Genomic DNA, 170,825 nt, shown 5'->3' with positions numbered 1-170,825 from the left:
TGTTAACCGGAAATGACGGTAATAACCTGATCAATGGTGGAGCCGGCAACGACACCTTGATTGGCGGATTGGGCACCGACACACTCACAGGTGGCACAGGTGGCGACGTATTTATGTTCAATGCCTGGAACGAAACCGGGACTGGGAGCTCGCGCGACGTCATCACCGACTTCAACAGTCTGCAAGGTGACAAGATCGACCTGACGAAATTCGACGCCAATCTGCTGCTGGACGGCTTCAACGGCTTCAGCTTTATCGGTGCAAATGACTTCACAGGCGCAGGCCAAGTGCGTTTCGTCGACCACGTGCTCTCGGGCAACGTCAGCGGCAACGCCGGTGCAGACTTCGAGATTCAACTGGTGGGCGTCAACACCTTCAGTGCCAGCGATCTGGTGGCCTGACAGTTTTCATCGCAAACGCAAATTCCGGCCTGTCAGTCAGGCCGGAATGTACAAAAAAAAACGCCTCGACTTGTTCGGGGCGTTTTTGTTTGTACCGTGAAAGGCTCTTGAGCGATTAAACCAACACCCCCAATTCCTTCGCTCGCGCCACCGCCTGGGTCCTGCGCTCTACCCCAAGTTTGCTGTTGATATGGCTGGCATGGGTTTTAACGGTATGCAACGAAATGAATAACTGCTCACTGATTTCCTGATTCGAACACCCTTGGGCGATGAGCCGCAGAACCGCCAGTTCGCGCGTACTGAGTTGTTCCGCAGCAGCAGACGACTCCACCACCGAACGGGAAGCCATGGCCGGAAGTTTTTCCAAGAGGTTCTGCGCAACGGCCGTCGGCGCACAGAGTTGAAGTTGCCCGCGCAGCCAGTCCGGGTGCTCGACCAGCAATCGGTCAAACGGTTGCAGGACGCCTCCGGCGGCTGCTTCCAGAGCCTGGACCAAGGCCTTGCGGGCCTCGGGCTCGCGTCCGCCCGCCAACAACAGTGTGACTTTCTGATTCAGCGCCATCACGCTGAGCATCTGCCGGCCGCTGCGCTGACCGTGTTCATGCAGCGCATCCAGCCGCCCCTCCGCAAGCATGGGCTGGCCCTTCATCCTGTCCAGCACCGCCTGTTGCAGCTCAATGTGCAGCGGCAGTTGCGGATGGAACTCCGGGGGAGCCGCCGGGTGTTCGCCGTTGTAGGTCTGGCCCAAACGAGCGAGCCAGGCTTCAGCCAGATCGGTGCGACCCTGGGCCAGCCAGAGTTCGCATTTGACCTGGGTAATCATCGCCAGATAGTAGATCGGCGGGACATCCCAGATATGCATGAGACGCTCGGCCTCGGCAAGTTCGGCGAAGGCCTTCGCGAACTCGCCGCTGTTGCCCTCCAACCGGGCAATCACACAGTGACCGATCAAGACGCTGATGTCGCGACAGGCCCGTGCTTCGCTCAAACCCGCGAGTAAACGAACCCGCGCGGCCTGGGGCTGCAAGCGCAGCGCCAGCAAAAAACCCTCGTACAAGGTCAGGCGCGCACGCACCGCATAGAGCCGTTGCGGGGATAAACCTTGCAGGCGCTGCAACCCCTGTCGGACTTCGTCCAGCGAACGAAGAATCTCCCCGCGCGCCTGCAACACGCGGGCGCGGTCGTAATGGGCCAGCGCCTCGAACAGCGGATTACCGACCCTTTGTGCCAGCTCAAGGGACTCACGGTTCAACCCTCGCGCACGCCAAAGGTCGCTGTCGGCAATCGCCAGATTGGACAACGTCGAGAGGCACATCAGCCGCTGACCGTAGCGTTTGGCCGGCAGGCTTTCCAGCGCTTCTGTGCAATAGAGCAACGTCAGCTCGCGATCGCCTCGTCCCCGGGCAATGATCCCGCTCAGGGCCAGCCATTGCGCCAGCATGGATTTTTGCGCAGTGGCCGACGGCGCCGGCAGGAAGCGACTCAAGTGGCTGGCCAGCTCCTCGGCTGCATCCAACTGACAGGCCAGTCCCAACGCCCAGCTGTAGAGCACAATCAGCCGAGGCGTGCTGATCAACAGGCTGTCGGGCAAATCCATTTTCCAGCGCAGCAGCATGCCGACGTTCTGCTCGGCCAGCAGCTGTTCTTCAGAGAGGTTTTGCACCAGATTCGCCGCGACATCCAGGTGCCCGGCGCGCAACGCCTGCTCCACCGCCTCATCGAGCAACCCTTGGGCGTTGAACCAGCGGCAGGCGCGCAGGTGCAAACTGGCCGTCGGCACCATCGCCTGAGCGGTGGGCCGGCTGCGCAACAGGTCGGAAAACAGGTGGTGATAGCGGAACCAGTGACCGTGTTCGTCCAGCGGCACCAGAAACACCTGATGCGCCAGCAGGAAACGCAGGATCTCGGCGCTGTCATGGGCCTCGCGCACGGCGTCGCACAGCTCGCTGCAAAAACGCTCCTGAGGCGCGGTGTCGTACAGAAATGACTGTACCTCGGCGGGCAGGCAATCGATGACCTCTTCGAGCAGGTAATCGCGAATCAGCCCTTCTCCACCATACAGCGACTGGGGCAATGCCCCCTCGCTGCCCACCTCGGAGGCCGCCAGCAGCCAAAAGCGCAGCCCGGCCACCCAGCCTTCGCTGCGCTGGATCAAATTCTCCAGTGCCTCGCCACGCAATGAAATGCTGTGTCGTTCAAGCAGGCTCAAGGCTTCGTCGTGGGTCAACCGAAGATCCTGCTCATGCAACTCGAGTAGCTGCCGCGACAGTCGCAGGCGTGCCAGATGCCAGTCCGGACGCTGGCGGCTGGTGACCATGACCAGCAGGCCATCGGGCAAATGATTGAGGAAAAACTGCAAGCAACGATCAAGCACCGGGCCCTGGGCCAGATGATAGTCATCAAGTACCAACAGCAGCGGCGTGCTGGGTGAGAGGTGCACGGCCAGCTCATCGAGCAAACCGTCCAGCCATTCTTCGAAAGCGAATGGCTGGTGACGTTGGCGCATTTTCAGCAGCCCCAGTGCCTGGCTGCCCAGTTGTGGAAAGTAGTCCTGAAGACCTTCGAGCAGGCGCTCAAGAAAACGGCCGGGATCGCTGTCCCGTGGACTCAAGCCCAGCCACAGGCTTTGCCAGTGATCCGGCAGTCCCTGGCAAAACTCCACCGCCAATGAACTCTTGCCGAACCCTGCCGGCGCGCTGATCAGCAACAATCTGCCACCGAGGCCGGCACTCAGGCGCTCGCACAGACGCGGCCGCAGCACATGGCCAGCGGGCAGCGGAGGCCGAAAAAAGCGCCCGTCCAGTGCCGTGACGGCAACGCTTGCAGGGCCCGGAAGTGGGGACAGATCAGTCATGGCCGGCTCTTGTTTGAAATACTGATGGCGGCGTTACAGATGTCCGCAGCCTAGCGGTAAACGAAGAGCTATTGAAGGTTGTTGCTACAAATGGCTACAAAAAGACTACGAGCAAAAATGTCGGTAAACCGGACAGCCACACCGGACAACGATCTTTATGAACTGCAAAAAAAACGCCCCGAACCAGTCGGGGCGTTCTTTTCGAGGATGCGGCCTCGGTTTACAACGTATTAGCGAACGCCTTCCTGACGCAACGCGGCCGGAGTGAAGTCGGCGGTGCTGGCGGTGAAGCCGAAGTTATACGCCGATTTCTCTTCGTTCTTCATGCCCAGCGCCAGGTAGCGGCCCGACTGCAGGTCGTACAGGGTTTCGAGGGCGTACCACGGCACTTGCTTGTCGTAGTAGTTCTCGGCGTGAGCCTCGGCGACGCGCCACAGTTGGCCGCGACCGTCGTAGTGGTCGATCACCGCTGCCTGCCAGGTGTCTTCGTCGATGTAGAAGTCACGCTTGGCGTAGATGTGACGCTGACCTTCCTTCAGGGTCGCGACCACATGCCAGACCCGACGCAGCTCATAGCGAGCCAGATCCTGGTTGATGTGACCGGCCTTGATAACGTCGGTGTACTTCAGTTTCGGATCGTCGAGCTTGTAGCTGTCGGAGGCGATGTACATTTCTTTCTTGCCTTCGAGCTTCCAGTCGTAACGATCCGGTGCACCGTTGTACATGTCCAGGTTGTCGGAAGTACGCAGGCCGTCGGCAGCGGTACCCGGCCCGTCATAGGACACTTGCGGCGCACGACGCACTCGACGCTGACCGGCGTTGTAGACCCACGCCGAACGCGGCTCTTTTACCTGGTCGAGGGTTTCATGCACCAACAGCACACCACCCGCCAGACGTGCCGGGGCGGTCACTTTCTGCTTGAAGTAGAACAGGATGTTGCCCGGGTTTTTCGGGTCGTAATCCTTCATCTTGTCGCGGAACACGAACTGGTCTTCGAAGTACACCATGCTGAACGAGCCGTTCGCCTGCGGCGTGGCCTGGGTCACCAGACGGGTCACGCTGCCGCCACGATAGCGGGTGATGTGGTTCCAGATCACCTCAACGCCGCTTTTCGGAATCGGGAACGGGATCGCGGTTTCGAAGTTCTCCAGACCGTTGCCGCCGGACACCAGATTAGTGTTGGTAGCGTTCTTCTTGATGGCGGCAAACACATCATCCGGCACGGTGGCACCGCGATGGGACGGGTAGACCGGCATCTTGAAGGTATCCGGGTAGCGCTTGAACATCGCGTACTGGCCCGGCGCGAGCTTGTCCTTGTACTGATCGACGTTCTGCGCGGTGATGGTGAACAGCGGTTTTTCACTTGAGTACGGGTCAGACAGGAAACCCTTGCTGTCCACGGAGCCGGCGTTTTTCGGCATGGGTTTCCAGGCCGGGATCGAACCGTTGGCATTACCCGCCATCTCGGCGCCCATCGGGGTCAGGCTCTTGCCCAGCTTGTCCGCTTCGGCCGCCGGGACCGCCGCCATGACACCGGTCGCCAGCAGCGATAGCCCCAGAACACCAACGTGGAACAGACTCTTTGTTATTTTCATAAATGTGTTCGTCCTGAAAATACAGTGCTTAGAAGTTCACGCCGAAGCTGAGCGCAACGAAGTCGCGGTCATCTACAGTGGTGTACTTGCCGTCGAAGAAATTGGTGTACGCCAGGCTCGCGGTGTAGGTGTTCTGGTATTCGGCATCAAGCCCCAGGCTCACCGCTTTACGACCTTCCTCGAAGTTGCCGCCAGGGCCAGGCGAGTAACCGCTCACGTCGTGGGACCAGGCCACGTTCGGCTTGAGGTTCACACCGGCGAATACGTCGGGGTACTCCCAAATGGCCCGGGCGCGATAACCCCACGAAGTGGCCGTAGTGAAGCCGTCGTCGTTGCAATTGCGGCTGCGGTTATTGGTAGCGGCACCTGGGCCGGCACCGTTGATGGTGCTGGTATTAAGGATCGCCGAGCAGGTATCGAGACCACCGGTGGACGGCAATTCGCCAGGCCCGTAGACCGGATCGCGGCCGTAACGAACGTCGGAGCTGCTTTCCAGGCCGCCGACATGGGTCACGCCCACTTCGCCCACCAGGGTCAGACGGCTGGCGCCCATGACCTGATCGAAGAAGTGCGTCAGGGTGGTCTGGAACTGGGTGATTTCCTTGCGGCGGTAGCCGTGCAAGTCCTGACCCGGCACACCATTAAGCAGCGAAGCATTGGTCAGAGCGCCGCCCAATGGACGCACGCCGGCGAACAGAATGTCGGTGGAGTTGAGCTGCACCGGCGCGTTCGGACGGTAGCTGAGCTCACCGCTCCACGCCGTGCCGGTAGGCAAGGTAGTGGAGAAGCTCAAGCCGTAGAGGCGGATGTCTTCCGGGTACTCGACGAAGTAGTTCGAGTTACCCGCGACTACCAATGGCGCCAAAGCCCGAAGCGCCCCCGGCAAGGCCGCTGCCCGTGCATAGGCCGACGCTGGAGCACCCGTGGCGCTGAAGATCGGCGCACGGCTGTGATAGTTCATGAAGTAGGCACCGAACTCGGTATCCAGCGGCTCGAACATGTATTTGAGGGACGCGCCCCACTGTCCACTGTCCCGTGCATCGCGATCCGCGCCACGGCGCACCAGCACACCTTCTTCGTTGACGTCGACGCCCAGCCTGGTCAGTGTCGGCAGAGCGGCGGCCGGAATGGTCGAGCGCTTGTTCAGCACGCGCAGGTTGTTGTCGCAACCGTCGGCAATGATGTCGGGCTGGGAGAAAAAGGTGCCGCAGTTATCGACGACGGTCTGGTCCCATTCCAGTTGATAGAAGGCTTCGGCCGACAGGGTGTCGGTGAGGCTCTGGGACACGTAGAACATGTTGACCGGAATCAGACCTTCCTTGACCTCGGCACCTGGGCGACGGAACGCGGACACGTCGATCGGGTTGATCGAGTTGATGCCACCACCGATGAAAGTACTTTCACCCCAGCTCACAACCTGCTTGCCCAGGCGCACGGACCCCGGCTGATCGGCAATTGAGTAGTTGTGGTAGACGAAGGCGTCGAGGATCTCGCCGCCGGAGGATTTGGCGCCTTCCTTGCGGTTGCTGTCGCTGATGTCCTTGAACTCACGGCTTTCATCCTTGAGTTCGAAGTCGTACCAGTATTTGCCTCGGACGAAGACACCGGTGTCGCCGTATTTCAATTCAAGATCATGAATGCCCTTGAAGATCTTCGAGAAGGTTTCACCACTTTTGAAGTTGGCGTGACCGTCATCGGACGTCTGGGACAGGCCATGGCCCCCGTTATTGACACCGATGAGGTTTTTGTTGGGACTCTGAGTAGACCAACTGGCACCGATCGACAGGGATGAGTCGAATTGACCTTCGATTTCACCAACGTTGAAACTGACGCCGAATGCGGGCCCGGCGAGCGAAGAGGCAAGACTGACCGCCAGGGGCAGTTTCGCCCGGCGCCAGAACTGGTTTACTGATGTCATCGACGCTACTCCATGTGCATTATTGTTATGGCTGAGTACTTTTAAAAACGCTGTGGGTAACCGGAAGCCAGGCGGTCCGAAGTCACTCCAAAGTTGCATTGCCCCGTTATTGCGTGAGCTCCGTTCTTAAAAATCCTTGAGCGGACTATAGCCAGCAGGTAGTAGTGCTTGATCCCTCTAAAGTGTGATTTGCGCTGCCGGCCACTCTGGAACAGTCCTTTCGCCAGTCCGACACATGTCGGCACGGCAAGAATGGCTGAAAATTCGGATTTCACAAGCCAAGCGCTTGCTTGGTGGCTCTGGCGTGCCCTTTCGAGCACGCCAGATGACGCTTAAAGCGTCGAGAGGAAGGTGCTGTTGTTGGCCTGCCATTCGGTGATGTCGACGCGGATACGCTTCTTGTCGAGCTTGCCGACGCTGGTCTTGGGAATTTCAGTAACAATGGCGATCTGACTCGGAATAGCCCACTTGCTCAGGTGCCCCTGTTCAACGTACGGCTTGAGGTGCTCCTTGAGTTCCCTGGCTCCGATCTGCTGCCCCTCACGAACCACCAGTAGCGCGAACGGTCGCTCGCCCCACTGCGGATCGGCGATGCCCACCACTGCTACTTCGCGTACCGCAGGGTGGCGGCTGATCAGGTCTTCCAGGTCCAGGGAAGAAATCCACTCGCCGCCGGTCTTGATCACATCCTTGATCCGGTCGCGAATGTCGATAACGCCCATGCTGTCCAGGGTCGCCACGTCGCCGGTGTGCAGCCAACCCCCGGCCCAGAGCTCAGCGCCCTTCTGCGGCTCGTTGTAATAACCCTCAGTGAGCCAGGGTGCACGCAGCACCAGTTCGCCCTGGGTCTCGCCATCGGCAGGCAGGAAGTTGCCGTCGGTATCGACGATTGCCGCCTCGACCAACGGCCCAGGCACACCGGCCTTGATCCGGTAGGTGGTGCGTTCGTCTTCGGTGCCAGCCATCAGCTCATCGTTGAGGTGGGCGCAGGAGACCAGTGGCCCGGTTTCCGACATGCCGTAAGCGGCGGTCAATTGAATGCCCTTGGCCTTGGCGGCGTCGTACAGTGCATGGTTGAGCGCACTGCCGCCGATGACGATTTTCCAGCCACCGAAATCGACGTTTTGCGCCGCCTTGGCATTGAGGACCATTTGCAGAATGGTCGGCACGCAGTGGGAAAAGCTCACCTTCTCCTTGCGCCACAGCTCCACCAGATACTCGGGGTCGTAACGGCCCGGATAAACCTGCTTGAGCCCGAGCATGGTCGCCACATACGGCAAGCCCCAGGCATGCACATGGAACATCGGGGTGATCGGCATGTACACGTCGTTGGTGCCCAACAGCCGCACGCTGTCGATGGCGCCCATGATGGTCGACACGCCCATGGTATGCAGCACCAGTTGCCGATGGGTGAAATACACGCCTTTGGGGTTACCGGTGGTGCCGGTGGTGTAGAACGTGGTGGCCACCGAGTTTTCGTCGAAGTCCTGGAAGTCGTACTGCGGGCTCGCCGCGGCCAGCAACTGCTCGTACTCACCGACAAGGTTCGGCAACTCGGCAGTCTTTTCCGGCAAGTCGGTCAGCAGCAGGGTTTTCTCCACCGTGGTCAGGTGCCCGGCAATCGCCTTGTACAAACCGACGAACTCGCTGTTGACCAGCACGAAGCGGTCCTCGGCATGGTTCATGGTGTAGAGAATCTGTTCCGGCGAAAGGCGCACGTTGATGGTGTGGATCACCGCGCCGATCATCGGGATGGCAAACATGCACTCCAGGTAGCGATGGCTGTCCCAGTCCATCACCGCCACGGTATCCCCGGCCTTCACGCCGGCTTCTGTCAGCACATTGGCGAGCCGTGCGACCCGCTCGATCAGGGTCGGATAGCTGTAGCGCAACTGATCGCGATAGATGATCTCCCGAGTTTTTTCGTAACGGGCGCCGGATATCAGCAGCCGTTTAATCAACAACGGATACTGGTAAGCGCCCTCGGCTGGAGGAATAACGCGAGTCTGCAACATAAGAGTCCCTTTTTGACTGCACAGTCTTGGCTGCTAAAGCTAAGCACTCTAGAGGCCTTGAACGCCAGCCAAATCAGCCAAAGGTATGATTTGCAGAGCCGTACAAATGCTAGCTTTGCGCCAGCATTTGCGAGAGTTCGTCAGCCGTTACGCCATTTTTCCTACGGCAGCCTCGGCTGGTGTCCGGGGGAAAACCATTGCAGCCACGAAGGTCAACGCCGCAATACTCGCCAATATCAGGTAAAGGCCTACAAAACCTTGGCGCGGTTCGACGAACGAAATCAGCGGAATCGCGGTAGCACTGGCACCGAACGATAAACAGTAACGCAGCGCGAAGACTCGGGATTGCCATTGCGGCGCGACAAAGTTGGCGACCATCGCATCATTCACCGTGACCTGGCCAAACACCACGAACATGAACGCCGCACCCAGCACGATCACGGCCCAGCAGTCGACATAGGCCAACCCGAACAACAGTGGCGCCTGGCACAGCGTCAACACTATGAACGGCCATTTCAGACTGCAACGATGCAAGACCCGGCCGATGCTCAACTGCGCCACGGCGCCGAAGGCATACGCCAGGCTGACTACGACACCAAGGATTTGCGGTGAAGTAAACAAATCGTGCAGGCGTTCCTGAAACAGTTTCGGATAGGTCATGGTCGTGGCGTTGAACACCACACCGCCGGTCGCGGTGGCCAAGGCCAGTACGCCGAACACCATGACCATGGAAATCCGCTGGCCAGCCGCATCTTTGAGCGGTGTGTGCGCACGCTTGGGGATCGGTTCTTCGCGCACCTGAAACGCGAAACCGATGCCCAGCCCAATCGCCACCACGCCAGGCAAAACGAACGCCGAACGCCAGCCGAGTTGCGCCACCAGCAACCCGGTGATCAGCGCCGAAAACGCCACGCCAAGGTTGCCCCACATGCCGTTGATACCGATTTCACGGCCCCGGTTCTGCGCGTAAGCCACCAGCATCGCGGTGCCCACCGGGTGATAGATCGCGGCGAAAATACCGATCAGCGTCAGGCCGAGTACCAGCATCGGTGCGCTGCTGCTCACGCCGGTAAAGATCGCCGAAGCGCCAATGCCGAAAAAAAACACCAGCATCATTTTCCGTCGGCTCCAGCGATCCCCCAGCCAGCCGGCCGGCAGCGAACAGGCGCCAAAGGCAATAAAACCACCGAGAGACAGGCCGATCAGCACGGCGTAGTCCTGCGCGAAGGCCTGGGTCATGCCGAGAACGGCGGCGGGGAAAATCAGCATGAACATGTGATCGATCACATGAGCTGCGTTGATATAGCGGAGGACATTTCTGGACTGGTTCATCGCGGCACGCTTACGTTGTAGTGAGCGGCTTATGCTAAGTTGGCGAAAAAGAGTAATTCTGACAACAAAGTCATTGGATCTGACATGTTAATCAGCCATTTCCTGCACGGGCCGGTCAGCGCCTATCCGCGAGATTACGTGGACGGTGCTCACCAGGAACTGCATCAACACCGCGAAGCACAGTTGCTGTACGCCGTTTGCGGCACCATGCGAGTGGTCACTGCGCAAGGTGCCTGGGTCATTCCACCAACCCGAGCCGTGTGGATTCCACCATTGGTGGCGCATGAAATTTTCATGTCGGGCGAGGTGCGCATGCGTTCGCTGTTCATTGCCCCCGAACTGTCGCCGCCAACGCTGCAACAGTGCTGCGTGCTGGCCGTCACGCCGCTGCTGCGCGAGCTGATCCTGCGCGCGGTGCAAGGTCCGCGACACGCGAAAAACTCATTGATTCAGCGGCTGATGCTGGAAGAAATCGCCAGCCTGGAAAACCTTCCGCTACACATTCCAATGCCCGAAGATCGACGCCTGCTGGGCATCTGCCTGGCGCTGATGCGCGCACCGGAGCACTCCAACACCCTGGAAGACTGGGCACAGCAGGTCGGCGCCAGTTCTCGAACTTTGGCGCGGCTGTTCCAGCAGCAACTGAAGATGAATTTCAATGCCTGGCGCCAGCAACTGCGCCTGATGGAAGCCCTGCCGCGTCTGCTCGCCGGGGAAAGCGTGCAGAGCGTGGCGCGCGATCTGGGCTACGGCAGTGCTCGGGCGTTCAGCGCAATGTTTCGCCGTTTGCTCGGGGAAAACCCTCGGGAATACCTGAACGCGCTGAACAAATTGAGCGAACTCAATCCCCCATAGACGCTCAGCACTGTCAATGCATCTCGGTGAACGCGAGTTTCACGCCGATGGCGATCAGCACCGCGCCCATGGTCCGGTCGAACCAGTGGCCCATGCGGGCGAAACCGGCGCGCACGCGTTGTTGACTGAACAGCATCGCCACCAGGCAAAACCAGAGCGCCGTTGCCGCTGCCAGATAGATCCCGTAACCGGCCTGTACCGCCAGCGGCGTGTGCGGGTTGATCACCACGGTGAACAGCGACAGGAAAAACAGCGTGGCTTTCGGGTTCAGGCCATTGGTCACGAACCCCGCAGTGAAGGCGCCCCGCGCGGTGCGCTCACCCGCTTCCTGGTGCAGATCGTCAGCCGCAGGTTTGGCCGGTTGCGCGCGCAGGGCCTTGTAGCCGATGTACAGCAGGTACGCAGCAGCGGCCCATTTCAAGGCGTTGAACAGCACGATCGACTGAGACACGATCAGCCCGATCCCCAGCAGCGAATAGCCGACGTGCAGGAAAATCGCCGAACCGACGCCCAGCGCCGTCCAGGTCCCGGCACGGCGACCGTGAGTCACGCTCTCTCGCACCACCACGGCGAAATCCGGGCCTGGGCTTGCAACAGCCAGCAGGTGAATCAGCGCAACGGTCAAGAATTCTGTCCAGTACATGGGGGCTCCTTTTGGCCAAGCGTAACTGCTTGTTTCATCTGGTAGGCTCGGCAGATTACGCCTTCAGTTCAACGCACAAAAGGTACAGTTGATGACGAACTCTCGCCGCGCCGTTTTCCTCGACCATCCGTCCCTGGACCTCGGCGATCTCGACCTCAGCCCACTACGCGAGTGCTTCAGCGACTTGCAACTGTTCGCCCAGACCACGCCTGATCAAGTGATCGAACGCCTCCAAGGCGCCACTGTCGCCATCACCAATAAAATCCTGATCGATGCGGCGGCCATGGCGGCCAGTCCCGAGTTGAAGTTGATTCTAATCACTGCCACTGGCACCAACAACGTCGACCTTGCTGCAGCCCGCACCCACGGGATTACCGTTTGCAATTGCCAGGGTTACGGCACGCCGTCGGTGGCTCAGCACACAATCATGTTGTTGCTGAACCTGGCGACGCGCCTGGGCGACTATCAAAAAGCTGTCGCCGAAGGTCGCTGGCAACAGGCGAAACAGTTCTGCCTGCTGGATTACCCGATCGTCGAACTCGAAGGTAAAACCCTCGGTTTGCTCGGCCACGGTGAACTGGGCGGTGCCGTCGCGCGGCTGGCAGAAGCGTTCGGCATGCGCGTCTTGCTGGGGCAGATTCCGGGCCGCCCTGCCCGCCCGGATCGCTTGCCGCTGGACGAACTGCTGCCGCAAATCGACGCCCTGACCCTGCATTGCCCGCTCAACGAACACACCCGACACTTCATCGGTGCCCGTGAACTGGCCTCGATGAAGCCCGGTGCTTTCGTGGTCAACACCGCGCGCGGTGGCTTGATCGACGAACAAGCATTGGCCGACGCCCTGCGCAACGGCCACTTGGGCGGCGCGGCCACCGACGTGTTGAGTGTCGAACCACCGACTGCGGGCAATCCGCTGCTGGCCCAGGACATTCCACGGCTGATCGTCACCCCGCACAACGCCTGGGGTAGCCGCGAGGCGCGGCAGCGAATCGTTGGCCAGTTGACGGAAAACGCTCAGGCTTACTTCAGCGGTAAAGCGCTGCGGGTCGTCAGTTGATAAACTGCGGCACTTTTTTCAAGGAGCAGAGTATGGATCCGCGCAGTGAAGTACTGCTTCGTCAGGCCGAGTTGTTCCAGGGTTCGGTGCTGCTGGCCGGTTTGCCCGCCGACGACTTGCTGGGTCGCCTGCCCGATGCCCACGGCTGGTGCTGGCACGCCGGCGATCAAGCAGCACTGGACGCCCGTTTCGCCGAGCGCAGCCATTTTGGCGTGAATGCGCCCGAGCGCGAATTCGACAGCGCCGTGGTGTTTCTGCCCAAGTCCAAGGACCTGACCGACTATATCCTCAACGCCCTCGCCTCTCGTCTGGCCGGTCGTGAGTTGTATCTGGTCGGCGAAAAACGCAGCGGCATCGAAGGCGCGGCCAAGCAGCTGAACCCCTTCGGCAAACCACGCAAGCTCGACAGTGCGCGGCATTGCCAGCTCTGGCAGGTCACCGTGGCCAATGCGCCAGAAGCCAAATCGCTGGAAAGCCTGGCCCAGACCTATGAACTGCCATTAGCCGAAGGGCCGTTGAAAGTCATCAGCCTGCCGGGCGTGTTCAGCCATGGTCGACTGGATCGCGGCAGTGCCCTGTTGCTGGAGCATCTGGACAAACTGCCTAGCGGCCACTTGCTGGACTTCGGTTGCGGCGCAGGCGTGTTGGGGGCGGCGGTCAAGCGACGTTACCCGCACAACCAGGTCACCCTGCTCGATGTCGACGCGTTTGCCGCCGCCAGCAGTCGCCTGACCCTGGCCGCCAACGGTCTGGAAGCGGAAGTGCTGACCGGTGACGGCATCGACGCAGCGCCCATGGGCTTGAGCGCGATTCTGAGTAATCCACCGTTCCATGTCGGCGTACACACCGACTACTTCGCCACAGAGAACTTGCTGCGAAAAGCCGCTAAACATCTGAAAAATGGCGGCGAATTGCGCTTGGTAGCAAACAGTTTCCTGAAGTATCAGCCGCTGATCGAAGAGCACTTGGGCGCGTGTGCGATCAAGGCTGAAGGACAGGGTTTTAGAATCTACCGGGCCAAGCGCGGCTGAAACGCTTTTGAAAAAGAGGGCTTGCCCAATCGGATTTGCCTAGGCAGAATCCGCTCCGTCCTAGGGGAGTAGTCTCCCACGAGCGCCATGCTCGTCCGGCATACGTCAACATACTTGGTCCTCAGACCATGGCGTATGCGACCCACGCGTCCGCATCAGACGGATCGCAGGGTTTGACAAGACCTATGACACGAACACCTTACCCGGGGCGGGAAGGCTGTACGTGTCATAGCCGTGTCGACCCGCCCCTTAGGAAAACCCTGATGATGCTGGACTCTCTACTCGTTCCCACCGCAATCGTTGCCTTGGCCGAAATCGGCGACAAGACGCAGCTGCTCGCGCTCATTCTCGCCGCTCGCTTTCGCAAACCCTGGCCGATCATTGCCGGCATCGTCGCCGCGACCCTGGCCAACCACGCGGCAGCGGGTGCGGTAGGCGCCTGGTTCGGCAGTTTCTTCTCGAATGCGACGCTGCACTGGATCCTAGCCGCGAGCTTCGCCGCCACCGCGTTATGGACCCTGGTGCCGGATAAAATGGACGAAGACGAAGCCAGCACCGCCCGCAAGTTCGGACCGTTCCTGACCACGCTGATTGCGTTCTTCCTCGCGGAGATGGGCGACAAGACTCAGGTCGCGACCGTGATGCTCGCCGCGCAATACCCGGATCTGTGGCTGGTGATCCTCGGCACCACCGCCGGGATGTTGATTGCCAACGTGCCGGTGGTACTGGCGGGCAACTTTGCGGCGGAAAAACTGCCGCTGACTTTGATCCGTCGCCTGGCGGCGTCGGCATTCTTCATTCTGGCGATTGTCGCGGTGTACAAGGCGATGCAGAGCAGTGGCTGGGTTTAACCCTGGATCTGGTGAGTAACAGATTGTGGCGAGGGGGCGTTCCGAAAAGCCCCCTCGCCACAAGCCTCAGTACATGACGATCAGGATTTCCTGGCTCTCTCGTACAACGGCATGACTTTCGGAATCGCCGCCTGCAACGACGCAATCCGACTGGCCGACGCCGGGTGAGTGCTCAAGAACTCTGGCGGCGCGCCTTCCGAGGCTTTGCTCATTTTGTTCCACAGGGTGATCGCGGAATTCGGGTTGTAACCGGCGCGGGCGGCCAGCTCGAGGCCGATCAAGTCAGCTTCGTTTTCGTTCTCGCGACTGTTGGGCAAGGTCATGCCGTATTTGGCCACGGTGTCCGCCAGGGCCAGGCTGTCCTGCCCCAGACCGAGCAGCGCACCGGCGCCCTGCTTGGCCATTTCGATACCGTAAGCCTTGGACATCGCTTCACGACCGTGCTCGCGCAAGGCGTGAGCGATTTCATGGCCGATGATGGCGGCGATTTCGTCATCGGTGAGTTGCAGAGTGTCGATCAGCCCGCTGTAGAAAATGATTTTACCGCCTGGCCCGCAGGAGGCATTCAGCTCGTCGCTCTTGATCAGGTTCACTTCCCATTGCCACTGGGCCGAATCCGGACGGAACACCGGTGCCTGGGCAATCAGGCGATTGGAGATGGCCTGGACGCGCTTCGCGTCATTACTGGATTTGTCCAGCACGCCTTTGGTGCTCGCCTCCCCGATAGTCTGTTGATAAGACTGGGCGTACATCTGGTTGACCTCGGAGGTCGACAACATACTGAACATGTATTGCGTGCGCTCAACGCCCACGGCGCCACCGCTGGTGGTGTTGACCGACTGACAACCGGCAAGCAGCAGACTTGCACTCAGTGCACACAAAACCAATGTCTTACTCATCAAGAAGCTCCCTGGAAACATGCCGCGTATCCTAGGTGGGGATTTGTATCGGCGCTAGATACAACGGACGTGTAGCACGTACATTTCAGACAAAGCCCCGATCACCGTAGGAAAAAATTCACACAACAGCGTCCGCCGCGGCTGATCACGGCCAGCAATGATTCATTTACGACATCCAGCACTCTAAAACAGCCAATTCGTTACACCTTGCTCATGACCCACCGCCCCAGTGCCGATACAGCTCTGCAGACGTCCTCTTGCGTGCGGAGCACCCATGAAATTCAAGTCGATCCAGTTTTCCGTTGCCGCCCTGGCCGGCGCCATTGTGCTCAGCGTTGTCGCAGCCCTGGTGCTGTACGCGCTGTTTTCCGGCGCCCGGACCCAAGACATGGTCCAGCAACGGACTCAGGCGCAGTTCGAGCAAGTCATCGAACAGCGCCTGACGTCGCTGGCGCAAACCCAGGTCAGCCAGATCCAGCGCGAACTCGAAGCGCCGCTGCTGATTGCCGGCGGTCTGGTGCGGGTCAACGCATTGATCGGCACACCGGGCGCCGACGGCCAGCCGCAACTGAGCCTGAGCCGTGAGCAACTGATCAGCCTGATCAAGGAAAACGTCGCCCGGAACCCGAAAATTCTCGGCACCTACATTGGGTGGGAAAAAAACGCCTTCGACCACAAGGATGCGGCCTACGTCGACACCAAAGTAGTCGGCATCGACGCCAGTAACGGGCGCTTCCTGCCGTGGTGGTTCCGTAACGAAGACGGCAGCCTGGGCCTGGACAAACTGGTGGACGTCGACGACCAGAAAACCTTGTCCACCGGTGTGCGCGCCAGCGAGTACTACCTGTGCTCCAAGGAAACCAAAAAATCCTGCGTGATCGATCCGGCGCCCTACAAGGTCGGCGACAAGATCGTCATGCTCGCGTCCTTCATTGAACCGATCATGCTCAACGGCGCGTTCCAGGGCATTGTCGGCGCCGATCTGTCGGTGAACTTCATCCAGGAAATGCTCCTGGGGGCGAATCAGAAACTGTACAGCGGCGCCGGGGAAATGGCCCTGATCGGCGGTAACGGCCGAATCGTCGCCTACACCAAAGACCCGAGCAAATTCGGCGAAAAAGTCAGCGACATCCTCGACAGCAAGCAGATTGCCAACATGGCCAATCTCAAGCGCGGCGAAGTGACTTACACCGTCGACAAGGCCCAGGGCCGGATCGAGTTGTACCTGCCCTTCGGCATCGGCCAGACCGACGCCCACTGGACCTTGATGCTGCAACTGCCGCTGAACGCGGTGATGGCCGACCTGCAAAAACTTCAAGGTGACCTGGACGCACAGCGCAAGTCCGACACCTTTGGCATGGCCATGGTCGGCTTGCTGATCGCCGGCATTGGTTTGTTGGTGATCTGGCTGGTGGGCCACGGCATTGCCCGGCCGCTGAAGCAGATGGTGACCATGCTCGATGACATCGCCCAGGGCGAAGGCGACCTGACCCGCCGTCTGACCAGCGACCGCAGCGACGAACTGGGCTCGATCGCCAAGGGCTTCAACACGTTCCTGGCCAAGTTGCAGGCGATGATTACTCAAGTGGTGACGTCGGTGCAGAGCGTCAGCGATTCGTCGGAACACACTGCGGACATCGCCATTCGCACCAACATTGGTGTGCACAAACAAATGGCCGAGATCGATCAGGTCGCCACCGCCGTACACGAAATGACCGCCACCGCCCAGGACGTGGCACGCAACGCCACCCAGGCCGCGCAAGCTGCCAGTCATGCAGATCAGGCGGCGGCGCAAGGCATGCAAATCGTCCGGGATACGTCGAATTCGATTGGTGTGTTGGCCATCGAAATCGGCAAAGCCGTCGGCGTGGTGCAGACCCTGGCCAAGGACAGCGAAAACATCAATGCGATCCTGACGGCCATTCGCGGCATCGCCGAGCAGACCAACCTGCTGGCCTTGAATGCGGCCATCGAAGCGGCGCGAGCCGGTGAACAGGGCCGGGGTTTTGCGGTGGTGGCCGATGAAGTGCGCAACCTGGCGCAGAAAACCCAGAAGGCCACGGAAGAAATCCAGACCATGATCCAGCAACTGCAACAAGGCACCCGCGATGTGGTGCGGGTCATGGAAGACAGTCAGAACCGCACCGACGAAAGCGTGCAGCACGCGGCGAAAGCGGCTGAAGCGCTGGAAACCATTACGCAGGCGGTGTCGGTGATCAACGACATGAACACCCAGATCGCCAGCGCGGCCGAGGAACAGAGCGCGGTGGCCGACGACATCAACCGTAACGTGATCAACATCGGGCAAGTGGCCAATGAAGTGGCCGGTGGAGCGGATGAATCGAGCGCGGCCAGTGCGGATCTGACCAAGTTGGCGGAACAGCAGCGGCGGTTGATCAATCAGTTCAAGGTTTGATCCGAAGGCCCCATCGCGGGCAAGCCCGCTCCCACAGGTTTTGTGAACGCCATAAATCCCTGTGGGAGCGGGCTTGCCCGCGATGACGTCAGCCCGGACAACTCATCAACCCGGCGTCAAACACTCCGGTCCATTGAGTTTCGGATCATTCACCATGTTCGCCAGCACCCGCTCGCGCAGCGCCGCGGGTTCGCTGGCCAGCAGAGCCTGCAAGGCATGCAATGGAGTGTCGGGGTTGAGCCAGGCCTCCTGCCCCTCCGCATCGAGAATCAACGGCCGACGCTGACTCGAGGCTGGCTGAGTGATCACCGCCGTACTCAGCCATACCTGCTCCTGTACCGGGTACGCCTCCCAGATCGCCGCGAAGTACAGCGCCGAGCCCTCCCCCGGGGTCAACCAGTACGGACGTTTGCGCGTCGTGCCGCGCCACTCGTAAAAACCATTGGCCGGCAACAGACAGCGGCGCAGGCGCAAGGCTTCGCGAAACATCGGCTGTTCGGCAACGGTTTCGGCGCGGGCATGGGCCGGCGTGCGGGACAGGTCGGTCAGCCACGGCGGCGTCAGACCCCAGCGGGCGCGGGCCAACTCACGCTGCCCGTCTGCACCGGCACGCAGCATCAACACCGAATCGTTGGGAGAAATATTCCACTGGGCCTGCTGATCGGCGGGGAATCCGGGCAGAGCCGCGAAGTCGCGGTTCCAGCGAAACAGGGCATAACGTCCACACATGGGGCAATACGACTCTTGATCAAACGAACGTCAGCCTAACAGACCAGCGTGCCGGGAAAACTGTCCGGTTCATCGCCGGACAACGGCAGCGCGGCATTGTACGCGGCGATCAACTCCCGGGCGTATTGCGCCTGGTCGTTATCGACCGATAACCCCAGCAGGCCGAATATCGGCAATTCCCCGGTGCCGCCAATCAGATCCCGGCCTGCCAGATGCGCCTCGATGCCTTCACTGGCCAGCATGCTTAGCAGCAATTCGCCTTCCATCAGGCTTTCCGGCTCGTAGATACGCTGCATGGGTGAACCCCTTCATTCGTTTTCGCTGTAGACGTCGAGGTACCATTCCTCGCCGTGAACCTGCAAGACAAAGGTAATGGGACGACAACACACCGGACAATCCTCGATATAGGTCTGATCACCGCCGGACAAGTCCAGAACAGCCTCAACCTCTTCACCGCAATACGGACATTCATACTGCGCAGTTTCCAGCATCGCGGTCTCCCAGGTGACTTGTGCGTATAATCGCCGGTCTATTTGCAGGGCTATTTTCGTCTGACTACCTTTCAGACCATGCCCCGTTGGTTTTCGATCAAAACTTTTACTTACCCTAGCCGTTTCTAACAAGAGAGCATGATGGGCGAATTCGATGCCATCCGACCTTACGACGACAGCGAAGTCCCGGCAGTGCTGGCACGGCTGCTCGGCGACAAGGCGTTTCTAGATATCCTCACCCACTTCCGCTTCCCGCGTTTTGCCGGTGCCTTCGGCTGGATGCTCAAACCTCTTATAGCGCATCGGCTACGCCGTGAGTTCGCCGGCGTCACGTCGGTGGCCACGTTGCAGGACAAAGTCGAGTTTTACGTCGACCACACCATCGAGCGCGCCACGGACGGGGTGACCTACACCGGCGTGGAACAATTCAAGTCCGGCAGCGCCTACCTGTTCATCGCCAACCACCGCGACATCGTGATGGACCCGGCCTTCGTCAACTACGCCGTGTACCACGCCGGCCTGCCGACCCCACGCATCGCCATTGGCGACAACCTGCTGCAGAAGCCTTTTGTCAGCGACCTGATGCGCCTGAACAAGAGCTTCATCGTGCACCGTTCGATCACTGGTCGACGCGAGAAAATGGCGGCGTATCAATTGTTGTCGGCCTACATCAATCACTCGATCCGCAACGATTGCGCCTCGATCTGGATTGCTCAGGCTGAAGGCCGGGCCAAGGACGGCGACGACCGCACCGAGTCGGCGATCCTCAAGATGTTCCACATGAGCCGCAAGGACGAGCCGTTCGGCGAAGTCATCCGTTCGCTGAACCTCACCCCGGTGTCGATCAGCTACGAATACGACCCCTGCGACCAGGCCAAGGCCCGCGAGCTGTACATCCGCGCCACTACGGGCACCTACACCAAGGTACCGGGCGAGGATGACGTGAGCATCGCCAAGGGAATCACCGGTTACAAGGGGCGCGTCCACGTGAACTTCGCCGCGCCCATCACCGAACTGTTCGAAGACACCAAACAATTGGCGATCGAAATGGACAAGCAGATTCTGGGCGGTTACCGGTTATTCCCGGTGCATTACCTGGCGTATGCGCAGTGGAAAGACGCCGACCCGCAATTGCAGGTGCCGAAAGCGGCCGAGCTGTTTGCGGCAGATGAACTGGCCAAGGCTCAGGAAGAATGGCAGCGTCGGCTGGAAGCTTGCCCTGAGGAACATCGTCCGTTTCTGGTGCTGCAATATGCGACGCCGGTGCGCAATCAGTATCGGGTCAAGGCCGGGTTGCCTCTTTAGGGTAATGGCTGGATACGACAACGGCGCCTTCGGGCGCCGTTTTTTTTGTCTTGATGCAGCAGGTCAGTCACTGTAACTGTGGCGAGGGAGCTTGCTCCCGCTGGGCTGCGAAGCGGCCCCAAATGCAGCCATCCCCACTGTGTCAGACACACTGCGAGCATTGGCTTTACGACTGCTGCGCAGCCGAGCGGGAGCAGACTCCCTCGCCACAGGGTCTTGTGTCAGGACTTCAGACGCGAGTACTGACCCACGACACCAGCAACGCCATCCCAAGACAGGCGAAACCGAAGCGATAGAAAAACCGGTTCATGCGCAAAGTCGCCCAATCGAGCATTGGCTCTTCGCTGGGCCGACTCTGGCGCTGGGCTTCGATACTGGCCATCGCGCGTTGCTCACGACGACGGGTGGCATGCAGCAACCAGCCGCCCGGGCAGGCGAACAGCAAGGCCAGCAGATTGATCAATTTGGCGGGATGAGCGGTAAAGAGCGAAATCAATTGCAGCGACATCACAAACCTCAGGCAGAACCAGTGTGGCAGGCGCCCAACCGACGACCGCGGCGCGAATTCTACCGAAAGCGCTCCAGTCTGCGCCGGCTTTCCGACAAATAACGAAACCATTTAGCCGATAGCTGTCCTGTGTCACCGTGCCGTCATTTTAATCCGCCAGTCTGTCGCCCCTCGAAACCGACACGGACCGCGTCATGCTCCACGCCGAAAACCAGGACCGCCTCTACCTCATTGCCCAAAGCGACGAACAACAAACCTTAGTCGGCAGCCTCGCCTTCAACGTACAGGACCGGCATTGGCTGGTGTATTGCGCGTTGGGCGGGCATCAACATGCGGACTTGCCGGAGACGGATTTGCTGACGGGGGTAAGTGTTCTGGATTTTTATTCGGAGGCAGCTTGAGCGTCCTACAAACGCAGTGATTGAAAGGGAAGATTCCGACAGGTTTTGAAGGTTGTCGCTCGGAAATGGGGTGGATAGGCTTTAGGGGTCGCTGCACATCAGCGACCGGGCGTCGCAGTCCGTTCAGTTCAGCTCATTTGGTGCATAATCGCCGACCCCAACCGGAGCGCTTCGGTGCTAATCGTTTGGTTTAATGGTGGCTGTGCGCGGGATACCTTCGGGTATGCCGGGTTTCCGAATGGCTCGGTCTGCGACCCCGCGTACAGCTGCCTCCTTCAATCGCGTCGCAGCGATCGTGGCAGCTAAACCTTTCATTCGGAGCGTCACCATGTTCAAAGAAACACCGAATCCGCCCGAAGCGGACAGCACTTCCCCTTACGAATCCCTCGATTCAAAAAAACTCCACGACGCCGCTAACCGCGCGCTCGATCACTACCTCAACCCATCCGCCCTCAAATCCCCCGTGACCCGCAAGCCGAGCACGATGTACATGGTTGCGCCGGATATCAAAGACGAAGACCTGTTGGCCCACACCTGTGAATCATTGGCCCAGGCCAGTGTGATGGCGAGTGATTTTGCGGGGTATCTGGAAGGGCCGCACCGGCACACAGCGATGGCGATTCAACAGATCGTCATGCTGGCGGAACTGGCGGTGAATCGGATGCTGGATAACGTGGGCGTGCCAAAACCTGCGCCACACAGCTGATCCCCCTGTGGGAGCGACCTGTGGCGAGGGGGCTTGCCCCCGTTGGGCTACGAAGTAGCCCCAAAATATCTGATGTACCAAAGATCTTGTGAGTGCTACGCACTCAAACGGGGCGATGCGGCGTTCCGACAAGCCCCCTCGCCACAGTCTCGCCCCTACAGTTGAACCGTGTGCATCTGCGAGGGATTGGTTGGCTGTCAGTCCGCCATCGCGGGCAAGCCCGCTCCCACAGTGGAACGGCGCACACAAAAAACCCGGTGCCATCGCTGACACCGGGTTCTTTATAAAAACCGCAAACCGTTACTCGGCAAGCACCTGACCAATCGTCGGGTCCTTGAACAAGCGGGTCAACGCATCACTCAGCACATCACTGACCAGCTTGGTATTGGTTTCCTGATTCGGCGCCATGCCAAAACGCTGATCCAGCGACGCGCCGTAGCGACCGCTGTAACGACGGTTGGCATTCTGCACATCGGAACGGAACGTCGCGCCAATTGTTGCTTCAGTCACATACAAACCTTCTTTGGGCGACTGATACTTCAGCTCAGCCAGGGTCACCGTCAATTGCGGCGCATTCAGCGCATTGGCCGTCGGCGTGAAGCCCAGCAACCGCACGGCTGCCTCAGCCTGAGCCTGCAGCTTCGGCAGAATCTGCGCGCCCTGCACCGTGATCGCACTGGTCTCCGGGTACAGGCCGCCACGGGTCCCAAGGGTTGGCGATGGACGACCGTCCACCACACGCACCACCACCGGCTGACCATGGCCGACCGGCGCCAGCTGAGCCGTCAGCTTGGGTTCCGGGTTCAGTTGTTGCGGGCTGTGGGCGCAGCCGACGAGGGTCAAACTGGTCACAGTGATCAAACCGAACAACAGGCGTTGCAACATGCTCTTCTCTCCAGAATCAGGCACTAACAGTGCCTGCAGTATAGCGGTGCGCCACTGCGGCGAACTAGCTTCGCGCAATGATTACTGCAATCTCTGACAGACCCGGCGCAACGCGGTTCCTGTCACACATTTGTCACCACCCGCGGGCAACCTTTGTGGCAGTCATCCCACACGGTACGTTGCCATGCGTTTTCTGATTTCGATGTTCGCACCACGCCCGCTGCACCGCAGCTTCGCCCTGCTCGACCGTAATGGTCACTGCCAGGCCTTCAAGCAGTGCAGCCTCCAGCCCATGGGTGATGGCTGGGTCGAAATCGAAGAAATTCGCCTCAATTGGCTGCACCAGCCCCTGCCCGCCAGTGCCCGTATCAGCCAGCACCCGCCACGTGCACGCGCACAGCAACTTCTGACCACCTGACCGGACGCCTAATAAAAGTCATTAAACACGACCATTTCCCTGCGTTTCTTCGTTACAATCTCCCCCCGATTATAAGGACGTCTCCTGATCGGGCCTCGCAGCATCGTTCAATGCCCCGGTATTGACACCCCGAACCGCCCACAGAGAGCCGCCCACACAGATCGAGTGAAGCTGGCGAGCTTGCTGTTTCTCAAGCAAACCCCCCACTTTTCGCGAATCTGCAGAGCTGTCATTACGCTCGGTCACTGAGCTGTTTGCCCGTTTTGCCTGTCATGTATCCCATGGCGGCAATCCCTTCGGGCACGGTGCCAGGCTGGGACAGCCCTTTTTTGAGGTTCACGTCTTCAAAAGAGCGTGAAAAAAACGGGTTTTCACAACTTCACAAGAGTGTGGCGAGCAAATGAATAGTTTTGCGTCTGAACATGCACCATTAGCGTCTACAACAGCCCAACGACACAGGACCGAGTACTCCTCGAACACCGGAGCCTGAAGCCTGTCCGCTACGGATTTGGTTGCACAAACGGATGTCTCGACCATAAGTCGAATTGCCAGCCGCGTGCCGAAATGAGTTCATGTGACTCTTGAAGCCAGGCCGCATGCATCCGTCGAAGTTGCGAAAAATTGCGAAGATTCGGACATGGCGATCCTGGCCATGGGTACCTGGGGCATCACTGACACGCCCCGTCACTCCTGGCAGCTATGCCGACAATTTGGTGCTGCAGATTTTGGAGACGCGTTAAATGGCGCATAACGAAGCAGTCGACGTAGTACTGGTTGGGGCCGGCATCATGAGTGCCACCCTTGCGGTACTGCTCAAAGAGCTCGACCCGGCGATCAAGCTGGAAGTCGTCGAGCTGATGGATTCCGGTGCCGCGGAGAGTTCCAATCCGTGGAACAACGCCGGTACCGGTCACGCCGGGCTGTGTGAGCTGAACTACACGCCGCAGGCCGCTGACGGCACCGTCGACATCAAGAAAGCCGTGCACATCAACACCCAGTTCGAGGTGTCGAAGCAGTTCTGGTCGTACCTGACCAAGAAAGGCACCTTCGGTTCGTGCAAATCATTCATCAGCCCGGTGCCGCACCTGAGCTTCGTGCAGGGTGAGAGCGGCGTGTCCTTCCTCAAGGAACGCTTCAAGACCTTGAGCAAGCACCATGCCTTCTCGGACATGGAATACACCGAAGACAAAGCCAAGATGGCCGAGTGGATGCCGCTGATGATGCCGGGCCGTCCGGCTGACGAAGTCCTCGCCGCCACCCGCGTGATGAACGGCACCGACGTCAACTTCGGCGCCCTGACCAACCAACTGCTCAAGCACCTGACCAGCGCGCCCGATGCCCAGGTCAAGTACTGCAAGCGCGTCACCGGCCTGAAGCGTAACAACGGCGGCTGGACCGTCAGCATCAAGGACGTCAACAGCGGCAATACCCGCGAAGTCGACGCCAAATTCGTCTTCCTCGGCGCTGGCGGCGCAGCACTGCCGTTGCTGCAAGCGTCGGGCATCGAAGAAAGCAAAGGCTTCGGCGGCTTCCCGATCAGCGGCCAGTGGCTGCGTTGCGACAACCCGGAAGTGGTCAAACACCACCAGGCCAAGGTCTACAGCCAGGCCGCGGTCGGTTCGCCACCGATGTCCGTGCCGCACCTGGACACCCGAGTGGTCGATGGCAAGAAGTCCCTGCTGTTTGGACCTTATGCCGGTTTCACCACCAAGTTCCTCAAGCACGGTTCGTTCATGGACCTGCCGATGTCGGTCCGCGCCGGTAACATCGGCCCAATGCTGGCCGTGGCCAAAAACAACATGGACCTGACCAAGTATCTGGTCAGCGAAGTGATGCAGTCGATGGAGCAGCGTCTGGAATCCCTGCGTCGTTTCTATCCTGAAGCGAAAGCCGAAGACTGGCGCCTGGAAGTGGCCGGCCAACGGGTGCAGATCATCAAGAAAGACCCGAAGAAAGGCGGCGTTCTGCAGTTCGGTACCGAACTGGTCGCGGCCAAGGACGGTTCCCTTGCCGCTCTGCTCGGCGCCTCGCCAGGCGCCTCGGTGACCGTGTCGATCATGCTGGAACTGATCGAGAAGTGCTTCTCGAACAAGGCCAAGGGCGAGTGGGCTGCCAAACTGGCGGAAATCTTCCCGGCTCGGGAGAAAGTCCTGGAAACCGACGCTGCGCTGTATCGCAAGATCAATGCGCAGAACAACGTCGCACTGGAACTGGTTGAAGCAAGCAGCGAAACCCAAAGCTACGCTTGATTGAGCCGCATAAAAAACGCCCCGTCCTCATTGAGGGCGGGGCGTTTTTTTATGCCGTTAAAGGATCGCAGCCTCGCTTCGCTCGACAGCTCCTACAAATGGATTGCTACACCTGTAGGAGCTGTCGAGCGAAGCGAGGCTGCGATCTTTTGATCTTAACCGCGAGCCTTGTCGATCAGTTCGATGTACTCGGCCGCGTTGCGCTGATCCTGGATCAGGGCCACGAAGTTGTTGCCGTGCTCATCCTTGCCGTCCAGATCGTAGCCGGCTTCGACAAAGAACGTCAGAAAACGCTCGAAGTCATCGATGCGCAGGCCGCGGTATGCCTTGATCAGTTTGTGCAGCGACGGTGAAGTGGCGTCGACCGGCTCGAAATCGAGGAACAGTTTGATCTGCGCATCGCCGATCTCGTCACCAATCACTTGCTTCTTATCTTTACGCATTGCCGACTCCAGCTCGCAGACATTTCACAGGGCGGGCAGTTTACCCCTGCCTTGATGCCGGGCTCAACGCGGACGAACGCTGCCGGTGTGCAGATCGGCCCAGATATGGCCATTGGCGTAACTCAGGAACTGGCAATACACCGTTTCGTTGCGCAACAAGTCGATCACCACCCGGTACTGGGCCAACGGGTAATAGAGCGTCAATGTTTTACTTTTGTTGTCGTAGATCGGCTTTTTCAGGCTTTTGCTTTCGCCATCGAAGTTGACCAGCACCTGGCTGATGGTCGCGCCCTTGTTCAAGGGTTTGCCCTTGAGGCGGATCAGCAACGGTGAGGTGACCGGAATCGGTTGTTGGTTGGACTGACGCTGGCTACCGAGGACCACCGAATATTCGGTGACCTGCAACAGTTGTTGCTGCTCGGGTTCCGCTTCACGCAGAGTCAAGTCGTCCGGGGGCAGAAACTGCACGTGCATCGGTGCCGGGGCGGCGGCCAGGGGCAGGCTGAAGACCAACAACAGAGCGGCGCAGCTGCGGATCAAAAGACTCATGACAGGCTCCAGGGACGAGGCCGAGCACTCTAGCATGATGATCTATCGAGCGAATAACCGATCCAGATCAATACTCCGGAAGACAAGGCTGGCCATACTGAAAGAGCTTTCAGCCCTGTTTCGGCGGTGCGCCGCCTACTGTGGAGTCCCCATGTCCTTCTCCATTCCCCCATTATTCGCCGCCTGGCGTCAGACCTTGCGTGCAGGTTACAGCCTCAGACGCTTGCGCGGCGACATCAGTGCCGGGGTGACGGTAGGAATAATCGCCATTCCCTTGGCCATGGCCCTGGCGATAGCGGTGGGAGTAGCGCCCCAGCAAGGTTTGTATACGGTGCTGATCGCGGCCCCGCTGATCGCCCTGACGGGAGGCTCGCGCTTCAATGTCAGCGGGCCGACAGCCGCGTTCGTGGTGATACTGCTGCCGATCACCCAACAATATGGCCTGGGTGGCCTGCTGCTTTGCACCATGCTTGCCGGGGCAATCCTGATTGCCTTGGGGCTGATTCGGGCCGGACGGCTGATTCAGTACATTCCTTATCCGGTGACCCTGGGCTTTACCGCCGGGATCGGCATTGTCATCGCCACCCTCCAGCTAAAGGATTTGCTGGGCTTGAGTACCACCGGGCACGCTGAGCATTACATTGAACAATTAGGTGTGCTGCTCCAGGCATTACCCACTGCTCGCCTGGGGGACGGGATTATCGGCGTCATGTGCCTGGTGGTTCTGATCGTCTGGCCGCGCTTTGTGCCACGGATTCCGGGGCATCTGGTGGCACTGGCCGTCGGCGCATTATTGGGGCTGGCGCTGGAAGGCGGCGGGTTGCCGATTGCGACGCTGGGCGAGCGCTTCAGCTATATCGTCGATGGCGTCAGCCACCCCGGCATTCCGCCGTTTCTGCCGAGCTTCGACTGGCCGTGGAATCTGCCGGGGCCCAATGGCCAGCCGCTGCATTTGTCTTACGACCTGATCCGCCAACTAATGGCGCCCGCCTTCGCCATTGCCATGCTCGGCGCCATCGAATCGTTGTTGTGCGCAGTAGTGGCCGATGGCATGACAGGCAGCAAACATGACCCCAACGCCGAACTCCTGGGCCAGGGCATTGGTAACCTGGTCGCGCCGCTGTTCGGCGGCATTACCGCCACCGCGGCGATTGCCCGCAGCGCCACCAACGTGCGCAGCGGAGCATTTTCGCCATTGGCGGCAATTATCCACAGCGCGGTGGTGCTGCTGGCGATACTCGTCCTCGCCCCGCTGTTCAGCTACTTGCCAATGGCCGCACTGGCGGCATTACTCGTGATGGTGGCGTGGAACATGAGCGAGGCCCGGCATGTCGTGCACACCTTGCGCATCGCACCACGCAGCGATGTGCTGGTCTTGCTGACCTGTCTGAGTCTGACAGTGCTGTTCGACATGGTCCTGGCCGTAGCCGTTGGGCTGTTGCTGGCCGCCGGGTTGTTCATCAAGCGCATGAGCGACCTTACGGACACCGCCGAATTGCCTCGAGAGTTCCATCAAGCCTTGCAGGATATGCCGGAGCATGTTCGTTGCTATGCGATTCGCGGGCCGTTGTTTTTCGGCGCGGCGGAAAAAGCCTTGGGTGTGCTGCGCAAATTCAGCCCCGAGGTCAAAGTGGTGATCGTCGAGATGAGTGCCGTGCCCATGCTGGACATGACAGCGCTGGCGGCCTTCGACAATATCCTCAGGGATTACCGCACCGACGGCATCGGTCTGATTCTGGTCGGGACGGCTGCGCGAGTACGTTTGAAACTCAGGCGCGCGGGCATCCATCGGGAACAGCGCCAGTTGGCTTACGTGAACAACCTGGAACAGGCTCGGCGCAAAAGCGAACGCTGGCTCGCCAGACAGGACTGAATGCGCAGTTCAAGTGAACTGCGCACGGCGGGTCTGCTTACAGGCCTTTAACGGCAAAAATCCCGTTGGCGTTACGCCAGTAGCCTTTGTAGTCCATGCCGTAACCGAAGATGTAACGGTCAATGCACGGCAGGCCGACGAAATCGGCTTTGAGGTCCGGGCGAGCCTTGCGGTCGTGGTCCTTGTCGATCAGCACGGCGGTGTGCACTTTGCGGGCGCCGGCGTGTTTGCAGAAGTCGATGATTGCACCCAGGGTGTGACCTTCATCGAGGATGTCGTCGATGATCAGCACGTCGCGGTCGATGAACGACACTTCCGGCTTGGCTTTCCAGAACAGCTCGCCGCCGCTGGTTTCGTTGCGATAGCGGGTGGCGTGCAGGTACGACGCTTCCAGCGGGAATTGCAGATGGGTGAGCAGCTTGCCGGCGAAAATCAGGCCGCCGTTCATCACACAGAACACCACCGGATTGCTTTCAGCCAGTTGTTCGTTGATATGTGCACCGACGCGGGCGATGGCCGCCTCGACTTCAGCTTCGGTGTACAGGCAGTCAGCCTCTCGCATGATTTGACGGATATGCTCGAGATCAGCGGACATGGCGCTCTCCAAGGGGTTTGAGGGGGAGGGACGGATTCGGAAAAGCGGGCAAAGGTACGCATCCCGCACGGCCAGATCAAGCGTTTGTGGACTAACGTACTGTATGTCTATAGGACAACACCCTCGGATAGATTAATCTAGGCCGGTTTTTTTGCCCGCCGCCGGAGCCTTTCCCCATGCCCATCCGTGAGATCCGCCATCCGCTGATCCGTCATAAACTTGGCCTTATGCGCCGCGCCGACATCAGCACGAAGAATTTCCGTGAGCTCGCTCAGGAAGTCGGCGCCCTGCTGACCTATGAAGCCACCAAAGACCTGCCGCTGGAAAGCTACGACATCGAAGGCTGGTGCGGCACGGTGTCGGTGGAGAAAATCGCCGGCAAGAAAATTACCGTGGTGCCAATCCTGCGTGCCGGTATCGGCATGCTCGAAGGCGTGCTGAGCCTGATCCCGGGCGCCAAAGTCAGCGCCGTGGGCGTGGCCCGTAACGAGGAAACCCTCGAAGCCCACACCTACCTGGAAAAACTGGTGCCGGAAATCGACGAGCGCCTGGCGATGATCATCGACCCGATGCTCGCCACCGGCGGCTCGATGGTCGCCACCATCGATTTGCTGAAGAAGGCCGGCTGCAAGGACATTCGCGCGATGGTCCTGGTGGCCGCTCCCGAAGGTATCGCCGCTGTGGAGAAGGCTCACCCGGACGTGACCATCTACACCGCTTCCATTGACCAGAAACTGAACGAACACGGTTACATCATCCCAGGCTTGGGCGATGCCGGTGACAAGATCTTCGGCACCAAGCAGAAGGACGCGTGACCATGCAGCAAGAGTTCAACGATCCGCTCTGGCGCACGGTTCTGTCCGGCGCGCAGATGCTGTTCGTGGCCTTCGGCGCCCTGGTGTTGATGCCGCTGATTACCGGCCTCGACCCTAACGTGGCGCTGTTCACCGCAGGTTTAGGGACGATCCTGTTCCAGATCGTCACCGGGCGTCAGGTGCCGGTATTCCTGGCGTCGAGCTTCGCCTTCATCACCCCGATCATTCTCGCCAAGGGTCAGTTCGGCCTGGCGGCGACCATGGGCGGCGTGATGGCGGCCGGTTTCGTCTACACCTTCCTCGGCCTTGCGGTGAAGATCAAAGGCACCGGGTTTATCGACCGTTTGCTGCCTCCGGTGGTAATTGGCCCGGTGATCATCTCCATCGGCCTGGCCATGGCGCCGATTGCCGCCAACATGGCGATGGGCAAGGCGGGCGACGGCACTGAGCTGATTCATTACCAGACGGCGATGATGATTTCGATGCCGGCGCTGCTGACCACCCTGATCGTCGCGGTGTTCGGCAGAGGTATTTTCCGCCTGGTGCCAATTATCTCCGGTGTGCTGGTGGGTTTTGCCATGGCGTTTTATTTCGGCGTGGTCGATACCGCGAAGATTGCCGTGGCACCGTGGTTCGCGATTCCACATTTCACCGCGCCGGAATTCAACTGGCAGGCGATTCTGTTCATCGTTCCGGTGGCCCTGGCCCCGGCCATCGAGCACATCGGTGGCGTGATTGCCGTGGGTAGCGTGACCGGTCGCGACTACCTGAAAAAACCCGGCCTGCACCGCACCCTGCTCGGCGATGGCATTGCCACCACCGCAGCCGGCCTGTTCGGCGGCCCGCCTAACACCACTTACGCCGAAGTGACTGGCGCGGTGATGCTGACCAAAAACTACAACCCGAAGATCATGACCTGGGCGGCGATCTTCGCGATCAGCCTGGCGTTCATCGGCAAGTTCGGCGCACTACTGCAAAGCATCCCGGTGCCGGTGATGGGCGGAATTCTCTGCCTGTTGTTCGGCTCGATTGCCGCGGTGGGGATGAACACCATGATTCGCCACAAGATCGACCTGGGCGAAGCACGCAACCTGGTGATTGTCTCGGTGACGCTGGTGTTCGGGATTGGCGGCATGCTGGTCGGCACCGGTACCGGCCAGAACGATTTCGGCCTCAAAGGCATCGCGCTGTGCGCGGTGGTGGCGATTGCGCTGAACCTGTTGCTGCCGGGCAATGACAGCTGGAAGCACAAGAAGGCGGATGAGCCGCTGATCTAAGCAGGTCTCAAGAACGCCATCGCGGGCAAGCCCGCTCCCACAAGGTCAGCGCAATACCTGTGGGAGCGGGCTTGCCCGCGATGCTTTTAAAGCGCCAACGGCGCCCTTTCGCACAACGCGTTCAACGCCTTGGCCCATTGCGGCTCATCGTTGAGGCAAGGCACCAGTACCAACTCCTCCCCTCCCGCTTCGCGGAATTGCTCCTTCCCACGATCACCGATTTCTTCCAGTGTCTCGATGCAGTCGGCAACGAAGGCCGGGCACATCACCAGGACTTTCTTCACGCCGCTTTTGGCCAACTCATCGAGGCGCGCTTCGGTGTAGGGTTCGATCCACTTGGCCCGCCCCAGACGCGACTGGAACGACACCGACCACTTGCCGTCCGGAATGCCCATGCGCTTGGCAAACTCTGCGGCCGTGCGCAGGCACTGACCGCGATAACAAGTCGCGACCACTTCTGGCGGCGCACCGGCGCAGCAATCGCCACCACCTTCGAAGCTGTGCCCCGGATTGAGCTTCTTCAGGTGCCGTTCCGGCAAACCATGGAAGCTCAGCAGCAGATGATCGAAATCCTGCTGCAGATAAGGCCTGACACTGGCCACCAACGCATCAAGGTATTCCGGCTGATCGTAGAACGGCTGAAGAACCGAGAACTGCATGTCGAGCTTTTTATCGCGCACCACGCGCTTGGCTTCTTCGATCACGGTGGTCACGGTGCTGTCGGCGAATTGCGGATAGAGCGGCGCCAGGGTCACTTTCTTATGCCCCTGGGCAGCCAGCCGCACCAGTGCGGATTCAATCGATGGCTCGCCGTAACGCATCGCCAGCTCTACAGGCCCGTGGGTCCATTGGGCGGTCATGGCCTGTTGCAAACGACGGCTGAGCACCACCAGCGGCGAACCCTCTTCCCACCAGATCGACGCGTAAGCGTGGGCCGATTGCTCCGGGCGCTTGATCAGAATCAACGACACCAGCAAACGTCGCACCGGCCATGGCAGGTCGATCACGTATGGGTCCATCAGAAATTGATTGAGGTAACTGCGTACATCCGCCACCGAGGTGGAAGCAGGTGAACCCAGGTTGACCAGAAGCAACGCGTGATCGGTCATGCAACGTCCTATTTCAGAGGCGGCCGGACAAATCGTCCAATGCCGCGCGCAAATCAGTGAACCGGAAAGTGAAACCCGCTTCCAGCAAACGAGCTGGCATAGCCTTCTGACCACCCAGCAACAACAATGACAACTCGCCCAGACCGACCTTCAAGACGAGAGTCGGCATTGGCATGAACGCTGGACGATGCAATACGTCACCCAACGTTTTGGCGAATTCGCGATTACGCACCGGACCGGGGGCGCAGGCATTATAGGGACCGCTGGCCTCATTGCGATGCAGAAGAAAATCAATCAGGGCGATTTGATCTTCGATATGAATCCACGACATCCACTGCCGACCGCTGCCGATCGGCCCGCCCAGCCCCAGTTTGAACGGTAACAACAGACGCGACAAAAAGCCGCCCTCGGCGGACAACACCAACCCCGTACGAATGAGCACTACGCGAATGCCCAAGGCTTCGGCGCGTTGCGCGGTTTCTTCCCAGGCGATACACAATTGGCTGGCGAAATCATCGATGACCGGTGGCGATTGCTCGGTCAACTCCCGCTCGCCGCCGTCACCGTACCAACCGATCGCTGAGCCTGAGATCAGCACCTGCGGTTTCTGCGCGCGACTTTCAAGCCACGCCAATAGGGTTTCGGTCAGCGTGATCCGGCTGCTCCACAACAGCGCTTTGCGCTTGTGGGTCCAAAGCCGATCGGCGATCGGCGCACCTGCAAGGTTGATGATTGCATCCACCGGTTCTGGCCCAAAATCCTCAAGCCGTGCGATTCCCCGTACCTGAGTGCCGCAGATTTTGGCGACTTTTTCGGGCTTGCGACTCCAGACGGTGAGGTGATGCCCCTGACCCGACCAGTGTCGGCAGAGCTGACGTCCTATCAAACCAGTACCGCCGGTCAGCAATATTTGCATGACATCTTCCTCGCGTGGCGTTTTACCCGGATCACTAGTCTATTTTTATAAGCAGGGATCTTTGGTATTGGGCAGGCTCTGTGTTTAACAATAGGCCAAGCTCTCAGAACAAGAACGCTAAAAGTTATACCAAAAAACAATATTGTACAGGTTTGAACCACGGCGTAGTCTGTACAGACAGGTAAACGAGGCCCCTATGACTGTACCTATCGCAATCATCGGCACCGGCATCGCCGGACTCTCAGCCGCCCAGGCCCTTACGGAGGCCGGGCATGTCGTTCAACTTTTCGATAAAAGCCGTGGCAGCGGCGGGCGCATGTCGAGCAAGCGCAGCGATGCGGGTGCTCTGGACATGGGCGCGCAATATTTCACTGCCCGCGACCGTCGATTCGTTACCGAAGTCCAGCGCTGGCAAGCCAACGGTTGGGTCGCCGTATGGACGCCGCAGCTCTATACCTTCCACGGTGGCCAGCTCAGACCCTCGCCGGACGAACAGACACGTTGGGTCGGCACGCCGCGCATGAGCGCCATCACCCGTGCGCTGCTCGGTGACCTGCAAGTGCAATTCGGCTGCCGGATCACCGAGGTCTATCGCGGCGAAGAGCACTGGCATCTGCAAGACGCCGAAGGCTTCACCCACGGGCCGTTCAGTCATGTGGTGATTGCCACGCCAGCCCCTCAGGCGACCGCGCTGCTGCCTGCTGCGCCGAAACTCGCCGGGGCCGCCGCCGGGGTAAAAATGGAGCCGACCTGGGCGGTTGCCCTGGCTTTCGACACGCCACTGGAGACGCCGATCGAAGGCTGCTTCGTGCAAGACAGCCCCCTCGACTGGCTGGCGCGCAACCGTAGCAAGCCGGGACGCGACAACACCCTCGATACTTGGGTGCTGCACGCCACCAGTGCCTGGAGCCGACAGCATATCGATCTGTCCAAGGAGGCGGTGATCGAGCAATTGCACGGTGCCTTTGCCGAACTGTTGCACGATGCCATGCCTGCACCGACCTTCAGCCTCGCTCACCGCTGGCTTTACGCCCGGCCGGCCAGCAGCCATGAGTGGGGAGCCCTGGCCGATGCTGATCTGGGTTTATATGTATGTGGCGACTGGTGCCTGTCCGGCCGTGTCGAAGGCGCCTGGCTCAGTGGCCAGGAAGCGGCCCGCCGCCTGCACGAACACCTGCAATGAACCGCCTCGATTAGAGCACATTGCTGCTGTCGACATGGACAGCAGCCCTGCTAAAAACTTATACAGAAAATTTGACTTGTACACCTTTGGATCTATGATGGACAGATGTTGTACAGGTTTAATCATCCGTACAAGTCTGGATTCGAGGTGCTCCGATGCCTGCACAAACAGCAACCCTACCCAAAATCGCCATCAGCGCCTGCCTGATGGGGGCCGAGGTTCGCTACAACGGCGGGCACAAGACGTCACGGCTATGCAGCCACTTCCTTTCCGATTATTTCGATTTCGTCCCGGTGTGCCCGGAAGTTGCCATCGGCCTGGGTATCCCTCGCGAACCGATCCGACTGGTCGGCAACCCCGAACATCCGCAGGCGGTCGGCACCGTCAACCCTGAAAACAACGTCACCCGGCCGCTGGCCGAATATGCTCAGAAAATGGCTCGGGAACTGGGTGACATCTGCGGCTATATCTTCATGCAGAAATCCCCTTCGTGCGGCCTGGAGCGGGTCAAGGTCTACCACGCCAATGGCGCGCCGGTGGACGGCGGCGGCAGTGGCATTTACGCCCGGACCTTCTGCGCGCTGCACCCTGATTTGCCGGTGGAGGAAGAAGGCCGGCTCAACGACCCGGTGCTGCGGGAAAACTTCCTCACCCGCGTGTTCGCCTATAGCGCCTGGCAGCAATTGCTGCGGACCGGCCTGACCCGGCGCCGCCTGACGGATTTTCACTCGCGCTACAAATACCTGTTGATGGCCCACAATCCGGTGCAATACAAAACCTTGGGCAACCTGCTGGGCAGCATGGGCCGCACCGATCCCGACACCATCGGCCCACGCTATTTCAGCGAGCTGATGGCCGCCTTGAAAAAATGCGCCACGCGCCGCACCCACACTAACGTCCTGCAACACCTCAGTGGCTACCTCAAACAGGCCATCAGCACTGAAGACAAGCAGGAAATGCAGCACATCATCGGCCAGTATCGTCACGGCATCGTGCCACTGGTGGTGCCGCTGACGTTGCTCAAACACTACTTCCGCCAACATCCGGATCCGTACATTGCGCAACAGGTCTACCTGCAACCGCACCCGGAAAACCTCAGCCTGCGAAACGCAATCTAATGAAAACCCCACCGGACACCAGCGCCAGCGAAGACCTCGGCACCGATTTCAAAAAGGCTCTGGACGCAGGCTGGCTGCCCATCCGTGAAGTGGCGCGGCAGACCGGGGTCAACGCCGTCACCTTGCGCGCCTGGGAACGGCGCTACGGGTTGATCGTGCCTCAGCGAACCCCCAAGGGTCATCGACTGTTCTGCGCCGAACACGTCCAACGCATCCTGATGATCCTCACCTGGCTCAATCGCGGCGTGGCGGTCGGTCAGGTCAAGCAACTGCTCGACACGCCTCAGGTGCTTGCCGAGCCCGTCGGAAACGATTGGCTGGTGCTGCGCCAGACACTGCTGCAAGCCGTTACCCAACTGGCCGAACGCACCCTTGATGACACTGTGAACCAGGCAATGGCGCTGTATCCGCCACGCACTTTGTGTGAACACCTGTTGATGCCGTTGCTGGCGGAGCTGGAACAACGCTGGCAAGGCCAGTTCGGTGCCCAGATGGAGCGGGTGTTTGTCTATTCCTGGTTGCGCAGTAAATTCGGCGCAAGGGTCTATCACAACAACCGTCAGTTGCGCACCGCGCCGCTGCTGCTGATCAATCACTCGGACCTGCCTCTGGAGCCTCATCTATGGCTCACCGCCTGGCTGATCAGCAGCACCGATTGCCCGGTGGAAGTTTTCGACTGGCCACTCCCGGTCGGCGAACTGACGCTGGCGGTCGATCACCTGCAAGCCCGCGGCGTACTGCTGTATTCCAGCAAAGCCATGAACCTTGCAAAGTTGTCGAAACTTTTGAATGGCGTCAGTTGCCCAAAAATGATCGCCGGTCCAACGGTGTGCATCCACCACGCCGACTTGACCGCAAAAAACACCGCCATTGTTGATTTGATCCTGGCCGATAACCCGTTATCGGCCCATCTGGACCTGATTCAGCGTGGGCTCATTTAATGAATCGTACGGATACGACCATGCAATTGATCTGGCTGCGCAGCGACTTGCGTCTACATGACAACACCGCCCTCTCGGCCGCCGCAGCCCGTGGCCCGAGTGTGGCGGTGTATTTGCTGAGCCCGCAGCAGTGGCTTGCGCATGATGATGCGCCGTGCAAAGTGGATTTCTGGCTGCGCAACCTCGGCGAATTACGCCGCGCGCTGGATGCCCTGAACATCCCGCTGCTGATTCGCCGGGCGCCCCGCTGGGATGAGGCGCCCAAGGTTCTGCTCGAACTGTGCCAGCAGTTGAAGATCGACGCGGTGCACGTCAACGAGGAATACGGCATTCATGAAACCCGCCGTGATGCAGCGGTAGCTCAAGCGCTGAAAGCCCGAGGCATCGACTTTCACAGCTACCTTGATCAACTGCTGTTCAAGCCAGGCACCGTGCTCACCAGAACCGGAACCTACTTCCAGGTCTTCAGCCAGTTTCGCAAGGTCTGCTACGAACGCCTGCACGCATCATTACCCGGACTGGTCGCCGCACCTGCCCTCCAGGCTCCGTTGCCTATCGGCAGCGACGAACCGCCCTGCCGTGTCGAGGGTTTCGATCCCCCCAACGACAGCTTGCGTGCCCTCTGGCCAGCCGGTGAAACCGAATCCCGGCGCCGTCTCGACACCTTTGTCGACGCCCAGATCGAGCACTACCACAGCGAACGCGACTTCCCGGCAAAACCCGGCACCAGCCAGCTCTCGGCCTATCTCGCCGCCGGTGTGATTTCCCCTCGTCAGTGCCTGCACGCTGCGCTGCGAAGCAATCAGGGCGAGTTCGAAAGCGGCAAGGTCGGTGCCATTACCTGGATCAATGAGTTGTTGTGGCGCGAGTTCTACAAACACATTCTGGTGGGCTACCCACGGGTCTCCCGGCACCGCGCCTTCCGCCCGGAAACCGAAGCCCTGGCCTGGCGTGACGCCCCGGAAGAGCTCAAAGCCTGGCAGCAAGGCCGCACCGGCCTGCCGATCATCGACGCCGCCATGCGCCAGCTGCTGGAAACCGGCTGGATGCACAACCGCCTGCGCATGGTGGTCGCAATGTTCCTGACCAAGAACCTGCTGATCGACTGGCGGGAAGGCGAACGCTTCTTCATGCGGCATCTGATTGATGGTGACCTGGCAGCGAACAATGGTGGCTGGCAGTGGAGTTCGTCCACCGGCACCGATTCAGCACCCTACTTCCGGATTTTCAACCCGCTGAGCCAGTCGGAAAAGTTCGACGCCGAAGGGGTGTTCATCAAGCACTGGTTGCCGGAGCTCAGCGGGCGGAACAAAAAAGACCTGCACAACCCGGCAAATCTCGACGGACTGTTCGGCGTGAGGGATTATCCGTTGCCCATCGTCAGCCTGAGCGCTTCCCGGGAGCGGGCCATCGCCGCGTTCAAGAACCTGCCATCACGACAGGGTTTATCGCCACCGTAATTAGATTGATTCCACAGCATTGCGTTATGAACACGGAATCGAGACAGGAAAATATTGGGTTGAAAAGGGAGTTGGTATGAGTCGTACACCCCCAAGGCGATACTGGTTGACCGGCGCCAGCGATGGTATCGGTGCCGCGCTGGCCGAAGAAATACTGAAAACCGGAGCCCATCTGGCGGTCAGCTCGCGCTCGGTGAAGTCATTGATATCCCTGTCCGAGCGCTATCCTGGTCAAGTATTGGTGGTCGAGGGCGATTTGACCAACGGGCAAAGAGTGCGCGAAATCGGTGAGCGGATTGCGCAGGAATGGGGCTCTCTGGACACCATGATCCTTAACGCCGGCACCTGCGAATACGTCGACATCAATCAGTTGGACTCGTCTATCATCGAGCACATCGTGCGTACCAACTTGCTTGCCAGCAGTTATTGCATCGCAGCCGCCCGGCCCCTGCTGCATGCGGGCACTGCGCCGCATCTGGTGGGCATGGCCAGTTCGGTGACCTGGCTCCCCCTGCCACGGGCTGAATCCCATGGCGATTCAAAGGCCGGGTTGCGTCATCTGCTCGAGTCTTTACGCATCGACATGACGCCGGAAAACATCGAAATGACCGTGGTCAGCCCAGGGCTTATCGATACAACCCTGAACGACGGCGTCCCGATACATCTCGACTGGACAGCGGACCAGGCTGCGCGATACCTCCTCGACATGATCAGGAATCGTCCACTGGAACTCTTCTTGCCGGAGCTGCTCATGCCTGTTCTTTGGCCGCTGCCGCAACAACCCGACCGGACGGGACTGGCAGTCGACGGACAAGCGCGAACCAAGCCACCAATCGAGGACATGCCGTGAAGCCCGAGCGTCTGTCAGGCCTTTTACACAGCGTGGGTCCACTGCCTTACACTGCGCGCCATGAAAACCATTCCCCACACGCAAGTCGCCGAGCCTGCGATCACCTGCTCGACCTGCGCAGCCTGCTGCTGCCAGCTTGAAGTGATGCTGATCACTGACACCGGCGTGCCCGAACGCTTTATCGATACCGATGATTGGGGGGGTGAAGTCATGCTGCGACTGGATGATGGCTGGTGCGCCGCGCTGGATCGCAACAGCATGATGTGCACCATCTATGAAAAGCGTCCGCTGATCTGCAGGGAGTTCGAAATGGGCGCACCGGAATGCATCACCGAACGCCAGGGGATTGCGACGGCGTATCGGTGAAGGCGAAGTCCCCCGAATACGAACGTGGGAAGCGAGCAGGCTCGCTTCCCACGTTTAAAACATCGCAGGCTTACAACGGCATCGTGTAATGCAATGCGTAACTTTCTACACCGTCGTTCGGGTTGCTGAGCCCGGCATTGGAATAGTGGGTGGCGCGAATCCCGACTTCATGTCCGCCGGTAAAGCGCAGACCAAAGCCGAAACGGTCTTCGAACTGAAAGGCACTGCCGAGCTTGTTATCTTCAAGTTCGGTGTTGGCAAATACCGCGACGCCGATCCCCGCTTCGACATAGGGTTTGATGGTCTGGCCGGCAAACTCGTACACCAGCACCGGCGAGAACGACAAACTGTGGTTGCTCGCTGTTTTGTCGCCATCCCAGTAGGTGTAAGCGCCGCTCCAGTAGCCGGTCAAGCGACCAACGTCACTCTGGAGCCAGCTCTTGTCCCAATCGAACTGCATGCCCAATCGGTAGGTCATGGTCGAATCGCTGGTCTGGCCGACCCCGAACTCCACCCCTGCCGCCTGTGCGGTAAAACTGTGCCCCATTAATGCGGTCGCAATCGCGGCCAAACAGAATAGTCGCTTCATTAGAAACATCCTTTTCCGAACAATTTGGTATGGTTTTTATGCTGCCCAACAAACAAAGCTATAGAAATCGTCGTTTAATCAGAAGTTCACCCCAATTATTCGCTTGCTACGCGCTTCTACCTATCGAAGCTTCGCACAACCCCAGACATATTCCACAGGACCGGTAAGATATTTCTGAAATGCTCAGGGTCCGAACTCGACCAGAACTGTGCGGGGCGAGCAGGCCCCTCGGCCAGCAATTCACGCTCGACCAACAGACGCTGGAGCTGCCGCGCCACAGCGGCACCGGTATCGATCAGGCTGATGCTTTGCGGGAGCATCTGCTTTAGCAGCGGCTTTAAAAAGGGATAATGCGTGCAGCCGAGAATGATCGTATCTGCACCAGCAGCCAGCAGCGGTTCGACATACCCTTGCAGCAACCGGCGCAATGTCTCGCTGTGCAGGTCGCCATTTTCAATCAGCTCCACCAGACCAGGGCACGGCTGAGTGATGACTCGCACATCAGTGGCGAAACGGTCGAGCAAGGCAGCAAACTTGGCACTCTGCAAAGTACCGGTGGTGGCGAGCACGCCGACCACACCGCTGCGCGTTGCCGCAGCAGCCGGCTTGACCGCGGGCTCCATGCCGACGATGGGCCACTCGGGAAAATCGCGCCGCAAGTCCGCAACGCCAGCCACCGTCGCGGTGTTGCAAGCCAGTACCAGCGCCTTGGCACCCTGCTGCTGAAAGAAATGCGCCATGACGCTGCAACGCTGGCGAATGAATGCCGGGGTTTTCTCGCCGTAGGGAATATTCCCGCAATCACCGAGGTACAACAGAGATTCGTTGGGCAGCAACTGCTGGATCTCGGCCAGCACGGAGAGTCCACCGACGCCGGAATCGAATACAGCAATCGGCGCTTCACGCATGGCTCGCCCCGCAGACGCTGCAGCCTGGATCACGCTTGACCCGCAATTCACGGAAGCGTGAGCCCAAGGCATCGATCAACAACAGGCGCCCCACCAACGGCTCGCCGAACCCCACCAGCAGTTTCAGCGCTTCCAGTGCCTGGAGGCTGCCGACCAACCCGACCAAAGGACCGACGACACCCGCCTCGCTGCAGGTCAACTCGGCTTCGCTGCCGTGACCGTATAAACAGTGGTAGCAAGGGCTCTCTGGACGACGAGGGTCGAATACCGACAATTGCCCTTCCAGACGAATCGCCGCACCGCTGACCAACGGCTTGCGCGCGGCCACACACGCAGCGTTGACCGCCTCGCGGGTGGAAAAATTGTCGGAACAATCCAGCACCAGATCCACCGCAGCAACGGCGGCAGCCAGCGAATCCTCGTCCAGTGCAGTGCGATGAGCGATCAGCTGAATCTCGGGATTGATCGCAGTCAGGCGACGAATCGCCGAATCGACTTTGCTCAGGCCAACGCTGTCAGTGTCGTGAACGATCTGGCGCTGCAGATTGGTCAGGTCCACCGTATCGAAATCCGCCAGATGCAACTCACCGACCCCGGCAGCGGCCAGGTACAGCGCAACCGGTGAGCCAAGACCACCGAGGCCGACAATCAATACGCGGCTTTCCTTGAGTCGTAACTGGCCGTCGATGTCGACGTGTTGCAGCAGAATCTGCCGACTGTAACGCAGCAACTCCTGATCATTCAGCACGGCAAGCGCCCCAGACTAATGCGTTGGTGACCGCCCAGATCGGTGCGGCTGTGGACTTCCTCAAAGCCGCGGGTCAGCAGCAAATCGCGCACCGCGCAGGCTTGATCGTAACCGTGTTCGAGCATCAACCAGCCACCCGCCTCAAGATGCTCCGGTGCCTGGGCGACGATCAGACGCAGATCGTCGAGCCCATCGACGCCGGCCACTAGTGCACTGGCCGGCTCGAAGCGCACATCGCCTTCTGCCAGATGCGGATCGGTCGAAGCGATGTAGGGCGGATTGCTGATGATCAGTTGAAAACGCTGGCCTTCCAGGGCGCTGAACCAATGACTGCTCAGTACGGTAGCGTTGTTCAGGTTCAGGCGCTGACGATTGCGCTCGGCCAGGGCCACGGCTTCCAGCACACGATCCACGGCGGTAACCTTCCAGGCCGGACGCTCGCTAGCCAGCGCCAGGGCGATGGCACCACTGCCGGTGCCCAGATCGAGCACTTTGGCTGGGGTGGCCGGCAACAGCTCCAACGCAGCATCCACCAGCAATTCAGTGTCGGGACGTGGAATCAGCGTGTGGGGCGCGACTTCCAGGTCGAGCTTCCAGAAACCTTGCTGCCCCAGAATATAGGCCACTGGCTCACCGCTACGGCGGCGCTGCAAATACTCGGCAAACTTCAGTGCCGCTTCGCTTGGGACGATGCGTTCAGGCCAGGTGTGCAGAAAACTGCGGGACTTGCCCAAGGCAGCCGCCAGCAGCAATTCGGCATCCAGACGCGCGGTTGGCGAATCAGGCAAATCGGCGGCGCGCAGCAAACTGGCGATGATCGTCATTTACTCACCTATCGCTGCCAATTGGTCAGCCTGGTACTCGGCCAGCAACGGTTCGATCACCGCATCCACGCCGCCCGCAAGAATTTCGTCGAGCGAATACAGCGTCAGGTTGACCCGATGGTCGGTGACCCGGCCCTGGGCGAAGTTATAGGTACGGATCCGCTCGGAGCGATCACCGGAACCGACCAGCAATTTACGCTCGCTGGCGATGGCATTGGCCGCGGCGCTGGTCTGCTGGTCGTTGAGCTTGGCCGACAGCCAGGACATCGCCCGGGCGCGGTTCTTGTGTTGGGAACGCTCTTCCTGACACTCGACGACAATACCGGACGGCAAGTGCGTGATACGAATCGCCGAATCGGTCTTGTTGACGTGCTGACCACCGGCACCGGAGGAACGATAGGTATCGACCCGCAGATCCGCCGGGTTGATTTCGATGGCTTCCTGCTCATCCGGCTCGGGCAATACCGCCACGGTGCAGGCCGAGGTGTGGATGCGACCTTGAGATTCAGTGGCCGGAACCCGCTGCACACGGTGCGCACCGGATTCGAACTTCAGCTTGCCGTAGACATTCTCGCCTTCGACGCGGGCAATGACTTCTTTATAGCCACCGTGTTCGCCTTCGTTCTCCGACAGAATTTCTACGCGCCAGCCACGCCGCTCGGCGTAACGCGAATACATGCGGAACAGGTCACCGGAGAAAATCGCCGCTTCGTCACCGCCAGTGCCTGCGCGGATTTCGAGGAACACGTTACGCCCGTCGTTCGGATCCTTGGGCAGCAACATGCGTTGCAGGCTGGCTTCGAGCTCGATCAATCGCTCCTTGGCTTCGCGGACTTCCTCCACGGCCATTTCACGCATGTCCGGGTCACTGTCCTTGAGCAGAGCCTGTGCGCCTTCGAGGTCGCCCTGCACTTTGAGCAGCTGTTTATAGGTGTCGACGATCGGCTCGACTTCCGCGTATTCCTTGGAATAGGTGCGGAATTTGTTCTGATCGGAAATGACTTCGCCATCGCCAAGCAGGGCGGTCAATTCCTCGAAACGGTCCTGGAGGATGTCCAGCTTATTGAGCAGTGACGCTTTCATTGCGGTTTCTTATCCGAAAAGCTATCCGATGAGCCCTCACCGAGGGCAAAGAGTTCCTGGGCCATGGCCAGCGCATCGAGGCGGCCTTCGGCAGAGAGCTTTTTCAATTGCACGCTCGGGGCGTGCAAGAGTTTGTTGGTCAGGCCACGGGCCAATTGCACCAGCACGTCCTCGGCGCTGCTGCCGTTGGCGAGCATGCGCTGAGCCTTCTGCAATTCTTCGTCGCGCAAGCGCTCGCTTTGCTGACGATAAGCCTTGAGCACATCCACCGCCGCCAGTTCGCGCAGGCGAACCATGAAATCTTCGGCTCCGACCGACACCATTTCCTCGGCAGCCTGGGCAGCGCCCTGACGGCTCTTGAGGTTTTCGGCGACCACTTCGTGGAGGTCGTCGACGCTATACAGGTAAACGTCGTCCAACTCGCCGACTTCCGGCTCGATATCCCGTGGAACGGCGATATCTACCATGAAAATCGGCTTGTGCTTGCGCAATTTCAAGGCACTTTCCACCGCGCCTTTACCGAGAATCGGCAACTGGCTGGCGGTGGAACTGATGACGATGTCGCTGCGCACCAGTTCTGCCGGGATGTCCGAGAGCAACACCGCGTGGGCGCCGAACTGCTCGGCCAGGATGCTTGCGCGCTCCAGGGTGCGGTTGGCGACCACGATTCGCTTCACGCCCAGCTCATGCAGATGGCGGGCGACCAGAGTGATGGTCTCGCCGGCACCGATCAGCAAGGCCTGGCTGCGTTGCAAATCACTGAAGATCTGTTTCGCCAGGCTGACTGCGGCAAACGCCACGGACACCGGGTTCTCGCCAATGGCAGTGTCGGTTCGCACCTGTTTTGCCGCGTTGAACGTAGCCTGGAACAAACGCCCGAGCAGCGGACCGATGGTGCCCGCCTCGCGAGCCACGGCGTAAGCCGATTTCATCTGGCCGAGAATCTGTGGCTCACCCAACACCAGCGAATCGAGCCCGGAGGCGACCCGCATCATGTGACGAACTGCCGCATCATCTTCATGCACATAAGCGCTAGCGCGCAGCTCATCGAGGCTCAAATGATGATAGTCGGCCAGCCAGCGCAACACGATGTCAGCCGAAAGGTGATCCTGTTCTATATACAGTTCACTGCGATTGCAGGTGGAGAGGATCGCAGCTTCGCGGCTGTCGGTGAGTCGGCAGAGCTGCTGCAAGGCCTCAACCAGCTGCTCAGGGGTAAAGGCCACGCGCTCGCGGACGTCTACTGAAGCAGTCTTGTGGTTAATACCGAGTGCAAGGAAGGCCATTCAAGGTCGCTGATGGTGACGTGAAGCCGACAATTGTCCTACTTCGACAGAGCCAGAACAACCACTCGATATCTATCGACCCGGTTGACGCTGGCGAAGCTGCGATTCGTTCTCGTTTATACCGACGCCGGGCCTGCCGGGGTTATGTGCGCGGGTAAATTGGCCGGGCGGTTATGTTTGGCCGAAGGCTTGTGTCATGATGATCTGACCGCAGGTTAGTCGTCCTCTTCCTATATGAATAGATCTTCCGCGTTGCTCCTCGCTTTTGTCTTCCTCAGCGGCTGCCAGGCCTTGGCACCCGTTTCGTCGGACGGTACGCCGCCGGTCGAAGACAGCACTCCGGTGCCTGAAAAGCCCAAGGTTTATAGCTCGTTCAGCGAAGAAACCATCTTCAGTCTGTTGAGTGCCGAACTGGCTGGCCAGCGCAATCGTTACGACATTGCCCTGGACAACTACGTGACCCAGGCCATCAACACGCAGGATCCGGGCATCTCCGAGCGGGCATTTCGCATTGCCGAGTACCTGGGTGCCGATCAAGCGGCCCTCGACACCGCACTGATCTGGGCAAAAAACGCCCCCAGCGATCTCGAAGCGCAACGAGCGGCGGCCGTGCAACTTGCCCGCGCCGGGCGTTATGACGAATCCATGGTCTATATGGAGAAAGTCCTGCAAGGCAAAGGCGACACTCATTTCGACTTCCTCGCCCTGTCTGCGGCCGATACCGACCAGGAAACCCGCAACGGCCTGATGAAAGGCTTTGACCGCTTATTGCAGCGCCATCCGCACAATAATCAGTTGATTTTCGGCAAGGCCTTGCTGCTGCAACAGGACGGCGACGCCAAGGCTGCGCTGACCCTGCTCGAAGACAACCCGCCGGAGGAAGGTGAAATAGCGCCGATCCTGCTGCGCGCGCGTCTGCTGCAAGGGCTCAGCCGTGGCGATGAAGCCTTGCCGTTGCTGAAAAAAAGCATCAAGAAATACCCGGACGACAAACGCCTGCGCCTGACCTACGCACGCATGCTGGTTGAACAGGACCGCATGGACGAGGCCAAGGTCGAATTCTCGAGCCTGGTGCAGCAATACCCGGAAGACGACGAACTGCGCTATTCGTTGGCCCTGGTCTGCCTGGAAGCCAAGGCCTGGAACGAGGCAAAAGGTTATCTGGAAGACTTGATCGCTCGAGAAAGCCACGTCGACTCGGCTCACCTGAACCTGGGCCGTATTGCTGAAGAGCGGAACGACCCCCAAGGCGCGCTGATCGAGTACGCCCAGGTCGGGCCGGGCAACGATTACTTGCCGGCACAATTGCGTCAGGCCGATATTCTGATGAACAACGGCAGGACCGCCGAAGCCCAAAGCCGCCTGGCGGCCCAGCGCGATGAGCAACCCGATTACGCGATCCAGTTGTACCTGATCGAAGTCGAAACCTTGTCCGCCAACAAACAGGGCGACAAGGCCTGGAACGTCTTGCAGCAAGCCTTGCAGAAATACCCGGACGATTTGAATCTGCTGTATACCCGGGCCATGCAGGCGGAAAAACGTAATGACCTGGCGCAGATGGAAAAAGACCTGCGACTGATCATCAAGCGCGACCCGGACAATGCGATGGCGTTGAATGCCCTCGGCTATACCCTGTCCGACCGCACCACACGCTACGCCGAAGCCAAGGCCCTGATCGAACAGGCGCACCAGATCAACCCGGAAGACCCGGCCGTTCTCGACAGCCTCGGCTGGGTGAATTTCCGCCTGGGCAACCTCGATGAGGCCGAGCGGTATCTACGCCAGGCACTGGAACGCTTTCCCGACCAGGAAGTCGCCGCTCACCTAGGCGAAGTCCTGTGGGCCAATGGCAAGCAACGCGAAGCCAAACAAGTCTGGAGCAAGTTCCTCAAGGAACAGCCCGACAGCCCTACCCTGCGCAGCACCATCAAGCGCCTGACCGGATCAGAGACTCTTTAAGATTATGTTTTTGCGCCACATCATCGTTTTCAGCTTCATCGCCCTGCTCGCCGGTTGCGCGGGCTTCAGTGCCCGTGAATCCGTCGGAGGGCACGGTAACCCGGCCCAATGGCGCGAGCACAAACAGCAACTGAGCAGCCTCGACGGCTGGCAGATCAACGGCAAGATCGGCATCCGTGCACCGAAAGATTCGGGTAGCGGCACCCTGTTCTGGCTGCAACGCCAGGATTACTACGACATTCGCCTCTCCGGCCCGCTGGGTCGTGGCGCGGCCCGTTTGACCGGGCGCCCTGGAAAAGTCTCGCTGGAAGTGGCCAATCAGGGCCGTTATGACGCGCCGACTCCGGAAGCCCTGGTCGAAGAACAACTGGGCTGGAAATTGCCGGTATCCCATCTGGCGTGGTGGGTTCGCGGGCTCCCGGCGCCGGACAGCAAAAGTCGCCTGACCCTGGACGTCGACAGCCGCCTGGCCAACCTCGAACAGGATGGCTGGCAGGTCGAATACCTCAGTTATGCCGAGCAAAACGGCTATTGGCTGCCCGAGCGGATCAAACTGCACGGCACCGACCTTGATGTCACGCTGGTGATCAAGGACTGGCAACCACGCAAACTGGGGCAGTGAAAATGACTGCGCCACACCTGACACTGCCCTCACCCGCCAAGCTCAACCTGATGCTGCACATCCTCGGTCGCCGTGAAGACGGCTACCACGAGTTGCAGACGATTTTTCAGTTTCTCGATTACGGCGATGAAATCACCTTCGCCGTTCGCGACGATGGCGTGATTCGGTTGCACACCGAATTCGCCGATGTCCCTCACGACAGCAACCTGATCGTCAAAGCCGCGAAAAAACTTCAGGAGCAATCTGGTTGCTCGCTGGGTATCGACATCTGGATCGAAAAAATCCTGCCCATGGGCGGTGGAATCGGTGGCGGCAGTTCGAATGCGGCGACCACGTTGCTGGGCCTCAATCACCTCTGGCAACTGAACTGGGATGAAGACCGACTGGCCGCGCTGGGTCTGACGCTTGGCGCCGACGTCCCGGTTTTCGTGCGTGGCCACGCGGCTTTCGCCGAGGGCGTGGGAGAGAAACTCACACCTGTAGAACCCGAGGAACCGTGGTATCTGGTGCTGGTGCCGCAAGTATCTGTAAGTACAGCAGAAATTTTTTCAGATCCACTGTTGACACGTAACACTCCTCCCATTAAAGTGCGCCCCGTTCCCAAGGGAAACAGTCGAAATGACTGCTTACCGGTGGTAGCAAGACGTTATCCAGAGGTACGTAACGCCTTGAATTTGTTAGGTAAATTTACCGAAGCAAAACTCACCGGAACTGGAAGTTGTGTGTTTGGGGGCTTCCCAAGCAAAGCTGAAGCTGATAAAGTCTCGGCCCTTCTTACAGAGACCCTTACAGGGTTTGTAGCAAAAGGAAGCAACGTTTCGATGTTGCATCGCAAGCTGCAAAGCCTGCTCTAAAAGGAATCGGGTACTGGGTACTCGTAGCAACAGATACAGGGGCGTCGCCAAGCGGTAAGGCAGCAGGTTTTGATCCTGCCATGCGTTGGTTCGAATCCAGCCGCCCCTGCCATTTTCCTATACTCATCCAGGTTACCCTCAGCCTTCAGGTACTGCGCGTGTCCAAGATGATGGTCTTTACGGGGAACGCTAACCCCGATCTGGCTCGGCGTGTCGTACGTCAGCTGCATATCCCTCTCGGTGACATCTCTGTCGGTAAGTTCTCCGATGGCGAAATTACAGCCGAGATCAATGAAAACGTCCGCGGTAAGGATGTCTTCATTATTCAGCCGACTTGCGCTCCGACCAACGATAACCTGATGGAACTGGTAGTGATGGCTGATGCCTTCCGCCGCTCCTCGGCTACTCGTATCACTGCTGTTATTCCTTACTTTGGTTATGCCCGTCAGGATCGCCGTCCGCGTTCCGCACGTGTGGCTATCAGCGCGAAAGTCGTTGCTGACATGCTTACCGTAGTCGGCATCGACCGTGTTCTCACGGTTGATCTGCATGCTGACCAAATCCAGGGTTTCTTCGATATTCCGGTAGATAACATCTACGGCTCCCCGGTACTGGTGGATGACATTGAAGATCAGCGCTTCGAAAACCTGATGATCGTGTCCCCGGACATTGGCGGCGTCGTGCGTGCACGGGCTGTTGCCAAATCCCTGGGCGTGGATCTCGGGATCATCGACAAACGCCGTGAGAAAGCCAATCACTCTGAAGTGATGCATATCATCGGTGATGTCGAAGGGCGTACCTGTATTCTGGTCGATGACATGGTCGATACCGCCGGCACTCTGTGCCACGCGGCCAAGGCCTTGAAAGAGCATGGCGCTGCCAAGGTTTTCGCCTACTGCACGCACCCTGTGCTGTCGGGTCGGGCGATCGAAAACATTGAAAATTCCGTGCTGGACGAGCTGGTGGTGACGAACACCATCCCGCTGTCCGCTGCAGCACAAGCCTGTGCGCGTATCCGCCAACTGGATATCGCACCGGTAGTTGCCGAGGCGGTCCGCCGCATCAGCAATGAAGAATCGATCAGCGCGATGTTCCGTTAAGGGCCCTGCCCTTTTCATTACATCCTGTTGACGAAAAGCGCCCCGCCCCGGCATTCCTGTCGGGGCGGGGCTTTTTTGCCCATATCGCCTTTAGCGCTGGTCGCAAACGCTGGGGCGAATGTGGTTATTTTGGAGATACAACATGAACGATTTTACTCTGAATGCTGAAGTGCGTTCCGACCTGGGGAAAGGTGCGAGCCGCCGCCTGCGTCGTCTCGCAAGCCTGGTTCCAGCTGTAGTTTACGGTGGCGAAAAAGCCCCTGAATCCATCAGCATGCTGGCTAAAGAAGTTGCCAAACTGCTCGAAAACGAAGCGGCTTACAGCCACATCATCGAGCTGAACGTTGGCGGCACCAAGCAAAACGTAATCATCAAGGCTCTGCAGCGTCACCCGGCTAAAGGCCACGTGATGCACGCTGACTTCGTACGCGTAGTTGCTGGCCAAAAGCTGACCGCTATCGTTCCAGTGCACTTCATCAACGAAGCTGCTCCGGTGAAGAAAGGCGGCGAGATTTCGCACGTTGTTGCTGAAATCGAAGTGTCCTGCCTGCCGAAAGACCTGCCTGAATTCATCGAAGTTGACCTGGCTAACGCCGAAGTCGGCTCGATCATTCACCTGTCGGACATCAGCGCTCCTAAAGGCGTTGAATTTGTTGCTCTGGCTCACGGTAACGACCTGGCTGTTGCCAACGTTCACGCTCCACGTGTTGCTCCAGAAGCTGCAGAAGGCGCTGCAGAGTAAATTCACTCTGTACGCCGGAGTGACCGGAAACATCGCGGACTAGAGCGTAGCGAGAAAGCGGGCGAGAACGCGGAGTTTACATAATGGTAAATGAGCACTTGTCGTCCACTTTCGCCGCACTCCCTGATGGCGGCGATGTTATCCACCACTTCAAGGAAGGGCCCCTATCGTGACTGCCATCAAACTGATCGTTGGCCTGGGTAATCCAGGCGCCGAATACGAACAGACCCGGCATAACGCAGGGGCCCTTTTTGTTGAGCGCATCGCAGCCGCGCAAGGTGTGAACCTTGTGGCCGATCGCAAATATTTCGGCCTGACCGGGCGCTATTCGCATCAGGGTCAGGATGTTCGTCTGCTGATTCCCACCACCTACATGAACCGCAGCGGCCAGGCCGTGGCGGCACTCGCCGGTTTCTTCCGCATCAAGCCTGAAGAAATCCTGGTGGCGCACGACGAACTCGACTTGCCTCCGGGCGTCGCCAAGCTCAAGCAGGGCGGCGGCCATGGCGGTCACAACGGGTTGCGCGACATCATCGCGCAACTGGGCAATCAGAATACGTTCTACCGCCTGCGGCTTGGCATCGGCCACCCGGGCGTCGCCAGTATGGTTTCAAATTTCGTCCTGGGTCGTGCGCCACGCGCCGAACAGGAAAAACTCGATGCCAGCATCGACTTTGCCCTCGGCGTGCTGCCGGATATCCTCGCCGGGGAATGGAACCGCGCGATGAAAAACCTGCACAGCCAGAAGGCCTGACTCTAATCCGAGGGGAAACACCATGGGATTCAATTGCGGCATCGTCGGCCTGCCTAACGTCGGCAAGTCCACCCTGTTCAACGCCCTGACCAAATCCGGTATCGCGGCCGAGAACTTCCCCTTCTGCACCATCGAGCCGAACAGCGGCATCGTGCCGATGCCCGATCCGCGCCTGGAAGCACTGGCTGCTATCGTCAAACCAAAGCGCATCCTGCCGACCACCATGGAATTCGTCGACATCGCAGGCCTGGTTGCCGGCGCCTCGAAAGGTGAAGGCCTGGGCAACAAGTTCCTCGCCAACATCCGCGAGACCGATGCCATCGCCCACGTGGTCCGCTGCTTCGAAGACGAGAACGTGATTCACGTCTCCAATAGCGTCGACCCGAAACGCGACATCGAAATCATCGACCTGGAACTGATCTTCGCCGACCTCGACAGCTGCGAGAAGCAACTGCAGAAAGTCGCTCGTAACGCCAAGGGCGGTGACAAGGACGCAGTGGTCCAGAAAGGCCTGCTTGAGCAGCTGATCGCTCACTTCACCCTGGGCAAGCCTGCGCGCAGCCTGATGAAGAACATGAGCACCGACGAGAAGCAGGTGATTCGCGGTTTCCACCTGCTGACCACCAAGCCGGTCATGTACATCGCCAACGTCGCTGAAGACGGTTTCGAGAACAACCCGCTGCTGGACGTGGTCAAGGCCATCGCCGAAGAAGAAGGCGCCGTGGTAGTTCCGGTCTGCAACAAGATCGAAGCCGAAATCGCCGAACTGGAAGACGGCGAAGAGAAAGACATGTTCCTCGAAGCCCTGGGCCTTGAAGAGCCTGGCCTGAACCGCGTAATCCGCGCTGGCTACGAAATGCTGCACCTGCAGACCTACTTCACCGCCGGTGTCGAAGAAGTCCGCGCCTGGACCGTCCGCGTCGGTGCGACCGCACCGCAAGCCGCCGGCGTGATCCACACCGACTTCGAAAAAGGCTTCATCCGCGCCGAAGTCATCGCCTACGACGACTTCATCCAGTACAAAGGCGAAGCCGGCACCAAAGAAGCCGGTAAATGGCGCCTGGAAGGCAAGGACTACATCGTTAAAGACGGCGACGTGATGCACTTCCGTTTCAACGTGTAGCGTTGTTGGAATCGAAGAAGCCGCGTTGATTCGCGGCTTTTTTTTGGGCGTTATATCGACCTGCTATGCGCGACTAGAACAGATAGCCCAGGCGCGCGCCAAATCCGCCCCCCAACCCGACGCCGCCGTAGCGGTAGCTGACGTTCTCGCCCTGGGGCGAACGCAGGATGATCGAACCGCCGCTGCCCGCCGCCAGGGCTACGGTCAGACCGCCACCACTGGCGGTCTGATACTACCAGCGACTCTCATTGAGCGGGATCGGGATGTTGTAGTTCATCGTTCAAAGTCCTTTATGTGAATGAACTGCGCCGCGACCGCACTGGCGGATAACCCTTAACAGGCCGGCAAGGGTGAACAGCAGACCAATACAACCCAGTACCCCGGGAGTGGTCCACAGTGCGGCAGGGGTATCGACTACGGCGCTACTGGCCGGCTGCTCGGGCAGGTAATACACCCGGACCGGCTGATCCTGCCGATAGCCAAAAATAAAGCCGCCCTGGGGGTATGAAATCTTTTCACCACTGCTGGTGGTGAAGGCGATCTCGGGATGCGAACCACCGGCATTCAGGTGGCTGACGATGCCATCGGCGGTCTGTGCGTGGGCGAGGAATTCGCGTCGTTCAAGCGTGAGATTGACGGCAATGCCCAACAAGCCGATACCAATCAGGGCAAAGAGCAGCCCCTGAAGCATCTTCCCGAGGCGTGACGGGGTGAGGTTAGCCATGGCTTGTCTCGGTATTCGTCCATGAAAGAAGGCGGTCAGGTTAACAAGAAACCACCTATTTGAATGCCTTGGGGAAGCGCGGTTCACCGCTCCTGAAGAACCTCGATTTAGGTTGACTGACTTCCTCAGGGCGTGAAGCTGCCGGTCGCGATGGTTCTGAATCAGGTTCGCAAGTCACCCGCCCTGATGAATTCGATGAACGCTTTCAAGGCGGGTGGCACATAGTGCCGACTGGAGTAATAAAGAAAGAAAATTCGGCCGTTTCTGCCGTCGAGCATGGGAACAAATGTCCCTGGCGCCGCCTGACACCCTGCTGAACTATTACGGAGTCCCGTTTCTTCCATGCAGGAGGTAGCCAGGTCGACGACTCAACCGTTCGTAATAGGCACTTACAGCAGGAAAGTCTGGATGATCGAGCGGTGTTTCAAACCACCGGTTAACCGACAGGCCTATCGGTATGTCTGCGAGAGAAAACCCGTCTTCACTGACGTAGGCTCCTGTTGATTCGAGTTGTCGATTCAGGATCTCCATGTGCCTTGACCACAGACTGCAAGCGGCTGCCAAGGCTCTGCTGTCCTGATGGTCAGGCGAATGCCTGACCAACGACATGAAGGCATACGTCCACGATTTGTTGAGGTCCGACGCTTGCCAGTCTATCCATTGGTCCACCCGCGCTCTTGCTCTCGGTTGGACCGGGTAAAAATGACCTCCGTTATAGCGAGACGCCAAATACCGAATGATCGAGTTTGACTCCCAGAGCACGAAGTCATCGTCCAGGATCACCGGCACCGTTGCGTTGGGGTTCAGCGAAATGAATTTGGGCGTGCGCGTCGACTTGAAACCAGACCCCCAATCCTCTCGCTCAAAGGGGATTTCGATCTCGGCGCATGCCCAAAGTACCTTTCGTACATTGATCGACGATGCCTTACCCAATATGCGCAACATTTCATGTCCTTATCGTTCAGGGTGGTTGGTCAGGGGGCTTTCGATAACCCGCTCGGATCTTTTTCTAGTGCGCTTGGCGCAATGCACAGGGGCCGCTCTCAAATCCGGATGACGCAGGTTTACCGCGCCGCACCAACCGCAAACAGCCCGGTTCAGCGCCGCCCTTCTACGGCCATGCGCACGGCCAACCCGCGAGGACCGTCCCCGTCCCCATCAGCCAGCGTTGCACGATCTGCCACACGAGCCTGCTGGCGAGAAATGTCACGATGGAGCCAGCTGTGACGGCAATCAGCGCGTTGACGCTCACGCTAATGACGATCTGCGTAAAACCAAGCACGGTGGATTGCGCCAGCATGCTGCCGTGGTCGGCGTGTTGGACTTGACCGCTTGCCAGGCAAGGCAGAGCAGATAGCGCGCGCAGCCGAGTCGTAGCGCGTCATACGCATAGGGAACCGCCAAGACCAAGGCTGCGATAGTAGGGTGGTCAAAGGGGGGAACGTTAGATACAGATTGACTGACAAAACGTCATACAGCGGTCGCAGCACTGGGTATCCGCTCCCTGGGAATACGTTCGACTTCAACGTGAGCAATGGCTTGCCCCAATAGCGCATCCAAACACTCTGACGCAGTCAGCCGCGTGCATTATGGATGAGGGCTTTCGGTCAGGAACCGCCTGTTGTGACAGGCCGGAATCGACCGACTCTGTTGAAAACAGTCGGTCATGGTTTGCGCATCAAAAAAGTACGCGTCCGGGATTGAAATCTTTACTTTTGGCAGAGGCTTCCGGAGTCGGACTTTACGTAGCAGCGTGCAAAAAAGGCGTTTTCACCAGTCAATGATCGGGCAGTTTGGGCAGATCGACTTTTTCGACAGAATCGGCCACCCGGGTCAAAATTTAGTCGGCGCCTACAACCACGCCCAACAACACCCTGTCGCGGCAGCGGGGGGCTTTGGCCTTGTCGCGCTACAGTTCTGCTGCGAAGGTCTTGGCTTTCTTCGGCGTGACACCGTACCGTTGCTTGTAGACCTTGATGAAGTGGGAGGTATTTTCATATCCCACCTCCGCAGCCGCGTCGGTGACGGAATAATTTTTAGCCGTCAACAGCTGATGCGCGATGTCGACTTTTTTTTCGATGATCCAGCGGTTCGGGGTGGTGTTGTAGCTGCGCCTGAAGTCGCGGATAAAGGTCGACACGCTGCGTCCCGTCAGCAGGGCATAATCTTCAATCTTCAGCTTGTGCGAATAGTACTGCTCCATGAAGTCGGTGATGAGGCGGCGTTTGCGGCTGCCGCCGCAGGACAGCTCGCGCAGGAAACGGAAGGACTTGTCCTGGATGGCGATCAGGTGCAGTAGTTCGAGCAGTTTCAATTCCAGCAGCGCGTCGGAGCCCTCCGCGCCCTTGTAGACATAATTCAGCGAATCGATATAGCGCTGAATCTGTTCATTGGCGTGCAGGGTATAAGTGCCGTGCACGTTTTTCTGCTGGCCGTCCGTATGCGAATTACCTGTGCCGGCCGCGCGCGACAGGTATTTGGCGATCAGCTTGTCGTCGAAAAACAGCAGCACCGCCTCGAAGATATCGCTGCCAGTGACGTAGTCCGATACCGTGTAAACGCCTTTGGAGAGGAAAATCAAATGATTCTCGTCGACGACATTGGCCATGGCGTCATAGTCGCGAATAATCTGCTTGCCCTGCTTGATGTAGACGATCAACGGCGTGGCGATATAGATCGCCTTGTTTTCCAGGTTCGTTTCAAGCGTTTTATGGAGGATGGCCGAGCTACCGTCAGCGAGGATAGGCTTTACGTTACGCATCGAATAAAGCGCCGCCGGTACTACTTCGAGTGTCATTGCTATGGCTTCTCAACAAATTGGCCGCCCCATTTGGACAGGACGGTATCCGGCAGCGCGACATGCTGCAGCCCAAGCGTGTAGGGCGTTCGGGACGGAAGAGGATATCCAGGAAAATAGCAGAAAATACATAACAGCAAATAGCGCGTGTATGCCCGAGATGGCGCCGGAGGCGCAGCCGGACTCGCCGCACGCACCCTGCTGCTGACGTTACGGCATCAAACTTCGCTGAAGTAGCCGCTGACCGGCGCACTGCTCAAATGCTCGACGATGACGCTCCACTGACCGCTCGAGATCATCTGGTCGACGTGGGTGCCGTGCATTTCACGCGAATCCCAGGCTTCCACTAGCGTGAACGCGAGTGGATCCTCCAAGTGGTTGAGGATCTTGACCGTTTGGCAACCGTCCACCTTCGGCAGATTGATCTTCACGTCGTTCATGATGTCCTTGAACGATTGCAGCTTTTCTTCTTTTACATTAAAGCTGATGACGAGATTGACGGACATATTACTTCTCCAGTTGGATTTGACTACAAAAAACATCGTCGATTGCAGGAACCGTAGATTGGCGAGGCGGCCAAACAAAATGCGCAGAATACGAAAAGAATGTTCAGGCTTTCATTTGCTGTTCCGTTCCCGTACTTAACATGGCCAAACCGACCAGCGAAACCACTAAGTTCTTGATCCATTGCTTGACCTGGACTGCATCAATAAAATTTTTTCCTTTCACATGACGCACAGCGCTAGCCCAAAACCCTCTTTCGTTAGAGATCATTATGTAAATTCATTTTTGGTGTAGATTCGCTATGGCGCAAAGAATTCGCTATGGAAGCAACTACTATATATATAGTTAAAAAATGAAAATGATTAAAAATGATTAAAAATGCACGATTCCAGTCACTCTTGCGTTTTTCTTGCGCGACGGTCGATGGCATGCGCCGCCTGCGGGAACGGGTCCGTGATTCACTCTCTGGATGACTTATCTACAGGAAGCGAGACAAACCGCGCATCAAGATCTGAAAAAAGAGTAGCCAACATTAAAGTGTATACGGGGGTGACTATATTTCTGATTCCAGCGCAAACATCCCTTCAGCCACGGCCCCTGCAGCCTCGACTTCCGGTTTAACGTCTAAAGAGGAACCATGGTTTTCCACGGACCTCGATAGACACAAAATCCCCGTAATCACTCGCTGATACGGGGATTTTGCTTTTTGGGATCCTGGTAGCGCGCAACCCTCTTACATGTGCTCTGCTAGATTGAAAACGGCTCATCCGTGATCTGGAGAACCGTCATGCTGGAGAAACTTGAACGCTATCCACTCATGTTCGGCCCTACGCCGATCGAGAAACTGAATCGCCTATCGGCGTGTCTCGGGGGCAATATCGAGCTCTATGCCAAACGAGAGGATTGCAACTCCGGGCTTGCGTTTGGCGGTAACAAGATCCGAAAGCTGGAATACATCATTCCCGATGCCAGTGCCTCGCAGGCGGATACGCTGGTGTCCATCGGTGGCGTCCAGTCAAACCACACGCGCCAGGTCGCGGCTGTCGCTGCCAAACTCGGCATGAAGTGCAGTCTCGTTCAAGAAAGCTGGGTTCCATTCCCGGATGCGGTCTACGACCGGGTTGGGAATATCCTGATGAGCCGCGTGCTGGGAGCGGAAATTGACGAAACGGCTGAATATTTTGAGGATCCTGAAACAGGTATAAACCTCATTCAGGACGCGACATCTTTTTTCGTGGATAAAACCAGCACAACAAAGGCTACGGCGGCTCCTTTATCAGGAACCGCCACCGCGATGTTCACACTCGGTACTTACTCCGATTGAAGAACATCGAAGACCCCGCCCCCACTACCGCGATTGCAAAGATCCCGACATCAATGCTGCCAATGTAGGGTGGCAGCACAAACATCACGCCAAAGCCCAGACCGACCAGAGCAATACCGAGCCATTTCCTGAGTACGTAGCTCCTTACGCAAGTGTACAACAGCACCATCCCCACACAGGCCAACGCATACTGACTGTAGAGATTCATGGGCCTATGTTCCTTGGGACTTGATGATCATGGAAGACACCGAGCGCTGCGGTCCGATGCCGCCGCTGACTTGAGCGTCCAGACTGACGATGATATCGCCAGCGTGATAGGTCGGTAGCTTGCTCTTCACCAACTCTCGGCCAAAATAGCCGGCCGCTGGCCCGACAGCGATGCCAATAACCGGTACTTTAGAGCCAGCCGCCATAAAGATCCCGGCGGTAACGTTGGCAATACTCATGCGCTGGTCGTTGAGCAGGTCACCCTGCTTGCGGGTCAGCGGGCTGGAGATACCTACCATCATTACGCAGGGCAGGTCCTTGGCGAGCATCTTGTCATACAGCTCGACCAGCAAACTGCTGACCTCAAAATGGGCCGATTTCGCCTCCCCGAAATGGAGCGTCCTGAGGCCACTCCGGTCACTGGGGGTGATGCTGAAACGGGTGACGCTGAAGACAATGCCGTGATTGGCGATAAATTGATTCCTGTCAAACTCCACTGCTCGCGTCCTTATCGAGTCCAGAAAGGCGCAAAGTGTCCACCAGGATAGTGATTTGCGCAAATTGCAATCACGGCTGCAGGTGCCCGCAGGCGCTCCGGGTCAGACTTTTTTGGTCCGTGGCAGAAAGATCGCCAACACCCCAAACAGCGGCAAGAACGAACACAGGAAGTACACATACTCGATGCCGCGAATATCCGCCAAATGCCCAAGCAACGCCGCGCCAATTCCGCCAAAACCGAACATCAGGCCGAAGAACACCCCGGCAATCATCCCGACATTTCCCGGCACCAGTTCTTGCGCATACACCACGATGGCGGAGAACGCCGAGGCCAGAATGAAACCGATCACCACGCTCAACACACTGGTCCAGAACAGGTCCACATGGGGCAGCAGCAGCGTGAACGGCGCCACACCGAGGATCGAGAACCAGATCACCGCCTTGCGCCCGATCCTGTCGCCGATAGGCCCGCCGAAGAAGGTCCCTGCCGCTACCGCGCCGAGAAACAGAAACAGATGCAGCTGCGAGCTGGCCACTGACAGGTCGAACTTCTCGATCAGGTAGAACGTGAAGTAACTGGTGAGACTGGCCATGTAGAAATACTTGGAGAACACCAGCAACCCCAGTACCACCAGCGCACTGATCACCCGGCCCTTTGATAAGCCGTGCGTCGCTGCCTGACCTTGTTTGAGTTTGAACAGGTTCAAGTGATTGGCGTACCAGCGGCTGATCCGGTACAGCACGAACAACGCAAACAGTGCGAACAAGCCGAACCAGGCCACATTGCCCTGACCATAGGGAATGATGATCGCCGCCGCCAACAACGGCCCGAAGGCCGAGCCCGCATTACCGCCGACCTGAAACGTCGATTGCGCCAGGCCGAAGCGCCCGCCCGAGGCCAATCGCGCCACACGAGAAGCTTCCGGGTGAAAGGTCGACGAGCCGATGCCGATCAACCCCGCCGCCAGCAGGATCATCGGGAAGCTGCCGACCACCGACATCATCAGAATACCGATCAATGTGCAGATGGTGCCGGCCGGCAACAGCCAGGGCTTGGGATGGCGATCCGTGTGGTAACCGACCCACGGCTGCAACAGCGAGGCTGTCAGTTGAAAGGTCAGGGTAATCAGGCCGACTTGGGTGAAGGTCAGGCCATAGTTGGCCTTGAGCATCGGATAGATCGACGGCAGCACCGCCTGAATCAGGTCGTTGATCAAATGCGCCAGCGCCACCGCGCCGATGATGCGCATGACCAGCGGACTGCTTTGCGAAGTGGCGGGCGTCGATGTCGCGGCGGACTGAGCGTTGCTGATGGCCATGAGAGTTTCCGTACTGCGGATGGGTGCGCACAGGCAGGTCGGTCAATGTGCCATTTTTCGGTGCAGTCGCGCCATCCCCTTAGCCTGCTAACGACTTCAAAAAAGGTGATAGCGCAAAGCCATGGTCTGAATCTTGCCTTACTTATCTGCTTCAACGCGGCCCCTTACAAAGGGGACCGAGAATGGGAAGTTTCGCTACAGAGTCGGCCTACAGAGCGGACCAAGGTGAACTTTCGAGGCCTTTTAGAAGGACATCAGTCGCGGTCGCCATGGCCTCGACGCACGCCAATGGTGCGTGGTGTCCAGAGGAGTCATGGGGCATGCAGGCTTTTTTATCACCGGGGATCGGGCTGCTGGGGCGTTTCGGCTTCGCGCGCAAATTTCAGCTGCTGTTTCTGCTGTTTATCCTGCCGCTGGCAGGCAGCTTGTGGATGATCGGCCAGGACTATCGGGGCAAGTTGAACCTGATCGCCGGGGAACGTGCCGGGGTCCGGCAATTGATTGCCCTGGATGCGCTCGACAACCTGCTCGCCGCCCAGCGTGACCGCGCCGCTCGCTGGCGCGCCACCGAAACCAATCGCCAGCCGACACCTGCAACTATCGCGGCGATGGCAGCGTTCGACACGGTTCAGCCGGCCGTGGCCCAAGCAATCACAGACTTGGGCAATGCCCTGAAAGCCGAAGGCGCCGAGGGCGAGACCCTCACCCGCTATCAAGCCCTGCAAAGCGCCCTCACCGGCCTGGATTCGAAAAGCCTGAGCAGCGTTGGATGGTGGCCGGACGGCTATGATCGCTTCACCAATGCCTTGAGCGCCCTGCAAGCCTTGCGCGAACAAATCGCCATGGACAATCGCCTGACCCTCGCGCCATGGCTGGAAACGTATCTGTTGACGCAGATCTCCACTCAACACGCACCGGACCTGATCGAGCGGGTCGGGCGCCTCGCCGCGGTTGGTCAGGCGTCGGTGGTATCCGGGCAGTTCACCCTGCAAAGTCGACTGCAATTGCGCGACTTGCGCAGCCGCATCGGCGACGCTCGGGAACAGCTGGTGAAAACTGGCAGCCTGCTGGAAGCGCGTCTGCCCAGCGCCTTGCAAACCTGGGCCGGGCAATACCACGACAGCCTCAAGCAGCTGGATGCCGGTTTGAAAGTGCTGGACGACGGCGTCTTCGGTGGCAGCATCAACCTCAAGCCCGAAGACTTCGAACGCAGTCTCGACGCCCTCCTCGGTAACCTTGCCTCGCTGCGCCAGCAATCGCTGGTTTCTCTGGATCAACGGCTGGATTATTACCACAGTTCGGCCATCCGCCAGTTCATCCTGGTGGCGACGATTTTTGGCTGCCTGCTATTAGCCGCGCTGTACCTGTTCATCTGTTTACAGGCCTCGATCCGTCGCAGCGCCAGCGGCATCACACTGCTGGCCGAAGCTCTGCGCGACGGCAACCTGAGCCTGCAAGTACCGGTTCAGGGGCGCGACGAACTGGCGGCGATCAGCACCTCGCTTAACGTCGCCGTGGTGCAACTGCGCAACAGTTTGCTGGGAGTCGATCACGAAACCCTGCAGTTGAGCAACGCGGTGCGCACGCTCAACGATCACTCCAGCGGTGCTCTTGGCGAGGTCGAAGCCCAGCAGTTGCAGATCAGCCAGATCGCCGCAGCGGCCACGCAACTGGCCGCGACCTCCCAAGGGGTCGCCCAGAGCTGCGAACAGGCTTCCGGCAGCGCTCAGCACACCCAGCGCATCGCCGCCGACAGCAGCCGCGACAGCCAACGCACAACGGCGAGTATTCAGCAGCTCAATCAGCGGTTGAACGACACGGCGGCGGCACTGGGTCGGGTCAGCGAGCAAGGGCAGCAGATTCAATTGGTGGTCGACACCATTCGCGGCGTGGCCGAGCAGACCAACCTGCTGGCCCTCAACGCCGCCATCGAGGCCGCCCGGGCCGGCGAGCAAGGTCGCGGCTTTGCGGTGGTGGCCGACGAAGTGCGCAGTCTGTCGCAACGCACCCAGTCTTCCACCGCGCAGATCGCCGGCACCGTCGACAGCCTGCGCAACACCGTAAACGAAGCGGTAAGCCTGATGGAGGCCGCCTGCGGTCAGGCCCAATCGGATGCGCAAGCCGTCACCGGTCTCGGCGAACGCCTGGGGGAAATCGCCAGCGCGGTGCAAAGCGTCACCGACACCCTGGCGCAAATCGCCACCGCCGTCGAAGAGCAGGCAAGCACCGCCGACGAAGTCAGCGGTAACATCCAGCAAGTCGATCAGGCGGCGGTACGCTTGCTTGAAGGCGCGCGGGCAGTGAACCTCGCAGCGGACACCTTGAGCCAGGGCAGCAAGGCCTTGAGCGCGAACACCGGGAGATTTCAGCTCGGTTGATGCCCTCCGCTGGCCCGATTTTTCGGGTCAGCGGGATAAGCGGTTGAAAGTGTGGAGAAATATTTTAGATTTACGCTTGACGCATCGTCGTTCCAGGTGAATAATGCGCGCCACTTGGCTACATAGCTCAGTTGGTTAGAGCATAGCATTCATAATGCTGGGGTCCGGGGTTCAAGTCCCTGTGTAGCCACCAAGTACTAAAAACGGCTTACCGAAAGGTAGGCCGTTTTTTTATGCCTCGAGAAAAGTGGCGGGCGCCCCCTGATTTGCGTAGCACTCCTTCGACCGATAAAGTCCCTGGACCTTTTATCCCATGGACGGAGTGCCTCGCGTGTTCTCAGCCTTCCACTTGAACCGCTATCGCCTGTCAGCCTTTTCGCTGATCGCCACCGCTTTAACCCTCGCCGCGTGTAACGCCCCGCCCTCTTCGCCTTCGGTCTCGACCTTGCCGGCCGCGCCGGAAATCACCTCCGGTTATCGCACCGACCTGCAGACGCAGCACGCCTCCAGACACATGGCCGCAGCCGCCAACCCGCTAGCGGCCGAAGCCGGGCGGCAGATGCTGCGCGAGGGTGGCTCGGCGATTGATGCAGCCATTGCCATGCAAGCGGTGTTGACGCTGGTCGAGCCGCAATCGTCGGGTATCGGCGGTGGCGCGTTGATTGTGCTGTGGGATGGCAAGGCCGTGCGCACCTACGACGGTCGCGAAACCGCACCGGCTGGCGCCACCGAGAAACTGTTCCTGCAAGCCGACGGCAAACCGATGCCTTTCACTCAGGCGCAGATCGGTGGGCGCTCGGTGGGTACGCCGGGCGTGTTGCGGGCGTTGGAGCTGGCCCACCACAAGCACGGTCGCCTCCCATGGGCGAGGCTGTTCGAGCCCGCGATCAAACTCGCGGAACAAGGCTTCGCGATCTCGCCACGACTGCATCAGTTGATCGCGGCCGACGCGTTTATCCAGCGCTCACCAGATATGGCTGCCTACTTTCTGACTGCCGATGGCCAGCCGAAAGCCATCGGTACGCAGCTGAAAAACCCGGCACTTGCCACAGCGTTCAAGCGCATCGCCAAGGAAGGTCCCGATGCGCTGTACACAGGCACGATCGCAACAGAAATCGTCGCCAAGGTTCAGGGTCATACCAACCCCGGCAGCCTGTCGCTGAACGATCTCCAGAGCTACAAGGCCAAGGAACGCGCGCCGCTGTGCACCGACTACAAACGCTGGCAAGTGTGCGGCATGCCGCCACCGTCGTCGGGCGGGATCGCCGTGGCGCAAATCCTCGGCACCTTGCAGGCCCTGGAAACCCGCGACCCACGCTTTGCCCTGGCACCACTCAAACCGGTCAAGACCAGCAAACCCGCGGGCATCGAGCCAGCCCCTGAAGCCGTGCACCTGATCGCCGAAGCCGAGCGCCTGGCTTATGCCGATCGCGCACAGTACGTCGCTGACACCGACTTCGTCCCCGTACCGCTCAAAGGGTTGGTCGACCCGACTTATCTGGCGACCCGCTCAGCCTTGATTGGCGACCACAGCATGGGCCAGGCCAAACCCGGCACCCCGCCGGGCATTCAGGTCGCCTACGCACCGGACCGCTCGCCGCTGCGCATCTCCACCTCGCAAGTGGTGGCGGTCGATGACGAGGGCGGTGCTGTCTCCATGACCACCACCGTGGAAGCGGCATTCGGCTCGCATTTGATGGTCCAGGGGTTTCTGCTCAACAACCAGATGACCGACTTCTCGTTCATCCCTGAAGAGCACGGGCAAAAAGTCGCCAACCGCGTCGAGCCCGGCAAACGCCCGCGCTCGTCCATGGCGCCAACGCTGATCTTCGACCGTAAGAGCGGCGAGTTCCTGGCCACCGTCGGCTCCCCTGGCGGCTCACAGATCATCGAGTACGTGGCCAAATCCGCCATTGGTCTGCTCGACTGGAACCTCGACCCGCAAGCCGCCATCAACCTGCCCAACTTCGGCAGCCGCAACGGCCCGACCGAACTGGAACAGGGTCAGTTCAGCCCGGCACTGATTCAGGCGCTGAAGGACAAAGGGCACAGCGTGAGCGAGATCGACATGACCAGCGGGACTCAGGCGATTGTTCGGGTCAAGGATGCGCAGGGGAAAGCCGCGTTGGCCGGCGGGGCCGATCCACGGCGTGAGGGGGAAGCGTTGGGGGATTGAGCCGTACGCAGGAATGAGGAAAGGCTTACCGGGCGGGGTAGGCCTTTTTGAGGACTACCCGCGCCGGATAGATAGCATCAAGTCGATAGTTGGTTGGCAAACTGCCCGACTGCGTTCACCACTTTCTGCGCACCGTCCTGGATCTCGACGATCACCGTGCCCGCCTCCGCCGCCAGCGCCAGACCTTGTTCAGCCTGGAGCTTGCCGTCGGTCATCAGCGCCACGGCGTTGCGCGCCATGTCCTGGTTCTGACGCACGACGCCGACAATTTCATCGGTCGCCTGGCTGGTGCGCGAAGCCAATTGCCGAACCTCGTCCGCCACCACGGCAAATCCGCGCCCCTGTTCACCGGCGCGAGCCGCTTCGATGGCCGCGTTGAGCGCCAGCAGGTTGGTCTGCTCGGCGATGCCACTGATGGTTTTGACGATGGTGCCGATCACCAGCGATTGCTCGTTCAGTGCTTCGATGCCTTCCCCTGCGGTTTGCATGTGTTTGGCCAGGTCACGCATCACGTCTACAGCTTGAGTCACCACGGCAGTTCCGCGTTGTGCACTCTGGTCGGTTTGCTGAGAAGTGCTGTAGGCAATGTTGGCCGCCTCGGCGACAGCCTGCTCCTGATTGACCTGATCGGTAATCACCGTGGCGAACTTCACCACTTTGTAGAGCTTGTTATTGGCGTCGACCACTGGGTTGTAGGAAGCCTCCAACCAGACCACGCGACCGTGGCTATCGACACGCTTGAAACGATCAGCGACGAACTCGCCAGCGTTCAGGCGACGCCAGAAGTTCTGATACTCCGCGCTGTTGTATTCTTCGGGCTCACAGAAGATACGGTGATGTTTACCCTGGATCTGCGCCAGGCTGTAACCCATGCCGTTGAGGAAACGCTCGTTGGCCTTCAACACGTTGCCATTGAGGTCGAACTCGATCACTGCCGTCGAGCGCACCAGCGCGCCAATCAGGTTTTCATGCTCACGGGATGCCTCGATGGTACGTGTCAGGTCGCTGGAGTAAATCGAGAAATTCTTGATCCGGCCGTCCGAGGACCGCACCGGCTGCATGATCGAACGCAACCAGGCTTCGGCACCGTTGCCGCGTAGCAAACGGACCGCGCCGGCAAAGTGCTCGCCACGGGTCAGCGCGGCCTTGAAGCGGTGGTGGAATTCATCTGATTTCACGTGGGCTGGGACCAGATCTTCGATATGCCGGCCGATCAGGTCGTTGCTTTTGTAAAGCATCTCGCTCATGAAGTTCTGGTTGATCGATTGAATCCTGCCATCGGTTTCAAGGGTCAGGACCAGCATCTCGCTTTCCAGACTCTCCTTGACTTGCAGAAGGCTGGAGAGTTCTTCGCGAAGAGCCGACAGCTCCTGCTTCAAGCGTTTATTGAACATGGGAAAGCACCGATGGACAGAGATAAAAAGCGGCTTATCTCCTAACCATCGGCTTTGCGGGTACTTTCTGAAGAGGGTTTCAGGGTTGTCCTATAAAAATAGTCGCGACACAAACAGCCTCATGCCGCGCCAGCCACCGCACAGCGTCCGACTCGAGGCATTCTCGCGCCGAAATACACCGCGCTGCTGATGCCCACGGCCCCCATCACCGCGCAGAAGATCACGCAAATCCAAGGACTCCACGGCATCAGACCGATCAACAGCAGCGGTGTCACACTCGCCCAGGCGGCGTAGGCAATGTTGTAAGTGAAGGAAATCCCCGAGACGCGAACCCGCGCCGGAAACAGGCCGACCATCACTGACGGCACCGCGCCGACCACCCCGCAACCGAGCCCGGCCACCGCATAAGCCAGACCGATCCACTGGCCTTCAATAATCAGACAGGTGTAGAGCACGCCAATGCCCAAGGGCAGCAGCAGGCTATACAGCATCACCGTGCGCCAGGCACCGATGCGATCGACGAGCAGCCCGGCGAGCACGCAACCGATATTCAGAAAGACGATGCCCAAGGCACTCAGGGCGAAGGTATGGCTGGCGGTCATGCCGAAGGTTTTCTGCATCATGGTTGGGGTAATGACCACAAACACCACCACGGCCGACGTCAGCACACAGGTGAGGATCATCGCCGGCAGCATCGCCAGGCGGTGCTCACGCAGGACCGTACGCAGCGGAAGTTCGACAGCGGCCTCGCGCTGGGCCTGCATCGCCATGAACACCGGAGTTTCGCTGAGCCAGCGGCGTAGCCAGACACCGATCACGCCAAACACACCGCCCAGCAGAAACGGGTAACGCCAGGCGTAATCGAGGATTTCTGCCGGGGTGAACGCCTGTGCCAGAAAAGTCGCCGTCAAGGCGCCGATCAGGTAACCGAAAGTCAGCCCCGCCTGCAGGAAGCCGAGAGCATAGCCGCGATGCCCGACCGGCGCGTGCTCGGCGACGAACACCCAAGCGCTCGGCACTTCACCGCCCACCGCCGCGCCTTGCAGAACCCTCAGGGCCAACAGCAACAGCGGTGCGAAATAGCCGATCTGGGCGTAGGTCGGCATGATCCCGATCAAAAGGCACGGCAACGCCATCATCAGGATGCTCAAGCTGAACACCTTCTTGCGCCCCAGGCGATCGGCGAAATGCGCCATCAGGATCCCGCCCAACGGGCGTGCCAGGTAGCCGGTGACGAAGATTCCGAAGCTTTGTAGCAGTCGTAGCCACTCGGGCATATCCGGAGGAAAGAACAGTTGGCTGAGGGTCAGCGCGAAAAACACGAAAATGATGAAGTCGTAGATTTCCAGCGCACCGCCCAAGGCTGCAAGCCCCAGGGTCTTGTAGTCCGAGCGAGTGAAGGGCGCCGGGCGTGCATCGATGTTGGCTGTCATGGAAAAGAACTCTGGCAGGCAAAAACCAAGGCGCCCATGGTCTATGCAAATGCGCTTGTGGACAACCCGTTAGACCATAGTCCCAAACGCCCCAAACAGCGTCCCCGCAACGGACCGATTGATTTACTGTTGGCACCGACCGGATGGGCCATTGCGCCCTGAACCCCACAATAAACATAAAAACGGCCATAACACCTGATCTTCAATCCACCACAAACCCAGTGTATGAGCGGGCTGACTCCCACACTGGCAACTCATTGCTTTCAGAGCCGTCACCCCGCTGTCACACCTCGCTGCTAGCGTCCCGCCGAAACATATTGAAACAACTTAGCAAGACGGAACTCGCCATGAACGATGAAGAAAACCGCAACGACGCCTCCTCCTCGCAAACTGATACGCCCACCGACACCAGTCGCCGCCGCTTCCTGGGTGGCGTGGCGGTACTCGGTGTCGGCGCAACCCTCAGCGCTTGTGGCAGTCATGGCGATGAGTCGGGTAAACCGGTCGAACGCCTGCTTTCACCTGTCGAATTGGACAAAGCCCTACGCGACCAGGTGAAAACCGTGGTGGTGATCTACGCCGAGAACCGTAGTTTCAATAACCTTTTCGGCGACTTCCCTGGCGTCGAGAAACCGCTCTCGGGCCTCAAACCTGTCGAATATCAGCAGCGCGATCGCGATGGCAGCCTGTTGCAGACCCTGCCGCCAGTCTGGGGCGGCGTGCTGCAGATCGGCCCGCAAACCCTCGATGGCGTGACTTACCCCAGCGCAACCCAGTTCCAGGAAAACCTGCCTAACGCGCCCTTTGCCCTCAAAGGTCCGAATGCAGAAGACTTGCCGTTCGGCCTGGTGACGCGTGACCTGTGGCATGCGTTCTATCAGAACCAGATGCAGATCAACGGTGGCAAAAATGACGGCTTTGTCGCCTGGGCCGACTCCGGTGGCCTGCCCATGGGGTATTACGCCCAGAGTCGATATTCCCTGCGGTTGTGGGACGTTGCCCAAGAATTTGTGCTCTGCGATAACTTTTTCCAGGGGGCTTTCGGCGGCTCGTTTCTCAACCATCAATACCTGATCAGCGCCACCGCGCCGTTCTATCCGGACGCCGTCAACTCAGTAGCCAAGACACAGATCGCCACGCTGCAAAGCGATGACCCGGCCGACCCACGCCTCAAGCCTCTGGAACAATCCCCGGCCAGTGCCATGACCGGCCCACCCCAATTTGGCCCCAGCGCGCTGACGCCGGATGGCTATGGGGTCAACACGCTCGCTCCGCCGTACTGGCCGACCTGGATTCGCGACCCCGAGCGTCCGGCGTACGCCAAACCAGACCTGCCGAACGTCATGGTCCCCCAGACCCACGAGCACATAGGCGACAAGCTCTCGAAGAAAAACATCGACTGGGCCTGGTATGCCGGAGGTTGGCAGGCGACGCTGGATCAGTACAAGGACTCTGGCGGCATTCCGAAAATCCCGAACTTCCAGTACCACCACCAACCGTTCAACTACTTCAAGCAGCAGGGACCGGAAAACCCGCTGGAGCGCGGTAAACGTCTACGGGATGCGGGGTTGGGCGATGAGTCGCATGCCAACAAGTTCTTTGCCGATGCCGAGGCGGGCAAGCTGCCGGCAGTGAGCTTCTATAAACCCCAGGGCAACCTGAACATGCACGCCGGTTACGCCGATGTAGCGTCCGGTGACCGGCACATCGTCCGCGCCCTGAAAGTACTGCGGGAAAGCCCGCAATGGAAAAACATGGTGGTCGTGGTCACGGTCGATGAGAACGGCGGTTGGTGGGATCATGTCGCACCGCCCAAGGGAGACCGCTGGGGGCCGGGCTCGCGGGTACCGACGCTGGTGGTTTCGCCGTTTGCACGCAAGGGCATGGTGGATCACACGGTCTATGACACTGGCTCGATTCTGCGGTTGATCACCCGGGTGTTTCAGCTTGAAAAGCTCGATGGCCTCAAGCAGCGGGACGATGCAATGATTGCCCGTGGCCAGAAACCCATGGGCGATTTGAGCAATACACTGCACTTTGCCTGATGAAGGAGGGGCTCTGACTGGCGATCTTTTCACTTGTGTACTAGACCGTTCGACACAACTAGTTCCAGTATGTACCCACCCCTCCTCCGAGGGCTCACGCTGAAAAGGATCTGAGCATGTTCAAACTCGCAGGATTCACCCTCGCCGCACTCACCCTGAGTGCTGCCGCTCACGCCGATGTCGATCTGAATCTGGGCAGTACCGAGCGCGTCACCCGGCTGTTCGCCTACCCCAACAACTGCAACGTCATCTGCTTCCGCAACTGGACACTGGAGCAGACCGTCGAGCATTACCTGACCCAAAGCGTACAGCGCGATGGCTACAAAACCGCAAAAGTGCTGGTAAAAACCGAAAACAAGCAGCTCCACGCTCATATCAGCGGTGTGCCCAAAGGCTATGACAAGCCACTGACCGCACTGCTCAATGCTGGGGATTTGGCCTACAACGGTGCCAACAAGCTGAGTGCCGATGGCAAATGGACCTATAACTGGTATCTGTTCCTGCCGCTGGGCATGGCGCTGGAAAACCGCAAAAGCGTCGAACTGCTGCACTTCCCGCCGGATTACTCGCTCACTCAGGCCCAGGATTACCTGGAGTCCAAGACCACCGACCGCTGGGCCGCGCTGCTGACCGCCAACAACATTCCCGCCGACCAGACGCCGGCCTATCAGACCATCATCGACATCGCTCCGATTGCCGCGCCGTCCACCGCAGGCAAGGATCTGGAAGGTGTCTACAACTACTTCACGGACTACCAGACCACCATGGTCAAGGAAGTCAGCCAGAATGCCAGCGGCGCTGCATTACCAATGGTTGCCTTTGGTTCACCGGTGCGTAACTGGATCAAGCAACAATACGGACAGACCGTGGACGTGCTGGGCCTGGCAACCATCATCCCGAGCAAAGGGGTTGCGGTACCCGTATTGGGCTCCAACCACCCGAGCTACATCTGGTACGCCGCCGACCCCGAAGCCTATAGCGGCGACGATGCCCAAGCCAAGGCCGACGCCGCAGGGCTGAAAGTCATGGGGCAGGATTTGAGTGCCGCGTGCTGGCAGGCCGGGATGGGCAGTAAACCGGGAACTGACCCTACCGCTCAGCTGAAAAGCTGCACTCAAACCTGGCAAGTGACCCAGAAAGAAAAAACCTGCGAACTGTTCTACACATCGATCCGCAATCTGACACCTGAGCAGGCGGTAGCCAAGTGCGCGACAGCGCCAGTCAAATCCGAGCTGAAACAGCTGCAGAGCCCGGCGCTTGTGACTTCCGCATCTACCCCGCACTTGTAAAACGATAAAAGTCTTTCCCGCGTGAGCCATGGCTGACGCGGGAGAGAGCTTTTTTCGCCTGTCATATCTGACAGTAGACCCTTGATCCGCTTTGGTAGAGTCTTGAGCCATAAGCCGTGCTGCAGAGCTGACAGGATCGTTAGCCTCCGGTAGTCGCAGCCTGAAGCAGACAAGGATCGTTATGAAAACCAAACTCCGGAACTCGGCCAGTGCACTGCCAACAAGCTGCATTTATCCCGATTTATCGCCCCGCCAAGGGTATCCCGCGAGAACCCAATTCAAAGTCGTAACCGCAAAAGACGGCGGAACGAACATCGTGGCTCTGCGCGATTTCCCGCGTATCACCCGTATTTGCCGGATCTCCGGGCAACTGCTGCATGATCGTGGTCCGCAGACCTTGCAACTGCTGCCGGGTATTCATCTGTACGATCCGTTTTTTTCCGGGCTGCTACCCCACTCTTGTGACCCGAATGTCTTTGTCGACATGAGCGAACTATGGATATGGGCGCTGCAGGACATCGCCCTGGGCGATTATCTGAAGATGGATTACGCCACCACTGAAAACCAGCTGTGGCATCAGTTCGCCTGCCGCTGCGGTGCCGACAACTGCCGCAACTGGATCACCGGTTACGATGAGCAGCTGAACGCCCACGGGCAGCTGTTTTTTCAGCACTGGCATCGACGCGGCCTCTGTTGAACAGAGGCCCGAGCGGTATTACAAGGCCTCGACCGGGCGCAAACGGTACTGCGGCGGCAACTGCTCGAAACCGCTGATGGTGGCGTTCAGGCTCTTCCAGCGACCGTCCTTGATGCCATAGATGCAGCCGTGGATCGACAGGCTCTGCCCGCGGTGCCAGGCATTTTGCACAATGCTGGTGTGACCGACGTTCGCCACCTGCTGGATCACATTGAGCTCACAGAGGCGGTCGACCCGCTCTTCTTCGGTGGGCAACTTGGCCAGTTCGTCGCGTTTTTCATAATAGAGATCGCGAATCGAGCGCAGCCAACCGTCGATCAGGCCCAACTGACGATCCTGCATCGAGGCGCGTACACCGCCGCAGCCATAGTGGCCGGTGACCAGGATGTGTTTGACCTTGAGTACATCCACTGCGTACTGAATTACCGACAGGCAGTTGAGGTCGGTGTGCAGCACCACGTTGGCCACGTTGCGGTGCACGAACAGATCGCCCGGCAGCATGCCGACGATCTCGTTGGCTGGCACGCGGGCATCGGAACAGCCGATCCAGAGGTATTCCGGGGTTTGCTGGCGGGCCAGCTTGGCGAAGAAATCAGGATCTTCGCGGGTGATCGCATCGGCCCAGCGCTCGTTGTTATCAATCAGATCTTGTAAGTCGTTCATGCAATGAAGCCTCGAGAATGATGCGCTGCTTTGACAGACAACCGCCCGTCGGGGTCACGCGCGAGATGCAGATCCCCCTGACGCCCTGAGGTATAAACGATTAGTCGGCGCTCCATGCCCGCGGGAATTCCCGGCAGCCCAGTGGGTCAATTGTAGTAGGGCCTACAGTATGAGGAATAGCCATGACTGATTCACGACGTCCGTTTGATAAGGAGCAACCCGAGCCCATCGACGACGACGAAGACCGCATGGGCTCGGTGCATGAGCTGGATTTCGACGAGGAAGAACCCGGCACCAGAATCGGCGACCTGACACCTGAACACGAGCATGCACAGCAGATGCCCGACGCGCGCGTCCGTAAACCCCACATGACTGGGGGCTCGACCAATGACAATGACGCCACCGACGATGACTTGACCCCGGAAACCCTGATTCGTGAAGACGGCGCACGGGATGCCCACGAAGCGGGTGAAGGTGACCAGGCGGATTGGGAGTTGCGCATTGTCGACGAGGACGACATCGGCGGGGGCGATGGGCTGGATGAAGCCGAACTGGCCCGGCAGGATCCATTGGACGGCAAGCCTTGATCGTTGACGTCCGTGAAGACGCCTTCGCGGGCGAGCCTTGCCCGCAAAGCCTTTAGAAACGATCAATCAACCAAGGTGCAGGCCATCACCACCGCATCTTCTCGCCCGCCAACCGCCGGGTAGTAATCCCGCCGACGCCCGATCTCATTAAACCCATACCGCTCATACAACCGAAACGCCGCCCGGTTGCTATCGCGCACTTCCAGGAAACATTCCCGCGCCTCAGCCTTGTAGGCAATCGACATCAAATGCTCCAGCAGCGTCAAACCCAGGCCGCGGCCCTGATTTTCCGGTTTGACGGTGATGTTCAGCAGATGCGCCTCATCAAGGATGATCTGCACTACGCCATGACCGACCTGCTGCTGCCCTTCGAACATCAGCCAGATCTGGTACTTGCCCAGGCCATCGAGAAAAATCCCGCGGGTCCAGGGATGGCTGTAGGCCGCGTATTCGATTTTCAGTACAGCTTCCAGGTCCGCCTCGGTCATCGGGCGGAACGATACAGCGTCACTCATTCGATTCTTTCCAACGCGCCATCAGCCGACGCATGGCTTGCCAGACATCAGCCTTACGCTGTGGCTCTTCCATTAATAACTCCAGGCCCGGCAAGGCCCAGACCGAACCCAGGCCTTCGACCTGAAGTTCACGATTGAAGGATTCGGCGTTGGCCTCACCGGCAAAACGCACCGCCGGCAGGCCGATCAGCCACAGGCAGACGCACGGTGCGTCTTCCAGGCGGGCCGACAGAAAACCTTGTACGAAATCTCGAGCCGCTTCCGGCCCTTGGTCCATTGTGCCGCGAGCCAACAGCGGCCAGCGCACCGGTTCGCCGACGATCTGCGGGCTGTCCGGCAAGCCGGCGGCGCGCAGCATGTCTTTGAGCAACAGATATGCAGGATCGCGGGTCTGGAAAGTTTCGCCTGTGGGTAACTCCACCAGCAACAGGCAGCGACCGGCCCGCAGCAATTGCAGGGCGAAACGCGGTGGCGGCACGATCGGCGCCTTGATGACGACAGGCGCCACCTCTTCTTCGACCTTGGCGTTCGTGCGCGTGCTGGCCAACGATGGCCGCGGCACCTCGATTTTCACCCGCTCGGCCGGTTTGACCACAGGTTCCATCGGCGCATCAGCCACGGGAGCCAGTGCCACCGGGGCGACGACCAACGGTTCGGGCGCCTCCAGCAGTTCGGGCCGCGACGGCGCAGCAAAGGGCAATTCGGTGCGCGGCAGCCAGTTGACCACCTGCATGGCGGTCAAATAAGCGCGGCGACGGGACTCGATAAGCAAAGGTCGGCCACTTGTGGATAACTAAAGTGCGGTGATTCTACCGCCCTTCGCTCAAGATCGCCCACGCTTGATCGATAGACTTCACCGACAGAAGAAGCGACAGCCCATCCCGAGAGTGAATCGACACGGCTGCGATGAAGTACAATCGCGGCTTTTAATTGCCAACCAGCCGGCCATTCCGATGATCGAACCCAAGCGCGTCTTGCGCGCCCTCGCTGAACACTGGGCACTTCTGGAGCCACTGTGCGAGCACTTCGACCAAGGCACCCTGAGCCTCAACGAACTGCGTTCACAGTTGGCCGCCCAGCAACTGGACAGCACACCGCAGGACATCACCAGCCTGCTGGACGTGTGGATCCGCCTCGACATTCTGGTTCCCGTGGCGAAAAGCCCGAACCGTTTCGAGCTCAACGCGCAGATCCATGACTTCCTCGCTTACCTGCGCCGTGAGCACCGTCTGGGCCTGTGCCTGGAAATCGAAGCCTATCTACGCCACCTCGAGCGCCTGGCCGGTTACATCCAGGATGCCTTCGACATTCGCGACGGCAACGATCTGGCGCGCCAGTTGCGCTTGCTCGACATGCGCGTGCGGGACGTGCTGAAGAAACTCGCCAACGACGAACAGGCCCTGGTGGCCGTCGCCGAACGGGCCAAGACCAGCGACCGGCAGATTCCGCTGCGCCAGCGTTATGCTGAAGTGCTGGCGACCTGGGACGAATACGTCGAACCGATGATTCAGCTGGTGAATGCCGACGGCGCCTTCGAACAAGGCGTGCGCAAGGTTGAGAACGTGTTGTTGCGCATGCTCACCGAACAGCAGCGCCTCGGCCATCTGGTCGACGACGACATGCTGCTGCGCACCCACGCGCGCATCCTCGAAATGCAGACCAGCGCCCAGTTGACCCTGCGTCACGCCCGCGAGCTGCTGCTGCCGCTGCGCGAAGAAGCACGCCGGCATAACGCCGTGACCCGTGGCGCAGCCCTGGCGTTGTCAGCCATTCGTCGTAAAGGCATCGATGCGGTGCCGCAAGCCGCGATGCCGCTGTTCACCCGCCCGCAAAGCACCTTCCTCGGCAGTGCCAGCCAGGTCGAAGCCTACGTCTACGCCCTGGCTCGTTTCGAGCCGAAACCGGCGCGCTTCCCCAAGGCCCACAAGACCCAGAAAGGCGAAGCTCCCCGCGCACCACGCACGGTTCGGGAAATGCTCGAACGTTGCGAAGATGCCCTGCCGATGCCGGACTTGATGAGCTGGCTGCTGGAACAGGAGCCGGACGGCGCCACCGACGAATTGCTCTACTGGTTCTCGCGCCTGTCGCGGGAAAAACGCTTCAAGCGCGAGCGTCTGGAACGCCGCGATTACCACACTCACGAGCACCAGGTCAGCCTGCGCTCCTTCGCCCTGCTCTCGGCCCGCGACACCGCCGCCGAGGATTCTGCGAGCATCCCAAATGCATCTTGATCTTTCCGAACTGTCCCAGCTGGCGCCGATCTTTCGCGAGCTGTTCAAGGGCTACCACGTCAGCCGCCGTGATCCGGAGTTGTACGCGCAACTGTCGAACTTCCAGGACCAGTACCGCACGCTGTTCAAGGCATTGGGCTTTGAACTGGTCTGCGATACCCGTGGTTTCTACTACTTCGTGCCGGACCTCGCCGCCGCTGCAGTGAACAAGACTGCCCAACGACTGGCGCTGTTCACCTTCATCCTCGTCGAGCACCTGGCCGATCAGGGCCGAGACCCGGTCGCCGTACTCGACGGCGGCAGCCTAGGTCGCGATGAATTGCCGTCGTTGCTGGAGAAGTACCGCGACCTGTTCATCCAGGCCGAAGTGCAGACCGTCGAAGAACTCGAAGAAAAGATCATGCGCCGCATGACCCAGCTCGGTTTCGCCGGCGAAGAAAACGGTGTCTACCGTTTCCTGCCGCCGATGCACCGCTTCCTCGATGTCTGCCTGTCGGTCCAGCAAGACCGCGACCTGGCCGCCAGCCTGCACAGCGTGCTGCCGTTGCCGGCACCCGTGCTGATCGACGAAGACAGCGACGAAAAACTGCTGCAGACCGACGACCCGCTGGACTTGAGTGACTTTGCAGAAGAAAGCGAAGAAGACGCCCTGGCCCGCGCCATTGCCGAAGAACAGGAGACCGACGCATGAGCAAGGAACGCTACGGCATTCGCCGCTTTGCCCTTTTGAACACCGCCGGTTACAGCCTCGGCCTGTTCCCGCTGGAAGAGCCGCTGTCGGTCTACGGCGCGAACAACCTTGGTAAGTCCGCCTCGATCAACGCCTTGCAGTTCCCGATCCTGGCGCGCATGTCGGACATGAGTTTCGGCAAGTACAGCCTGGAACAATCGCGGCGTTTCTACTTCGCCTCGGACACCAGTTACATCCTCGTCGAAGTCTCCCTGCCCCACGGCCCGCACGTGATTGGCGTGGTCGGTCGCGGTCCGGGTGGTGGTTTCGGTCACCAGTTCTTTGCCTATGCCGGCAAACTGGATCTGGCGCATTACCAGAAGAACGATACCTGCCTGCGCCAGAAAGAACTGTTCACCAACCTTGAACGCGAAGGCCTGAAAGCCTACGAGTTGAAGCCTGATGAGCTGCGTCGCTTGCTGGTCGGCGGTCACACCTCGATTCCGCTGGACCTGACGCTGATCCCGCTGCGCTCCACCAGCGAGCAGAGCCTGAAGACCTTCCGCGCCCTGTTCATCAACTTGCTGCACATGCGTGAAATCACCGCGGCCAAGCTCAAGCAGCTGTTCCTCGATGCCTTCGAACACAGCCTGCGTTCCGGCAGTGTCGACTACATCGCCGCATGCGAAGAAGCGTTCCGCGATGTCCGCCGCATGGAGCAGGACTACAACTCGCTGGTCGCGGCCGGTCCCTTGGTCGAAGCCTTGGCCAACGGCGTGAAACAGCGGGATATCCTGCGCGGCAAACTGCATCGCCTGTCGCCGCTGCTCGATTCCCTGCTTGGCACCTGGTCGGATTACGCCAGTGCGCGCAAGGAAGAACTGACGATTCAAGCCGAGCACTACCGCAACGAGCAGGACGCCCTGCAAAACGATCAGCGCGGTGGCACTCAAGAGCTGATGCGCCTGGAGCGGGAAATCACCGGCATCCAGCGCTGGCTCGGCGAATTGTCGGTGCTCAAGCATCGCTTCGCCCTGGTCGATGACGTCAAAGTCCTCGAACAGCAATTGCTCGCCGCCAAGGACGCGCACGATGAACTGGCCGGTGCGCTGGCCCAGTCGCGGCAGTTTTCGGCCGAAGACCTGGAAGAGCGTCTGCGGGATCTGGAAAAACGCCTGAAATCGGTCAAGCAACAACTCGATCACGCCGACAACAACAGCTATGCCCGTCTGCGCGAAGAGTTCTCGCAGCAGGACGTCGAGCGCCTGATGCGGCTGTTCAACAGCGCGCTGTTCAGCCTGCCGTTGGGCGAACACGGCATCGCGCTGGATGAAAACGGCGAGTGGGTCAAATCCATGGAGCTGATCCTCGATGGCTTCAAAGGCGAGCGCTTCGAAGTGCCGGGCCTGTCCATCGACCTGTCGCACATCGAGCCACCGGCCCTGCAAGCCTTGGCCGACCGTGCGGCACTGCGCGATCAGAAAGAGCGTCTGGACAAAGAATTCAAGCAACTGAAAACCCAGCAAGCCGTAGCAGCCGACCGTGCGGCCAGCAAGACCCAGACCGAAGCGCTGTACCAGCAAGTGCTGGATGCGCAGAAAGCCCTGGAAGACTTCCGCCGCGCGCAAACCCTGAGCGCCGAAGAAGGCGACAAGCTTGAGCAATTGGCGCAGATGGAAGCCGCCCAGGACGAGTTGAAACGCTCCAGCGATGCCTTCACCGAACGCGTCCAGCAACTGTCGGCCAAGCTGCAACTGGTTGGCCGGCAGATCGGTGACATGGAAGCCAAGCAACGCACCCTCGACGACGCCCTGCGCCGCCGTCAGCTGTTGCCGGCCGACCTGCCGTTCGGCACGCCGTTCATGGACCCGGTCGACGATTCCATGGACAACCTGCTGCCATTGCTCAATGACTATCAGGACAGCTGGCAAGGCCTGCTGCGGGCCGACGGGCAGATCGACGCGCTCTACGCGCAGGTTCGCCTCAAGGGCGTGGCAAAGTTCGACAGCGAAGACGATATGGAACGTCGCCTGCAACTGCTGATCAACGCGTACGCACACCGCACCGATGAAGCCCTGACCCTCGGCAAGGCGCGCCGCGCGGCGGTTACCGACATCGCCCGGACCCTGCGCAACATCCGCAGCGACTACGACAGCCTCGAACATCAACTGGCGCTGTTCAACCGCGAGATCAACAAACGTCAGGTCTCCAACCTGCAGAGCTTCCGTATCGTGCTCGCGCCGAACAAGGAAGCGCTCAAGCACATTGACCAGATCATCCACAGCGCCGGTCAGTACGAAGAAGGCGAAACCCTCTCCGTCTTCGACCTGAGCCAAAGCGCCGAGCAGGACAACAAGAACGAAGAAGCCAAGGAATACCTGGCACGGCTGGTGGCGGCCAACCACAACCAGCTCGGACTCAAGGATCTGTTCGAACTGGCGTTCGAGATCACCAAGGTCAACGGCCAGCCGGTGATCCATACCGACATCGACGGCGCGGCGTCCAACGGCACCACCATGACCATCAAGGCGCTGACCAACATGTACTTGTTGCTGCACTTGATGGACCGCGACCAGGCTGGTCGCGTGCGCCTGCCGTACTACCTCGACGAAGCAGCGGACATCGACGAGAAGAACCAGGCAGCGCTGTTGGAAACCAGCCTGCAACTGGGCTTCGTGCCGATCCTGGCGAGTGTGAAGCCGCAAGTCTGCGCCAGCGTCGCCATCGACCTGGAAGGCGGCAGCGGCCCGAACGGTATCTACATCGACGAGGCGGACTGGAAGTACATCCGTCGCCACGATGAAGTGAAGGCAACCATCAACGTGCAAGCGGACGAGCCGGAGCTGGATGCGGTCTGATTCGCGTTAGTCGATGCCAATAAAAAGGCCGCGATCCAACCTGGATCGCGGCCTTTTTATTTATGGGTACATTCTTGAAACCTTCGGTGAGCTCCATGGCCCCTTCGCGGGCAAGCCCGCTCCCACTGTGATCTTCGGTGTTCACACAATTTGGGTAACAACGAAGATCCCCTGTGGGGCTTGCCGCGATGAACGATAACGCGGCCTTACGTGATCGGTGCCGGGTTGAACAGGGTGATATCGTTATGCAGCTTGTGCTGCTCCGCCCACGTCTGTTTCTTGCCGCTGGCCACGTCCAGGTAGTAGTGGAACAACTCCCAGCCGAGGTCTTCGATCGACGCCCGCCCGGTGGCAATCCGCCCGGCATCGATGTCGATCAGGTCCGGCCAGCGCTGCGCCAGTTCTGTGCGAGTCGACACCTTCACCACTGGCGCCATCGCCAATCCATAAGGCGTACCACGCCCGGTGGTGAACACATGCAGGTTCATCCCCGCCGCCAACTGCAACGTCCCGCAGACAAAATCACTGGCCGGGGTCGCGCAGAAAATCAGCCCTTTGCGCTTGAACCGCTCCCCAGGGCCAAGCACCCCGTTGATCGCGCTGCTGCCGGATTTGACGATGGAGCCCAAGGACTTCTCGACAATGTTCGACAACCCGCCCTTCTTGTTCCCCGGCGTGGTGTTGGCGCTGCGATCCGCTTCGCCCTTGGCCAGGTAACGGTCGTACCAGTCCATTTCCCGCACCAGTTCCTGAGCAACTTCTTCGGTTTCCGCCCGGGACGTCAGCAGGTAAATCGCATCGCGCACTTCGGTGACTTCGGAAAACATCACCGTCGCACCAGCCCGCAGCAACAGGTCCGAGGCATAGCCCAAGGCCGGATTGGCAGTGATCCCGGAGAACGCATCGCTACCGCCGCACTGCATGCCGAGAATCAGCTCGGACGCCGGCACAGTTTCCCGACGGCGTTGATCGAGCTTCTTCAAACGGGTTTCGGCCAGCGCCATGATCTGCTCGATCATCTCGGTGAAACCGTGACTGGAATCCTGCAAGCGATACAGCCACGGCTCGCTGAGATCCACCGAACTGTCGTTCTCATGCATCACCTGCCCGGCCTGCAATTTCTCGCAGCCCAGGCTGATCACCAGTGCCTCGCCCCCCAGGTTCGGGTTGCGCGCTAGGTTGCGCACAGTGCGGATCGGGATGTAGGCGTCAGTGGCGGTGATCGCCACGCCACAGCCGTAACTGTGGGTCAGCGCCACCACGTCATCGACGTTCGGGTACTTGGGCAGCAATTCGTCCTTGATGCGTTTTACCGCGTGATCCAGCACGCCGGTGACGCACTGCACAGTGGTGGTGATGCCGAGAATGTTGCGCGTGCCGACGGTGCCGTCGGCGTTGCGATAGCCCTCAAAGGTGAAGCCTTCCAGCGGTGCCTGCGCGGCCGGCACTTCGGTGGACAGCGGCAAGCTGTCCAACGGTGGCGCGGTGGGCATGCGCAGTTGATCTTCCTTGACCCAACTGCCGCGAGGAATCGGCTGCAACGCGTAGCCAATGGTCTGGCCGTAACGAATCACCTGGCCGCCCACGGGAATGTCCTCAAGGGTGACCTTGTGGCTCTGCGGCACAAAATCCACGGTGACCAGGCCATCGGGGAATTCGGTGCCGGCCGGCACGCCCTGATCGTTGACCACGATCACCACATTGTCCCGCTCGTGCAGGCGGATGTAGCGCGGCGAATCGGAATGTTCAATCAACTGCATGACGCCGCTCCTCAGGAATGCGCTTCAGATAACTTGTTGTTCGTTTCAGGACCGCTGACTGGCGGCTCTTTGAGCACAACGCGTTTGATCGGGCCAACGATCACCAGATAGCTGAATACCGCGACCAACGCGTTGCAACCGACGAACACCAGCGCCCACTTGAACGAGCCGGTGGAGCTGATGATGTAGCCAATGACGATCGGCGTGGTGATCGACGCAATGTTGCCGAAGGTGTTGAACAGGCCACCACTCAAACCGGCGATCTGTTTCGGCGAGGTATCGGACACCACCGCCCAGCCCAATGCGCCCACACCTTTGCCGAAGAAGGCCAGGGCCATGAAGCCGACCACCATCCATTCAACATCCACGTAGTTGCAAGCCACGATGCTGCTGGAAACCAGCAGACCGGCGATGATCGGCGCCTTGCGGGCGAAGGTCAGCGAATGGCCCTTGCGCAGCAGATAGTCAGAAATCACCCCGCCGAGCACGCCACCGATAAACCCGCAGATTGCCGGTAACGAGGCAATGAAACCGGCCTTGAGAATGGTCATGCCACGCTCCTGCACCAGGTACACCGGGAACCAGGTCAGGAAGAAATAGGTGATGCCGTTGATGCAGTACTGGCCCAGGTACACGCCGAGCATCATGCGGTTGGTCAGCAACTGGCGGATGTAGTCCCACTTCGGACCGTCGCCCTTTTTGCCTTTGCCCTTGTCCGAGTCCATGTCAACCATGCCGCCGTTGTCGGCGATGTGCTTGAACTCGGCGTCGTTGATCATCGGGTGCTGGCGCGGACTGTGGATAACTTTCAGCCAGATCCCCGAGAAGATGATGCCGATCACACCCATGACGATAAACACGTGCTGCCAGCCGAAGCTGTAGACGATCCAGCCCATCAGCGGTGCAAACAGTACGGTGGCGAAGTATTGCGCCGAGTTGAAGATCGCCGAGGCGGTGCCGCGTTCTGCGGTCGGGAACCACGCCGCTACGATGCGTGCATTACCGGGGAAGGATGGCGCTTCGGCCAGGCCCACCAGAAAGCGCAGCATGAACAGCGCGACGACGGCGGTGGAAAGCCCGAACTCACCGACATAGCCTTGCAGTACGGTGAACAGCGACCAGGTAAAGATGCTCAGGGCATAGACTTTTTTCGAACCGAACCGGTCCAGCAGCCAGCCACCGGGAATTTGCCCGGCCACGTAGGCCCAACCGAATGCGGAGAAGATATAACCGAGGGTGACCGCGTCGATGCCGAGGTCTTTTTGCAGGCTGGAGCCGGCGATTGCGATGGTGGCCCGGTCGGCGTAGTTGATCGTGGTCACCAGAAACAGCATGAGCAAAATCAAATAGCGGACGTGAGTCGGCTTGGTCGATTGCATTGTAGATGTACTCCCACTGATTATTTTTATGCGGGTAATAACGATTTCTTTGTCGTATCTGGCTTTTGTGGGAGCCGGGCTTGCCCGCGATGCAGGCACCGCGCAGAGTCAGTCTCAACGCGGTGATGCTATCGCAGGCAAGCCAGCTCCCACAGGTATTGCGGTGTATCAGGAACCGACGTAGGCAGTTTTTACGACCGTGTAGAACTCTTGCGCATAGCGACCTTGCTCACGTGAGCCATAGGATGAACCTTTACGCCCACCGAACGGAACGTGGTAATCCACGCCGGCGGTCGGCAGGTTGACCATCACCATCCCGGCCTGGGAATAGCGCTTGAAGTGGTTGGCATACTTCAGCGACGTGGTGGCGATGCCCGCCGACAGACCGAATTCGGTGTCGTTGGCCATCTCCAGCGCTGCTTCGTAATCGGCTACACGCACGATATTGGCCACCGGGCCGAAGATCTCTTCGCGGCTGATGCGCATCGCAGCTTCGCTGTCGGCAAACAGCGTCGGGGCGAGGAAGTAGCCCTCGGTGTCGCACGTCACCAGACCACCGCCGCTGACCAGACGCGCACCTTCGGACTGGCCGATGTCGATGTACTTCAGGTCCTGCTCCAACTGCGCTTGCGAGACCACCGGGCCGATGTCGGTGCCGGACTTCAACGCATGACCGACCTTGATCGACTTCATGCGCTCGGCCATGGCTTCGACGAATCTGTCGTGAATCCCGGCGGTGACGATGAGACGGCTCGACGCGGTGCAACGCTGGCCGGTGGAGTAGAACGCGCTCTGCACCGACAGTTCGACCGCTTGCTTGAGGTCGGCATCGTCGAGAATGATCTGCGGGTTCTTGCCGCCCATCTCCAGCTGCACCTTGGCCTGACGCGACACGCAATTGATCGCGATCTGCCGGCCCACGCCGACCGAACCGGTGAAGCTGATGCCATCGACTTTCGGGCTGTTGACCAGCGCCTCGCCGACCACTCGACCGCTGCCCATCACCAGGTTGAACACGCCGGCCGGGAAACCGGCGCGGGAGATGATTTCCGCCAGCGCCCAGGCACAGCCCGGCACCAGATCGGCAGGTTTCAGCACCACGCAGTTGCCGTAAGCCAAAGCCGGAGCGATTTTCCACGCCGGGATCGCGATCGGGAAGTTCCATGGCGTGATCAGGCCGACCACGCCCAGCGCTTCGCGAGTGACTTCGACATTGACGCCCGGACGCACCGACGGCACGTAGTCACCCGACAGGCGCAGGCATTCACCGGCGAAGAACTTGAAAATATTGCCGGCGCGGGTCACTTCGCCGATGGCTTCGGGCAGGGTCTTGCCCTCTTCCCGGGCCAGCAACGTGCCGAGCTCTTCGCGACGGGCGAGGATCTCGCTGCCGACTTTATCCAGTGCATCGTGTCGAGCCTGAATACCGGAAGTGGACCACGCCGGGAACGCGGCGCGAGCGGCGTCGATGGCGGCGTTGACCTGAGCCAGATCGGCCTTGGCGTAGTCACCGATGGTGTCGGTCAATTCCGACGGGTTGATGTTGCTGGAATAGTCGGCGCCGGCGACCCATTGGCCACCGATGTAGTTGTCGTAACGCTTCAAATCAGCCACGGCTTGCACCTTTTAAAAGAAGTCCTCACACAAAAAGCCGCTGATTGCTCAGCGGCCTTGGGGTTTGTCGGGTGTTACTGCGCACCCTGCTTGTCGATCAGCGCGGCGAGCATTTCGTACTCTTCGCCCGTCAGATCGGTCAGCGGTGCACGCACCGGACCTGCGTCATAACCGGCGATTTTTGCCCCGGCCTTGACGATGCTCACCGCGTAACCGGCTTTGCGGTTGCGGATATCCAGGTACGGCAGGAAGAAGTCATCGATGATTTTGCCGACGGTGGCGTGATCTTCGCGAGCAATGGCGTGGTAGAAATCCATCGCGGTTTTCGGGATGAAGTTGAACACCGCCGAGGAATAAACCGGTACGCCCAAAGCCTTGTAGGCCGCGGCGTAGACTTCAGCGGTCGGCAAACCGCCCAGGTAGCTGAAGCGATCGCCGAGGCGGCGACGGATCGACACCATCAGCTCGATATCGCCCAAGCCATCCTTGTAGCCGATCAGGTTCGGGCAACGTTCAGCCAGACGTTCCAGCAGCGGTGCGGTCAGGCGGCAGACGTTGCGGTTGTAGACCACCACACCGATTTTTACCGATTTGCACACGGCTTCAACGTGCGCGGCAACTCCGTCCTGGCTGGCTTCGGTCAGGTAGTGCGGCAACAGCAACAGGCCTTTGGCGCCCAGGCGCTCGGCTTCCTGAGCGTACTCGATAGCCTGGCGGGTCGAACCGCCGACGCCGGCGAGGATTGGCACGCTGCTGGCGCAGGTGTCGACCGCAGTCTTGATGATTTCCGAATACTCGCTGGCCGCCAGAGAGAAGAACTCACCGGTACCGCCTGCGGCGAACAACGCCGAAGCGCCGTATGGAGCCAGCCACTCGAGACGCTTGATGTAGCCCGCGCGATGGAAATCGCCCTGAGCATTGAAGTCGGTGACCGGGAACGACAGCAAGCCGGAAGAGAGGATGGACTTCAGTTCTTGTGGATTCATTATTCGAACACCCTGGGTAGCAACATTGTGTGAGAAAACCGTTCAGCTCTCGCCGAAGTTGTAGGTCATCGTACAACTTAAAATGCAACCGTCAACTGCATTTCATCGCCGCTCTCAGCATTTGAGTCAGAAAAGGTAATTCCTTGACGTAGGAAGTTTCTCATCTATGATTCAGACAACTGTATATACATACAGCTAAATTGAACTTTGCCTACGACATATCAAGGAGCTAGAAATGTCAGGTCTACACGCACAACCGAAGGAAAATACCCGACAGGTCATTGCCGATCTGGATGATCTTTTTACCGCGCACGGTATCGCCATTTCCGGTGACGGCGACGCGCTTAAACTCACCGATGGAAGTCATCACCACACCAAACATCAGCGCCGTGGCCTGCTGCCCGTAGCACCGAAAGATCCACGCAAAGACCTGCCCCGGTTGAGGTTCGAGGGGGCAGAACATACTGCAATCGGCGACAGCACCCTGCTGCGTTTCGTCAAGGATGCACCCGCGCTGCCGGCCTGGCAGGTGGAATTGCATCTGCCCAATGGCCTGGCATTGACCTATGGTCAGGTGATCGCGCTGGGGGGTGATTTTTATGGAATTCCCGAGCAACCGATCAACGAAGGCGCAACAGCCCAAGAGCGAATCCAGCGCTTTACCAACGCCTTCAACTCCCTGGCGGTGCTGCCGGCGTCAAACGCCGAGGCGAAGCTGATTCTTGGTGTGATGCAAAAGGAAATCGCCGCAATCAATCAGGCGATCAAGGACGGTAAACAGCCTCACGAGGCTTATGAGGCCCTCGGAGATACGTTGTCGGAAGAGTGGAACAAGATCACCGGCGGCGGCAGTTTCGTCTCGGCACTGTTCCCTTTGGGGCGTTACCTGAAACTGGCCGCCAACAATGCCGACCACTTTGGCGAATGGGCGTTGCTGGCTTACATCGCCGGGCACACGGCCGCGTTGCAACAAGCGGTGCTGGCCCACAACAGCGGCGATGAAAAGCAGTTGGAGCTGGCCTATGCGATGAACGCTTTTGCCGACCACTCTCTCACCGACCTGTTTTCCGCAGGGCATTTGCGAGTGCCGCGTAAACAGTTGGCGGCGGCGGTCACGCCGAGTGATCTGGGCTCGTTGATCACCCGCTTCATGCACGACGAAGACAGCAAGTTCGGCCTCAATGTGCGCAATGGCAACGGTGATCGCTGGCGCTCCTATGGCGACAAACGCTATTTCGATGCGATCGACAGTGCTAACCGCACGCAGGTGAATCAAGCGGTTCAAGTGTCTGCGAATGAAGTGTTCGCGGCGTACCTCAGTGGCATCGCCCCGGCGCCCGGCAGCTTTGCTGCTTTGAAAAATCTGCCAGACCTGCAAGCGGCGTTGAGTCCGGCAGGCAATTTCTCGCCACTGTTCAGGGTCGAGGGCAACAAGGTGTTGCGGCGCAAGGACGTCAACAACTTGAACGACACCGCCACCGTGGATGATTGGTGGGGCTGGAGCACTTATCTGCTGCTCAAGGACTACAAACCAACCGGCGTGCTGAATTCAGCGGCCAATGCCTGATAAGGAGATCACTGATGACTATCAATCTGAAACTGGAATTGGCTTCTGGCCAATCGCTGAAAGGTGCACCGCTGGAGTTGCTGTCGAAGGGCTTGCCGGTTGCTCGCGCGGTCGTGGATGACCGGGGGCATGCAGTCTTCGATGCCAAACCTGGGGCTGCTGAGTTGGCGGTGAGAGTGGATCGTTCAATTTTGAAGGCTGGCTGACATATTCCAGGAAGGTCACTGACCTCATCGCGAGCAGGCTCGCTCTCATTGGATCTGTGTACGATTACATTACTGTGATCGACTCAAAATCCTGTGGAAGCGAGCCTGTTCGCGATGGCAATCTGTCAGGCATCAAATCCCCAAACCCGCAAACTTATCCTCGCTGCGCCTGCGCCTCTTCATGCGCCTGGCGCAGCCGCTCACGGCTATTGGTCAGGTGCAAACGCATCGCGGCCCGCGCCGCATCGGAATCCTGGCGGGCAATCGCATCGTAAATCTCTTCGTGTTCACGGCTCAGGCGACTCAGGTAGTGCTGCTGGTCGTCATGGGCCAGGCGCGCGGAGTTGAGGCGTGTGCGCGGAATGATACTGGTGCCCAGGTGGGTCATGATGTCGGTGAAATAACGATTGCCGGTGGCCAGGGCGATTTGCAGGTGGAACTGGAAGTCTGACGCCACGGCATCGCTGGCGTGGGCGACGCTTTCGTTCAAGGCATCGAGGGCGGCGCGCATTGCGGCCAACTGCTCAGGGCTGCGACGTTGTGCGGCAAGGCCGGCGGATTCCACTTCCAGGCTGATGCGCAGTTCCAGAATCGCCAATACGTCGCGCAAGGTCACTACGGTCGCCGGGTCGATGCGAAAACCGCTCGGGCTCGGGGTGTCGAGCACGAAGGTGCCGATGCCGTGACGGGTTTCCACTTGCCCTGCGGCCTGCAAACGGGAAATCGCTTCGCGCACCACGGTTCGGCTGACGCCATGGGCATTCATGATCGCCGACTCGGTGGGCAACTTGTCGCCACGCTTGAGCTGACCGTCGCGGATCTGCTCGGACAACACCGTGACCAACTCCTGTGCGAGGCTGCGGCGCTTGCGAGGGAGGCGAGGTGCGTCGATCGGGTTTTCCATGGTGAACATCGGTCTCGAAAAAGCGGCTGAAACCGCATCATAGCGCATGCAGGTTGTACGATCACCACACCCCCGTAGGAGCGAGGCTTGCCCGCGAAGGCCTTCACGCGGTTTTCCATTGAAGACCGCGTTATCGTTCTTCGCGGGCAAGCCTCGCTCCTACAGGGGATGGGGTGTTCAGGCGGTGACGGCCTGGTCCACCAGGTGGCCATTCTCGATGCGCACATGCCGTGGATGGAAACGTTTCAGGCTGCTGCGATGGCCGACGCTGACAATGCTCAAGCCCGGCAACTCATCGATCAACGCCTGATACAGCGACGCTTCATCCTCTTCATCCATCGCCGAAGTGGCTTCGTCCATGTACAGCCATTGCGGCGCATACAGCAGCGCACGGGCGAAGGCCAGGCGTTGCTGCTCACCCGGCGAGAGCATGCGCTGCCAGTGATTGGCTTCATCCAGACGCGAAACCAGGTGCGGCAAGCGGCAGGTTTCCAACACGTGGACGTAGCGCTCGTGCGGGTAGGTGTCGCCCGGCTGTGGATAACTCAACGCCTCGCGCAGGCTGCCAATCGGCAGATAGGGCTTTTGCGGCAGGAACAGACAATGCGCCGTCGGTAGGCGGATGCTGCCGTGGCCAGTAGGCCAAAGGTGCCCCATGGCTCGCAGCAAGGTCGATTTGCCGCTGCCGGAACGACCGCTGAGCATGACACGCTCGCCCTCCTCCACGGTCATGTCGGCATTGGTCAGCAAATGACGACCGTCAGCCAGGTCGAGGCCAAGGTTATGCACCCGTAGCGCCGAGCCCTGATTCTGCACGTCGATGGCCGGCGAGCGCTCTTCGTTGTCGGTCATGGCCTGACGGAAACTCAGCAGACGATCACAGGTGGCGCGCCACTCGGCGAGGTCCTGGTATGCAGTGATGAACCAGCTGAAACTCTCCTGCACGTTGCCGAATGCCGAATTGATTTGCATCAGCTCACCGAGTTCGATCTTGCCAGCGAAATAGCGCGGCGCCGCAACCATGAACGGGAAAATGATTGCGATCTGGGCATAACCCGAGGTGAAAAAAGTCAGGCGCTTGGACACTTTCATGATGTCCCAAAAGTTACGCCAGACCAGGCCGAAACGGCTGCTCAGACGACGGTTCTCGTTGGGTTCGCCGTTGTACAGCGCAATGCTTTCGGCATTCTCGCGGACCCGCACCATGGAGAAACGCAAGTCGGCTTCGAAACGTTGCTGGTTGTTGTTGAGACCGATCAAGCGACGACCAATCACATGCGTCAGCCAGCTGCCGACGGCGGCATAAACCAGCGCGCACCAGAACATGTAGCCGGGAATCGTGAAGCCCAATACTTCGATACTGCCCGACACGCCCCACAAAATGATCGAGAACGACACCAGGCTGACGACGTTACGGATCAAGCCCAGGCCCAGGCCCAACGTGTTAGTGGTGAATTTATTGAGGTCTTCGGAAATCCGCTGGTCCGGGTTATCGGTGTAACCGCCCTGCTCCAGCTGGTAGTAATTCTTGTTTTCGAGCCAACGGGCGAAGTGCTTTTCGGTGAGCCAGGCCCGCCAGCGAATGGTCAACATCTGGGTCAAATAGAGCCGGTACACTGCGCCGACAATCGCCACCGCCGCGATCCCGCAAAAATACAGAATCAGCCGCCAGAACGCCGCTTCATCCTTTTGTTGCAGGGCGTTGTAAAAATCCTTGTACCAAGTGTTGAACCACACCGAAAGCCCCACGCTGAACAGCGACAGCGCGATCACAGCGATCAACAGCGTCCAGGCCTTGCCCTTCTCTTCGCTGTGCCAGTAAGGCGTGGTCATCACCCACACTTTGCGAAAAAACTGCCCGCGCACAGCATCGTTGACCGCGGAATATTCAGCGTTCTGATTCATGGATAAGGCTCAATAAAGAAAAGAACACACAAGAACCGATCATAAATGATCGGCTCGTGTGATCGCGAGGGCTGGCGATAACCGTTCAGCGCTCGTTCAGCGACGGACCGGGCGCTTCTGCAGTTTGCGCTGCAGCGTGCGGCGGTGCATGCCCAGGGCGCGGGCGGTGGCGGAGATGTTGCCTTCGTGCTCGGTCAGGACGCGCTGGATGTGCTCCCACTGGAGACGGTCCACGGACATCGGGTTTTCCGGCACCAGGCTGTCGAGGTCGGCGTGCTCGGAGAGCAACGCGGCCAAAACGTCATCGGCGTCCGCCGGTTTGCACAAGTAATTGCAGGCGCCACGCTTGATCGCCTCGACGGCGGTGGCAATGCTCGAGTAACCGGTGAGGATCACCACGCGCATGTCCGGGTCGAGTTCGAGCAGCTTGGGCAGCAACACCAGGCCCGAATCGCCGTCCATTTTCAGGTCCAGCGCGGCGTAGTCAGGTATATCGGCCTGGGCGATGGTCAGACCCTCTTCGGCGGAACCTGCGGTGCTGACGCGAAAACCACGGCGGGCCATGGCGCGGGCCATCACGCGGGTGAAGGTTGCATCATCGTCTACCAGCAGCAAATGCGGCAGTTCTTCGCCTTCAACTTGGATCTCGTCACTCATGTTCGTCTCCTCGGGCGACACGGGGCAGGCGCAGCTCGGTGAGCGTGCCGCCTTCCTCATGACTGTAGAGTTTCACTGAGCCGCCGGCGCGTGTCACGCTGGCCTTGCTCAAAAACAGGCCCAGGCCGAAACCTTTGCCCTTGGTGGTAAAAAACGGTTTGCCGATCTGCTCGGCGATAGCCAGCGGTACACCGGCACCATGGTCGCGAATGCTGATGGTCAAGTCTTCGACGGTCCAGTCCAGGGTCACTTGCAAGCCTTCAGGGCAGGCATCGGCGGCGTTGTTCAGCAGGTTCAACAGCGCTTGAGTCAAATCCGGCGGCGGCGCCATGCGCGGCACCGTGCCCTGACCCAGACGCTGGAAGCGATAACTGGCCTCAGGACGCATCAGGTGCCAGCGGTTGAGCGCTTCGTCGAGCCAGTCGGTGACATCCTGCATCTCCACCGCCATACGACGATTGGCCTCGGCGGCGCGCACCAGTTGCTGCAAGGTTTCCTTGCACAACTTGACCTGATCCTGCAAAACCTTCAGATCGTCCTGCAACATCGGATCGGGGTGATCCTGCTGCATCTCTTTGAGCAACACGCTCATGGTCGCCAGCGGCGTACCCAACTCATGGGCGGCACCGGCAGCCTGAGTCGCGACGGCCAGCAATTGCTGATCGCGCAGGCCTTCCTCGCGACGGATCGCGCGCAGCTCTTCCTGCCGACGCAGCTCTTCCGCCATGCGTGCAGCAAAGAAGGTGATGACGGCGGCAGCCAAGGCAAAACTCAACCACATGCCGTAGATCTGCAGGTTTTCCCGGGCGATGGGGAAGGTTTCCAGCGGGTAGAACCGCGCCAGCAGCAACGTATACAGCGCCAAAGCGATGCCGGACAGAATCACCGAATAGCGCCACGGCAGCGTCACGGCGGCGATGGTCAGCGGCACCAGGTAATAAGAGACGAACGGGTTGGTCGAACCACCGGAGAAATACAACAAGGCACTGTGGATAAACAGGTCGCAGGCCAGTTGCAGGGCGTATTCAAGCTCGGTGACCGGCCAGGAAGTGCGCAGGCGCACGGCGGTGAACACACACAACAGCGTCGAACAGCCCAGGGTCATCGCCAGCGGCACCCACGGCAACGGCAGCAGTTGGAGCCAGTAGGCCAGGCCCACGGAGCCGGCCTGGGCGGCGAGCACCAGAATCCGGATGAAAGTCAGCCGCCAGAGGTTCTGGCGAGTGGCGGAAGTGATTTGAACGGGGGCGAGCATGAGCTCTCCTGATGAGCGCTCCAGGCGGATCGCACGGAGTATAACCAAGCCACGGGCATGAGAGGCGAAAGTGCGGCAAACGACCACAGTTGCGGCTCATGGATTTATAAGTGAATGCTTCGCCGATGAGCCCCTGTGGCGAGGGAGCTTGCTCCCGCCGGCCTGCGAAGCAGGCCCCAACCATTCAACCGGATGAAACTGGCAAACCGCGCATACCGACTTTGCGACTGCTTCGCAGCCGAGCGGGAGCAAGCTCCCTCGCCACAAAAGCCCGGCACCGGTTGAGACTGTATAGAAGTTGTAACTGTGCGAACCGTATCGTTGAAGCTAGAGTCTGATGGTTTCACGCAGGTTCGGACCCTAACCCCTGCGCATCGTCCAAGGAGCTTTTCATGCACACATTGCGCCGCAGCGCCGCCCTCCTCGCCTTAAGCGTTGGCACCGCCGCCAGCCTCCCGGCCCTGGCCGTCGACGAACTGCATTACAACCAGATCTCCCTGCGCGCCGAAGTCAGCCAGGAAGTGGCCCGCGACCTGATGATCGTGACCCTCTACACCGAAGAACAAAACACCGACCCGGCCAAACTCGCCGCCGACGTCAGCACCACCATGAACAAGGCGCTGGCCCAGGCCAAGCAGGTCAAGGACATCACCCTGCGTCAGGGCAGCCGCAACAGCTACCCGATCTACGACACCAAGGGCCAGAAAATCACCGGCTGGCGCGAACGCGCCGAACTGCGCCTGGAAAGCTCGGACTTCGCCGCCCTGTCCAAACTCACTGGCGAATTGCTCACCGACCTGAAAATGGGCGGCATGGACTTCGCCATCGCGACGCCAACCCGCAAAGCCAGCGAAGACGCCCTGCTCAAAGAAGCCGTGACCGCCTTCAAGGCCCGCGCCCAACTGGCCACCGATGCCCTGGGCGGCAAGAGCTACAAAATCGTCAACCTGAACCTCAACAGCAACGGCTATCCACAACCGTACATGCGCGGGCCGATGATGATGAAAGCCGCCGCCGGCATGGATTCGGCACCGGTGACGCCAGAAGTTGAAGCCGGCACCAGCCAGGTCAGCATGACAGCGGATGGGGCGATTGAAGTGTTGATGCCTTGATTCGATAAGTCTGTATAAAGAACGGCGATCACCGAAGTGATCGCCGTTTTTTTGTGTCAGAAGAATCTGGTTGTGACAGTCAGCTTTGTGGTGAAAGCCGGCCGCCATCGCAGGCAAGCCAGCTCCCACAAGGTCAGCGCCATTTCAAGATCGATGCAAAGCCTGTGGGAGCTGGCTTGCCTGCGATGAACGATGACGCGGTGATTCAGGATTAAGACTGCGGATCAACCCGATCCAGCGCCCGATTCACCGCCAACTCCGCCAGCATGATGATCTGTTGAATCGCCAACACTGTATTGCGCTGCGGGCCGATCAAGTGGGTAGCGAAATCGCTGGCCAGGACACTGGCCGAGGCCAATGACTCGCAGGCTTGTGCCAGGAGACTTTCGGTGTCGCTGTCCGGGGAAACCAGGAACATCGTGCTGGGGCGACGAGGTTTTGCGGCGTAAGGTTTGGGCGGATCGAGGTAGTAGTCGAGCGCACGTTTTATCGCTTCGCGGTCTTTGAGTAGCTCTTCGCTACGCAAAGCTTCGGCGTTGGGTGTGGTGGTGTTGAAGGGTGGGTCGGGAATTAACTTATCCATACAACTTCCTTTTGATATTGGAGCCATCAATTTCCGATCTCACTCGGCGAAGAGGTGGCAGCTATGTACGGTGTGAGATTACCGGCAAAAGGAACCCGGCCAGACCGAAGTCTGCCCGCACACAGCCGCCATAACGCATTTGCTGGCAGCGGATAAGCTGACGGCAATTATGGGGGGGCTAGCGCTGGTTTCCAACTGTTTAGCCGGGATCTCACTCCCGATCGCTGAGTTTTCAGCGACAGCCAAAGACTAGAGAGTCCGCTTCCGACGGACAACCTGAAAGATGCGTGGGAAAGGTCTGCGTTCTGACACATCGATTAAACATTCAAAAGCGGAACGCGGAGCGTTCCTGGCGGCGTTCCCACGCGGGAGCGTGGGAACGCTCATTGAGCATCAGCTCTGGATAGATTTATGGGAAGCTCTGATGGCATCAATCGCCTCTTGAGTGAGCGTCATAACGGTCGTTGTGCTTACTTCAATCCGACTGATGATGTCTGCTCTCGGACCTTGCTTCCAATCAGTACTTGAGTAAAAAAGATCTTGAGAGGCTTGGCGATGATTTTCGCTCTCGTAGGAGCGAATTAAGTGATAACTGTCATCGTCATGCAAAGAGCCGCCATAAGAAACAACATCCATACCCGCCTTTAAGTGAAGCGGAACGCTTACTTCCCGCATTATTCGATGGAAATCCAATCCTGATCCCGGTTTCAAGGTGTACATCAGGATTTCAACAATTCGAGTCATTCCAAATCTTCCCTGTGGGATTTCAGTTCCTGCCTAAGGATATATGCTGGCTGATCCGCCGCCTTCGCGGGCAAGCCTCGCCCCGGTCAACTATGCCCAGATAGAGGGGTCCCCCTCAAAAAACGATATTTCCACCCTCCCCGCCAACAACGCTACCCTCAGGAAAATATCGCCGCAAAGCCCTCGGGGACTCCATGGAAAGAACCACCGTCAAACCACTTCTGCTCGCACTCGCCCTCGCCACAACCGCATCACTGGCACAAACCGCCCAAGCCGCCACCACCCTGGTTTACTGCTCCGAAGCCAGCCCCGCCGGCTTCGACCCCAGCCAATACACCAGCGGCACCGACTTCGACGCCTCCGCCGAAACCGTCTTCAACCGCCTCACCCAATTCAAACGCGGCGGCACCGAAATCGAACCCGGCCTGGCAACAAAATGGGACGTGTCCGAGGACGGCCTCACCTACACCTTCCACCTGCGCGACGGCGTGAAATTCCACACCACCGACTACTTCACCCCCACCCGCGATTTCAACGCCGACGACGTGCTGTTCACCTTCCAGCGCCTGCTCGACCCGGACAACGCCTTCCGCAAAGCCTACCCCGCCGAGTCGCCGTATTTCACCGACATGGGCCTGAACACCACGATCAAAAGCATCGACAAGGTCGACGATCACACCGTGCGCTTCAGCCTGAACAACGTCGACGCCGCGTTCGTGCAAAACCTCGCCATGAGCTTCGCCTCGGTGCAGTCCGCCGAATACGCCGCCCAACTGTTAAAGGAAGGCAAAGCCGCTGACCTCAACCAGAAACCGGTCGGCACCGGCCCGTTCGTGTTCAAGCGCTACCAAAAGGACTCGCAGATCCGCTACGCCGCCAACAAGGCCTACTGGAAACCCGAGGACGTGAAACTCGACAATCTGATTTTCTCGATCACCCCGGACGCCGCCGTGCGCTTACAGAAGCTCAAGGCTGGCGAGTGCCAGGTCAGCGGCTACCCACGCCCGGCAGACATCGAAGTGATGGAGCAAGACCCGAATCTAAGGGTGCTCAAGCAAGCCGGTTTCAACCTAGGCTTCCTTGCCTACAACGTGACCCACCCGCCACTGGACCAACTCAAGGTGCGTCAGGCGCTGGACATGGCCATCGACAAGCCGGCGATCATCAAGGCTGTCTACCAGAGTGCCGGGCAACTGGCGCAAAACGCCTTGCCACCGGCGCAATGGTCGTATGACCCAAGCATCAAGGACGCCCCGCACGACCCGACTAAAGCCCGCGCGCTACTGAAAGAAGCAGGGGTTGCCCCCGGCACCACCATCAATTTGTGGGCCATGACCGTGCAGCGCGCCTCCAACCCCAATGCGCGGATGTCGGCACAGATGATCCAGCAGGATTGGGAGAAAGTCGGGATCAAGGCCAACATCGTCAGCTATGAATGGGGCGAGTACATCAAGCGCGCCAAGAACGGTGAGCATGACGCAATGATCTACGGCTGGACCGGCGACAACGGTGACCCGGATAACTGGCTCGGCGTGCTCTACAGCTGCGCTGCGGTGAAAGGTAGCAACTACGCCAAATGGTGTGACCCGGCCTACGACAAACTGGTGCAGCAAGCCAAGGTGTCCACGGACAAACAACAGCGGGTCAACCTGTACCAACAGGCACAGCAAATCCTTAAACAACAAGTACCTATCACACCGATTGCCAACTCGACGGTGTTCCAGCCACTGCGCAAGGAAGTCACCGACTTCAAGATCAGTCCGTTTGGCCTCACACCGTTCTATGGCGTGGGTATAAATAAGTAACACCGGGCTCCAACCGGGTGCGTAAAACGCCCCGGTCGCCCCTTATCGGTGCACGACTTGCACCGTAAAAAACCTGCGCAAACGGTCAAATGCGTCAGCTTTTATACATATGCGACATTAAGGTACGTTCGTGCCACTCTTTAAGACTTGTGGCCATTCAGGATCTTGCATTGGGTACGGCCCCTGCATAAGTATCCGCAGGTCGACTCACGAGGTCGTCCTCTAATTCCAAAAATGACAACAAATCATGAGGCCACCATGCTTAAACACGCGGTCATTCCGTTTTTAGTCGGCGCAAGCCTGTTAGCCAGCGCACCTTTCGCCCAAGCGGCAACTAATCTGGTGTTCTGCTCCGAAGGGAGCCCGGCCGGTTTCGACCCAGGTCAGTACACCACCGGAACCGACTTCGACGCCTCTGCAGAAACCATGTTCAACCGCCTGACCCAGTTCGAGCGCGGCGGCACCGCCGTGATTCCTGGCCTGGCGACCAAGTGGGACATTTCCAGTGACGGCCTGACTTACACTTTCCACCTGCGTGAAGGCGTCAAGTTCCACACCACCCCGTATTTCAAGCCGACGCGTGAGTTCAACGCCGACGACGTGCTGTTCACCTTCAATCGCATGATTAACAAGGATGACCCGTTCCGTAAGGCGTACCCGACCGAATTCCCGTACTTCACCGACATGGGGATGGACACCAACATCACCAAGATCGATAAAGTCGACGACCACACCGTCAAGTTCACCCTCAAAGATGTAGACGCCGCGTTCATCCAGAACATGGCCATGAGCTTCGCCTCGATCCAGTCCGCCGAGTACGCTGCCCAGCTGCTCAAGGAAGGCAAGGCTGCCGACATCAACCAGAAGCCGATCGGCACCGGCCCGTTCGTGTTCAAGAGCTACCAGAAAGACTCCAACATCCGTTACACCGGGAACAAGGACTACTGGAAGCCTGACGACGTGAAGATCGACAACCTGATCTTCGCCATCACCACCGACCCGTCGGTACGTATCCAGAAGCTGAAGAAGAACGAGTGCCAGGTCACTCTGTTCCCGCGTCCAGCCGACCTGAAGGCGCTCAAAGAAGATAAAACTTTGAAGATGCCTGAGCAGGCTGGTTTCAACCTGGGCTACATCGCCTACAACGTGATGGACAAGGTAAAGGGCAGCAACGAACCGAACCCGCTGGCCGACCTGCGCGTTCGTCAGGCGCTGGACATGGCCGTCAACAAGCCGCAGATCATCGACTCGGTTTATCAGGGCGCAGGCCAACTGGCCGTCAACGCCATGCCGCCGACCCAATGGTCCTACGACACCACCATCAAGGATGCCAAGTACGATCCTGAGAAAGCCAAGGCACTGCTCAAGGAAGCCGGCGTCAAGGAAGGCACCGAAATCGTTCTGTGGGCGATGCCGGTACAGCGTCCGTACAACCCGAACGCCAAGCTGATGGCTGAAATGCTGCAGTCCGACTGGAAGAAGATCGGCCTGAACGTGAAGATCACCAGCTACGAATGGGGCGAGTACATCAAGCGCTCCAAAGGCGGCGAGAACCAGGCGATGATCATCGGCTGGAGCGGCGACAATGGTGACCCGGACAACTGGCTCAACGTGCTGTTCGGCTGCGACTCGCTGAGTGGCAACAACTTCTCCAAATGGTGCGACAAGAAATTCGACGGCCTCGTCAAGGAAGCCAAACGCACCACCGATCAGGCCAAGCGCACCGAACTGTACAAACAGGCGCAACACGTCCTCAAAGATGCTGTTCCAATGACACCTATCGCTCACTCGACGGTGTTCCAACCCATGCGCGCCAACGTGCAGGACTTCAAGATCAGCCCATTTGGCTTGAACTCCTTCTACGGCGTCAGCGTCAGCAAATAAGAACAGGCAGCGTCGACGTATTCAGCGTCGACGCTGCTTTTTTCTGCCGAGAAGATAGGAATTTGCCTACATCCAAATCCGCTGCCTGACGCAGCCAGGGGTTAGGACGCGTTGCCTTTTCCTACGAGTCTTTAGGACTCAGCGCATTTACTGCCAGACCCACGGCCCCTACCGTCGGGTTCTGACCAGTGACTGCGTGGGCTATCGGTTTGCTGCCCGTATTGGTTTGAGCTCAATGCAGCCACCACGTCCCCGGACGGGATCGCGGCGCATTGAATAACACTACAAAAAGAGAGGGAGCGTCATGCGCCATACCTTGGTTTTATCCACATTGCTGGGCACCGGCCTGCTGGCCGCCACTTCCATCAGCCAGGCCGCCAATAACAGCCTGGTGTTCTGCTCCGAAGGCAGCCCCGCCGGTTTCGACACCGCGCAGTACACCACTGCGACCGATAACGACGCCGCCGAGCCGCTGTACAACCGTTTGGCAGAGTTTGAAAAAGGCGCCACCAATGTCGTGCCAGGCCTGGCAACCCGCTGGGATATTTCCGAGGACGGCCTCAAGTACACGTTCCATCTGCGCGAGGGGGTGAAATTTCACACGACCAAATACTTCACGCCGACCCGCGATTTCAACGCCGACGACGTGCTGTTCACGTTTAATCGCATGCTCGATCCGCAGCACCCGTTCCGTAAGGCTTATCCGACCGAGTTTCCGTATTTCAACGGGATGAGCCTGAACAAGAATATTGCCAAGGTCGAAAAGACCGGGCCGCTGACCGTGGTGATGACGCTCAACAACGTCGATGCCGCGTTCATCCAGAACATCGCCATGAGCTTCGCCGCCATCCTTTCGGCCGAATACGCCGACCAGTTGCTGGCGGCCGGCAAGCCGAGCGAGATCAACCAGAAGCCGATCGGTACCGGGCCGTTCGTGTTCAAGAGCTACCAGAAAGACTCCAACATCCGTTACAGCGGCAACAAGCAGTACTGGGACCCGAGCCGGGTCAAGCTCGACAACCTGATTTTCGCCATCAATACCGACGCCTCGGTGCGCGTGCAAAAGCTCAAGGCCAATGAATGCCAGATCACCCTGCACCCGCGCCCCGCCGACGTAACCGCACTGAAGAATGATCCGAAACTGCAGCTGATCGAGAAACCCGGCTTCAACCTTGGTTACATCGCCTATAACGTCCGGCACAAACCTTTCGACCAGCTCGAAGTGCGCCAGGCGCTGGACATGGCGGTGAACAAGCAAGGCATTCTCAACGCCGTCTATCAAGGCGCCGGTCAACTGGCGGTCAATGCCATGCCACCGACCCAGTGGTCCTATGACGACACCATAAAAGACGCCACCTACAACCCGGAAAGAGCCAAGGAACTGCTCAAGGCCGCCGGCGTGAAGGAAGGCACCGAAATCACCCTCTGGGCCATGCCGGTCCAGCGTCCGTACAACCCCAACGCCAAGCTGATGGCCGAAATGCTCCAGGCGGACTGGGCGAAGATCGGCCTCAAGGTCAAGATCGTCAGCTACGAATGGGGCGAGTACATCAAGCGCACCAAGAACGGCGAGCACGACATCAGCCTGATCGGCTGGACCGGTGACAACGGCGACCCGGACAACTGGCTCGGCACGCTGTACAGCTGCGACGCCATTGGCGGCAATAACTACTCCATGTGGTGTGATCCGACCTACGACAAGCTGATCAAGCAGGCCAAGGTCGTCACCGATCGCGACCAGCGCACCGTGCTCTACAAACAGGCGCAGCAGTACCTCAAGCAGCAGGTGCCGATCACGCCGGTCGCCCACTCGACGGTCAACCAGCCGTTGAGCGCCAAAGTCGAAGGGTTCAAGGTCAGCCCCTTCGGTCGCAACGTGTTCTCGGGCGTCAGTATCGACCAATAACCAATTAGCCAGAAACGCCGGGGGGCGGATTGCGCCCTCACGCAAGCGTATTGCCGTAATTCGTCAAATCGGCCTGCAGCAAACGTTTGCGAAGCCTGAATGAGTTCTAAACCAAATAGCCGGATCACCAAAAAAGACCGGCATTAAAAAAAGAAAGTAAGGAGCTTCACACATGAAACTGAGCAGCACCGCGTTATTGGCCTTGGCCATCAGCAGCGTGACCGCCACGGCTTACGCAGAATCCCAGAGCCAGGCGTTCACGCCGGTTACCGTTAATGAGAAAAGTGCTCAGAGTGAAGCCACTGGCTTCGTCGAAGGGCAGTCGATCACCGGTAGCACGCGTAACTGGTATGCCAACGAGCAACTGAAACGTGGCGGCACGTTCAGCTACAAGAAAGACGGTGTATCAACCCCGACTGATCGTCGTATCAACTGGGTTCAGGGCACCATCCTCAAGTACAACTCCGGCTTCACTCAAGGCACCGTAGGTTTCAGCACCGAAGTGGCGGCCTACAACGCCATCGCTCTGGATCGTGATCGCAAGGATCTGGCGTCCAACAACGGCGGCGCACCGGGAACCCGTCCTGGCGCGGGCAACAACCGTACCCTGACCGAAGAAGGTGGCGACGCCGTCGGCCAGTGGAGCAAACTGGGCCTGGCCAACGTCAAGGCCCGTGTCTCCAACACTACCCTGACCGCTGGCCGCATGAACTTCAGCAGCCCGATGGTCGATGTCATCGGTAACCGTGCGCTGCCTTCGAGCTTCGAAGGTGTGGCCATCCACAGCGAAGAGCTGAACAACCTGGCTTTCGACCTGGCCACCTTCGATCGCAACTCTCCGCGTACCGAAGAAAGCCAGCGTAAATTCCGCACCGAATACGCCAACGGCATCGTTGAAACCGATCACATCTACACCGGCGGTATCACCTACACCCCATTCGCCAGCCTGACCACCAGCCTCTGGGCGACCCAGGCCGAAGACATCTGGAACCAGTACTACTTCGGCGCCAGTCATGTGCTGGGCGACAGCCAGGTCCTGAGCCTGACCACCGGCCTGAACTACTACAAAACCCAGGAAGAAGGTAAAGCCCTCATAGGCAAAATCGACAACGACACCTACTCCCTGTCGTTCGGCCTGACCCACCAGGCCCACAGCCTGACCTTCTCCTACCAGGAAGTGAACGGTAACGAGTACTTCGACTACCTGCACGAAACCAACGGCATCTACCTGGCCAACTCCCTGCTGTCGGACTTCAACGGCCCGAACGAGAAGTCCTTCCAGATTGCCTACGGTCTGAACATGGCCGAATACGGCGTGCCAGGTCTGAAGTTCAACATCTACCAGGCACGTGGCTGGGGCATCGACGGTACTCACTACACCGGCAATGAAGGCGTAGCAGGCAAGGGTTACGACGGTATCCAGGCCCAGGATGGCGAAACCCATTACGAATACGGTATCGGTGCGACCTACGCCCTGCAGAGCGGCCCGCTGAAGGCCACCACTGTTCGCGCAACCTACACCGCGCACCGTGCCAGCGAAAACCAGGCGGATGGCAGCATCAACGAGTTCCGTCTCGTGACCACCATCCCGTTCAACATTTTGTAAAACGCACGCCGGCGGCTGACTCATGACGAGTCGGCCGTTCGGTTTTTTCCTGTTCAACCGATTGCAGAGGGTTCTTGATGAAAATGCTTCCCCTACGAGCGGCCATCGCTGCCGCATTGCTGAGTGTCGCTGTTGGCGTCTCGGCCAAACCCTTGGTGGTCTGCACCGAAGCCAGCCCGGAAGGCTTCGATATGGTCCAGTACACGACTGCAGTCACAGCCGACGCAGTGGCTGAAACCATCTTCAATCGCCTGGCGGACTTCAAGCCCGGCACCACTGAAGTGATTCCGGCGCTGGCCGAATCCTGGGACATCAGTGAAGACGGCCTGACCTACACGTTCCACCTGCGCAAAGGCGTCAAGTTTCACACCACCGATTACTTCAAGCCGACCCGCGACATGAATGCCGACGACGTGGTCTGGAGCTTCCAGCGTCAGCTGGACCCGAATCACCCATGGCACAAGCTGTCGAGCGTGGGCTTCCCGTACTTTGAGAGCATGGGCTTCAAGGAACTGCTCAAAAGCGTAGAAAAAGTCGACGACAACACGGTCAAGTTCACCCTGACCCGCCGCGAAGCGCCGTTCCTGGCCGACATCGCCATGGCCTTCTCCTCGATCTACTCCGCCGAGTACGCCGATCAACTGCTCAAAGCCAACAAGACCGGCGACCTGAACAACAAACCGGTCGGCACCGGCCCGTTCATCTTCCAGCGTTACGCCAAGGACGCCCAGGTGCGTTTCAAGGCCAACCCGGACTACTTCCGTGGCAAGCCACCGGCTGATGCGCTGGTCCTGGCGATTGCCACCGACAACAACGTGCGCCTGCAAAAGCTCAAGGCCAACGAGTGCCAGATCGCGCTGTATCCAAAACCGGATGACATCCCGAGCATCAAGAAAGACACCAACCTGAAGGTTGATGAGCTGAACGCGATGACCGTCTCCTATGTCGCCATGAACACCTCCCGCAAGTACATGAGCGACGTGCGGGTGCGCAAAGCCATCGACATCGCGTTCGACAAAGAGGCCTATGTCAATGCGCTGTTCGGCAAGGGCAATGCGACGGTGGCGGTCAACCCGTACCCGGACACCCTGCTGGGCTACAACCATAAACTGACCAACCCGCCTCGCGACCTCGACAAGGCTCGTGCCCTGCTCAAGGAAGCCGGTGTGCCGGATGGCACCGTGTTCACCCTGTTCACCCGTAACGGCGGTGGCCCGACCAACCCTAATCCGATGCTCGGCGCACAAATGATGCAGGCAGATCTGGCCAAGGTCGGCATCAAGGTCGATATTCGTGTCATGGAATGGGGCGAAATGCTCAAGCGCGCGAAGAACGGCGAGCACGATATGGTGTCCGCCGGTTGGGCAGGCGATAACGGCGACCCGGATAACTTCCTGACGCCTATGCTCAGTTGTGAGGCCGCCAAGAACGGCGAAAACTACGCTCGCTGGTGCAATGAAAAGTTCCAGGCGCTGATCGACGAAGCACGGGCCAAAGTGAACCCGGCTGAACGCACGGCGCTCTACGAACAGGCCCAGGACGTTTTCAATCAGGACCAGCCATGGATCAGCATGGCGCACACCCGCATGTTCACTGCAATGCGCACCAACGTAGAGGGCTATCACATTAGCCCCCTCACCACTAACAACTTCGCCACCACCCAGGTGAAGTAGATAAGAAACGCCCGGCCTCGCTGACCCCAGCGAGGCTGGGCACGCCTAACCGGCTGATGAGGTACCACACAAGATGTTTAGTTTTATTGCCCGCCGATTGGGGTTACTGATCCCCACGTTCTTCGGCATCACCTTGCTGACTTTCGCGTTGATCCGCATGATTCCTGGCGACCCCGTGGAAGTGATGATGGGCGAACGTCGGGTCGACCCCGAAATGCATGCTCAGGCAATGGAACGCCTAGGTCTGAACAAACCGCTGTATGCCCAATACCTGGATTACATTGGCAAACTGGCCCACGGCGATCTCGGCGAATCCTTGCGTACCCGTGAAAGCGTCTGGACCGAGTTCAGCTCTCTATTCCCCGCGACCCTGGAACTGGCCTCGGCCGCCATGTTGTTCGCCGGCATCCTGGGCCTTCTGGCCGGGGTGATCGCGGCACTCAAGCGAGGGTCCCTGTTCGACCATGGGGTAATGGGTGTCTCCCTGGCGGGATACTCGATGCCGATCTTCTGGTGGGGCCTGATCCTGATCATGTTCTTCTCGGTGAGCCTGGGCTGGACCCCGGTATCCGGGCGGATCGACCTGCTCTACGACATCGAGCCACGCACCGGCTTCATGCTCATCGATACGTTGCTGGCCGATGACGTCGGAGCGTTCTTCGATGCCCTGCATCACCTGATCCTGCCAGCCATCGTGCTCGGCACCATCCCGCTCGCGGTGATTGCGCGGATGACCCGTTCCTCGATGCTCGAAGTGCTGCGTGAAGACTACATCCGTACCGCCCGCGCCAAAGGCCTGTCGCCGGCGCGCGTGGTGTTCGTGCATGGCCTGCGCAATGCGCTGATTCCGGTACTGACGGTGGTCGGCCTGCAAGTCGGCACGCTGCTGGCCGGCGCGGTCCTGACCGAAACCATCTTTTCCTGGCCCGGCATCGGCAAATGGCTGATCGAAGCCATTGGCGCACGGGACTATCCCGTGGTGCAAAACGGCATCCTGTTAATCGCCTGCCTGGTGATTCTGGTCAACTTCGTAGTGGACATCCTCTACGGCTTTGCCAACCCACGCATCCGTCATCAGCGCTGAGATCAATGACCATGACCACTCTCACTACACCGGTAGCAGTCGATCAAAGCCTGCTGTATCCGTCGCCCTACAAAGAATTCTGGCACGCGTTCTCCAGGAACAAAGGCGCCGTCGCCGGCCTGATGTTCATGCTGCTGGTGATTTTCTGCGCGATCTTCGCCCCATGGGTCGCACCGCATAACCCGAGCGAACAGTACCGTGACTTCCTGCTGACCCCGCCGTCCTGGCTGGAAAACGGGCAGTTCCAGTTCCTGCTGGGGACCGATGAACTCGGTCGCGACCTGCTGTCGCGCTTGATCCACGGTTCACGCCTGTCCTTGATGATCGGCCTGTCGTCGGTGGTGATGTCGCTGATCCCGGGCATCCTGCTGGGGTTGTTCGCCGGGTTCTTCCCGCGCGTGCTCGGCCCGACCATCATGCGCCTGATGGACGTCATGCTGGCCCTGCCGTCCCTGCTGCTGGCCGTGGCGATCGTCGCCATCCTCGGCCCTGGCCTGATCAACACCGTGATCGCGATCGCCGTGGTGTCTCTGCCGTCCTATGTTCGTCTGACCCGTGCCGCGGTAATGGGCGAACTGAACCGCGACTACGTGACCGCCGCGCGCCTGGCCGGTGCCGGTCTGCCACGCCTGATGTTCATCACCGTGCTGCCCAACTGCATGGCGCCGCTGATCGTTCAGGCCACCCTGAGCTTTTCCTCGGCGATTCTCGATGCCGCGGCACTGGGCTTCCTCGGCCTTGGCGTACAACCGCCAACCCCTGAGTGGGGCACCATGCTGGCTTCGGCTCGCGACTACATCGAACGCGCCTGGTGGGTGGTGAGCTTGCCTGGTTTGACCATTTTGCTCAGCGTGCTGGCAATCAACTTGATGGGTGACGGCCTGCGCGATGCGCTGGACCCGAAACTCAAGAACGCCGCCTGAGGAGATTCAAATGTCACTGTTAGAAATCAAGAATCTCAACGTTCGCTTCGGCGACGCCAACGCCGTTCCGGTGGTCGACGGTCTCGACATTACCGTGGAAAAAGGCGAAGTGCTGGCCATCGTCGGCGAATCGGGTTCCGGCAAGTCCGTGACCATGATGGCGCTGATGGGCCTGATCGAGCATCCGGGGATCGTCACCGCCGACGCCCTGAATTTCGACGGCAAGAACATGCTCGCGCTCAGCAACCGTCAGCGTCGGCAAATCGTCGGCAAAGACCTGGCCATGGTCTTCCAGGACCCGATGACCGCGCTGAACCCGAGCTATACCGTGGGCTTCCAAATCGAAGAAGTGCTGCGTCTGCACCTGAAAATGTCCGGCAAGCAAGCCCGCGCTCGCGCCATCGAACTGCTGGAAAAAGTGGAAATCCCAGGCGCCGCCAGCCGTATGGATGCCTACCCGCATCAACTCTCCGGCGGTATGAGCCAGCGTGTTGCAATCGCCATGGCGATTGCCGGCGAACCGAAACTGCTGATCGCCGACGAACCGACCACCGCGCTCGACGTCACGATCCAGGCGCAGATCATGGACCTGCTGCTGGCCCTGCAGAAAGAACAGAACATGGGCCTGGTGCTGATTACTCACGACCTCGCGGTCGTGGCCGAAACCGCCCAGCGTGTGTGCGTGATGTACGCCGGCCAAGCGGTTGAAGTCGGTCAGGTGCCACAACTGTTCGACATTCCGGCGCACCCCTACAGCGAAGCGCTGCTCAAGGCCATTCCAGAACACAGCCTGGGTGCTGCGCGCCTGTCGACGCTACCGGGCATTGTTCCCGGTCGTTACGACCGTCCGCAAGGTTGCCTGCTGTCGCCGCGCTGCCCGTACGTGCAAGACAACTGCCGCACCCAGCGTCCAGCCCTTGACCAGAAAAGCAACAGCCTCGCCCGCTGCTTCTACCCGTTGAACCAGGAGGTGGCGTAATGGCCGTCGTACTTACCGCCCGCAACCTGACCCGTCACTACGAAGTGTCCCGTGGCCTGTTCAAGGGCCATGCGACCGTGCGTGCCCTCAACGGTGTGTCGTTCGAACTGGAAGCCGGCAAGACCCTCGCTGTCGTGGGTGAGTCCGGTTGCGGCAAATCCACCCTGGCCCGTGCCCTGACGCTGATCGAAGAACCTTCCTCCGGCTCGTTGAAAATCGCCGGGCAGGAAGTCGCCGGCGCCGACAAGGCTCAGCGCAAGCAACTGCGCAAAGATGTGCAGATGGTGTTCCAGAGCCCTTACGCATCGCTGAACCCACGACAGAAAGTCGGTGATCAGCTTGCAGAGCCGCTGCTGATCAACACCAACCTCAGTGCCGCCGAACGTCGCGAGAAAGTCCAGGCGATGATGAAGCAGGTGGGCTTGCGTCCCGAGCACTACCAGCGCTATCCGCACATGTTCTCCGGCGGTCAGCGCCAACGGATCGCCCTGGCCCGCGCGATGATGCTGCAGCCGAAAGTGCTGGTGGCGGACGAACCGACCTCGGCGCTGGACGTGTCGATTCAGGCGCAGGTGCTCAACCTGTTCATGGATTTGCAGCAAGAGTTCAACACCGCCTACGTGTTCATCTCCCACAACCTGGCGGTGGTACGCCACGTTGCCGATCACGTGATGGTGATGTACCTCGGCCGTCCAGTGGAAATGGGCCCGAAAGAGGACATCTACACCCGTCCCCTGCACCCATACACCCAGGCGCTGTTGTCGGCGACGCCGACCATCCACCCGGATCCGGACAAGCCGAAAATCAAGATCGTCGGCGAACTGCCAAACCCGTTGAACCCGCCGTCCGGCTGCGCCTTCCACAAGCGTTGCCCGTACGCGACCGAGCGCTGTGCCATCGAAGAGCCGGCCCTGCGCCTGCTCGACACACGCCAAGTGGCTTGCCACTACGCCGAGCAGTTCCTGGACGGCGCGGCATAAAAAATGTGGGAGCGAGCCTGCTCGCGATTGCGCTGTGTCAGTCGGCATGAATGCAGACGGTCATGACGCTTTCGCGAGCAAGCACATTCCCACAGGGATATTTGACCTGTTCACCAACCTCTTCTGCCTCGATTGCGCATCAGTCAGGCAGACGGGGTTTTCTTTTGCCTGTCATTCAGGCTCAAGTGTCGTCTTCGTTGCTGTCGGAGTCGTCGGTGGTCGAGTCGTCTTCTTCCGAACTGCTCGATTCCGATGCGGCGAGCATCAGCTCGCTGTGCACGCCTTGCCCGCTCCAGGCCTGCTCATCATGATTCGTGCACTCCGCCCACGCCGCTGACGTGCCGAGGGATAGCATCACCAAAACCTTCAGCAGCAACACAATGCGTTGAATAATGCTCATAGCCGATTCCATCCTTTCTTGGGTGAAGCATGGGTGCCGGAATGGCGCAGAGAGAAATTTAGCGCGATTCTCCAGGCAGGACGCTAACGAAGGTCGGGAAATGCCGCGAGAAGGGAGATTGGTTTCGAATAATGCCTATAACCAGATCAACTAAGTGATGCGGGCTCGCTGCGCACGGAAGGAAGAACCCTTTTATGCCCGGACAATCGAGTCGCTTGATAAACCAGCGGTATGGAGAACATCGCCAGCGCCGCGCTTGCGAACCAAACGCTATGCCCGCCGAAATGGCCATACAGCTGGCCACCCAGCACGGGAGAAACCAACGCACTCGCACTCCAGCTCATGAAGAAGAGCCCAAAGTACTGGCCGCTTTTTCCGGCCTGGGCATGCTGCATCACCAACACATTCAGCGGCGGCATGAACAGCGCCTCACCCAGCGTCCAGATCACCGTCGTCAGGCAGGCGTAAAACAGCCCGGAACCCAGTGGCAACATGCCCAGCCCGACCGCCAGCATCAAACACCCCGCCACCAGTTGCCGTCGCACGCCCCACCGCTCCCCCCAATGGGACAGTGGAATTTGCAGCAACACCACCAGCGTCGCATTGAGACCGAACTGCCAGCCAATGGCTTCGGTGCTCAACCGATAGTAATCACGTAGATAGTTGCCCAACATGCTGTAGACCGTATCGAACGCCATTCCAAGCAGGACCGCTGCGGCTAACAACCAGAGGAATGGTTTGTCGCGATGCGGTACACCCGAACCCGCCTCTGCATCAGGCGTTTCGTCAGCCGTCAGCACCGGTCGACGCCATGTCGTTCGGACAAACCAGAGCAATGCCAGCAAGGTCATGGCCGCGCTGACGAAAAATACCCAGCGAAAACCGGATTGTGCCAACACCCCGCCCAATACCCCGGCAACGGCCATCCCGAGGTTTCTGGCGACACGGCTCAAAGCCTGCGCACGCGAACGCTGTGCAACTTCGCAATACTCCATGATCAGCCGCTGATGCAGTGTACGAATCGCCCCGTCGAGGATTCCACTGAGCAACAGCAGGCCGGCCAGCAGTGGCACTTGCGTGATCAGCCCCAGCAAAACCAGAACCCACACCGAGACAAAAAACAGTGCAGCGGTCAGCCGCGCCGTGCGGACATGATCGCTCAGCCATCCGCCCAGCATCGACCCGACCAGCAAGCCCGCGCCATAAGCGGATAACAGCCAGCCGACGGTTTCAATCGCCAGCCCCAGCTCCTGGCGCAGGTACAACGCCATGAACAGCTTGACCATGCTGCTCAGACGATTGATGAACAGCAGCGCCGCCAGCACCCAGGCCATGGTGCTGAAATAGCCGTCCCGCCGCAGCAGGTGAATCAGCCTATGGGGCATTCCATTGATCCTTGAAAAGGCCACGTGCGTGAGCTTCGAACACTAGACGTCAGGGATCAGGTTGTCGCGGGCAAAAACACCGAATATGCAAAACAGGAGGCAAGCCACAGGCGAACTGGAAAAAGCCTACATGGGACATGGTGCGGCTCGCCGCCCGGACAATAAAAAGCCCCGAGGCTCGCGCATCGGGGCTTTGGGGTTTGCAACTCAGCGCTTAGTGATGCTCACGCGTTGCACGGAATTTCACGTCCGGCCAACGCTCTTCCATCAGCGCCAGGTTGACCCGGGTCGGGGCCAGGTAGGTCAGGTGACCGCCGCCGTCGAGGGCGAGGTTTTCCACGGCCTTGTTGGTGAATTCCTCAAGTTTCTTCTTGTCGCCAGATTCGATCCAGCGCGCGGAATACACGGTGATCGGCTCGTAGGAGCACTCGACCTTGTATTCCTCTTTCAAACGGCTGGCGACCACATCGAACTGCAGCACACCGACGGCGCCGAGAATGATGTCGTTGCTGCGCTCGGGGAAGAACACCTGGGTGGCGCCTTCTTCGGCGAGTTGCTGCAAGCCCTGGCGCAGTTGCTTGGATTTCAGTGGATCGCGCAGGCGTACGCGGCGGAACAGTTCCGGGGCGAAGTGCGGGATGCCGGTGAAACCCAGGGCTTCGCCTTCGGTGAAGGTGTCGCCGATCTGGATGGTGCCGTGGTTGTGCAGGCCGATGATGTCGCCGGCGAACGCTTCTTCCAGTTGCTCACGCTCGGAGGAGAAGAAGGTCAGCGCGTCGCCGATCCGCACGTCCTTGCCGGTGCGCACATGGCGCATCTTCATGCCTTTTTCGTACTTGCCGGAGCAAATGCGCATGAAGGCGATGCGGTCGCGGTGTTTGGGGTCCATGTTCGCCTGGATCTTGAACACGAAACCACTGAACTTCTCTTCCACTGGTTCAACGGTACGCTCGTTGGCGACACGGGCCAGTGGTTGCGGTGCCCAGTCGACCACAGCGTCGAGCACGTGATCGACACCGAAGTTACCCAGCGCGGTACCGAAGAACACCGGGGTCAGTTGGCCGTCGAGGAATTCCTGTTGATTGAATTCGTGGCAGGCGCCCTGCACCAGTTCCAGCTGCTCGATGAAACGCTCGTACTCGTCACCCAAGTGCGCGCGCGCTTCATCGGAATCGAGCTTCTCGATGATTTTGGTTTCGGTGCGCTCATGACCGTGGCCGGCGGTGTAGACAATGATGTAATCGTCGGCGAGGTGATAAACACCCTTGAAGTCGCGGTAGCAACCGATCGGCCAGGTAATCGGCGCGGCCTTGATCTTCAGGACCGCTTCGATTTCGTCGAGCAGTTCGATCGGGTCGCGGATGTCACGGTCGAGTTTGTTGATGAAGCTGACGATCGGCGTGTCACGCAGACGGCAGACGTCCATCAGCGCGATGGTGCGTGGCTCTACACCCTTACCGCCGTCGAGGACCATCAATGCCGAGTCCACCGCAGTCAGGGTGCGGTAGGTATCTTCGGAGAAGTCTTCGTGGCCCGGGGTGTCGAGCAGGTTGATCATGTGGTCGCGATACGGGAACTGCATGACCGACGTGGTAATGGAGATACCCCGTTGTTTTTCCATTTCCATCCAGTCGGAGGTGGCATGGCGGTCGGATTTGCGAGACTTCACCGTGCCGGCAACCGCAATCGCCTTGCCCATCAGCAAGAGCTTCTCGGTGATGGTGGTCTTACCGGCATCGGGGTGGGAAATAATGGCGAAAGTGCGGCGTTTCGCGACTTCGGCGGCCTGTTTGGTCATGGGAAATCGCCTGGCGGTGATTCAAAAAAGGGCGGCGAGTATAGCTTAAAAAGTGATCTACGGACCACCACGCACAGGAGCTGCCGATGGCCGTAATCAGCGCGGCCAGCCCCTTCCTGGTGGCTAAATGCTGCTGATTATGGAACCTTTTAAACGCTGGAGACGTCCACTCCCCTGTTACGACCCATCGTCAGGGGCTGAAAAATCAGCAAGTTAGCCTGACGAGGCTGCGCTTATGGCTCGATTTCATGCCGTTTTTACCGGCACTGACAGAGCTGCTTATCGCGAACATTTTCTTCGGCAGCCAGCAATGGCATTGCCATACGAAGTGGTGTTCGCCGACTGAAAAAAGGAGTCCGCCTGTGGCTATCCGCTATGGCAAAGGGCTGACAGGAGGTGCGGTTGTCGTCGCCCTTCTGGCCCTGCTGGTCCACTGGATTGGCATCAACACCATCGAACAGTACCGCGACGATTTGCTGTTTTACCTGCAAGCTCATCTGATTCTTGTCCTCGCTTCCATGCTGGCCGCCCTCGTTGTGGGCATCCCCGCCGGTATCTTCTTGAGCCGCCCAACCCTGATTGGCCGTGCCGAACGCTTCATGCAGATCTTCAACATCGGCAACACCGTGCCGCCACTCGCCGTACTGGCCATCGCCCTGGGCATCCTCGGCATCGGCAGCGGTCCGGCAATCTTCGCTCTGTTCCTGGCCTCGCTGTTGCCGATCGTGCGCAACACCTATGAAGGGCTGAAAAACGTCCAGGGCTCGCTCAAGGAAGCCGCCGTCGGCATCGGTATGACCCCGACTCAGGTGCTGTGCCGGGTCGAATTGCCGAATGCCGTGCCGATCATCATCGGCGGCGTGCGCGTGGCGCTGGCGATCAACGTCGGGACCGCGCCGCTGGCGTTCCTGATTGGCGCCAACAGTCTGGGCAGCCTGATTTTCCCCGGCATTGCCCTGAACAATCAGCCGCAACTGCTGCTCGGCGCGGCCAGCACCGCCCTGCTGGCCTTGCTGCTCGACGGTCTGGTGACACTCGCCAGCCGCCTCTGGCTCGAACGCGGCCTGCGCCCGTCTTAAGCCTCGGCAAAGGAATTCTCATGAAGACATCAAGCTTTTTACTAGGCTGCGTTCTGCTGCTCGCAGGATTTACCCAAGCCGCTGAAAAACCGCTAATCCGCATCGGCGCCCGGGTGTTCACCGAACAAACCCTGCTCGCGGAAATCACTTCCCAATACCTGCGCACCAAGGGTTACGACACCCAAGTGACCGGTGGCCTGGGCAGCAATCTGGCCCGCAGTGCCCACGAAAGCGGCCAACTGGACATGCTCTGGGAATACACCGGTGTATCGCTGGTGGCTTACAACCATGTCACTGAAAAACTCGACAGCGCGCAGTCCTACGCCCGGGTGAAAGAGCTCGACGGAAAAAAAGGCCTGGTCTGGCTGACTCCGTCGAAATTCAGCAACACCTACGCCCTGGCCCTGCCGGAAAAAACCGCGAAGGCTTACCCGCAGATCAACACCATCAGCCAGTTGAACGAGGTGTTGCAAGCCGAGGCGAAGACTAATCACCTCGTCGCGCTAGACACCGAATTCGCCAACCGTTCCGACGGTTTGGGCGGCATGGTCGACCGCTATGGCATGAACCTGACCCGCAACAACATTCGCCAGATGGATGCCGGGCTGGTCTACACCGCCCTGCGCAACGGCCAGGTGTTCGCCGGCCTGGTCTACACCACCGACGGTCGCTTGAACGCCTTCAAACTCAAGTTGCTTGAAGACGACAAGCATTACTTCCCCGACTACACCGCCGCGCCGGTGGTGCGCCAGGCCTACCTCGATGCCCACCCGAAACTCGCCGAAGAGCTCAAGCCACTGGCCGAACTGTTCGACGACGCCACCATGCGCCAGCTCAACGCACGGGTCGATGTCGATCACGAAAGCCCTTCATCCGTTGCCGCCGATTTCCTGCGCCAGCATCCACTGCTGTCTGTTCAATAAGGCAGAGGAGAAAAAGACATGGAATTTCTCAACGCCTTTTCCCATCTCGATTGGCCGCTAGTGCTGCACCTGACCTGGCAGCACATCACCCTGGTTGGCATCGCGGTAACGCTGGCGATTCTGGTCGGCGTGCCGCTGGGCATCCTGATGACCCGCTTCCCGACATTGGCCGGCCCGTTGCAAGCCAGCGCCACGGTTTTGCTGACCGTGCCGTCGATTGCGCTATTCGGCCTGCTGTTGCCGTTCTATTCCAGGTTCGGCCAGGGCCTGGGCCCGATGCCGGCAATCACCGCCGTGTTTCTCTATTCGCTGCTGCCGATCATGCGTAACACCTACCTGGCGCTGACCGGCGTGGAACCCGGCATTCGCGAAGCCGCCCGCGGTATCGGCATGACCTTCGGTCAGCGCCTGCGCATGGTTGAACTGCCGATCGCCGTGCCGGTGATCCTCGCCGGCGTACGCACCGCCGTAGTGATGAACATCGGCGTGATGACCATCGCCGCCACCATCGGCGCCGGTGGCCTCGGTGTACTCATCCTCGCTTCCATCAGCCGCAGCGACATGTCGATGCTTATCGTCGGCGCGGTGCTGGTCAGTCTCCTGGCCATCTTCGCCGACCTGCTTCTGCAATGGCTGCAACGCACGCTGACTCCAAAAGGACTGCTCAAATGATCGAACTTCAAAACCTCAGCAAGACCTTCCAAAGCAACGGCAAAGATGTGAACGCCGTGGACTCGGTGAGCCTGACCGTCAACGAAGGCGAGATCTGTGTGTTCCTCGGGCCATCGGGCTGCGGCAAGAGCACCACGCTGAAGATGATCAACCGGTTGATCAAACCGACCTCGGGCAAGATCCTGATCAACGGCGAAGACACCACCGACCTCGACGAAGTGACGCTGCGCCGCAACATCGGTTATGTGATCCAGCAGATCGGTCTGTTCCCGAACATGACCATCGAGGAAAACATCACCATCGTTCCGCGCCTGCTCGGCTGGGACAAACAGAAATGCCACGACCGCGCCCGCGAGTTGATGAGCATGATCAAGCTTGAGCCCAAGCAATACCTGACTCGCTACCCCCGTGAATTGTCCGGCGGCCAACAGCAGCGGATCGGGGTGATTCGTGCGCTGGCGGCGGATGCACCGTTGTTGTTGATGGACGAACCGTTCGGTGCGGTCGACCCGATCAACCGCGAGATGATCCAGAACGAGTTTTTCGAAATGCAACGGGCGCTGAATAAGACCGTGATCATGGTCAGCCACGACATCGACGAAGCCATCAAGCTCGGCGACAAGATCGCGATTTTCCGCGCCGGCAAGTTGTTGCAGATCGACCACCCAGACACCTTGCTCGCGCATCCTGCGGACGATTTTGTCAGCAACTTCGTCGGCCAGGACAGCACGCTCAAACGCTTGCTGCTGGTGAAGGCTGAAGATGCGGCGGACAACGCGCCGTCGGTGAGCCCGGAAACCCCGGTGGCCGAAGCGCTGGAATTGATGGACGAACTGGACCGGCGCTACGTGGTGGTGACCTGCGCCGAGAACAAGGCCTTGGGCTATGTGCGTCGGCGCGACCTGCATCGCCAGACCGGCACCTGCGCGCAATACCGGCGCGAGTTCAACGCCACCGCGGCGTATGACGAACATTTGCGCATCCTGCTGTCGCGTATGTACGAGTTCAACCGCTCGTGGTTGCCGGTGATGGATGCCGAGCGGGTGTTTCTGGGGGAAGTGACTCAGGAATCGATTGCGGAATATTTGAGCTCCGGCAAGTCCCGTGGGGGCAAGACCAGCATTGTTTCACCTGCGGAAACCGCGTTGGCCTGATCTGTCTGAGGCTCTAGTGCTTTTGTGGCGAGGGAGCTTGCTCCCGTTCGGCTGCGAAGCAGTCGTGAAGTCAGCCGATGCGATCCTTCTGAAGAACCGCATTGCCTGATTTTGGGGGCGCTACGCGGCCCAGCGGGAGCAAGCTCCCTCGCCACAAAAGCCAAGCAAGCTCCCTTCTAAAATCCTTGTCTTGGGAACATCACACTGTCACGCAGGTCAGCTACATCATTAGCTGCAAGGGACCGCACGACGGAAGCGTGCAAAAACGCGACATTTTTTGTTGATCTCAAGCCCCTCACGCCCTAAAGTTCGCGCCGAACGTCCATGCTGGAAACGATCCATCCGGCTCAAGTACTGACGACGAGACAGCAAGGCCAAGGGAAGCACCGCCTCCCATGGCCTTTTTGCTTTCGGCGACATGCCTTGGGAAGTAGGCGAACCAAAGTGGGGATACGGAGGGCGTTCATTTGCACCCATTGATAATTTCAGTTTGCCAGTAGGAGTTCCCAGCATGTCGATCAACGTCGAAGACTATTTCGCGCGCGAAACCTTCCAGAAAATGAAGGCCTTCGCCGACAAACAAGAAACCCCGTTCGTGGTGATCGACACCGCGATGATCGCCCAGGCTTATGACGACCTGCGTGCCGGTTTCGAATTCGCCAAGGTCTACTACGCGGTCAAGGCCAACCCGGCCGTGGAAATCATCGACCTGCTCAAAGAGAAAGGCTCGAGCTTCGACATCGCCTCGATCTATGAGCTGGACAAAGTGCTGAGCCGTGGCGTCAGCGCCGACCAGATCAGCTACGGCAACACCATCAAGAAATCCAAAGACATTCGCTACTTCTACGACAAGGGCGTGCGCCTGTACGCCACCGACTCCGAAGCCGACCTGCGCAACATCGCCAAGGCCGCTCCGGGTTCGAAAGTCTACGTGCGTATCCTGACTGAAGGCTCGACCACTGCCGACTGGCCTTTGTCGCGCAAATTCGGCTGCCAGACCGACATGGCCATGGACCTGCTGATCCTGGCTCGTGACCTGGGCCTGGTGCCGTACGGCATCTCGTTCCACGTCGGTTCGCAGCAGCGCGACATCAGCGTCTGGGACGCGGCAATCGCCAAGGTCAAAGTGATCTTCGAACGTCTGAAAGAAGAAGACGGCATCCACCTGAAGCTGATCAACATGGGTGGCGGCTTCCCGGCCAACTACATCACCCGCACCAACAGCCTGGAAACCTACTCTGAAGAAATCATCCGCTTCCTGAAGGAAGACTTCGGCGATGACCTGCCGGAAATCATCCTGGAGCCGGGCCGTTCGCTGATCGCCAACGCCGGCATTCTGGTCAGCGAAGTGGTGCTGGTGGCGCGTAAATCCCGTACCGCTGTAGAGCGTTGGGTGTACACGGATGTGGGCAAGTTCTCCGGCCTGATCGAAACCATGGACGAAGCCATCAAGTTCCCGATCTGGACCGAGAAGAAAGGCGAGATGGAAGAAGTGGTCATCGCCGGCCCGACCTGCGACAGCGCCGACATCATGTACGAAAACTACAAGTACGGTTTGCCGCTGAACCTGGCGATCGGCGATCGTTTGTACTGGCTGTCGACCGGCGCGTACACCACCAGCTACAGCGCCGTTGAGTTCAATGGCTTCCCGCCGCTGAAGTCGTTTTACGTTTAAAGGCCTTTGCTGGATTTAACCTGCCAGCGTGACAACTAAAAAGCCCATGACGAGTCATGGGCTTTTTTTTATTGGTTGAGCTTGCGCGACATCTTCATCAGCTGTCCAGACATCTCCTTGACCTCCACAAGCGACCTGTCAGTCATTGTCAGCCCCGTCCCTGAACGAGAAAGGGACCGCGCAGGGTGGTTAGCCTGTAACTCGGATCGCGCGTCGGCGAGAAAATATTGAAGTCGATAGCAAAAGTCAGTGAGATTATCCACGGCACTGTTAGCTCTGATACGCATGTTCTTCAATCGAGTAACGTGGTCGCGCGCTTGCTCTAGCCGCGCCTGTTCAGAATGTCCAAGTTCAGGATCGTATTGCATGCCTGGCAGCCCTAACTTTCGAATCGTGTAATACGCCTCGATTTTCGGTATCGGAGCGTCACAACTGCACAAGGCCAACGTCAAGGACTCGATAAACCGAACAAAAATGCTGTGCAATGTTTCACCAATTGCTGTGACCGCACTCCTAAACCTCATGATTGCGCTTTCACATTGATTCAGCCGATTCCAGAGTTCACGCATCAGGTCAATCACGTCCTTGGGAGGTGCATTCCCCCACCCCGAGGAACGGGTCAGACTGAACCCTTTGATATCGAGTGAGTTGATCTTGAGTCGACGATCCACGATGGTTTTGCTCAGGCTGTGAAACTCCTCAATAAACGTCCGAGTATCGAGTACCGCCTTCCCACTCAGCTCACCCATAATCGGTATCGCGATTCTAATGCCATGCCAGGCATCCGTATTCCCCTTGGCTGTTTGTATCAGCATCCTGGAATTGGGCGGTGTCAATATTGCATGCTGCCTACTGTAAGAATCGGTAAAGCCTTGAATTTCCCTTAGCACTGGCGGGAGATTGTCTAAAAAATCTATGTACTCTTTGAGAGCGGTAAAGTTCCCCTCTTCCAACAGATAATCGCGCACCGAAAAAAATCCTTAATACATTAAATAAAGATGCCAGCAAGCCGCGGCTTGCCAACATCACACAGCCGAACCTCAATCAACGATAGCTTGGCATTATCATTGTGGCCGGTTGATTCAAGGATTAGGTTCGGAAAGCGGAGCAAGAAATAGCGTGAAGGCCTTAACCTCGTCTAAAAACTGCAATACGCGCTCATCAGCAGGAATAGAGTTGTTATCAACCGCTACGTTGAACTTGTCAAACGCTACCACCGCCTTTTTATATTCAGCACAGTACAGCTTGTTCTGATCATCAATTAAATTGATAGTTTCGATGAATTCAATATTCTTGTTCGACGCTTCAATAAGCGTAACTTCAATAGCAATCCTGCCGAGCAGCTCCGCGACTTTTGCGCTTAGCTTCTTGCTCTCCGCCAGCATAAAAGAAAAGCTGATGCCTTTAGCAATATCACCGATAGACTTTTGTAACTGCTCGACGGCAAACATGACCAATTGAATTTCCGAAGGCGCCATGCCCAGGGCTTTCAGTTTATCGATCGTCAGATTGATATTTTTACTCAGGTCATCCAGTCCGTTTTTTTCGATTGCGCTAATAGCATCAGAGACGACTTTCAGGTCAGCACGTCGCTTGGTCAGTTCCGTCTGCAGATCTGTCTGGCGCTGATCGGCAGTTTGAATGTCCCTCTTTAGACCAGAAACAAAATCGAGCATCATTTTCCTATCAAAAGCAATCGAGATATTACGGAGACTGTCTTTGCTCTTATTGGCGCTTTCCTTAACCGACTCACACGCCTCTTGCATCGTCTCTTCAATCTCTCCCACGATGGCGTTAATCGTCTCTTGATCCGCCCCGCCACTGACTTCATCTTTTAACTCGGATTCTAGCCCGCCCAGCGTCTTACGGGCTTTCTCAAGTTCATTCTTACTATTGAAAGCAGATGACTGTAGCGTACGCGCGCTGATAAAAACGTTATCGACCAAACCCGCGAAACGTTTGTGCACGTTAGGAAGGTACTGCCAAACAATGAACAAGGCATCAGCAGTCGCGCGATCGTCACGCATTTTGCTCTTGGTCTGCGACAACAACTTAAGATCGATGAGCGGATAACGCTCAAGCACACCTGCAAAATTCTCAATCCTCCGGGCCATAACTTTTACTCCATATTTCGCCTGATACTCCTTATCCGCTTGATCGAATACATCGATCAGCTGGCCGGCCACACTCTCCACTTCCTTCCATGAATCGGCTACCTGTCCAAACCTCGTCATAAATCTCGCAAGTCGTAAGGCATCTTTTATTCCAGACATGGTTTCTTCGGAATCATTGACGTACGAATCGATGACGTTCCACACGTACCTTAGATTATTAGTTGCTACTTCGGCATCAATAGCGACCAACTTGGTATTTTGTAAGTCCTTCTCGACTTCTTTCAACGAAGCCAGCGTTCTGTCCTTGCTCTTGAGACTGAGGAGATCAGCCTCTTGTGCTTCATTTTCCGCACGTCTTGTAGCCCGTATGTTCTCAGCTTCCACACCGTGATAGATCGCCATACCCAAACCAAAAATGTTCAAGCCGGCCGCAGCCTCCAGGGATTTGACCACCAACGCCTTATATTGGGAGTCCAACTCGTCGATGCGCAGCGCTCGTTCGGTAATTTTTTTATTAAGCGCTTCAACCTCACCGGTGTACTGATTGTTTCCGATCAGCACCAATTTCCGCTTGATTTCAGGAATCACTACACTTTCAAGCTGATCGCCAAAGGTATCCAAATCAGCTTTAATATCATTGGTTGTCCTCTTATAAGCGTCAATCCTGTTACGGATGTCTTTCAGATATTCACCCAACTCCGAGACAGTACCCGGGTCCAATTCAATACCAGGAAAGACACCTTTCCAATCAAGTTTTAATTTATTCAAATCCTCCAGTGTTTTAACGTTGTAGTCCTTAATCAATTTTACGGCGGCCTCAGTGTTGCACTCAGCCTCCATGCCGCTGCGCCAGCTCTGCATATTGGAGCCAAATTTCTTCAGGTCTTCGCCTGTTAGCATGATTCGATGCCGCAGTGGCGTCCATAAACTGGCATGCCTGCGAATAAGCTGGAACGTCAACAGGAAATCCTGTGCCTTCAGCCCACGCCCCCCATCATCGTTAGGCCCATAATTCAGATAATCGATAACAGCACCCAGGGTTTCTGGAAACGCCAACCCGATGGCTACGTATTCTTTAAGGCTGATAATTTGCTCTTTGGTTAATATCAGACCGGTACTGCGAGTCATATTCTCCACTCCCCCTTTCGAGGCAAGTGCGAACGCTTTCGGTAACGCTACAGCCAACTCGGAAACTTTTTCATAGTCGGCATTTTTTAACGCTTCATCTCGTAACTTCTCATAACTCATGGATTCACTCCTTTGATCACTCGCTACGCACTCACTTACACGTGATATGCACCTAACATCAGACCTTCCAATGGCCTGAAAAAAGACTAATCCAACTACCGAACCACTGTCAAAATATCTGCACCAACAAACTAATTAAAAACAATACCAATCAGAACTTACAAATCCGGCACAGCACCAATAACAGCTTATTAAAAAACCACGACAAAAGCCTCACACGCCGAAGCGCCGTGAGGGTTGAAGCAAATTTGGAAAATACTGCCTTGATTTAAAGACTCTGGATCAACAGCCGTTGGTCAAACTCTCGGACCTGTCCAGATAAGCTGCAGCCAGTTCAGTTAAACCGAACTGTCGCAACGTTTGTGCTGCGCCTCGCAGAAAGCTCGGATTACCCGCCAATATTGCCTTGTATAACCAGACCAAGGCTTGATCGATTTGCCCCCTTTCGACCAAACAAGTGCCATAGCTGAATTGTCCACGGAAGTCGCCACCTTCTGCGGAACGACGATACCAATCGATAGCATCGACAAGGTTGGCTTCACAAAACTGCCCTTCTTCCAGATAACGACCGAGCAGGTTCATGGACTTCGCATGCCCCAGTTCGGCCGCCTGCCGATACAGATTCAGGGCTTGCAACTGATCTTCCATCACCCCACGCCCCGTCGCCAACAGGTTGGCGTAGTTGTACATCGCCCAATCCAGCCCGGCTTCGGCTGCGATCCAATAATGTCGCGCGGCTATCGAGGCATCGGCAACACAACCCCAACCATGCTCATGACAACGACCGAGCATATTGCGCGCCATCAAGTGCCCGCGCTGAGCCGCAATCTCGAACCAGCGCCGCGCCAGCGGCTGATCCCGCTCGATACCCCGCCCGTCCAGCAAAATCTGTCCCAGCAAGGCCTGGGCATCCAGCACATCTTCACGGGCGGCGATCAGAATCGCCTGGGCTGCGCGCGCCGGGCTTTCCTCCAGCATGGCCTTGAGGCGATCACCGTCGAGGACTTCCTCGCGGCGCAATTGATAACTCATACCTCGACCCAGCGACGCAACAGGTTGTGGTAAGTACCGGTCAGGCGGACCAATGAAGGATGGTCGGGCATGTCCTGGGTCAGCTGCTGAATCGCCCCGTCCATCTCGAACAGCAAAGCGCGCTGGCTGTCTTCACGCACCAGGCTTTGCGTCCAGAAAAACGATGCGTAGCGGGTTCCACGCGTGACGGCGTTGACCTTGTGCAGGCTGGTGCCGGGATACAGGACCATATCGCCGGCCGGCAATTTCACGCGCTGAGTGCCGAAGGTGTCCTGGATTTCCAGTTCGCCACCGTCGTAATCCTCCGGTTCACTGAAGAACAGCGTCGCCGACAGGTCGGTGCGCACCCGCTCGATGCTGCCCTTGGGCTGACGCACGGCGTTGTCGATGTGGAAGTCGAAACTGCCACCGGCCGTGTAACAGTTCAGTAACGGAGGGAAGACCTTGTGCGGTAATGCCGCTGACATGAACTGCGGATTTTTCCACAGCCGTTCGAGCATCGCCGCACCGATTTCCTTGGCCAACAGATGCCCTTCAGGCAGTTGCAGATTGTGCTTGGCCTTCGCCGACTGGAAACCGGCGGTGATTTTGCCATCGGCCCAATCCGCCTGCGCCAGGGCCTCGCGAATGCGCTGCACTTCTTCTTTCGCGAACACGCCGGGAATGTGCAACAACATGGAGAGACACCTGAAAACAAAGGGGTGCTAATGGTATTGATTCTTATTAAATATGTAAAACCCAAGGGACGAATGAAACCGCAAAAACCGTAAAGGCAAATTGTAAAGAATGTAAATTAGTCGCAAATAGCAACGTTTCGCAATTGATACAGATACGTATTTACTCTACATTCCGCGACCTCAAATCCTTGGGGAGGGGAATTCACATGTCACGCCAACAACCACAATCAACGGTCAGTTCACCGCGTTTGCTCGCGTCTGCAATTGGCGTGGCGATCACCGCCGGCTCTGCGGGCCACATGGTTTTCGCGGCCGAGAAGACCGACGAAAAAGCACCCGGCAATGCGATATCCCTGGACGCGACCAGCGTTGTAGGCGAGCAGGATGACACCTCCTACAAGACCGATACCTCGGCCTCCAAGAAGTACACTGCGCCACTGCGCGAGACGCCGAAAAGCGTCACCGTGATCCCGCAACAAGTGATTCGCGACACCGGCGCCACCAGCCTGGTCGACGCCCTGCGCACCACCCCGGGCATCACCTTTGGTGCCGGCGAGGGCGGCAACCCGGCCGGTGATCGTCCGATCATTCGCGGCTTCAACGCCGAAAGCGATGTGTTCATCGACGGCATGCGCGACGTGGCGTCCCAGAGCCGCGAGATCTTCAACGTTGAGTCGATCGAAGTCAGCAAGGGGCCGGGGTCGGCCTTCACCGGCGCCGGTTCCACCGGTGGCAGCCTGAACCTGGTGAGCAAGACCGCCAAGCTGGGCAATGCCTACAACGGCGGCTTCACCTGGGGCTCGGACCAGACCAAGCGCACCACCCTCGACCTGAACCAGCAAATGACCGACACCTCGGCGTTCCGGCTGAACCTGATGAAGCACGAAGCCAACGTCGCCGGGCGTGATGCCGTGGACGTCAGTCGCTGGGGCGTGGCACCGTCCTTCGCCTTCGGCCTGGGCACCGACACCCGCTTGACCGTCGGCTACTACCACGTCGAAACCGACGACATGCCCGACTACGGTATCCCGCTGACCTTGAGCCCCAACCGCAGCAAGTACAACGTCGACAAGCCGGCCAACGTCAACCGCGACAACTTCTACGGCCTCACCGGCCGCGACTATCGCCAGACCAGCAACGACAGCGGCACGATCAAGCTCGAGCACGATCTGAACGATAGCCTGACCGTGTCGAACAGCTTTCGCATGTCCCGTTCGACCCTGGACTACATCGTCACCAACCCTGACGACAGCAAGGGCAACGTGGCCAACGGCAGTGTCTACCGTGGCGCGAAGAGCCGTAACTCGACGTCCAGCGGCTGGATCAACCAGACCGACCTGAGTGCCAAATTCAACACCGGCGCCATCGAGCACAGCCTGGTAACCGGTCTGGAGTTTTCCTATCAGGACACCCACAACCGCCCGTACCTCCTGACCTCCAGCGCCAGCGGCACCCGGTGCAACCGTGCCCTGTTCAACTCCGGCGACTGCACCAGCCTGTATAACCCGACGCCTGGGGATAACTGGAACGGCACGATCACCGACAGCAAAGCCTTCACCGACACCGACACCAAGACCGCCGCGGCCTACGTGTTCGACACCCTGAAGTTCAACGAGCAATGGTCCCTGAACCTGGGCCTGCGTTATGACAACTACCAGGTCGAATCCAGCGGCTTCGCCAACGCCAGCAGCACGGCTCCAGCGGGCAGTTTCTCCCGTCAGAACACCAGCGACCTGGTGAACTACCAGATCGGCGTGGTCTACAACCCGCTGCCAAACGGCAGTATCTATGCCGCCTACTCGACGTCCAGCAACCCGGCCGGCGAAACCAGCGGCAACGGTGGCCTGGAACTGGCGGCGAACAACAGCAGTCTGGACCCGGAAAAGAACCGCAACTACGAGATCGGCACCAAGTGGGACTTCTTCGGTGACGACCTGTCGCTGACCGCCGCACTGTTCCGCACCGAGAAAACCAACGCGCGTATCAACGATCCGGACGGCGGCACCACCCAAGTGCTGGACGGCGAACAGCAGGTCAATGGCCTGGAACTGACCTACACCGGCAAGCTGACCCGTAACTGGCGAGTCTTCGGCGGCTACACCTACATGGACAGCGAAGTGGTCAAAACCACCCTCGCCGCCGATGAAGGCAACCGCATGCCAAGCACCCCACGGAACAACTTCACGTTCTGGTCGACCTACGACCTGGTGCCGGACAAGTTGACCGTCGGTGCCGGTGCAACCTTCGTCGATTCCCAGTTCGGCAACGTCGCCAACTCGGTGGAGATTCCGTCCTACTGGCGTTACGACGCGATGGCCAGCTACCGCCTGACCAAGAACGTCGACCTGCAACTCAACGTACAAAACCTGGCCGACAAGCGTTACTTCGACCAGGTATTCCAGACGCACTACGCCCACGTGGCGCCGGGCCGCACTGCCCTGCTGAGCGCCAACTTCCACTTCTGATAACAGAAGCGTGAAGACCAAAGCGCTCAGGTAAAAGCCCCGTTCATCAAAGTGAACGGGGCTTTTGCGTGTAAAAAAGAATGCTTCTCGACAACTCACGGCATAATGCGCGCCGTGATGATGACTTTTGAACGAACAAGGCGAGCGACGTGTTGAAGAAATCCCTGTTCCAGTTGCACTGGTTTTTCGGCATCAGCGCCGGACTGGTCCTGGCCCTGATGGGCATTACCGGGGCGGCAGTCTCGTTTCAGGATGAAATCCTGCGAACGCTGAACCCCTCCGTGCTGCACGTCGAGAAGCAGATCGCCGGCGTGCTGCCACCGGCCGAACTGGTGGAGAAAATCGAAAGCGCTTCGGGTAAGATCGTCTCGATGCTCTGGGTCGAGACCGACAGCGGCAATGCTGCGCGGGTGATCTTCACGGCGCCGCCCGGCGAACGTCGCGGGCAGATGCGTTATTTCGACCCGTACACCGCCGAGTTCATGGGCGACGTCACCGGCCAGGACTTCTTCGGTCTGATGCTGCAACTGCACCGCTTCCTCGCCATGGGTGATACCGGCCGGCAGATCACCGGCGCCTGCACGCTGATTCTGGTGTTCTTCTGCCTGTCCGGTCTGTACCTGCGCTGGCCGCGCCAGTGGAAAAGCTGGCGCGCCTGGCTGACGCTGGACTGGAAGAAAAAAGGTCGCAGCTTCAACTGGGACCTGCACTCAGTGGCCGGCACCTGGTGCCTGGTGTTCTACCTTTTGGCGGCACTGACCGGGTTGTCCTGGTCGTACGAGTGGTACAACAAAGGGCTGACCAGGCTGCTGTCTGACTCGCCGCAAAACGAGCGGGTTCGCAGTGGTCGCGGCCCTGCGCCAAGCGGCCCGGCCCCCACCGCCGATTACGCCGCGATGTGGAGCAGCATCTACAGCGCCGCCGGTCCTGGTCTTTCGTCCTATAACGTTCGAATGCCGCCCGTGGCCGGGCAACCGGCAACCGTGTTCTACCTGCTGAAGGATTCACCCCACGACCAGGCACGGAACCAGATCACCCTCGATCCGGTGACCGGCGCCGTCAGCCGTCATGACCGTTACAGCGACAAGAGCCTCAAGGCGCAGTTGCTGACCAGTATTTATGCACTGCACGTCGGCAGTTATTTCGGGTTGCTCGGGCGGATCATCCTGACCATCGCCGCGCTGAGCATGCCGCTGTTTTTCGTCACAGGCTGGTTGCTGTACCTGGACCGTCGACGCAAGAAACGTCAGATCGAGGATGCCCGTAAAGGCCTTGAGCAACCGGGTAGCGACGCACCGGCATGGCTGATCGGCTTCGCCAGCCAGAGCGGGTTTGCCGAGCAGCTCGCCTGGCAGACTGCCGGGCAATTGCAGGCCGCCGGATTACCGGTGAAGGTTCAACCGTTGGCCGATGTCAGCGAACAGGACCTGCGAGATTCCAGCAACGCACTGTTCGTGGTCAGCACCTTCGGCGACGGCGAAGCGCCGGACAGCGCCCGCGGTTTCGAACGCAAAGTACTGGGGCGTGCACCGAGCCTCGAAAGCCTGAACTATGCCGTGCTCGGCCTCGGTGACCGCCAGTATCAACACTTCTGCAGCTTCGCCCGTCGCTTGCACACCTGGCTGGGCGAGCACGGCGGCAAGACCTTGTTCGCCCCGGTTGAAGTCGACGGTGGCGACCCTTACGCCCTGCGTCACTGGCAACAGCAACTCGGCCTGCTGACGGGTCAGGCGCCGGTCGACACCTGGCAAGCACCCAGCTACGACAACTGGACCCTGACCCGTCGTGAGCTGATGAACCCGGACAGCAGCGGTGCTCCCGTGTACTTGCTCGGCCTCACCGCTCCCAGCACCAGCAGTTGGCTGGCCGGTGATCTGGTGGAAGTGCTGCCGCGCAATGGTGCGTGGGCCATCGAGCATTTCCTCGAAGGCCTGGGAATTGACGGTCGGGCCACGGTTGAACTCGATGGTCTGTCGCAGTCTCTGGAGCAAGCCCTGGCCAGCCGCCAACTGCCCGAGAACCGCGCTCATCTGGTCGGCCTGCATGCGCAAGCGCTGGTGAATGCGTTGGTGCCACTGGCCCTGCGCGAATACTCCATCGCCTCGATCGCCGCCGACGGCGCGCTGGAACTGATGGTGCGTCAGGAATTGCACCCGGACGGCAGCCTGGGCGTCGGTTCCGGGTGGTTGACCGAACACGTCCCTGTGGGTGGTCACATCAGCCTGCGGGTGCGGCGCAACAGTGGTTTCCATCTACCGAACGAACCGGTGCCGATGATCCTGCTGGGCAACGGCACCGGGCTGGCCGGGTTGCGCAGTTTGCTCAAGGCACGCATTGCCGACGGGCAACAGCGTCACTGGTTGCTGTTTGGCGAGCGTAATCGCGAGCACGATTTTCTGTGCCGCGCGGAACTGGAAGAGTGGTTGATCAACGGTGATCTGGCGCGTCTGGACCTGGCGTTTTCCCGCGATCAGGCCGAGAAAATCTATGTGCAGGATCGCCTGCGCGAGTCTGCCGGCGAGCTGAAGAAATGGTTGGCCGATGGCGCCGTGATTTACATCTGCGGCAGTTTGCAGGGGATGGCGTCAGGTGTGGACCAAGTGCTCAATGAAGTCCTCGGCGCGGATGAAGTCGAGCGCCTGATCGAACAAGCCCGCTACCGCCGCGACGTTTACTGACACCGTTGATGATTGTTCCCACGCAAAGCGTGGGAACAATCACGCGGCCCTCAAACCGGCTGCAACTTACGCTCGAACACCCCCACCCCATCCAGATCCCGCAGCACGACACTCAACTCACCCGACTGCCCATCGATATTCACCTCGCCAAAAAACTGAAACCCGGCAAACGGCGAGGTGTTCTGCGCAGCGGGTGCCTTCTGGAACACCACCTCGGGGCCGAAGGTTTTATCCAGCGCATTCGGCCCGAAGCTCCCCGCATTCAGCGGCCCCGCGACAAATTCCCAGAACGGTTCGAAGTCCTGGAACGCCGCGCGATCAGGATGGTAATGGTGCGCAGCACAGTAATGCACATCCGCCGTCAGCCAAACGAAATTGCGCACCTGCTGCGCCCGCAGAAAACCCAGTAATTCAGCGATCTCCAGCTCACGGCCTTGAGCCGGGCCCGGATCACCGTTGGCCACCGCTTCCCAACGCGCCACACCGGGGCTGACTTCGCCGTCCGGGACGCCGAGGCCGATGGGCATGTCGGCGGCGATGACTTTCCATTGAGCCTGGGAGCCTTTCAATTCACGTTTGAGCCAATCCAATTGCTCTCGACCGAGGAACGGTTTGGCGGCACCAAGGTTGTCGTCATTGGCACCTCGGTAGCTGCGCATGTCGAGCACGAACACATCGAGCATCGGCCCATAACTCAGCTTGCGATAAATCCGCCCGCCACCGTCGGCGCTCTGCAAACGCATCGGCGCATATTCCAGCCAGGCCTGCCGTGCGCGGCCCACCAGGCTGTGGATATCTTTGCTCTTGTAGCGATCATCCAGTTGCTTGCCCGGCGACCAGTTGTTCACCACTTCGTGGTCGTCCCACTGCCAGATCTGCGGCACTTCGGCGTTGAAGCGGCGGATGTTTTCGTCCATCAGGTTGTAGCGGTAATTGCCGCGATACTCGTCGAGGGTTTCGGCGACTTTGCTCTTGGCTTCGCTGGTGATGTTGCGCCACACCCGGCCGCTTTCGGTGGTCAGTTGCGCCGGCACCGGGCCGTCGGCGTAGATGGTGTCGCCGCTGTGGATAAAAAAGTCCGGCAGGCGCAAACGCATGGCTTCGTAGATGCGCATGCCGCCGATGTCCGGGTTGATGCCGAAGCCTTGGCCAACCGTGTCGCCGCTCCAGACGAAGCGAATATTCCGCCGAGCGCTGGGCACACTGCGCAGATGGCCGAACCAGGGTTCGCTGGCGACACCGCTCTGGGCGTCTTCGAACGTCACGCGGTAGAAAATTGCCTGATCGGCAGGCAGGCCGGTGAGTTCGACCCGAGCGGTGAAATCGGTGCCGGCATCGGCCAATGGCGAGACGAATCGACGAGGGTTGCTGAACAGGCTGCGCGTGTCCCATTCCACCACCATCCGCGCCGCGCGATCGCTACGGCTCCAGATCATCGCCCGGTCGCCCAACAGGTCGCCGGACTGCACACCATCGGTGAGTTGCGGCCGATCCTTGACCGATGCAATCACCGCCGGCGCCAGCCCGGGCAGCAACAGCCCGGCTCCGACAGCTTGTATGACACGACGGCGGCCGAGGTCGAATTCGCTCATGGTGCTCTCCCTGAAAAAGGAAAACTTAAGCACGTGCAAATGACACCCATGTGAAAGCGCGATCCCTGTGGGAGCGGGCTTGCCCGCGATAGCGGTGCAACAGTCACCGAATGGGTTGAATGTTAAGCCGTCATCGCGGACAAGCCCGCTCCCACAGGTTTTGTGGTGTGTCAGGCGTTGGCCGGCTCCAGCGCCAGCTCCACTGTTTCCGGCCGTTTGAGCAACGCATACGCCACGGCTGTCAGCAAACTCCCGGCGACGATCGCCAGCAGGTACAACAGCGCATGGTTGATCGCATTCGGAATCAGCATCACGAACAACCCACCGTGCGGCGCCATCAGTTTGCAGCCGAAGTACATCGACAACGCGCCGGTCAGCGCACCGCCAGCGATGCTCGCCGGAATCACCCGCAGCGGGTCTTTGGCCGCGAATGGAATCGCCCCTTCAGAGATAAAGCACAGCCCCAGCACCAGCGCCGCTTTACCGGCCTCGCGTTCCGTCTGGGCGAACTTGCGTCGGGCGATGAACGTAGCGATGCCCAAGCCAATCGGCGGCACCATGCCAGCGGCCATGGTCGCGGCCATCGGTGCATAACTCTGCGATGCCAGCAGCCCCACCGAAAACGCGTAAGCCGCCTTGTTGATCGGCCCACCAAGGTCGACGCACATCATGCCGCCCAGCAGCACACCGAGCAGAATCGCGTTGGTAGTGCCCATGCTGTCGAGGAAGTGGGTGAGCCCCGCAAGCATCCCGGCCACCGGTTTGCCGACCACATAGATCATCACCAGACCGGTGAACAAGCTCGCCAGCAACGGGATGATCAGGATCGGTTTCAGCGCCTCAAGGCTCTGCGGCAAGCGCGCATAACGGTTGATCGCCTGAGCCGCATAGCCGGCGATGAAACCGGCGATGATCCCGCCGATGAAACCGGCACCGAGCGTGCTCGCCAGCAAACCGCCGATCATCCCCGGCGCCAGGCCCGGACGGTCAGCGATCGAGTAGGCGATGTAACCCGCCAGCAGCGGCACCATCAGTTTGAACGCGCTCTCGCCGCCGATCTGCATCAGCGCCGCTGCGAGCGTGCCTTGCTCCTTGAACGCGGTGATGCCGAACACGAAGGACAAGGCAATCATCAGACCGCCCGCCACCACCATCGGCAACATGTACGAGACACCGGTCAGCAGGTGTTTGTAGATACCGGTCTTCTCTTGCTTGGCCGGGCCTTTGGCGCCGGTCGCAGCGCTTTCCTGCTTGCCTTCGGCCAGGGCTTTGTTCAGCGTCGCTTCGGCCTGTTTCAGGGCGATGCCTGTGCCGCAGCGGTAGATTTTCTTGCCGGCGAAACGCTCGGTGGCGACTTCGATGTCGGCCGCCAGCAGCACCACATCAGCATCGGCAATCGCCGCTGCGCTGAGTGGATTGCGTGCGCCGACCGAGCCTTGGGTTTCCACTTGCAGGTCGTAACCCAGGCGCTTGGCCGCTTGCTGCAAGGCTTCGGCGGCCATGAAGGTGTGGGCGACGCCGGTCGGGCACGCGGTGACAGCCACCAGGCGTGGCGCCTGTTTAGCAACCGCGGCAGGTTCAGCGGTGGCTGCGGGCGCTACGTAAACCTCGGCTTCCTCTACCCCACGGCGCAGCACGGCTTCGACATCTTGCAGGGCCTGGGCCGGGGTGCTCTGGAACACCCGTTTGCCGATAAACCGCGACATATCCACCGGCGCGCTGGTGACCAGCAACACCCACTCGGCGGCCTCGATGATCGCCGCCGACAATTGACGTTCCGGATGGGCTGCATCCACGACTTCGACACTGGTGCTCCAGCCCTGACGCTGGGCCGCTGCATCGAGCAGACGAGCACACAGCACACTGGTGACCATGCCGTTCGGGCAGGCCGTAACAATGGCTAATTTCATTGCAAACCCTCTTATTGTTCTGTCAGGGGGCGCACGCGCACGCCCTGTTCGAGCTGCGCCAGTTGCGCGGCGTCGCCGATGCCAAAACCGATCTGGGTGACGGCCATGGCTGCAATCGCAGTGGCGGTGCGCAAGGTCTGTTCAGGCGTATCGGCACTGAGCAAACCGTGCAGCATGCCCGCCAGCAGCGAATCCCCCGCACCGACGGTGCTGACCACGCTGACCTTGGGCGGTGTGGCATGCATCGCCGAGCCGACACTGAACCAGTTCACCCCGTCGGCACCGTGGGAAATCACCACGTGCTCGATGCCATGAGCGTGCAAACGGCTTGCGGCCTCGGCTTGGGCGCCCACGGAAACCACTTCGCAATCCAGTGCTTCAGCCAGCTCTTCAGTGTTGGGCTTGATCAGCCACGGGCCAGCCGACAGGCCGGCGCGCAAGGCTTCACCGCTGGTGTCGAGCGCAACGTTCAAGCCGCGTTTTTTCAAGCGCAGGATCAACTCCCGCAACCATTGAGCACTCACGCCACGGGGCAAACTGCCAGCCACCACGACGGCGTCATGCCCTGGTGCAATCTGGTCGAGCCGATCGAGCAAAGCCTGCTGCGCCGCTTCACCGACCCGCGGCCCCGGGCCGTTGATGTCGGTGATGCGTCCATCGTTTTCCGCCAACTTGATATTGCTGCGGGTCTCACCAGGGACGCGGATAAACGCGTCGGTGAAGCCGCGTTTGGCGAACAGGGTTTCGAACGCCTGAAGGTTGTCTTCCCCGAGAAATCCGCTGACGGTCAGCTGATGCCCGAGGTCGGCCAGCACCTGTGCCACGTTCACCCCTTTGCCGGCGGCGTGGGTGTGCATTTCGTCGCTGCGATTGACCTGACCGGGCACAAGCATCGGCAATTGAACGGTAAGGTCCAGCGCCGGGTTGAGGGTCAGGGTTAAGATCTTGGCCATTACAGCGCCTCCACTAATGCGCGGACTTCGTTCGCGCTGCCCACGGCCAGGGCCTGTTGGGCAAGGGTTTGAGTCTGGGTCAGGCTGAGTTCGCGAATGCGCGCCTTGACCTCGGCAATGCTGCGGCCCGACACGCTCAACTCATCCACACCCAGGCCCACCAGCACCGGCACCGCCAGCGGATCAGCCGCCAGTTCACCGCACACGCCGACCCACTTGCCATGAGCATGAGCCGCACGCACGGTGATGTCGATCAGTTGCAGCACCGCCGGGTGCAAGCCGTCAGCCTGGGCCGACAAAGTCGGGTGACCACGGTCGATGGCCAGGGTGTACTGGGTCAGGTCGTTGGTGCCGACGCTGAAGAAGTCCACTTCCTTGGCCAAGACCGGCGCCAGCAAGGCGGCCGACGGCACTTCGATCATGATCCCCAGTTGCAGGTCCGCGACCGGGATTTCCAGACGCAGACGCTCGGTCATGTCCCGAGCCTGGCGCCACTCATCGACGCTGCCGACCATCGGGAACATGATCCGCAAGGGACGGTTATCCGCCGCACGCAGCAAAGCGCGCAATTGCGCTTCCATGACCTGCGGACGTTGCAGGGTCAGGCGAATGCCGCGCACACCGAGGAACGGGTTTTCTTCTTTGGCGATCGGCCAATACGGCAGCGGTTTGTCACCGCCGACGTCGAGGGTGCGCACCACCAGCGGTCGGCCGGCCAGGCCATCGAGTACGCGACGGTATTCGACTTCCTGGGTGGCTTCGTCCGGCGCTTGTGAATGAGCCATGAAAATCAGTTCGGTGCGCAACAGGCCAATGCCTTCGGCGCCCTGCTCCACCGCGCTGGTGACGCCAGCGCTCTCACCGATATTGGCGAACACTTCCACGGGGTGGCCGTCGGTGGTCAGCGCTGGTTGATGGCGTTGTTCGGCGGCGGCTTTGAGGCGCAGTTCGCGGGTGTCGCGCTCTTCGGTGGCGCGCTGCAAGGTCGCAGCATCGGCGTCCACGTGCAGGCGACCGCGCTGGCCATCGATCAACAGCGGCGTGCCCGGTTTCAGCAGCAACACGGCGGCGCCGGCGCCCACCAGTGCTGGAATACCCAGGGCCCGGGCGACAATCGCACTGTGGGCCGTGGCACCACCGCGAGCGGTGAGAATGCCGGCGACGCGCGTCGGATCAAGACGCGCCACATCCGACGGGCCGACTTCGTCCATCACCAGAATGTACGGTTGCGCAGGCTCCGCAGGCGTTTCGACGCCACACAAATGCGCCAGCACCCGACGGCCAATGTCGCGCAAGTCGGCGGCACGTTCGGCGAGCAACGCGTCCTGCAGCGCTTCCTGTTGTTTGGCGGCGGCTTCGATCACCGTCATCCACGCCGCTTCGGCGCTTTCACCTTGCTTGAGGCGGGTTTCGACTTCGTCGGTCAACTCCGGGTCGTCGAGCATTTCCTGATGGGTGATGAAAATCTCGCGAATCGCTTTGGCCTTGCTGCGCTCGATCAGGCCTTCGATGTCACGACGCACATCGGCCAGCGCTTGCTTGAGACGCTCGCGCTCGATGGCCGCGGACTCACCGCGCAGCGGGTAATCGATGACTTGCAGCACTTGAATATGCGCCGGGCCGATGGCGATCCCCGGTGCCGCGGCAATCGCCTGAATCAGGCTGCCGGACGCTGGCGCGAGCAGTGTTTCGGCGACCTCCACCTCCACGAGCACTTCGCGCTGCTGGCTTACCACGGGCAGCGGCTCGACTTCTTCACCGAGGCCTTCTTCGATGGCCGCCAACAAGGCCGGCAAGGCGTCGGCAGCGATGACCGGTTCGGCGATGAGTTCCAGCACCTGGCCGCGACGGGCGCCAAGGCTGAGCAGTTTGCTCAAACTCTTCACCGACACCGCGCTGTCGTGACCATCGACGATGCGTATACGGATCTCGCCTTCAAAACTTTTCGCCAGTTGCGCGAGGATCTTCGCCGGGCGCGCATGCAAACCGTGGGCGTTGGCCAGGGCAATGCGTGCGCTCGGCCAGTCCGCCGGCACTTCACCGCCAAGGACTTCCAGCACCGCGCGGCTACTGGTGGCACGGCCCAATTCATGGCCGCGACCTTCAATCAGCAACGCGCAAAGACGTTCGAGCAGCGCCTGATGGGCTTCACCGAGGCTGGCCAGGCAGAACAGCCCGCTCAGCGGCTGACCGAGGTAGCGGATGGGTTTGTCCGGGGTAACGAACGCCAGGCCGGGACGCTTCACCGTTTGTTCGCTGTGCAGCCACCACAGGCCATCGCCCAGCGGCAGCGCTTCGACCTGCTGCAAGACGCCGGCAAAACCGTTGCTCACGCAATCGGCCTGACGCAGCAAACGGGCACCGCGCCAAACCAGCTCTTCGAAGTCATCGGCGGACACACCGAGGCCGATCATCTGTGCGTCCAGTGCCAGCTCTTGTGGCGCGCCTTGCAGCAATTTCAACAAGGCTTCGGCGGAACTGGCGCGACGCAGGGCCTGGCCCAGGTCGGTTTCACCGAGGGCACGGGTCAGCAGTTGCAGCAGGCGCAGGTGTTCATCGGATTTGGCGGCGATACCGATGGCCAGATAAACGATCTGGCCATTGCCCCAGTCCACGCCGTCAGGAAACTGCATCAGCCGCACGCCAGTGGCGAATACCTGATCGCGGGTTTCGGGAGTGCCATGGGGGATGGCAATACCTTGGCCGAGAAAGGTCGAGCCCTGGGCTTCCCGGGCCTGCAAGCCTGCGAGGTAACCGTCGGCCACCAGGCCATCGGTCACGAGTCGGTCAGCGAGCAATTGCAAGGCGGTGGCTTTATCCACAGCCGACTGGCCCATGGATATCTGCTCTATGGTGAGCTCGAGCATGCTTTCTCCTTTTTGGCGCCGTGTGACGCCAGGTATTGTTTTGATTGATTCAGCTTAGGCGTTTTGAGAACACCTTTTCAGACGCAGTTTTGGCGGTTTCGCGGCAGAACCGACCAAAGCGACCTATAACGTAGAAAATACGCCTGCTGAAACGTTTAATCTAGAATCTTAGGCACGTTACTCGATAATGTCTCATCCTTGAAGTCCAATTATCGGATGTGCTGCGACAATGGTCGCCTGCCTCAATCGGGTAGGATTGGCGAAAATGTCGGGGCACGCTCTAAAAACAAGGAATACCGGGTTGAAACTCAGTGATATTGCACAATTGGCCGGTGTCTCCGTGACCACCGCCAGTTACGTCATCAATGGCAAGGCCGAACAGCAACGCATCAGCAGCGCCACTGTCGAGCGCGTGCGGGCAGTGGTCGAACAACATGGCTTCACGCCCAACCCGCAGGCCGCCGGGCTGCGCAGTCGGCACACCCGCACCCTGGGCTTCATTCTGCCGGACCTGGAAAACCCCAGTTACGCGCGAATCGCCAAACTGCTGGAACAAGGCGCCCGGGCGCGCGGCTATCAGCTGCTGATCGCCAGCTCCGACGATGCGCCGGACAGCGAACGGCAATTGCTGCAACTGTTCCGCGCCCGCCGCTGCGATGCGCTGATCGTCGCCAGTTGCCTGCCAGCCGGTGACGACAGCTATCGCCAGTTGCAGGCCAAAGGCATTCCGATCATCGCCATCGACCGGGTGATGGAGCCCGAACATTTCTGCTCGGTGATCAGCGATGATCGCGAAGCCAGCCTGCACCTGACCCGCAGCCTGCTGACCCCGCTGCCAAAACAGATCGCGCTGCTCGGCGCACGCCCTGAATTGAGTATCAGCCAGGAGCGGGCAGCGGGCTTCAAGGAAGCGCTGAACGGTTTCAAAGGCGAGGCGCTGATCGAGCACGGCGAGTCGTTCAGCCGTGAGTGCGGCAAACAACTGATGGAAGAATTGATCCAACGCCTGGGCCATTTGCCGGATGCGCTGGTGACCACCTCCTACGTGCTGCTTCAGGGCGTGTTCGATGCCTTGCACGACTTCCCGCTTAAAACCCGCCCGCTGCGCCTGGGCACCTTCGGTGATACGCAGTTGCTGGACTTCCTGCCACTGCCGGTCAACGCCATGGCCCAGCAGCATCAACTGATCGCCGACAAAGCCCTGAAACTGGCAGTGGCCGCCATCGAACAGGCCGATTACCAGCCCGGCGTGCAGGCCATCGCGCGAACGTTCAAGCAGCGTATTCTTCAGGACTGAACCGTGGAACTGATCGACACCCACACTCACCTGGATTTTCCGGATTTCGACCCGGATCGTCAGGCGCTGCTGGCCGAGAGCCGCGCGCTCGGCGTGCGGCGGATGGTGGTGTTGGGGGTGTATCAGGCCAATTGGCAGCGGGTCTGGGAGCTGGTGCAAAGCGATCCCGATCTGCACGCGGCATTCGGTTTGCACCCGGTGTATCTGGATGACCATCGCCCTGAAGACTTGACCGAACTCGGTGACTGGCTGACGCGGTTAGCGGGCCATCGCCAGCTATGCGCGGTGGGCGAGATCGGTCTGGATTACTTCATCGAAACCCTCGATCGTGAACGTCAGCAAACGCTGTTCGATGCCCAGCTGCAACTGGCAGCGGACTTCAACCTTCCAGCGTTGATTCATGTGCGACGCAGCCACGCGGCAGTGATTGCCACGCTCAAACGGTTTCGCTTGAAACGGGCGGGGATCATTCATGCCTTCGCCGGCAGCCAGGAAGAGGCTCGCGAATACATCAAGCTCGGTTTCAAACTCGGCCTCGGCGGCGCCGCGACCTGGCCACAAGCCTTGCGCATGCACCGGGTGATTGCCGGTTTGCCCCTTGAATCGGTGGTACTGGAAACCGACTCACCGGACATGGCCCCCGCCATGTTCCCTGGCCAACGCAACAGCCCGGCCCACTTGCCGGCGATCTGTGAGGCACTGGCCGCTCTCATGACGATCAGCCCCGAACAATTGGCCGCTGCCAGCACGGCCAATGCCTGTGAGTTGTTTAACTGGTAATCCGTTGATTCCCACATTTGAACTGCTTCGTGGCATCAAACCCGGAACGCACTGATCAACTGCTTGAGCTCCACCACCTGCGCCGACAACGCTCGGCTCGCATTCTCGGTCTGATGCGCGCCTTCGGCGGTACGCTCCCCGGCGCGGTTGATCTCGACGATGTTCTGGTCGATGTCGTGAGCCACAGCGGTCTGCTGCTCTACCGCAGCGGCAATCTGCTGGTTCTGGTCGACGATCATGCCGACGGCGCCGAGGATGTTTTCCAGCGCCTGCTGGACCTTTTCCGACTGCCCGACGGTGCCGTTGGCCATCTGATGGCTGGTGCCCATTGCCTTGACCGCCGCACCGACACCGCTGTGCAACTTGGCGATCATCTGCTCGATTTCTTCGGTCGATTGCTGGGTGCGCTTGGCCAGGGTCCGCACCTCGTCCGCCACCACCGCAAAACCACGACCCTGCTCACCCGCTCGCGCGGCTTCGATGGCAGCATTGAGGGCCAGCAGGTTGGTCTGTTCGGCAATGCTTTTGATCACTTCCAGCACACGGCTGATGGACTGACTGTCGCTGGCCAGTTGATTGATCACCCGCACCGACTGATCGATCTCGCTGGCCAGTGCCGCGATGCTGCCCTGCTGGGACTCCACCAACCCGCGACCGCTGATGGTCTCGTCATTGACACTGTGGGCGCTGCTGACCGCAGCGGAGGCACTGCGCGCCACCTCCAGGGAAGTGGCCGACATCTGGTTCATCGCCGTGGCGACTTGTTCGATCTGCGTACGCTGCCCCGCCACCGCCTGGTTGCTCTGGGCGGACACGCTTTCAACCTGCCCGGCCTGGCGCTCGACCTCACTGACGGTCTGCCCCACTCGCTCGATCAGGTCATGGATTTTCTTCACGGTGTCGGTGAATACCTCGCCCAACTCGCCCAGTTCGTCGCGGCTGTTGGCGCTGAAGGTCACGGTCATGTCACCAGCCGCCACCTTGTCCATCACTGCGCCCAGACGCTTGAGGGTGGTGCGGGTCGAGGCGTAGAACCCGCCATAGAGGTAAAAAATCAACACGAACACCAGCGCCAGCGCCACCGCCTGCAGAACCATGTGTGTACGGTGCTGCTCCAACCGCTGCTGCAACTGAGTACCGAGAAACTTCAGGGTCGCTTCGTTGAGTTGATAGGTCTGGTCCATCAGGCCCGTGACCTGATCGAAAAAGGCCTGCCATGGCGCATCGAGGGTGTCGGCCATCACCACCTGTTCTTCGAACAGCTCACTGGCCTTTTTCAGGGAGGCCTTGCTGCTTTCTGCCTGAGCCGCCAGGGTTTCGTGCGCGGCTTTACTGGAGCCCAGTGCATCCTTCAACTTCAGGCCATATTCGGCCTGGAGTTTTTCGATCTGCGCCAGCAACTCATCGAATCGGGTACTCGAGGCCGAATTGAGAAAGCCCTGCCCCAGTGAATAAGAACCCATTGCCCGGCCCTCGCCGAGTGTCTGGGTGACGGCCGGCGTGACGTTGGTAATGAGTTCGCTCAGCTGACGCATGTCGCTCTGGCTGTCGCGGCTCAGGCCGGCCTGACTGGCGATGATCTGGCTGAAAATCTGCGCGTTGCCGAGCAACTTGCCGATCAGCGCACTTTTGCTTTGCAGGGAGTTTTCCGCTTGTTGGGCCTTGAACGCGGCAATCATCTCGTCGCGCTTGCCGTCGAAAAACGTGATTTGTTCCGGGTCAGTGGTCATCGCCGCCAGCCCTTGCAAACGGCTCAGGACGCTTTGCTCCAGGGCACTGATCGTCGATTCGACATGATTGGCCTTGCCGGACTGGCCGAGGATGACGTTGATCTGCACCAGGTTGTTCAGGGTCTCCAGGTCCCGACGCAGGTTCAGGCCGCTGCCCAGCAGGTCGAGGCTCTGCAGTTCGACTCGAGTGCCCTGGAATTCGCGATAGGAATCGCGCACCAGATAGAAGTTGGTCACCAGCATCGGCACCAGGAACAGCACGCTGATCAGGCTGAACTTCATGCCGAAGCTCAGGCGGTTCATCAGCGCGACGGCGGGATAGAGCAAGCTCTTCACTGTGAAGTCTCCCTTTGATTTCTTATTTTTATTGGCAGGCGCGCAGAGACAGCAGATAGCCACTATTGGCGCTGCCTCTGTATAGCCTAAATCGGAGGGAGGTTTTGTAACTTAAGGTTAACGACAGGTCGCCGTTGTCGGAGCGGATGAGCCCCTGTGGCGAGCCCCCTCGCCACAAAAGCGTTCGCCGTAGATTGGAGTCAGGACAAAACAGTCCACAACGCAAACCCGGCATACCAAAGCACCGCCGCGCGCAGCAGCAGTTCCCAGATCCGGTCCAGGCTATTGATGCCGTCCGGGCCGACCACCGGCGCCGGAATTTCACCGGCCACCAGCCCGACCTTCTCGATCAACTGGGCAGCGCTGATGTTCCAGTTCAGCAGCTCATGCAGCATCACCCGGCTGACCGCGACAAAGTTGCCGACCAGCGCGAAGCTCGCCGCCAGCAACCGCACCGGCACCCAATCGAACGCGTGGCGCAGTTGTGTCGCGCGCTCGACCACGGCCGGGTTCTGCCCATGCTCTTCGGCCAGCGCCAGCAGTCGATAGCTCAAGGCCGCAACCGGGCCCAGCAGGAAGTACCAGAAGATCACCGCGAAAAAGCTCTGATAGGCCTCCCACAACAAATGCCCCTGCACCCGTTCCAGCAGTTGCTCGCCACTGTCGGCGCAGATATCCAGGTCGCGTTTGGCCACATGGGCGGCAGCCTGCAGGTCTTCCCGGCGCCAGGCATCGCGAAACGGCCCCAGGCCGGCCAGCAGATCGCCACGCCCCAGACTGTAAATCACCACCAACAGGTGCACGGGCAACGCCAGCAAGCCATAGGCCACCGGGTCCAGCACCACCAACAGCAACCCCAGCAGCGCCACCGGCAACAACACCAGCACCACCAGTATCAGCCACGGACGGTTGCTCATGCGTGGGCTCACTTCAAGCTTGTTCAGCTCGCGTACCCAACCCGTATCTCGTTGAACCCTATGGCGCAGGGCCGAGAATTTCTCGATCCATACCGCTAACAGCAGCACCAGAAAACTCATTGTTGCTCCTCTTCTTCCTGAGCGGCTTTTGCCAGGGCCGCACGATAGCGTGCCCAGTCAAACGCCGGTCCCGGATCAGTCTTGCGCCCGGGTGCAATGTCGCTATGCCCGCAGATACGTTGTGCGGTGATACCCGTGAAGGCGCTTTGTAGCTGTCGGGTCAGAGTCGTCAACGTCTGATATTGCGCATCGGTAAACGGTAGATCATCCGTGCCTTCAAGCTCGATGCCCACGGAAAAATCGTTACAGGTTTCCCGCCCCTCGAAACACGAAACGCCGGCGTGCCAGGCGCGCTCAAGACAAGAGACAAACTGAGTGACGGTGCCGTCACGTTCAATCAGAAAGTGCGCAGACACCCGCAGGTCGGCGATCCCTGCAAAGTAGGGATGTTCCGTGACATCCAGACGATTCTGGAAAAACTCCTGCACCTTGCCGGTCAGAAACTGCGCGGGCGGCAGACTGATGTTGTGGATCACCAGCAGGGAAATCTCGCCCTCGGGGCGCGCATTGAAGTTGGGCGAAGGGCATAAACGCACACCCTGACACCAACCACTCGCGGGGTCCAACTGCATACAGGCTCCTTCAACGACGACTGTGTTGGCGCCCAGTATGCCGCGATAGGCCCTCGGCGCGCGATCACTTGCCGCGATTGAGACGCCGCAGGTTGCCCAGCACCGATTCCAGCGCCCGATCGAACAGCAAGGTGTCGTCCAGCGTGCGCACCGCGCCACGCCGAAACTCCAGGGCCAGGCCGGTACGGTTGTGCTCCAGCACTTTCATTCCGGTACGGTCGACAAAGATGTACTTGCCGGTGGATTCAATGATTGCCGTCAATTTACAACGCAGGGTGTTTTCCTCGTCTTCCTGAAACTCGACCCAGCCCCCCGGGCGCAGTTGATCGACTTGCAGTAGCGCGGCATCATCCTCCGGCAAACGCACCGAGGCCGTTTCGACCGGGCCTTCGTCAGCAGTGCGAAGCACGATTTCCTCCTGCACCTCGACCATCATCGGCCCCTCGACAGGCGTGCTGTTCTGGCTCGGACGTTCAAACAGTTGAACGTGCAGGCCTTCCAGCTCGCTGAAAAACTCGCTGGTAGCGAACGGGTCGAATGCCGAGCTGTTCAGCCCATCGCGCAACGACTTGAGCAACCCTGGCACCAGCGCCAACAAGCGCAGGCTCGCATCGGGTTCGTCATGGCGTTGCACGCTCCAGATCAACTGCTCCATGGTCTGCACATCGGCGTGCCATTCGGCGGACTGATCACCGTGCTTGAGGCCGGTCAGCAACAGCACTTTGCTCCAGGCCTCCTGAACAAACACCACCACGCTGTGCGGCAAAACCTTGCCCACCAACACCTGATTCAACGCCTGCTCGACGCGCTGACGGGCCAGTTCGGTCCTGGCACGGCCTTCTTCGGCGTCTCGGGTGCGCTGCTCCAGCAATTCACTGCGACGACGCTCGTCATTGGTGAAGGCGAGGAAATCCGCCAGCAGTTCGGAAAAGATCGCCGAATCATCGACAAAGTCGTTCAACAAGCGTTGCACCACCTGCTCAATGCGCAGGTACAGACTGTCGCGCTGATGGTCATCGCACTCGCCCCAGCCCATGGCCGCCGCGGCGATTTCGTTGAGCAAGCGCCGGGCGGGATGGCTGCTGCGGCTGAAAAAACTCTTGTCGAGCACCGCGACTTTCAGCATCGGAATCTGCAAGCGGCCAATCAGCGCCTTGAGGGAGTCCGGCAGGTTGCGGTCATCGAGAATGCATTCGAAGAGCATGGCGATCAGGTTGATCACGTCTTCATCGGCCACTCCGACCACCCGCAACCTGCCGCTTTTGACGCTGACCCGGGTCAGCAGCAGTTCGAGCTGGTTGCGCAGGTCGAAGTCGTCCTGAACCGCCAGCGCCGGCACATATTGCTGCAAGTGCGAGAGCAGTCGCAGCAGATCGCGGGTAGAAATGGGCTGGGTCCGGGCACTGACCTCCAGGGTCGGCGCAACGCTGCCGCGCACATGGAGCAGCAACTCCTGCAAGGCGGCGAAGACTTCCTGAACGCCCTCGTCAACCTGTGGATTGCCGCTGCGACTCCCTGCCTCGACAGGGTCGGCGTGAGCACTGGCAGCCGCTCGATCGGTGGCACGTCGCGCCGGGGCGGGCTTGAGGTCCGGCAGCACACCGGTGGCGATCAGCAGTTGATTGGCCTCGGCGTAAAGCTGATCGGCGTTGCTGAGCACGTAGCGCTCGAACAGCTTGAGGATGATCAGCTTGACCTTGATCTCCATCCCCAGGTTGCGCCCCGCCTGCAGGAAATACTCACAGAGCAGCGTCGGCCCCAAGGGGTTGTGCTGTTCGACCAGTTTCTTGCCCAGCAAGGTGCTCAGTCGGGCGGTGAGCTGGTCGAGGGCGAAGCCATCGCGGTTCAGCACTTTGCCGACCATAACCTCCACCGCCACATTACGCTCCATGTCGTCATGGGATAGCGACACCGAGGTATCGAAAGCCAATGCCCGGGGCAAGGCAGCCTGTGAGGTGTCGCACTGCGTGAGCCTGAGGAAAGCCTCGACGAACTGCTCGAGAAAACCGCGCTCGATATTTTTGCGCTTGAGGCGCAAATCGCGCATGGCTTCGAAGAAGATGTTTTGCTCGACATCAGTCCGGGCCCGGTCGGCCATTTCGAACAAGGTGTCGTCGGCGTTATCGAACAGCTCCTGCAAACCCTGCTTGAGCTGTTGGGCAGCTTTGTCGCGAACCTGAAGCAGAATCACGGGCAGGCGGGCGAGCAGCGAATGAGTCGCCTGATCGGTAGTCGCCTTGTGCAAAGGCACTACATTCCCGTCGTTGTGCATCCAAGCCTCCTGAAACGGTGATTCTTCGGTTCGGTAAGAAAGATCGAGCACGCCGGCCACACGGCCGGCGTTCAGCGGAGTACATCGCACACCCGCTGTCATTCAATAATCGGGAATCCAAAGGTACGTCAAAGCTATGACGTCAAATGCAAGGCAGAATTATCTGCAAAAGACCTCTCTTGTGCCAGCAGACTCTGCGCTCCCAAAGAAACAGACGTTTATGAAAGACCCTTGCTTAGAGTCAATTGCTCACGCGAATCGACCAAATGCAGGTTTGCGAACGACGGGATGGTTGTTGATGCCTTGGGTTGCCTCGCGCCATGGCCCTATAATCGGGCCACTTTGTTTGTGGAGCCCGTTATGCCGAATCTACGTCTCGCCGATTTGACCGCCGAAATCGAAGCCAACGTGCGCCGTGCGTTACTCGAGGACATCGGCAGCGGCGACATCACCGCGCAACTGATCCCGGCCGAACGTCTGGCCAAAGCCACCATCATCACCCGCGACGCTGCCGTCATCAGCGGCACTGCATGGGTCGATGCCGTGTTTCGGCAGCTGGATCCGCGGGTCGCCGTGCACTGGCAGGTGAGCGATGGCGAACGGGTGAAACCCAATCAGGCGCTGTTCCACCTCGAAGGCCCGGCACGCTCGCTGCTCACCGGCGAACGCAGCGCACTGAACTTCCTGCAACTGCTCTCGGGCGTGGCCACTCGCGCGCAGTACCTGGCGGATTTCGTCGCCCAAACCCAAGTGAAGTTGCTCGATACCCGCAAAACCCTGCCGGGGCTGCGTCTGGCCCAGAAATACGCCGTGACCTGCGGCGGTTGCTACAACCACCGCATCGGCCTGTATGACGCCTTCCTGATCAAGGAAAACCATATCGCCGCCTGCGGTGGCATCCCTGAGGCTATTGCTGCCGCGCACAAGATCGCTCCGGGCAAACCAGTGGAGATCGAAGTGGAGAACCTGACGGAGCTCAAAGAAGCCCTGGCAGCGGGAGCCGACATCATCATGCTCGATGAACTGAGCCTGGATGACATGCGCGAAGCCGTGCGCCTGAACGCCGGCAAGGCAAAACTGGAGGCCAGTGGCGGCATCAACGAAAGTACGTTGCTGCCGATTGCGCAAACCGGGGTGGATTACATTTCGATTGGTGCGATGACCAAGGATGTGAAGGCCGTAGACCTGTCGATGCGACTGAGTCTCTGATCACACCCCTGATAATGAAAAACGCCAGCCTCATGAAGGCTGGCGTTTTTTTCAGACCACCAGATTGTTCATCTCGCAGTACTCTTCCCACTCGACGCCCAACACCTCGGCCGCCTCCTTGTGCAGTGCCAGGCGCGCGGCCTCGAACTCTTCGGGGCTTGATGTGTACTTGAGCGTCAGTTCCCAAGGCTGCAAACCCTGGGCTTCTGCCTCATCCTCGAACGCCCACTGGATCTGGTCCTTCTGATCGTCGGCAGGCAAGTCCTTGATCTCTTCCAGTAACTGGGGTGCATCCAGTACGTACTTTTTCAGGGCTTCTTCGTGTCTGGCTTCTTGGGTCAATTCTTTAACGGTCATGGCGTTCTCGCTGATCTGGGGAATGGAAGATGGATCTGGATCATCAAGGATCTCTCTGACGCAAAAAAACCGTTTGAAACCCGGTTTGTCTGGCCTTCAGAACCATTCGGGATCATCTGAAAACTGCTGGGCGATGCTCATGCAGGCAACGAATATAGGACGTTTTGCCCACGATTTACACGGCTCTTTACATCTATCCCGCAAAAAGCTGTGTGCAATAGATGCTGGAGACCTCGGGGAACATAAATTCAAATCCCAAGTCATAGCGATGTGCCATATAGGCACTTCACAAGGAACCCCAGTGATGCGCAGTTTTTCGAAGCTTTCGTCTACCCGTCTTGCCGCTGCTACCCTGCTGCTCGGCAGCCTGGCATTGGCCAGCGCAGCTCAAGCGGCTGTCGAAGTCGCCTCTGACCCTTCGCTGTACTCCGACAAAATCTCCGCCCTGCACAATTCATACGGCAAGGACACGCTCGTCAGAACCAGTGTCAGCATCGATGATCTGGAAAACCTGCAAAAAACCGTGAAGGCCAATGCCAGCGAACTGGAAAGCCAGAAGCGCACCATCAGCGAACAGGCCCGTCAGATTGAAGAGCTCAAACGCAACAGTGGTTCCAGCACCAGCTCCAGCAGCAAGGAGATTGATGATCTCAAGCGCACGGTCAATGAACAGGAACGCGACCTGAACACTCTCACCAAACAAGTGGAAGAGCTCAAGCGCAACAGCGGTTCCAGCTCCAGCTCGAACAACAGCGAGATCTCCAGCCTGAAACAGAAGATCAACGACCAGGATCGCGCGACGGATCAGCTCAAGCGCACCGTCGAGGAGCTGAGCAGAAAGGTGAAGTAAGCGGGGGGGGGGGAAATGGTGCCCGAGACAGGAATCGAACCTGCGACCTTCGCGTTACGAGTGCGCTGCTCTACCGGCTGAGCTACACGGGCTGTGGGCTAAACCTAGCACTGGTCTCGATGTCCGGCAACTTCGCACACCGCAAAATGGAAAGATCTTTCCTGCACAAAAAAATGCCCCGCCGTTTTCACGGCGGGGCATTTTTTATAACGTTGAAGCGGTTGGCGCGGGGGTAATTAAACGCCCGAAGCCTTGGCCGCTGCTACGTCTTTGATGGACAGCTTGATACGGCCGCGGTTGTCCACGTCCAGTACCAGAACTTCCACTTCCTGGCCTTCTTTCAGGATGTCGGTCACTTTCTCTACACGAGCATCGCTCAGCATCGAGATGTGAACCAGACCGTCCTTGCCTGGCAGGATGTTAACGAATGCGCCGAAGTCGACGATGCGCTCAACCTTACCTACGTAGATCTTGCCGATTTCAGCTTCAGCGGTGATGCCCAGAACGCGCTGACGTGCAGCTTCAGCCGCTTCCTTGGTTTCGCCGAAGATCTTGATCGAGCCGTCGTCTTCGATGTCGATCGAAGCCTTGGTCTCTTCACAGATCGCACGAATGGTCGCGCCGCCTTTACCGATGACATCACGGATTTTGTCGGTGTCGATTTTCATCGCGATCATGGTCGGAGCGTTTTCCGACAGTTCGGTACGCGACTGGCCAATGATCTGGTTCATCTGACCGAGGATGTTCAGGCGCGCTTCCAGGGCTTGGCCCAGAGCGATCTCCATGATTTCTTCGGTGATGCCCTTGATCTTGATGTCCATCTGCAGCGCGGTAACACCCTTGGCGGTACCGGCTACTTTGAAGTCCATGTCGCCCAGGTGGTCTTCGTCACCCAGGATGTCAGTCAGGACGGCGAATTTCTCGCCTTCTTTAACCAGACCCATGGCGATACCGGCAACCGGTGCCTTCATCGGTACACCGGCGTCCATCAGCGCCAGGGAAGCGCCGCAGACCGAAGCCATGGAGCTCGAACCGTTGGACTCAGTGATTTCCGATACGACACGGATGGTGTACGGGAACACGTCGGCAGCAGGCAGCATGGCCTGAACCGAACGACGGGCCAGACGGCCGTGACCGATTTCGCGACGACCAGCGCCACCCATGCGACCACACTCGCCTACCGAGAACGGAGGGAAGTTGTAGTGCAGCATGAACGGGTCTTTTTTCTCGCCTTCCAGGGTGTCCAGCAGCTGTGCGTCACGGGCGGTGCCCAGTGTCGCGACGACCAGAGCCTGGGTTTCGCCACGGGTGAACAGTGCCGAACCGTGGGTCTTCGGCAGAACACCCACTTCGATGTTCAGCGGACGTACGGTGCGGGTGTCGCGGCCGTCGATACGTGGCTTGCCGTTAACGATGTTTTCGCGAACGGTGCGGTATTCGATTTCGCCGAAAGCAGCTTTGACTTCAGCAGCGGAAGGCTGGCCTTCTTCACCGGACAGCTTGGCAACCACCTGGTCTTTCAGTTCGCCCAGGCGAGCGTAACGGTCAGCCTTGATGGTGATGGTGTAAGCCTGGGAGATCGCTTCGCCGAACTCGGCACGGATAGCACCCAGCAGAGCAGTGGCTTCTGGCTGAGGAGCCCAGGTCCAGGTTGGCTTGGCAGCTTCAGCGGCCAGCTCTTTAACGGCGTTGATCACCACCTGGAACTCGTCGTGAGCAAACAGTACCGCGCCCAGCATCTGGTCTTCGGTCAGCTCTTTGGCTTCCGATTCAACCATCAACACGGCTTCCGAAGTACCGGCAACGACCATGTCCAGGCTCGAAGCTTTCAGTTGCTCGTAAGTCGGGTTCAGCAGGTAGCCGGTGCTTTCGTGGAACGCAACGCGGGCAGCGCCGATCGGGCCATCGAAAGGAATGCCGGAGATAGCCAGCGCAGCCGAGGTACCGATCATCGCAGCGATGTCCGGATCGGTCTTCTTGCTGGTGGAAACGACGGTGCAGACAACCTGCACTTCGTTCATGAAACCTTCAGGGAACAGTGGACGGATCGGACGGTCGATCAGTCGGGAAGTCAGGGTTTCTTTCTCGGAAGGACGGCCTTCACGCTTGAAGAAACCGCCAGGGATCTTGCCGGCGGCGTAAGTCTTTTCCTGGTAGTGAACAGACAGAGGGAAGAAGCCCTTGCCTGGATCGGCTTGTTTGGCACCGACTACGGTCACCAATACGCTGACGTCGTCGTCAACGGTGACCAATACTGCGCCGGAGGCCTGACGGGCGATACGGCCAGTCTCGAGGGTAACGGTCGACTGACCGAACTGGAATTTTTTGATTACCGGGTTCACGGTGTCCTACCTTCTTTGTGGCTCTTGGGGGAACTGGTTTCTTGCGAAATTCTTGGGCAACGCCGGGAATCGGCCCGACTGTCATTGTCCAGGGTAAAACTATTGTCCAGATAAAACTTGAGGCTGGGAGCCTGCCATGTGCCTGCGGGAAACCCGCTGGCACACAGCAAACAACCAACCTCTAGCGCAATCGCTTATTAGCGACGCAGACCCAGGCGAGCGATCAGAGCGCTGTAACGGCTCACGTCCTTGCCTTTCAGGTAGTCCAGCAGCTTACGACGCTGGTTAACCATGCGGATCAGACCACGACGGGAGTGGTGATCTTTACCGTTGGCCTTGAAGTGACCTTGCAGTTTGTTGATGTTGGCGGTCAGCAGTGCAACTTGCACTTCTGGCGAACCAGTGTCACCAACAGCTTGCTGGTAGTCAGCTACGATTTGAGCTTTTTCTTGAACGTCGAGAGCCATGAGGCAATCCTTTTATCAGGAAACTGTTTCAGAAAAACAGTTTCAACAGGCCAGGGACAAATCCCTGTATCTAAAAATGAGTAGTGACCGTGCCTGTTAACAGCCACCCTCGTTCGGTCATTCTGACCGAATCAGTCGACGTGGCGCGATACGCCCGTCTTCGCTCACTTCACCGATACCGATGAAGCGACCATTGTGATCCTGTACCCGTACCATGCCAAATTTCGGTGCATCCGGGGCACGTACCGGCTGGCCGTTAAGCCAGTAGAACGCGCTCGCTTCCGAGAACTGCAACAGCGGCCAATCCAGCAGGCCGCTGTCCGATGGCATCAGGAAGCGGTCGACCGCTTCGTTGCCGCCTTCGGCATGTACCGCTTCAAGCTCTTCCAGCGTGACGGTCTGCGCAAGCGTGAAAGGCCCGGCCTGGGTACGTCGCAATTCAGCCACGTAAGCGCCACAACCGAGTTGCTCACCGATATCCTCCACCAGGGTACGGATATAGGTGCCTTTGCTGCAATCCACCGCAAGCCGCGCAGTATCACCCTCAAAGGCCAGTAATTCCAAGCGCGCAATAGTAACAGAACGCGGTTCGCGCTCCACTACTTCACCTGCACGGGCCAGCTTGTACAGCGGCTGCCCATCGCGCTTGAGTGCCGAGTACATCGGCGGTATCTGACTGATTTGCCCACGAAATTTCGGCAACACAGCTTCGATATCGGCACGACCAACGGTCACCGGACGTTCCAGCAAAACCTCACCTTCGGCATCCGCCGTGGTGGTGGTCTTGCCCAGTTGCGCCAGGGTTTCATAACCTTTGTCGGAATCGAGCAGGTATTGCGAGAACTTGGTGGCCTCGCCGAAGCACAACGGCAACACGCCGGTGGCCAGCGGATCGAGACTGCCGGTGTGCCCGGCCTTCTCGGCATTGAGCAACCAGCGGACCTTCTGCAACGCCGCGTTGGAAGTGAACCCCAACGGCTTGTCGAGCAGGATGATACCGCTGACGTTACGACGGATACGTTTGACCTGAGCCACCGATTACTCCTTGGCGTCTTCGGGTTCAGCCGCTACCGGGTGCTGACTGTCTTCAGCCACCGCGCGTTCGATCAGGGCCGACAGGTGCGCACCACGCACGACACTTTCGTCGTAATGGAAGTGCAACTGTGGAACGCTGCGCAATTTCATCTCGCGAGCCAACTGCATGCGCAGGAAACCGGCGGCGGAGTTGAGCACCTTGATGCTTTGCGCGATGTCGTCGCGGCTGTCCTGCCCCATCACGGTGATGAAGATCTTGGCGTGACCGACGTCACGGCTGACTTCAACAGCGGTAATGGTGACCAGCCCGACGCGCGGGTCTTTGACTTCACGACGGATCAGCTGTGCCAGCTCACGCTGCATCTGATCGCCGATACGTTGGGTACGGCTATATTCTTTTGCCATGTCTTGTTACCTGTTACTGCCCCACGGTGAAACCCGAAGGGTCTGAAAGCGGCAAACGCCCGGCCTGACAAAAGCCAGACCGGGCGTTGCGTTTAGAGTCCGACTGATGCGCCGCGCAATTGCATGCGGCTGGCCATCACGGCTCTTGAAGTGCGCGAGTTAGAGGCTGCGAGCAACCTGAACCTTCTCGAATACTTCGATCTTGTCACCGACCTTGACGTCGTTGTAGCTCTTCACGCCGATACCGCATTCCATGCCGGCACGTACTTCGGAAGCGTCATCCTTGAAGCGGCGCAGGGATTCCAGCTCGCCTTCGAAGATAACGATGTCTTCACGCAGTACACGGATTGGACGGTTACGGTGGACAACACCTTCGATAACCATGCAACCGGCGATCGCGCCAAACTTCGGCGAACGGAACACGTCACGCACTTCAGCGGTACCCAGGATGTTCTCGCGAACATCGCTGCCCAGCATACCGGTAAGGGCTTTCTTGACGTCTTCGATGATGTCGTAGATCACGTTGTAGTAACGCATATCCAGACCTTCCTGCTCGACGATCTTGCGAGCGCCGGCATCGGCACGCACGTTGAAGCCGAACAGTACAGCGTTGGAGGCCAGTGCCAGGTTGGCGTCGGATTCGGTGATACCACCGACACCGCCACCGACCACACGCACTTGCACTTCGTCGTTACCCAGGCCATTCAAGGCACCGTTCAACGCTTCCAGCGAACCACGGACGTCGGATTTGAGGACGATGTTGAGCGTCTTCTTCTCTTCCTGACCCATGTTCTCGAAGATATTTTCAAGCTTGCCGGCGTGAGCACGGGCCAGTTTGACTTCGCGGAACTTGCCTTGACGGAACAGAGCCACTTCACGGGCTTTCTTCTCGTCAGCAACTACGCTCATCTCGTCGCCAGCGTCCGGAGTACCGTCCAGGCCGAGGATCTCGACAGGGATGGAAGGACCGGCTTCCTTGATTGGCTTGCCGTTCTCGTCGAGCATGGCGCGAACGCGGCCATAGTTCGAACCGACCAGCACCATGTCGCCCTGGCGCAAGGTACCGTCTTGAACCAGAACGGTTGCAACCGGACCACGACCTTTGTCGAGACGCGATTCAACCACAACACCACGACCAGGGGCCGATGGGGTTGCTTTCAGTTCGAGAACTTCAGCTTGCAGCAGAACAGCTTCGAGCAACTCGTCCACGCCGGTACCGACTTTCGCCGAAACCGATACGAACGGGGTGTCGCCGCCCCACTCTTCCGAAGTCACGCCGTGAACCGACAATTCGCTACGGATGCGATCGAGATCGGCGCCCGGCTTGTCGATTTTGTTCACTGCAACAACCAGAGGTACGCCAGCCGCCTGAGCGTGCTGAACAGCTTCAACGGTCTGCGGCATTACGCCGTCGTCCGCTGCAACTACCAGGATCACGATGTCGGTCGCCTTGGCACCACGGGCACGCATGGCGGTAAACGCGGCGTGACCAGGGGTGTCGAGGAAGGTGACCATGCCGCGTTCGGTTTCAACGTGGTACGCACCGATGTGCTGGGTGATACCACCGGCTTCGCCAGCAGCTACCTTGGCGCGACGGATGTAGTCGAGCAGCGAGGTCTTACCGTGGTCAACGTGACCCATTACGGTCACAACTGGTGCACGGGAGAACGTCTCGCCTTCAAACTTCAGGGACTCGGCCAGGGAATCTTCCAGGGCGGTGTCGCTGACCAGGGTCACTTTGTGGCCCAGCTCTTCGGCAACCAGTTGGGCAGTTTCCTGATCCAGTACCTGGTTGATGGTCGCTGGGGTACCCAGTTTGAACATGAACTTGATGATTTCAGCAGCCTTGACCGACATCTGCTGGGCGAGATCGCCAACAGTGATGGTCTCGCCGATCTTCACTTCGCGCACAACAGGGCCGGTTGGGCTCTGGAAACCGTGGGCGTTGCGTTTCTTCAGCTTGGCCTTGCCGCGACCACCACGACGGAAGCCATCGCTTTCTTCGTCGGTAGTACGTGGGGCAACGCGTGGAGCAGGCGCTTTTTCCTTGACCGAAGCACGATGCGGAGCGTTTTTGCGCTCGCCATCGCCACTGCCCCGACGATTACTATCGTCGGCACGTGGTTTGTCCGGACGACGCTGCTCGTCGCGCTTGCGAGTGTCGGCTGCAGGCGCAGCGGCCACGACCGGGGCGCTTTCACGCACAGGTTCGGCAACTGCAACAGGCGCTGCGACAGCTTCGACAGGAGCGGTTTGCGCAGCAGCAGGCTGGCGACGCGCTTCTTCTTCGGCGCGACGCTTGGCTTCTTCTTCAGCCTTCTGACGTGCAGCATTTTCTACTGCGCGACGTTCTTCCAGTTCGCGTTTGCGCTCGGCTTCGATTTCTTCCGGGCTGCGTTGCACGAAGACTTTCTTCTTGCGTACTTCAACGCTGATGCTTTTGCTGCCAGCAACACGCAGGGTGCTGGTGGTTTTACGCTGCAGCGTGATCTTGCGTGGTTCTTCCACTTTCGCCTTGTGGCTGCTTTTCAAGTGAGTCAGCAAAGATTGCTTCTCACTGTCAGTCACATGTTCTTCGGCGGCGGTGTGCGGCAGACCTGCCTCACGCATCTGCTGCAACAGGCGCTCTACCGGTGTTTTGACCTCATCGGCCAGTTGTTTCACCGTGACTTGCGTCATGCACTTCTCTCCTCAGGCCGCGCCTAATTACTCGAACCAGTGGGCTCGGGCGGCCATGATCAACTTGCCGGCACGATCATCGTCAATGCCGTCGATGTCGAGCAGGTCGTCAATAGACTGCTCGGCCAGGTCTTCGCGGGTAATTACGCCGCGCACCGCCAGTTCCATCGCCAAATCCTTGTCCATACCCTCAAGCGAGAGCAGGTCTTCGGCCGGATGGGCGTCTGCCAGCTTTTCCTCAGTAGCGATGGCTTTGGTCAACAAACGATCCTTGGCGCGAGCGCGAAGCTCGTTGACGGTTTCTTCGTCAAAGCCGTCGATGTTGAGCATTTCTTCCAACGGTACGTAGGCAATCTCTTCCAGGCTGGTGAAACCTTCATCTACCAGCACCTGTGCCAGGTCTTCGTCGACTTCCAGCTCGTCGATGAAGTTGCGCAGGATGTCGCCGGTTTCTGCTTGTTGCTTAGCCTGGATGTCCGATTCGGTCATCACGTTCAGGGTCCAGCCAGTCAACTGGCTAGCCAGACGCACGTTCTGACCACCGCGACCGATGGCCTGAGCCAGATTGTCTGCGCCAACGGCGATGTCCATTGCGTGGGCATCTTCGTCAACGATAATTGCCGCCACTTCAGCCGGCGACATTGCATTGATCACGAATTGAGCCGGGTTATCGTCCCACAGGACGATGTCCACACGCTCACCGCCTAACTCGCCGGACACTGCCTGGACGCGCGAACCGCGCATACCGATGCAAGCGCCTTGCGGGTCGATGCGTTTGTCCTTGGAGCGGACCGCGATCTTGGCGCGCGAACCCGGGTCACGGGATGCAGCCATTACTTCGATCAAGCCTTCAGCGATTTCCGGCACTTCGATGCGGAACAACTCGATCAGCATTTCCGGCGCAGTACGCGACAGAATCAGCTGCGGGCCCCGGTTCTCGGTGCGGATTTCCTTGAGCAGCGCACGCAGACGCACGCCAACCCGGAAGGTTTCGCGAGAGATGATGTCTTCACGGGCCAGCAACGCTTCTGCGTTATTGCCCAGGTCGACGATCACGTTGTCGCGGGTGACTTTCTTCACGGTGCCGGAGATGATTTCCCCCAGACGCTCGCGATAAGCATCAACGACTTGAGCACGCTCGGCTTCGCGAACTTTCTGCACGATGACTTGCTTGGCAGTCTGTGCAGCAATGCGGCCGAACTCGATGGATTCGATTTTTTCTTCGACAACGTCACCGACCTTCGCGCCAGGATGCGTTTGCGCAACCTTGCTTGGCCAGGTTTCGATAGCCGGATCGTCCAGGTCTGCTTCTTCAACGACCGTCCAGCGACGGAATGTCTCGTAAGCACCGGTGTGGCGATTGATTTCCACACGCAGATCGACTTCGTCCTCGAAACGCTTTTTGGTAGCAGTGGCCAGAGCCAGCTCCAGCGCTTCAAAAATTACGTTTGCCGGTACGCCCTTTTCATTGGATACCGACTCAACAACCAGCAGTACTTCTTTGCTCATCGTACGCCTCGCCTTTCGCAAGCCATTGGATCCGCGGGATCCGCGTCTCAGTCAAAACTGGGAATAATGTTGGCCTTGTCGATCATATCGATCGGCAACAGGAACTCATGGTCTTCAACCTGCACCACGACGTCCTGCTCTTCTACACCGCGCAGAAGGCCCTGAAAGTTGCGTCGACCTTCAAAAGGCGAGCGCAGCTTGATCTTCACTTGTTCACCGGCAAATTTTGCAAACTGCTCAAGAGTGAACAGTGGGCGTTCCATGCCAGGCGAGGAAACTTCAAGGGTGTATTCAACGGAGATTGGATCTTCAACATCCAGCACACCGCTGATCTGGCGACTGACGATGGCACAATCGTCCACCAGCACGCCGCCTTCTTTATCGATATAAACGCGCAACATTGAGTGGCGACCTTGAGCCGAAAACTCAATACCCCAGCATTCATAGCCTAGGGCCACGACCACCGGGGCCAGCAAGGCCTGCAACTCTTCTAGCTTGCTCGACACCTGAACCCCCTCGTGCATGTATGTGCATGCTATGCAAAATAAAAAAATGGGCGAAACGCCCATCCTTGAAACGCCGCCGAATAGCGGCGTTGAAAGTGTCCAGCTAACAAAAAGCCCCTGAAAAGGGGCTCCTTAAACTGGTTGCGGGGGCCGGATTTGAACCGACGACCTTCGGGTTATGAGCCCGACGAGCTACCAGACTGCTCCACCCCGCGACAAAGCTGGGGCGGAAGTATACGACCGATCCCTGACAGGGTCAATGTAACCTTCCACCTACAAGAAAGCCCGCAACAGCGGGCTCTCCTGATAATTGGTACCGAGAAGGGGACTCGAACCCCTACACCCTATGGGCACAACCACCTCAAGGTTGCGTGTCTACCAATTCCACCACCTCGGCAATACTACGTTTGAAACTCTTCTTACTTCTGCTCTTGAGCTGGAGGCACGTCAGTCGCTGGAGTAGCCGACTTTTGCTCTTGAAGCACCGGGACATCATCAGAAGCCGGTTGTTGCTTTGGAACTTCCAACACTGCCGGGTTTGGCAAACCTACTTGAGTCAGCTGGTGAGCCTTCTCTTTAGCAAAGTAACCTAACCCCAAGCTGGTTATGAAGAAACCGGCGGCAAGTATAGCAGTAAACTTACTAAGAAAGGTAGAGGAACCTTGGCTTCCGAACACAGTATTTGAAGCACCTGCTCCGAAAGATGCGCCAGCGTCCGCACCCTTACCCTGCTGCAGCAATACCAGAGCAACTACGCCCAACGCACCCAGCAGATGAAAAACGACTACGACTGTTTCCAGCATTTTTTCAGTTTCCCGCGGCGCGACAAATCGCACCGAACTCATCTGCATTCAGGGAAGCTCCACCAATGAGCCCCCCATCGATATCCGGCATGCCGAACAGTTCGACCGCATTGGCCGCCTTCACGCTGCCGCCGTATAGAAGCCGCACACCTTGTGCGACTTCAGAATTCTCTGCCGCCAACTGGGCGCGAATGGCTGCGTGCACATCCTGCGCTTGTTGCGGCGAAGCAGTCAGCCCGGTGCCAATGGCCCAGACCGGCTCGTAAGCGATTACTGCTCGTGCAAAAGCACCGACACCCAGCTCCTCGATGATACTGCCCAGCTGACGCCCGACAACCTCAAGAGTTTTTCCGGCTTCGCGCTGCTCGAGGGTTTCCCCTACACACAACACCGGAATCAAGCCACATGCCTGTGCAGCTGCGAATTTTCGATTCAGCGTCCCGTCAAGCTCGCCCATTATCTGGCGACGCTCGGAGTGCCCTACAAGCACCAGGGAACAACCTGCATCCACCAATTGACTCGGTGAAATCTCACCTGTCAACGCACCCTGCCCGGACTCAATCGCAGAGTTCTGCGCGCCGACCGAAATCGACTTCCCTTGCAAGCCATCAATCACTTGATTGATATACAAGCTAGGCGGGAACACCGCGACATCAACACCGCTTGGCAAGGCCAGATGACGAAGGCCGTTGATCAGCTCAGCGACGCTGGCGCGGGTACCGTGCATCTTCCAGTTACCAGCTACCATAGGGCGACGCATGCTGTACCTCGTCGGTCAAAGTGGGCGCAGATGTTACCCAACACAATCATGGCTGGCAAGCCGAAATCAGGCAGAAACTTCAGTTACCAGTTTTGCCAGCTCTTCGGCGTAACCACGAACCTGCACTTCGTCCTCGCCTTCGACCATGACGCGCACCAATGGCTCTGTCCCGGACTTGCGCAACAACACGCGCCCACGACCCGCCATCGCCTGGGTGACACGATCACTGGCCTCCTTGACAGTCGGATGCTCGAGCGGGCTCGCGCCACCACCAAACCGCACGTTAATCAACACCTGAGGGCACTTACGCAGCGCCTGACGCGATTGAGCCAGACCTTCTGCGCGCCGCTTCAGCGCCATCAGTACCTGCAATGCAGCAATGATCGCATCACCGGTAGTGGTGTGACTGAAACAGACAATGTGCCCCGAGTTCTCACCACCTACCAGCCAATCGCGCTCCAACAACTCGGAGATGACGTAACGGTCACCAACGTTGGCTCGCACAAAAGGAATCGCCAGGTCCGACAGGGCCAACTCCAGCCCCAGGTTACTCATTAGCGTACCGACTACACCGCCCTGCAACTTGCCGCGCTCTTGCAGGTCGCGCGCGATGATGAACAGCAACTCATCACCATCGACAACAGCGCCGGTGTGATCAACCATCTGCACCCGATCACCATCACCGTCAAAGGCGATGCCTAAATCGGCGTGCTCGGCCAATACGGCAGCCTGTAGCGGCGCCATATGGGTCGAACCGCAGTTTTCGTTGATGTTCAAACCATTAGGATGGGCGGAAAGCACAACAACTTCGGCCCCCAACTCCCGGAACACGCTAGGCGCTACTTTATAGGTCGCGCCGTGAGCACAATCGAGCACGATCTTCAGGCCGGCAAAACTGGTGCCGGTGGGAACGCTGCTCTTGCAGAATTCGATATAACGGCCCGAAGCATCGTTGATTCGCGACACTTTGCCGATCTTGCTCGACTCAACCACGGTCATCGGGGTGTCTAGCAGTTCTTCGATCATCAGCTCGACTTCATCCGGGAGCTTGGTGCCCTTACCAGAGAAAAACTTGATGCCGTTATCGTCATGAGGGTTATGCGAAGCGCTGATCACGATGCCAGCTTCGGCATGAAAGGTCCGCGTCAAATAGGCGATGGCCGGAGTCGGCATTGGCCCCAACAGCATCACATCAGCACCGGCCGAGGTCAGCCCAGCCTCAAGCGCCGACTCGAACATGTAACCGGAGATCCGGGTGTCCTTGCCCACGAGCACCTTGCACGCGCCCATGCTGCGAAATGCCATGCCTGCCGCCCAGCCAAGCTTGAGCATGAAATCAGGAGTGATCGGGTATTGACCGACCCGACCACGAATGCCGTCGGTGCCAAAATATTTCTTACTCATAAGTACTCCATCATTCTTATTCGGCTGACTCTACGGCGGCGATCATCCGCACCACGTCGACTGTTTCCGCTACATCATGGACGCGCAATATACGCGCACCTTTGACCCATGCCAGCGCCGCAAGTGCCAGACCGCCATACAGACGCTCTCCCACCGGTCGATTCAAGGCCTGGCCGATCATGCTCTTTCGCGAAACACCGACTAACAGAGGCCGCCCCAAGGCATGAAGGGCCTCCATATGCTTAAACAAACTTAGGTTGTGCTGCAGGGTTTTCGCGAAGCCGAAGCCCGGATCGAGAATGATCCGCTCAGCAGGGATACCCACCGACGCGCACTGAACCATGCGTTCAGCGAGAAACTCGCCGACCTCTTTCGTAACATCCTGATACTGCGGATTGTCTTGCATATCGCCTGGCTCGCCGAGCATATGCATCAGGCACACCGGCAAACCGGTGGCCGCCGCTGCATCCAGAGCACCATCTCGACGCAACGAGCGCACGTCATTGATCAACCCCGCCCCCAGCCTTGCGGTTTCACGCATGACGGCAGGCGTGGAGGTATCGACCGAGATAATCACATCCAGTTCGCGACTGATGCGCTCAATGATAGGCGCTACGCGCTCGAGCTCTTCAAGCGGCGAAACAGCCCTGGCACCGGGCCGGGTCGATTCGCCACCGACGTCGATCAGCGTCGCACCGGCCGCCACCATCGCCTCGGCGTGGCGCAGGGCCGCGTCCAGCTGGCTGTATCGGCCGCCATCGGAAAAGGAATCGGGAGTGACATTGAGAATGCCCATGACATGCGTCTGGGCCAAATCAAGAACCCGGTTGCCGCAAGGCAACCGGGTCGAGGACTGAACAGAAGTCATTTCAAACCTTAAACGTCAGCAGCCGGGCCGCCGATAGGTGTTTCCGGACGCCCATCCTGCACCACCGGAGGCGTGCCGGAAGTGTCGTTGCCGCCAGACCAGTCGCGAGGTTCGCGAGGCGTACGACCTGCCATGATGTCATCGATCTGATCGGCATCGATCGTCTCGTACTTCATCAAGGCATCCGCCATCGCATCAAGCTTGTCACGGTTATCCGTGAGGATCTGCTTGGCCGTGCCGTAGCACTGGTCAATGATGCTGCGCACTTCGGAGTCGATCAGCTTGGCCGTCTCGCCGGAGAAACTGGCATGCTGACCACCGCCACCACGACCGAGGAACACTTCGCCCTCTTCTTCGGCGTACATCAATGGACCGAGCTTTTCCGACAACCCCCACTTGGTCACCATGTTTCGTGCTATCTGGCTGGCACGCATGATGTCGTTGGACGCACCGGTGGTGACGCCATCGAAGCCCAGGGTCATCTCTTCAGCGATACGACCGCCGTACAGCGAGCAGATCTGGCTGATCAGTGCACGCTTGGACAGGCTGTAGCGATCTTCTTCCGGCAGGAACATGGTCACACCAAGTGCGCGACCGCGCGGAATGATCGACACCTTGTAGACCGGATCATGCTCGGGCACGACGCGACCGACGATAGCGTGGCCGGCTTCGTGATAAGCAGTGTTCTGCTTTTCTTTCTCGGACATGACCATGGATTTGCGCTCGGCACCCATCATGATCTTGTCTTTAGCCAGTTCGAACTCTTTCATCTCGACGATGCGCTTGCCGGCACGAGCTGCAAACAACGAAGCCTCGTTCACCAGGTTGGCCAGGTCAGCACCGGAGAAACCAGGAGTACCACGAGCGATCACGGCCGGAGCGACGTCGTCACCCATCGGCACTTTGCGCATGTGGACTTTGAGAATCTGCTCGCGACCACGGATGTCCGGCAGACCAACCACGACCTGACGGTCGAAGCGGCCCGGACGCAGCAACGCAGGGTCCAGTACGTCCGGACGGTTGGTCGCGGCAATGACGATGATGCCGTCATTCATTTCGAAGCCGTCCATCTCTACCAGCAACTGGTTGAGGGTCTGCTCGCGCTCATCGTGACCGCCACCCATGCCAGCACCACGGTGGCGACCGACGGCGTCGATTTCATCGATGAAGATGATGCATGGCGCATGTTTCTTCGCCTGCTCGAACATATCACGGACACGGCTGGCACCGACGCCGACGAACATTTCGACGAAATCGGAACCGGAAATAGTAAAGAACGGTACTTTGGCTTCGCCGGCAATCGCCTTGGCCAGCAAGGTTTTACCGGTACCCGGAGGACCAACCATCAGCACGCCGCGAGGAATGCGACCGCCCAGGCGCTGGAACTTGCCCGGATCACGCAGGAACTCGACCAGTTCGCCGACTTCTTCCTTCGCTTCGTCACAACCTGCAACGTCAGCCAGGGTGGTTTTCACCTGATCTTCGGAGAGCAGGCGCGCCTTGCTCTTGCCGAAACTCATCGGCCCGCCCTTGCCGCCGGCACCGCCCTGCATCTGCCGCATGAAAAACATGAAGACGGCGATGATAACCAGGATCGGGAAGCTTGCGACCAGGAGTTGAGTCCAGATGCTTTGCTGCTCAGGCTGCTTGCCTTCGACCACGACGTGGTTATCCACGAGGTCGCCGATCAGACCGTTGTCCTGGATTGCCGGACGAATGGTCTTGAAGCTGTCGCCATCGTTGCGCTTGCCGGTAATCACGTAGCCATCAACCGCTACGCGCTCGACCTTGCCATCCTTGACCTGCTGGATGAAGTCGGAATAGTTGAGGGTCTGCGGCTCGTTAGGGCTGGAGAAGTTGTTCATCACCGTCACCAGGACAGCCGCGATGATCAACCACAGGATCAGATTCTTTGCCATATCGTTCAATTAACTACCCTCTGAAGCAAGCTCCGCTAATGGCGCGCGCTTCGCATGATATTCACCGGCCTAACTTACTACATTACCTACGGCTCTGGCAGGCGCCGTCTGTAACCCTTTGTGAAACACTTTCTACACGATATTCGCTAATGCACGCGGGGCGAAATATGAAAAACCTATCACCCCGCCAAAAAACCTCGTTTTACTCACTACGCCCGCGGTAACCCCAAGCCAGCATGTATTGCTCGCGGGAACTGTCGCGGGAAGAGTCTGGCTTGATCATCTGGATCTTGTCGAATTTCCGACGAGCATCCTTCAGGTAAACATCAAACCCTTCGCCCTGAAAAATCTTGATCACAAAATTACCACCCGGCTTGAGTATCCGTTCCGCCAAATCAAGCGCCAGCTCGCAAAGAAACATGGCTTTTGGCATATCCACTTCAGGCGTACCACTCATATTGGGGGCCATATCGGAAATCACAAGGTCCACCTGCGAATTACCCACAGCTTCAAGGATCCGCGTGAGCACTTCGTCCTCGGTGAAGTCCCCCTGAATGAAAGTCACGTCCGGAATGCTGTCCATTTCCAGAATGTCCGAGGCGATCAGACGCCCCTGACCACCAATCAGACGACTAGTCACCTGCGACCACCCCCCGGGCGCCGCACCCAGGTCGACAACGCTCATGCCGGGACGGATCAGCTTGTATTTCTCCTGGACCTCCAGAAGCTTGTAACTCGCACGCGAGCGGTAGCCATCCTTCTGCGCCTGCTTCACATAGGGATCGTTGACATGTCTTTTCAGCCAACCAAGGCTTGTCTTGGAACGCGCCATTGGGCACCTCGATGATAAGGGTCGTGATTAATTGGGCGGATCCACGAGCCCTCGGGTAAAATGGCCGCCATTTTACAGAATCCAGACGAAAGGGTCAGATTATGCCGCTCACTCAAGAGCAGAAGAAACAGTACAAGTCCATTGGCCACCATCTGAAACCAGTTTTGATTGTGGCTGACAACGGCTTGACTGAAGGTGTGTTAGCCGAACTTGAACGCGCTTTGGCGGATCACGAGCTGATCAAAATCAAGCTCAACATCCTCGATCGCGAATCGCGCTTGGCAGCCATTGCAGAACTCTGCAAAGCCGGCAAAGCCGATCTGGTTCAGGTCATCGGCAAGATGACACTGATTTATCGCAAGAACTTCAGCGTCAACAAGCAGCTGTCGAACGTCCATCGCTTCAAGTGATGGCAAGGGTCAAGGGTGTGCTTCGCGCACCCTGACACTCCATCCAGGCACCGGCTGCATCACCAGCACCAGCCCGGAAAAACCCAGGACAAGATAGCTGAACAACTGCCAATGCAGCGCCTGCGGCCAACCGAAGCGTACTGCGAAATACATCGCGCACCCATACAGCGCCATCAGCAGCAGTTGCCCGCGAATATCCCGCCATAGACTGGCAAGGCCCTCGGCCTGTACCAGCACCAAAGCCTGAAAAATCACACTCGCTGTGGCGAATCCCACCATCAGCGTATTCAGCGCACCTGCAATTTCGTCGATCAGCAGCGGCGCCAGGCCTATTTGCCCCAGCACCGGCAACAGACCGATGTGCAACAACCACAAGCCGCCAACCCAGAGCATCTGGGTCAGCTGCCAAAGCATGGCACCCGCACGTAGCGGGCGCCTTCTTTCAGATGTGGCGAACTTCGACAATCTCATACTCGATAACGCCACCCGGCGTTTTGACCGCCACCACATCACCCTCTTCCTTGGCGATCAAGGCACGGGCGATCGGCGAACCGACGGAGATCTTGCCGAGTTTGATGTCTGCTTCATCCTCACCAACGATCTGGTAAGTCACGCTTTCATCGGTCTCGACGTTGGCGATTTCGACGGTGGTGCCGAAAATCACCTTGCCGGTGTGCTCGATGGTCGTTACGTCGATGACCACAGCGTTTTGCATGCGGCCTTCAATGTCACGAATCCGCGCCTCGACCATCCCCTGCTGCTCGCGAGCAGCGTGGTATTCGGCGTTTTCCTTCAAGTCACCCAACTCGCGGGCCGTACCGATGTCCTGACTGAGTTTCGGACGAACGACCTTGGTCAGATGAGCGTGTTCTTCTTCCAGGGCTTTAGCGCCCTTGACGGTCATTGGGTATTTGATCATGCCTTCAATCCTGCGTGTAGATCCTGCAAGCGGCGCACGGTCTTCTCGGGACCGAACTTCAGCGCTTCGCAGATAGCTTCGCCAGCAGCAATAGTAGTGGTGCAGTAGATCTTGTGCTGCAAGGCATTACGACGAATGGAGTAGGAATCAGCGATCGACTGACGACCTTCGGTGGTGTTGATGATCAGAGTGACTTCGTCGTTCTTGATCATGTCGACCACGTGCGGACGACCCTCGGTCACCTTGTTCACACGACGCACTTTCAGGCCTGCGGCTTCGATCAGCTTGGCAGTACCGGCAGTGGCGACCACTTCGAAGCCCAAGTTGATCAGATCACGAGCCACGCCCGCAACCAGCGGCTTGTCATCGTCGCGCACGCTGATGAACGCGGTACCGCCGGTTGGCAGCACTTCACTGGCGCCCATCTGGGCTTTGGCAAAGGCTTCGCCGAAGGTGTCGCCCACGCCCATCACTTCACCGGTGGACTTCATCTCTGGGCCCAGGATCGGGTCCACGCCAGGGAATTTGGCGAATGGGAACACCGCCTCTTTCACGCTGTAGAAGTTCGGAATGATTTCTTTGGTGAAGCCGATTTCCTTCAGGGTTTTACCGGCCATCACGCGAGCCGCAACCATCGCCAGGGACACACCGATGCACTTGGAGACGAACGGTACGGTACGGGATGCGCGCGGGTTGACTTCGATGACGTAGATGTCTTCGCCTTGCAGCGCCAACTGAACGTTCATCAGGCCGACCACGCCAAGCTCCAGGGCCATTTTCTTGACCTGTTCGCGCATCTCGTCCTGGATATGTGCAGGCAGCGAGTACGGCGGCAGGGAGCATGCGGAGTCACCGGAGTGAACGCCGGCCTGCTCAATGTGCTGCATGATCGCGCCGATCACCACGTCGGTGCCGTCGCAGACCGCATCCACGTCCATTTCGATTGCGCAGTTGAGGAAGTGGTCCAGCAGCACCGGGCTGTCGTTGGACACTTGAACCGCTTCACGCAGGTAGCGCTTGAGTTCTTCTTCTTCGTAAACGATTTCCATCGCACGACCGCCCAGTACGTAGGACGGACGAACCACCAGCGGGTAACCGATCTTGGCGGCGGCGCGAATCGCTTCGTCTTCGCTGCGCACGGTGGCGTTAGGCGGCTGACGCAGGTTCAGACGCTCAACCATCTGCTGGAAGCGCTCACGGTCTTCGGCGCGGTCGATGGCGTCAGGGCTGGTGCCGATGATCGGCACGCCAGCGGCTTCCAGGGCACGGGCCAGTTTCAGCGGGGTTTGACCGCCGTACTGAACGATCACGCCTTTTGGCTTCTCGACGCGGACGATTTCCAGCACGTCTTCCAGGGTCACTGGCTCGAAGTACAGACGATCGGAGGTGTCGTAGTCGGTGGAAACGGTTTCCGGGTTGCAGTTGACCATGATGGTCTCGTACCCGTCATCGCGCAGGGCCAGCGCTGCGTGTACGCAGCAATAGTCGAACTCGATGCCCTGGCCGATGCGGTTTGGACCGCCACCCAGGATCATGATCTTGTCGCGGCCCGACGGCGCGGCTTCGCACTCTTCCTCGTAAGTCGAGTACAGGTACGCGGTGTCGGTGGCGAACTCGGCGGCGCAGGTGTCGACGCGCTTGTAGACCGGGAACACTTCCAGCTTGTGACGATGGGTACGCAGGTTCTTCTCGGTGACGCCCAGCAGCTTGGCCAGACGCTGATCGGAGAAGCCTTTACGCTTGAGGCGGAACATCAGGTCGCGGTCGATAGCGGACAGACCCAGGGTCTTGACCTTCTCTTCTTCCTTGATCAGATCTTCGATCTGCACCAGGAACCACGGGTCGATCATGTTCATGCCGAAGATGTCTTCGACCGACAGGCCCGCGCGGAACGCGTCAGCCACGTACCAGATACGCTCGGCACCCGGCACGGTCAGTTCGCGCTTGAGGATGCTCATGCTTTCCGGGTTGCTCAGGTCGAGCTTCTCGTCCAGGCCGCAAACACCCACTTCCAGACCGCGCAGAGCTTTCTGCAGGGATTCCTGGAAGGTCCGGCCGATGGCCATGACTTCACCGACCGACTTCATTTGAGTGGTCAGGCGTGCGTCGGCTTTCGGGAATTTCTCGAAGGCAAAGCGTGGCAGTTTGGTGACGACGTAGTCGATGGACGGTTCGAAGGACGCCGGGGTCTTGCCGCCGGTGATGTCGTTCGACAGTTCGTCGAGGGTGTAACCGACGGCCAGTTTCGCCGCGACCTTGGCGATCGGGAAACCGGTGGCTTTCGATGCCAGGGCCGAGGAACGGGATACCCGCGGGTTCATCTCGATGACCACCATGCGACCAGTGTTCGGGCAGATGCCGAACTGGACGTTGGAGCCGCCGGTTTCCACGCCGATCTCGCGCAGTACCGCCAGGGAGGCGTTACGCAGGATCTGGTATTCCTTGTCGGTCAGGGTTTGTGCTGGCGCAACCGTGATCGAGTCACCGGTGTGCACACCCATCGGGTCGAAGTTTTCGATGGAGCAGACGATGATGCAGTTGTCCTTTTTATCGCGGACAACCTCCATCTCGTATTCTTTCCAGCCGATCAGCGATTCGTCGATCAGCAGCTCTTTGGTCGGCGACAGATCCAGACCGCGGGCGCAGATTTCTTCGAATTCTTCACGGTTGTAAGCGATACCGCCACCGGTGCCACCCATGGTGAAGGACGGACGAATGATGCACGGGAAGCCCAGACGATCGAGAACCGCGTTGGCCTCTTCCATGCTGTGGGCGATACCCGAACGCGGGCAGTCCAGACCGATGGATTTCATCGCCTTGTCGAAGCGCGAACGGTCTTCAGCCTTGTCGATGGTGTCAGCGTTGGCGCCGATCATCTCTACGCCGAACTTCTCCAGAACGCCTTCGCGCTCCAGGTCCAGGGCGCAGTTCAGGGCGGTCTGGCCGCCCATGGTCGGCAGCAGCGCGTCCGGACGCTCTTTCTCGATGATCTTGGCAACGGTCTGCCACTTGATCGGCTCGATGTAGGTGGCGTCGGCCATGGCCGGGTCGGTCATGATGGTCGCCGGGTTGGAGTTCACCAGGATGACGCGGTAACCCTCCTCGCGCAGGGCTTTACAGGCCTGGGCGCCGGAGTAGTCGAATTCGCAGGCCTGGCCGATCACGATCGGGCCAGCGCCGAGAATCAGGATGCTTTTAATGTCTGTACGTTTTGGCATGGGTTGTCACTCAAATCCGCAGGTCAGTCGGCAAGCCGTCTTGTTCAATCTCTGAAGCCTTGAGGGGGCCGCCGGTTTCGGGACCGCCCCCAGGCTTCGCTACATCAGGGCGAGCGATTAGCGTCGCTTGGCCATTTCGTTGATGAAGCGATCAAACAGTGGCGCTACGTCGTTCGGGCCAGGGCTGGCTTCAGGGTGACCCTGGAAGCTGAAGGCGCTCTTGTCGGTACGCTCGATGCCTTGCAGGGTGCCGTCGAAAAGCGATTTGTGGATCGCCCGAACGTTGCCTGGCAGGGTCGCTTCGTCTACCGCAAAACCGTGGTTCTGGCTGGTGATCATCACCACACCGCTGTCCAGATCCTGGACCGGGTGGTTGGCACCGTGGTGGCCGTGGCCCATTTTCAGGGTCTTGGCACCGGAGGCCAGGGCCAGCAGTTGGTGGCCGAGGCAGATACCGAATACCGGGATCTCGGTTTCCAGCACGTCTTTAATGGCCTGGATCGCGTAGTCGCATGGCTCAGGGTCACCCGGGCCGTTGGACAGGAACACGCCGTCCGGCTTCAGAGCCAGAACGTCAGCCGCCGGCGTTTGAGCTGGCACCACGGTCACGCGGCAACCGCGCTCGACCAGCATGCGCAGGATATTCAGCTTGACGCCGTAGTCGTAGGCAACCACGTGGTATGGCAGATCGGAAGCGTCGATGGTCGCGTGGCTGTCGGTCTTCAAGTCCCAGACAGTCGAGCGCCACTCGTACTTCTCTTTGGTGCTGACGACTTTCGCCAGATCCATGCCCTTGAGGCCAGGGAAACCCTGGGCAGCGGCGATGGCGGCTTCTTCAGAAATATTGTCACCGGCCATGATGCAGCCGTTCTGCGCGCCTTTCTCACGCAGGATGCGTGTCAGGCGGCGAGTGTCGATACCGGCGATAGCCACGACATTGTTGGCTTTCAGGTAGTCGGACAGAGACATCGTGTTGCGCCAGTTGCTCGCAACCAGTGGCAGGTCACGGATGACCAGGCCAGCGGACCAGACGCGATCGGACTCGGCGTCTTCCGGCGTGGTGCCGGTGTTGCCGATGTGCGGGTAAGTCAAGGTAACGATCTGTTGGGCGTAGGAAGGATCGGTAAGGATTTCCTGATAGCCGGTCATTGCGGTGTTGAACACCACCTCACCAACGGTTTGACCGTCGGCTCCAATGGCTTCGCCGCGAAAAATGCTGCCATCAGCAAGGGCGAGTATGGCTGGCTTAGTCAAGAAGACCTCCCGTAAATAAAGCCTGAAAGGGCGATCGCAGGTTGTAAAAAAGCGGAGTGACGTATGGACACGTCACCCCGCTTCTTCATCGAATTATTCTGCGCGCTTTTAGTGGACACACTAAAGCTGTAGCTTACAGAAAAAGGCATTTTTGGTCTACCGCCAATGAGCCTTAAAGGCCGGAGAATGCGACAGGACGTCGCTTGGCGGTTTAAAACCGGGCTCAAAGGCTATGTTTGAACCCGGTTTCGGCTGCATCTTAACGCAGGTCGAGCACGTCTTGCATGTCGTAGAGGCCTGGCTCACGACCGTCCAGCCACAAAGCTGCACGTACCGCACCCTTGGCGAAGGTCATACGACTGGATGCCTTGTGCGTGATTTCCAGTCGCTCGCCCTCGCAGGCGAACAGCACCGTGTGATCACCAACCACATCACCACCGCGAACAGTCGCAAAGCCGATCGTTTCACGCTCGCGCGCACCGGTGTGACCTTCACGCCCATAGACCGCAACTTTCTGCAGATCACGATCCAGCGCATTGGCGATTACTTCACCCATGCGCAGCGCCGTACCTGAAGGGGCATCGATCTTGTGCCGGTGGTGAGCCTCGATGATTTCGATATCCGCATCATCACCCAGCACGCGCGCCGCCATGTCGAGAAGCTTCAGCGACAGATTTACACCGACACTGAAATTGGCCGCGAACACGATAGGAATATCCTTGCCCGCCTCGGCCAGCAGCTGCTTCTGCGCGGCGTCCAATCCTGTCGTGCCGATCACCATGGCTTTGCCCGCCTTGCGGCAGAAAGCCAGGTTTTTCAGCATGACTTCCGGGAGCGTAAAGTCGATCAGCACGTCGAACTCATCGGCCACCGAATCCAGACTACCGGACAGCGGCACACCAATACGCCCCAACGAGGCCAGCTCACCGGCATCCACGCCAATAAGCGTACTGCCGGGGCGCACGATGGCGGCAGTCAGACCGGTCAGCGGCGCGCGCTGCTGCACCGCCTCGATCAAAATCTTGCCCATGCGGCCGGCGGCACCCATCACAGCTATACGTCGCATGCTCACTCCTTACAAATCGCCGAAGAAGCGCTTCACGCCTTCGAACCAACCGGTGGTTTTCGGCGAATGACTATTGTCGTCGGCCAAGGAGCTACGGAACTCTTCCAGCAATTCGCGCTGGCGACGCCCCAGATTGACCGGAGTTTCGACCGCTACGCGACACATCAGGTCGCCGGCACCGCCGCCACGGACCGGCGCAACGCCTTTGCCGCGAACACGGAACTGCTTGCCGGTCTGAGTCCCTTCAGGGATCTTCAGCTTGACCCGACCATCAAGGGTCGGAATCTCCAGCTCGCCGCCCAACGCTGCGTCGACGAAGCTGATCGGCACTTCGCAGAACAGGTGTTTGCCGTCACGCTGGAAGATCGCGTGCTCACGCACATTGATCACCACGTACAGGTCGCCGGTCGGGCCACCCTGCGCGCCTGCTTCACCTTCGCCGGACAGACGAATACGGTCACCGGTATCGACACCGGCCGGCACTTTGACGGAAAGCGTCTTGTACTCTTCGACACGACCTTCGCCGTGGCAGGAGTCGCACGGATCGGAAATGATCTTGCCCTGGCCATGGCAGCGCGGGCAGGTCTGCTGCACCGAGAAGAAGCCTTGCTGCATGCGCACCTGGCCGATACCACCACAGGTCGGACAAGCGATCGGCGAGGAGCCCTTCTTGGCACCCGAGCCATCGCACGGTTTGCAGTTGACCAGCGTCGGAACGCGGATATTCACGGTCGTGCCACGCACCGCTTCTTCCAGGTTCAACTCCAGGGTGTAACGCAGGTCACTGCCGCGCTGGGCGCCGCCACGGGAGCCGCCGCGACCGCCACCGAAGAAGTCACTGAAGACATCGCCAAAGATATCGGAGAAGTTCTGGCCGCCAAAACCGGCACCGCCGCCACCCATGCTCGGGTCGACACCGGCATGACCGTATTGGTCATAGGCCGCGCGCTTGCTGGAATCGGACAGCACCTCGTAGGCCTCGTTGGCCTCCTTGAACATATCTTCCGACGCTTTGTCATCGGGATTACGGTCCGGGTGGTGCTTCATCGCCAGGCGGCGGTAGGCCTTTTTCAGGTCTGCTTCGCTTGAGCCACGCTCAACACCCAATACTTCGTAATAGTCACGCTTTGCCATAAGTCTTTGCACTCTTAAGGACGTTCGACAAACCTCTCCTGAGCCTCGTCAAACTCGTTGAGCCCCAATACAGGCCCGGACCCAACTCACGTCAATTCAACGATCCTGGTCTTTTATTCAATGCGGTACCTTCGGCTCGAAAAGCAGGAGCATTTCCGGCCGTACCACCAACATCCGAGCGTTGTCGCATGCTGTAAAAATTCGCTAACTCCAGACACGCCAACGCGGGAGCAAGCTCCCGCGCGGCGACATCCTACCAGTCACCGCCTGACGGCAGTCAACCGGGCGACCAACAACTTACTTGTGGTCTTTGACTTCTTCGAACTCGGCATCGACCACGTCATCAGCCTTTTCAGCCGACTCACCCTTCGGCGCCGCGCCTTCAGCTGGCTGAGCCTGTTCGGCATACATTTTCTGAGCCACTGGCGCGGAGACCTTGGACAGCTCTTCAACCTTGGCTTCGATAGCAGCCTTGTCATCGCCTTTAACGGCGGCTTCCAGGGCAACTACTGCCGCTTCGATTGCGGTCTTCTCTTCAGCGCTCACCTTGTCGCCAGCATCGGCGACCATTTTGCGCGTCGAGTGAACCAGGGCGTCGCCTTGGTTACGGGCGCTGGCCAGCTCTTCGAACTTGCGGTCTTCTTCAGCATTCAGTTCAGCGTCGCGAACCATCTGCTGAATTTCGTCCTCGGACAGACCGGAGTTGGCCTTGATCACGATCGACTGAGTCTTGCCAGTGGCCTTGTCTTTGGCGCCTACGTGCAGAATGCCGTTGGCGTCGATGTCGAAGGTCACTTCGATTTGTGGCACGCCACGTGGAGCCGGTGGAATCTCGGCCAGGTCGAACTTGCCCAGGGACTTGTTCTGTGCGGCTTGCTTACGCTCACCTTGCAGCACGTGAATGGTCACGGCGCCCTGGTTGTCGTCAGCAGTCGAGAACACTTGCGATTTCTTGGTAGGAATCGTGGTGTTTTTCTCGATCAGCGCGGTCATCACGCCACCCATGGTTTCGATACCCAGGGTCAGCGGGCTGACGTCGAGCAGCAGAACGTCTTTCACGTCGCCGGCCAATACAGCGCCCTGGATCGCAGCACCCATGGCAACGGCTTCGTCCGGGTTAACGTCTTTACGAGCTTCTTTACCGAAGAAGTCGGAAACAGCTTTCTGCACCATTGGCATACGGGTCTGACCGCCGACCAGAATCACGTCGTCGATCTTGCTGACATCGATACCGGCGTCTTTCATCGCGATACGGCAAGGTTCGATGGTGCGCTGAACCAGGTCTTCCACCAGCGCTTCGAGCTTGGCGCGGGAGATTTTCACGTTCAAGTGCTTAGGACCGGTAGCGTCTGCAGTGATGTACGGCAGGTTCACGTCGGTCGACTGGCTCGAGGACAGTTCGATCTTGGCTTTCTCGGCAGCTTCTTTCAGGCGCTGCATGGCCAGCGGGTCACCCTTGAGGTTCATGCCGCTTTCTTTCTTGAATTCGTCGACGAGGTAGTCGATCAGACGAATGTCAAAGTCTTCACCGCCCAGGAAGGTGTCACCGTTGGTGGCCAACACTTCGAACTGGTGCTCGCCATCGACTTCAGCGATTTCGATAACGGAAACGTCGAAAGTACCGCCGCCCAGGTCGTAAACGATCACGGTGTGATCGCCCTTGGCCTTGTCCATACCGTAGGCCAGTGCGGCTGCGGTTGGTTCGTTGATAATGCGTTTTACGTCCAGGCCCGCGATGCGGCCGGCGTCTTTGGTGGCTTGACGCTGGCTGTCGTTGAAGTAGGCCGGAACGGTGATCACCGCTTCGGTCACAGGCTCGCCGAGGTAGTCTTCGGCGGTCTTCTTCATTTTCTTCAGAATTTCAGCCGAGATTTGTGGCGGCGCCATTTTCTGGCCGTTCACTTCAACCCAGGCGTCGCTGTTGTCAGCCTTGACGATCTTGTAAGGGACCATCTGGATGTCTTTCTGTACGACTTCTTCGTCGAAACGACGACCGATCAGACGCTTCACCGCGTACAGGGTGTTATGCGGATTGGTCACTGCCTGACGCTTGGCCGACTGGCCAACCAGGATTTCGCCATCGTTGGCATAAGCGATGATCGACGGCGTGGTACGCGCGCCTTCAGCGTTTTCAATAACTTTGGCCTTGCCGTTTTCCAGCACGGAGACGCAGGAGTTGGTAGTCCCCAGGTCGATACCGATAATTTTGCCCATGTTCACTCTCCCGAAACTTTGGATTTGGATGCCGCAGTAGTGGTGGCTGACTGCGGTAGCACTTAAACGCTTGACTTCTAAATGGGGGCCTTGCGGCTAATTTCAAGCCTGCTCGTCAATCGAAGGCGAAACCGGTGCAGGTGCCTTGCTGACCACGACCATGGCCGGGCGCAGCAGGCGACCGTGGAGCTGATAGCCCTTCTGAAACACCTTGAGCACGCTGTTTGGCTCGACGTCGGCGCTTTCCTGCATGGCCATCGCCTGATGATGCGAGGCATTGAAAGGTTCGCCTTCAGGATCGATGGCTTCCAGGTGATAGCGCTTCAGGGTGTCCTGGAACATTTTCAGGGTCAGCTCGATCCCTTCGCGCATCGAACGAATGTTTTCGTCGTCAGGGTTGGACAGCTCCAGGCCGCGCTCCAGGCTGTCAATGATCGGCAGCAGGTCGCCTGCGAATTTTTCCAGGGCGAACTTGTGAGCCTTTTCAACGTCCTGATCGGCACGACGGCGGACGTTCTGCAGATCGGCGGCTACACGCAAAGCCTGATCCTGCGCACCAGCCAATTGCTCTTCGAGCACTTGTACACGAGCCGCCAGGTCGTCACCCGAAGCCTCGGTGCCCTGGTTGGCGTCTAGATTTTGCGTATCCACTGTCTGTTCGTCAGCCATAGTTTTCTCCTTCCAATATCGTCCGCGAGCTCAACTCACGCTTCTGCCCCGGTATATGGGGTCGCAAAATTCAGCTTCAAGGGCTATCCGATGATTAACCCTACAAAAAACAGCTGCTTTTTCATTCCCAGGCGCACTAAGGATTTCTTTCAATCAAGCAAATTGACCTAAGCGGGGGCATTGTCAGCCAGAAACAAAACACTGTATAAATAACCAGACCTAATGCCTGGGAGCGGCCTTTATGCTGGTGCACCTGTCCGTACACAACTACGCCATCGTTGAACATCTCGATCTCGAACTCGATCGCGGGATGAGCGTGATCACAGGGGAAACCGGCGCCGGCAAGTCGATCATGCTCGATGCCCTGGGCCTGACCCTGGGCGATCGCGCCGATAGCGGCGTGGTCCGCCCCGGCGCCGACAAGGCCGATATCCTGGCCACCTTCGATCTGATCGATATCCCGGAAGCCAGCGCCTGGCTGGCCGAGCGCGACCTCGAGAACGACGGCCCGTGCATTCTGCGTCGCGTGATCACCGCCGAAGGGCGCTCACGCGGCTATATCAACGGCACCCCCTGCCCCCTCGGCGACCTGAAGGCTCTGGGCGAGTTGCTGATCGACATCCATAGCCAGCACGAACACCAATCCCTGCTCAAGACCGATACCCATCGCCGCCTGCTCGACGAGTACGCCGGTGCCACGGACCTTGCCCGCCAGGTGCAACTGGCTGCCCAACGCTGGCGCCAGACCCGCCAGGAGCTGGAGCGCCTTTCCAACTCCGGTGACGAACAGCGTGCTCGGCATCAGTTACTCAGCTATCAACTCGAAGAACTGGAAAACCTCGGCCTCGGCGAAAACGAACTGGAGCAACTGGAACAGGAACACAAGAACCTGACCAACGCCGAAACCCTGCTGGGCATTTGTCGGCAAGTAGTCGAACAATGCAGCGAAAGTGATTCCGGCAATGTTTTGAACGCACTGACCGCCAGCCTCAATCGCCTGTCGAGCGTGAACAATTCGATCGGCGCCCTGGGTGAAGCCAGTAACCTGCTGACCAGCGCGCAGATCCAGGTTGAAGAAGCCGTGGGCGAATTGAACCGTTTTCTCGACAACTTCGACGCTGACCCGGCACGCCTTCAATACCTGGAAGAACGCCTCGATGCGATCTACACCCTGGCGCGCAAACACCGCATCCAGCCGACCGAGGTCGCCGAGATGCAACAGAAGCTACTCGACGAAATCGAAACCCTGAATGCCAACGATGAATCCATCGAACGACTGGGCGATGAGCTGGCCTCCTACGCCCGTCATTATCAGGAGAAGGCTCGGGAATTGAGCGACTTGCGCCATCAAGCGTCGAGCAGCCTGGCCAGCGCCGTGGAACAGGAAATCCAGCGCCTGGGCATGCCCGGTGGCCGCTTCACCATCGAGCTGCGCCCCAACAGCAGCGACGAACTGCTGCCCAACGGGCTCGAACAAGTGGAACTGCTGGTGAGCGCCAACCCGGGGCAACCGTTGAAAGCCCTGGCAAAAGTGGCATCGGGGGGCGAACTATCGCGCATCAGCCTGGCGATTCAGGTGATCACCGCACAGACCTCCCGCGTACCGACACTGGTGTTCGACGAAGTGGACGTAGGCATTGGCGGCCCGACCGCCGAGATTGTCGGCCAGTTGCTGCGACGCCTCGGGGAGCGCGGACAGGTTCTGACCGTGACGCACTTGCCGCAAGTGGCGGCGCAGGGTCATCAACATCTATTTGTACATAAGGTCCGCGGTGAAGATGCCACGCACACGGCCGTCTCCAAGCTGAGCAAGAATGATCGCGTCGAAGAAGTGGCACGGATGCTGGGCGGCATTGACCTCACCAAGGAGTCCCTGGCTCACG

144 protein-coding genes, 5 tRNA genes, 5 pseudogenes and 1 riboswitch (1 of these 155 only partly in view) are annotated in these 170,825 nt (G+C 59.0%); of the genes and pseudogenes, 65 read left to right on the top strand and 89 right to left on the bottom strand.

The genetic code is table 11. From position 1 onward, the window contains the following. The coding region (locus AC30D7_RS07350; protein ID WP_490133586.1) for a calcium-binding protein at positions 1-401 on the top strand (401 nt) is incomplete at its 5' end. A gap of 115 nt (positions 402-516) precedes the next feature. Here AC30D7_RS07350 and AC30D7_RS07345 read toward each other — a convergent pair. From AC30D7_RS07345 to AC30D7_RS07325, 5 genes are all read right to left on the bottom strand, one after another. Next, a complete protein-coding gene (locus AC30D7_RS07345; protein ID WP_490133585.1) occupies positions 517-3,255 on the bottom strand; it encodes a winged helix-turn-helix domain-containing protein in 2,739 nt (912 codons plus the stop codon). Positions 3,256-3,485: 230 nt separating this feature from the next. Next, positions 3,486-4,850, bottom strand: coding sequence for a DUF1329 domain-containing protein (locus AC30D7_RS07340; RefSeq protein ID WP_490133584.1), 1,365 nt, complete (start codon positions 4,848-4,850; stop codon positions 3,486-3,488). Between the two features lie 28 nt (positions 4,851-4,878). Beyond that, positions 4,879-6,768, bottom strand: a complete 1,890-nt coding sequence (locus tag AC30D7_RS07335; RefSeq protein WP_490133583.1) for a DUF1302 domain-containing protein — start codon at positions 6,766-6,768, stop codon at positions 4,879-4,881. 332 nt (positions 6,769-7,100) lie between these two features. Further along, a complete protein-coding gene (locus AC30D7_RS07330; RefSeq protein ID WP_490133582.1) occupies positions 7,101-8,783 on the bottom strand; it encodes a fatty acid--CoA ligase in 1,683 nt (560 codons plus the stop codon). Positions 8,784-8,930: 147 nt separating this feature from the next. Next, positions 8,931-10,115, bottom strand: a complete 1,185-nt coding sequence (locus AC30D7_RS07325; RefSeq protein ID WP_490133581.1) for an MFS transporter — start codon at positions 10,113-10,115, stop codon at positions 8,931-8,933. An 84-nt stretch (positions 10,116-10,199) separates the two neighbouring features. On the opposite strand from AC30D7_RS07325, the gene AC30D7_RS07320 reads away from it, so the two are divergent. Then, complete coding sequence (locus AC30D7_RS07320) at positions 10,200-10,970, top strand: AraC family transcriptional regulator (protein ID WP_019582368.1); 771 nt, start codon at positions 10,200-10,202, stop codon at positions 10,968-10,970. 13 nt (positions 10,971-10,983) lie between these two features. Here AC30D7_RS07320 and AC30D7_RS07315 read toward each other — a convergent pair whose 3' ends face one another. Further along, entirely contained in the window at positions 10,984-11,613 is a 630-nt protein-coding gene (locus AC30D7_RS07315) for a LysE family translocator (protein ID WP_019582369.1), read from the bottom strand. A gap of 91 nt (positions 11,614-11,704) precedes the next feature. On the opposite strand from AC30D7_RS07315, the gene AC30D7_RS07310 reads away from it, so the two are divergent. The 3 genes from AC30D7_RS07310 (at position 11,705) to AC30D7_RS07300 (ending at position 14,552) form a co-directional block, all read left to right on the top strand. Further along, positions 11,705-12,670 (top strand): 2-hydroxyacid dehydrogenase, encoded by a 966-nt coding sequence (locus AC30D7_RS07310; RefSeq protein WP_490133580.1) that lies wholly within the window; start codon positions 11,705-11,707, stop codon positions 12,668-12,670. 32 nt (positions 12,671-12,702) lie between these two features. Then, positions 12,703-13,701 carry a methyltransferase gene (locus tag AC30D7_RS07305; protein ID WP_019582371.1) on the top strand — a complete coding sequence of 333 codons (999 nt, stop codon included), beginning with the start codon at positions 12,703-12,705 and terminating at the stop codon, positions 13,699-13,701. Between the two features lie 50 nt (positions 13,702-13,751). After that, a riboswitch (yybP-ykoY riboswitch) is annotated at positions 13,752-13,876 on the top strand. A gap of 91 nt (positions 13,877-13,967) precedes the next feature. Next, on the top strand, positions 13,968-14,552 hold the full coding sequence (locus tag AC30D7_RS07300) for a TMEM165/GDT1 family protein (protein ID WP_026286682.1): 585 nt from the start codon (positions 13,968-13,970) through the stop codon (positions 14,550-14,552). 80 nt (positions 14,553-14,632) lie between these two features. Here the strand turns inward: AC30D7_RS07300 and AC30D7_RS07295 are convergent, their stop codons facing one another. Next, the gene (locus AC30D7_RS07295; RefSeq protein WP_490133579.1) at positions 14,633-15,451 is read right to left on the bottom strand and encodes a M48 family metallopeptidase; all 819 of its coding nucleotides are present in this window, start codon (positions 15,449-15,451) and stop codon (positions 14,633-14,635) included. Between the two features lie 274 nt (positions 15,452-15,725). On the opposite strand from AC30D7_RS07295, the pseudogene AC30D7_RS07290 reads away from it, so the two are divergent. Further along, positions 15,726-17,012: pseudogene (locus AC30D7_RS07290) on the top strand (methyl-accepting chemotaxis protein); the annotation flags it as partial. 12 nt (positions 17,013-17,024) lie between these two features. Continuing rightward, on the top strand, positions 17,025-17,867 hold the full coding sequence (locus tag AC30D7_RS07285) for a methyl-accepting chemotaxis protein (RefSeq protein WP_370695251.1): 843 nt from the start codon (positions 17,025-17,027) through the stop codon (positions 17,865-17,867). A 105-nt stretch (positions 17,868-17,972) separates the two neighbouring features. On the opposite strand, the gene AC30D7_RS07280 is transcribed toward AC30D7_RS07285, so the two are convergent. From AC30D7_RS07280 to AC30D7_RS07270, 3 genes are read right to left on the bottom strand one after another with little or no spacing between them, the layout of a single operon-like run. Further along, positions 17,973-18,596 (bottom strand): SOS response-associated peptidase, encoded by a 624-nt coding sequence (locus AC30D7_RS07280; RefSeq protein ID WP_490133578.1) that lies wholly within the window; start codon positions 18,594-18,596, stop codon positions 17,973-17,975. A gap of 35 nt (positions 18,597-18,631) precedes the next feature. Then, a complete protein-coding gene (locus AC30D7_RS07275) occupies positions 18,632-18,892 on the bottom strand; it encodes a putative signal transducing protein (RefSeq protein WP_490133577.1) in 261 nt (86 codons plus the stop codon). A gap of 12 nt (positions 18,893-18,904) precedes the next feature. Continuing rightward, the gene (locus AC30D7_RS07270) at positions 18,905-19,087 is read right to left on the bottom strand and encodes a CPXCG motif-containing cysteine-rich protein (RefSeq protein ID WP_490133576.1); all 183 of its coding nucleotides are present in this window, start codon (positions 19,085-19,087) and stop codon (positions 18,905-18,907) included. A 138-nt stretch (positions 19,088-19,225) separates the two neighbouring features. Here AC30D7_RS07270 and AC30D7_RS07265 point away from each other — a divergent pair, with 138 nt between their 5' ends. Then, positions 19,226-20,392, top strand: a complete 1,167-nt coding sequence (locus AC30D7_RS07265; protein ID WP_490133575.1) for a 1-acyl-sn-glycerol-3-phosphate acyltransferase — start codon at positions 19,226-19,228, stop codon at positions 20,390-20,392. Between the two features lie 229 nt (positions 20,393-20,621). Here AC30D7_RS07265 and AC30D7_RS07260 read toward each other — a convergent pair whose 3' ends face one another. After that, positions 20,622-20,900 (bottom strand): hypothetical protein, encoded by a 279-nt coding sequence (locus AC30D7_RS07260; RefSeq protein WP_490133574.1) that lies wholly within the window; start codon positions 20,898-20,900, stop codon positions 20,622-20,624. Between the two features lie 194 nt (positions 20,901-21,094). Here AC30D7_RS07260 and AC30D7_RS07255 point away from each other — a divergent pair, with 194 nt between their 5' ends. Both AC30D7_RS07255 and AC30D7_RS07250 read left to right on the top strand, forming a co-directional pair. Beyond that, positions 21,095-21,301, top strand: coding sequence for a hypothetical protein (locus AC30D7_RS07255; protein WP_007939788.1), 207 nt, complete (start codon positions 21,095-21,097; stop codon positions 21,299-21,301). A gap of 328 nt (positions 21,302-21,629) precedes the next feature. Beyond that, positions 21,630-22,007 (top strand): DUF6124 family protein, encoded by a 378-nt coding sequence (locus AC30D7_RS07250; RefSeq protein ID WP_490133573.1) that lies wholly within the window; start codon positions 21,630-21,632, stop codon positions 22,005-22,007. A gap of 300 nt (positions 22,008-22,307) precedes the next feature. On the opposite strand, the gene AC30D7_RS07245 is transcribed toward AC30D7_RS07250, so the two are convergent. After that, positions 22,308-22,892, bottom strand: a complete 585-nt coding sequence (locus AC30D7_RS07245) for a YajG family lipoprotein (RefSeq protein WP_105347963.1) — start codon at positions 22,890-22,892, stop codon at positions 22,308-22,310. 184 nt (positions 22,893-23,076) lie between these two features. Here AC30D7_RS07245 and AC30D7_RS07240 point away from each other — a divergent pair, with 184 nt between their 5' ends. Together AC30D7_RS07240 and mqo are read left to right on the top strand one after the other, a co-directional pair. Then, positions 23,077-23,310, top strand: coding sequence for a hypothetical protein (locus AC30D7_RS07240; protein WP_430954189.1), 234 nt, complete (start codon positions 23,077-23,079; stop codon positions 23,308-23,310). Positions 23,311-24,050: 740 nt separating this feature from the next. Next, entirely contained in the window at positions 24,051-25,559 is a 1,509-nt protein-coding gene (gene mqo, locus AC30D7_RS07235; protein ID WP_490133572.1) for a malate dehydrogenase (quinone), read from the top strand. A 155-nt stretch (positions 25,560-25,714) separates the two neighbouring features. Here mqo and AC30D7_RS07230 read toward each other — a convergent pair whose 3' ends face one another. Both AC30D7_RS07230 and AC30D7_RS07225 read right to left on the bottom strand, forming a co-directional pair. Next, complete coding sequence (locus AC30D7_RS07230; RefSeq protein ID WP_007939783.1) at positions 25,715-26,002, bottom strand: PA4642 family protein; 288 nt, start codon at positions 26,000-26,002, stop codon at positions 25,715-25,717. Between the two features lie 63 nt (positions 26,003-26,065). After that, positions 26,066-26,551: a hypothetical protein gene (locus AC30D7_RS07225; protein WP_490133571.1), complete on the bottom strand. Its 486-nt coding sequence runs from the start codon at positions 26,549-26,551 to the stop codon at positions 26,066-26,068. A 151-nt stretch (positions 26,552-26,702) separates the two neighbouring features. On the opposite strand from AC30D7_RS07225, the gene dauA reads away from it, so the two are divergent. Continuing rightward, positions 26,703-28,424, top strand: a complete 1,722-nt coding sequence (gene dauA / locus AC30D7_RS07220) for a C4-dicarboxylic acid transporter DauA (RefSeq protein ID WP_490133570.1) — start codon at positions 26,703-26,705, stop codon at positions 28,422-28,424. 37 nt (positions 28,425-28,461) lie between these two features. Here the strand turns inward: dauA and AC30D7_RS07215 are convergent, their stop codons facing one another. Beyond that, positions 28,462-29,019 carry a hypoxanthine-guanine phosphoribosyltransferase gene (locus tag AC30D7_RS07215; protein WP_007939779.1) on the bottom strand — a complete coding sequence of 186 codons (558 nt, stop codon included), beginning with the start codon at positions 29,017-29,019 and terminating at the stop codon, positions 28,462-28,464. Between the two features lie 176 nt (positions 29,020-29,195). Here AC30D7_RS07215 and upp point away from each other — a divergent pair, with 176 nt between their 5' ends. Both upp and AC30D7_RS07205 read left to right on the top strand, forming a co-directional pair. After that, positions 29,196-29,834: a uracil phosphoribosyltransferase gene (gene upp, locus AC30D7_RS07210; RefSeq protein ID WP_007939777.1), complete on the top strand. Its 639-nt coding sequence runs from the start codon at positions 29,196-29,198 to the stop codon at positions 29,832-29,834. 2 nt (positions 29,835-29,836) lie between these two features. Beyond that, complete coding sequence (locus AC30D7_RS07205) at positions 29,837-31,111, top strand: uracil-xanthine permease family protein (protein ID WP_305411166.1); 1,275 nt, start codon at positions 29,837-29,839, stop codon at positions 31,109-31,111. A gap of 86 nt (positions 31,112-31,197) precedes the next feature. Here the strand turns inward: AC30D7_RS07205 and hemH are convergent, their stop codons facing one another. Both hemH and AC30D7_RS07195 read right to left on the bottom strand, forming a co-directional pair. Then, positions 31,198-32,220: a ferrochelatase gene (gene hemH / locus AC30D7_RS07200; RefSeq protein ID WP_490133569.1), complete on the bottom strand. Its 1,023-nt coding sequence runs from the start codon at positions 32,218-32,220 to the stop codon at positions 31,198-31,200. 13 nt (positions 32,221-32,233) lie between these two features. Then, positions 32,234-33,136 (bottom strand): TIGR01777 family oxidoreductase, encoded by a 903-nt coding sequence (locus tag AC30D7_RS07195; protein WP_490133568.1) that lies wholly within the window; start codon positions 33,134-33,136, stop codon positions 32,234-32,236. A gap of 196 nt (positions 33,137-33,332) precedes the next feature. Here AC30D7_RS07195 and AC30D7_RS07190 point away from each other — a divergent pair, with 196 nt between their 5' ends. The 6 genes from AC30D7_RS07190 to AC30D7_RS07165 all read left to right on the top strand — a co-directional run bounded on the left by AC30D7_RS07190 (position 33,333) and on the right by AC30D7_RS07165 (position 39,054). Further along, the gene (locus tag AC30D7_RS07190; RefSeq protein ID WP_490133567.1) at positions 33,333-34,319 is read left to right on the top strand and encodes an NAD(P)/FAD-dependent oxidoreductase; all 987 of its coding nucleotides are present in this window, start codon (positions 33,333-33,335) and stop codon (positions 34,317-34,319) included. Positions 34,320-34,474: 155 nt separating this feature from the next. Beyond that, entirely contained in the window at positions 34,475-35,437 is a 963-nt protein-coding gene (locus AC30D7_RS07185) for a YbgA family protein (protein WP_490133566.1), read from the top strand. Continuing rightward, complete coding sequence (locus AC30D7_RS07180) at positions 35,437-36,378, top strand: MerR family transcriptional regulator (protein WP_490133565.1); 942 nt, start codon at positions 35,437-35,439, stop codon at positions 36,376-36,378. Before AC30D7_RS07185 ends, AC30D7_RS07180 begins: the two co-directional genes overlap by 1 nt. A gap of 20 nt (positions 36,379-36,398) precedes the next feature. Further along, entirely contained in the window at positions 36,399-37,838 is a 1,440-nt protein-coding gene (gene phrB, locus AC30D7_RS07175) for a deoxyribodipyrimidine photo-lyase (RefSeq protein WP_490133564.1), read from the top strand. A 76-nt stretch (positions 37,839-37,914) separates the two neighbouring features. After that, entirely contained in the window at positions 37,915-38,688 is a 774-nt protein-coding gene (locus AC30D7_RS07170; RefSeq protein ID WP_490133563.1) for an SDR family NAD(P)-dependent oxidoreductase, read from the top strand. A 60-nt stretch (positions 38,689-38,748) separates the two neighbouring features. After that, a complete protein-coding gene (locus AC30D7_RS07165) occupies positions 38,749-39,054 on the top strand; it encodes a YkgJ family cysteine cluster protein (RefSeq protein WP_490133562.1) in 306 nt (101 codons plus the stop codon). Positions 39,055-39,124: 70 nt separating this feature from the next. Here the strand turns inward: AC30D7_RS07165 and AC30D7_RS07160 are convergent, their stop codons facing one another. The 6 genes from AC30D7_RS07160 to hemA form a co-directional block, all read right to left on the bottom strand. Continuing rightward, entirely contained in the window at positions 39,125-39,643 is a 519-nt protein-coding gene (locus AC30D7_RS07160) for an acyloxyacyl hydrolase (protein ID WP_490133561.1), read from the bottom strand. A gap of 116 nt (positions 39,644-39,759) precedes the next feature. After that, positions 39,760-40,551 (bottom strand): glutamate racemase, encoded by a 792-nt coding sequence (gene murI / locus AC30D7_RS07155; RefSeq protein WP_490133560.1) that lies wholly within the window; start codon positions 40,549-40,551, stop codon positions 39,760-39,762. Then, positions 40,544-41,299: a molybdopterin-synthase adenylyltransferase MoeB gene (locus AC30D7_RS07150; protein ID WP_490133559.1), complete on the bottom strand. Its 756-nt coding sequence runs from the start codon at positions 41,297-41,299 to the stop codon at positions 40,544-40,546. The genes murI and AC30D7_RS07150 overlap by 8 nt, the downstream gene beginning before the upstream one ends. Further along, positions 41,293-42,123: a peptide chain release factor N(5)-glutamine methyltransferase gene (prmC, locus tag AC30D7_RS07145; protein ID WP_490133558.1), complete on the bottom strand. Its 831-nt coding sequence runs from the start codon at positions 42,121-42,123 to the stop codon at positions 41,293-41,295. Before prmC ends, AC30D7_RS07150 begins: the two co-directional genes overlap by 7 nt. Then, complete coding sequence (prfA, locus tag AC30D7_RS07140; RefSeq protein ID WP_007939759.1) at positions 42,124-43,206, bottom strand: peptide chain release factor 1; 1,083 nt, start codon at positions 43,204-43,206, stop codon at positions 42,124-42,126. It abuts the gene before it with no gap. Continuing rightward, complete coding sequence (gene hemA, locus AC30D7_RS07135) at positions 43,203-44,492, bottom strand: glutamyl-tRNA reductase (protein ID WP_008074196.1); 1,290 nt, start codon at positions 44,490-44,492, stop codon at positions 43,203-43,205. The genes prfA and hemA overlap by 4 nt, the downstream gene beginning before the upstream one ends. Before the next feature lie 234 nt (positions 44,493-44,726). Between hemA and AC30D7_RS07130 the strand changes: the two genes are divergently transcribed. The 8 genes from AC30D7_RS07130 to ychF all read left to right on the top strand — a co-directional run bounded on the left by AC30D7_RS07130 (position 44,727) and on the right by ychF (position 51,646). Next, positions 44,727-46,451 (top strand): tetratricopeptide repeat protein, encoded by a 1,725-nt coding sequence (locus AC30D7_RS07130; RefSeq protein ID WP_490133557.1) that lies wholly within the window; start codon positions 44,727-44,729, stop codon positions 46,449-46,451. Positions 46,452-46,455: 4 nt separating this feature from the next. Next, positions 46,456-47,073, top strand: coding sequence for a lipoprotein insertase outer membrane protein LolB (gene lolB / locus AC30D7_RS07125; RefSeq protein ID WP_490133556.1), 618 nt, complete (start codon positions 46,456-46,458; stop codon positions 47,071-47,073). Positions 47,074-47,075: 2 nt separating this feature from the next. Next, complete coding sequence (gene ispE, locus AC30D7_RS07120; RefSeq protein ID WP_490133555.1) at positions 47,076-47,927, top strand: 4-(cytidine 5'-diphospho)-2-C-methyl-D-erythritol kinase; 852 nt, start codon at positions 47,076-47,078, stop codon at positions 47,925-47,927. 37 nt (positions 47,928-47,964) lie between these two features. Then, a tRNA-Gln gene (locus AC30D7_RS07115) sits at positions 47,965-48,039 on the top strand. Between the two features lie 46 nt (positions 48,040-48,085). Next, positions 48,086-49,027: a ribose-phosphate pyrophosphokinase gene (locus AC30D7_RS07110; protein ID WP_003171603.1), complete on the top strand. Its 942-nt coding sequence runs from the start codon at positions 48,086-48,088 to the stop codon at positions 49,025-49,027. A 142-nt stretch (positions 49,028-49,169) separates the two neighbouring features. Next, the gene (locus AC30D7_RS07105; protein WP_018929567.1) at positions 49,170-49,769 is read left to right on the top strand and encodes a 50S ribosomal protein L25/general stress protein Ctc; all 600 of its coding nucleotides are present in this window, start codon (positions 49,170-49,172) and stop codon (positions 49,767-49,769) included. 169 nt (positions 49,770-49,938) lie between these two features. Then, complete coding sequence (pth, locus tag AC30D7_RS07100; protein ID WP_003228164.1) at positions 49,939-50,523, top strand: aminoacyl-tRNA hydrolase; 585 nt, start codon at positions 49,939-49,941, stop codon at positions 50,521-50,523. Positions 50,524-50,545: 22 nt separating this feature from the next. After that, the gene (ychF, locus tag AC30D7_RS07095; protein WP_018929566.1) at positions 50,546-51,646 is read left to right on the top strand and encodes a redox-regulated ATPase YchF; all 1,101 of its coding nucleotides are present in this window, start codon (positions 50,546-50,548) and stop codon (positions 51,644-51,646) included. An 88-nt stretch (positions 51,647-51,734) separates the two neighbouring features. Here the strand turns inward: ychF and AC30D7_RS07090 are convergent. From AC30D7_RS07090 to AC30D7_RS07060, 7 genes and pseudogenes are all read right to left on the bottom strand, one after another. Next, a pseudogene (locus AC30D7_RS07090) lies at positions 51,735-51,923 on the bottom strand (hypothetical protein); the annotation flags it as partial. A gap of 3 nt (positions 51,924-51,926) precedes the next feature. Next, positions 51,927-52,370: a DUF3592 domain-containing protein gene (locus AC30D7_RS07085; protein WP_490133554.1), complete on the bottom strand. Its 444-nt coding sequence runs from the start codon at positions 52,368-52,370 to the stop codon at positions 51,927-51,929. 321 nt (positions 52,371-52,691) lie between these two features. After that, positions 52,692-53,315 (bottom strand): glutathione S-transferase family protein, encoded by a 624-nt coding sequence (locus AC30D7_RS07080; RefSeq protein ID WP_138866792.1) that lies wholly within the window; start codon positions 53,313-53,315, stop codon positions 52,692-52,694. Positions 53,316-53,467: 152 nt separating this feature from the next. Continuing rightward, positions 53,468-53,789, bottom strand: a pseudogene (locus AC30D7_RS07075) (LysE family translocator); the annotation flags it as partial. A gap of 490 nt (positions 53,790-54,279) precedes the next feature. Then, a complete protein-coding gene (locus AC30D7_RS07070; RefSeq protein ID WP_490133553.1) occupies positions 54,280-55,167 on the bottom strand; it encodes a helix-turn-helix domain-containing protein in 888 nt (295 codons plus the stop codon). A 218-nt stretch (positions 55,168-55,385) separates the two neighbouring features. Then, on the bottom strand, positions 55,386-55,673 hold the full coding sequence (locus tag AC30D7_RS07065; RefSeq protein WP_018929562.1) for a putative quinol monooxygenase: 288 nt from the start codon (positions 55,671-55,673) through the stop codon (positions 55,386-55,388). Between the two features lie 103 nt (positions 55,674-55,776). Then, positions 55,777-55,941 (bottom strand): hypothetical protein, encoded by a 165-nt coding sequence (locus AC30D7_RS07060; RefSeq protein ID WP_490133552.1) that lies wholly within the window; start codon positions 55,939-55,941, stop codon positions 55,777-55,779. 517 nt (positions 55,942-56,458) lie between these two features. Here AC30D7_RS07060 and AC30D7_RS07055 point away from each other — a divergent pair. Continuing rightward, a complete protein-coding gene (locus tag AC30D7_RS07055) occupies positions 56,459-56,995 on the top strand; it encodes a pyridoxal-phosphate dependent enzyme (protein ID WP_490133551.1) in 537 nt (178 codons plus the stop codon). Here the strand turns inward: AC30D7_RS07055 and AC30D7_RS07050 are convergent. The 3 genes from AC30D7_RS07050 to AC30D7_RS07040 all read right to left on the bottom strand — a co-directional run bounded on the left by AC30D7_RS07050 (position 56,970) and on the right by AC30D7_RS07040 (position 59,019). Beyond that, positions 56,970-57,203: a hypothetical protein gene (locus AC30D7_RS07050; RefSeq protein ID WP_019651144.1), complete on the bottom strand. Its 234-nt coding sequence runs from the start codon at positions 57,201-57,203 to the stop codon at positions 56,970-56,972. The genes AC30D7_RS07055 and AC30D7_RS07050 overlap by 26 nt on opposite strands. Positions 57,204-57,207: 4 nt before the next feature. Beyond that, on the bottom strand, positions 57,208-57,699 hold the full coding sequence (locus AC30D7_RS07045) for a hypothetical protein (protein ID WP_019651143.1): 492 nt from the start codon (positions 57,697-57,699) through the stop codon (positions 57,208-57,210). Between the two features lie 102 nt (positions 57,700-57,801). Continuing rightward, on the bottom strand, positions 57,802-59,019 hold the full coding sequence (locus AC30D7_RS07040; RefSeq protein WP_490133550.1) for an MFS transporter: 1,218 nt from the start codon (positions 59,017-59,019) through the stop codon (positions 57,802-57,804). A gap of 320 nt (positions 59,020-59,339) precedes the next feature. On the opposite strand from AC30D7_RS07040, the gene AC30D7_RS07035 reads away from it, so the two are divergent. The 3 genes from AC30D7_RS07035 to ggt all read left to right on the top strand — a co-directional run bounded on the left by AC30D7_RS07035 (position 59,340) and on the right by ggt (position 63,573). After that, on the top strand, positions 59,340-61,397 hold the full coding sequence (locus AC30D7_RS07035) for a methyl-accepting chemotaxis protein (protein ID WP_490133549.1): 2,058 nt from the start codon (positions 59,340-59,342) through the stop codon (positions 61,395-61,397). A gap of 116 nt (positions 61,398-61,513) precedes the next feature. Next, positions 61,514-61,590 (top strand) — tRNA-Met (locus AC30D7_RS07030). Positions 61,591-61,728: 138 nt separating this feature from the next. Continuing rightward, positions 61,729-63,573, top strand: coding sequence for a gamma-glutamyltransferase (gene ggt, locus AC30D7_RS07025; protein ID WP_490133548.1), 1,845 nt, complete (start codon positions 61,729-61,731; stop codon positions 63,571-63,573). A gap of 77 nt (positions 63,574-63,650) precedes the next feature. On the opposite strand, the pseudogene AC30D7_RS07020 reads toward ggt, so the two are convergent. The 3 genes and pseudogenes from AC30D7_RS07020 to AC30D7_RS07010 all read right to left on the bottom strand — a co-directional run. Further along, positions 63,651-64,088 (bottom strand): annotated as a pseudogene (locus tag AC30D7_RS07020) (methyl-accepting chemotaxis protein); the annotation flags it as partial. Between the two features lie 150 nt (positions 64,089-64,238). After that, positions 64,239-64,820 (bottom strand): annotated as a pseudogene (locus AC30D7_RS07015) (PAS domain-containing protein); the annotation flags it as partial. A gap of 266 nt (positions 64,821-65,086) precedes the next feature. After that, entirely contained in the window at positions 65,087-66,400 is a 1,314-nt protein-coding gene (locus AC30D7_RS07010; RefSeq protein ID WP_490133547.1) for an MFS transporter, read from the bottom strand. A gap of 347 nt (positions 66,401-66,747) precedes the next feature. On the opposite strand from AC30D7_RS07010, the gene AC30D7_RS07005 reads away from it, so the two are divergent. The 3 genes from AC30D7_RS07005 to AC30D7_RS06995 all read left to right on the top strand — a co-directional run bounded on the left by AC30D7_RS07005 (position 66,748) and on the right by AC30D7_RS06995 (position 70,431). Further along, positions 66,748-68,445 (top strand): acid phosphatase, encoded by a 1,698-nt coding sequence (locus AC30D7_RS07005; RefSeq protein ID WP_490133546.1) that lies wholly within the window; start codon positions 66,748-66,750, stop codon positions 68,443-68,445. Between the two features lie 116 nt (positions 68,446-68,561). Continuing rightward, positions 68,562-69,734, top strand: coding sequence for a hypothetical protein (locus AC30D7_RS07000; RefSeq protein WP_490133545.1), 1,173 nt, complete (start codon positions 68,562-68,564; stop codon positions 69,732-69,734). Between the two features lie 181 nt (positions 69,735-69,915). Next, complete coding sequence (locus AC30D7_RS06995) at positions 69,916-70,431, top strand: lysine methyltransferase (RefSeq protein WP_490133544.1); 516 nt, start codon at positions 69,916-69,918, stop codon at positions 70,429-70,431. A gap of 18 nt (positions 70,432-70,449) precedes the next feature. Here the strand turns inward: AC30D7_RS06995 and can are convergent, their stop codons facing one another. Further along, positions 70,450-71,094 carry a carbonate dehydratase gene (gene can / locus AC30D7_RS06990; RefSeq protein ID WP_007939732.1) on the bottom strand — a complete coding sequence of 215 codons (645 nt, stop codon included), beginning with the start codon at positions 71,092-71,094 and terminating at the stop codon, positions 70,450-70,452. A gap of 182 nt (positions 71,095-71,276) precedes the next feature. On the opposite strand from can, the gene AC30D7_RS06985 reads away from it, so the two are divergent. Continuing rightward, positions 71,277-71,681, top strand: coding sequence for a serine kinase/phosphatase (locus AC30D7_RS06985; protein WP_490133543.1), 405 nt, complete (start codon positions 71,277-71,279; stop codon positions 71,679-71,681). A 62-nt stretch (positions 71,682-71,743) separates the two neighbouring features. Here AC30D7_RS06985 and rimI read toward each other — a convergent pair whose 3' ends face one another. Next, a complete protein-coding gene (gene rimI / locus AC30D7_RS06980) occupies positions 71,744-72,196 on the bottom strand; it encodes a ribosomal protein S18-alanine N-acetyltransferase (RefSeq protein WP_253416793.1) in 453 nt (150 codons plus the stop codon). Beyond that, positions 72,189-72,929, bottom strand: a complete 741-nt coding sequence (locus AC30D7_RS06975; RefSeq protein ID WP_490133589.1) for an energy transducer TonB — start codon at positions 72,927-72,929, stop codon at positions 72,189-72,191. Before AC30D7_RS06975 ends, rimI begins: the two co-directional genes overlap by 8 nt. A gap of 220 nt (positions 72,930-73,149) precedes the next feature. On the opposite strand from AC30D7_RS06975, the gene mksB reads away from it, so the two are divergent. The 3 genes from mksB to mksF are packed head-to-tail and all read left to right on the top strand — an operon-like array spanning position 73,150 to position 77,955. Further along, positions 73,150-74,427: an Mks condensin complex protein MksB gene (mksB, locus tag AC30D7_RS06970; protein WP_007939726.1), complete on the top strand. Its 1,278-nt coding sequence runs from the start codon at positions 73,150-73,152 to the stop codon at positions 74,425-74,427. Next, positions 74,417-75,118 (top strand): Mks condensin complex protein MksE, encoded by a 702-nt coding sequence (gene mksE / locus AC30D7_RS06965; protein WP_490133542.1) that lies wholly within the window; start codon positions 74,417-74,419, stop codon positions 75,116-75,118. The genes mksB and mksE overlap by 11 nt, the downstream gene beginning before the upstream one ends. Further along, positions 75,115-77,955 (top strand): Mks condensin complex protein MksF, encoded by a 2,841-nt coding sequence (mksF, locus tag AC30D7_RS06960; protein WP_490133541.1) that lies wholly within the window; start codon positions 75,115-75,117, stop codon positions 77,953-77,955. The genes mksE and mksF overlap by 4 nt, the downstream gene beginning before the upstream one ends. A gap of 206 nt (positions 77,956-78,161) precedes the next feature. On the opposite strand, the gene garD is transcribed toward mksF, so the two are convergent. The 4 genes from garD to kdgD form a co-directional block, all read right to left on the bottom strand. Then, a complete protein-coding gene (garD, locus tag AC30D7_RS06955; protein ID WP_028939876.1) occupies positions 78,162-79,715 on the bottom strand; it encodes a galactarate dehydratase in 1,554 nt (517 codons plus the stop codon). Positions 79,716-79,726: 11 nt separating this feature from the next. Beyond that, entirely contained in the window at positions 79,727-81,094 is a 1,368-nt protein-coding gene (locus tag AC30D7_RS06950; RefSeq protein ID WP_305411137.1) for an MFS transporter, read from the bottom strand. 168 nt (positions 81,095-81,262) lie between these two features. Beyond that, positions 81,263-82,708 (bottom strand): aldehyde dehydrogenase family protein, encoded by a 1,446-nt coding sequence (locus AC30D7_RS06945; protein ID WP_490133540.1) that lies wholly within the window; start codon positions 82,706-82,708, stop codon positions 81,263-81,265. A 74-nt stretch (positions 82,709-82,782) separates the two neighbouring features. After that, positions 82,783-83,694 (bottom strand): 5-dehydro-4-deoxyglucarate dehydratase, encoded by a 912-nt coding sequence (gene kdgD / locus AC30D7_RS06940; RefSeq protein ID WP_007939720.1) that lies wholly within the window; start codon positions 83,692-83,694, stop codon positions 82,783-82,785. Positions 83,695-83,929: 235 nt separating this feature from the next. Here kdgD and AC30D7_RS06935 point away from each other — a divergent pair, with 235 nt between their 5' ends. After that, a complete protein-coding gene (locus tag AC30D7_RS06935; RefSeq protein ID WP_490133539.1) occupies positions 83,930-85,261 on the top strand; it encodes a phospholipase in 1,332 nt (443 codons plus the stop codon). Between the two features lie 14 nt (positions 85,262-85,275). After that, positions 85,276-85,467, top strand: coding sequence for a hypothetical protein (locus tag AC30D7_RS06930; RefSeq protein ID WP_490133538.1), 192 nt, complete (start codon positions 85,276-85,278; stop codon positions 85,465-85,467). 154 nt (positions 85,468-85,621) lie between these two features. Here the strand turns inward: AC30D7_RS06930 and AC30D7_RS06925 are convergent, their stop codons facing one another. The 4 genes from AC30D7_RS06925 to AC30D7_RS06910 all read right to left on the bottom strand — a co-directional run bounded on the left by AC30D7_RS06925 (position 85,622) and on the right by AC30D7_RS06910 (position 90,188). Beyond that, complete coding sequence (locus AC30D7_RS06925) at positions 85,622-86,371, bottom strand: FadR/GntR family transcriptional regulator (RefSeq protein WP_490133537.1); 750 nt, start codon at positions 86,369-86,371, stop codon at positions 85,622-85,624. Between the two features lie 177 nt (positions 86,372-86,548). Then, positions 86,549-88,276, bottom strand: a complete 1,728-nt coding sequence (locus tag AC30D7_RS06920; protein WP_490133536.1) for an ABC transporter ATP-binding protein/permease — start codon at positions 88,274-88,276, stop codon at positions 86,549-86,551. 96 nt (positions 88,277-88,372) lie between these two features. Then, on the bottom strand, positions 88,373-88,933 hold the full coding sequence (locus tag AC30D7_RS06915) for a response regulator transcription factor (RefSeq protein WP_007939714.1): 561 nt from the start codon (positions 88,931-88,933) through the stop codon (positions 88,373-88,375). Then, entirely contained in the window at positions 88,926-90,188 is a 1,263-nt protein-coding gene (locus tag AC30D7_RS06910; RefSeq protein ID WP_490133535.1) for an ATP-binding protein, read from the bottom strand. Before AC30D7_RS06910 ends, AC30D7_RS06915 begins: the two co-directional genes overlap by 8 nt. Positions 90,189-90,580: 392 nt before the next feature. Here AC30D7_RS06910 and AC30D7_RS06905 point away from each other — a divergent pair, with 392 nt between their 5' ends. Further along, the gene (locus AC30D7_RS06905) at positions 90,581-91,300 is read left to right on the top strand and encodes an SIMPL domain-containing protein (RefSeq protein WP_007939711.1); all 720 of its coding nucleotides are present in this window, start codon (positions 90,581-90,583) and stop codon (positions 91,298-91,300) included. A gap of 211 nt (positions 91,301-91,511) precedes the next feature. Here AC30D7_RS06905 and AC30D7_RS06900 read toward each other — a convergent pair whose 3' ends face one another. Together AC30D7_RS06900 and AC30D7_RS06895 are read right to left on the bottom strand one after the other, a co-directional pair. Next, positions 91,512-91,883 (bottom strand): DUF6124 family protein, encoded by a 372-nt coding sequence (locus AC30D7_RS06900; protein ID WP_490133534.1) that lies wholly within the window; start codon positions 91,881-91,883, stop codon positions 91,512-91,514. Positions 91,884-92,276: 393 nt separating this feature from the next. Further along, positions 92,277-92,627 carry an NIPSNAP family protein gene (locus AC30D7_RS06895; RefSeq protein ID WP_105340048.1) on the bottom strand — a complete coding sequence of 117 codons (351 nt, stop codon included), beginning with the start codon at positions 92,625-92,627 and terminating at the stop codon, positions 92,277-92,279. A gap of 194 nt (positions 92,628-92,821) precedes the next feature. On the opposite strand from AC30D7_RS06895, the gene AC30D7_RS06890 reads away from it, so the two are divergent. From AC30D7_RS06890 to AC30D7_RS06850, 9 genes are all read left to right on the top strand, one after another. Continuing rightward, the gene (locus AC30D7_RS06890) at positions 92,822-94,432 is read left to right on the top strand and encodes an ABC transporter substrate-binding protein (RefSeq protein ID WP_490133533.1); all 1,611 of its coding nucleotides are present in this window, start codon (positions 92,822-92,824) and stop codon (positions 94,430-94,432) included. A 258-nt stretch (positions 94,433-94,690) separates the two neighbouring features. Further along, the gene (locus tag AC30D7_RS06885) at positions 94,691-96,316 is read left to right on the top strand and encodes an ABC transporter substrate-binding protein (protein WP_490133532.1); all 1,626 of its coding nucleotides are present in this window, start codon (positions 94,691-94,693) and stop codon (positions 96,314-96,316) included. 304 nt (positions 96,317-96,620) lie between these two features. Continuing rightward, the gene (locus AC30D7_RS06880; RefSeq protein ID WP_490133531.1) at positions 96,621-98,222 is read left to right on the top strand and encodes an ABC transporter substrate-binding protein; all 1,602 of its coding nucleotides are present in this window, start codon (positions 96,621-96,623) and stop codon (positions 98,220-98,222) included. A 172-nt stretch (positions 98,223-98,394) separates the two neighbouring features. Next, positions 98,395-99,828, top strand: a complete 1,434-nt coding sequence (locus AC30D7_RS06875; protein ID WP_018929518.1) for an OprD family porin — start codon at positions 98,395-98,397, stop codon at positions 99,826-99,828. Positions 99,829-99,905: 77 nt separating this feature from the next. After that, the gene (locus AC30D7_RS06870) at positions 99,906-101,501 is read left to right on the top strand and encodes an ABC transporter substrate-binding protein (RefSeq protein WP_490133530.1); all 1,596 of its coding nucleotides are present in this window, start codon (positions 99,906-99,908) and stop codon (positions 101,499-101,501) included. Between the two features lie 73 nt (positions 101,502-101,574). Beyond that, positions 101,575-102,585, top strand: a complete 1,011-nt coding sequence (locus AC30D7_RS06865) for an ABC transporter permease subunit (protein WP_477813771.1) — start codon at positions 101,575-101,577, stop codon at positions 102,583-102,585. Between the two features lie 11 nt (positions 102,586-102,596). Continuing rightward, the gene (locus AC30D7_RS06860) at positions 102,597-103,508 is read left to right on the top strand and encodes an ABC transporter permease subunit (protein ID WP_490133529.1); all 912 of its coding nucleotides are present in this window, start codon (positions 102,597-102,599) and stop codon (positions 103,506-103,508) included. Positions 103,509-103,518: 10 nt separating this feature from the next. Further along, a complete protein-coding gene (locus AC30D7_RS06855) occupies positions 103,519-104,487 on the top strand; it encodes an ABC transporter ATP-binding protein (protein ID WP_019582426.1) in 969 nt (322 codons plus the stop codon). Then, positions 104,487-105,467 carry a peptide ABC transporter ATP-binding protein gene (locus AC30D7_RS06850; RefSeq protein WP_253416812.1) on the top strand — a complete coding sequence of 327 codons (981 nt, stop codon included), beginning with the start codon at positions 104,487-104,489 and terminating at the stop codon, positions 105,465-105,467. Before AC30D7_RS06855 ends, AC30D7_RS06850 begins: the two co-directional genes overlap by 1 nt. 181 nt (positions 105,468-105,648) lie before the next feature. On the opposite strand, the gene AC30D7_RS06845 is transcribed toward AC30D7_RS06850, so the two are convergent. The 3 genes from AC30D7_RS06845 to AC30D7_RS06835 all read right to left on the bottom strand — a co-directional run bounded on the left by AC30D7_RS06845 (position 105,649) and on the right by AC30D7_RS06835 (position 109,050). After that, positions 105,649-105,867 (bottom strand): hypothetical protein, encoded by a 219-nt coding sequence (locus AC30D7_RS06845; RefSeq protein WP_490133528.1) that lies wholly within the window; start codon positions 105,865-105,867, stop codon positions 105,649-105,651. A gap of 146 nt (positions 105,868-106,013) precedes the next feature. Beyond that, entirely contained in the window at positions 106,014-107,252 is a 1,239-nt protein-coding gene (locus tag AC30D7_RS06840; RefSeq protein ID WP_490133527.1) for an MFS transporter, read from the bottom strand. Positions 107,253-107,466: 214 nt separating this feature from the next. After that, positions 107,467-109,050 carry a peptide chain release factor 3 gene (locus AC30D7_RS06835; RefSeq protein WP_018929512.1) on the bottom strand — a complete coding sequence of 528 codons (1,584 nt, stop codon included), beginning with the start codon at positions 109,048-109,050 and terminating at the stop codon, positions 107,467-107,469. Positions 109,051-109,412: 362 nt separating this feature from the next. On the opposite strand from AC30D7_RS06835, the gene AC30D7_RS06830 reads away from it, so the two are divergent. The 5 genes from AC30D7_RS06830 (at position 109,413) to AC30D7_RS06810 (ending at position 114,553) form a co-directional block, all read left to right on the top strand. Next, positions 109,413-110,129 carry an ABC transporter permease gene (locus tag AC30D7_RS06830; RefSeq protein WP_490133526.1) on the top strand — a complete coding sequence of 239 codons (717 nt, stop codon included), beginning with the start codon at positions 109,413-109,415 and terminating at the stop codon, positions 110,127-110,129. A 20-nt stretch (positions 110,130-110,149) separates the two neighbouring features. Further along, on the top strand, positions 110,150-111,052 hold the full coding sequence (locus tag AC30D7_RS06825; RefSeq protein WP_490133525.1) for a glycine betaine ABC transporter substrate-binding protein: 903 nt from the start codon (positions 110,150-110,152) through the stop codon (positions 111,050-111,052). Positions 111,053-111,070: 18 nt separating this feature from the next. Beyond that, positions 111,071-111,724 carry an ABC transporter permease gene (locus AC30D7_RS06820; protein WP_018929509.1) on the top strand — a complete coding sequence of 218 codons (654 nt, stop codon included), beginning with the start codon at positions 111,071-111,073 and terminating at the stop codon, positions 111,722-111,724. Continuing rightward, complete coding sequence (locus tag AC30D7_RS06815) at positions 111,721-112,878, top strand: osmoprotectant ABC transporter ATP-binding protein OsmV (protein ID WP_490133524.1); 1,158 nt, start codon at positions 111,721-111,723, stop codon at positions 112,876-112,878. The genes AC30D7_RS06820 and AC30D7_RS06815 overlap by 4 nt, the downstream gene beginning before the upstream one ends. A 511-nt stretch (positions 112,879-113,389) precedes the next feature. Beyond that, complete coding sequence (locus AC30D7_RS06810) at positions 113,390-114,553, top strand: type III PLP-dependent enzyme (RefSeq protein ID WP_490133523.1); 1,164 nt, start codon at positions 113,390-113,392, stop codon at positions 114,551-114,553. A 68-nt stretch (positions 114,554-114,621) separates the two neighbouring features. On the opposite strand, the gene AC30D7_RS06805 is transcribed toward AC30D7_RS06810, so the two are convergent. The 4 genes from AC30D7_RS06805 to AC30D7_RS06790 all read right to left on the bottom strand — a co-directional run bounded on the left by AC30D7_RS06805 (position 114,622) and on the right by AC30D7_RS06790 (position 119,624). Then, positions 114,622-115,521 carry a hypothetical protein gene (locus AC30D7_RS06805; protein WP_490133522.1) on the bottom strand — a complete coding sequence of 300 codons (900 nt, stop codon included), beginning with the start codon at positions 115,519-115,521 and terminating at the stop codon, positions 114,622-114,624. Between the two features lie 114 nt (positions 115,522-115,635). Next, positions 115,636-117,915, bottom strand: a complete 2,280-nt coding sequence (locus AC30D7_RS06800) for an alpha-xenorhabdolysin family binary toxin subunit A (protein ID WP_490133521.1) — start codon at positions 117,913-117,915, stop codon at positions 115,636-115,638. A gap of 282 nt (positions 117,916-118,197) precedes the next feature. Next, positions 118,198-118,947, bottom strand: coding sequence for a tetratricopeptide repeat protein (locus tag AC30D7_RS06795; protein ID WP_490133520.1), 750 nt, complete (start codon positions 118,945-118,947; stop codon positions 118,198-118,200). Continuing rightward, entirely contained in the window at positions 118,944-119,624 is a 681-nt protein-coding gene (locus tag AC30D7_RS06790; protein ID WP_490133519.1) for a Fe2+-dependent dioxygenase, read from the bottom strand. The genes AC30D7_RS06795 and AC30D7_RS06790 overlap by 4 nt, the downstream gene beginning before the upstream one ends. Before the next feature lie 206 nt (positions 119,625-119,830). Between AC30D7_RS06790 and AC30D7_RS06785 the strand changes: the two genes are divergently transcribed. Both AC30D7_RS06785 and AC30D7_RS06780 read left to right on the top strand, forming a co-directional pair. Then, on the top strand, positions 119,831-122,089 hold the full coding sequence (locus AC30D7_RS06785; protein ID WP_349747093.1) for a TonB-dependent receptor: 2,259 nt from the start codon (positions 119,831-119,833) through the stop codon (positions 122,087-122,089). A 149-nt stretch (positions 122,090-122,238) separates the two neighbouring features. Next, positions 122,239-124,767 carry a PepSY domain-containing protein gene (locus AC30D7_RS06780; protein WP_490133518.1) on the top strand — a complete coding sequence of 843 codons (2,529 nt, stop codon included), beginning with the start codon at positions 122,239-122,241 and terminating at the stop codon, positions 124,765-124,767. 50 nt (positions 124,768-124,817) lie between these two features. On the opposite strand, the gene AC30D7_RS06775 is transcribed toward AC30D7_RS06780, so the two are convergent. The 4 genes from AC30D7_RS06775 to ptsP form a co-directional block, all read right to left on the bottom strand. Beyond that, entirely contained in the window at positions 124,818-126,359 is a 1,542-nt protein-coding gene (locus AC30D7_RS06775; protein ID WP_490133517.1) for an alkaline phosphatase D family protein, read from the bottom strand. Between the two features lie 170 nt (positions 126,360-126,529). After that, positions 126,530-128,269 carry a PTS fructose-like transporter subunit IIB gene (locus AC30D7_RS06770; protein ID WP_490133516.1) on the bottom strand — a complete coding sequence of 580 codons (1,740 nt, stop codon included), beginning with the start codon at positions 128,267-128,269 and terminating at the stop codon, positions 126,530-126,532. Positions 128,270-128,280: 11 nt separating this feature from the next. Continuing rightward, a complete protein-coding gene (gene pfkB, locus AC30D7_RS06765; RefSeq protein WP_490133515.1) occupies positions 128,281-129,222 on the bottom strand; it encodes a 1-phosphofructokinase in 942 nt (313 codons plus the stop codon). After that, the gene (ptsP, locus tag AC30D7_RS06760) at positions 129,222-132,089 is read right to left on the bottom strand and encodes a phosphoenolpyruvate--protein phosphotransferase (protein ID WP_019582441.1); all 2,868 of its coding nucleotides are present in this window, start codon (positions 132,087-132,089) and stop codon (positions 129,222-129,224) included. Before ptsP ends, pfkB begins: the two co-directional genes overlap by 1 nt. Positions 132,090-132,390: 301 nt before the next feature. Between ptsP and cra the strand changes: the two genes are divergently transcribed. Further along, on the top strand, positions 132,391-133,386 hold the full coding sequence (cra, locus tag AC30D7_RS06755) for a catabolite repressor/activator (protein ID WP_490133514.1): 996 nt from the start codon (positions 132,391-132,393) through the stop codon (positions 133,384-133,386). Positions 133,387-133,389: 3 nt separating this feature from the next. Further along, positions 133,390-134,166, top strand: a complete 777-nt coding sequence (locus tag AC30D7_RS06750; RefSeq protein ID WP_490133513.1) for a TatD family hydrolase — start codon at positions 133,390-133,392, stop codon at positions 134,164-134,166. A gap of 35 nt (positions 134,167-134,201) precedes the next feature. Here AC30D7_RS06750 and AC30D7_RS06745 read toward each other — a convergent pair whose 3' ends face one another. The 4 genes from AC30D7_RS06745 to AC30D7_RS06730 form a co-directional block, all read right to left on the bottom strand. After that, positions 134,202-136,232 (bottom strand): methyl-accepting chemotaxis protein, encoded by a 2,031-nt coding sequence (locus AC30D7_RS06745; protein WP_490133512.1) that lies wholly within the window; start codon positions 136,230-136,232, stop codon positions 134,202-134,204. A 200-nt stretch (positions 136,233-136,432) separates the two neighbouring features. After that, positions 136,433-137,269, bottom strand: coding sequence for a regulatory signaling modulator protein AmpE (gene ampE, locus AC30D7_RS06740; protein WP_490133511.1), 837 nt, complete (start codon positions 137,267-137,269; stop codon positions 136,433-136,435). Then, the gene (gene ampD, locus AC30D7_RS06735) at positions 137,266-137,841 is read right to left on the bottom strand and encodes a 1,6-anhydro-N-acetylmuramyl-L-alanine amidase AmpD (RefSeq protein WP_019582446.1); all 576 of its coding nucleotides are present in this window, start codon (positions 137,839-137,841) and stop codon (positions 137,266-137,268) included. Before ampD ends, ampE begins: the two co-directional genes overlap by 4 nt. A 64-nt stretch (positions 137,842-137,905) precedes the next feature. Then, positions 137,906-140,113: a DUF1631 domain-containing protein gene (locus AC30D7_RS06730; RefSeq protein WP_490133510.1), complete on the bottom strand. Its 2,208-nt coding sequence runs from the start codon at positions 140,111-140,113 to the stop codon at positions 137,906-137,908. A 360-nt stretch (positions 140,114-140,473) separates the two neighbouring features. Between AC30D7_RS06730 and nadC the strand changes: the two genes are divergently transcribed. Beyond that, on the top strand, positions 140,474-141,322 hold the full coding sequence (nadC, locus tag AC30D7_RS06725) for a carboxylating nicotinate-nucleotide diphosphorylase (RefSeq protein WP_019582448.1): 849 nt from the start codon (positions 140,474-140,476) through the stop codon (positions 141,320-141,322). A gap of 51 nt (positions 141,323-141,373) precedes the next feature. Here the strand turns inward: nadC and AC30D7_RS06720 are convergent, their stop codons facing one another. Continuing rightward, the gene (locus AC30D7_RS06720) at positions 141,374-141,679 is read right to left on the bottom strand and encodes a DUF6388 family protein (protein ID WP_019582449.1); all 306 of its coding nucleotides are present in this window, start codon (positions 141,677-141,679) and stop codon (positions 141,374-141,376) included. Between the two features lie 304 nt (positions 141,680-141,983). Here AC30D7_RS06720 and AC30D7_RS06715 point away from each other — a divergent pair, with 304 nt between their 5' ends. Further along, positions 141,984-142,529 (top strand): hypothetical protein, encoded by a 546-nt coding sequence (locus AC30D7_RS06715; RefSeq protein WP_490133509.1) that lies wholly within the window; start codon positions 141,984-141,986, stop codon positions 142,527-142,529. 16 nt (positions 142,530-142,545) lie between these two features. Here the strand turns inward: AC30D7_RS06715 and AC30D7_RS06710 are convergent. The 16 genes from AC30D7_RS06710 to rlmE form a co-directional block, all read right to left on the bottom strand. Next, positions 142,546-142,621 (bottom strand) — tRNA-Thr (locus AC30D7_RS06710). A gap of 144 nt (positions 142,622-142,765) precedes the next feature. Beyond that, positions 142,766-144,871, bottom strand: a complete 2,106-nt coding sequence (gene pnp, locus AC30D7_RS06705; protein WP_003177877.1) for a polyribonucleotide nucleotidyltransferase — start codon at positions 144,869-144,871, stop codon at positions 142,766-142,768. Positions 144,872-145,068: 197 nt separating this feature from the next. Beyond that, complete coding sequence (gene rpsO / locus AC30D7_RS06700) at positions 145,069-145,338, bottom strand: 30S ribosomal protein S15 (protein WP_011332409.1); 270 nt, start codon at positions 145,336-145,338, stop codon at positions 145,069-145,071. A gap of 117 nt (positions 145,339-145,455) precedes the next feature. Further along, positions 145,456-146,373: a tRNA pseudouridine(55) synthase TruB gene (gene truB / locus AC30D7_RS06695; RefSeq protein ID WP_007933551.1), complete on the bottom strand. Its 918-nt coding sequence runs from the start codon at positions 146,371-146,373 to the stop codon at positions 145,456-145,458. 3 nt (positions 146,374-146,376) lie between these two features. Next, positions 146,377-146,778 (bottom strand): 30S ribosome-binding factor RbfA, encoded by a 402-nt coding sequence (gene rbfA / locus AC30D7_RS06690; protein WP_028939914.1) that lies wholly within the window; start codon positions 146,776-146,778, stop codon positions 146,377-146,379. A 159-nt stretch (positions 146,779-146,937) separates the two neighbouring features. Further along, on the bottom strand, positions 146,938-149,457 hold the full coding sequence (gene infB / locus AC30D7_RS06685) for a translation initiation factor IF-2 (RefSeq protein ID WP_019582451.1): 2,520 nt from the start codon (positions 149,455-149,457) through the stop codon (positions 146,938-146,940). Positions 149,458-149,484: 27 nt separating this feature from the next. Next, positions 149,485-150,966 (bottom strand): transcription termination factor NusA, encoded by a 1,482-nt coding sequence (gene nusA, locus AC30D7_RS06680; RefSeq protein WP_007933547.1) that lies wholly within the window; start codon positions 150,964-150,966, stop codon positions 149,485-149,487. 47 nt (positions 150,967-151,013) lie between these two features. Further along, positions 151,014-151,472 (bottom strand): ribosome maturation factor RimP, encoded by a 459-nt coding sequence (gene rimP, locus AC30D7_RS06675; RefSeq protein WP_007973115.1) that lies wholly within the window; start codon positions 151,470-151,472, stop codon positions 151,014-151,016. A gap of 138 nt (positions 151,473-151,610) precedes the next feature. Beyond that, positions 151,611-151,687 (bottom strand) — tRNA-Met (locus AC30D7_RS06670). Between the two features lie 96 nt (positions 151,688-151,783). Then, positions 151,784-151,869 (bottom strand) — tRNA-Leu (locus AC30D7_RS06665). Between the two features lie 22 nt (positions 151,870-151,891). Next, positions 151,892-152,275 (bottom strand): preprotein translocase subunit SecG, encoded by a 384-nt coding sequence (secG, locus tag AC30D7_RS06660; protein ID WP_017336473.1) that lies wholly within the window; start codon positions 152,273-152,275, stop codon positions 151,892-151,894. 4 nt (positions 152,276-152,279) lie between these two features. Next, positions 152,280-153,035: a triose-phosphate isomerase gene (gene tpiA / locus AC30D7_RS06655; RefSeq protein WP_490133508.1), complete on the bottom strand. Its 756-nt coding sequence runs from the start codon at positions 153,033-153,035 to the stop codon at positions 152,280-152,282. A 66-nt stretch (positions 153,036-153,101) separates the two neighbouring features. Further along, on the bottom strand, positions 153,102-154,439 hold the full coding sequence (glmM, locus tag AC30D7_RS06650; protein ID WP_490133507.1) for a phosphoglucosamine mutase: 1,338 nt from the start codon (positions 154,437-154,439) through the stop codon (positions 153,102-153,104). Between the two features lie 16 nt (positions 154,440-154,455). Further along, entirely contained in the window at positions 154,456-155,307 is an 852-nt protein-coding gene (folP, locus tag AC30D7_RS06645) for a dihydropteroate synthase (RefSeq protein ID WP_490133506.1), read from the bottom strand. A gap of 8 nt (positions 155,308-155,315) precedes the next feature. Further along, positions 155,316-157,226: an ATP-dependent zinc metalloprotease FtsH gene (gene ftsH / locus AC30D7_RS06640; RefSeq protein ID WP_018929483.1), complete on the bottom strand. Its 1,911-nt coding sequence runs from the start codon at positions 157,224-157,226 to the stop codon at positions 155,316-155,318. A gap of 202 nt (positions 157,227-157,428) precedes the next feature. Further along, a complete protein-coding gene (rlmE, locus tag AC30D7_RS06635; RefSeq protein ID WP_007933535.1) occupies positions 157,429-158,058 on the bottom strand; it encodes a 23S rRNA (uridine(2552)-2'-O)-methyltransferase RlmE in 630 nt (209 codons plus the stop codon). A gap of 101 nt (positions 158,059-158,159) precedes the next feature. Here rlmE and AC30D7_RS06630 point away from each other — a divergent pair, with 101 nt between their 5' ends. Continuing rightward, a complete protein-coding gene (locus tag AC30D7_RS06630; RefSeq protein ID WP_490133505.1) occupies positions 158,160-158,468 on the top strand; it encodes a YhbY family RNA-binding protein in 309 nt (102 codons plus the stop codon). A 9-nt stretch (positions 158,469-158,477) separates the two neighbouring features. Here the strand turns inward: AC30D7_RS06630 and AC30D7_RS06625 are convergent, their stop codons facing one another. From AC30D7_RS06625 to grpE, 8 genes are all read right to left on the bottom strand, one after another. Beyond that, a complete protein-coding gene (locus AC30D7_RS06625) occupies positions 158,478-158,882 on the bottom strand; it encodes a hypothetical protein (RefSeq protein ID WP_007933533.1) in 405 nt (134 codons plus the stop codon). A 28-nt stretch (positions 158,883-158,910) separates the two neighbouring features. Next, positions 158,911-159,387 carry a transcription elongation factor GreA gene (gene greA / locus AC30D7_RS06620; RefSeq protein WP_018929481.1) on the bottom strand — a complete coding sequence of 159 codons (477 nt, stop codon included), beginning with the start codon at positions 159,385-159,387 and terminating at the stop codon, positions 158,911-158,913. After that, complete coding sequence (gene carB / locus AC30D7_RS06615) at positions 159,384-162,605, bottom strand: carbamoyl-phosphate synthase large subunit (RefSeq protein WP_018929480.1); 3,222 nt, start codon at positions 162,603-162,605, stop codon at positions 159,384-159,386. Before carB ends, greA begins: the two co-directional genes overlap by 4 nt. A 117-nt stretch (positions 162,606-162,722) precedes the next feature. Further along, positions 162,723-163,859 carry a glutamine-hydrolyzing carbamoyl-phosphate synthase small subunit gene (gene carA / locus AC30D7_RS06610; RefSeq protein WP_018929479.1) on the bottom strand — a complete coding sequence of 379 codons (1,137 nt, stop codon included), beginning with the start codon at positions 163,857-163,859 and terminating at the stop codon, positions 162,723-162,725. Between the two features lie 259 nt (positions 163,860-164,118). Then, positions 164,119-164,925, bottom strand: a complete 807-nt coding sequence (dapB, locus tag AC30D7_RS06605; protein ID WP_028939916.1) for a 4-hydroxy-tetrahydrodipicolinate reductase — start codon at positions 164,923-164,925, stop codon at positions 164,119-164,121. A gap of 9 nt (positions 164,926-164,934) precedes the next feature. After that, positions 164,935-166,059: a molecular chaperone DnaJ gene (dnaJ, locus tag AC30D7_RS06600; protein WP_490133504.1), complete on the bottom strand. Its 1,125-nt coding sequence runs from the start codon at positions 166,057-166,059 to the stop codon at positions 164,935-164,937. 297 nt (positions 166,060-166,356) lie between these two features. Further along, the gene (dnaK, locus tag AC30D7_RS06595) at positions 166,357-168,273 is read right to left on the bottom strand and encodes a molecular chaperone DnaK (protein WP_490133503.1); all 1,917 of its coding nucleotides are present in this window, start codon (positions 168,271-168,273) and stop codon (positions 166,357-166,359) included. Positions 168,274-168,375: 102 nt separating this feature from the next. Further along, entirely contained in the window at positions 168,376-168,942 is a 567-nt protein-coding gene (gene grpE / locus AC30D7_RS06590; RefSeq protein ID WP_490133502.1) for a nucleotide exchange factor GrpE, read from the bottom strand. A 241-nt stretch (positions 168,943-169,183) separates the two neighbouring features. Between grpE and recN the strand changes: the two genes are divergently transcribed. After that, positions 169,184-170,825, top strand: partial view of a DNA repair protein RecN gene (gene recN, locus AC30D7_RS06585; RefSeq protein ID WP_490133501.1) — the 5' portion only. Its footprint extends 32 nt past the window's final position; only the first 1,642 of its 1,674 coding nucleotides appear in the window; it begins with the start codon at positions 169,184-169,186; the stop codon falls past the right edge of the window.

It is taken from the genome of Pseudomonas sp. DF5, from assembly GCF_058148225.1.
Note: the sequence above shows the minus strand (reverse complement) of the source record. Positions and strands in the feature narration are given on the sequence as shown.

Excerpts from the sequence above, each read along its gene's own strand:
- AC30D7_RS06915 (WP_007939714.1), bottom strand. The coding sequence starts at position 88,933 with ATGAGTGACGAGATCCAAGTTGAAGGCGAAGAACTGCCGCATTTGCTG.
- AC30D7_RS07165 (WP_490133562.1), top strand. The coding sequence starts at position 38,749 with ATGAAAACCATTCCCCACACGCAAGTCGCCGAGCCTGCGATCACCTGC.
- carB (WP_018929480.1), bottom strand. The coding sequence starts at position 162,605 with ATGCCAAAACGTACAGACATTAAAAGCATCCTGATTCTCGGCGCTGGC.
- AC30D7_RS07215 (WP_007939779.1), bottom strand. The coding sequence starts at position 29,019 with ATGTCCGCTGATCTCGAGCATATCCGTCAAATCATGCGAGAGGCTGAC.
- AC30D7_RS07055 (WP_490133551.1), top strand. The coding sequence starts at position 56,459 with ATGCTGGAGAAACTTGAACGCTATCCACTCATGTTCGGCCCTACGCCG.
- AC30D7_RS06925 (WP_490133537.1), bottom strand. The coding sequence starts at position 86,371 with ATGGAAAACCCGATCGACGCACCTCGCCTCCCTCGCAAGCGCCGCAGC.
- AC30D7_RS06880 (WP_490133531.1), top strand. The coding sequence starts at position 96,621 with ATGCGCCATACCTTGGTTTTATCCACATTGCTGGGCACCGGCCTGCTG.
- AC30D7_RS06930 (WP_490133538.1), top strand. The coding sequence starts at position 85,276 with ATGACTATCAATCTGAAACTGGAATTGGCTTCTGGCCAATCGCTGAAA.
- AC30D7_RS06790 (WP_490133519.1), bottom strand. The coding sequence starts at position 119,624 with ATGTTGTTGCACATTCCCGGCGTGTTCGCGAAAGAAGAAGTGCAGCGC.
- AC30D7_RS06885 (WP_490133532.1), top strand. The coding sequence starts at position 94,691 with ATGCTTAAACACGCGGTCATTCCGTTTTTAGTCGGCGCAAGCCTGTTA.
- hemA (WP_008074196.1), bottom strand. The coding sequence starts at position 44,492 with ATGGCCTTCCTTGCACTCGGTATTAACCACAAGACTGCTTCAGTAGAC.
- AC30D7_RS07085 (WP_490133554.1), bottom strand. The coding sequence starts at position 52,370 with ATGGCTAACCTCACCCCGTCACGCCTCGGGAAGATGCTTCAGGGGCTG.
- AC30D7_RS07035 (WP_490133549.1), top strand. The coding sequence starts at position 59,340 with ATGCAGGCTTTTTTATCACCGGGGATCGGGCTGCTGGGGCGTTTCGGC.
- can (WP_007939732.1), bottom strand. The coding sequence starts at position 71,094 with ATGAACGACTTACAAGATCTGATTGATAACAACGAGCGCTGGGCCGAT.
- dapB (WP_028939916.1), bottom strand. The coding sequence starts at position 164,925 with ATGCGACGTATAGCTGTGATGGGTGCCGCCGGCCGCATGGGCAAGATT.
- nadC (WP_019582448.1), top strand. The coding sequence starts at position 140,474 with ATGCCGAATCTACGTCTCGCCGATTTGACCGCCGAAATCGAAGCCAAC.
- AC30D7_RS06770 (WP_490133516.1), bottom strand. The coding sequence starts at position 128,269 with ATGAAATTAGCCATTGTTACGGCCTGCCCGAACGGCATGGTCACCAGT.
- AC30D7_RS06905 (WP_007939711.1), top strand. The coding sequence starts at position 90,581 with ATGCACACATTGCGCCGCAGCGCCGCCCTCCTCGCCTTAAGCGTTGGC.
- AC30D7_RS07325 (WP_490133581.1), bottom strand. The coding sequence starts at position 10,115 with ATGAACCAGTCCAGAAATGTCCTCCGCTATATCAACGCAGCTCATGTG.
- lolB (WP_490133556.1), top strand. The coding sequence starts at position 46,456 with ATGTTTTTGCGCCACATCATCGTTTTCAGCTTCATCGCCCTGCTCGCC.
- AC30D7_RS07180 (WP_490133565.1), top strand. The coding sequence starts at position 35,437 with ATGAAAACCCCACCGGACACCAGCGCCAGCGAAGACCTCGGCACCGAT.
- ychF (WP_018929566.1), top strand. The coding sequence starts at position 50,546 with ATGGGATTCAATTGCGGCATCGTCGGCCTGCCTAACGTCGGCAAGTCC.
- AC30D7_RS06900 (WP_490133534.1), bottom strand. The coding sequence starts at position 91,883 with ATGGATAAGTTAATTCCCGACCCACCCTTCAACACCACCACACCCAAC.
- mqo (WP_490133572.1), top strand. The coding sequence starts at position 24,051 with ATGGCGCATAACGAAGCAGTCGACGTAGTACTGGTTGGGGCCGGCATC.
- AC30D7_RS07275 (WP_490133577.1), bottom strand. The coding sequence starts at position 18,892 with ATGCAGCGTATCTACGAGCCGGAAAGCCTGATGGAAGGCGAATTGCTG.
- AC30D7_RS06630 (WP_490133505.1), top strand. The coding sequence starts at position 158,160 with ATGCCGCTCACTCAAGAGCAGAAGAAACAGTACAAGTCCATTGGCCAC.
- AC30D7_RS06860 (WP_490133529.1), top strand. The coding sequence starts at position 102,597 with ATGACCACTCTCACTACACCGGTAGCAGTCGATCAAAGCCTGCTGTAT.
- mksB (WP_007939726.1), top strand. The coding sequence starts at position 73,150 with ATGATCGAACCCAAGCGCGTCTTGCGCGCCCTCGCTGAACACTGGGCA.
- rpsO (WP_011332409.1), bottom strand. The coding sequence starts at position 145,338 with ATGGCTCTCGACGTTCAAGAAAAAGCTCAAATCGTAGCTGACTACCAG.
- AC30D7_RS06870 (WP_490133530.1), top strand. The coding sequence starts at position 99,906 with ATGAAAATGCTTCCCCTACGAGCGGCCATCGCTGCCGCATTGCTGAGT.
- AC30D7_RS06835 (WP_018929512.1), bottom strand. The coding sequence starts at position 109,050 with ATGACCAAACAGGCCGCCGAAGTCGCGAAACGCCGCACTTTCGCCATT.
- rbfA (WP_028939914.1), bottom strand. The coding sequence starts at position 146,778 with ATGGCAAAAGAATATAGCCGTACCCAACGTATCGGCGATCAGATGCAG.
- murI (WP_490133560.1), bottom strand. The coding sequence starts at position 40,551 with ATGCGTGAAGCGCCGATTGCTGTATTCGATTCCGGCGTCGGTGGACTC.
- AC30D7_RS07340 (WP_490133584.1), bottom strand. The coding sequence starts at position 4,850 with ATGAAAATAACAAAGAGTCTGTTCCACGTTGGTGTTCTGGGGCTATCG.
- upp (WP_007939777.1), top strand. The coding sequence starts at position 29,196 with ATGCCCATCCGTGAGATCCGCCATCCGCTGATCCGTCATAAACTTGGC.
- rimI (WP_253416793.1), bottom strand. The coding sequence starts at position 72,196 with ATGAGTGACGCTGTATCGTTCCGCCCGATGACCGAGGCGGACCTGGAA.
- grpE (WP_490133502.1), bottom strand. The coding sequence starts at position 168,942 with ATGGCTGACGAACAGACAGTGGATACGCAAAATCTAGACGCCAACCAG.
- rlmE (WP_007933535.1), bottom strand. The coding sequence starts at position 158,058 with ATGGCGCGTTCCAAGACAAGCCTTGGTTGGCTGAAAAGACATGTCAAC.
- AC30D7_RS07225 (WP_490133571.1), bottom strand. The coding sequence starts at position 26,551 with ATGAGTCTTTTGATCCGCAGCTGCGCCGCTCTGTTGTTGGTCTTCAGC.
- AC30D7_RS07305 (WP_019582371.1), top strand. The coding sequence starts at position 12,703 with ATGGATCCGCGCAGTGAAGTACTGCTTCGTCAGGCCGAGTTGTTCCAG.
- hemH (WP_490133569.1), bottom strand. The coding sequence starts at position 32,220 with ATGACCGATCACGCGTTGCTTCTGGTCAACCTGGGTTCACCTGCTTCC.
- AC30D7_RS07230 (WP_007939783.1), bottom strand. The coding sequence starts at position 26,002 with ATGCGTAAAGATAAGAAGCAAGTGATTGGTGACGAGATCGGCGATGCG.
- AC30D7_RS07005 (WP_490133546.1), top strand. The coding sequence starts at position 66,748 with ATGAACGATGAAGAAAACCGCAACGACGCCTCCTCCTCGCAAACTGAT.
- AC30D7_RS07270 (WP_490133576.1), bottom strand. The coding sequence starts at position 19,087 with ATGCTGGAAACTGCGCAGTATGAATGTCCGTATTGCGGTGAAGAGGTT.
- AC30D7_RS07060 (WP_490133552.1), bottom strand. The coding sequence starts at position 55,941 with ATGATCTCTAACGAAAGAGGGTTTTGGGCTAGCGCTGTGCGTCATGTG.
- dnaJ (WP_490133504.1), bottom strand. The coding sequence starts at position 166,059 with ATGGCAAAGCGTGACTATTACGAAGTATTGGGTGTTGAGCGTGGCTCA.
- AC30D7_RS06785 (WP_349747093.1), top strand. The coding sequence starts at position 119,831 with ATGTCACGCCAACAACCACAATCAACGGTCAGTTCACCGCGTTTGCTC.
- AC30D7_RS06820 (WP_018929509.1), top strand. The coding sequence starts at position 111,071 with ATGGAATTTCTCAACGCCTTTTCCCATCTCGATTGGCCGCTAGTGCTG.
- tpiA (WP_490133508.1), bottom strand. The coding sequence starts at position 153,035 with ATGCGTCGCCCTATGGTAGCTGGTAACTGGAAGATGCACGGTACCCGC.
- AC30D7_RS06935 (WP_490133539.1), top strand. The coding sequence starts at position 83,930 with ATGTCAGGTCTACACGCACAACCGAAGGAAAATACCCGACAGGTCATT.
- AC30D7_RS06775 (WP_490133517.1), bottom strand. The coding sequence starts at position 126,359 with ATGAGCGAATTCGACCTCGGCCGCCGTCGTGTCATACAAGCTGTCGGA.
- AC30D7_RS06625 (WP_007933533.1), bottom strand. The coding sequence starts at position 158,882 with ATGCTTTGGCAGCTGACCCAGATGCTCTGGGTTGGCGGCTTGTGGTTG.
- AC30D7_RS07010 (WP_490133547.1), bottom strand. The coding sequence starts at position 66,400 with ATGACAGCCAACATCGATGCACGCCCGGCGCCCTTCACTCGCTCGGAC.
- AC30D7_RS07320 (WP_019582368.1), top strand. The coding sequence starts at position 10,200 with ATGTTAATCAGCCATTTCCTGCACGGGCCGGTCAGCGCCTATCCGCGA.
- nusA (WP_007933547.1), bottom strand. The coding sequence starts at position 150,966 with ATGAGCAAAGAAGTACTGCTGGTTGTTGAGTCGGTATCCAATGAAAAG.
- AC30D7_RS07265 (WP_490133575.1), top strand. The coding sequence starts at position 19,226 with ATGATGGGCGAATTCGATGCCATCCGACCTTACGACGACAGCGAAGTC.
- AC30D7_RS07190 (WP_490133567.1), top strand. The coding sequence starts at position 33,333 with ATGACTGTACCTATCGCAATCATCGGCACCGGCATCGCCGGACTCTCA.
- AC30D7_RS06910 (WP_490133535.1), bottom strand. The coding sequence starts at position 90,188 with ATGCTCGCCCCCGTTCAAATCACTTCCGCCACTCGCCAGAACCTCTGG.
- AC30D7_RS07040 (WP_490133550.1), bottom strand. The coding sequence starts at position 59,019 with ATGGCCATCAGCAACGCTCAGTCCGCCGCGACATCGACGCCCGCCACT.
- AC30D7_RS06825 (WP_490133525.1), top strand. The coding sequence starts at position 110,150 with ATGAAGACATCAAGCTTTTTACTAGGCTGCGTTCTGCTGCTCGCAGGA.
- AC30D7_RS06975 (WP_490133589.1), bottom strand. The coding sequence starts at position 72,929 with ATGCAGGTGGTCAACTGGCTGCCGCGCACCGAATTGCCCTTTGCTGCG.
- AC30D7_RS07170 (WP_490133563.1), top strand. The coding sequence starts at position 37,915 with ATGAGTCGTACACCCCCAAGGCGATACTGGTTGACCGGCGCCAGCGAT.
- AC30D7_RS06855 (WP_019582426.1), top strand. The coding sequence starts at position 103,519 with ATGTCACTGTTAGAAATCAAGAATCTCAACGTTCGCTTCGGCGACGCC.
- AC30D7_RS07285 (WP_370695251.1), top strand. The coding sequence starts at position 17,025 with ATGATTACTCAAGTGGTGACGTCGGTGCAGAGCGTCAGCGATTCGTCG.
- ampE (WP_490133511.1), bottom strand. The coding sequence starts at position 137,269 with ATGAGTTTTCTGGTGCTGCTGTTAGCGGTATGGATCGAGAAATTCTCG.
- AC30D7_RS07065 (WP_018929562.1), bottom strand. The coding sequence starts at position 55,673 with ATGTCCGTCAATCTCGTCATCAGCTTTAATGTAAAAGAAGAAAAGCTG.
- infB (WP_019582451.1), bottom strand. The coding sequence starts at position 149,457 with ATGACGCAAGTCACGGTGAAACAACTGGCCGATGAGGTCAAAACACCG.
- AC30D7_RS06800 (WP_490133521.1), bottom strand. The coding sequence starts at position 117,915 with ATGAGTTATGAGAAGTTACGAGATGAAGCGTTAAAAAATGCCGACTAT.
- AC30D7_RS07260 (WP_490133574.1), bottom strand. The coding sequence starts at position 20,900 with ATGTCGCTGCAATTGATTTCGCTCTTTACCGCTCATCCCGCCAAATTG.
- AC30D7_RS07105 (WP_018929567.1), top strand. The coding sequence starts at position 49,170 with ATGAACGATTTTACTCTGAATGCTGAAGTGCGTTCCGACCTGGGGAAA.
- AC30D7_RS07335 (WP_490133583.1), bottom strand. The coding sequence starts at position 6,768 with ATGACATCAGTAAACCAGTTCTGGCGCCGGGCGAAACTGCCCCTGGCG.
- AC30D7_RS07280 (WP_490133578.1), bottom strand. The coding sequence starts at position 18,596 with ATGTGTGGACGTTATGCCCTGTTTCGCTGGAACCGCGACTTCGCGGCT.
- AC30D7_RS06895 (WP_105340048.1), bottom strand. The coding sequence starts at position 92,627 with ATGACTCGAATTGTTGAAATCCTGATGTACACCTTGAAACCGGGATCA.
- AC30D7_RS07245 (WP_105347963.1), bottom strand. The coding sequence starts at position 22,892 with ATGTTGCAACGCCTGTTGTTCGGTTTGATCACTGTGACCAGTTTGACC.
- AC30D7_RS06840 (WP_490133527.1), bottom strand. The coding sequence starts at position 107,252 with ATGCCCCATAGGCTGATTCACCTGCTGCGGCGGGACGGCTATTTCAGC.
- mksF (WP_490133541.1), top strand. The coding sequence starts at position 75,115 with ATGAGCAAGGAACGCTACGGCATTCGCCGCTTTGCCCTTTTGAACACC.
- AC30D7_RS06875 (WP_018929518.1), top strand. The coding sequence starts at position 98,395 with ATGAAACTGAGCAGCACCGCGTTATTGGCCTTGGCCATCAGCAGCGTG.
- pfkB (WP_490133515.1), bottom strand. The coding sequence starts at position 129,222 with ATGGCCAAGATCTTAACCCTGACCCTCAACCCGGCGCTGGACCTTACC.
- AC30D7_RS07300 (WP_026286682.1), top strand. The coding sequence starts at position 13,968 with ATGCTGGACTCTCTACTCGTTCCCACCGCAATCGTTGCCTTGGCCGAA.
- AC30D7_RS06795 (WP_490133520.1), bottom strand. The coding sequence starts at position 118,947 with ATGAGTTATCAATTGCGCCGCGAGGAAGTCCTCGACGGTGATCGCCTC.
- AC30D7_RS07330 (WP_490133582.1), bottom strand. The coding sequence starts at position 8,783 with ATGTTGCAGACTCGCGTTATTCCTCCAGCCGAGGGCGCTTACCAGTAT.
- mksE (WP_490133542.1), top strand. The coding sequence starts at position 74,417 with ATGCATCTTGATCTTTCCGAACTGTCCCAGCTGGCGCCGATCTTTCGC.
- AC30D7_RS07070 (WP_490133553.1), bottom strand. The coding sequence starts at position 55,167 with ATGACACTCGAAGTAGTACCGGCGGCGCTTTATTCGATGCGTAACGTA.
- AC30D7_RS07185 (WP_490133566.1), top strand. The coding sequence starts at position 34,475 with ATGCCTGCACAAACAGCAACCCTACCCAAAATCGCCATCAGCGCCTGC.
- prmC (WP_490133558.1), bottom strand. The coding sequence starts at position 42,123 with ATGACGATCATCGCCAGTTTGCTGCGCGCCGCCGATTTGCCTGATTCG.
- phrB (WP_490133564.1), top strand. The coding sequence starts at position 36,399 with ATGCAATTGATCTGGCTGCGCAGCGACTTGCGTCTACATGACAACACC.
- AC30D7_RS06810 (WP_490133523.1), top strand. The coding sequence starts at position 113,390 with ATGTCGATCAACGTCGAAGACTATTTCGCGCGCGAAACCTTCCAGAAA.
- AC30D7_RS07000 (WP_490133545.1), top strand. The coding sequence starts at position 68,562 with ATGTTCAAACTCGCAGGATTCACCCTCGCCGCACTCACCCTGAGTGCT.
- AC30D7_RS06815 (WP_490133524.1), top strand. The coding sequence starts at position 111,721 with ATGATCGAACTTCAAAACCTCAGCAAGACCTTCCAAAGCAACGGCAAA.
- AC30D7_RS06850 (WP_253416812.1), top strand. The coding sequence starts at position 104,487 with ATGGCCGTCGTACTTACCGCCCGCAACCTGACCCGTCACTACGAAGTG.
- AC30D7_RS06985 (WP_490133543.1), top strand. The coding sequence starts at position 71,277 with ATGACTGATTCACGACGTCCGTTTGATAAGGAGCAACCCGAGCCCATC.
- ispE (WP_490133555.1), top strand. The coding sequence starts at position 47,076 with ATGACTGCGCCACACCTGACACTGCCCTCACCCGCCAAGCTCAACCTG.
- AC30D7_RS07130 (WP_490133557.1), top strand. The coding sequence starts at position 44,727 with ATGAATAGATCTTCCGCGTTGCTCCTCGCTTTTGTCTTCCTCAGCGGC.
- AC30D7_RS07310 (WP_490133580.1), top strand. The coding sequence starts at position 11,705 with ATGACGAACTCTCGCCGCGCCGTTTTCCTCGACCATCCGTCCCTGGAC.
- AC30D7_RS07160 (WP_490133561.1), bottom strand. The coding sequence starts at position 39,643 with ATGAAGCGACTATTCTGTTTGGCCGCGATTGCGACCGCATTAATGGGG.
- secG (WP_017336473.1), bottom strand. The coding sequence starts at position 152,275 with ATGCTGGAAACAGTCGTAGTCGTTTTTCATCTGCTGGGTGCGTTGGGC.
- AC30D7_RS07080 (WP_138866792.1), bottom strand. The coding sequence starts at position 53,315 with ATGTTGCGCATATTGGGTAAGGCATCGTCGATCAATGTACGAAAGGTA.
- AC30D7_RS07195 (WP_490133568.1), bottom strand. The coding sequence starts at position 33,136 with ATGCAAATATTGCTGACCGGCGGTACTGGTTTGATAGGACGTCAGCTC.
- AC30D7_RS06890 (WP_490133533.1), top strand. The coding sequence starts at position 92,822 with ATGGAAAGAACCACCGTCAAACCACTTCTGCTCGCACTCGCCCTCGCC.
- greA (WP_018929481.1), bottom strand. The coding sequence starts at position 159,387 with ATGATCAAATACCCAATGACCGTCAAGGGCGCTAAAGCCCTGGAAGAA.
- AC30D7_RS07050 (WP_019651144.1), bottom strand. The coding sequence starts at position 57,203 with ATGAATCTCTACAGTCAGTATGCGTTGGCCTGTGTGGGGATGGTGCTG.
- AC30D7_RS06715 (WP_490133509.1), top strand. The coding sequence starts at position 141,984 with ATGCGCAGTTTTTCGAAGCTTTCGTCTACCCGTCTTGCCGCTGCTACC.
- folP (WP_490133506.1), bottom strand. The coding sequence starts at position 155,307 with ATGACTTCTGTTCAGTCCTCGACCCGGTTGCCTTGCGGCAACCGGGTT.
- AC30D7_RS06920 (WP_490133536.1), bottom strand. The coding sequence starts at position 88,276 with ATGAATCAGAACGCTGAATATTCCGCGGTCAACGATGCTGTGCGCGGG.
- AC30D7_RS06950 (WP_305411137.1), bottom strand. The coding sequence starts at position 81,094 with ATGCAATCGACCAAGCCGACTCACGTCCGCTATTTGATTTTGCTCATG.
- AC30D7_RS06720 (WP_019582449.1), bottom strand. The coding sequence starts at position 141,679 with ATGACCGTTAAAGAATTGACCCAAGAAGCCAGACACGAAGAAGCCCTG.
- AC30D7_RS06730 (WP_490133510.1), bottom strand. The coding sequence starts at position 140,113 with ATGCACAACGACGGGAATGTAGTGCCTTTGCACAAGGCGACTACCGAT.
- dnaK (WP_490133503.1), bottom strand. The coding sequence starts at position 168,273 with ATGGGCAAAATTATCGGTATCGACCTGGGGACTACCAACTCCTGCGTC.
- ampD (WP_019582446.1), bottom strand. The coding sequence starts at position 137,841 with ATGCAGTTGGACCCCGCGAGTGGTTGGTGTCAGGGTGTGCGTTTATGC.
- AC30D7_RS07250 (WP_490133573.1), top strand. The coding sequence starts at position 21,630 with ATGTTCAAAGAAACACCGAATCCGCCCGAAGCGGACAGCACTTCCCCT.
- dauA (WP_490133570.1), top strand. The coding sequence starts at position 26,703 with ATGTCCTTCTCCATTCCCCCATTATTCGCCGCCTGGCGTCAGACCTTG.
- AC30D7_RS06865 (WP_477813771.1), top strand. The coding sequence starts at position 101,575 with ATGTTTAGTTTTATTGCCCGCCGATTGGGGTTACTGATCCCCACGTTC.
- AC30D7_RS07315 (WP_019582369.1), bottom strand. The coding sequence starts at position 11,613 with ATGTACTGGACAGAATTCTTGACCGTTGCGCTGATTCACCTGCTGGCT.
- AC30D7_RS06995 (WP_490133544.1), top strand. The coding sequence starts at position 69,916 with ATGAAAACCAAACTCCGGAACTCGGCCAGTGCACTGCCAACAAGCTGC.
- glmM (WP_490133507.1), bottom strand. The coding sequence starts at position 154,439 with ATGAGTAAGAAATATTTTGGCACCGACGGCATTCGTGGTCGGGTCGGT.
- garD (WP_028939876.1), bottom strand. The coding sequence starts at position 79,715 with ATGCAGTTGATTGAACATTCCGATTCGCCGCGCTACATCCGCCTGCAC.
- AC30D7_RS07345 (WP_490133585.1), bottom strand. The coding sequence starts at position 3,255 with ATGACTGATCTGTCCCCACTTCCGGGCCCTGCAAGCGTTGCCGTCACG.
- kdgD (WP_007939720.1), bottom strand. The coding sequence starts at position 83,694 with ATGAATCCACAAGAACTGAAGTCCATCCTCTCTTCCGGCTTGCTGTCG.
- AC30D7_RS07205 (WP_305411166.1), top strand. The coding sequence starts at position 29,837 with ATGCAGCAAGAGTTCAACGATCCGCTCTGGCGCACGGTTCTGTCCGGC.
- ftsH (WP_018929483.1), bottom strand. The coding sequence starts at position 157,226 with ATGGCAAAGAATCTGATCCTGTGGTTGATCATCGCGGCTGTCCTGGTG.
- AC30D7_RS07255 (WP_007939788.1), top strand. The coding sequence starts at position 21,095 with ATGCTCCACGCCGAAAACCAGGACCGCCTCTACCTCATTGCCCAAAGC.
- ptsP (WP_019582441.1), bottom strand. The coding sequence starts at position 132,089 with ATGCTCGAGCTCACCATAGAGCAGATATCCATGGGCCAGTCGGCTGTG.
- AC30D7_RS07295 (WP_490133579.1), bottom strand. The coding sequence starts at position 15,451 with ATGAGTAAGACATTGGTTTTGTGTGCACTGAGTGCAAGTCTGCTGCTT.
- AC30D7_RS06845 (WP_490133528.1), bottom strand. The coding sequence starts at position 105,867 with ATGAGCATTATTCAACGCATTGTGTTGCTGCTGAAGGTTTTGGTGATG.
- prfA (WP_007939759.1), bottom strand. The coding sequence starts at position 43,206 with ATGAAAGCGTCACTGCTCAATAAGCTGGACATCCTCCAGGACCGTTTC.
- AC30D7_RS07240 (WP_430954189.1), top strand. The coding sequence starts at position 23,077 with ATGCGTTTTCTGATTTCGATGTTCGCACCACGCCCGCTGCACCGCAGC.